This is a genomic window from Mycoplasma sp. OR1901, from assembly GCF_013348745.1.
GTDB lineage: Bacteria > Bacillota_I > Bacilli_A > Mycoplasmatales > Metamycoplasmataceae > Mycoplasmopsis.
Window position 1 is genome coordinate 230,685 of record NZ_CP054666.1, and the last position, 230,686, is coordinate 461,370.

Genomic DNA, 230,686 nt, shown 5'->3' on the forward strand with positions numbered 1-230,686 from the left:
GCAATTAAAGATAGAGCTAACGAATACATCAACGCTAAAAGAAATGAAGCTTTAACAGCTTTAAATAAATTAACAGATGGTAAAGTACCTAAAGCAACAATTAATGGTGAAAAAGGTCTACAAGATAAATTTAATGATGCTACAACTCAAACAGAATTTGAAAACATTAAAAAAGAAGTTGAAGATAAGCTAAAAGAATTTAAAGCTAAAGCAGAAAAAGCTAATGAGAAAATTGGTGGTGAGTTAGCTCAAAAATTAACTGAAGCTATACAAGCTAATGATCAAAAACATTACGATGATTTAATTGATGAAGCTAATGCTAAGTTTGAACAATATCAAGAAGAAGCTAGAGCAAAATTACGTGAAGCTAATTTAGAAGATCAAAAAACTTATGCAGATGATATTAATAATGCTGAAAATAAAGAGAAACTAGAAGAAATTAAAAGAAAAATTGCAGAACAAAAAGAATTAGAAACTGCTAAATCACAAGCTAGAATTGAAATTAACAAATTAAAAGACCCTAAAAAGACAGAACTTCTAAATCAACTTAATCAAAATGATGTTACAAAAGAAAAAGCGGATCAATTAAAACAAGAAGCTATTAATTATCTTGAACAGAAAAAACAAGAAGCAAAAATAGCTGCGGCTAAATTTGATAAAACAGATAATGATCCAAACAATAAATATAACATCAAATACAATGAAGCTGTTACTGAAGAAGATTTTGAAAATATTAAAAATAACGCTAATAACGAATTTGATAATCTTGTTAGAAATACAAAAACAAATATTCAACGTTTAAGAGAGGGTGATAGCACACAACAGAAACCAAACGTTGCAGATGTTGATACTAAAACTAAAGCTTCTGAAGTTGAAGAAATGCTTAAACAAGCATTAAATTATGCAAAAGCTTATGCTAATAAAGAAATTGATAAAATTTCTGAACCAAAACGTGATGAATTAAAAAGAAAACTTGAAGCCGCAACAAGTGTTGATGTAATAAATGATATTACTGATCAAGCCAAAGCAATTAATGACTTCCAAAATGCTAAAAATATTGCAAGACAAAATGCTAATACTAAATTAGCAGGACATGAAAAACTGCAAGATATTCTTAGACAAATTGATGAGGCTCAAAATGATGAACAATTAACAAATGCTACTTCACAAATAACTCCGCTTTTAGATGCTGAAGCAAATAAACTTGTAGCAGCTTTAGGAAGATTAGAAGATACAAATAACGTTAAAGTTACACATAGAGATAAAAACGCAAATAATAATTCTGTAGAAGAATTAAGAAACGCTGTTAAAGAAGTTGAAGCCGAATTAAAGAAAAAAGAAGATGCTACAAAAGCAGATATAGAAAAAATTCATTTAACAAGCAATCAAGTTCAAGGTGAATCATTTATCCAGGAATGAAATAGAGATTATCAAAACGCTAATCCAAAAGGTGTAAAGAATAGATTCGATGAAATAGTTGCCAATAAATATGAAAGAGATTTTAAAGAATTATCAAATAGAGTTAATACACTTTTAGATACTAAAAAAGCTTTTGTTAAAGGTAAAATAGAAGCACTTGAAAACTCCGATTTAAAAGAAAGATTAAAAAGGGAAGTTGAGCTTGATTCTAATAAAACATATAATAAATTAGCAGAAATTTACAAAGAAGTTTTAACAGGTAAAACTGAAGAACAAAGAAGACAAAAACTTGAAGAAGTGAAAGCATTAATCGCTAAGTTAAAAGATTATATACCTAGTGAGAAACGTGAAAATTACAATGAAGGATTGGACTCTAAGAATTATGCACAATTAGAAGAAATAAAAAATAGAGTTCAAGCAACATTAAATAAAGAACTTCAAATTGCAAGAAATAATGCTATTGAAGAAGTTAAGAAGTTACCTTCAAAAGTTGCGAGCTACAATAGAGCTAATTGACTTAACCAAATTAATAATTCTCAAAATATAGATAACATTATTTCTATAAAAGATCAAGCTAAAACAAAAAATGATAAAATACTTTCTGATTTACAAGCAAAAATTGACGAAATGCCAGAACAAGCTAGAGGTGATTTAAATAGTAAAAAAGATGTTATTATAAACGCTCAACAACATCCTGATAATGATACTAAAGGTGATAAATTACTTGCTTTACAATCACTTGCTGTAAATACTGTAAATAAATCAAGAGAGTTACAAAGTCTTATTGATTCTAGTTTCCCCGCATCCGGGAATGGTAATTTAGATAATGGCGGAACACAAAGATATAGAGATTGATTGATAAATCATAACTATAGCACTAATAAAGCTGACACAATTGAAGAGATTGATCAAATTATTGCTAATACAAGAGAATTAAAAGCGGCTTATGATGCTGATAAAACTCTTTATGATGAAGGTATTAAAAATAATGTTGAAGCAAGAGAAGCTGCAAAAAATGATTTTAGAAGAGCACTATTCAATATATCGACAAATTCATCTGTTCCAAATATTTCTAATATGACCTTTGATTCTATAAAAAGCACTTTAGAAAACTTAAAAAATCAAATGATAAGAAATAGAGATATTTTCAATTATGTTGGTGAAGCTAAAAGAATTGCAAATACATTATTAGAACATCAAAAAATAAGCGATTGAAACGAAGATACCTTAAATCGTCATAAATGACAACCTAATAATGTTGAAATTCAAATAGTTAAAAATAAAATAGAAGCAATGAAGGCTCTTAAATCAAAATTAGTTGAAATTGATGCTAAATTGAAAGAACCTTCTAATTTTGAGGGTGCAACAGCACTAAAAAATACATTAGTATCACAATGAGAAAGAACAAATTCACTAGGACAACCAAGTGATAATAATGAATCTACAACAGCTAACGGTTTATATAATAATATTTCAAATAATACTAACGGTTTAATTAAAATGGTTAGAGATATTAAAGGTCAAATCAATGAAATAAAAACAGATAGTGAAAAACAAGATTTCATAACAAGTTTAAATCAAGCCACATCAAGATCAGATTTAGAAACTTTAATAACTAAAATTGAAAGACAAAAATTAATTGAAGAAGCAGAACCGTATATTAATAGATTATCTCAAAATACTAAAAACACATATAAAGGCCAAATTAATAAAACACAACCTATTGAAACTGTTAGAACAAGTTTAGCAAACTTAAAAACTTATTTAAGAACAAAACAAGATGATGCTAAAAGATCAATAGCACGTTTAAACGTGAGGCAAGATCAAGAATATTTATTACATAAAGGATATTCAAACAATGATTCAGCAACTGAAGATCAATATAGTTCAGTTTCTAGATATGTTCAACCTATAATTGATGAAAAAGTTGTTCGCTTAAATCATATTATAAATAATTTAGATCGTGTTACACAAGCTCGTTATAGAGTAAACGATCAAATTGATAGTGAAAGAAGTGTGGACGATAAGATAAATGATTCGAATAGGGTGTTCGAGAAATACAAAGAAGTTAAAAAATTAATTACCGATAGATTTAATACATCTAATTTAATAAATTTATATAACGGAAAAGTGGATCAAGATAATAAAACATATGATGGACTAGAAACTATAAAAAGAGAAATTGATAAGAAAATTAATGATGTCAAAAATAGAATTATATCAACCAATTTTGAGACATGACAAATTGCTCAAAACAAGAAAGATGATTTTATTAATAGATGAAATAATTTAAAAGATAGTAATACTGCTAAATTTGAAGAACTAGAAGCATTTGAACGTGATATAAATGCATATAACGAAATAAACGGTTCAAACAAAAGAGCAACTAGCGGAACAAGACCTGAATTTGTTTTAGAATCAGATTCTGGAATAAGTGAAGCTATTGTAGATATTACATTTGCACATTTAGGAGAACATTATAATAACAAAATGTTCTATGCAATTGCTAAAAATATTAATGATGATACCAGAGTAGTTTCTACAGGAAGAAGCGGAACTAGAACACAAGATGACATTAATCGTCTAGGAAAATCTGGACTTTCATTTGTATTCCCTAAAAACAAAGTTAATCATGTAGGTGAATATAAAATTGAAAAAGTTATTTATGCTGATTCGACACTAAATGATGATCAAGTTAAAGCTCAACAAGAAAATATAATTTTAACAAGTGATAGTCATGATTTATCTAAATATGAAGCATTTAAGGTTATAACTTCTTCTCATATTTTCCCGGGAACAATGGCAATTACAAAAAATAGATTTAATGGTTTAGAACAAAGACACAATAATTTAGATATTACTGGACTAAAAATAAAAAATCTTACTCAAAAAGATTTAAATTACGATAGTATCATAATCACATTTATTGATAATAATCCGAATGAACAATATAGACTAAGACCATTAAATAGACAATCAACTTCAACTGATATTTATGCTGAAATTGATAGTAATAATAATTTAAAATTTAAATTATCTACTAATTTATTATTTACTGGTCATAGTTATAAGATAAAATCAATTGAATTTATATTAAATGATAAAACTTATGTATATAGCCCAGATCAAATAGTTTATCCTGAAAGTGAAAAAATAGACTATTCAGATCATACTTTTATAAATAATAATATAGTAGCAGACTAAAACTTTTAAAAGTTAACAATTAAGTTTGTTAACTTTTTTAACGAAATTTAAATAAAATAGTAGATAGAAAGTATTTGTTTAAAAACAAAAATCAATGATGTTTATAAAATAAAAATGAAAGAATTCAGGTTCTTCCGTTGCTAAATTGTAATTTCAAGTACAACACAATTTATATAAAATTGAAATGTGGGGCACTTGAAATTTTTTAATAAAAAATGGATCCACTACGACCGAGGAACCATATGTATTATATACAACAAAAAATACAAGCAAATTACTAAAGAAGAAAGATTCTTCATACAAAAAAGCATTGAAAATAACTATTCTTTAAGGAGTATTGATATAGAATTGAATAGAAATGTTTCATCAATTTCATGTGAATTTAAAAAGGGATTTGATTTCAATACAATAACTTTTGAATAATAGTTTATAAAATAAGTAATATGACTAGAGAAATCTTAGATTGAAAAACATCTGACTAAGAATTTATCAAAGAAAACTATCCTTAATATCTAAATAAAAATCCTAACAAACAATTTTAACACTACTTTTAGATAACGGTGTAGTTTCTTCGTGCCTATAGAGAAATCGAAATTTTTAATAGTTATTACAAATATAAATAATGTCATTTTTACTAAAAAACTCCTAATTATTTTAAGTTATAATAAAAATACCAAGCATGTAAGTATTGCACTTGATATTTCGTTTTATGAACAGTCAAAAGTGACTATTTTTTTGTTTTTATATAAAGAATTTTTATTAATAAAGAAAATATATTTTTATTTAAAAGTTCATTAATTAAAAATGTATTTTTTAAGTTATTTTTTTAAACATTAACTTAGAAAAATTATTTAAATTAAAAGTTAAATATGTCGTTTAAGCCCTATATTATAGTTGTTTTTGATTTTTGTAAATAAAATAAATATTTAATATTTTTGAAATTTAAATTTGATATAATGAATAAACTTATTCTAGAATAAGAACAACATTTATTAATAAAAATATAGGGGTAATTATGTCAAAAATTAAAAATAAAACAACTGTTTTATTATCTGGTGCAGCTGCAGCTATATCAGTTGCTACAGCGATAGCAATTTTATGAACTTGAAGTAGTAAAAATAATGATTATGAACAGAAATATAAAATTTTAAAAGAATTAATTTCTAAATTAAGTATTGAAAAAGAAAAATTTAGTTCTGACTTTTCAAAACTAGAACCTAATTTTAGAAATAAAGAGCAATTTGTTAAATTAAACAAAATTAAAAATAACATTTTAGATAAATTAAAAGAATCAATTTCTGAAAAAGAAAAATTATTATCAAATGATGATTCAAATTTAGTACTTAATAGAGAAAATGAATATAAAAATAATGAAAATGGTTTCGAACTAAACGATTATAATAAATCGCTATTTAATGCACAAGAAATTAAAAAATTATTAACTCAAATTCAAGATTCAAACATAAAGGATGAATATTTAAATAAAATATCAAATGATTTAAAATCTAATTTTAAATCTATTTTAAATAACACAAGTCAAACAAAACAAAATTTACTAGATTATTTAGATAAACAAAATGAAGAAATTCAAAAATGAAAAAAACTTGACAAGGATTTAATTGATCAATTACCTTTAGCATTACAAGAAAAATTTACTAATAAATTAAATGAAGCTGGAGATAATATTTTAGCCCTTAAAGAGTTGAATAAAGAATTATTAGAGTATAAAAGATTGTCTGATTTAGCAGGTAAAATTAATGATGTTTACTCAAAAGGTAATATTTTACGTGATTTAAATTCAAGTAATTTAGATGAATTACCTGAAATTGAAGATAAAATAAACAAAATATTAGAAGAAGAATCTAAATCAGAATTCCAAAAGTTAAAAGATCAAGTTATGGATTTAAATTCATTAGTTAAAGATGAAAAAACACATAATGATTTTGAAGAAGAAATAAACGTGGCATCTCAAACAGAATCAATTGATAAGCTACTAGAAACTAAAAAGAAAATTGAAAAATACTTAAAAGAAAACGCCGGAGCAGCCGGATTTATTAAATTCAAAAAAGATTCATTAATAGTAAAAGTAACAAATTCTAATTTAGATGAAAAGACAAAAAACAAATTTTTAGATAAAATCAATAATGCTGAAGATATTCAAGAATTAAACAAGCTCGAGAAAAAGATCAATGATGCTATTGAACTAAAAATGAACAAGGATGAAGCTAAAAAATTAATTAATTTATTAAACAATCCTAGAAAAGATGAATTATTAGTTGAATTAGATGATGCAAAAAATGTAGATCAAGTTAATACTGTAGCTAATAAAGCTGCAAAAATTTTATCTGAACAAAAACAAAAAGCTAAAGATAAACTTAGCAAATTAGATGGTGATTTTGAAAGAAAAAACAATTTTGCTTCTAGAATAGCTGAAGCAGTTAAAGAATCTGAATTTATTGAAATTGCTGCACAAATAGATTTATATATTCAAGATTTAATTAATGAAGCTCAAAATGAAATTAGTAAAATTGAAGAAAATCCAGAAAAAAGAGCAGAATTACAAAAGCGTTTAGATGATGCTAAAAAAGACCCTAACACAAATGCGGGGGTATTACTTGATATTTTAAATGAAGCAAAAGCTTTAGAAAACTTTGAAGAATACAAAAAAGAAGCAATAGCAAAAGCTAAAAAACTAACAAATAAAGAACAATCAGACAAATTTGTTAATGATTTAAAAAATGCTTCAACATTAGATGAAGTTATTAAACTAAAAGATCAAGTTGATACAGCATATCAATTCCAATTAGATAAAGAAAAAGCAACAGAAGCAATCAACAGAGTTAAACATAACGTTAAAAAAGATGAATTTAATACAGAGTTAGAAAAAGCTAAAACATCCGCTGAATTAGTGTTATTAACTTCTGAAGCTAATAAATACGCAGATTTTGAAAATGCAAATAATTTAAAATATTTACAATTAAAAGATTTTGTTGAGAAAAACGTTAATGATAAAGCTAAAAAAGCTGAATTTAATACAAGATTAGATAACGATTTAAAAGATGCTAATAATCAAGATAATATTAGTCAAGAAGAAGTAAATCAAAAATTAGATGAAACAAATAAAGAGTTAGATAAATTTATTACTAACCAAAAACAATTGCTAGAAGCTATAAAAGAAAGAATTTTAGGTAAATTAGCTCTTGTTAAGGATCAAGATAAAAGTAGACAACTTGAAAATCAAAGAATACTTCTTGATACCGTTGATTCTGCAAAAGAACTAGAAAAAGTAGTTGATGATTTACTACATTTCGAAAGAACTAGAGATAACATTCTTAAAAAAGTTGATAATTTATTAGACAAAAAAGACTATGTTAAACAACTTGAAGATGCTACAAATGTAAATGAATTAAATGATATCGAAACATTAGTGGATGCAGATTTAATGCGTGAAGCTAAAGAATTAAAAGATGCTAAAGATAGTGGGATTGAAAAATTATCTAAAGTATTAGATTCAAATGAAAATAAAAATAGTTGAGCTAATAGAATATCTGAAACTAAAGATCCTGAAGTTGTAAATGCTGTTATTGATGAAATTAATCAATATTTAGATGGTTTAAAAGAGCAAGCTAAAGATGCACTCAAAAAAGTTGTTGGTAATGATGAGAAATATTCTGATCTAGATGCTAAATTAGCTAATGCTGATTCTGAAGAATTATTTAAAGAAATTAAATCTAAAGCAGAAGAATTCTTTTCAAATGAATTTGTTAACACAAACACTTTATTAGAAAACTTATCAAAAGATCACCCAATGTGAAACCAATTTAATGATGAAGTTAAAGCTGCACAAAATATTCAAGAATTAAATGCTGCAAAAGAAAAAATCGACTACGCTATACTTGTTGATAAACATAAAAAAGAAGCTAAAGAAGCTCTTAAGAATGTTCAAGATAAAGAAATTTCTAAAGACATTTTAGCTAGAATAGAAAGTGCTAACGATGTTGAAACATTAGTTGCTATTAAAAATGAAATTAGTGAACAAGTTAAAGCTGAAAAAGCCGAAATAAAATCAAATGTTGATGCCATAAAAGAAGAAATTAAAAAATTATTTACAAATGATAATATTCAAAAATTTAATGATATTGTAGCTAATGACCAAATATCATTAGAAGATTCTAGAAAAGGTTTAGAAGCCGCTAAAGAAGCTTATAGAATTGAACAAGATCAACTTAAAGATGCTAAAAGAGAAGCTTTAAATGAACTTAATAAATTAGATGAATCACCTGAAAAAACTGCAATAAGAGATCAAATTGAAAATGCACAAAATATCATTAATGATATTGCTAATTCAAAACAAGCGATAAAAGATAGAATTCAAACATTAAAAGATCAGGCTATTGCTGCTACAAATAAATTAAACAATAAAGAAAATCGTGTAACAGAAATTAATGATGCTCAAACACAAGCGGATATTGATAGACTTAAAAATCTTTCAATAACTGAATTTGAAAATATTAAAAGCTCATTAGAACAACTTGCGAATACTACTTTAGATATCGAAGAAAGTTCAAATGAAAAAACAAATACATTAGAACAAATTGGTGCCGCAAATAGTGAAAATGAGCTAAATAAATTAAGAGATCATATCAATGAATTATTAAATAACTATAAACAAAAAGCAACTAACGAAGCTTCACGACTAAAAGAAGAAACAGTAAACGGGAATAATATTTTATCAACTGATATTACACCACTTACAAGTCAATCACAAGTTAAACAACGTATTGATGAAGTAAACAAAATAATTGAAGATAGACTTTCTAAAGCTCATGAAGCTTTAGATAAATTAGTTGGTAACGACCAAGAACATGCTGCAAAATTAGCTAAACTTCAAGAATTAGAAGCTAAAAAAGATGTTGTTAATGAAAAAGAAATTACAGATTTAACGACATTGATGAATAGTATTTTTAATGATGAACATAATGAAACTGATGTTGAACTTCAAAAAGTTACAAACACAGAACAAAAAGCTAAATTACAAGAAGAATTTACTAATGCTAATACTATCCAAAAATTAAAAGACTTGAAGAAAAAAATAGCTGTTCAATTGAAAAAAGAACAAATGCTAAATGACTTACCTTCAAAAATTACATTTGATGACCAACTAACAGAATTTAGAAACAAAATTAATGATGAAAACATTGATTCTTTAGAAAAATTAGCAAAAATTGAAGAAGAAATAAATAAAAAAAGTGAATATAATAATTCACTTAAAGAAAAGACAGATGAAATTAATGCTAAACTTGAAAAAATTAACGTTGATAATGAATTAAAAAATTCTTTAAAACAAGAATTAGATAACGCTAGAACTGATGCTCAAGCAGAAGAAGTTCGTACAAAAATTAATCAAAAATTCGAACAACTTCGTAATGAGGCTTTAGAAGCTATTAAAGGTCTTGAAGGTAGTGAAGAAAAATCAATTCAAAATAACGAATTAAATAAAGCTAACTTTGAATCAGAATTTATTAAAGTCATTACAGATGCACAAAAAGCATTACAAGATAAAAGAAATAAAGTTACTTCATTAAACGATTCAACTAATACAACCGAAAAAGAAAACTTTACTACAAGAATTAATGAAGCTAAAGATATAGCAACATTAAATCAAATTGAAAAAGAAATTAATAACCAATCTTCAAGAGAAAAAATTCAAAATATAATTAATGATTTAAATGCATCTAATGAGAAAGATACTTTCCAATCAAGATTAAATAACATTAATAATAATTCTAATGACTCTGAGCAATCCTTAAATACATTATTAGAAGAAGTTAAAGCTAAAGCTAAATCAGAAGGTAATGATTTTAGATCTTCATTACAAGAAGCTAAAGATGCAGTCGCTTTATTAGCTGATAATACTGAAAAAGCTAGATTAATAGGTGAAATAGAAAAATTAGAACAAGCTGAAAAAACTAAACAGATAGCATCTGAAGCTTTAAAAATACGTGATAAAGCTTTAGAAATAATTTCAACTAAAAGAGCAGATATCAAAAAGTTAATCGAAGGAATAATAAAACCTACAACAACAAATGATGAAACTGCAACAAACCAAATAGAAAAATTTAATACCTTAATTGCTAAAGTTGACACCGCAAGAACTGAAAATGACATTAATAATATTTTTGAAGTTGAAGCTAAAGAATACTTAAATTCAATTAGAGAAAAATACGCAAATTCTATTAATTCATTATTCCCTGAAGGTGCAGAGAAACAACAATTATTAGAATCAATCAATGAAACTAATGCTGATAATATTAGTAAACTTAATGATGCATTAAAAGAAGCTAATAAAAAATTATCTAGTTTAATCGAAGAAATAAACACAAACATTGAATCTAATGATAAAAAAGAAGAGTTCAAAAACAAATTAGCTAAAATAAATTCAAATAATGTTCAAGGTGAGAATGGTCAAGAAACTATTAATAATGATAGATGACAAACAAGATTACCTGATCTTAAGTCTTTATATGACTTAGTTAAAAATCAAAGAACACAAGAAGAAAATGAATTAAGATCATACAAAGAGCAATTAGAAGCTAAGATTAACTCAAAATTATCAGGTGAAAAACAACAACCTGATGCAGCTAACAAAAACCAAAAAACAACACTTCTTGAAGAATTAAATGCCGCAAAAACTCTTGAAAAAGCTAAAGAAATAAGTGCAAAATTAGAAAAATTAATTGAAGATAAAAGAAAAGTTGCTAAGGCAGCAATAGACTTAACTGAAGGTCATGAAAATCATAACCACTTATTAAGTGAAATTAATGAAAAAGAAATCACTGAAGATAAAATTAACGAACTTCAAAGACAAGCAAGTCAATTTGTTCAAGAAACCAGAACAAGTGCTCAAACTGAAATAGATAAAATAAAAGACCCTACAACTAAATCTAACTTATTAGAAAAACTAGGAAACGAAGCCAATACAATTGCTAAAATTAAAGATTTAGAGTTACAAGCCAAAATAATTAACAAAAAAGCTGAACTTAAGGAAAAACTTAATAAATTATGAGAAGAAAATAAATCTGACTATAATGAAAGAATTGATAGATTAACAACAAACGATCAAGCAACATTGGATGAATTGATAAAAATTGAACAAGAAATCAATAATGCTCAAAATACACAAGATGATAATCTAGAAGAAGCTAAACAAGAAGCAAATGCAGTAATTAATAGATTAAAAAATGGTCATCAAGATTCTACACAAGATAAAGATAGTAAATTAAAACAAGTTACTGATGCAACTAATCTTGAAGAAATTAAATTGGCTAAAGATGCTGCACAAGCAATTTTAGATGCCGTTCGCGCAACAGCTAATGAATCTCTTAAAAAGATAAATGTACAAGATTTACCTCAAACATTAGAAGAATCAAATCCTTTAAAGGCAATTGTTGATTTATACAATGAGTTACAAAGATCTAATACTAATTTAGCTAATGAAGAAACTTATGAAGATATTCAAAAAAGAGCTAATAAAGCATTTAATGACTATAAAGAAGAAATTAGAAGGCAAATTTCAGAAAATGGATCTTCAAGAAAAGAAGAATTATTAAGAGAATTAGAACAAGCACAAACTATTGATAAATTACATCAATTAGCTAACGCAAATGAAGTTTATAAAGAAGCAGATAAAATAACAGAAAAATTAAAAGAACATGCTAATAATGCTAATAAAACAAACTTTAACAATGAGCTTGACAATATTGTAAACCATGTTCAACCAAGTACAGACAAGGTTCAAGATGGTCAAACCGTAAGTAAAAAACAAACAGATTTAAATAACCTTAAAGATTTATTAAGAAGAGTTTCTGAAGCGGTTGAAACACAAAACGAAGAAATTGAACATGAACAAACTAGAGCAAATGAAGCTATTAACTTAATTGATGGTAATAATCAAGAATCAACAACTAAAAAACAACAATTAACACAAGAGTTAGAAACAGCGATAGCAAATAAAGATGTAAACGCTATAAAAGCAGCAAAAGATAAGGCTAACGAATACATCAACGCTAAAAGAAGCGAAGCCTTAACTGCTTTAACTAAATTAACAGAAGGTAAAGCTCCTAAAGCAACAATTAATGGCGAAAAAGGTCTTCAAGATAAATTTAACGAGGCTAGAACTCAAACAGAATTTGAAAACATTAAAAAAGAAGTTGAAGACAAGCTAAAAGAATTTAAGACTAATGCAGAATCTGCTGCTAATAAACTTAACGGAGAATTAGCTACCGAATTAAGTGATGCCAATAATTCTAATGATCAAATTAACTATGATAATTTAATCGATAAAGCTAATAGAAAGTTTGAAGAATATAAAGAACAAGCAAGAAGAAAATTAAGAGAAGCTAACTTACAAGATAATAAAACTTTTGAAACGGATATTCAAAATGCTGTAGATAAAAATGCATTAAAATCTATTGAAGATCAAATTCAAACTCAAAAAGATTTAGAAAATGCTAAATCTGAAGCTAGAGTTGAAATCGAAAAATTAAAAGATCCTAAAAAACAAGAGTTTTTAAATAGATTAAATAATACTAATATTGATAAATCAGAAGTTGATCGTATAAAAGAAGATGCAAAAAATCATCTTAATTCGAAAAAACAAAACGCTATAAAAGAAGCTTCAAAATTTGACAGAGTAGCTAATGATAAAAATAATAAGTATAACTCACTATTAGAAAGTGCTGTTACAGAAGAACAATTCGATAAAATAGCACAAGATGCTAAAAATGAATTTGATACTCTAGCAAGAAATAAAAAAACTGATATTGAACGTTTAAGAAATGGTGATAACACATCTACAAAACCAAACGCTAGTGATATTGATAGTAAAACAAAAGCACATGAAATTGAAGAATTACATAAACAAGCTTTAGTTTATGCTAGAAAATATGCCGAAAAAGAAGTTGAAAAACTTGATTCTATTGAAAAGAAAAATGAATTAAAAGCTAAACTAGAAAAAGCAACAAGTGTTGATGTAATAAATGATATTATGGATGAAGCAATTGCATCTAAGAATTTAGAAGATGCTAAAAAACAAGCTAAAGAAAATGCAAGACATAAGTTGGCTGGTCATGAACAATTAGATTCAATTATTGCACAAATTGATGCTGCTAAAAATGGTGAACAATTAACAAATGTTACTTCACGAATAAATCCACTTGTAGATGCTGAAGTTAATAAACTTAGCGTCGCATTAAGAAAATTAAATGAAAATAATAATGTTAGAACAAACTACAGCAATAAGAATGCAAATAATTCAACTGTTCAAGAATTAAGGGATGCTACAAATAAGGTTCAAGAAGAATTAAATAGAATCAATAATGATGTAAAAGTTCAAATTGAAAAAATACATTTAACTGACAATAGTGTCAAAAACGAAACATTCGTTAGTCAATGACATAAAGATTATGAAAACAACGTAAACCCTAAGGGTGTTAAAAATAAATATAATGACATTGAAAACGATAAAACAGAACAAAAATTAGAAGAACTAAAAAATGAAGTTACAAATAAATTAACTCAAAAGAAAAATGAAGTTTTATTAAAAATAAATCAATTAAGTGATGAAAATAATAAAAGAAATTTAAAAAATGATTTAGATAATAGTGATAAACAAAATTACAATGACTTTGCTAAAATTTATAAAGAAGCCGAAAGATTAATTAAACTAGAAGAAGTTAAAAAATTAATTGAAAAAATTAGAGATCTTGTAGATAATAAACATAAATCAAACTATAATAGTGGACTTAACGAAAAAACATTTGAACAATTAGTTCAAGTGGAAGAAGAAGTTAAAGCTACATTACAAGAAGAAATTAGATTAAGCAGAGAAGCTGCTTTAGCAGAAATTAAAAAATTACCTTCTAAAGATTCTACATATAATAGAAGTACATTAAAAACAGAGGCTGAAACAACTAATAGCATTGATAGATTAAATGAACTTAAAGGATTAGCAAAAACTAAAAATGATCAAATATTATCATCTGTTAATAATAAAATTAATGAAATGCAACCTGGTGCAAGAAACCATTTAAAAACAGAATTAAATAATATTTTAAACGGAAATTATGACGAGAGCAACACTCTTGGTGATGCTTTATTAGATTTTAAATTAAATGTAGCAGATAAAACTGTCGCAAAATACAAAGAATTTGAAAGACAAATTGATATAATTTTCCCTAGATCGGATTCCCAAGATGGAGATGGAACTATTCATGGAACAATAATATACAATAGTAGAATTAAAAATATGCTAAACACAAATAAAGCTGAAAGCATTGAAAAAATAAATAATTTATTAATACAAATGAGCGAAACTAAAAAAGTTTACGAGAAAGTCTTAAAATATTTCAATGATAATATCAAAAATAATAAAAATATACATTGATGACCTTGAAATTATAAATTAAGTGATCCTCTTTGAAGAATTAATAATTTTGTATATGATACAGGAAGTGCTGATAGTTTTGAAGGTATTAAAGCAAAATTAGACTATCCAAATGGTTTAATTAAATCTTATGAAATAGTTAAAGATTTATTTAACACAAGAACAGATGCTTTATCCGAAATAAATAAACTTGGAAATGGACAAAAACAAAGTTTAAAACAAAAATTTGACTCTATAGTTGAACCGAAAGTTGTAAATGAAACAAATCTAAATCCATATATTAGGGATGCAATCGATAGATTAGAAAAATACAAAGAAATTAAAGAAAAGGCTACATCATTAAAACAAGCTTTAGATGTTACGAAAGAAAAAATTACTTCTATTAACGAAAAAGCTATAACAATAAAAGAAAAATTAAATGAAGCATGAAATTCAGTACAGGATGTAACTAAAACAAATGATAGAAATTCAACAGAATTAATGAATAGTGTTATAGATGATCCTGAAAATGGTTTAGCTAAATTAAGTAATGATGCAGTAATAGAAATTGATAAATTGCAAAATCCTAAAAAAGATGAATTATTAAGAAGATTAAATCAAATTGGTTGAAACTGAGAACACAGAGAAACTACAGTTGAGGAATTAAAGGCTTTAATATTAGATGCTAAACGTGAAGATGTTAAAAAGTTAATCGATGATAGATTCAATGATTCATCAACATCAAAATGAAAAACAACATATATAAATAGAGTAAATGCAAATAATATAACATATAGCCAATTAGATTCTATAAAAACAGAAATTAATAACAAAATTAATGGAGTTAAAAACAATATTAAAAATACTAAATTTCAAGAATGAAGTATTTCCGAAACCAAAAAACAAGAATTTATTGATACATGAAATAGATTAAAAGATAGTCCGACAGCTAAATATGAAGAACTTGAAAAATTAGAAAGAGATATCAACGAGTACAATGAAATTAAAGGTTCATTAAGAAGGGCTGTAAGTGGTGTAAAACCAGAATTTGTTTTACCTCCAAATCAAAGTAAAGGTGCTCAAGAAAACGTTGTAGATATAACTCTTGCTCATTTAGGAGAATATTATAATGATAAAAATCTTTACGCAGTAGCTTTTGATCATAATAACAATAGAGTAATTTCTAAAGTAAGAAAAGGAAGAAGAACTGCTGATGATAATGCACGTAACACAGAAAATGCTCTTGGATTTACGTTTTTATCAAAAGATGCTAGTCATGTAGGTACTTATTACATAGAAAAAATTATTTTTTCAGATTCCGAATTAAACAAAGATCAAGTTTTACGTGAAAATAAAAATGTAATTAGAATTAGTAATGCTAATAATTATGCTTCTTACGAAGGATTTAAAGTTACTAACGGAAGTCCTGTTAGTCCAGGAATAATTAATGTTGAAAAAAAACAATACAATGGTGTTGAAATAAAAAATATTAATCTAAATATTACTGGAATTAAAATGAATAATAGCTTTTATAACAGTATAGATCAACAAAGTTTTATAATTATATTTGAAGACACAAATACTCATGAACAATATAGAACTAGATATGTTAGAGCAAAAGATGTTCCTACAAGTAATATTATTACAGAATTAAATGGCGATGATTTAAAAATTAAATTATCATCAAATTGATTGCTACCTAAACATAAGTATCAATTAAAAACAATTGAATTCACTATTGATGACGGAAATAAAAAATATATATATAGTTCGGATCAAAAACCTCAAACAGGAAGTGAAAAAATTGATTATAGTAATCACACTCGTTATCCAAAAGATATAGTAGTTGATTAGTTATTTACTAAAGTTAACAATTAATTTTGTTAACTTTTTAATATTTAAATTTAAATTATAGTTACAGTGGAGAATTTTATTAATTCAACAAAAAAACGAAAGAATTTAAGTTCTTTCGTTTTTCTATTATTTTAAGTCTGATGAATTTTTAATTGGCTCGTATTCAGTTAATTTTTCATTAAATTGGAATTCAGATGGTACATTCTCTTTTTCAAAACCGTTTTTAAATAGTCATGTTTTTTTAGGTCCTTTTTTCTTCATTTCTTCACGATATGAATTTTTTTGTTCTTTTCCACCACCATAAATTAAGTCATATTGTGGTGAATTATATTCACCAAATAAACCTTTATAATCATATCCTTCAGATCTAAAAGCTGATGATAGACCAGTTTTAGCACCTGGGAAACTAGCGTGATATACTGAAACCATTTCGTTATTCTTTGTTCTTATACCACTACCTGAAGCTCCACCACCTGGGACATAGTTTCTAGGTAAGTATTCTAAACCGTATAGTATATATTTTTTATCATCATTAGAAACATATAAGTTTTTGAATGGTACATGTTTTGCACCAACTGTTGGAGATGAAATAAACGCATCTACAACTCCTGGTTTATCAATGAAACCACGTCATGCAACGTTATATGATAAGAAATTACCTCTATCTAATTTTTCTTTTGTTGCTTTATCAAAACCATCTTCAGAAACTGTTAACTTATAAAAGTTACCATCAGCGTTTGTTCACATACTGTAACCATATTCACGTGCTTTGATTTCATCGCTTTCTTCGTATTGTTCGATAAATCAATCAAGTCAAGTTGTAGTTTTACTTTTTGGATAACCTAAAATAATTAATTGATCTAAAGTGTTTAAATCAAAATTTTGAGAATAAATAGGGTTATTAATTTTATTGTAATCTTTTAAATATGATGTTGATTTAAATTTAACTTTATCTTTTTCTTCTCAATTTGCATAATCGTTTGTTATTCATTTTGCAAACTCTTCTGGTGTTTTATTATCTAAATATTGTTTATCGAATTTTGCAAAATCAATTTCAATTATTGAGAAGTCTAAAAATTCTTCTACATCTTCATATTTAGTTTTTTGTTCATCGATTAAATATTGTGAAGGTTTTGTATTTAAGTAATCCTTGGCATCGAAAATTCTTCTAACAGCTTTTCCTTTTACAGATGCTGTATTGTATTTTTCTTCGTCTAAAGGTATTACTTTAACTTTAGAATAGTCACCAGTTACAGCTTTTTTGTTAACGTTTGTCATTGACATACCAGTAAATCTATTTTCTTTTATAGCATCCGCAACGTGTAAGTTTGTTCCGAAGTAGAATTTTGTTGGGTAGTGACCATTCTCTGGAAGTTCGTAGTCCATAATTCACATAGTTCCCGCAGTAACATCTGAAGAATTAACAAATTTATTTTGAATATCTCACATGCTTTCTGCTTTATCAATAAACGCTTTAGCGTTATTTTTTGTTTCTTGTTTTATTTCTGGATCTTTATTTATTTTATCTAAAACTTGATTTTTATAAACATTTAAATAGTCGGTGTATATTCTTGCGGCTCCATCTTCGTCACCATTCATTTGTTTTACCAATGCTCTAAACATTTCTATTGTGATTTCTTCTAAATATTCTTGACGTGGATTTTCCATTGTGTCACCACCAGCTTCTTTGATTCTTCTTATAAAATCATTTCTAGCATTTTGGTCATTAATATGTTTTGCAAATTCTTCTAATCTCTCTGGATTCTTAATATGTTTTTTAAGTAGATTTTTTTGTGCTTCATCTTCACTTGCAAAGAAATTGTTAATTTCAATATGATAAGTTGAATAAGATGCATTTAAATAGTTTTTGTTTGTTATTCTTCTAGCTAAACCTTGTTCAAAACCTTGTTTTTTACCAAGTGAGTCTACTCAAGAATCTTTTTTACCAATTTCCATTACGTCGTTTAATGCTAATCCTAAAACTTGATTATTATTTCCGTATTTTGGTAATGTGAAACCTTTATAAGCTGCACTTTCGTATGGGCTGAAACCAACTTTGGCTGCTTCGGTATTAAAGTGATTTATATTATCTTGTGTGTTAGTGTTAATTTCTGGTCTAATTTTAGCTAAATCACCATTACTTTTAATATATCCTTTTAAAGCTGTTAGATAAATGTTATCGTCATACTTAAATTTATCAATTGGTGTTTTTTTAATATACTCTTTGATTTCTTCGTTTGAAGTAGGTTTCTTTAGTCCACCTAATTCGATTCCACCATATTGTTGACCAGTTTCATCTAAACCTTGTTCATTTGAATTAAAGCCACTTACTTTAATTTGTTTAACATCTGATGTTTGACCTGTTAATCTATTTATAAATGTTAAGTAAAAGACAACATTTCCAGTTCTGTTTGGATTTTCTTCTCCTTCAACACCTTTAACATTGTTTATTGTAATATCTAGGAATCATGCATATTTATCGCTTGGAATAAATTTATCTAATGATGCATTTCTAATTACTTGCGATGGTAAAACTTCATTTTTATTTTGATTTCTAAGACTTTGATATTTAAAATCAAAGTGAGTACCTTCGGTAGGATTGCTAATTACTTCATTAAACTGTTGTTTTGATAATTCTTTTTGTTCGTCAGTTGCAGGTTTTTCCGCTTCTTGTGAAGCCTCTAAAAATAAATCTAATAGTTGTTTATTTTTATCTTTAACTTCAGTTGCATTACTTGCACTTGTTAATTTTGTGTTAATTTCATTTCTTTTATTTTGATCAACAATTTTTCTTGTTACTTCTTTTGTGTCTTCGATTAATTTATCTGAGTCACCATTTTCTAAAATTGTTTTTTTAATGTTATCTAGAACTGTATTAAGTTCTTTATCAGTTTTTGCTTCATTGATATTTGCTAATATTTCATCTTTATTATAAACTTCACTAGAAAAGAAATTTGTTAATGCTGTCATTTTTTCTTTTTTAGTATCTAGTGGTGTTAAAGATTGATTATTGTTTGTGTTATTAGAATTCTTATTTTTAGTATTGGTTGTATTCGAATTACTTGTTCCACAAGAAATTGCAGTAACAACGGATGTTATACCAAAAGTTAAGGATAATAATTTTGTTCATTTATTTGTTTTCATTTCTCTCTCCTATGTAAATTGTAAAGCCTCATCACTAAAGACAACGTCATAACCGTTTCTTTTTAATAATTCAAATAGAGCGACATTTGTTTTATCAACTTTGATTGTATTGTTTAGATGTCCAAGTGAAATTAAAGTTCTCAATTCATTGATACCATTAAAGTTTAATGTACCATTACCTTTAATGTAAACGGATTGTGTTTGGTTATTATTTGAAAAAGTAATTTCAGGTGAAGGTGGTCCCATTTCACCGACTACTATGTTTTTTGAAAATCCTGCGTTATTTAAATCGTTTGCGTCTATATCGAAGAAAGGACTATCGTTAAAGAATTTAACTTTTCTAACTTTCTTTTGTGGTTTTTCAGGATGTACAATATCATTAAAAACTAAGTTATTAAGTGATCTAATTTTATGAACTCTAGTAAAATCTAAATTCATTGGGTATTCATAATCTCCACCACTAAAGAAAGGTTCGTGATTTCTTGCTCAATAAACCATTCTTAAACCATCATTAATTCTTTTGAATTTAGCTTTATTATCTGTTGCATTTTCATCTAGGTCACGTTTGTCAAATGATATTGTATTAAATACTAATCTAGTAGCAACTTTTGAACCAGATTTATAATCAAAACTTACGTTATAATCGATGCTATTGATTCAAGCAACATTACGGAATGAAAGTGGATTTAAATTTCATTCTGGTTTTAATGAATTTCCTTCTGTGTAAAGTGATAACTCATCAATTTCTTTATATTCGAGTTCTATTAAAGAAGAAGTGTTAGCCGCGGCAGCATCAAAGAATAGTTCTAATTGTGGTAATTTTTTAGGTAATGCTTTTAAAATATCTTTAAATTTTTGACCAGCGGATTTTTGACCCATATTTAAAATTCTATATGATGTTATTTCAACATTGTCTTTTTGAAGCTCTTCTATTAGGGATTTAGTTTTTTCATAAGCTCTATCATCACTAGCATCGATACTTACAACAGTTCCGTGTGTTCTTGTGATATCAGGATCATTATTTGTTCTGTATAATTCATAAATTTGAATACCATTAATATCTTTTACATTGTATTTTCCAAATTTAGGATCGTTTTTTACATCCCTTTTTTCTCATCCGGGGTATAAACCATCTTTAATTTGTCCACCAGTTCTTCACATTCAATCATTGTAACCAAAAGCTCTTTTTGCAACATTATCTCTATAATATCTATTCAACACTTGGTTATGTCCATCAGGAACTGAACCAATATGTGTGCTTATTTCACCTTTTTCATTTATATATGCACCTTCTGCGCCTAAAGTGTACCCTTCTTTAAATCAATTCTCAACATCATTAGAAATTTTTGTTAACTTACTTTGGTCAAGGTGATCCATAAGTCATAACAGTCTTTCATATTTGATTTTTTCAAAATCTTTACCTTCATAAAGTTTTTTATGTTCAGGTCATTCAATTTGACCGTCAGGTGTTAGAAATTTAACAAAGTTTTTTTCGTTTTTAGGGTCGAATAGTAAACCGAATCTATCATTAAACTTACTAAATGTAAGTTGGTTTGATGGTCTGCTAAAATAAAGTTCTCAATCTCATTTTTCACCAGTTCTTTTTGTTTGTTCTAGTATTAATTTATAGTCTTCTAAATGTGACTTGAATAAACTTTGATTTGTGAATAAGAAGTTTGATGCTTTTGTAATTTGAGCTTTTCTTAATTCGTCAGTTGCTTCAATACTTGTAATTCTTGTACCAATAACATCGACATATTTAATTCTATTATTGATGTTATTTTCTATATCGTATTTTTCAACTATTCTTTCTTTAGGGAATTCTCTTTTAACTCTTACTTTAACACCATCAATAACCGCTCTATTATCGGCTTGTCCCGGTTCTGGATCTTTAACATCTTCTGGTATTGGTTCAGGAACAACTTTAACAATTGGTGTGGGTGTTTCAGTTGGTTTAGGTTCCACTTTTTCGATAGGTTCTGGTATTGGTTTAGGTGTAACAATTTTTGGTTTTTCTTTAGGAACCGGAATAGGTTTTATTAAAACTTTTTTTCTTTCAGGATTTATTTCATTTTTAATTATTTCTTTTTCTTTAATTGGTTTGGGCTTTATTTCTTCAATAGGTTCAGGTTTTGGAATTTCTTTTAAATTATCATCCATTATTGAGTTTTCACTGCTAACCACATCAAGATTATCTTTATTAATTAATTTAGGTCTTGTGTTTTTAATTCTAAAATCATATTCATTAGAATTTTTAATTGATGAAAATTTGTAAATACCTGTAGCAAGGAAAGTTGAAATGGTTAACGAAGAAACTACTAGTATTAAATTAACTTTGTTTTTCTTAAGTTTAAAAAAGTTCATTCATACCTCCTTTAAGTTTTTAAATATTATGAGAATACTAAATCATCATCTTGTTCGTTGTATGGTTTTACGTTGTAACCACTATTTTTTAGTTGATTGATTAATCCAACTTCATCTTGTGGGACTTCAATAATACTATTTCTAGTGAATGTTTTATCACTAAAGTCAATTAGTGTAGTTAAGTTATTAAATCCTTTACTATCTAATAAATGCCCTTTAGTAGTTCCTTTAATACGTATTTTATTTGTTAATTTACCGTTATCAAAGATTATTTTAGATTTAGGTACGTTATAAGGATTTCTATCGATTATGTCATAAAATTGTGCATTATTTAATTCGTTAGTATCTATTTCAAAGTAGTCTTTATTGTTGAATAATACTAATCTTCTTAATTTTCTTACTCCACGATTTTTGTTTTCAATATCATTGAAAACTAAGTATCTTAATGATTTCATATCTGGAACTCTACTTAGGTCTAAACCTGTTGGGTAACTGTTACCTGCTTCATTTCTATCAGGTTTAAGTCCAGGTCCAAAACCACCTTGGAATATTTTTTCGTTATTTCTAACTCAATAAGCCATACGTAGACCGTTGTTGACTGAAGTAGCATCAACACCGTTTGCATTTTTTATAAAGTCTTCTTTATCGAAAGATAAACTATCGAATGTAATTCTAGTTACTACTTTAGTGTTTGGTCCGTAACCGAAACTAACATTATAATCTGCGGTATTTACTCAAGCAGCACCTTTAACGGCTCACGGATTTAAGTTTCATGCTTCAGCTAGTGAATTTGTTGATGTATAGAATGACATTTCATCAATTTCTTTATCTTTAAGTGCTCTTAAAGATGAAGTATTAGTACTTTCTAAGAATAATTCAAGTAAAGGTATTTTGTTTGGTAACGCTTCAAAAATATCTTTAAATCTTTGTGAACTATCATTTTTACCAATGTTTTTAAATCTAAATCCAACAACTTGGATATTTTTTGATTTAATTGAATTAATTAATTTTAATGCTTTATTATATCCAACGCTATTACTTGCGTCAATTGTAATAACATCGGCTTCATTAAGTTTACCACTTTCGCTATTATCTCTTGTTAGGTGATCAACTTTAATTCCATCACCTGGTTCAATGTCTAATCCATGATTACTTGCATATGTTTTCGTAATATCATAGTTAGATCAACCGTTATATCCTCCGTTAGCTATTTGTTCAGGATTACGGTTGTAAATAGTTTTGTGTCCGAATACTCTTTTTTCAACGTTATTTCGTTCGTATTCGGCGGTTACTTTATTAACGATAGGCGAGTAAGTATGTGAATCAAGTTCACCATTTTCGGTAATATAAATATTTGGATCATTCGGATCAATGAAATACCCTTTTTGTAATTGATTTTGAGCATTTAAAGTAGGTCTTTTAAATTTATCAAAATCAATATATGTTATAAGTGCTACATCACTAATTTTTATTTCACGACGATTACCGGCTCTATCATAATATTCATAACTACCTGGTATTCTTCTTATTTCATCATATTTTTCAACTCCTTCCGGAATTAAAAATTCTTTAATTTTATCACCGTTATTTAGTAATCTACCAAATTTGTAAACTATATCAATATAGTAGTCTTCATTTTGGCCAATTAATGATTTTTTGTCTGTTTCAGTTTGTTTAGTATTTAATTTAAATTCATTTAAGATGTAACTAAATGATTTTATTTTTCTAGAAATAGACTTTCTTGCATTTTCGGCAGTTTTTTCAATTAATTGATCTGTAACTTTAATACCGTTTAAATCTGGTGTAATTTCAGCTCTATATGGTACTCTATTTACGATACCTTTTTCGATATCGTTTCTAAAGTCTTGTCTTTCCGGGAACTCAGTAACACTAACTTCAACTTCACCAAAATTTTCATACACCTTTTTAATTGTCTTAGTTTTAGGTTGCTCTTTTGGTTTAGGTGTAGGTTCTGTTTTAGGGTTAAGTTTTGGTTCTTCCTTAGGTTTTATAGGTTCTATTATTACATCAGGAATAATCTTTTTAGGTTCTTCAACCGGTTTAGGTTTGGGTTTTTCTTTAGTTATAATGGGTCTGTCAATAATTACATTTTTAATTGGCTTAGGTTTAGGTTTCTCGATGGGAACTGGTTTAGGCTCTAGTTTTTCTTTGATGTTTTTATCTATAACACTTGCTGTATAGTCTTTTAAATCTAAGTTATTTTTATTGATAATTTTAGTATCACTATTTCTTATAACGAAGTCTACGCCGTTATTATTTTGACTTAAATTGTTGGATGCATAAACAACAACACCAGTTAAAACGCTTACCGATGCTCCTGATAATGTAATTAATAAATTAACTTTTGCTTTTCTATTAAACATACTTATTTACCTCGATATATCTAAATTATATAATTTTAACAATTTAAAGAAGGTTTTTAAATTTTTTATAGATTTTATTAAATTAGTAGTTTTATGCCTATTTTATAGGGAGAAACGAATATTTTATGACTATAATCATAAATTATTTTTTAAAAAAATATTCCCGTTTTAGTTCTTTTTTTACATTTTTTAAAAAAAATGTATTGTAAGGAGTTATGGGATTATCAAACCACAAAATTGTTTTCCACCTTACTCTAATTAGTATTGGTTTCTATATTACCTTTGCTTATAACAATGTTATAGATAGTATATTCTATGGTCTTGAAAAAACAAATTACATGTTATTCCAATCACTATTTGTTAATATTACTTTTATGGAATAATGTTCGTATTATATAAAACCAATGCTTGAGTTCTATTTTAGATTCAATAGCATTAATGTTCGCTGGTGGTACAGCCGTAGACTCTGTGTTAACATACGGAATGTTCTATTGAGTTTTAAAGAAAAGAAACATTAATATACTAGAAATTGTTAAAAACTAATATATACAGAGTTTTATCACTTAAATTCATTTAGAATTTAAGTGATTTTTTATACTTTCGCATTATTCCGTAAAACACGTATATTGTTCCGGTAATTTTAGTATTGTTCCGTAAAACTCATTATATTGCTTTCAAAAATTGGTTATCATTCCGCAAAGTGAATTATTATAGTTCATGAAATTGCTTTTTGTCTCTCAAAATACATTGTATCATTCCGAAAATTTGTTTTATTGTTCCGCAAAACTCATTATATGGCTCTTAAAAATTGGTTATTGTTCCGGAAAATACATTATATCGTTCCGTAAAGATGATATACTTTTTTAAGTAAAAGGTGGTAATTTTTTATGTATATGACAATTAAAGAAATTGCTAAAAAATGAAATATATCTGAAAGAAGAATAAGAAAGCTATGTACTGAAGGGAGAATACTCGGTGCATATAAAGTAGGGAAGGTTTGAAATATACCTTCAAATGCACTAAAACCTGTTGATACTAGATATAAAAGTGTAGAACCATTAATTCATATAATAGAAAGTAAATTAGAGAAAATAAAGAAAAAAAGATCATTAACAAGTGGAGAATTAGAAAGATTAAATGAACAATTTTTAACAGAATATACTTATAATTCAAACGCTATCGAAGGTAATACTTTAACATTACGGGAAACTGATATGGTACTCAGAGGACTTACAATAAATGAAAAGTCATTAAATGAACATTTAGAAGTTATCGGTCATAAAGAAGCTTTTGAATACGTAAGAGAACTAGTGAGCGAAGATGTTGAACTAACCGAAAATGTAATCAAAATATTCACTATCTTGTTTTAACTAATAAAAAACAAGATAGAGGTGTTTATAGAAAGGTGCCAGTTACAATTATGGGTGCCCCACATGAGCCTGTTCAACCATATTTAATTGTTCCTAAAATGGAACAATTACTTGAAAATTATAAAAACAGTAATGAAGATATAATTACTAAACTTGCTAGATTTCATATAGAATTCGAGCATATTCATCCATTTATTGATGGAAATGGAAGAATTGGAAGGTTATTAATAAATTTAGAGCTTATGAAAGCAGGTTATCCGCCAATTGATATTAAGTTCACTGATAGACTTAAATATTATGAAGCTTTTGATGAATATCATTTGAAAAATAACATATTTGCGATGGCTGATTTGTTTGCAAAATACTTAAATAAAAGACTTGATTTTTATCTATCAATTTTAGATTTTTAACCCTATATATCTTAAACTTTTAAGCAAAAGTATAACTAAATAATGTTTTTATTAAGATTTATAAGTTTTTCGCTTATAAATTTTTCATCAATTTCAAGGAGATTTAATATCTCCTTTTGTTTTGTGGTTAACATATATTTAAATTTAAAAACGTTGTTAATTTTGTAAACTTCTATTTTAGAAAGTTCTGAAAAAAATGTATTAAATGTTGCTCCACTATGGTCTAAGTTAGGTGAAAAAGTTGTATAATTTAAATTAATATTTTAATATATCTTTAAAAGAAATTGCTTGAATTTTATAAATTACTTTCGATCAAAAAAGGAGAAAATGTGAAAAAGAAATTATGATATCTTGTTCCTGTATCAATTGTTTCAGCAACTACAATTACAATGGTAGCTAGTTCTAGTGTTGATAAACAAGTTTATTTAAATAACTCTCTTGCTCAAATTGATTCAAGTTATCAGTTGAATAATCCGAAAAAATATTACGCTCAAGAGTGGATGTCTGAAATCCCTGATAACCGTAGCATTTTTTCTTTAAGTATTCCAGGTACTCATGACTCAGCAATGTACAACGGAACAGGGATCGCATATACTTTTGCTTCTAATTATGCAAAAACTCAATATTTCGATTTTGCAAACCAATTAAATCTTGGTATTCGTGCTTTTGATTTACGTGTAAATAATGAAGGTTGGTTAGTACATGGAGCTACATATTCACGTCAGAAATTAGATGAAGCTATGAATAGTTTTAGTCATTTTTTAAGTGAACATCCTTCCGAATTTTTAGTTATACGAATTAAAGATGAAAATTTCAATGTAAATAACTCCCGTTACGCTACGAGTGCAAATAATAATTATCAAAATGTTTTACAAAAATTTAATAATTATTTATACAATCCAGAAGGTAAAAGTTTTAGTGATTTAAAAAATGATAAAGGGTTTAAAATTAAAGAATTTAGAGGAAAAATGGTCATTTTAAACCATTGACATCATAAAGTAAATAATACTCCGAATGGAGGATTTATGTTTCGATCTGTATCATACGATTCTATTATTCAAGACAGATATGACGGCATTAATAGTATCGATGAAAAAGTGTCTTTAATTAGGGATATGATGCATAAAGCAAGTAGCATAAACCGTGACGAAGATGTCTTTTACATTAATTTTACATCAATGGCAAGTGGTTGACGACCATTCAAAAGTTCTAGAGAAGTCAATAAAAAAATTAATGAATTACTAATAAAAGAAAACACCCTTCATAATCTAGGGATAGTATATATGGATTTTCCAGGACCGTCATTAATCCAATCTGTTTATAAAAATAATTTTTATTACTCTAAAGATGAATTGGAAAAAGGTCTTTTAGAAAAAAACATTAAGGATTTAAACATAAGTCAAGTTTATAACGATGATAATAGAATCGTTTTAAAAACTACTAATAACCCTTCCGATTATCAAAATTTATTTTTAGAGTTATACAAAGATGGAAATTTAGTAAAAAATGAGAAAATACCAAGTAATTTTAATGAAACAGAATACATTATTAGTTTAGATAATGATCAACAATTAGATTCTGCACATCACTGATCTTTAAAATCTTATAGAAAAACTGAAAATAATGTTTGGTATCCTCAACAAATTTATAATGAGTTAAATATAGAAAATATTAATATCCAAATTCATCCGATTGTAATTGAACAACAAAAGTTAATTAATGATATTAAAAAATATCAAAGTTATTATAAGGTGCAATACCCTGATATTTATACATTTTTAGAAACTCAATTTATTAATTATTTAAAAAATATTGATCGACACAAACCTGAAACTTTTTCAAATTTTAATAACTTAAAAAATTATTGAAAAACGATTTCTAATAATTTATATCGTTTATATGAATTAATGAATAAATTTAATGATTCTTTCTACAATTTAAATAATTTAAATTTAGAAAAATTTCTTAATTCTTCAAATGTTATATTCGTAATAAAATTAAAAACCGAAATTTACAAACGAATTAAAAGTATTTTTTTATCAAAAAACAGTTATCTTATTGATGATAATGAATTAAATAATTTAGTTAAAGAAGTTAGTCAAAAGAATTCTATTATTAATCATTTAACTTCAATGATATTTGATATTGAAAACCTAAATTTAAATGAAGATATAGATAATTTTAAAAATATTTATCCAAATTTTGATTTTGCTAAAAACAATTTTATTCAACAAGTAAAATCACAAACAAATGAAGTAAATATTATTTTGGAAAAGTTGTTTCAAAAATCAACTAATACAAGTGTTTTTCAAGAAAACTATTCAATAATTAATAATTATATTGATGCTCTTAAATCAACGAAGTCTAAAATTAAAAATGCAACAAAATTCATATCTGAATTAAATAGTTTTTTTTCGAATGAGAATTATTTATATTTATTACCTTTTTATAAACAAGATATTATTAATTCCTTAAATCAATTAACTTTCGAATCAAATCCAATTATACAAAATGCGCACACCTTCGACGAAGATTATAAAAAAATAAAATCAACTATTGAAAAAAGCGAACCCTTTTTATCAATGTATAAAAATCATTTATTCCAATCTGCTAATTTACAAAATTACAAAATTTTAATAAATGAAATACAAAAAACATTAAATGAAAAAGATCCAAAATCATTAACGCTTAAATTTATTCAAGAAAAAAATGTTGAGATCCAAAAACTTCAAAACATTATTTTATCTAATGAATCTGAATTTGATAAGAATCGTGAAAAAATAGATAACAATGTTGTTATATCGAAAACACAAAAAAACTTTTTAATTCAACAATTAGAAAATTTATTAAATTTAAAAACTGAAAATATTCAATTATTGATAGATAAATTAAAAGATTTCGAAGATTGATATAAACAATTTAATGAATTATCATTTTTAAATGACACTCAGAAAAGTTTTTATTTAGAAAAACTTAAACAATATACTGATTTATTTTCTATCCAAAATAATTTTAAAACATGAGCAGATTTAAATGAAAAAATGCAAGAATTATCGGAGTTAACTAAACAATTAGAGAATTATAATACATTTAATGGTTTTTTAATTTTAGATCAGCAAAAGCGAGAAGAATCTAGTGATTTTATTGATAAAGTTTTAGAAAATTGAAAAATATCAAATTGAGATTTAAATAACATTTCTTTAAAAATTAAACAGTTAAAAGATTATCTTGATCTATTTAAAAAATTACCTAGTATAAAAAACGCTAAACTAAAATTAGAAAATATAGAAAATTTATATGATTTTGAACGTAATATTCTTTTAGATGACTTAGATAAAGTATATAACTTTGGCGCTCTTGATAATTGATACAAAAAGTTAGAAAATGCAGAAAAAAACTCATGAAAAATACGTGATACGCAAGATTTTGAACATTTAACACCCTCTCAAGCATTATCAGTTCAAGAAACACTTGCAAATTCTACATCATTCGATGAGTATAAAAAGATGCGAGATAACTATTTAGAATTTGATAAGTTAAAATCGCGTGGTGACATATTTGTCAAAAGTTTAAATAATCTAAAAAATATGCCATTTTATATTAATAATTTTTTAGAAAGCAAAACTAATATTATAAAAGAGTTAGAAAAATTAAAAGAAATGTTAGTTCAAGATTTAGATTTTAATGCTGTTACTAAACAATTAGAATTAACAAAAAAAAGATACGAAGAATTAAAACAGTCATCAAATAAGTATCATCAAAATGAATTAATTAAAGAAGCTGTTAACACTTACGACAATACTTATAAAGAAGTTTTAAATTTCCAAAAAATACTGCAAGATAAAATTTATGAAGGATTAGTGAATAAAATCAATAATTACTTAAAAGATAATTTTTTAAATCCAAAAAACAATGACATTAATTTTATAAAAGAAAAAATAATTAATCTTGAAAAAAAGTACGCTGAATGAAAAAACGATAAAATTAAATTAAATCAACAATATAATGACGAGCAAAAAAACAAAAAAGATATTGAAATTTTCAACGCTTATGCAAAAAAATTTAAATTTACACTTTCTGATGAAGTATATAACTCTTCACCTAGTTCAGTCGCTACAAAAGATTTAAATCCTAATCAGTATGATGATACGTATAAAATTGTTAATCTAACTTTAATCCCAAACGATAAAATTAAAATACTAAAACTAAATTACGAAATTAGAAAAAATGAGTTAATTTATTTTAAACAACAAATTTTTGATGGATTTATTTCAAAAGACGAAACACAAACGGAAACAATAAATAAAACTATAGTACCGTTAATGTCGAGTAAAGAACATAATACTTCTACAAGTTTATCTAATAAGTATCTATGATTTCTTGTTTTTCCAATTATTGGAACTATCATACTCGTAATTATTTTAATTTACAAAAAAATAATTATTAAAAATAAAAGAAAACTTAATTCTTAATAATATAAATTAGGTGAACAACATTCGAATCAAAACTCATATTTATTTTTGTTGATATGAGTTTTTTCTTAACTTTTTTGATAATTATATCTTAAACTTTTAATTTTTTAGCCAAACCCCTTCAAAAGAGGTTTCTAAATAGACCCCCTTTTGAAGGGGTTTTGCATCTTCTTATCCCTGATATTATTATAAACTGGGTTTTTCTTTGTTTTTAGAATATATGATTGTACATTTTTAATGAATTAAGATATTTTTTAGGTAATTTAAACCCTTCTTCAACAAATATTTCATAAGGTGTTTTAAAATCTAGATTTCTTTGTAAACTTGTAAGGCATAATAAATAAAATACATACTTATTTCGTTATAAACTTCTGAGTAATTTAACTTTTCAAAATTACTCATTCTGATTTTTTCTCTTTCAATGTTGAAGAATTAGTGAATGATAAGGTGGAGTTATCTGAAAATATAGTTAAAAATTCATTATCTTGTTTTAGAAGATAAAAAGCGAGATAGGGGCGTTTGCAGAAAACTTCCAGTTACAATTATGGGTGCAAAAGTGCAACATGTTCAACCATATTTAATTATTCCTAAAATGGAACAATTACTTGAAAACTATAAAAATAGTAAGGAATACATAATTATTAAATTAACTAGATTTCATATAGAATTTGAACAAATTCACTCATTTATAGACGGAAACGGACGAACTGTGAGGCTATTAGTAAATTTAGAACTTATGAAATCAGGTTGCCCTCCAATGGATATTAAATTCACTGATAGAGATAAATATTACTATGCTTTTGATGGATATTATTTAAAAAATAATATATCCACAATGACTGATTTGTTTGCAAAATACTTAAATCAAAGACTTGATTATTATTTATCAATTTTAGATTTTTGAGCCTATATATAATATGTTTTAGGCAAATTAAAAATAGAGATTTTTGACATAAATCTCTATTTTTTATTACATTGATTTGTTTAATAATTCTAAAACTTCTGCTTCTGTTGATAATTCAACTGCTTTGTTTGCTAATTCTTTCATTTCAGAGTAACTTAATTTATTAACTAATTCTCTTGTTGGTAATACGTTTGATGCACTCATTGAGAATTCGTCTAATCCAAGTCCCACTAATAATGGAACTGCTCTTTTATCACCGGCCATTTCACCACACATACCAGCTCATTTTCCGTGTTTGTGTGCTCCATCAATAACATGTTTAACAAGTCTTAAAATAGATGGGTTAAGTGGTTGATATAAGTATGAAATGTTTTCGTTCATTCTATCAGCTGCCATTGAGTATTGGATTAAGTCATTTGTACCGATTGAAACAAAGTCTGCGTGTTCGGCGAATTTATCTGAAAGTATAGCTGCTGCAGGTGTTTCCATCATTAAACCAACTTCAATTTGGTCTTTATCTTTAACGTTTGGATATTTAGCTTTTACTTCATCGTAAGCTTCGTTAAATACTGCTTTAGCTTCTAAAAACTCTTTTACGTTTGTGATCATTGGGAACATAATAGCTACTTTACCAAATTCACTTGCTCTTACTAGAGCACGAAGTTGTGTTTTGAAGATATCTGGATTTTGTAAACAAAATCTAATTGCACGATATCCTAAAAATGGGTTCATTTCTTCTGGGAATTTAAAGTATTTAAGAGTTTTATCACCACCGATATCAAGTGTTCTAATAACAACTCTTTTTCCGTTCATACGTTCTACAACTTCTTTATAAGCTGCGAATTGTTCTTCTTCAGTAGGTCAGTGATCATTGTCCATGTATAAGAATTCTGAACGGAATAAACCAACAGCTTCAGAATCGTTATCTAAAACAGCATCTAAATCTTTTGGTGTACCAATATTTGCTGCTAATTCTACATGATGTCCATCATTTGTTTTTGATTCTTTACCTTTAAGTTCTTTAATTCTTCTAAGGTAATCTTCGTATTCACCTTGAAGTACTTTATATTGATTTAACTCTTCATCGTTAGGATTAACAATAACTTCACCCTTTGCACCGTTTAATGCAACAGTGTCACCATTTTTAACATTGTTCATTATTGTGTTTGTTCCAACAACTGAAGGAATTCCTAAACTACGTGCCATAATAGCTGTATGTGATGTAGGACCACCGATATTAGTTACAAATCCTTTTACATATTTTTTGTTTAATTGCACTGTTTGTGAAGGACTTAGATCTTCAGCAACAATAATAACTTCTTTATCAATGCTTAATAAATCTGGTTCTTCAATACCATTAATTACGTATAGTAATTTTTTTAGTACGTCTTTAATGTCAGCGGCTCTTTCTCTCATGTATTCATCGTCCATGTTTTCAAAAATAGCTGCAAATTCATTGTAAAATGTTTTTATTGCGTATTCTGCACTAATTTTTTCATCTTTTATTTTATTGTTAATTGTTTCGATTGCCACAGGATCTAAAACAAATCCCATATGTGCATCAAAAATTGCTTTGTGTTCGTCGTTAGTAGCTAACTCTTTAGTTTTGTTAAGCTTTTCTAAGACAACATTTCTTGCGTTTTCGTATGATTTAATTTCTTTTTCTACATCGTCTGTACTAGTTGTTATTTCTACAGGAAGTTCTTCGATTTTAAAAACTTCAGCTATAGCAATACCATTTGATGCACCAATTCCTTTTATTTTCATAATGTTACCTCGTTTTTTTGTTTGTTTTGTTTTATAAATTAGCCTTTTTTGGCCGTTTTCATTTTTCTTTATTTAAACATTTTAATAGTTAAAATACTTAAATTGGTTAAAAAAAACATGAAAACAATGCCACAAAATATGCATAAAAACCGATAAAAATGAAAAATACCTCATTTTTTGGTGAAAATGTCTATTTTTATGGCAAATTTCATATTAATAATACATTATTTATGCATAAATATATAAAATAAAAAATAATTTAGTTTTTTAAAAATGTATTACAATTATTATTATGAATAATAAAAAGACAACTAATAATGAAAATAATTTAGTTCCTGATTTAAAGAAAAAAACTCTTGATTTTAAAAAGATTCAAAAATATAAATCAGCATTTTTCAAACAAGAAACTACCCAAAACCAAGATATACTTCTTGTTAATAATGATGAAGCGATTGAGACTGAAAAAGAAAAACTAAAATTTAAAATGGGTATCTACCTTAAAAATAATAAAAAAGTTAAGATTGATTTAAAAATTTTAGTTCAAAGATATTGATGAAGAGTGCTAACAATTTTACTTGCAGCTTTTGTGTTTAATCTAGGTATATATGTTTTTTTAAGCCGTGCACAAACTATACCTTCAGGTGTTACCGGTATCCCTACTTTAATTAACTATATCATCCCTTCAACAAAAAAATATTTTTCACTAATATATTTAGGAATAAATGTTCCTTTATTCTTAATATTTGGTCGAAGGATAAAAAGATCTTTTTTAGCCTTAACAATTTTATTTATGGTATTTCAAATATTAGTTCAAACAACTATTTTTGACCAAGTACCTGTTAAGAATTTTTTTAATGAAAAATTTGTTTTAACTGCAAAAGTAAATTTAACAGGAGTGCATGATAATGATCCGTCAAATTTACTTTATACAATTATTGGTGCCGCATTAATCGGTATTGGTATTTCACTTTCATGAAAAGCTGGTGGTTCTACTGGTGGAACTGATATTATTGGTTATTATTTTTCAATGAAATCAAAGAAAAATATTGGTTTTACATTAAGTATCATTGGTTATGTAACTGCGATTGTATTTCTTGTTATTTTTGCATTTATACAACCTAATGTAGTTGCAGATGCAGATGGTAAGAAACACAAAGTAATTTTTGGAGTTAGAGAGATTTCTACTTTTATTTATGTTTTTGTAATTAACTATGTTGTTGATTTAATGTATCCTAAATACAAAAAAGTAACACTTTCAATCGTAAGTAATACACCTGATAAAATATTAGGTTATTTCAAACTTATTGATTACTGACACTCTTACAGAATTGAAAGATTCAAATCTGGATACACAGGTAAACAAGGTGTTAAGATTACTACATCAATATTAATATTAGAGTCCCCAAACTTAATTCATGACTTAAAATTCATTGATCCACATATTTGAATTTCAATTACTGATGAAAGAAAAATTATTGGTAAGTTTAATACAAATTATGTTGAATAGCGTAAAAACGCTATTTTTTTATTTTTTTAGTTCGATAAACTTAAAAACCGCACATATATTATGGAAAGGAGGAAAAATGATATTAAATCAGTTGAAAGAAATTGAACAAGATAAAATGGGTAATATTAAACCCGGATTTGCTTTTACTTCTTTAATTGCAGGTATTCCACTTTTTATAAATTCATTAGCAACTGTTCTAGGTTTCTTCAGGACCGCATTTAGTAAAAAGGGTGAAATTAAAGATAAATTAACGACTTTTAAGTGAGATGATGACATTAAAAGTTCAAGTAGTGATCAATACACAATTTTATAACTTTTAGTTATTAACTTTTATTTATTAATTAAATAAAAAAAAGTATAATTTAAATAATATGAAGAATTTATCACAATTATTAGATTTTAAGACAACTGAAATGAGAATTGCTGAATCAGCTCTTAAAAAAATTAATAAACTAGAAAAAATAGTTTCAAAATTCACAGACGAAGAATTAAAATCAAAAACTCAATTTTTTAAAGACTTATTAGCGCAAGGATATACTTTAGACGACATTAGAAATGATGTATTCGCAGTTGCTAGAGAAGCTACAAAAAGAGTTTTAGGAAAAAGACCTTACGATGTTCAAATCTTAGGTGGTATTTTACTAGATTTAGGTTCTGTTGCTGAGATGAAAACTGGTGAAGGAAAAACTATAACATCTATTGCTCCGGTTTATTTAAATGCACTTTTAGGTAAAGGTGCAATAGTTTCGACTGTTAATGAATATTTAACAGAACGTGACGCAAAAGAAATGGGTGTTGTTTTTGAATTTCTTGGATTAACAGTTGGAATAAATAAAGCTCAAATGGATCCTTATAACAAACGTAAGGCATATGCTTGTGATATTACTTACTCTGTTCACTCTGAATTAGGTTTTGATTATTTAAGAGATAATATGGTTAAAACTCTTGGAGAAAAAGTTCAAAGAGGTTTACAATTTTGTTTAATCGATGAGGTGGATTCTATTTTAATTGATGAGGCGCAAACACCTTTAATAATTTCAGGTGGTGAAACAGATGAAAATAGTTATTTTGCAGCTGATCAATTTGTAAGAACATTAGGTTCTGAAGATTACATTATCGATGAAGAAAGTAAAGCGATAGCACTTACTCATTCTGGTATTGCAAAAGCTAATAAATTCTATCAAACAGATAACATTTATAATATTGAAAATTCAGAAAATATTCATTTAATACAAAATGCACTTAGAGCACATAAAGTTATGCGTATCGATGTTGAATACATAATTAGAGAAGGAAAAATTGAACTTGTTGATGCATTTACTGGACGTATAATGGATGGTCGTAGTTATTCTGAAGGATTACAACAAGCAATTCAAGCGAAAGAACAAGTAGAAGTCGAACCAGAAACAAAAACACAAGCAACAATAACATATCAAAACTTTTTCAGGATGTTTAAAAAACTTTGTGGAATGACAGGTACAGGTAAAACAGAAGAACAAGAATTTATAGACATTTATAATATGAGAGTTAATGTTGTTCCTACAAATAAACCAATTGCTCGTATTGATGAACCCGATTCAATATTTTCACATTACATGGATAAATGAGATGCTGTCGTCTTAAAAATTAAAGAATTATACGAAAAAGGACAACCGGTTTTAGTTGGTACAGCTCAAATCGAAGAGTCCGAATTATTACATAAATTATTATTACAAAAAGGTATTCCTCATACCGTTTTAAATGCTAAACAAAACGCAAGTGAAGCTGATATTATTTCGAAAGCAGGACAAGTAAAATCTGTCACAATAGCAACAAACATGGCTGGTCGTGGAACTGACATTAAGCCTTCTCAAGAAGCTATTGCTTTAGGTGGTTTATATGTTTTAGGAACTGATAAAGCAACTTCTAGAAGGATAGATAATCAGCTTAGGGGTCGTTCAGGTCGTCAAGGTGATGTTGGTACAAGTAAATTTTTCGTTTCATTAGATGATCAATTGATGAAAAGGTTTGCAAGTTATGACTCTTTAATTGAAGCATATGCAGATTCTAAAGGTAAAGAAATTACTTCTAAAAACTTAAAATTTGCCTTCAATCATGCTCAAAAGAAAATTGAAGGATTTAACTACGACTCAAGAAAATCAGTTTTAAATTATGATGATGTTATTCGTCAACAAAGAGATTTAATTTATTCACAAAGAGATTTAATATTAGTTACTCCTAATATACAAAAAGTTATGCGTGGTATGATTACTTCATCAGCTAGATCTATAGTTAAAAATAGAGAATATAAATTACATAATCATACATATAATTACGAAGCACTTGTTAACTTTTTAAACGAAAATATAGGTAAATTGGTAGAATTTAATTTTAATTTAGATAAAATAAGTTCTATTCACGAAACAGATCTTACAGAATATGTTTCAAATATTATTTTAAACGTTTACGAAGAATGAACTAAGAATGCATTAAATTACTCAGATATAGAAACTATTGATGCTATTGTTAGAGAAACAATTATTAGTGTTTTAGATGATAAATGACAAACACATATTAATAGAATGGACAAATTAAGATCAAATGTTAATTTAGTTCAATACTCTCAAAAGAATCCTTATCAAATTTATACAGAAGAAGGAACTAAATTATTTGATGCTATGATTGATGATATAGCATACGAAGTTATGCTTTCTGTTTTCTCAAATAGAATTGGTAGAAAATCACTAATAACAAAAGATATGAAAACTGATCCTATTTTCCAACAAATATCTCAAAACTTTGCCTTTGATACTAATAAAACATTAGAAGAACAAGAATTAGATTTAATTAATTTCTATAACGCAGTAAAAAACAGGTTAAAAGAACAAGGACATAATTAAAAATAAATGTAAAAACCCCTAAATTCGAATTTAGGGGTTTTTAAATATAATCATTTTTTATTTTTGTTTTTCTTCTTTATTATTGAATGTTTGAATTAATCTAACACATCAATTTGGTAATGTTTGTGCATCTTCTGATGGTTCTTTTAACATAAATATACCTATTATAGAAGTTAAGGACACTAGTATTATGACGACAAAACCAATTATTGCATACACTAATGTATTATTATATCCAAGTGAATTTCCTATAATTGGAATTAATGAAATTATAATTGTAAATAATGTAAATATAATATAACCTAACCCTCAAATTAGAGAGAACATTCAACACATTTTTCTAACATTATTATTCTTGTATTCGTGTGGAAGATTTAAAATAACACCTTGAATACCTCATAGTAATAATCCGGAAATAAATCCGAATAGATAAAAGAATATATAACCAGCTGTGTGTTCATTTGTTACTGATGTTTTGAAGATCACTAATGATAAAACGTAGAATAAAATTCCTAAAGTTAACAATAGTGCAATATATCATTTTCTTTTTATATTATATTTTGAATAAGCTCCTACTGTGATTGGTCCGATAAATACTGCTGATAAGTAAATTATTACTCATATTTTTAAAGTTTTAGTAAATCCGGTTACCCCTGAGATATCTTGGAACATTTTTGTTGTGAATATAACCGGGAAAACTGAGGCGCTTAATCATCCACCAAAAAGTAGAACTCATGAGTATGTTTCTTTAGTTTTTAAGTATTTTCATAATATTCTAAAACCGTTTTCTTCTTTTTTAGCGTATGTTATCTCAGTTTTTTTAGGCACATCAAATTTTAGTCCAAATATTATCATTACAACTAACGGAATTAAATTAAGTGAACTTAGAATAGTTAATATTAATTGTCAATTTCTTACAATTGCTTTTGCTCCTTCTATATTTGTAGTTACAAAAGGTAAAATAGCAATTATTGTTCCGAGTGGATAAGTAAGAATACCAAATGATGATAAAACAGATTTTTGTTTTTTATTAAAGAAACTAGCTATAACCGGTTGAGTTAATATAATTGTCATTGTTCCACCGATTGCCATTAAAGTACGCATTATTAAAAATAAAGCATAATAACCACTTGAATGTGGTAAATATTGTGCTGGTATACCGAATAATGTAAGCGAAATAGCTACTATTGTTGTTTTCTTGTGGAAAAGTTTAACTAATAATAAAGCTACAACAACTGAACCTATACCTCTACCAAGTGTTACACCCCAGTTAGTTGCTTGCGTCATAAAGTCAAAGGATTTATCTTTGACTATCTTAAAGTGTGCTAATATTCCAAAGTTATCACCACCTTCAACATAACCTTGACCGTTTAGTGCTCCTGCAAAACCTCAATTAGTTATAAAAATTAAGTATGCAAATATTATAAAAAACCATAAAAATATTCCATATCCAACTTTATGTTTCTCACTATAAAATTTTAAAAAATTAACTGCTTTATCAATCATTTTATTAACCTTCTTTATCTGTTATTTGTCTCAATAATAATACACCAATATTTTTAAAATTTATAAAAAAAATGCAAAAAGTGCATTTTTTTAAATGAAAATCAATGTTTTTAGTTAAATTTACTAATTGTAAACTCTTTATCAGATAAATCAATGTTTTCAAAACTAGTATCGGAAGGTGAATCAATTTTTAATAATGCATCTTTTTGAGCTAAATTTATTCTAGCTTTTAGAGATGTTTTTAAAACCACAATATTTTGATCTTTGAATTCAAGATTAGTTTTTTCAAAATCTATTTTTGAGGCTTTGTTAGTATCTAAACCATTGAATAAACTTCTAATAAACTCTTCTTTTTTCTGAATATTATTTTCAATATTTTTATATTCAGTTTTTAATGATTCAAAATCATCGTACTTATTCAATGATGATTCATTAATTTCTATAGAGCTTTCATTTGAAAAACCAACATAGTTTTTGATATTTTCAAAATTCATTGTTTTAAATCCGTCAACTTCTAAAACAACCTTATCATATAATTTTGCTGGTGATGTATTTTTTAAGTATAAGCTCACAACTAAGAATAATTTACCTTCTAAATCGTTTGCATAAGAATTAAAATAAACATTGTATTTTTTATCAAAAATATTTATTAATTCTCCTCTTTTACCAAGAAGGTAAAAATCTTTTTTCTCTAATTCTGCACTTGTTGGTATTTTCTTTACTTTGAAAAGTTTTTTTCAATATTCATTATTTGCGTCTACATTATTTGTAGTTTTGATAACTGGATTTGAAGCGTAAGCACTTGCGTAACTTTTTTTAATTTCAGAATTAAATGTTCCGAAATTAAATGAATGTAATTGTTCTTTTTCTGAAATTTGGTTACTTTTACTTGCTACTAAAGCTCCGGTTATACCAGCGATTGATGCTCCAATCACGAAAGCTCCAAAAATTACTTTTAATTTTTTACTCATTATTTCCTTCCTCGAATGTTTGGTTTATATCCGATATTAATTGATCTATTCCTGTTTTAGCCTCTGATGAAACTATAAAATAATTATCAAATTTAAATTTATCTCTATTTAATTTAATGCTTTTAAGCAAGCTGCTTTTATCTTTTTGTTTTAATTTATCAGCTTTTGTGAATACTAAAGTATATCTAAGGCCAATTCTATTTAAAAATTCAATAACATTTTCATCATTCTTAGTGATACTATGTCTTGAGTCTATTAATAAGTAAATTTTAATTAAATTTTTTCTTTCTATTAAAAACTCTTCAATCATTTTCATCATTTGATCAATTTTTTCTTTTGAAAGTCTAGCGTAACCGTATCCTGGTAAATCTACAAAAACTGCACCAAATTCATTTTCAAAGAAATTTAACATTTGTGTTCTACCTGGAGTTTTTGAAACTCTAGCTAATTTTTTATTATCTACAATACTATTTATTAAACTACTTTTACCTACGTTAGAGCGACCTCAAAACGCAATTTCATTATTGTTATGTTCATATCAATTTTCGGGTTTGTTGGATGATTTTACAAATTTAAACATCTTTTTCCTTTTCTTTTAGAGATTTAATCAATGATGAAGAATAATTTTTATACTGTTCATCAGGTAAAATGAAAACTGTTTCTAAGTTATTATTTAAAATTTTATTACCAGAAGCTAAATCTAACTCATATTCTAAATCATTTGTATTTCTGATGGATCTAATTAAATATTTTACATCTAACTCTTTTGCAATGTTTGCAGTTAGTTTATTTTCTCCATTGATAATTACAACGTTTTCTAAATTTATGATTTGTTTTTTTATATTATTTATGTTTTTAATTATATCATTTTTTTCTTTATCTGGATTTTGAGCAACAACCAAGTAAACGGTATCGAAAAGAACTGCTGATTTTTCTAAAATAGATTTGTGACCGTCGTGAAAAGGATTAAACGACCCTGCGTATATAGCTTTATGATTCATAGATTTTTACTACATTTTGTGCTATTAGTAATTCTTCGTTTGTTCTTATAACAAACACTTTAATTTCAGAATCTTGACTAGAAATTAATTTGTATTCATCTATTTGAGATTCATTTAATTGATCGTCAATAATTATGTTTTTAATATTAACTTTAGATAAAATTAACTTTCTTAATGTGCTATTGTTTTCACCTATTCCAGCAGTAAATACAATAGCATCAACTTTTGGTCCTACTTTATTTAAATAATTAACTAAATAATCAACTACCTTTTGTGCATATAATTCAAAAGCAAAAATAGCGTCTGGGTTATTTAATTTAATTTCTTTTTGTATGTCTCTCATATCACTAGAAATTCCTGAAACTCCTAGCATACCACTTTTTTTGTTTAAAATTTCTGTTAATTCACTAATTGTTAAACCTGATTCTTTAATTAAGAATTCATGTATTGAAGGATCGATATCTCCTGAACGAGTACCCATCATAATTCCTGCTAATGGAGTTAAACCCATTGAAGTATCGATCGATTTATTATCTTTAATAGCACAAAGACTTGCACCATTTCCTAAGTGAACATTAACGAAGTTAACCTTATCTTTGTTCAATATTTCTTTTAGTTTTAAAGTTATAAATTGGTGTGAAATTCCGTGTGCTCCATATTTTTTAATATTATATTTTTCGCTAATTTCTTTTGGGAGTGGATAAGTGTAATTAACTTTATCTATTGTTGTGTGGAATGCTGTATCAAAATCTGCTGTAAGCTTTGATTTTGGAAACATTTTTTGAAATCCCTTAATTGTTTTAATTGCAGCAGGATTATGTAATGGTGCATAAATTGAAATATCATCAATGATTTTAATTTCTTTTTCACTTAATTTTGTTGTTGAATTAAAATATTTACCACCTTGAACAATTCTAAAACCAATATATTCAATTTCTTCTTTGTTTTTAACTAAATTCATGCTTTGCATAAGCTGATAAATTCCTTCAACTGCATCGTCATGATTTTTTAAGACCATCTGTAATGTTTCTTTTTGGTTATCTGTTTTAATTGTTATAGCTCCATCACTTAGTCCGATTCTCTCTGCTAAACCGTTTGCAATTAATTTAAAAGTATTTTTTTCAAAAATACTTATTTTTATTGAACTACTTCCCGGGTTTACTGCTATTATTTTATTCATTTTTATCTCCAATTTGTAATACTGTAATGTAAATTGTATAAATTATATCCTTAATTTTAGCACCTCTAGATAAATCGTTTGCAGGTTGATTTAAACCTAATAATATAGGACCGAATGCATCATATTTAGCTAAATATTGAACCAGTTTATATCCAATGTTAGCGGAATTAAGATCCGGAAAAACAAAAGACGTAAAATCAATATTATATAAATTGTTATCTTTTGTTTTTTTATAACGAACTTCTTTATCAAAAGCGGCATCAAATTGAACTTCTCCAATCACTTTACGATTTTCAATTTGATCTTGTAATAATTTAGCTACTTCTCTGATTTTATTTGTTTGTTCATTTTGAACACTACCATAAGTTGAAAAACTTAAGAAAGCTAGATTACTTTTTATATTTAGTTTTTCTAAAAAATCAATATGATTTTTCCCTATGTTGTATAAGGTTTTTTCATTTATATCAATATTAACAGAAGGATCACTAAAAAAAAGAGTATTGTCATCTTTAACTAAAAACATTAAAGATGACAATCTTTCAGTATTAGGTGCTAATCCTATTATTTTTAATGTTGCTCTAATAAAATCGGCGCTAGTATATGAAAGTCCACCGACTACTCCGTGAAAATAACCTTTTTTAAGTAAAATTAAACTTGAATATAACTCATCATATTTATCAAACGTAGAATTAACTACTTCGTGTGATTCTTTACCTTTTCTTAGTTCATAATAGAAATCCTTTTTATCTAAAAGGGCATTTTTGTATTTGTTTTTAATATCGGCATATTTAAATAATTTAATTTTTGGATGATTTTTAAAAAAATCAAGTGTTTCATTGATTATCGGATCGTTATCAACCAACAAAATTTTCACTTCATTATTTAAATTGCTTATTTTTTTGTCTATTTCTTTATAAAAATTCATTTGTTCCTTATTTATTTATCATATTTAATTTTAAATAAATTTATAAAATAAAAAATAAGAATTTTTAATTTGTAGTGCAAAAGTGGTTATTATTGTGATAAATTAATATTTTTTAATTATGTGTTTAAAAGTTATTATATAATTCTTTATACCAAGAGGAAAATAAATAACAAATAACAAAAACGCAATATAATCGCATTAAGCGAAAAAATACTTAGTTAATTATAAGATTATAAAACGATTTTATTAATTTATCTAAATAAAGTTCAAATTTACACTTTATTGATTTTTATTTATCAAATTTTGGGATTTTTACACAAATATGAAAATATTTGTAACTCTTTATTTTAAGAAAGGAAATAATGAAAGCAATTTTCAGAAAAAGAGCAACTTCTGAGAAAAAACAGAAAATGAATAATAGTGATTCTAGCAAATTACGTAAAATTTTGTCTAAAATTTCAGGTGCATTTATGTTACCTATTTCTATTATGTCAATCGCTGGTTTATTCTTAGGGGTTGGGGCTGCGATTAGTGGCCAGGGTGCAGATGGTTCTGCACTACAGACTTTCGGTAATGCTATTAGCGCGTTGGGTAGTCCAGTCTTCGCAGCATTACCGTTATTATTTGCATCAGCATTCGTAATAGCATTTACCGATGAAGCTGGTGTAGGTGTATTTGCGACCATAATTGGTTATATGGTTTTCTTAGCCATCCAGGCCGTATTTATTACACCTGTTGAAAAGGATGTATTCTTAATGGATCCTACAACAAAAGAATTTATTCTAAACAATGGTGAAAAAGTTAAAACAGGTACAGAACTTGTTGGATACAAAATTTTATTCACACAGGGTGGACGTAATCCTGAAACACTTAAAAAATTAGTTGGTTCAACTTTAGGTGTTACATCATTACAAACATCTGTTTTTGGTGGTATTGCAGTGGGTCTTACAGTACAATATCTATACAATAGATTCCATGTAATTCAACTACCAAAATTCTTATCATTCTTTGGTGGTAAGAGATTCGTTTCAATAATAACAATACCAGCGTCATTTGCATTAGCGATGTTATTCTTATTATTTTGACCATGAGTGGGGGTTGCATTAAACTCATTCGGGAACGCATTACAAAAAGTTCCATATGGTATTGAATCATTAATCTTCGGGTACTTCGAAAGATCATTAATACCATTTGGTCTACACCACGTATTTTACGCTCCACTATGATATTCTAGTGCTGGTGGTAGCGTTAGTGAGTCATTAAACGTATGACAAGAGGGTATTGCAAATGCAGGTGATACTCTTGAAGCAGGAGCTACTTTAAAAGCTTTAATTAAAACAGTTACAGAAAACCCAGACAAGTTTAAAGGTGATTCAACTGCAGCCGTTAACTTATTAGAGTTTAACTTCAATGCTGTTGATTATTCAATTACAAAAGCAAGTGGAGAAGTTCTTAAATTTAATAAACCTATATTCCAATTTGTTGCAGAGGATTTAGGTATTAAAATTGGTAGATTTGCCGATGGTAAATTTGCAGTTATGATGTTTGGTTTACCAGCAGCAGCTGTTGCCATGATTTTTGCAGCACCAAAAGAAAATAGAAAAGTAGCAGCAGGTACAGTATTACCAGCAGCATTCACTTCATTAGTAACAGGGGTTACAGAACCAATTGAATTTACATTCTTATTCTTATCACCTCTATTATTCTGAGGTTTCCACGCATTCACAATAGCTACATCATTTATGTTTGCAAACTTATTAGGAGTTCACATTCCTATGGTATTCTCAGGTGGAATTTTAGACTTAACACTTTACGGAATTATTCCAGTTGCTAAAGGAACACAATTCTACTACGTACTTGTTTTAGGTTTAGGATATGCACCAATTTACTTCCTTGTATTCTACTTCTGAATCAAAAAAGCAGACTTAGCTACACCAGGACGTGGTGGAAATACAAAACTATTTACTAAAAAAGACTTTTTAAGTAAAAAACAACAAGAAACAAATTCTTCAAATGCAAAATTTGAAAATATCGACCAACAAGCTTTAGCATTAGTTCAAGCATTTGGTGGTCTAGAAAACATTAAAGCATTTAATAACTGTGCTTCAAGACTTAGATATGATGTTAAAGACACATCTAAAGTTAATGAAGGTTTACTTAAACAAGCAGGTGCTTTTGGGGTTAAATTCGAAGGTCAAACACACGTTCAAGCTATTTTAGGTCCATCAGCTGAACAAGTTAACTCAAAAATTAAATCACAAAGAAATTTAATTGCTGAATGAGAACAAGCACACAAAGAAAATAACGTTTCAACTCAAGAACTTGCGGCAAATAATGTTGTAACTACACCAGTTGTAAATCAAACTAATGATGAATTAGTAGATGCAAGCGCACTTGATAGAAAATCAGTTAAAATCAAAACAGTTGCTAAAGGTGAAATTTTACCTTTAGAATCTCTTAAAGACGGAGTATTCTCAGAAAAATTAATGGGAGATGGATTCGTAGTTAGATTTGACGCTGAAAAAGTTGGAAATGTTTATTCACCAGTTAAAGGTACAATTGTTTCGTTATTTGATTCTAAACATGCGTATGGTATCGAAACAAAAGATGGTGTTAAAATTCTAGTACACATTGGAATTGATACTGTTAAATTAAATGGTGAAGGTTTCAAATCACATGTAAAAATGGGACAAAAAGTTAACGCAGGAGATAAATTAGCTTCAGTTGACTTAGGTCTAGTTCAAAAACACGGATACTTATCTGATGTAGTTGTTATCGTATTACAAGAAAGTACTTTAAATAAGTTTAGTCTTATTGAAGGAAAAACAAAAGCTCTAACAACATCAGAAATGGTCGGAACAGTAGTTAGATAAAAATAAAAATTCTCGCAAATTAGTGCGAGAATTTTTCTATACTTTAACCTTTAATTGTTAAAATCAATATTACTATTGCTACACTTAAAAATACTACTGACATGAATAAAGGGAAGTTGTATTTAGCTCTTTGTCAAGCTGGTAAGTACATACCTGTAGATTCATATTTAATGTTTTTTTGTCTAGGGTTATCTTTAATATATTGTTCTAGTTGTTTTTCTTTGAAAGAAGTTATTTTTAATTTCGAATTCCTATGAAAGAAAATCATCATCAATGAAAGTAAAACTAACGCAATCATTAAAATTATTTTAGCTCATAAAGGAAGAACGGATAATCCTTTACTAGGCTCAACATCGAACTGGGTCGAGTTTAAAATTATATTTAAGTTGTTTTTTGATATCACGTTTCCTCTTTCGTTTATTAATTTTTAATTAATAAAACTTATTTTTTAATTCTTATAATTAATTTTAAAGAAATTTAGAAAAATAATAAGCATATAGTTTTATTTTTATTCAAAATATGAAATATATGATGGTGTTCCATAAAAATATCAATATAAAATGATAAAATTTTTTTGTTAGTATTAATTTAATACAACGATTTAAATTTTAAAGGAGAAATATGGTAGGAAAAATTATTGGAATTATTTTTGCAGTTATTTTTTTATTGCTTTTAATTATTATAGCGATATCATCGATAAAAGTTATTCCACAGACTAAATTTGCTATTGTTGAACGTTTAGGAAAATATAATAAAACATTAGAAAATGGTATTAACTTTATAATTCCGTTCATCGATAGAGTGGTAGCTAGTGAAAACTATAAAGAAAAGGTGTTAGACTTCCCTGAACAAGACATTATAACTAAGGATAATGCAACAATTAAAGTGGATACAGTTGTTTATTTAAAAATAACTGATCCAAAATTATTTATTTATGGTGCTGAAAATTCAATGAAAGCAATTGAAAATCTTTCTGCAACTACATTAAGAAACTTGCTTGGTGAATTAGAGTTAGATGAAACTTTAACATCAAGGGATACAATTAATTCTAAATTAACAATAATCTTAGATGAAGCATCTGATTCTTGAGGAATTAAAGTACACCGTGTCGAAATTAAAAACATAATTCCGCCAACTGACATTCAAAACGCAATGGAAAAACAAATGCGTGCAGAAAGAGAAAAAAGAGCTAATATATTAGAAGCTGAAGGTTCTAAAGCATCATCAATCTTAATTGCTGAAGGTCAAAAGGAAGCTAAAATATTACAAGCAGAAGCTGAAAAACAATCCCAAATTCTTAAAGCTGAAGCTAAAAAAGCAACTGAAATTTTAGAAGCTGAAGGTAAAAAGAAAGCGATTGACTTAATTAATGAAACTAATTTAAATAATCAAATTTTAACACTAAAAGCAATTGAGCAATTAAAAGAAATTGCTAATGGTAAGGCGACAAAAATTTTCTTACCTTCAAATCTAACTTCATTAGCAGGTACTATGTCGTTAGCTTCTGAATTATTTGATAAAGACAAAGAAAACAAAAAAGAAAAATAGGATTTTATGAAATACCATTAATATAAGAGATGGTATTTTTTAATTCGACTTATACAACTTTTTTTGAGAAATAAAAAGTTTATTCCATAAATATGAAAAAAATATTGCTTATGTATCAAGTTTCCCTTTTAATTACAGAAAGTTATAAAAATCAGTATATATATGTTCTATAATAAAGTTAAATATATATGTATAGTTTTAATATTATCGGAGGTAAAAATGTACAAATATAAAGCAAAATTAATCTCAAGTGGAGAAGTTATCGCGAAAGCAAACACACTTGATGAATTAGAAGGATTAATTAAAGGATTTCGTAGAGGTCAAAAACATGGAATTCATACACAAGGTAATGAAAAAATAGAAGTAATTCATGTTGAAAGAGATCACTTAAAAGGTGAAAGCTACTCTAAGGATATTTTAATTAAAATAGTTTAATTAAATCATGATTTAAAAAGTAACGATAAATAAACTATCGTTACTTTTTATTTGCCTAATAATGTAGGTATTCCAAAAATAATAAATGATATTGATACGTTAATTATAATTATTCAAAACAGAGAATAGTTTTTCTTAGCTAGTCAATATGAATATAATATACCCACTGGAACAAAAATCTTCAGTAATATATTTTTATAACCTATGAAAATATTTTTACTATTCAACATTGCATATTTATCAACACCTTTGTTGAATGTAATTTCAGGTGCGAACACTCCGATAAATAATTGAATTGCTAAACTAATAATTATTCCTGAAACAATAGGCTTCATAATTGTCATTAAGTTTTTTGTAAATGTATTAGTTCTAAACTTGCTTATGTATTTCATCGCTAATAAAACCATGATAATTGCTGGTAAGCAGAATACTAAATAAGTTAAGAAAATTGCTAGGTATCCTCATCATTCACCGTTAGCTACTAAATAACCAGTGAAAAAAGCAAATTTAGTAGATACAACACCAGGTGTTGTGTTTGAAACTGTAAATATTTTATTGATTGTATCATCATTAATATTAGAACCAAAAGCAGAATTTAATAAATTTCACATTCAACTAAAGATAGGCATGAATACCTGGCCACCACCAAAAACAATTAATGAAACTAAAATTAATAGTGGTATTGAAACTAATAGTGCTATCATTATTTTGCTCCTTTAGTTTTAAAATATTTAACTATAAAATAAACTAATGATACGCATATAATAGCAACAAAAGGTATATTATACGGCGAAGGTATAAATAAACAATAGCATGCTGTGAATAAAAATGCTGGAATTCATATTATTTTTGGTAAGGCTTGATTTGATTGCTTAATATATCTTTCTGCGAATCTTATTAGAAATGCTATTATAGAAACTAATACACCTACAGAAATTATTTTTATATATTTATCATTAATAAGGCTAAATAATAATAAAAATCCAAATGCCATTAAAACATGCGGTAAGATGGCGAATAAAGTAACAATTGTACCTCAAAATTTACCTAACCTTTTAACAGCAATATAAGATAAAGTTTCTATAACGGATGCTCCTGGTATCATATTTGTGACAATGACAAGGTCATCAAATTCAGTTTTTTCCAATCATTTTCTTTTATCGACAACTTCTTTTTTAACTATTGGTAGTAGAGCATTACCTCCACCAAAACCTACAAAAGTGACTTTAATTATCATTATAAAAACTTCATACATTTTTTTTATAAATTTTTCTTCATTCTTCATTTTCACTCCTTGTAAAATTATTATAATATTTTCTTTTGCTTTTATAAAAATATATTATAATAATTCTACATATAGTCAAATATGGCGATCGTGGTGAAGTGGCTAACACAGCGGGTTGTGGTCCCGTCATTCGCGGGTTCGAATCCCGTCGATCGCCCCAGAAGGCTATATTTTTTTATTTCTTTTATATCATTATTTTTATCCGAAAAAATAAAAATTACGTATAATATTACTAATTAGTAATATATGGAGATACATATGAATTTTAAAAACATAAAAAAAATATTTTATTTAGCAAGTTTATCATCATTACCTATGGTTGCTTTTTCTTGTTCAAACCAATCAAGTAATTCTAGTTCAAGTAGCGAAGAATCTAAAGTTAATTTTAATGAAGCAAAAAACAGTAAAGATGTTAAAGAAATTGCAAAACTTTTCAATATTAATTTAAATTCAGTAGAAAAACAATTAGATTGAAATGAATTTAAAGAAGAATATATGAAAGTTCAATTCGATGAACAAAAATCATCTGAATTTTTATCATCAAATTGAGTTACATTTATAGCAAATCTAACAAATTTCTATGCAAAATCTTACCCTAAAACTTCCGAAAATAATGGTTGATTTTTATTCCCCGATACAGAAAAAGGGAAACATACAAAATTATATATTCACGTTTTAGGTATTGTTCCACAAGAAACTTTTTCAAAAACCCACTCTCATATTCAAATACCAAATAAGGATATTAAGTTAAATTCTTCATTAACTAACTTTTCGAGTTCAGCTATGATAAATGAAGAAAATAACGATGAAAAAGTAATATTTTTAACTAAAAAAAGAACAGTAATAAAAATAACAGAATCACAAGGTAAAATAAAAATATTATCTCCAAGTTATACATTTTTACCTCAAGATATTAACTCAAGTTTTGTTCGTTCGGTATCTATAGGTAATGAATATATAGAGTTTTTATTTAATAAAAATAGACAAAATAGAACACAAACAGATTTTGAAAAATTTGAAAATATGACATTTGATGTAGGTGTTCCTTATAAATCATTTTTAATATTAAAATAGGTTAGTTTTTATAAAAAAGCTAATTTTTTTATTTTTTAATAATTTATATATAAAATAAATTTCAATTTTATGTCAAAAATGATAAAATAATAAAAGATTATATTAATAGTTAATAATTTAATCAAAAAAGTAAAGAATAACGATGGATTCACTTGGGTGTGCCTAAATAATTAGAGGTGCTAGGTGTTCGAAATCGTTACGATAAAAAACAAACTAAAAAGGAAATTTAAAATGACAGAAAACAAAAAAGTTGAAAACAACACAAAAGAAGTTAAAGAAACAAAAATGCCAATTGTTTCAAGAACAAAATTATTAGAAGCTGGTGCTTACTTTGGACACAAAACATACGCATGAAATCCAAAAATGAAAGAATACCTTGTTCCTAATAGAAAAAATAGAGGTGCTCACATTATTGACATCTTCAAAACACAAAAATATTTAGAATTCGCTTACTCATTAGTAAATTCATTAGCAGCTAAAAACGCACAATTTATTTTTGTTGGTACAAAAAAACAAGCTAAAGACGCTATTAAAGCAGCTGCTGAAAGAACAAACTCATTATATGTAACAGAAAGATGATTAGGTGGAACTCTTACAAATAATGAAACAATTATGAAACGTGTACAAAAAATGGAAGAATTAGAAGCTAAAGCAGCAGATAATTTCAAAGGTTACACAAAGAAAGAAGCTTTAAACTTCACAAAAGAATTAGAAAAATTACACAAAAACTTAAACGGGATTCGTTCAATGAAACGTTTACCAAATGTTATGATAGTAGCTGATCCAATTCAAGATGAAATCGCTGTTAAAGAAGCTAAGAGAAAAGGATTAAAAGTTATTTCAATACTTGACTCAAACGCTAATCCAGATTTAGTTGATTTCGGAATCCCAGCAAATGATGATTCAGCAAAATCAATTACACTTATCATTACAGTATTAGCTGATGCTATTGCTAAAGCAAAAGGTGGACAACAATTATTCGCTTACCAAGATGATGAAAAAGTTGTTTTACCAGAATTTCAACCAAAAAATACTTCAAACAATGAAGTAAGAGAAACAAAAAAACAAGTAGAAAATAATTAATAAAAAGGGGTTATTATATGTCAGTAAACAAAATGGAATTAATCAAAGAATTAAGAGCAAGAACTAACTCACCATTCGGTGATGTTAAAAAAGCTTTAGAAGCAACAAATTACGATATTGAAGCTGCTATTGATTGATTAAAAGAAAATGGAATCGTTAAAGCTGCTAAAAAAGCTGGTAGAGTTGCTGCTGAAGGAGCTGTTACTGTTGCAGGTGACGAAAAAAGAGCTATTTTAGTTGAAATTAACTCAGAAACAGATTTCGTTGCTCAAAACGAAAAATTCTTAAGCTTATTAAATAAAGTTGCGTCAGCTTTATACGAAGCTAAAGTAACAACACTTGAAGAATCTTTAAATGTTAAATTAGAAAACGATTTAACAGTTGAACAAGAATTATTAAATGCTACAGCAGTTATTGGTGAAAAAATTTCATTACGTAGAGTTTTAACAGTTGAAGCTCAAGAAAATGAAGTTTTAGGTATTTACGTTCACGCAAATAGCCAAATTGCTGCAGTTACTGTATTAAACGGTAAAAATTCTGAAGTGGCTAGAAATATATCAATGCACGTATCTGCATTAAACCCTGAATTCGATAAAGTTGAAAATATTCCAAATGATCGTTTAGAGTCAGTAAAAGCAGGATTCACAAAACCTGCAGGATTTGAAAATAAACCAGAAAAAATTCAAGAAAAAATCGTTGAAGGTTGATTAGATAAACAACTTTCAGAATTTGTTTTAGAAAAACAAGCATATGTTATTGATGATTCATTATCAGTTGAAAAATACTTAAACACAACTGATTCAAAATTAGTTCAAACATACAGATTCGAAGTTGGTGAAGGTATTGAAAAAGTACAATCAGATTTCGCTTCTGAAGTTGCAAGTATGGTTAAATAATAATTTAAAAAGTAAAGTTTGATGCTTTACTTTTTTTATATTAAATTGACATTTTTTGAATAATAGACATTATTAAATTTTCGTATGAAGTAATAACACTTTCTATTTCTGTTAAATTATTTTTAATTAGTTTTCTAGTTTTTTCTGCATCGGCAACTTCAACAGGGAAACTAATTCCGTAACCATTATAATTAACGTTTGAATCAATTCATTTTGCTTCTTTAGATTTTCTGACCATATCTTTCAATAATTTTAATGAGTTTTGTAGACCTAATTTAGATTCATTAATTAAAGTGTTTAATGTGTTTATTCTTTCTTGTTTTTGACCACTTATTATTTCTATTTGTCTAATTCTTTGAGTTAGTTCATCTATTGTTCTTTTTGATTGTTTTAATTCTTCAATTTTTGAATTTAATTCTTCATTCATTTTATTTTTTTGTTCTTGTAGAGCTTCTATAGTTTGATTATTTTTTAAGTTATTTTCGGTTAATTGTGAAATAATTTGATCTTTACTTTGTATTTCAGAATTATAATTTTTTATTAATATTTTATAGCCATCAATTTCTTTATCTTTTTGTGCAACGACTTCCAGTAGTGCTTGATATTTATCTTTCTCTTTTTCGTATTTTGCTGTGGTTTCTAATAGATTATTTGTTAAATTACTAATGTTTTGTCTAGCGTCTTCTAGTTCTAGTTTTATTCTTTCATTTTCTTGAGTCATAACTACCAATTTATTGTTTAAGTCGTTATTGTTACTTGTTAAAACTATTATTTCATTTTGTTTTTCTTCATTTTCTTTGTTTAATTTTTCAATATCATTAGTCATTTTTGTTATTTGATTACTTAAAATAGTTATTCGTTCTCTATTTATTTTATTCTCGTTTTGTTCTTCTTTTAATCTTTGACTTAATTCGTGTATATTATTGTTCAATGATTCGATTATATTTTGATTATTTACGATAACACTATTTAAACTTTCTATTTCAATTCGATTATTATTTATTATTGTATTTAAATTATTAATTTCCATCTCGTTATTGGAAATTATTTCGTTCTTAGAAGTTAAATTATCATTTAAACTATTTATTTCTGCTTGCTTGTTTTTTATGTTGTTTTTACTAATTTCATTCAATTCCTTTAGATCTTCAATAGTAATTTTATATTCATTATTTTTATTTTCAATTTTTTTAATTTCTGAATTTAATTTTTCTATTATTTTATCTTTATCTTGAATGTTTAAAGATAATAATTGTATTATTTCAGTTGATCTATTATGTAATACTCTATTTTCTTTATGGACATTCTTAATTAGGTTTGTATTTAATTGTAGCTTACTTATTTTTACTGAAATTTCATTTATAAAATTATTATTATCATTTAATTTATTTATTAGACTATTAATTTTATTTTCTAGATTGTAAATTTCAGTGTTTATCTTGTTGACTTGTAATAAATTTTCTTCATTTTCACTTTTTAATAATTTGTTATTTTGTATAAGTATTATATTTTTATCATTGTCTTCATTAGATAATATGTTCTGATTATTTTTTGAGATAAGAAATTCATTTTGTTCAATTTTATTATTTAATGACTTAACTTTGTTTCTTTGTTCTATTAATTTAGTGTTGTAGTTGTTTAGTTCAATTTTAATTGAATCATTCTTTTCTATGATTTCATTAATTTTATTATTAGCAATATCGAACCTTTCACTAATTTGATCGATAACACCAAGTATCATATCGCTTACATTATTTAAAGTAGATATAGATTTATTATTTATAAAGATGTATTTTTCAAGATTATTTTTATTGCTTGCTTCATAAAAATCATTTACTTCATTTTTTATATTTTTTAGTACTTGTATATTTTTGTTAAAAACATCTGTATTAGATGTTATTGCAATTTTAGTTTTTATATATTCAAATAAATTTATATTTGAATCTATGTTTTGATTAAAAATTTTAACAAGAACTTCATTGTATATATTTAAAATTTTTAAATCAATTTTACTGATATTTTTAACTTTATTTATAAGATTTGAAACTTCTTGTTTTCATGCAGCATAAAACTCATTTACTATTTGTGTTTCTTGCTCTAGAATATTAATTAAAGCACTATTAGTTTCATTTTTATCTTCAATCAGGTATTTTTGATTTCTTAATAAATTTGAATCAATTATATTTAAACTTTTTTCAATTTCAAATTTTGAGTCAATAATATTCTTAAAGTTAAATAAGTTACTATAGTATTCATCAATATACAATTTATAATTATTAATTTCACCTTCAAAATAATTATTATCAATTTTATTTATAAGATCGTTGTTTAGCTCTTCAATTGACTTATAAGTTTCTATATATTCTTGCTTATCTTCGAGTTCAATTTTTCCAATTTCATCTAAATTGTATTTTAACTGATCGTTAAAAATTATTAATATTCCTTTTAATTCATTATTAATTTCATCTATTAAATTTTTATTAATTTCATTTGTTGAATTGTAATTGATATTTATTTTATATATTTCATTATTTAAATATATTTTGTTTTTAATTAGTGTCTCTATGTTTTCAAATGAGTTTAATAATTTATTGTTATTAATTTCTAAAATTGTTATATTCTTATTTTTTTCATCAATTTTATTTTGGCTTTGAATATTTAGATTTAATTTCTCGTTATTTATTGTGTTTTCTTCGTTTATACTTACTATTTTATTGTTTAGCTGTTCGACATTAATTGTCTTACTTTCTAGTTTTAATATTTCATTTTTAAAATACTCCTTGCTTATTGTTTTATTTGTTTTATTAGTATTGAAATTAATTGATTTCTTATGAATTCAACTAATAGGTATGGTAGCTGTAATTAAGCTCCCTATAACAATACTACTTAAGATTAGATATTTATATTTTTTGTTCATTTTCCTCCTTGATTAATAATTACTATTTTTAAAAAAATGAACAAAAAAAGTAAAAACAGCTTTAAAGTTTTTACTTTTTAATTTCTTTTAGATGCACTAAAATTAAATTCATCGATTATTTTAACAGCTTTGTAAAAGACTTCTTCTTCATTTAGATTATTTGTATCGATAATTACATAAGGTATATTATATTTTGTTGTCAGTTTAATAAATTCGCTTTTATATAATAAATGTAATTCGTAGAAATATTGATAATTTTCGTTGAAATTTTCTATTTCAACATTTCTACCTCTTTTTAATATTCTTTCTTTTACATTTTCAAAGCTAAGATCAAGAAATATTGCTAAATCAGGATTATTATCTAAATTAATTAAGTGTTCAAACATATCTAAAAATGCTTTTAAATATTTAGGTTCTTTTTTAGAAAGTGTAACGATTGCGAAAATTATATGCTCAATATTAAATCTATCTAAAAATATATGTGTTTGTTTATGAGAATTGTTTTCTAAAAACTCTTTATTAGCCTTGTTGAAAGAATATTCTAATGATTCTGTTATATAGGCTTGAAAAGATAAATCTATGTTTGGTTTCTTAGAATAAATTCATTCTAAATACTTATTAAATACTTCGTCATTTTCGCTAAATTCTTCTAATAATAGTGAGTTTTGGTATTTTTTATTTAATAATTTAGAGAGGGTACTTTTACCGCTTCCTATCATTCCGCTAACTGAAATAACCATTATTTAACTCTTTCTTTTATATTATTAGTCTTATAATTTTCAATTATTTCAATTGTTTTATCAAAAACTTCTTCTTCATTTAGATTTTTTGTATCGATAATAACATAGTTTAAATTATATTTTTTAGCTTGTTTTTCAAAAATGTCTCTATATAAGGAAAAAAGATTTTTAAAATATTCAATATTTTCTGAATAGTGATTTATTTCAACTTCTCTACCTCTTTTGAATAATCTATTCTCGAAAGTTTCGTAGTCCATATCTAAATAAATTGCTAAATCAGGAGTTTCTCTTTCCATAATTAAATTATTAAACAAAGCGTCATACCCTTTTAAGTAATTTGTTCCTTTTTGCGCTAATATAACTGATGCAAAAATATAATGTTCAATACTAAATCTATCTAAAAATATGTGATTCTCTTTCAAAGAAAATCCTAATTGATAAAACTTATCAATTATTTCGTTTAACTTTGTTGTGTGATTTTCAATAACATAAGCTTGAAAACCCATTGTTAAGTTTTCTTTTTTAGAGTACAATCATTCTAAAAATTGATTAAAAACTTCATCATTTTCTTCGAATTCCTCTAATAGTAATGAATTTTCATAATGCTGTTTTAATTTTTTTGTTAGAGTGCTTTTGCCACCGCTTATCATTCCGCTGATTCCAATAATCATTTTTACCTCCGAAGCTTTATTGAATAATTAGTATAGCAAAAAAATAATTTCATTTTTTATAAAAAAATATTTTTTAATTTCTTTGAAATTCCTTTAAATAGTTTTAAAATAATAGAACATTATAATTTTTGTTATGGGGGTGAAAATGTTTTTAAAAAAACCTGAAGGAACTTTAGAAGTTATAACCGGACCAATGTTTTCTGGTAAGAGTGCTGAATTATTAAAAAGATTAAAAATACTAGAAATTGCAGGTGTAAAAACTTTAGTTTTCAAACCAAAGTTTGATAATAGATTTAGTGAAACTATGGTTGTTAGTAGAACTGGAGCAAAAACAAATGCTATTGTCATAGAAAAAGCTAGCGAAATTTTAGATCACTGAAATTCATTGGTTAAATCTGTTGCAATCGATGAAATAAATTTTGTTGATGATGGAATTTATGAAGTTATTGATTTTTTAGTATTAAAAGGTGTTAGAGTTATCATAAGTGGACTAGATATGGACTTCATGAGAAGACCGTTCGGAGTAACTCCAAACTTGCTTGCAATAGCCGATTATGTTACAAAACTTAAGGCCGTTTGTTTAGTTTGTAAGTCAGATGCTGCATTTTCTTTCAGAAAAGAAAGCAGTGATGAGTTAAACTTAATTGGTGATTCGGAGTATGAACCAAGATGCAGAAAGTGCCATATTTTAGGCGAAAAAGAAAAAAATAAGAGATAAAAAGAAATTAGTAATGAATGCAAAAACACTTTTTTTATGCAAAAATACATTTATTACTATTATTTTTATTTTTTAATTTATTTAACTACGATAAATATGTATAATATTTATAAGATTATTATGTAATAATCTCAATAAAATATCCAATCAAGATAAAAATAGTAAAAATTAAAAAAGAGGAAAAAATATGAAACGTTTATTATGTTTATACAAGCCAAGTAATGACAAAAATTACCCTTGAGCTTTAAAACACCCAAAAGTTAAATCTGCATTAGCGTTATTCAAAACACGTAAAGATGCTATGAACTGATTCTTAGAATTAGGTTATGACTGTGCTACTTATTTCCAAACTGATAAAAGAGTTTTTGGTGGTCTTTTCATTTCTGAGAAAAATGAAGAAGGAGTTTTTGAGTTTGAAATTAATACTGAAAGATATGACGGTAACGTTGATGAAGCTGACATTCTTGAAGAATTTCACGTTAACCAAAAAACTGGTTTAAGAAATAATGAAGCAGCAGGTGAATACTTAAAAGAAATCGTTGATTTCAAAGTTTTACGTGACCACGAAACATACTTCCCTGTAGATGATGACTTTGTTCTTGAAAGAAAGAAAAACCCTAAAGATCTTCAAATCGAAAAATTACAAAAACAAATTGAAGAATTACAACTTTTATTACAAAATAAAAATGTTGATTCAGAAGAAGTTGCACTTTTATTAGCTAAATTAAATGACACAAATTCAGATAAAGTTGCTTTAGAAAGAGAAATTGAAATTTTAAAAGCAAGAGCTGAATCATATGACAATGTTGAAGTTCAAAAAGATGTTGAAGTAAGAGAAGTAATTAAAGAAGTAATTAGAGAAGTACCAGTAGAAGTTATCAAAGAAGTTGAAGTTATAAAAGAAGTAGAAGTAATTAAAGAAGTTTATGTAAATGAAAACGACTTAATTAAATACCACTACATTAGAGATCTTTCTAAAGATGAGCAACTTGAATCATTAGCAGTATTTGCAGATAAATTAGAAAAAGTTACAGAAAAAGTTACAGAAGAAAAAACAACTTCAGTAAATGATTTAACAGATATTAAAAACGAACTTACTAATTCATTATCAGTTGCTAAAGAATTAAAAGATCACTACAAAGATGATGTTAAGAAAACAAAATTATTAAAATTAATAACAGAATCATTAGTTATGTCATCTGAAAAATTATCTACAAAAATATTTGCAAAAGAAGAAGTTGAACACACACCAGAAAACTTTGTTTATGTAGAGTTAAAAGAAGGTGAAAACCTTAGACTATCTCAAGAGCTTTCATACGTTGTTTACAACAAAAAATATGTTGCATTTGTAGAAGAAATGAACTATAAATACGCTTTTGTTGCACAAAAAGCTTCAAATAGAGATCACTTATTAGTATTTACTGATTATGCAAATAATTTAGATGGTCAAGTAGTTACAAAAACAAAAGAAGTTTATGTAAGAGAAAATGATTCATTCTTATTCTGAGCAGTGTTATTAATTTCATTATCATTTGGAATTTTAATTACATTAGTTTTCATGCTTTGATTAGGATATGTACCTCCATTAAATTAATTAAATATAGTCAAAAAATAATAGCAAATACGCTATTATTTTTTTACATTATCGTTAATTTTTATTTAAAATAAATCAGTAAAAAATCGCGTATTATACCAAATTTACACAAAAATATTTTAAAAAAATTTGGTATAATAAATATTATGACTATAAAAAGAGAAAAAATGTTAGAAATAGTAAATCATCTTAAAAATTTTGGTTTCGTTTTTCAAGGTAGTGAAATTTACGGAGGATTATCAAATACATGAGATTATGGACCTTTAGGTTCACTACTTAAAGATAATATTGCCCGTGCTTGAAAAATCGAATTTATTATCAAAGAATCAAATAATCATTTAATTGATTCGAAGATATTAATGAACCCAAATGTATGAGTTACAAGTGGTCACGTTGGTAATTTTAGTGATCCATTAATTGAAAACAAAGTAAATCAAAAAAGATATCGTGCAGATAAATTAATACAAGAAATTGATGAAAATATAATTCCTGAGAAAATGACAAACGAAGAAATGAGAGATTTCTTAGTAAAAAATTTACCTGAATATGAAGGATCAAAAACTGATTGATCAGAAATTAGAAAATTTAACTTAATGTTCCAAACACACCAAGGTGTTGTTGAAGGTGAAAAATCAGTTGTATATTTAAGACCTGAAACAGCTCAAGGTATATTTGTTAATTTTAAAAATGTTTTAAGAACTTCAAGATCTAAATTGCCTTTTGGTATTGGTCAAATTGGAAAAAGTTTTAGAAACGAAGTAACCCCGGGTAATTTTATTTTTAGAACAAGAGAGTTCGAACAAATGGAACTTGAATTTTTTACACACCCTGATGAGGCTGACAAATGATTCGATTACTACATTAACAAGGCTTGAAATTTTGTTAAAAAAATCGGAATTAACGAAGAAAGCATTAGAATAAGAAAGCATGATGATTCAGAACTTTCTCATTATTCAACTGCTACAAGTGATATTGAATTTAAATTCCCATTTGGTTGAGGTGAATTATTAGGTATTGCAAACCGTACTGATTTTGACTTAAAATCACATTCGAAAGCCACAGGCGAAGCACTTGATTATTTAGACCCACAAACAAACCAAAAAGTTGTTCCTTATGTAATTGAACCAAGTATTGGTTTAGATCGTCTAATGCTTGCTGTTATTTCTGATGCATATAATGTTGAAGAATTAGAAAACGATGAAAGAGTTGTGTTAAAATTCCCTCTTTCAATAGCACCATTTAAATTAGCAGTTTTACCATTAATGAAAAAAATATCAGAACCAGCTATTAAACTTTATGAAAAATTACTTGAAAAAGGAATTAGTGTAACATATGATGATGCAGGTTCTATTGGTAAAAGATATAGACGTCAAGACGCAATTGGTACATATTGATGTGCTACAATTGATTATCAAACTTTAGAAGATAATACAATTACATTAAGAAACAGAGATACAATGGAACAAATTAGAATTTCTGTTGATGATATCGTTAAATATTTATAAAAAATAAAAGGAGTTTAGTAAGATGGCAACAATCCCACGTGATATTGTTGATGAAATAGTGTCAAATTCAAATATTGTTGATGTTATTTCTAATTTCCTTTCACTTACACGCAAAGGTAATAATTATTATTCTCTTTGCCCTTTTCATTCTGATAAAAACCCTAGTTTTTCGGTTTCACCACAAAAAAATATTTATAAGTGTTTTTCGTGTGGAGAAAGCGGAAATGCATTGAATTTCATAATGAAAAAAACAGGTAAAGGTTTTGTTGAATCATTAGAATATTTAGCAAATTTAATTGGTTATAATTATGACTTTTCTAGTTATAAATTTGACCCTTTATCACATTTCTCAAAGGAAGATTTGAATTTATTTGATCTATTAGATGCTGCAAATACTTTTTTAAAAACACAACCTTTGAGATTCGATGTTGCAACTAAATTTTTAAACAAACGTGAAGTTAATAATTTTGAACTTCTAAATACTTTTGATATTGGGTATTCAAAAGATAATGATTTAACTGAATACTTAATTAATACACTTCATTACTCAGAAAAAGAGCTAGCAGATGCTGGGCTTATTAATACAGATTTATACAATTATTTTCAAAATAGAGTTACTTTTGCAATAAGAGATAACAATGGAAAAGTCGTTGGATTTAGCGGAAGAACACTTGACCCAAATGTTAAAAGTAAATATCTTAATTCTCCAGAAACTAGATTATTTAAAAAATCAAAAATTCTATATAACTACTATAATGCAAAAGAATTTATAAGAACAAAAAAAGAAATTATTATTGTTGAAGGTTATTTTGACGTAATTGCACTTTATAAATCTAACATTAAAAATGCTGTAGCTTTAATGGGGACAGCATTAAGTGATAATCATATTGCATATATTAAAAATTATCGCATCAAGTTATTTTTAGATAATGATCAAGCCGGAATTAATGCTTCGTTAAAATCAATATTAGCATTATATAAACATGGTATTCATGATATTGATATTGTAATAAATACATATAATAAAGATCCTGATGAAATATTAAAACAATACGGAGAAGTAAAATTAAATGAACTTTTATCTAATACTAAAAATTCATTAGATTTTATTTATGATTATTTTATAAGTAAAAATAACTTAGATGATAATAAAGATTTTGCAAGTTTACAAGAATTTGAAAAAAATATTTTAGACTTTTTAAAATATTTACCAGAGAAATTTTCTAGCTATATAACTAACAAGTTTTTCAAAAATTATGATTACAAAATAGAAATTCAAAAACAAACTGAACAAAATTTTGTAGAAGAAGATGTTTATAACTATAACTCGCAAGATTTAGGGGTTTTAGATGATAGTTTAGTGCCTGTTGAGGATAATTATCAAATACCAAATGACCCATATATAAATAATGTTATTCCAAACAATAACAATTATTCTAATCAAATTAATTTTAATAATGACCCAAGAAGACTTTTAAATAATGTTATTAATAATAATATCCAAATTAAGTTTTTAATATACATGATTGAAAGTCAATATATAAATGACAGAATTGAAGATTCAGATAATAAAAATTTTTATGAAAAACATGATCTTTATAAGAATGTCTATAATAAAATTCAACAAATGCATCAACAAAATAAAGATGATAATGATGATTTAGATTTTTTAGATAATTTAGATAGTGATTTTCAATTAAGTGAAAATGTAAAGAATATAATCAGTATTAAAAAAGAAGATATATTAAATGACTTAAATAACATTTTTTCAAAATTAGTTTATCTAGAAAATAATTCAACTCAAATAGACCAATCAAGCATCAATTCATTTTTTGAAGAATATTCATCAAGAATTAGAAACGAAGTTGCTTTAAATCAAACTGAATGAGAAATAAATTTAGATCCTTTAATAAGAGCATTTACCAACGAATTTATTATCAAAAATAAAAATAATATGTCTAATATTAAAACAGGTGACATAGATGTAATAAGAACATTTTATTCAAGGAATAAAAAAACAACTATAAAAAAAGAAGAAAATAAAAAAGGAGATTAAAATGAATGAATATAGTTTAGTAATCGACATTTTAAAAGATGAATTGAAGAGGAAAAAGAAAACTTTTTTCACTCAAGAGGAAGTGTTTGATATCTTAGATAAAAGAAAACTAAGTATTGCTCAAGATGATGATTACGATGGTATCACTGAATTTTTTGAAGTTCTTATGAAACACAATATCATTAGTAATAAAGTTGATCAGGGTGACGATGAATTAATTGATAATACATGATCTAAAGAAATAGAAACTTCATCTCAAAAGCCAACTACAAAGAAAAAAGAAAAGAAAACTAAAGAAGAAGTTCAAATCGAAGAAGAAAATGAACTTGATTTTGATGATGAGTCAGAGGAGCTAGATCCTGACTTATTTGAAGATGAGGATGATGATTCTTCAGACGATGACGACGATGATAAAACAGAATATGATTACTCAAATGATGACAACGATGAATTAGAATCTGAAGAGGAAGAAGAAGTTGAAGAAGAGGCTGATGATTTATATTCATCTAGCTCTGAAGATGACGAGTTTGATTTAGACTTAAGCTTTGATGCTAATCAAGAAATTTTATTAGAAACTGAAAATAAAAAAACAAGTAACTTAGCAAATAAATTAACCGAAACTAATGACATTGTTAAATGATATATGCGTTGAATCGGTAAATATGGTAACCTTTTAACTGATGAGGAAGAAGCTGAAATTTGCCGTCAAATTGAAAAAGGTGGTTTCAGAGGTAAAAGAGCAAGAGATAAATTAGTTTTACGTAATTTACGTTTAGTTATTAATAATGCTAAAAAATATAAAAATAGAGGTCTTTCATTTATTGATTTAATTTCTGAAGGTAACCAAGGGATTATGAAAGCTGTTCAAAAATTTGACGTCTCTAAAGGGTTCAAATTCTCAACATATGCAACATGATGAATTAGACAAGCTATTACGCGTGCAGTTGCTGATCAAGCTAGAACAATTAGGGTTCCAGTTCATATGGTTGAAACAATTAATAAAGTTTCTAAAATAGAAAGAGAACTTCAACATAATTTAGGTTATGAACCTTCTGATAAAGAAATAGCAGATGAAATTAATAGAATAGCAGGGAATGAAGATTTTACAGCTGATAAAGTAGCTTACATTAAAAAAATTAATATTGATCCAATTTCACTTGATAAACAAGTAGGTAAAGAAAATGATTCATCATTTAGTGATTTCATTAAAGATGAAAATACAATTGGACCAGTTGATCACTCAGCACACGAAGAATTATCTGAATTAATCTTAAAAATGATTGAAGAAACACTTGAAGAAGACGAAAAAGAATTAATTTGCAAACGTTATGGTGTAGGTTATGATAAAGATGGTAAAAGATACAGAGTCCATTCATTAGAAGAGTTAGCTGTATCAAGAAACAATGTTTCTAAAGAAAGAATTAGACAAATTGAAAATAAAATTCTAAGAAAGTTAAGAAATAATCCTAAATTTGGTAAAAATTTAAAAGATTACCACTCATAATATGAAATTAAAAGAAATTATTATTGAATTAGAAAAAATGTATCCACTATCAAATAAAGAAATTTGAGACCCGTCTGGATACTCAGTTAAAACACAACAACACAAAAAAGTAACAGGAGTTTTATTAGCAATTGATTTAACTAATGAAGTTCTAGAAGAAGCAATTAAAAAAGGATGTAATTTAATCCTAACACACCATCCTTTTTTATTTGAAAAAGATAAAAAAACCGAGTTTTTAAAATCACCATATAAAAAACAAATTATTGAAAAACTAAGAAAAAATCAAATAACTTCTTACGCAATGCATACTAATTATGATTCGTCAACTTTAGGTACTTCGTATCAAATAGTTAGAAATCTTGGTTTAGAAAAATATTTTGATTATCAATCACCAAAGTATAGTGCTATAATAAATAAAAAAACAAACTTAAATGAAATTTCATCATTATTAAAAGAAAAATTAAGTTTACACTCATTCAGAACAAATGTCGAATCTCAAAACTACCAACAAGAATTAAATAAAGTTGCATTTTTAAGTGGGAGTGGTTATATTGGTCAAATAATTGAAATGAAAGATCAAATAGATTTATTTGTAACTAGCGATCTTAAATGAAGTGACTGAATAACATATAAAAATAATAATATTAACATTTTAGAGATACCACATTTAGATGAAGAGGTTTTTGCTTATCATTTATACGAAATTATAAAAGAGAAATTTGAAAAAGTTCCAAATGTACATATTTTTAAATTAGAACAACCTTACAACAATATTAATGAGGAGAAATAAATGAGTAAAATAACATCATATAAAGACAATGTTCCAGTATATTCTAAAGAAAAAACTTTGGAGTATGTAGAAGTTTTAAAGAAGTTTTTAAAAAATAAATTAAAGAAAGCAAACGCAACTGGATTTATAGTTGGTATTAGTGGTGGAATTGATTCTGCATTAACTTACTCATTAGCAAAACTAGTTGCTCCAAACACTACAATTGGAGTAGTTATGCCTATTTCATCAATGAGTGATTCAGATTTAAAACATATTAGCGAACTTGAAAAGAAATTTGGGCAAGAATTCATTAAGGTAGATTTAAGTAGTGTTTTTGACGCACAACTTAAACAATTAAATATTTCAAATAAATTAGCAATTGCAAACATTAAACCTAGACTAAGAATGACTACACTATATGCTTTAGCTCAAGAAAATAATTCTTTAGTATTAGGAACTGATAATGCAGATGAAGTTTATATAGGTTACTTCACTAAATATGGTGATGGTGGTGCGGATTTACTACCTATTTCTAAACTTACTAAAGGTGAAGTTAATTACATGGCTGAACTTTTAGGCGTACCAGAAAGCATTTTAAATAAAAAACCTTCTGCTGGTCTTTGAGAAGGTCAAAACGATGAAGACGAATTAGGTTTTAGTTATTTAGAACTTGATTACTACATTAATCATTTAAATGATAAAGATAAAATTAATTCATACATTAAAGATGAATCAATTGAAAAAATAAAACACAAACACAAAATATCAAAACATAAAAGAGATGGTGCTTATAAACCAAACAATGTAAAATAAGGAGATTAAATTATGGCAGGACATTCACACTCAGCAAATATAGCTCACAGGAAAGGCGCACAAGATGCAGCTAGAGGAAAAATTTTCCAAAAATTATCTAAAGAAATCTATGTAGCAGCAATGTTAGGACCAGATCCAGACATGAACCCGGCACTTAAATTAGCTATTTCTAAGGCAAAATCAAAAAATATGCCTAAAGATAACATAGAAAGAGCAATCGCAAAAGCTAAGGGATCTAAAGATTCAGATGCATTTATTGAATTATTATTTAATGCAACAGTTAGTGGTGGAGCAACTTTTATGGTTTTAGCTTTAACTGACAATGTTAATAGAGCAAAATCAAACGTACAATCATACTTCAACAAGCAAAATGCAACACTTGGTAAAACAGGTCAAGTTCCTTACGCATTTGATAAAAAAGGAATTATCGAAGTTTCTAAATCATTAGTTTCTGAAGATGAATTAATGATGGTCGCATTAGAAGCAGGAGCTGAAAATGTTGAAACAAACGATGAAACATTTGTTGTTTTAACTGAACCAGATAGTTTCAGTGATGTTAAAACAAAACTTGAAGAAGAATTAAAAATTGAAGAATTTATTCAATGTGAAGTTACATACATTCCAAATATGTATGTTGAATATGATGAAGAAAAGAAAACAAAATTATTTGAATTTATCGATAAATTAAAAGAAGACGACGACGTCCAAGAAGTTTATCATAATATTCAGGAGTAAATTTAATGAATTGAATTTATGAAATTTATAAAGGTATAAATAATGGAGTTCAAAATGAAATAGGTTCTAAAATCATATTAGTTTTAATTTTCTTAATGATTTTACTTTCGATACCTACAATTTTATCTATCACACTCCCTTTTGCTAAAAAACTATTAAATAGCAATGTAAAAGTTTATTTATATGCTTTTTCAACTGGTTTTTTCATAATATTAGCTACCTTTGGTTTCCTTCGTGAATCTATTGAGCAATCTTCTATGTATGCGTCAACCCATGCTTATTGGAGTAAAAATACTTATTTATTAAATATATTACTAGTAGGTGGTGGATCGCTTTTAGGTTTAGTAATAGCAATTATGATTAAATTTGTTATTTCATATAAACTTAACCAAAAATTAATGAAATCTAGAAAACTAAGTGTATTCATTCATGAACATAATCATTCTGATGGCGAAATTCATCATCATTCGCATGAAGAATTTTTATCAAATAAAGATGATCGTATTAATTTAGCTGAAGATACAATTTTTGTAGAGAAAGTAGAAAAAAAATTAAAATTAATCGCTTTATTACTTCTACTTACACATAGAATACCTGAAGGTCTATTAATAGGTTATAGTTTATCTCAAAATATTCTTATAGGCCAATTTGCCGAAATGGGTTCAACTGATGCTGGAGTTACTACTTTAACAATAGCTTATCTATTTTCATTAATATTACATTTAATACCTGAAGAATTTATTTTCTATGTTAGATTGCGTGAATCTGGTTTTTCACCGATAAAATCATTAATGATATCATTTTTAGGTTTATCTTTATTTTTACCATTTATGTTGATAGGTATATTTGTTAACATTGGTTCACAAGGATATATAAATTCACTAATTTATTCAACAATTGGAACAATATTTATATTTACATCTTTAGTGGAATTTTTACCTGAATTTTATCATTGAATATTAAACAAGAAAAAATATTTTTTTGTCATTTTAATCATGTTTATAGGAATAATATTTGCAATTTTCATATTATCATTCCATTCACATGGTCACTAATAAATAGGACGAAGTATCGTCCTTTTCTTATTAAATATAAAATAAGAATTTAAGTTTAAATAATGTATAATTAAACTAAATATTAAAACTCCAGAAAGGGATTGATGAATACTAGAAAAAAATACCTTCTTTTTGCTCTTTTATCTATTGTTTTTATACTAATAATTGTTGGTTTAGTACTAGTAATGTATTTCAAAAAAATAAATACATATACACATTGATTAATAATAGATTTATCAATAATTGTATGTTTAATTCTTACATCTTTTTCAATACATCGAACTATTTTGCATTTTGCAAGAAGTAGAGAAATTATTAAAAAATCGTTTAATGGTTTTATTGAAGATATGATGGAATCAAATTCAATTGGTTTAATAATTTATGATGTTGACAAAAAAATTGTATACACAACTAAATATATAAAAACAAAATTTAAAAAAGATTTTATTGGAAAAAATATTTTTGACTTTTTTAAGGATATAAATCCAAAATATGAAGATTTAAATTTTGAAGTTAACAAATTAAATATTAGCAACGAAAACGGTGATTATGAAGTTCAATTTTGACCTTTAAACAATGTTGTTTTAATTAGAGATATAACTACAGAATCAATTTACAAGAATGAAATTTGAGAACAAAAACCAGTAATTGCAGAATTAGAAATTGATAACTATAGCTTGTATCAATCTATACTCTCAGAGGAACAATTATTCAAAATAAATTCAATTGTTATTAACTTAATAAATGAATGTGTTAAAAGATACAATATTATTTATCGTCAATACACAAATGGTAAATTTCTTATTTTTACTAATGAATTAACATTAAAAGAACTTATAGAAAATAATTTTGAACCTTTTATGAATATAGATGATGATATTTCAAGAGAAGAAATTAATATTAATAAATTATCATTAAGTATTGGTATAGCACATGGTTGAAATTCACTAAATGAAAAATTAGAGCAAGCTAAAAAAGCTTTAGTTCAAGCTCAATCACGTGGTGGTGACCAAGTTGCGATATTCTCAAACTTTATGCCACACAAATATTATGGTTCAAATAATGAAATTTTACCTGATAATAATAGAACTAAAATTAAAGAAGTTGCAAGTTACTTTGCTAGAAAACTAGAAGATACAAATATTCAAAATGTTATTATTTATGGTCATAGATTAGCAGACTTAGATGCTTTAGGATCAGCATACGCTGTATACCTAATTGCTAAGAAATTTGGTAAAAAAGTTTATATATGTAGTGAAACATATGATAGTACAGTTGAAAATTGGTTAGAAACTAATACATGATTTAATAAAAATCAAATATTAATAAATAGAAAACAAGCTTCAGAATATAGTTCAGTGAACACATTAATCGTTTTTGTTGATAACTCCGATCCTTTGAGAACAGATAACCCAACAGTGTTATTAAATTCAAAACGTGAAAATATATTTGTTTTTGATCACCATAGAGTGGCTAAACAAGTGGATTACGCACTCAAAACAAATGTATTTATCGATACTAGCTCTTCGAGTGCATCAGAAATAGTTACTGAAATATTAATGTTCTTATCATATAAAAATATTTTAGATATAAATGGTGCTCAAATGCTATTAAACGGAATTTATCTTGATACTAATAATTTTTCTAAATCTGCAACACCGAGAGCTTTCGAAGCTGCTGCATGGTTAGGGTTAAAAGGCGCAAATCCTATTATTAGTAGAGATTTATTAAAAATAGATGAAAAAACGGAAAAAGTTATTGAATCAATATTATCAAACATAACAGAGATAAAAGAAGGATTTTACTTAGCTTATTCTGATACTGAAGTAACTAACGATGTTATTTCGATAGCAGCAAATGAAGTTTTAAAAATTAAAGGTCGTGTCGCTTCGTTTGTTGTTGCTAAATTAAAAGGTACTAAAAAATACAAACTTAGTGCACGTGGTATTAATACAAACGTTCAAATAATTTGTGAAGCTGTAGGTGGAGGTGGTCACTTTAGTGTTGCCGCCGCTGAAAGTGATGAAGAATTGGATGTATTTATTGATAATATTAGACACGCAATATCTCAAAATGGAAATAAGGAAGGTTAAAAATGAAAATTATCTTAATAAAAGACTCTAAAGATGGAAAAGCAAATACAATTATTGATGTATCACCAGGTTATGGTACTAACTATTTAGTTAGAAATAAAATCGGTGTTCCATATAATGAAAAAAATTACGCTCAATTACAAAGAAAATTAGATAAATTAGTTTCTGATGAACACGAGACAAGAAATGAAGCTCATCAATTAAAAGAAAAACTTGAAGAATTAGTTTTAAAATTTGAACTAAGCGCAAATATTGATGGAAATAAAAATTTAAATGTTCATGGTTCAATTTCTACAAAAGACGTTGAAAAAGAAGTTACTAAACGTGGATTTAATGTTCCTAAACATGCTTTCCAAAAAATTCACTTAGTTTCTGAAGGGAAACACGAAATAGACGCTATTTTATATAAAGATATAGTTGCTAAAATTAGAATTGAAATTAAAATAAATGTACACAAATAATAAATTCAAAAAAACACCACAATATTTGAATTTTGAAAAACTATCTTCAAAATTCTTGGTAAATACTTTATTTCATGATTACAACATAGAAAGAAGTGTTTTATCAGTTATGATTTCGATAGAAGATAAACAAAGTTTAGGTATTGAGTATTTAAATGCTGATGCTTTCTTTTATGAAGAAAATAGACAAGTTTTCAACTTCATAAGACATAAAAGAGATCAAAATACAAAGTCTATAGTTTCTTATTCTTTTACTGATTTAAGTAATTTTCTCGCAACTGATGAACAAATACAAAAAATGTTTCCGCTTGTTAATCAAGGTTTACTTAATGATTTATCTACCTTAATGGTTAATGAAAATAATTTTTTAAATTATGTACAAAAATTAATCGAATTAAGTAAATTGAGATTATTAGAAGTGTTTTATAATGACACTGCTAATTCAATGAAGCATAAATCTGAAATTAAATTTCAAAATTGTTTAACTGACTTTGAAACATTTGTTATTAATAATAAAATTGATACTATAGATAATAGCAGTTTTATTTCACTTTCAGAGGCTACTAATAATTTCCGTGAAGTTTTTGAAAAAATAAGAGAAAAAGGTGACTCTTATAATGATGATAGTATTTTTACAGGGTTTCATGCAATTGATAAATTTACTAACGGATTTAAACAAGGTCAACTTATAATATTAGCTGCACGTCCTGGTGTTGGTAAAACCGCCTTAGCTTTAAATATTGTAAGCAACGTTTTAAAAAATAAAAAGCGTAATTGTGCATTTATTTCTCTAGAGATGCCCGTTAATGAATTGGTTGTAAGATATTATTCAGCTAACTCTAGAACACCAATGAGTAAAATTATTGACCCTAGAACATTAACCGCAGAAGAACATAGTGTTTTAAACGATTCTTTCCACAATGATACTGCGTTAGAAAGATTATACTTCGATGATTCTCCATCAAGTAAAATTACAGATATAGTTTGAAAAATAAAACATTTATCAAAAGAATTATTAGGAAAATTAGACTTTGTGGTAGTTGATTATCTACAACTTTTAAGTGGTGGTAGTTTAGCTACTGGTAATAGACAAAATGAGGTTTCTTTAATTTCTAGAGCATTAAAAACATTAGCTCTAGATCTTAAAATTCCTATTATGGCTCTTTCTCAGTTGTCCAGAACTGTTGAACAACGTGAAGATAAAAGACCGCAATTACATGATTTAAGAGAATCGGGTTCTATTGAACAAGATGCCGATATCGTTATTTTCTTAAATAGATCAAATAAGTTTTTACAAGAAAAAACAAATAACGAAGACAAAAATAGTCCAATTAAAACTGATGTAACTATAGCTAAAAATAGAAATGGTCAACCTGGAATATCAAATATTTATTTCGAAGGTAAAATAGTGCTATTTCAAGAAATACAAGAAGACAATTATTAAAAAGGAGAAAAATGGATTCTTATTATTGTAAAAGTATTAAAGTAGGTATTACTCATGGATAGTTATTATTATCTCATTCCCGTATTACTGTTATTATTTTTCTTAAGTGGTGTTTATAGTGGGTGCGAAACCGCCTATTCAACACTAACAAAAGCTAAAATATATGAAATGGTTGAAAACAAAGAAAAGTTTTCAAAAATAATAGAAAAACATAGTAATAGATATAATCGAATTTTAACAACAATTTTGATTGCTAATAACATTGTAAACGTTCTTTCAGCTACAATGACAGCTCTTTTATTAGGACAAGTATTTAAAGAACAAGCAAACGCATCGTTCTTAACAACAATAATTTCGACAGCGTTAGTAACTCCGCTTTTAGTTATTTTCGGAGAAATTACACCTAAATTATTGGCAAAAACACACCCTAAAAAATTCTTAAAAATGTGAAGCTGATGAATTGATGTAAACTATTGATTTTTCTGAATTTTAACATGACCAATTAGTAAGCTTTCTAAAAAGGTTTATGTAACTCACTCAGAAGAAGATTTAAAAAATATAATTAATATAGCTCAAAACGAAGGGGTTTTACAGACTGGAGAAAGTTTATTAGCCCAGAATGCACTTGATTTAGATTCAACAAAAGTTTCTTCACATTACATTAGAATGAAGGATGTTACTTATCTAAATTACAAGACAAGCATCTCTGATGCTCTCAAAGTTTTTGCAGAAACAAATTATTCTAGAATACCTATAGAAAAAGATAATAAAATGATAGGAATCGTATTATTAAAAGATATTTTCTTATTGAAAAAAGGTCAACTTTTAAAATACGTTAAACAGATTCCTCAAATATCTTCAAATTCAATATTATCAAGTGCGTTAGAAAAAATGAGAAGTGCTCAAGCTCAAATGGCTTTCGTAGTTGAAAATAATAATAGTACCGATGTTTTAGGTATTATCACAATTGAAGATATTGTTGAAGAAATCGTTGGTGAAATATACGACGAATACGATGATGATGAGCAAATTTATGAAATATCACTTGAAAAATCAAGAGTTCAAAGTGATGTAACAATGTGAGATTTATTTAAACAACTTGAAATTGATTCATCATTAATCGAAGAAAATGAACAAGATTTAACATTAAGAGATTTTATGTTATTAAAAACATCAAAAACCAGACTTTATAAAAACACACGTTATGTTTTAAATGAAAAAGTTGCGTTTAAAGTAATTGAAATTAGTAAAGATAAAAAGAAAATATCTACTATTGAAGTAACTAAATTATAGAAAAAAGACTTACGCCTTATGTAAGTCTTTTTTTTAATTGATTTATTATTTTTTACCTAACATACTGAACATGTTTTTCTTGTAAACTTCAACACCAGGTTGGTTGAATGGATTAACACCTAATAAGTATGCACTCATTGTTAATGATCTTTCAAAGAACATAAATAATGCGCCAAGTGTAGATTCATCAAATTTGTTAAATAACATATGAATAACAGGAATTTTACCTACTTCATAGTGAGCTTGTGAAGTTGCTTCAAAAGCTGTGTTATTGATTGAGTGTAAGTTATTTTTATCTAAGTATCCTAGTTTGTCATAATCAATTTCTTCAGTTGAAAATTCAATATTATCTTGTGGGTTTTCTAATGTTAAAACAGTTTCAAATAAGATTTTATTTCCATCTTGAATCATTTGTCCTAATGAGTGTAAATCTGTTGAGAAGATTGAACTTGTTGGTCAAATTCCTTTTCCATCTTTCCCTTCTGATTCACCGTATAATTGTTTTCATCATTCCATGAAATATTGCATTTTAGGTTCATATGAAACCATCATTTCAATTGTGAAGTTATTTTTTGTATGTAATAAATATCTTGCAACTGCGTATTGGTAAGCTTCGTTTTCACTAATTTTGTGTGAACTTAATTCTTTATTTGTTTCGTTAGCACCTTCTAAAATTTTCTTAGCATCAATTCCTGCACATAAGAATGGGAATAATCCAACAGCTGTTAAAACTGAGAATCTACCACCAATGTCGTCTGGTACTATAAATTTTGTATATCCTTTTTCAGTTGCTAATTCAAATAAAACACCTTTAGATTTATCTGTTGTAGCAACAATTAAATCTTTAGCTTTTGCACCTTCTTTTTCTTCAAGTACTTTTCTAAATTCTCTAAATGCTATTGATGGTTCAAGTGTTGTTCCTGATTTTGAAATAACATTGATAGCAAATTTTTTGTTTTTAACATAGTTTAGTTTTGCGACTAATGTTTCAGCTGAAATATCATTTCCAGCAAATAATAATTCCATTTTTGGTTTTTTCATTGAATATGGTCCGTAAATAAAGTCATAACCTGACTTAGCACCTAAGTATGAACCACCAATACCAACTACAACAACAACTTCAACTCCATCTTGGTGTCATTGATTTGCTTTTTCTTCCATTTTAGCAAATTCGTCTTTGTCATAATTTTCTGGTAAATTATATCAACCTAATCAATCTTTTTCGGCAACATTTTTGTTTAAAACATCATTATGAATTTTTGTAACTTCATTTTGTAATGAATCAATCATTTTTTTATCTAAATGTTGGGCTGTTTTTTCTAAATTAATTTTTAAGTATTTCATCAATTCTCCTTGTAATAATTAAATTATTAAAATTATATATAATTTTATGAAAAATATTATTGTTTTTAATCGTTTTTAGTGTTATAAATTAGTTTACCAGATGAATATGTATAAAAATTATTATCATCTTCTACGTTATTTAATTGATATTCGTATTCATCAATTTCAGGAAATCTTTTTCTGAATAAAAACATCACGAATTCATAAACCATAATCATTGCTCTAACGTCATTTTCACAATATCTTTTTAGTTCCGGAACTACATTTTGTTCTCAAACGTTATCACTTATACCGTTAACATGTCTCAATATAGCGACCTCCATAGCCATAGTTCCTTTTTGGATAACAAGCTCTGAATAAGGTGTTATTTTAGATTTCGAGTCAAAATTCATTTTGTTAATATATTTTTCAATACCTTTTATTGAATAAAAGTAATTTAAAAATTTAATATGTATTCTTGTTTTTTCTAAAATATTTACGTTTTTTTCTATATTAAGATTTTCTACTTCGCTAATGGTTACGTCATTATCATTTTCTAAGAAAGTGAAGTAATCTCTAATTTCTTTAACATCTAATTTTGTGTGTCCAAAACAATCTAAAAGATCTACTGTGTTGTTATTTATTTTAGTTATTTTTTTAGTAAACTCATGTACATCAGTATAAATCGCCTTAAATTCATTTGTGAATTCAAGGTCATGACCGAAAGATTTTTCTACTAATGTTTTAATTTCGTTGTTTCTTGTATTTTCGTATGCTTTATTATAAACAACGTAAAAATCGTATTCATCGTTATAAATCTCACCAATCATTTTAACTAAATCAATTAGTTTTATATTTTTAGTATCGCATACAATATTTTTTTTGTCAATTTCGTTACCGTTTTGAGTAACTATTATTGAAACTTGGTTAACTAATTGGTTATATGATCCAATATTATTTATAGGTGGATATAATTCCGAAAATCCTTCATAGTCATATCAACAAATTTTTGCGTCTTTTTTATGTAATTTCTTTATTTTATTTAACGCCGAAATTGTAAAAAAGTTATCAGACATGTTGAAGTTATTATTTTCAATAATCATACTTTTAATATTAGTTTTTGATAGTGTTTTGTAGTATTTAAATGACAAGCGTTCAAAATTATCTTTTGTTAGAGATTTGAATATCGCATATTTTTCTTCTTTATCTATTCCTAACAATTCGTCAAAATAAATATTTTCAATATTTGAATTAAAACTATTTAAGTTACCATTAAGTCAACGATTAACGGCTTCTAATTTATCTTTTTTATCATTAAATTGTAAAAAATAAACAATAGCATCCAAATTAATATTTTGAAAGTCAAAATGAGATTTTTTAATTATACTTTCATAAAATTCATAATTAGCAACTGTAAAAATAGATTCAACTTCTTTATTTGATAATTTTTCATCTTTAATAGGTATACTCATTTCGTTATTTCTATAACTTATTAAATGACTAATTGGGTAGTTAAAGTTTATTAAATCATTTAATTTTAATGTAATATTTTTTTCAGGGAAAATCATATTTTGTGAAGCTTTTAAAAAGCTATTCATTGAGTTTTCTTTGTTATATTTGTTATTAATAAATAATAAATTATCACCGGTTTTAGTTATTGATTGAGAAAATAATTTTAACTCATTAGTTAAATTTTTACCTGTAGGCTTAGCAATAGTTTTGTTTGGTGATGCTGCAAAAGCTTCATAAAATTCAATTTTATTTTTTTGTATTTCACCTTTTAGTTTTGTATATGGGTTAATCAAAACACTGGACATATCTTTTAATAAAATGTTATTTTTTTTGAATAAATTATTTGCATAGAAAAATTTGTAATATAACTCATATTTAGTTCTTGTGTAACTTAGTAGAACTAATTTTTGATTCTTTTTATCAAAAATCAAGAATGGAACATTAAAAATAAATGTATTATCGCCTTCGGTAATTGTATACCCTATTGTACCATTTACAACTACATCTATTTCAGGATTTTCAATAGCTTTTAATGTTTCGTTTATTTTAACATCTACACTATTTTTAACACTTATATATTTAGGTTTTGTTAGATCATATTGTTTTAAGTAAAAGTCTATTGCGTCATTATTATATCTATCATAATTGTCTTTAAATACTCTTATATAGTCATTTTCGTTTATAAAATTACTTTTTGAAACTGCACCAAAATCGTGCATACTGTTTTCTTCTTCAAAATTTGAGTAGTCAAATAAAACACCACTTTCATCACTTTCTTCATCAAATTCAATTAAATCATCAATTGTATTTACATCACTAAAGTGTTCGTTAATATAATTTACTAAATTCTTTCTTTCTCATATTAATGCAGGATTTAATCCGAATACTTTTTTAAAAATGTTTCAAGATACGTTTATAGTTTTCATGTTTCTCCTAGTTGTTGTTAATAATATTTAATAAGTTATATTATAAGTTTTATTTAAAATCCTAAAATAATAATGTTTACTTTTTTGTTTGTTATAATATTTTTGTGAGAAAAATGAAATTTTAAGAAAGAGAGAGAAAAAAATGAAATCAAAGAAATTATTATTTAGTATTTTAGGATCAGTATTGACTTTTTCAGCAGTAGGAATGTCAATTTCGTGTTCAAATACTGGAGATCAAAAAACTAAGGAAGTAACAAATTCAACTAACACAACTAATACAACAGAGAATACATCTAACCAAGATAATTCATCTACAAGTGTTAATGAAATTGATGCGGATGTAAAAGGTTTATTTAATGCAAAAATGGAAAAAGAATATGCATCAAGCGACGTTACACAATTAGTTAACGCAATCAATTCAAATTTAGTGTTATTTTATGATTTTAAAGGTAAAAGTTTATTAGCTGCTCCTGCAGGTACAGATAAACCAAATTGAAAAGAAAACACTTACCAAAGTGTTTTTGATGCTAGTGAATTAACAAAGAACGGAAAATATAATCTAGCAAACGGTACAAATCCTACATTTGATAGTAGAGGTATTAAAAAAAGTGCTCCTAAAATTGAATATGTAAAAACCGGAAATAAAATTGTTTTAACATTTAAATATAACAAACACAACGGTGGAAAAGTTGATGTAACAACTTCTGATAATCAATATAAAATGATTATTAATTTATAAAATAACAACGTACCATTCAAGGTACGTTTTTTAACACTTTTTAAAAAAATAGTATTAGTGTTATACCTTGAAAAAATGTGAAAATAATGTATAATTTAATAAAATTAATTTTATTAAATAAAATAATACTAAGGGAGTGTTATGAGTGATGACAAAAAAACAAACATATTAAATTCTGAATTTGATCAAGAATCAAACGAAAATTTAAAAACTGATGATATGGAATTTGATTATGAAGAAGAAAATAGAATTGTTTTCAAAAGAAAAGAAGTCGTAGTTGTTGACGATGAAGAGGAAGAGATACCTCAAGAAAAAGAAGAGTATACAGTTAGCTCTCAGATAATCGAAAAAGAAACAGATGGTGTGTATCCTGTTGTTATTGACAACGAAATGAAACAATCATTCTTAGAATACTCAATGAGTGTTATTGTTTTTAGAGCTCTACCTGACGTTCGTGATGGTTTAAAACCTGTTCACCGTAGAATTCTTTATGATATGGCAGAATTAGGTATTACTCCTGGTTCACAACACAGAAAGAGTGCTCGTATCGTTGGGGACGTGTTAGGGAAATACCACCCTCATGGTGATAGTTCTGTTTATGAAGCTATGGTTCGTATGGCACAAGATTTCTCAATGAGATATCCTTTAGTAGATGGACACGGTAACTTTGGTTCTATAGATGGTGATGAAGCTGCTGCTATGCGTTATACTGAAGCAAGAATGTCTAAACTTTCTGCTGAAATGTTAGATGGTATTAAAAAACAAACTATTGATTTTGTTGATAACTATGATGGTAGTGAAAAAGAACCTACAGTTCTTCCATCTCGTTTTCCTAATATACTTGTTTCAGGAGCTTCTGGTATTGCTGTTGGTATGGCTACCGAAATACCTCCACATAACTTAGGTGAAGCAATTGACGCAACTATTGCTTTAGCTAAAAATCCAGAATTAACTATCCGTGAATTAATGCAATATATAAAAGGTCCAGATTTCCCAACAGGTGCTACAATTCTTGGTACTAAAGGTATTTTAGATGCATATGAAACAGGTAGAGGAAGTATTACAGTTAGATCTAAAACAAAAATTATTGAAAAATCTAATGGTAGAAACCAAATTATCGTTACAGAAATACCTTACGCAATTAAGAAAACAACATTAATTCAAAAAATAGTTGATTATCATAAAACAAGAGAAATCGAAGGTATTGCAGATCTTAGAGATGAATCTAATAGAGAAGGTATTAGAATTGTTATCGATATTAAAAAAGGTTACAATCCGCATGTTTTATTAAACAAACTTTACCAAAAAACATATTTACAAACTACATATAGTGCAAACATGGTTGCTTTAGTAAACGGTGAACCTAAACTTCTTAATTTAAAAGAAATTTTAACCGAATATATTGCACACCAAAAAAATATTGTTACACGTAGATTAAAATTTGATCTTAACAAAGCAGAAGAGAGAGCTCATATTTTAGAAGGGCTAAAAATTGCTATTTCTAATATCGATGAAGTAATTAAGATAATTAAAACATCTAAAACAGAATCGATAGCGCAAGGAAGACTTTCTGAAAGATATGAATTATCAGATAGACAAACTAAAGCTATTTTAAGTATGAGCTTAGGACGTTTAACTGGTCTAAGTATTGAAAATATGGAGGCTGAATTAGCTTCGTTATTAGAAGAAATTAAATACTACAAAGAAATATTAGGTGACGAAGTCAAATTAATTAATTTAATAATTTCTGAATTAGAAGAAATTAAAAATAAATTTAATGACGAAAGACGTACTTTTATTGATGTTGCAGGTGTCGGAAAAATTAGTGATGAAGACTTAATTCCTGTTAAAGATATTGTTATTACAGCATCAATTAATGGTTATGTAAAAAGAATTAACTTAGAAGAATACAACACCCAAAAACGTGGTGGAGTAGGTTCTGTAAGTATGAAAACTTATCAAGATGATGATATTTCATTAATCTTGAATAGTACAACTCATAGTGATTTACTTTTATTCTCAAACTTTGGTAAAGCATATAGTTTAAGAGGATACCAAATCCCTGAAGGATCAAAACAAAGTAAAGGTATTCCATTTATAAATTTAATCGAAAGTTTAAATGTTAAAGATGGAGAAAAAATCATTTCTATAATTAGTGTTGATGAATTTGGAGAAGATAACTATTTAGCTACAATAACTAAAAATGGTACATTTAAAAAATCAGATTTATCATTATTTAAAAATGTACGTAGAAATGGTTTAAAAGCTTTCTCACTTGCTGAAGGTGATGAGTTAGTTCGTGCATTTATTATTTCAGACAACGATAATATTCTTGTTGCAAATAATTATAAGAATATTGCGTTATTTAAAGCTAATGACATTCGTCCAATGGGTCGTACAGCACGTGGTGTTAGAGGTATAAAATTAGAAGAAGGACAAAGTGTAATTGGAGCTTCTACTAATAAAGATGGTTCATTAATTTTATCACTTGGAAGCAAAGGTTTTGGTAAATTAACAGGTGAGGAAGAGTATCGTTTATCAAAACGTGGTGCTAAAGGTGTAACAGGAATTAACCCAGAAAAAGCTGGTAGATTAGTGTTTGCTCGTTTTGTTGAAACTGATGATGAATTATTAGTAATAACAACAAGTGGTATCACAATACGTACAAAAATTAGTGAAATTAGTCAAACTTCTAGAGCTACAAAAGGAGTTAAGATTATTAACTTAAGAGAAAAAGATGAAATTACTGCAGTTGAAATTATTAAAGGAAATAAAGAAGAGTAATTTTATTATTAAATAATATAAAAAGGTTTTTATGAAAAAAACAAATTTAAAAGATACTTTAAAAGAAATTACCGAAGATAAAAAAATCGGTAGATTACGTAAGAGTTATAAAGAAGCTACCAACTATTTTAAAAAAGGTAATTTCTTAATATTAGCTGTTGGTTTTATATCTGGTCTTATTTTTAAAGACTTAGTAACATCATTAGCAAATGATATTATTTTAGGTGCAATAAGCAGTATTTATAATTTTAAAAATGCCGATATTAATAGTTTAGCTTGATATGGAATTAAATATGGTAAATTTATTGGTATATTAATTAATTTCATTTTAATTACTTTAATTTTATTTATTATATTAGTGGTTGTATTCTTTATTAAATCGTTTATAACTGATTTCAGAAACAAAAGAAAACCTCCGGTCGAAGAGGGTATAGAAAAACAAATTACTATTGAAGAACAAATACTTGAACAATTGAAATTAATAAATGAAAAACTAAATAGTACGGAAGAAAAAAATGATGAAAAAAACAAAATCTAAAAAAGATTTTGTTTTTTTTAATCAATTCCGTTTTTATTTTTAAAATTCATTTTAATAGGTGAACCTGTAAAATCAAAGGTTGCTCTAAGTTGATTTTCTAGGAATCTTTGATACGAGAAGTGTAAGAATTTTTTGTTATTAACAAAGAAAGTAAATGTTGGTATTTTAGCTCTTTCTTGTCTTACATAATAAATGTTTAGTCTACCACCGTTAAATGATTGTGGTGGTTGTATAAGTTGTGTTTCCAATAGTAAGTTAGAAAGTAATGAAGGTTTTATATCTCTTTCTAAGTTAGTTCTAACTAAATTAAGTGTTTCAACTAATTTATTTATTCTTTGGTTGAATTTAGCTGAAATAAATACAAAAGGTACTCAAGGAACAAAGTGGAATTTGTTTCTCATTTTCTTTTCGAATTCAGCCATTGTATTTGTTTCTTTTGATACAAGATCTCATTTATTTACTACTATAATTATTGGTTTTTCATTTTCTAATGCATACCCAATAATTCTTGAATCAAAGTGAGAAACTTCTTCGTTAGTGGCATCAATAACAATTAAAGATAAATCTGATTCTGATAGTGAGTTCATAGCACGCATTAATGCGTAATGATCAACACTTTCAACTAATTTAGATTTCTTTGTGATACCAGCTGTATCGATAACTTTATAAAGTTTGTCATCAATAAAAATTTCTGACTTAACGCTATCTCTAGTTGTTCCAGCAATTTCAGAAACAATAGATCTATTTTCTTTTGTTAAATTATTTAAAAGTGAACTTTTACCAGCGTTTGGTCTACCAATAATTGAAAGACTAAATGCTTGTTCTTCTTGAGAGTCACTAAAATCTAAATATTCAAGTGTTTTATCTAAAACATCTCCTACACCTTCACCATGAAGTGCTGAAATTGGAAAAATATGATCTGAACCTAATTTGTATCATCCATAATCAAAGTCTTGCATACTTTCTAATTTATTAGCAACTGTAATAATTGGTTTATTACTTTTTCTTAATATATTCATTATGAACATATCATCATTTGTTATTTCACTTTTACCATCGAATAAAAATAAAATAACATCTGCTTCTTGGATGGCAATTTTTGCTTGTATTTGTATTTGTTCTTGGAATGGTCTATTTTCAATTTCTATACCACCAGTATCAATAAGTTTCAACTCATGACCTGCTCATGTTATCTTTTCGTACAATCTATCTCTTGTAACGCCTGGTTTATCGTATACAATTGAAACTTTTCTCCCAATAAAACGATTGAAAAGAGTACTTTTACCAACGTTTGGTTTCCCTATTATCGCAATAGTGTTTTTCATATTACTCCTTGTTTGATTTTTCTTTTGCAAGATTAATTATTTTTTCAGCTACTTCATCTATTGTAAGTGCTGTACAGTCGATATATTCTGAATCTTCTGTTTTGTGTAATGGGTCTACAGCTCTATTCATATCTTGTTCATCTCTTTTTTGAACTTCATATAATATTTCTGCAAATCCTGTGTTGTATCCTAAAACTTCGTTTTGGATCATTCTTCTTCTTGCACGTTCTTCGGCTTGAGCTCACAAGAATATTTTAACTTCTGCATGTGGCATTATTTTAAATGTAGTATCTCTTCCATCTATAACATAACCTTTTCTTTTTTTAGTCATGTGTCTAATGTAATCAACAACAAACTCGCGTACTTCAGGTATTTTAGCCACGTTAGGTGTAATTTGTGAAATATAGTCGGCTCTAATTTGGTGAGTTACGTCTACACCTTTTAATAAAATATGATCATTTTCAAGAAGTTGAATCATACCTTGTTCTAAAGTTTTGATAACATTTTCTTTATCTCTAGTATCAACATCCATGTCGATTACGTTTTTAGCGATTGCACGATAAATGCTTCCGCTATTAATGAAAGTGTAATTTAATCTATCAGCAATTATTTTTGAAACTGTAGATTTACCTACACCGCTAGGTCCATCAATTGCAATATTAACCTTTCTCATATTCTCTCTCTTTCTATTTTTTTGTTATTTTATCAATTATTTTCATAATATCAGAATTGATTTTTAAATTTTCATTAAAATCATACTGATACATAAAATTGCTATAATTTTCAGATAGATCTAACTTTAACTTAAAAGATTTATCAATAAGAGTTTTTAAATCATCGGAATATTCAAATTTTTTGAAATTGAGTTTTTCTAAAGAATTAAAAAAGTCTTTTTCATAATCGAATATAGGTTTAAAATCTTTATCAATATTTTTTTTAAACCATTTTATTTCTTTGTTTAACTCTTTATTTTCCTTATTTGATAATATCATTAATATAGTTTCATTAGTGTCTTCTTTTTTAGTTTTTTGATCCATTAAAAAACCTCAAATCATTAATTAAAAAACACCAACTAATTATGAAAATAGGTAGTTTAGTGTTTTTGGTTTGTTACCTGTTTTATCCTTTAAAATCTAACTTTTTAATATTATTTTCTTTTTATATTTATCGTTTTTTATAAATATTTATTTATTATATCATAAATTAATTATAGAGCTTAAAACTTAGTTTAATTTTTAAATTTTTATGTATTTTAATCATTTATTTTGATGTTATTTTCATTTGTTATTTTAATATTATTTATATTTTTTATTAAATTTTGAATTTAATTATTTTTTCCTTTTATGGTTCTTTTCGGCAAAAAAAGTACTTATTAAATGTAATGAAGAAAAAGATAATTTTGATAATATCACTAATTTTAGGGATTTTAATTTTCTTTATAAGTTTGAATTATTATTCAAACAATTTTTCAAATAAAGAAAATTATGAAAAGAAATATGAAAATAAAATTTATACTTACATTTTATCTGGTGCGTTAAAACATACCGGAATACATAGGTCGAATAGGTTATTAACTTATAAGGAGTTGTTTATTATAAATAAAATAATGCCAGAATCTTCATTAAAGAATTTTGATTTAGGTGAAATTGCTCCAAGAAATGTAGAGATTTATGTCCCTTTCGAAAATTATAAATTGCATTGATCTGAATTAAGAAATGTAGAGCAAATAATTAAAATGGATATTCAAAAAAGATATGCTAATTTAATAATTAATCATAGAAAGAAAAATGAAAAAACAACATGAGAGCAAATTTCCAATATTTTTGGTATTGGTCCAAGAATAATTTCAAAATTAAAGAATTTTTTAATTCTAGATTAAAATATTTAAATTCTATTTTATTATTCTCTAACTCGTTTTTATTCATTTTCACATTAAATTATATTTATTTAATATTATCTATATTATTTAGTTTTTCTTTGTTATTTATAGATAATAAAACAAGAAGGACAGTGTTATTTTTAGCCTTATTAATAATTATTGTCTGTATATTTAAAAAAGTATTTTTCTATAATTCAGATAGTTTTAATGGATATGTTTTTGTAAGTAAAATTAGAGGAGATTTAATTTTTATTAAAAGTTATTTTAATGTTGAATATATAATCAAAAACAAAAGTGAAAATGAATATAAACTGTATGAAAATCTATATGTACAAGGAATGATAAGTAATTTTAATAATAATTTTATAAATGCTAACACTTTATATAAAAGTACTCAATTTGATATAAGATATTATTTTTTTAGCTTTTATAATAATTTTATTAATTATAAAGAGATTATTACACCCATTGTTTTTGGTCATTATTTTAACTTCGAAAACACATTAATTAAAATAACTAGCGAGATAGGAGTTATTCATTTAGTAATAATAAGTGGTTTTCATTTTGTTATCTTAAAAAAGATGATTAACAAATTTACTAAAAATAAAACTGTAATAATTACTTTAATTACTATATATTGATTATTTTGTACTGATTCAGTTTCAATTAATAGAGCCTTTTTGATGATTTTATTTTCAGAAATGAAAAATTATAAGAATGATAAAAATAGATACATGCTATATACTTTAACGATTTGTCTTGTTTTTAAAAATAATAATAAACTTGAAATAGGGTATTGATTGTCATTTATCATTAGTTTTGTATTAATGAATCCAGTTAAAAGGAATACATTTAAAGACCGAATATTACTCTCACTAATAATTTGAGTTATATCTACTTTGATTCTTATGACTAAAAGTAGTCCAATTAATATTTTTGGAATAATATTAATCTTATTGATAACGCCGTTTTTTGAATTGTTTTTTGTAATATTTTTAGTTTCATTTTTTGTTCCTATAATTTCAGTAAATATTTCAAACACTTTTATTATTTGTATTAATGCAATTTCTAACCTTAATTTTATTTATAAACTTGATTTAAGTATTTATAAATATTTAATATTTTTAGCTATTTATATGATTATATGATTTACAACAAGAGAAAAATATATATAATTGAAATATGAAAAATATAATATTTATATATGGTGATGAAGAATATTTTATAAATAATAAAATTGATGAATTAAAATCTACATTTTCAGAGGAAAATATAATTAGTTTTAAAGATGACTTTACAATAAGTGAACTAATCGAAACTACTTCTAGTTTTGGTTTATTTGCTTCGCAAAAATTGATAATAGTAAATGATTTTGAGTTGATAAATACTAAAAAACTTAAAAAAATACAAGAACACTTTATAAGTTCTTTAATAAATCTATTAAATAACAATCACTTACATAAAATAGTTTTTGTTAATAAGAAAAATACATTTGAAAAAAATGATTTCACAAAATTTTTAATAGATAATACAAGAGTTTTTAACTTCCAAAAATTAGATTCAAAATCTATTATTAATTTTATTATTTCATACATTGGATCTAAAGGGGCTAAAATCAGTTTTTCTGATGCAACATTTTTATCTAGTAAGTTGCCTAATAATTTATCAATAATTGTTAATGAGATCGATAAAATGCTTAAATTTACTAAAGACATAAATTACCGTATTATAAGTAATAATATTTTTAATTATGCTTTAGATGATTCCTTCGCTTTTATGAATGCGATTGAAACCAATAATTTAAAAAGTATTTACCAAAAATATAAAGAAAGATTTAATGAAGGTGATGATATACCTTTATTAGTTGCACAGTTGAGAAATATTTTTGGCTCAATTTATAAAGTACATATTCTTAATATTAAATTAAAAATGAACGTTTTCGAAATTGCTAACGAGTTAAAGATGCAAGATTGAAGAGTTAAAAAGTTTATTAAATTACTTAATATTTATGGGATAGAAAAAGTAAAAAGAATTTTACTAAATTTATCTAAAGTTGATATAGAATCAAAAAGTTTAGGAGTAGAAAACTATGAAATATTTGAAACATTCTTGGTCACAAACTTCTCAAAATAAACATAATACAAATTATTTATTTTTACGTAAAGAAATTATTGTTGATAGTAATAAAAAACTTTCCATTGAATATTACAAAAATATAATAAAAGAAGTTACGTTATTAAGCGAAAAAGGAATAAAAACAATAATTGTATTACCAGATGTTTATCTTAATTTCTTTAGAAATTTATACAGAGTTTCTAACGATGCGCTAGATGAATATTCATATAAAAACTTAAAATACAAATTAGAAAATTTAAAACTTTTTTGTAAAACAGTTATATCTTTAGAGAATGTAACTATATTCTCTAAACTATCATTCGAAAATATAATATCTATTTCTAAAATTATTAATAAAGGAAAAGATTTAAGTAATGAAATAAACGCAAATAACGATTATGTTTACCAAAGTAAAACAAATGTTATGGATTATAATGATTTGATTTATACACAAGAAATTGATTTATCAAGTGTCAAGGAAAATAAAAAACAACTTAATCTAGTTGAAAATTTAAATGCTATCTATAACGAATTAATATCACTATTTTATGTAAGTGGATTAGTATTTGAAAATTTATTCTATACTCTTGAAAAAAAATCTAAACATGATCTACTAAATTCAAAAAAAATTTTATATGATAATTTACTTCTTTTTAAGAAGAAAAATAATTTAAAAATTTCTTTATATTTAGATTCGATTGCAGTTAAAAAGAATTTCATTGATAATGAGATTTTTGATGAAGTTTTTTTAGAAAGTAAAATAAACAAAGAGTTTTTAAAAAGTTTTTACTCTATTGATAAATATGTTAAGATGAAGTATATACCTGTTTATGATTTTGACTATTTTTTAGAAACACAATCATATGAAAAAGTATTTAAACTTGAACAAATTTTATCTCTAATACAAAAAATGTTTTTTGTACCTAAAAACATAGCTTTTTATCCACTTCATAAGCTTGAAAACGAAGAGAATTCTAACATTATTGAAATGTTAAATTATGACACAATAATAAATAATTTTATATTTGAATTAATTTTAAAAAGAAGTTTTGATTTTGGTTTCTTAATTTCTAAAAAAATAGTTCTAAATTTATATAAAAATTTATTTTTACAAAAAACAATTTATAGGATGAAATTAATAGTGGATGACCAAAAAATAGAAGTATTTTTTAATTTGACTAACAAATCAGTAAAATTAAATAAAAATAAGATTTTAAATCCTTTCGAAGTTAAAATCTTATAATAATTATTTCTTAATTTTTAAGAGCACAAATAAGTATGCTCTTTTTATTCTACTTCTTGTATATCTTTTACTTACACACGATTCAATGAAATCAAAGTAATTATCGTGGTGTATGTTTTTTTTAAATAGATTTTCCATACCTTCAGAGATCATTTTAAATTGAGCTATTTCTTCACTTTTAAGGATTGAAACTATTTTTTTAAATTTAGGGTATGTATTTTCAATTAAAAATCTTTTTTTAATTCCTTTTAATTTCATTGGCGTATATTCGGATACATCTTGATTTTCTTTAAGCATTGCTCTTATTTTACTTGCACTTGCAAATTTCCCTTTTGTATTATCTGAATGAAATTCAACGGTTCTATCATGACAAAATGGTTCAATATCATAATTGTTATCAATTATTGTTTTGACATATTCTAAACCCAATATATCATTTGGCATGCTAATATCTACGCCTGCTATTTCATTAAGAGCTAAGTTTGCCGCTCTAGGGAAGCTATTTCCGCCTTGTTTAAGATATTTTTTAATGAGTTTGTTATATTCTTCTTTATTATCTTTTATAGTTCGAGCAATTTTTATAAAAATATTAACATCGCTTGTTTCACTACCAAAAACAAGTGTGTTTATACCTTTTTGGTAAAGTTTCTCAATACTTTTTTGAGCAAAAATGTGAGCTGCTTGTGAGGAAATATTAACATCCAACTTAATAAATTTTGAAACCCCATATTTTTTTGCGATATATTTTCTCTTTCAAAAAGAAGTGCATATGATTTCTCCCCTTTGGGAGTATTTATGTGATATGGCTACATAAATTTTTGAGTCTGGAAATTTATTTTTTATCCATTCTAATTGGTAAGCATGACCGTTGTGAAATGGGTTATATTCAACCACTACTCCAATTATTCTTTGTTTTTTTGTATCTTGCATAAAAGTATTATAACAAAATTAAATTTATCAACTTTTTAATATATTTATAATAATTGGTAAAATTAATTTAATTAAATAGAAAATATAAATTCTTAATATATTTTTATATTTATAAAGTAATTTATTTTTTTCTTTTTAAAAAGGCTTTTTGTATTATAATATATAAGCAATATTTAAATATAATAAAACCACAAGGAGGATACCATGGCAATTGTACCAAAACGTAAAACATCAAAACAACGTAAACATAAAAGACAAACTCACAGTGCACTAGATGTTCCAAACTTAGTAGAATGCAAAAATTGTTCAAAAATGATTGAACAACACGTAGTTTGCAAATTTTGTGGTTTTTACGCCGGAAAGAAAGTCGCAAACTTTCAAGCATTAAATGACAGAATTCAAAAATAATTTGAAATAGTGATTCATTCACTATTTTTTTATTTTCCCTTTTTAGTATTAATTTCCAAAAAAATATAAATATTATTTGGAGGAAAAATGATACTTTATAAAATTGGTGAAATTGTATACAAAAATAAAAATAATTTAATATTCGAAAGTAAAGGTGACGGTTACATGCTAAATGTACCTAACTTAGACAGATTTGAAGTAGGACAAAAAATAAAATTATATATTTATGAACATAGCAATGATTATGTTAAAAAATATTTTGGCTTTAAAGATTTTAAAGAAAGGATTTTATTTTTAGATTTAATTGCTATAGATAAGATAGGACCTAAGATTGGCCTAAACATTTTAGAAAAAGGTTGAGAAGCAATTGCGATTGCTATAGCTAACGATAACTGAACTGTATTATCTGAGTGTGCTTTCGTAAGCGAAAAAACAGCAAAGTTAATTTGTGTTGAATTGAAAGAAAAATGATCTAAAATGATCAAAAAAGAAGATCTAAAAGTTAATGAAGAAAGCAAAAAAATGAACGAATTAAAAGAAACTCTAATTATGTTAGGTTTCAAAAAGAAAGAAATAGACTATGCGTTAAGCAATATAAAAGAAAAAAATAATATTGATAAAATGGTAGAAGAGGGTATTAATTTAATAACTATAAATTATAAAAATGCAAATCAAGGAACTCAGACCAAATAATTTTGAAGACTTTATCGGACAAAAGAATTTAAAGAAGACTTTGGAAGCTATGATTCAAAGTTCTATAAAGCAAAACGCTCTTTTATCACATATATTATTATATGGTCCACCAGGAATGGGGAAAACAACTTTAGCTAGTATTATTGCTCAAAAAACAAACAAGAAAATTCACTTCATTCAGGGTGCAAATTTAGAAAAAAAGTCCGATATTATAAATGTTTTATCGGTTATAAATGCTGGCGACATAGTATTTATAGATGAGATACATAGTATAAATAAATCTATTATCGAGTTCTTATATAATGCAATGGAAGATTTCGTTTTCGACCTTATTATAGGTGTAGACGGTAATTCTAAGGTCATTAGAATGAAGGTGAAACCCTTCACGCTGATAGGTGCTACCACAAAATTAAATGATATACCACAACCATTCAAAGATAGATTTGGTTATATTGGAAGATTAGTTAATTATAACAATGAAGATATATTTAAAATTTTATTTAAAACTGCTAATAGATTAAAAATTGATATCGAAGATAAATTGTTGAATGAAGTTGCTGAATATTCGAGAGGAACACCTAGAATTGCTAATCATTTAATCCAAAGAATTAATGATTTCGCAATAACTATGAACGAAGGAAAAATAACATTAAAAATCATAAAAAAAGCCCTAAAACATCTTGAATTATACAAATTTGGTTTAACAAAAGAACACATTATTTACTTAAATATATTAAGAGATGGTTTTGATGAAAAACCAGTTTCATTAAATACTATTTCAAGTTTATTATCACATGAAAAAGATGATATTTTAAATGAAATTGAACCTATTTTACTTTATTTAAAATTAATAAAGAAAAACTCTAGAGGAAGGCAAATAACTTCAGAAGGAATAGATTATTTAATTAAGTTAAATTTGAGCTATTAGTAAATAACAAAACACTAAAAAAAAGCCAAAAATATGGTAATATTTAATAAGTATGAAGTATATTAAAAAATTATTCACAATTAATAATTGAAAAAGATTTATTTTGAATATAACAACAATACTTATTGCTTTATTAACAATTGTTTTTGGTAGTGTTTTTTACATTGGTAAAAACGTTAATAAATCCATCGAGTATGGTGGTGGTATTGAAGTTTTAATTCAGGTAAAACAAGATGGCAAAAATGCAAACAAAGATTTAACAGAGGAAGTTAACAAATCTTTATTTAATAGACTAACTGGAGGAACTGGTTTAAACGGTGTTTCAGTTTATAGCGAAGGTGACGGTAAAATTAGAATTACAAAAAGTGGTCACATTTCAGAAGCAGATAGAATTGCTTTCGAAAAAGCTATTGTTGAAAAACCTATTTTGACAATTACGGATTCTGATGTTAAACCGTTATTCTATGATGGAGTATTCAAAGAAAATGGTTCATTAGAAGATGGGACTGTGCAAAATTGAATACCTCCTTTTAAGGCAAATGGTGCAACATATGTACCTAATCCAAGTACAGGTGGTAGTGATGTAAGCATCACTTTAGACGGTATTGATGGTCAAAAACAATGATCTGATGCAACAAGTTATGCAACTAGCAGAAGAGATAAATTGTTATTAATTTGATTAGATATTGATAAATTACTAAATATCGCTAAAAATAACTATCCAGAAGAATGAAAGAAATCTAGAGAAAATTTATGAAATTTTGTCCATGTTAATGAAGAGTTAGTTGATAAAGAAGGTAAACGAAATCAAATAAAAACACATATTTTAGATATTCAAAAGAAATATTTAATAAGTGTTGCTCAAGTTAATTACCAAATTAATTCTGATAAAGTAAGTATTAGTGGTAACTTTACTCGTGATACTGCGACTGAACTTGCTAATAAAATTAATTTTGGTTTAAGTAAATATGATTTAAGTGTATTATCAAGTATATATGTAGATGCTAATTTAAACTCTAATTCATTCTTTTATGCAATGATTGCGGGTATTATTATATTCTCAATGATTTCAATATTTATGATTGTAAACTATGGTCTTCTAGGTTCTTTAAGCACTATAGCTATGGCTTTATATATATTCTTAACATTGTTAATTTTCACAGCATTAAGAGGTGAATATTCACCAGCAACATTAGCTGCCCTAATAATAGGAATCGGAATAAGTGTTGATGCTAACGTAATTACTTACGAAAGATTGAAGCAACAAGTTTATTTAGGTGATACGTTAAAAAAATCATTTAAAAATTCATCCAGAAGCTCCTTGAGTTCTATTATAGATGCGAATATGACAACAATAATAGTTGGATTTATATTATTCTATTTTGGAACAAAGGATGTTAGAGGATTTTCAATTACTTTAGTTCTTTCTACTTTATTCACTCTATTTTCAATGCTTGTATTTTCTAAATTTATTGCAACATTACTAGTTAATACAGGACTTTTTGATAAACGTTTATGATTATTAGGAATTTCTAAGAAAAAAATTGGTAAGGTGAGCAATTTTAACTCTAAAGTGATGCAATTTAATTACATTAAACAATCTAAATGATTTGCATTATCATCATTCGCATTCTTACTAATTGCGGTTATAGTATTTGGTATATTCGCAGGTATTAATAATTCTTTCTGAGATGGTGTTAATAGATCTATTGAGTTTAGTGGTGGTATAAATATAACTATACAAGGTGATTTTGAAAAAAATACAAACTTGAATAAAGAACAAGCTCAAGAAATTGCAAATAGTTTAATTAACTCTGCAAATAGCTTAGGGATTGTTGATGCTAAAGATATTGTAAAAATAAACGGTTTAAATTCAAATGATAATTATGTTGTTTTAATTAGAACAAAACAAGACTTGACAAATGAATTCCAATCTATTAAAGAATTTGTTTTAAATATTAATAATGATGTTTTAGTAACAAATTATTCAGTCTCATATTCTGAAGCAACTAAATTGGTTCAAAATGCATTAATAGCAACTGGAATTAGTTTTATTGGAATAATTATTTATATGCTTATAAGAATGAACTGAACTTTTGCTATTGCTGCAATAATTGGTTTAGCTCATGATTTCTTGGTTGTTTTAGCTTTCATATTTATAACAAGAATCCAAGTAAACACAATTATAGTTGCTGCAATGTTATCAATACTTGGGTTAAGTATCAACGATACGATAGTAACATTTGATAAAATTAGAGAAACAATAAGAGTTAAATATCATAAACAATTCTTAACAAAAGAAGATATTAAAAATATAGCTAATACTTCAATAGCAGAAATATTAAAACGTAGTTTATATACTTCTTTCACAACAATGTTTGCTGTAGGTGTTTTATTAGCTTTTGTAAACGCAACAGACTTCTCATTTAATATAATAATGTTATTCGGAATTGGAATAGGGGTTTATTCATCTATCTTTATAGCTACATGAATTTGAACTATTTTAGAAACAAAGAGACAACAAATATTAAAAAGAAGAAAAGAAACAGGATATTGAAAAATTAATAATCCTGAAGAACAAACATTCAACGGAATTAATGATTATGTTTAAAAGTGCATTTATTTGCACTTTTTCTTTATCATTCTTTTTGTAAAATGTTGATATAATAAAAGCATTATGAATTCAAACACAAAAAAAGAAGAAATACAAAAAATGTGTATAGAAAACAACTGAGAGTTTAGTTTGTTTGAAAAATACGTTGATTTAATTGAAGAAAAAAATAAAGTAATAAATTTAACAGGTTTTAGTAATGAAAGACTATGATCTGAAGGTATTTGAGAATCACTTTTATATATGATTGAAATTACTAAAGGAAAGAATAATATAAAAATTTTAGATGTAGGTTCTGGTGTTGGTTTTCCTTCTATACCATACGCACTTACAAAGCCGAATAATGAAATAACAATTTATGAACCATTACTTAAAAGAGTTAACTTTTTAAATGAAGTAGTAGAAACTTTAGGTCTACAAGATATTGTTAAAGTTTATCGTCGCAGAGTTGAAGAAGTAAATGATAAAAATATATTCGATATTGTTACAGCACGTGCTGTGGCAAGTGTTAAAGGTATGTTAATGTCTTCATTCCACTTAGTTAAATTAAATGGAGAATTAAATCTTTTAAAAGGTAAAAATGCACATGAAGAAATCGAAAATGCAAGTGATATATTCAACAAAATAAAATATAATTTAGAAGTTACTGATTTATTAGATACAAAAGAAAACAGAGATAATAAAATTGTTAAAATTACTAAATTAAGAAGTACACCAAATACTTTCCCATATCCATGAAAAGTAATTAAAAACAGTTAGGATAATTATGATTAAATTAAAAAAAGCAACAGAAGATGAAAAAGACTTAATTTTAGACTTACTATATAAAGACGATCCAATCCAATATTTATTTTTTATATCGGATATAGAAGAATTCGGATTAAACTCAGACATCAACGAAACTTATGTTAGTGAAAATTACAACTTAATAATAATGTGTTTTTACAACAATTTATTAATTTATACAAAAGAAAATTTCAGTTTTGATGCGAGTGTGATTTCAGAATACATAAAAGAAAACGATATTAAAAATGTTATTTATTCTTCACGTGTAAATACTATCTTAGAAAATAGTATGACTAACTCTAATATTAAATTTAAAGTACGTAAAGAGTATATTTTGAAATTAAATAATGATAAGTTTTATCAAATTAACAATTTAGATAATCTTGAGTCTAAGAAGATTGAAGATGAAGATTTAGAAAACATCATTAATTCAAGAAAAAGAATTAAGGAATTCGAAGGATTAAGTGCTCAAGCTCTTGACATTAATTATTTAAGAACATCTCTTCAAAAAGGATATTACAAAGGTTTTATCAAATATGATGGTCAAATAGTTATCTCACACGCTTCTGTTAGTGCTCAAAATAAAAATGTAGCAATGCTCGGTGGTGTTTTCACTCTTGAAGAATACAGGAAACAAGGACATGCTAAAGATTGTGTTTTGAATTTAACTGATTTTTTAGTTAAAAATAGTTATTCACCAGTTTTATTTTTTGATAATCCACACGCCGGCTCATTATATTATAAGATTGGTTTTGAAGATTATTCAACTTTATTTGTTACTACAATTGATTAATATTACCATTGGTAATATTTTTTTATTTTTTTATACAACTTCTATTAAGTTGTGGTAAAATAATATTACCCAAATAGATAGGGCTAAAAAAATTAAAAAAAATATTTTGAAATTTTTAGAAATATGTATAATATTAAAGAAGCAAATGCGAGTATAGTTTAATGGCAGAACTTCAGCCTTCCAAGCTGACTATGAGGGTTCGATTCCCTTTACTCGCTCCATTTCAAGAAATTGACCGAAAATCCTTTTTTAAAGGATTTTTTTATTTTTTTATTAAAAATATGTTTTAAGCCCTATGTATGGTATTATTCACCTTTTAAAGTAATATTTTTAAGTAACTTCTAAATAGGAATTTTTTTAATAAAAAAATTAAATATTTTTATTTATAAATTAAAAATATAAAATTAATATATGAGAGAAAAAATATATCTACACACAAATACTGAATATTCCTTTTTAAGTTCTACGATTAGAGTTCAAGAGCTATTAAAATTAGCAAAAGAAAAGGAAATTAAGTATATTCCATTAACAGATAAAGAGAATTTATTTGGATTACAACATTATTGAAACTTTCAAGATGAATATAATTTTAAACCTATAATTGGTTCTGAATTTAATGTTAACGAAGGATTTACAATAATTGTTTTAGCTAAAAATAATGAAGGTCTTAAGTTATTACAAAAATCTATTTATAATAAATCTAAAAATGATGAAATATCTATTTTTGATTTTGAAAGTAACGATTTATTTATTATTGACCATTTTGAACTTGGTATGGTTGGGAGCGAAAAAAAATTAGATCAATTACCAAGTAATTTTTATTTTAATTCTAAAACTAATATCGAAGGTCAAAAAGTAGTTTACGCACCTACTAAAAAAGTTTTGTACAAACAAGATAACGAACTACTTCCGCTTTTAAATTTCATTAATCCAAATAGTGATAAAAACTTGAATCAATATGATGACTATTTTATAGAAAATGAATTTGAAGATTTAGATCAAGAAGTTTATAATCAAATGGTACAAATGGTTGAAAGAATTAACATTTCAAAACCAAATAGCGAAATTAAATTAGCCAATTTTTCAGATAATAATGTTGAATTATTTAAAAAACTTATTCTAGGCAAAAGATACCAAAAACTAATCAAAGAATATGATAAAGATTTAGTAAATAGTAGAATTAAATATGAATTTAATGTAATTAACAAACTTGGTTTTGTTAATTACTTCTTAATAATTCAAGATGCATTGAGTTTTGCTCGTAAACAAGGAATTGAAATAGGTCCAGGCCGTGGTAGTGCTTCCGGTTCTTTAATTTCATATTTACTCGAAATTACTTCTGTAAATCCATTAGAATTTAACTTACTTTTTGAACGTTTCCTTAACGTAGAACGTGTAAGTTTACCCGATATAGATATTGATATACAAGATACAAGACGTGATGAACTTTTTGAATACATAAAAAATAAATATGGTGAAGAGTATGTTTCTTTTATTTCTACATTTCAAACTTTAGCTTCAAAGAACTCTATTCGTGATACAGCTAGATTTATTAATCAAAATGAAGTTATAATACCTAAGGATCAAGTTGATAAAATTTCAGCGTCTATTAGTTCAAAATTTTCTAACCTAGTAGAAAATTATGAAAGTAATAAAAAATATAGAATTTGAGCTGATAAATATCCTCAATTACATAATTTAGCTTCTAGAATAGAAGGGTTACCAAGACAAGTTGGTGTCCATCCGGCAGGACTTATAATATCAAATGAACCTCTATACAATATTGTTCCTGTTCGTAAAAATCAACAAACATTACAACAAGTTGAAATGACACTTGATAATCTTGAAAAATACGGATTAATTAAAATAGATTTTTTAGGTTTAAAAAACCTAACATTTATTAATAACATAGAAAAGAATTTAGAACCGGAAAACCATTTTGACACTATATTGGATGAAAATGTATCGTTATTTAATGACAAAATAACTTTTGATTTATTAAATTCATTAAACACAAATGGTATTTTTCAATTAGAATCACCAGGTATGAAAACTACAATTAAAAATGTTAGAATTGATAGTTTTGATGATATTTATGCTATCATATCTTTATTTAGACCAGGGCCACTTGAATACATACCTGTTTATGCAAAGAACAAAAATAACCCTTATTTAGTAGAAAAAATCCACCCTATTTATGATCAAATCGTTAAGCCTACTTTTGGAATAATTGTTTACCAAGAACAAATTATGGAAATAGTTCAAAAAATATCTGGACTTTCTTTTGCTCAAGCCGATTTACTAAGAAGAGCAATTTCAAAAAAAGACGAAACACAATTACACAGTTATAGAAAAATGTTTTTTGAAGGTGGTATAGCAAACAAAATAGGTTTTGAAATATTAAATAAAATTTATGCCAATATTGAAAAGTTTGCCAATTATGGATTTAATAAATCTCATGCTGTAGCTTATGCTTTAATTGCGTATAAATTAGCTTATTATAAAGCTAGATTTCCTATGTTATTCTTTAAAGTTTTATTAAGTGAAAGTAGTGGTGATTTAGATGCAATTAAAAAATATTCTGATGAAGCATATTTATGTAAAATAAACATCGAATCACCTTCGATTAACCATTCAAGTGATGAAGCTAACATTTATAATAATTCGATTTACTTACCGCTTTTAATGATTAAGGGTCTTGGTAAAGTGGCGATTGATAAAATTATTTATGAGAGAAGTGTTAATGGTCCATACAAGAACTTTATTGAAACATATATTAGATTGAGACATTATGGCCTAAGCGAATCTAATATTGAGCTTTTAATTAAATCTGGTTCAATGAGAGAGTTTAACAACATAAATACCCTTATTTCTTGATCTAATGTTGCTAAAACTTTTTATTCAGATTTAGCTCTTAGAATAAAAAGAAATAATTTAGATGATAATGAAAGTAATTTATACTTAATGCAATTTATAAATGAATTAAATTTAGATTCATATATTAAAAATTTACCTGTAGAAAATAACAATTTAAAAGAGCAAAAAGATTGAGAAATTAAATTATTAGGAAATAGCTATAATACTTCATATCATAAGATTCATAATAAAGAAATTGATGAAAATGTAGCATGTTTGGCTAATGTTGGTGAAAATCAAATTTGATTAGAGGTAGAACTAATTAGTGTTAAAGTTGGATTTAAAAACGAAAGACAAACAACTTTAAAAATAAGTGATTTCTCTACAACTGTTAGTGCTAATGGTTTTAACAGTAAAGTGAGAAATTTAATTAATTTTGACACAAGAAGAAAAATAAGAGTATTGATTTCTAAAAAGGATAATAGATTTTACAATATTTTAAATTACGAGGAGATTTATGGAGAAAAATAAAAAAAGTTTAGTGATTGACGGAAACTATTTAATGTTTCAGTCTTTTTATGCTACGTATAGAGGTGAAGGAAGCTTAATTTTAAGTAATTCTTTTGGAGTGCCAACTAACGCAATCCAAGCGTTTATGATGCAATTTTTAAAGCTTGTTAAATTTGTGCAACCTGATAGTATTTTTATTGCATTTGATGCGAAAGGACCAACTAAAAGACATGAAGTATTTGAAGACTATAAATCTGGAAGAAACAAAGCTCCTGATATTCTTTACCCTCAATTTGATTGAATAAAAAAATTATTAACAGATCTTAATGTTGTTTGACAAGAAAAATTAGGTGATGAAGCTGACGATTTAATTGCTACATATTGTTCAAAAGTTGAAGGACATAAATATATTTTTTCAGCTGACAATGATTTATTACAATTGGTAAATAAAAATGTAACTATTTTGCGTAAAGATAAAACAAATTACAAAGAAATTAATATTGATAACTTTGTAGAGACATTTAAATTTAGACCTGAACAATTAACTTCATATAAAGGTTTAAAAGGAGATTCTTCAGATAATTTACCTGGTGTTTTTGGGATTGGAGATAAAACCGCAATTACTCTATTAGAAAAATATGATAATTTTGAAAACATATACAAAAATCTTGAAAATAACAAGGAATTAACCAAATCAGTTGTAAATAAATTAATGAACGGTTATGAGAGTGGTCTTATGACTTATAATTTAGCTAAATTGAATTATGATGTTATGGATTTTGAACCTAATTTAGACTACTACAAGGTTAAAATTAACTATAATAACGCTATGGATGTCCTAATGGAATTGGAGTTAAGTACAGTTATAAATGAACTTAGAAAGAATTTCTAATCATTCTACCGCTATTTGCGGAGAAATTAATGTTGGTAAAACAACATTGATTAATGAATTAAAAAAAATGGGTTATAAAACCTTAATTCTTGATGATTATGTGAATTATTTATATCAGAATAATAATGATTTAATTAATGAATTCAAAAATAAAATCGGAAATTTTATTCTAGAGAATAATAAAATTTCTAAAGAACTACTAAAAAAATATATCTTAGATGATTTTAATAATATATATAAATTAGAAGAAATTATATACCCTTATATTTCTAATCACTTGATAAATAATAAATATGATTTTGTTGAAATACCCGTTTTAGAATCTAAAAAAATTGACTTTTCTGGATTTTTTAAATATGTTGTAGTTGTTCATAAAAAAACTAAATTTCTTGTTGAAAACCAACTTATAAATTGGCTCAACAATAAAAACAACTATATCATAGATAGAAAAAGAAAAAATACTAACCTTAAATTTGTGGATATCTATAATGATAATCATGATATAAGTAAAAAAATAAAAAAAATATTAGTAAAAACACAATAATAATTATAAAATAATAAGGCTATAAATATTTAGGAGGACAATATGGAAAAAATAAATTTAGACTATGACAATTTCGAAATAAGCAAAGGTATTATTATAAGTAACGAGGATCGTGAGAACCTTAGACTTTTTTATGGACCATTTTTAGGTGCAGAAGCTATTTACTTATACGAATACTTATTAGATCTTGTTAAGGATACTAATTGACGTAAAGTTGAATTTCCATTTAGCCACCTAACTTTATTTTTGAATGCAAGTATTGATAGTTTGAATCTTGCACGTAAAAAATTAGAAGCTGTTGGATTAATTAATTTATATAATGATAATTCAAAAGCTATTTCAATTTTTGATTTACAAAAGCCACTTGATTATAATGGAATTATTAATAATGAATATATTTCTAAATTAATTAAAGAAAAAATTGGCTTATCTAACTTAAACTATTTATTAAGTACTAAAAAACACAAAATGAATATTATCGATGATTCAAATTATGAAGATATTACTACTAATTTCTTTGATATGTTCAATTCAAACGAATCAGATACTAAAAATAATATTAAACAACATTACACAAACGTTGGTAAAAAAGAATACACAACAAACGAACTTAAAGTAATGACAAAAAACAAACACATTAAAATCCCTCTACAAGCAGGAAGTGTAATTTACACAAACACATACGAAGCTATAATTAATTTAAAACCTGAAGAATTTTATTCTCAAATTAATAAAATTTCATTATCTATGGTAGATAACGATTTAATTGCATTTTGAAACAATAAAGTGGTAGATTATAAGATTTTAAATTTAGCTATGTTTATAGGTAGAAAAGCTCGTAAAACAGATACCTGAACAAAATACGTTGGTACTTTAATAAAAGAATTAGAAACTCAAAATATTAATGATTATTATGAAGCTGAAGAATATTTAATTGGTAAAATGTTCAATAACAGTAAATTAAGACATATATATGACGAATTTATAATCTTAAAAAATAATATTCAAGGAAGAAATGAATAATAAATTAAAAATTACTAATAAGCTTAATTTTGACACTCCTGATTCTCCTGATGCAGATCAACTTTTTATAAAATGAGTAAAAAGTGATTTAAATGCAATTAAGTATATAAATAATTTTGAAATTTCAGATCAAGAAATAATTGAAAATAGAAAAGATTTTTCTATAATGATAAAAAATAATTCATCTAAGGATGTATTTTTTGTTATACAAGTTAAAAGAAATGAAGCGGGTGAACTTATTTTTTATTCGTCTTTTGCAAAAAATTCGATTACAAAAGAATTTATAAACCGTGAAAATATGATGTTTTCTGAAATTTCTAAACCGATAACTAATATTGTATCTTCTAACATAACACAAATCAAAAGGGGAAATCCTGTTTGAGATTTTTTAAAAAGCCTTAAAAAAGATAATAATAAACTTTTTGAAAATTTTTATGTTTATGGAGACACCGATAGTGTTAGACAAGAATTTTTAGGATCATACGCTAACCTAATTGCACAAAAAAATATTAAAGTTGCATATGTTGATATAAATAAATTGGACGATTATGTAAAAAGTACATTAAGCAACGAGAATTCAAACGCAATTATCAATAATGTTATAGATCAAATGAGTACTGTTGAATATTTAATAATTGACGAAATTGGCTTAAAGACCTTATCTACATGATTTTTAGAGAGGGTATTTTTTACTATTATTTCAAACAGACAACAAAATGATAAAAAAATATATTTTGGTTCATATTTCACTGTAACTTTATTACATAAATATCTTTTTAAAGATGATATGTATATTAAAATGGAAAATGGTTCAAATAAACAAAGAAAACTTAAACCAATAGGATCTAAAATAATAAAAACAATTAAATCTCTTGTTGAACCACAATATTTGTGAATTGATGACAAGTACTTGGAGGATAAATAATGAAAATAGTTTTAGCTGGAACACCAGAATTTTCCGTTCCTATTTTTGAAGAAATAATTAATAACTTTGAAGTTGTTGCAATAGTATCTCAACCTGATAAACCAAATAAGCGTGGAAATATAACAACTCCTACTCCAACAAAATTGCTTGCAAATAAATACAATATAAAGTTATTTCAACCAAACAAAATTAAAGAAATTGAACAAGAATTAAAAGATTTAGATTACGATTTATTTTTAACTTGTGCTTTTGGCCAATATATTCCAGAAAGTGTATTAAAAATTGCTAAACTTGGTTCAATTAATATTCATGGTTCACTTTTACCTAAATATCGTGGAGCTGCTCCGATTCAATATTCACTTCTAAATGGTGATTCTAAAACTGGAATTAGTTTAATTTATATGGGTAAGGTTATGGATGCTGGTGATATTATTTTTAAAGCTGAAATTGATATTTTAGAGCACGATACTTCTGATTCTATGTTTAAAAAGTTAAGTGTTTTAGCGAAAGAAAACATTACTAATTGACTAACTAAATTTCAAGCAAATGATTTCGAAGTCGAAAAACAAGATGAAAGTTTAGTTATTTTATCACCAAAATTATTAAAAGAAGATGCATTATTAGAGTCTACTCTAACGACCGATGAAGCTTTTAATAAAATTAGAGCATTCAGTTCAAATCCTGGAGCATATATTTTATTAAATAACAAAAGAGTTAAAATATTTTACGCTAACAAAGTAAAAGAACATAATAACGCTTTAGTTTTAGAATTTTCGGATGGAAATTTATATGCTACAGATTATCAATTTGATTCAAAGAAAAGAGTAAATTTACTTGAAAAAATATCTTAAGAGGTATTTTTTATTTTTTAATTTTTGGAGTTTTTTATTTCATATAAAATCTTTTAATAAAAATTAATTCTTTGAATTTTATTTTTCAACTTCATTATTTTTTGAAAAAATAAAATTTATGTAATCTTGATCTAATATCGAAGCTTTAATCACTACTGCCATGATTTAGTAAATTCAATTTTAAACAAAATTAAAATTAAATATGCTAAGGTATATAACCTATCTAAAAAAGACCTTCTAAATTAATCCTAATAGTATAAGATAGCTAAGTGAAAAAAATGATGGCCTAATAATTAAATCTCATTTTTTGCCTAACTTAATATCTTAAAAGCTATTTTTTCATTTTTTAAATCACATTTATAATTGTTTTAGCGTTATAAATATTTTTAAAAAAAATAAAACAAAAAATTAAAAAAGTTTATAATTATTAAAACATAACGAAGAGTTATGTTCTTATAAAACAAGACTTTGAAAGGATAACAATGAAAAAAATAGCAATTAACGGATTCGGTAGAATCGGTAGATTATTCTTCCGTAGATTATTAGAATCACAATCAGACGTTCAAGTTGTTGCAGTTAACGACTTAACAGACGCTAAAACATTAGCACACTTATTAAAATACGATACAGCATTTAGAACATTAAATGTTGAAGTTGAGGCAAAAGAAGGTGCTATTGTTGTTGACGGTAGAGAAATTAAAGTATTCGCAGAAAGAGATCCAGAAAACTTACCATGAGGTGAATTAGGAATCGATGTAGTTGTTGAATCAACAGGTTTCTTTACAAAACGTGAAGGAGCTGAAAAACACTTAAAAGCAGGAGCTAAAAAAGTTGTTGTTTCTGCACCATCAGATTCAGACGTTAAAACAGTTGTTTACAACGTTAACCATGACATTTTAAACGCAGATGACAAATTAATTTCTGCTGCATCATGTACAACAAACTGTTTAGCACCATTAACAAAAGTATTATCAGATAAATTCGGAATTGTTTCAGGTTTAATGACAACAATCCACGCATACACAGGAGACCAAAGATTACAAGATGCTCCTCACCGTGACTTACGTAGAGCACGTGCTGCAGCTTCAAACATGGTTCCTACAACAACAGGAGCAGCTAAAGCAATCGGTTTAGTAATTCCTGAAGCAGCTGGTAAATTAGATGGTTCAGCAATTCGTGTTCCTGTTTTAACAGGTTCAATCGTTGACTTAACAGTTAGATTAGAAAAACAACCTACATTAGAAGAAGTTAACGCAGCTATGAAAGAAGCTGAAAGTGAATCATTCAAATATGAAACAAACCCAATCGTATCATCAGATATCGTGGGTTCAACACACGGATCAATCTTCGATTCATTATTAACACAAGTTCAACCTACAGAAGAAGGTAACGTTTACAAATTATTCTCATGATATGATAATGAAATGTCATACGTTTCACAATTAGTTAGAACAGTTGTTCACTTCGCAAAATTATAATAATAAAATAATTTATACAAAAATCAAAGAGATTAATTTCTCTTTGATTTTTTCTATTTCTTAAAAGTAATTAAAAAAAGTTTTGAACTAATCAAAACCCAAAAAAAGTATAAAAAAATGGCGGAACAGAGAGGATTCGAACCTCCGCGGGAGTTGCCTCCCCTACAGTCTTAGCAGGACCGCCTCTTCAGCCTCTTGAGTACTGTTCCACAAAATGTAACATTATTATATCACATATCCGAATTAATTTAACAACTAAATTAGTTTTTTATTTATACTTAAAACTAGTTTAGTTCATTGTATTAAGTGTACGTTAAAACAAAACTGGAAATGGAAAAATAATCGATATTTAAATTTTTAGTTCCTTTTCATAAAAACTATATATATTAAACATGTTAAATATTAAAAATAGAGGAATGTTCCTTGAGAACGTAATAAATAAAACAATTTCGTGGTTATGACAAAATAATATAGCTTATATAGAAAAGAAATCGCTAAACATAGTTTTTAAGGGTGTAGAAAAGACTTCTAAGAACAATAATTTGATTGGTGCTAAAGTCGCTAAAAAGAGCACTGTAGACTATATTGGATGCTATAATGGTAAGTTTATATGTTTTGAAGCTAAAAGTGTTAATATAGATCGATTTTCGCTTGATAATATTAAACAACATCAGTTTGATTATCTGAGGTTAATAGATAGAAACGGGGGTATTTCTTTCTTGATTTTATTCTTTTCTCAATACAATGAGTTTTATTATCTTGATATTGATTTTTTAAGTTCCGTATACAAGAATAAGGAAATTAAATCAGTTACATACGAAGAAGTAAAAAAGAATTCAAGAGAATTAACTCTTGAATTTCCTGGAATTTTGAATATATTAAGCTTTTAAGTCAATTAAATCACGTAGATATTTTGACGGTTTGTATTTTATAACACGTTTTTGTGGAACTACTTGTAGTTCTTTTGTAAATCTGTTTGTAATTGTACGTTGTGGTTTAACAACTGTTGAGAAAATACCTAATTGAGCAAGTTTAACAGTATCTTCTGCGATTAATTGCTCTTTAAGTACGAATACACATGCATCTAAAAATTGTTCTACATCTTTTGTTTTCATTTCTAATCTATCGGCAACTTCGATAATGAATTCTTTTTTTGTCATTTTTACTCCTATTTTTAGTTCTTTTTTATTTTTATTATTATACATATTTTTTTAAAAAAGCCCTATTTTTTAGTTAAAAAAGTTTTAGTTATGATATGAGTATCACTTTTTTGCTATTTGTTTTAAGAGTTAAATCTAATTAAAATAAAAAATAAACTAAATATACTAAATATTTTATTTTTTAGTTTTAGGTCAAAATTATTAATAATTTTAAAACTTTAATATATAATTGTATAATTAATTTACTAAAAAAACATTATTGCTAAAATGAAACATCTTCAATAGGTGTTTTTTGTAACCTATTTTCATTTTTAAAACATAATATATTTTAGTCATTTTAAACCAAATTTTACCATTTGTATAAAAACATACAAATAAAAGGAGTCAAATGTTAAATAAAGGAAAGCGAAATAGTATTATTGCTGCTACATCTGTAGTTGCAATTTCCTCAATCAGTATTGCAGTTGCTGTAATATGAACATGATCTAATACTAAAAAAGATTATAACGTTAGGTATAATCAAGTTAAGAATATCTTAGATAAATTGAATACACCAAAAGAAGATATTATTAAAAAATTTAAACTAATTAATCCGGATTATATCAATACAAAACAATTCCATCAACTTGATAAAGTTGTTGATTTAATACTAAAAACTTTAAAAAAATCTATAAATTCTAAGGAAAATAATCTAAAAACAGTTAAAGTTAACCGTTTAGATTTTAAAGATGAATTTGATATGATCGATTATAACGAAAGTTTAAATTATATAAACGGATTTGATAATATAATAAATCAAATTCAAAATCCTGATATTAAGAAGGATTTAATTGATAATTTAGTTTCAGACACTAGCTCAAAGAACTCAAAATTACAACTTGATAATTTAAAGAAAACAATCGAAGATCAAGAAACCGAAATTAGAAATTTAAAAGTTGAGATTTCAAAAAATATTTCATCATTACCAGAAGTTTTAAGAGAAAAATTTAATGAAAAATTAAATAATTCAGGTGATGATATAGTTTTATTAAAAGGACTAAAGGATGAACTTGATAAATATATTCCTATTGTCGAAAAAGCTCAAAAAATTAAAAATTTATTTAAAAAATCTGAAATTTATGTAGACATAAATAATTCTAATTTAGATGATTTACCTTGAATAGAAGCTAAAATTGAAGAAATTTTAAGAAGTGAAAACTTATCTGAGTATGATCGTAATAAAGAAAGAGTTGAAAATCTAATTAATGTTATTGAAGATGAGGATGTTAAAAATAATTTCTTAGAAAAATTAGCTGATATTGATAAAACTAAATCTATGCAAAATTTACTAGAATTAGAAAAAGAAGTTGAAAAGTATTTAAAAGATAATTCTGGTATTGACGGTTTAATTAAATATAAGAAAAAAGAATTATTAGATAGAGTTAATAATTCTGATCTAGATGACCAAGTAAAACAAAATTATTTAGATGACATTAAGGTGTCTAATAATTTAGACGAATTATTAATTATTGAAGATGAATTAGATAAATTAATATCTAATAACAATAGAAAAAAAGAAGTTATAGAAATTGTTAAATTATTAAATAATCCTAAAAAACAAGAGTTATTAAATGAATTATCAACTACAAAAGATCCGAAAGTAGTTGAAAGAGTTTATAATGATGCTACTAAAATTTTGAGTGATGAAACTGAAAAAACAAAAAAAGCTATTGAAAGATTAAGAGGTTTACCAAGACTTAAAAATGATTTTGAGTTAATGTTAAGCGAATCTAAAACACAAAGAGAAATTCAAGAAGTTGCTACTAGTGTAAATGATTATATAAATGATTTGATTAAAAGAACTAACGAAACTGTAAACTCATTAGATAGTACAGTTTCAGTTAAAATCGATGAAGAAATAGTTACAAAAGCAACTTTACAAAAAGAATTAAGTAATTTAAACGAAAATGCTATTGCTTCTCAATATGCAAATATTTTAGAAAAAGCAAATACTTTAAAAAATTATCATCAAGCTAAAGAAAGTGGTAAAAATACCGCTGACTTAATTGATAATCAAGAAAAAGCAAATGAGTTAAAAGAAAAATTAGAAAATTCAAAAACATTAGATGATGCTTTAAGAGCAAAAGCTGAGATAGACAGATTATATCAATTCCAATTAGATAAAGAATTAGCTAAAGAGGCAATTAAAAAAGTTTTACATGAAGTTAAAAGAGAAGACTTTAACAAAAGATTAAACGATGCAACTTCTTCTGATGAATTAGTCATTTTAACATCGGACGCAATTAAATATCATGATGCAGAAAATTCAAATAAACTTTCACACGACGAATTAACTTATTTTGTTGATAAAAATATCGGAAACGATGAAAAGAAAACCGGGTTTAAAAAAGAACTTGATGATGCGATGTTAGATTCTAATAGTAAGAATAATATTGATCAAGATGAAATATATACAAAATTAGCTAAAATTCGTGGTGAAATAAATGAATTTATCAAACAAGAAAAAGATGCTGCTGAAACTTTAAGGCTTAAAAAAGAACAAATTAAAGCGGATATTCAAAAAATAAGTGATCAAGATAAAAAGAATCAATTTAATGATGAGTTAATTGATGTTTTAAATATAGAACAAGCTGAAAAATTAGAAGAAAAAGTGTTGCAACAATTAGAATTTGAAAAAACAAAATCTGTTATTGAGGGAAAAGTTTCAAATTTAGAAGATAAAAAAGATTATTTTAATGATACTAATGGTGCAACTTCTCTTGAAAAATTAAAAGAGATAGAAGCAAGAGTGGATCAAGACTTAAAAAGAGAAGCTGATGAATTAAAAAACGTAAAAGATAGTGCTTTAGAAAAAATAGTTGATATTTCAGATAGTAACCCATTAAAAGGTGAATTGTTTGATGAAGTTGAAAAAGCTAAAACAAAAGAAGAAGTAAATAAAATTATTGAAATTGTTGATAAATTTTTAAGTGATTTAAGAGAAAAAGCTATTATTTCTATAGCAACCACAGTTGGTGATGATGAGGTTCATAGTGAATTAAACGCTGACTTAGGCGGAGCAAAAAACGAAGTATTATTAAACGATATAATTAAAAAAGCATCTGAAACATTTGGTGATAAAAAAACAACTGTTATAGAGGAATTCGGAAAGTTAAGCGATAGTAATCCTTCTAAAGAAGAAATTAAACAACGTTTAAATGATGCTACAAATATTAATGAATTAAACGGACTTTTAGAAGAAATTAAAAGTATTAACAATATAGAAAACTTTAAAAATGATTTAAGAAACAAACTTGAACAAGTACAAGAAACTTCGAAAAAACAAGAGTTAATTAATAAAATTGATGGAACTGACAATTTAGAAGAATTACAAAAAGTTAATGAAGAAATTGATGCACAAATTCAAAAAGAAAAAGATGAAATTCAAGCTAATAAAGACATAGTACGTGAAAAAATAAAGCAATTATACAAAGATGAAAATATTGAATTATTTAATAATCAAATTTTAAAAAATAATCTAAGTTTAGATGAATCAAGACAATTAGTAAAAAATATAGATACAACAATATCATTAGAGCAAAATGAATTAAGTAAAAAAATAGATGAAGCAATTGAAAAAATAAATAATACACTTACTGATAGTGAAGAAAGAAATGAAATATTACTTGAAGCTGAAAGTTCAAAAAACTTAAAAAGTGTCGATAACGCTCTTAACAACCTTGATAAAAGAATAAAATTATTAAAAGAAGAAGCTAGAAATGAAGCTAAAAAATTAATTTTAAACAGCGAATTATTAGGCAGAATTAACCAAGCTACCACACAATCAACCATCGATCAAGTTAAAGCGGAAGCTGTTGAATTATTCAACTCTAAAAAACAAAAAGTTTTAGAAAAATTAAATGCAATAATCACTGTTTCAACTAATGTAAACATAGAAATTAAAAATAGCATAAACCAAGCACAAAACGAATCAATTTTAAATCAATTAAGTTCTTTAGTTGACTCTAAGCTAGATGAGTTTAATCAAGAAACAGAAAATCAAGTTAATAGATTATTTGATAAATCTAATATTTTATCATCTGAAAATTGAACAAACGAAACTATTTCACAAAACCAAAGAAATACTGTTCAAAATATCATAGATGGTAAGTGAACAAATTATCAAGAAGCCTTAAATAAATTGATCGGTGATCAAGAAAATCATAAAAAATATAGTGATATACTAGATTCATTAGATCAAAATATTGTAAATGAGTCAACTTTAAATCAATATATTTCAGAAATGAATAATATATTTGACTCTAAAAAATCATTAGTCAGTTCAAATATTGAAGCAATTACAAATGAAGTTTCTAGAAATTCATTAAATGACAAACTTACTAAAGTTAAAAATATTGAAGACTTAAATAATTTACAAAAACAAGTTAATTTACAACGTAAAAAAGAAGAATTAATCCAATCATTAAATACAAAAATAGTTTTTGAAGATCAAAAGGATGATTTTACAACTAGAATTAATGATGCAACTGAATTAGATCAACTTATAAACTCAGAGAACGGACTTGAAAAAGAGATAAATGATAAACAAATTTATAATAATGAATTAATAAAAGAAGTAGATGCAGTAAATGCTTTAAACGAAAAAATTAATGTCACAAATAGTAAACATAATGAATTTAAAAATCAAATAGATTCTGCTAGAACAAAAGAGAAAATAAGTGCGATAAAAGAACAAATTAATAATTATATAAATTCTGAAAAAGACAAAGTAAAACCGTTTATTGAAAAATTAGTTGGAAGCAATGAAAAAGAAATTAAAACTAATGAACTTTCAATTTCAACATCAGAATCTGAAATACAAAACATACTTGAAGCAACTAAAAAAATATTTTCTGACAAACAAGAAAACATTAAAGAAATTCTTAATGAAGTAAGTGATGAAATTGTTAAAAATAATTTTAATACCTCTATTGATAACGCGTCTAATTTAAAAGAATTAGATGATATCAAAGAAGAAATTAATAATCAAAAAATAAGAGAAAAAATACAATCTGGTATTGATAAATTAACCGATAGTAATGAAAAAGATAGTTTACAAGAAGAATTAAACAATTTAACAAATGACAAAATTAATAAGACCAAACTAAATCAATTAAAAGAAAAAGTTGATACAGCTAGAAGTAAGCAAGAAGGTGAGTTTGCAATTCAAAAAGAACAAGCGCTTAATGAACTTGCTAAATTACTTCCGGAAAATAGTGAACGTATTAGACTTGAAACTCTTTTAAATACATATACAAATGATCAAACAGATTTAGAAAACGTTAAAAAAGTTAAAGAAGATGCTATAGCTGAATTTAATAAAATTAAAAACAAAATTAAAAACGATTCTAAAGAAAATATACAACCAAGAAATCGTGATAAAGAATCTCCTACTCACACAGAGAAATATAACGATTTTAATAGACAACTTGATTCTGCTACGACAGAAAAAGAGCTTAGAAATATTTCTGATCAAATGACAAAATATGTAGAAGATGTTAAAGATTTATACACCAAATATGTTGATTCTAATCTACCAATTGAAAGCATTAGAAATGAAATAAAAGAATCTTTATCTACAAAAACTAAAATTAACGATTTAGATTCAACACTTAAAGAAGCGAATAAAAAAACAAAAGATGTAATTCAAGAATTAATCAATGAAATAGAAGATAATGGTAAAAAAGAAGAATTAAATCAAAAATTAATTGATGCTACTGCAAATGATATTGTTGAACCAAATCAAACTAAATGAAGAAATGAATTAACTAATTTAAAAGCAATCTACGACGAGGTGCAATCATTTAGAAATAACGAAAAAAGAGAACTTGAAAGTTTAAAAACAGAGATTAAGAATAAAATTCAAAATTCATTAAACGATAGAACAGATGACGTTTCGGAAAATTCTAAAGCTAAATTATTACAATTAATTGATGAAGCAAAAACAAAAGTTAATGCAAATGCAGTGCTTGAGAAATTAGAAGAAAAAATCAACACAATTAAAAATATTGCCAAAGAAATCGTTGAAAAAACAAAAGGTTCTAATTTATACGATAATTTAAAAGAGGATATTTCTTTTTCAGATGTTGATACAGAGCAAGAAATTTTATTAATTCAACAAAAAGCTACTGAAGAATTTGAGAAAAATAAAAAGTCTACTGAAGACGCAATTAAGTTAGTTAATAATCAAGATAAAAAAACAGGATTAGAAACAGAAAAAACTAATTCACAAAATATCGAGCAACTTAATATTGTTAAAAATAAAGCTTTATTAGAGGCTAAAAAAGAACAATTAAAAGAATTGGTTAAACCATTATGAGATAAAAAACAATATAATGATGATATTGATCAAGCAACAACATTAGATAAATTAGATGAAATAGAAAAATTAATTAGTAATGATAAAAGAGAGCAAGATCGTCAATTAAGAGCGGCTAAAGATGAAGCAAGATTAATTGTTGATAAATTAGAAGATAAAACTTCTAAATTAAGTCAAATAGAAGGTGCAACAACTTTAGATGTTATTAGCAAAATAAAAAATGATGCTATAGAAGTGATTAATAACTTAAAAAATGAAATTAAACCTTTACTTGATAAGATTGAAGGGTCAGATAGATATAATGAATTTGCAATTAGAAATAGTGATGATGCAAATGAATTAACTTTAAAACAATTAAAGAATGAATTAATATCTGAATTTACAAAACTTAAAGAGAACGCAAAAAATAAAATAAGTGAACCTGCTTCGTTAAATGATAATACAGTTACAGTTGATGAATATGATAAAAAACAACAACTACTTAACGAAGCAGAATCGGCAAGTAATTATAGAGACTTACATAATTTAGAAAATACATCAGAAGTAGAAAAATATGCTAAATATGTAAAAGATGAAATTTCTAAAGTTATAAATAAAGAAAATATGCTTAATGAAGTTGAAGAAATATTAAAAAATAGACCTTCAACAGACGAAGATAAAAATCAAAAAATAAATGCATTGGAAGAAATTGCAATTAGAGCAAGAAGTAAAGAAAGACAAGAAACTACAGAACTTGAATCATCTAGAGAAAATGCAATAAATGAAACAAAAGAAAAAATTAACTTGAATGGTGACAAACAAACTGAATTTATAGATTTAATAAACAAAGCGAAAACAAAAGAAGATGTTCAAGAAGTTATATCAAATGTTCAAAAATATATTCAAGATGAAAGAGGAAAAGTTTTAACGGAATTAACTACTAAGTTAATAGAAAATCAAAATCCAAGAAATACATTAACTGAACAATTAAACAATGCAAATGATGAAGTTGCAATCAACTCAGTAAAAGAAGTAATTACTAGACATCTCAATAATCTAAAAGAAAATGCAAAACAAGCTGTAAATAACTTAAGTGAAGATATTGAAAAACATAATGTTCATTCTGATTATCTTAAAAAATTAGAAGATGCTACGGCGTTGGATACAGAAAAAGCATATAATGATGTTATAGGTGAAGTCAATAAACAATTAAATACACTTAAAGAATGAGCTAAAACAAAATTAAATAATATTAAAAATCAAAGCGATAGAGATCAAATTAGAGATTTAATTGCCGCAGCTGGAACTAGTGCTGAGATTAAAGATTTAGAAAATCGTGTAAACCTAACCATAGCAAAAGAAGCTGCAATAGAATCAATAAACAAACTTTCAAATACTAATAACCAGAAAAATCAATTATTAGATTTTGTGAATTCTTCAACAAATATTACAGAAATTAATAATAAAAAAGTTGAAGCTGAAAAAATAATTAATGATAAAAAAGAAAATGCTAAATTAGCAGTAGAAAAAATTAATGGTAATGTAGCTTACGTTAAAGCAAAAGAAGATTTAAAAAATGCAGATAATGAAGATGAGCTAGATAGATTAATTAAATTAGGTAATGATTTATTTACCGATAAGCAAAATGAAGTAAGAAGTGAAATTGATAAGTTAGTAAGCAATAAAGACGGTTTATCTATTGATAATCTTGACAATATTCAAAAATTAAAAGATTACGTTAAAAATACTATTGTACCTAAGGCAAAAGAATATACAAATGATGTAATTAATAGAATTACTAACGAAGCAAGAAAACAAGAATTACAAGATATGCTTACAAATAAAAGTGATGTTGTTAGTGTTAATGAAATTTATGAATTAGCTTCAAACGAAATTAGTAAAGAAGATGCATTAGAACGTGCTAAAACCTCTGCAACTGAGTTTGTAGAAAGTAAATTAAGCGGTCAAGAATTAGACTTATTTAAAAATAGAATTAAAAATGCTGATAATCTTGAACAAATTAAATCAATTAGACAAGAAATACAATCTAAAGTTGATGAAAAAATTAGAGAATTAACAAAATTAAAAAATAATTTCTTAGATAGCAATGAGGTTAAGAGAACTGTTGATAATTCAAAAAATAATTCAATTCCAGAAATTGAAAAATCAATTCAAGATCTTAAAAACGAGAAAAATAACATAACATCTAAAACTGCTGCTGATTTAGAAAAAATACATATTATTGAAATAGGTTTATTAAGTCCTGAGAAAACTACAGAAGAAAATCGCGAATATGATATTTTAAAATCAGAATTTGATAATATTAATGATTCAAATTGAACTGAAGCTAAAAATAAAGAAATTTCTTCTAGAGTTGAACAAGCTTTATTATCTAGAAAAAATAAAGCGAGAGAATATATTAATAGATTAGGTTTAGATTCTACCAAAAATAATGAATTAATTACTAAATTAAATTCTAATGAAACAGATACTTTAACCAAGATAATAAAACTTGAACAAAAAGCTGATCGTGAATTAAAAATTAAATTAATTAAAGAGAAAATTTCAAGATTAAGCGATGAAGAGTTAAAGAGAACGTTAAACGCTAAAGCAAATAATGAAAATGAAGATTTAAACGCATTAGAAGTTGAAGTAGATAATAAACTTGCTGAACAAGAAAATGCTATTAATCTTTCGAAAGAAGATGTTAGAAGAGAAGTAAATAAATTACCTTCAAATGAAAAAATAGAAGAAAATAGAAAAGTTGATGAAGCTAAAGATTTAACAACATTAGATAATATTAAACAAAAAGCTATTGAAAGAATGGAAACATTAAGAAACGAAGTTCAACAAGAGATAGATAAAATGCCTTTAAATGCTAGAAATTCATTAAATAATAATAAGCAAAATGCTTTAAATAATGGTGATGAATTATTATCATTAAAACAATTAGCGATTGAAACAGTTAATGAGTATAATTTATTAAATACTAAGAATAATACTCAATTCAGTAATGAACAAAAAGCTAAAGAGTTCTTCTCAGCTAAACTAAATAGTTCATCAGCCGATACAAAAGAAGAAATTAAATCATTATCAAATAGTTTTGATCTTATTAAAAATAAATTAAATACATTAAGAACAAAACAAAACGAATTAGGGCAAGATTACAAAAACGAATTTGATTCTATGGTTAATAATGTATTTAATAATAACAATAAAGAAATAATAGGAAATAATAGTATCAATTCCGAATTGGATTCAATTATTGAAAAAATTAATTTTAGAAAAAAACAAAATGATGCTATTAAACAAATTAAGGCTAAATTTGAAAACATAAATCAAACTACTTCAATTGTTAATGAAATTAATAATTTAACTTCAAAAGATGAGCAAGGTTTAAATCAACTTATTAGTAAATCAAACACTTTATTTAATAATTTAGAAAACTTAAAAAATCAAATTAATTCTATAGGTGTTGAATCAAATAGAACAGTATTACTTAACGAGTGAAATAATACAGATACTATTAGTAAAAAAGAAGTTCTTGATTCGAAAACTAATTCATTTAAAAATATTTTAAATTCTACAAAACAAGAATTAGAGAATTTAAGTGGGCTTAGCCAAAATAAAGAATCATTACGTAATGAATTAAATAATGCAACTACTAATCAAAAAGTTGAAGAAGTAAGAAATAAAATTAGAAAAGAAAAAAGTGCACTTGATTGAAATCAAATTAAGACTAGATTAAAAAATAGCGATAAGAAAACTCAATGAGATCAACGTGTTAATTCTTCAAATAGTAGTGATCAAATCAAACAAGTTATTACTGAAGCAACAAATTACTTAGAAGAAAAAAGAAGAAACGCAATTAATGTTTTAAACAGATTAAATTCAGAAAATAGTATTAGAAGTAATTCTGCTTCTAAAACAACTGCATATAGTTCGGAAGCCGATTACGAGCAAGTGTTAAATAACTCGCTTAAGTTTTTAAGCGATGAAGCTAAAAAAGCGAATATTGAATTTAATAAATTAACAAACGAAACCAAAACAAGACACGGTTTAAGATATCAATATAATTTAGATTCTAATGGTAATGTTGAAAATAATATAACAGAACGTATGATTAAAGGTGATATCAAACAAGTTGGTGATATTTTAAGAAATATATATAATTCAACAAAAGAAAAACTAAACTTATTAAATGGTGATTCAATTGAATTAAGTAAATACAATACTAAAATAGGTAATGAAGTTGATGCTCCTAAGAAAACTGAAAGTCAATATAACGATATTAAAAAAGAAATAGAAGGTTTATATAATAGCAAACGTAATGAAGCGCAAAAATTACTAAGTGGTGAAATGAAAAACCAAGATAAGAAAAGAGAATTTGAAAGTGAATTTGCAGCAGCTAATAACTTAGGTAAACTAAAAACATTAATTGATAAATTAATTAATTATTACGAAGTTTTAACATTTAATACTAAAAAACCTGGCGAAACTACAACAAAAACTTTATGAAAAAATGAAGATGTGGTTGGTGAAATAACCTTAAATAAATTCGAAGGAAAATATAAAAACAAATATGTTTATTTAGTTGCAAAATCTAAAGATAGCGATAATTATGTTACATCAGAACCAATGCAATTAAATAATTCTAAATTAGGTTTTAGATTTTCGATTAATAAATTTATTAGAAATGGTAATTATGATTTAAATAGAGTTGTTGTTTTAGATACTAATAACAATGATAGAAATACTATTTTAAATAGTAGAAACACTATCGATATTACTTATGCTAGTCTTTCAAGTTTTAGTGTTGAAATAGAAAACTTTAAAGCTAATAATGTCATAATGACTTGAACAAATTTAGATCCTATTTGATATGAAAACTCCCATCCTCAAGGAGAACAAATAATCGAAAAAGCGACACAAGCTAATGTAAATATAACTGGTTTTACATCTAATAGTACTGATAATATTCAAGTTAGTGATATTAAACTTTATCTTAAAGGTGAAGCAAAAATTAATAATCTTCAATTTTCAAATGATTCATTTAATAATCTAACTTTAATTCATAATCTTATATTAGATAATGCAAATTCAAACTTAATTTTTACAAGAGAAAATAATAGCAATAATTGATCATTCAGTTTAAAACCAGAAGGTATGAAAGCTGGATACATTTATAATGTTGATAAAATTGAGTTTAATATTGTTCAAGGATCTGAAAAAACTAAATATGTTTATAAAAAAGACAAGGATAATACAACTCAAAATTTAATTAAGTATAGTGATAATTATAGTTATACAAAGAATAATGTATTTGCTGATTCTTGATTGTTTAAACTACCTAAAGATAAAAGAGATAAAATGTTATTAATAGATGATTCAAAATCAATTTACCCTGAATACATAAAATATAGACGTAATGGTGAAAGATTAGAGACTAGATTAGCATTTAAAGATGGATGAGATATAAATGTTTTTGCCGGACTATTTAGATATTTAAATAGTTTCGCGCCTGAAACACACTCAATATATGAAAAAGAATTAAAAGATAACGAAAATACAAAATTAGCATTACGTGATAAATGAATTGACTTTTTTGTTGATAGAATAAGCAATAAATTTAAAGAAAGATATAATCAAAATGATAGAAATACTATACCAACAAATAGATGGTATGGAGATAATAACTCAGTTTCACTAATTCAATTAGGTATTTCAAGTGATAAAACTCAATATAACGGATTAGTAATAAGAGGTAAAAATCAGTTTGCTCCAGTTCTTGGCGGAAAAAATATGTATTTTGATTTTAAGACTTCACAAATACATTTAGAAAAAATGAAGAAATTTATGAAAACGCTTAATCAAGATACTTACAAGAATAATGATTCCGATGAAAATCATATGTCCGAATGAGTTATGTGATTAGAAGGGATGAGGACAAAAGGAATACTTCCTCGTTATGCAAAATTTGATAGCGTTGATGAAAAAGCTCTTAGAGATACAATTAGTGCTGCCTTTGAATTTATTTTAGCTCATGGCGCAACAAATTTCATAGGTGATAAAATGGAATATCCTAAAGAATATGTAAAAAATAAATAATAATTTAATATTAGCAAACTAAAATTGCTAATAGCTAAATTGTAATTTCAAGTGCAACACAATTGATATAAAATTGAATTGTGGGGCACTTGAAATTTTTTAATAAAAAAATGGCTCCACTACGACCGAGGAACCATATGTATTATACAACAAAAAAATACAAGCAAATTACTAAAGAAGAAAGATTCTTCATACAAAAAAGTATTGAAAATAACTATTCTTTAAGAAGTATTGCTAGAGAATTGAATAGAAATATTTCATCAATTTCAAGAGAATTTAAAAAGAATTGCAACTATTATGGTAGTTATGATTTTGAATTTGCAGATCAACAAAGATTGAAAAGAAAATCATATAAATACCTTTTTAGATTTGATATAAATTTCAAATTTGAAGATTTTAGTAATTATTTTAAGAAAAAATATGATAAAAAATTTCATGGTGTTAAGGCAACATATAATTATGTAAAAGAACATAATAACATTTTAATGCCATCTATAAAAACAGTTTTTAATTGAATTAAAACAAATAAATGAATTATTAAAAGAAAAGATAGATTAAGACTTTATTATAAAAAAGGAAGGAAAACGCTCTACATCTGTAATAAATAGACTAATCACAAGTGCTGAGTACGTATTTCCCATATGAGCTAGACCTAAATCAATCGATTTAAGATTGGAATTTGGTCATTGAGAGGCTGATTTAGTCATAGGAAAAAGATCTAACGGTTATAAAAATATATTAACTTTGACAGAGCGTAAAACCAGAATTGGTTTTGCGGACTTTGTTTATTCTAAATCTCCTAACGAAATTAATTCTAAATTAAGAGAAATTATTAAGAAAAATAGTCTTAATGTTAAAACAATAACCATCGATAATGGTATTGAATTTGAAAAGATTGGCATTTTAGCTAAATGGTTAGATATTAAAATCTATAGGGCGGAACCATATGCATCATTCCAACGTGGATCAAACGAAAATTGAAATGGACTTATACGTAGAGAATTTAAAAAGGGATTTGATTTCAATACAATAACTTTTGAATCCCTACAAGAAATAGTTTATAAAATAAATAATATGCCTAGAGAAATCTTAGATTGAAAAACATCTAACGAAGAATTTATCAAAGAAAACTGTCCTTAATATCTAAATGAAAATTCAACCAAACAATTTTAACGCCCTTTTTAGATAAGGGTGTAGTTTCTTTCTGTCTATTTAGAAATTGAAATTTTTGATAGTTATGAAAAATATAAAAAATTGTCATTTTTTACTAAAATTCAAAAACTTCAAATTGTTTTAAGATATAATAAAAATACCAAGCACGTAAGTGTTGCACTTGATATTTCATTTTAGGTATTAGCAAACTAAAATTGCTAATATTTTTTTAAGGAAATAAGTAAAAATATTTTATAATTATTAAAATAAAAAAATAAGAGGTATATATGAAAGAATTAATAATAATTGGTAATTGAAAAATGAATAAAAATTTCTCTGAAACAGAAAAATTTATTAACGATTTTTCAAACGAATACCAAGCAAAAAAAGATTTAATTTATAAAAATGTTAAATTTGGTGTTGGAGTACCTGCTGTAAATTTAGCTGCATTTAAATCAAACAAAGTAGCAGAATTAAAATTAGCTGCTCAAAACGTTAGTGATAAACCAAAAGGTGCATTTACAGGTGAAGTTTCAACATCAATGTTAAACGATTTAAATGTTGACTACGTAATTTTAGGACACTCTGAAAGACGTACATACTACCACGAAACAAATGAAGAAGTTTATGCTAAAGCTAAAGCTACAATTGAAGCTGGTATGACTCCAATTATTTGTGTTGGTGAAACATTAGAAGAATACGAAAAAGGTTTAACAAAAGAAGTTGTTAAAACACAAATCGAAAAATCAGTTGGTGATTTAGACCACGATAAAATTGTTGTAGCTTATGAACCAATTTGAGCTATTGGAACAGGTAAAGTTGCGACTCCAGAAATTGCACAAGATGTATGTCAATATATTCACTCAATTACTTCAAATAATTTAAAAGTTCAATACGGTGGAAGTGTTAACCCTAAAAATATTAATGAATTATCATCACAAAATGATATCGATGGATTTTTAGTTGGTGGAGCTTCATTAGAAGTTGAGAGCTTTGTTCAATTATTAACATTAGGTAAATAATACGGAAAAAAGAACTATTTTTACATTTATAGTTCTTTTTTTATATAAATTTCACTTATTAAGTATGGAAAAGCAATATGATTACAGAGATTGTTCGTTATATGTATTTAAGTACTATGCTAAAAAGTACCATAATGAAAATTATGATATTAACGAGTTGAAATCAAATGTTATATATGATAAAACTGGAATAAGTTTAAGTAATTTAAAAGATTTAATAAGTGTATACGGTTATAATCTAACTTCTTATTATTGCAAGATTAGAGAATTAAAAGAATTAGATAAAACCGAATATCCATTTGGTGCGATTGTGAGCAATAATAACTTTCAACATATAGTTTTTATTGAAAGTTTAAATAACAATATTATTAAATATTATGATCCAACATACGGAAAAATTTTAAGTTTAGATATTAAGGAATTCGAAAAAATATTTTTAAATATTTTAGTTAAATTTAATAAAAAAACAGCTCAAAAGCATAATTTTGATTTAACTAAAAGCATTTTTCACTTTAATAGACACTCTTACTTTTTATTCTTTTCACTTACATTAGAGCTAATCTTAAATTTAATTTATCCTTTAGTTACTAAATATGTTCTACAGTCACTAGTTCCGTCAAAACAAACTAGTGAGTTTTATTATATAATGATATTTTTTATCACTTTTATTGCATTTTCATTACTAGTAAACTTAATAATAAACAAATTAATAAGGTGAAGTGTTTTAAATAATTTTGATTTGAAATTCAAAAATTTAATAGAAACATTTTCGAAAGAGAATGTTGGTTTAATTAATAACTTAAATGAAATTGAAATTAAACAAAGAGTTACTAATATTTATCAAATAGAGGCACATAAAATAACTTTTATACCTAGAGTTATTTATGTTTTACTTTCGTTTATCATTTCTTTGATTATCATTTTTATTACAAGTCAATTATTAACTTTGATTATTTCTGTTATAGGTTTATTAGTGTTTAGTTTTACTTTTATGTATTATTTATGGTATCGAAAGTCAACGAATTTATTATTAAATGAATCAAAGAGTTTGGATAAAACTTTAAATAATTACATCAAAGTTTTAAAAACTAACTATTTATCATTTGAAGAGGAAAAATTTAAAACAAGATTAATAGATAATTTTGAATCACACAATTTAACATTCAAAAATTTTTTAACTTTAGAAACTTATTTTGACACCACAAATAAGTTTATTGACATGATGATTCCACTAATTATATTGTTTTTTGGCATCCTTCAAATTTGAAATTCAAAAATTAACTTATATCAATTATTATTCTTTTTAACAGGTATAAAAATGTTTTTAAATCCTTTAAAACAAATTGAACCAATAATAAAAGATAGGCAAAGTTATAAGTTAAATAAAAATATGTTAAATATTTTTAAAAAAGAAAAGAGTCAAGATAAATTAGATTCTAGTGATAGTGGAATAATTAAAAGTATCAAATTATCATATGTGTCATATAAATATAACAAAAATCAAGAAAAATATAATATTAATATTCCAAGGTTAATTTTAGAAAAAAATAATATTTTAAAAGGTAATAATGGTAGTGGTAAAACAACCCTCTGCTCACTACTTGTTGGTAAATACAACCCGACTAACGGTGAAATTTTTATAAATAATAATATAGTTAATATTTATAAAAATAAACAAATAAAACAAAGGTTTTGTTATATAGGAGATAATAAAAATATACCTGATTCTACACTAAAAGAATATTTATTGGTAGATGATTGAGAAAATTTTATAAGTATTTTAAATAAATTTAAATTACATGAAATATTTAGAAATCTAAATATTGAAATTAGACAAGATGTTCAAATAAATCAATTATCAAGTGGACAATTACAATTTATTAAATGTTTAAAACCATTTTTATATGATTATGATGTTGTGATATTCGACGAAGCTTTTGAAGCGCTAAATGAAACTATATTTGATATATTAAAAGAACAATATTTAAGTTTATTAAGTGATAAATTAACAGTAGAAATAAGTCATAACAACAAATATATATTCAATGAAGCGCAGGTAATAAAAATTGAAGAAATCACTAAATTTTTATAAGATAGAAATATTTATACTATTAATATTAATAATTGTTTTATCTTTCTTAATATATTATGGTCTTTTTTATAAAGTTGTAACCTATAAAAATGTAATAATTTATTTAAATGATGATCGTATTGAACTTAAGAATATTAAACCTGACGAATTATCTAATGAAAAGTATAATTTAATAGTTTTTGATGAGGGATTTAGTAGAAAATTTCAAATAACTATTTCAAATTTAAACAATAATAAAATAGAAATAATAAATGACGAATTAAAAAAATATTTAATAGATAAAAACAACATTTTACTAAGCTCACTACTAGAATACAAAATAGAGACGATAAATCAAATTATTTACGATAATATAATTAGTATTTTCTTAAAAAAATAACCCTTAATTTTAAATAATATATAATATAAACATGAATAAGAAATACGATATTTCATTGAACATTAAAAAAGAAGTAAAAAACATTGAATTATTCAATGAAGAGATGAATCAAATTATAAATAATTTTGCTAATTATTTTAAACTTGATTCAAGTAAAAAAATAATACTTGATGTAACTTTTGTTTCTAAACCTAAGATTAGAAAACTTAATAAAGAATTTAGAGGCAAAGATTATGTAACTGATATTTTATCATTTGATTTTGGAGATTTAGAATTTTACAAAAACTTACCTTTTATTCATCTTGGTGAATTAGTTATAAGCTGAGATAAAATGAAAAAACAAGCAAAAGAATTTAATCACAGTATCAAACGTGAATATTGTTATCTTTTTACTCACGGTTTAGTTCACTTATATGGCTATGATCACGAGTTAGAAGATGAAAGAATTGTTATGAATAAAATTGTGGATGATATTTTTAATCCACTTAAAATTAAAAGAGAGGAATACTAATGATTGAAAAATTAAGAAATTTATTATCTAAAGCTTATGCACCATACTCAAACTTTCAAGTTGCTGCAATTGCTATAGATTATGATGGAAAAGAATATTACGGTGTTAATGTAGAAAACGCAGCGTACCCTTCAGGTTTATGTGCAGAAAGAAGTGCTTTATTCGGATCTGTAGCCTACGGAGCTCATGTAGGTAAATTTAAAGAAATACATATTATTTCAAGAAAAAACGAAATAATTACGCCTTGTGCAGGTTGCCGTCAAGTTATGACTGAGTTTATGCCACAGGAAGCGTTGGTGTATCAATATTCAAACGATGGACAACAAATGAGAGTAAATACAGTTGCAGAACTTGTTCCTTATCCGATTTTTATGGAGAATATTAAATAATGAAAATATGTTTTGCTAGTATAGTTGGTAGACCAAATGTTGGTAAAAGTAGCTTATTAAATTCTATTTTAGGATACAACGTTGCTATTGTTACTAATGTTGCTCAAACTACAAGAGATCAAATTACAGGTGTTTATACAGATGATACCCATCAAATTATATTCACTGATACACCTGGAATTCATAAACCTAAAAATAAATTAGGTGAATTATTAAACAAAAATGCGTTTGATTCAATCGATGGAATTGATGTGTTATTATTTTTATCTCCTGCTGATGAAGAAATTGGACCTGGTGATAAATTAATATTATCTAGAATAGAAAATATTAAAAATAAAATTGCAGTTATTTCTAAGATAGATAAAATAAAGAAAAACCCTGAAAAATTAACTAAAAAAATTCAAGAATTAAGCGAATTTAATTTTGATAAAATAGTATCTACAGATGTTTCGAATGATTCATCAATTGTATCACTAATTAACATCATTAAAGAGTACTCTAGCGAAGGTGAATTACAATATGATCCAGATGATATCACTGACAAAAGTATGCGTTTTCTAGCTAAAGAAATAATTCGAGAATCTGCTATTGAAAGACTTTTTGATGAATTACCACACTCTATAGCTGTTTCTGTAGATTCTTTTGAAGAATCAGATGAAAAAATTGTTATTGAAGCAATAATGTATGTTAAAAAAGATTCTCAAAAAGGAATGCTTATAGGTAAAAACGCATCTAAAATTAAAGAGATTAGTAAAAATGCTAGAATTAAAATGTCTCATCAATTTGGAGTTCCTGTATCTTTATACTTAAAGGTTAAAGTTGCTAAAAAATGAAACGATGATGAAAAATCATTATCTAAATTAGGTTATTAAATAATTCCATTAAGGAGTTATTTTTTATTTTAGCAAAAAAACTTGTAGCCTGCTAAAAATTTGATAAAATAGTAAATATGAGTGATAGATTAGACAAAAAATTAGAACCAATATTAAAATATACAGTCAAATTATTTATTGAAGAAGGTGAACCCGTTAGTAGTCAAGTTTTAATGAATAAATTTGATGATATAAGTTTTTCTTCAGCTAAAGTTAGATATTTAATGAAAAGACTAGAAGAAGAAGGGTATTTACAGAAAGCGAATTGTTCTAGCGGTAGAACGCCTACATTGCTTGGTTTAAATTACTATGCAGTACATTTAAGTGAATCATTTGAACGCGAAATGATGTCTAAATTAGAAAGAATATTTAAACAAAAAGAAAACGATATTAATACAACGGTTGATCATGCAGCGAATATTATTTCCGAAATGACAGGTTTAACATTGATTAAAACTGATTATAACAATAATGAAATACTTAAGAGTATTGATATGACTGTTTTAGATAAAAATAGAGCAACTATCGTTATGGTTGTTTCGACTGGACAAGTTTATCATAAAGTAATCACAATAGATGAAAACAATAATTTAAATGATATAAAAATTGCTCTTAAAATTTTTAAAGAAAGACTTATTGACGCACCTATTAACGAACTTGCGCAAAGGGTTTTCTTACTAAAAGACATCTTAGCTGATTCGATTAAAAATTATCAAAATATAATTGAATCATTTGTAAGGCAAGTGTTTAATGATGAAATCAATAAATATAAAGAAAATAAAATATATGGTAAAAATAACATTATTTTAAGTCAGAAAATCAATAGAGATAACTTAAATAAAATTATTGAATTAATCGAAAATTACTCCATTTGAGAAAAAATTGAATCACACTTTGATGAAGATGAAAAAATAAAAATATCAGTTGATGATACCGGTTCTTTTATGTCTAAACGTATTATAAACGATGATAGAACAACTGAAATTTCAGTCGTTGCATCAAGCACATCAGATTATAATAAAATGAGAACAGCACTTAATGCCTTAGAAATATTTATGCAAAAAGCAAAGAAGGAGAAATAAATGAATTTTCAAAAAAATAATAAACATAAACACACACATTTCAAAGAGTGAAACGTAATTGAAGCGGATTTTAAATTAATTTTAGATGAACAAATATTACCTCAATTCATAAAGGAGAAAAAACAAGTTGTTTTAGGTAAAAACGAATACATTAATGGTTTAGAAATTGATAAATTAATTATTAAAACACCATTCAGAAAAGAAATTGAACTATTGGTAAATGTGCCAAATGATTTTTCAAACCAAACAATTGCAGGTAAATTAGTAAAAATAGTTTTAACTAACGTAAAAATAATTAATTATGATGCACGTAATTTAGAATTATTAAAATTAAAAGAAAGAAATGCTGAATTAGAAAAAGCAGTAGTTGAACTTGAAAGTAAAATTAAATTAAATGAAGCTATCTTTGTTGAAAAAGCAAAACAAATTGCTCAAATGGCTGAAGAAAAAATTTCAAAAGAAAAAGAACTTTTATTTGAAAAATCAAAAAAAGAAAAAAGTGAAATTAAATCGTATGCTTTACAAGGTTTTTTAGAAGATTTTATAAATCCGTTTAATAACTTTATAATGGCACAACAAGGTGCTGAAAATTCAGATAATGATCAATTAAGAAATTATGCAATTGGATTTAATATTGTTATCAAACAAATGGTAGATGTTTTAGAATCTAATAATGCAGAATTAATAATACCTTCATTAAATACTGAATTTGATCCAAACACACAACAGGTAGTTGATGTAGTTGAAACAACAAACGAAAATGACATTAATAATAATATTGTTAAAGTTGTTAGATATGGTATTAAAGTAGCAGATAGGGTTATAACACCTGCGTCAGTTGTAATAAATAAAAAAATTAGCAATTAAACGCTTGGTCTGCTAAATAATGTGTTATAATAATATTATGACTTCGATAAAAGAAGCCATATATTGAGAAAATAAATGATAATTAAAAATTAAATAAAACAAAAAATAATTAATAGGAGAATTAACATGGCAAAAGAAATTATTTTAGGAATCGATTTAGGTACTACTAACTCAGTTGTATCTGTTATCGAAGGAAAAAATCCAATAGTATTAGAAAACCCTAACGGGAAAAGAACTACTCCATCAGTTGTAAGTTTTAAAAATGGAGATACAATCGTTGGTGATGTTGCAAAAAGACAAGTTGAAACAAACCCAAACACAATAGTTTCAATCAAAAGATTAATTGGTACTGGTAAAACTGTAAACGCAAATAATAAAGAATACAAACCAGAAGAAATTTCAGCAATGATTTTATCATACATGAAAGATTACGCTGAAGCTAAATTAGGACAAAAAGTTACAAAAGCTGTTATTACAGTTCCTGCATACTTTGATAACTCACAACGTGAAGCTACTAAAATCGCTGGTAAAATTGCTGGATTAGATGTATTAAGAATTATTAATGAACCTACAGCTGCAGCTTTAGCTTTTGGTTTAGAAAAAACAAATAAATCAATGAAAGTTTTAGTTTATGACTTAGGTGGTGGAACATTTGACGTTTCAGTACTTGAATTAGAAGACGGAACATTCGAAGTTCTTTCAACAAGTGGTGATAACCACTTAGGTGGAGATGACTGAGATAATGAAATTGTTAAATGAATGATTAAGAAAATTAAAGCAGAACATGGATATGATGTTGAAAACGATAAAATGGCTAAAGCTAGATTAAAAGAAACAGCTGAAAAAGCTAAAATTGACTTATCTAACCAATCTGTAGCAACAATTAACTTACCATTCTTAGCAATGACAGCTAATGGACCACTTAATGTTGAATTAGAATTAAAAAGAAATGAATTTGAAGAAATGACTTCACATTTATTAGATAGAACAAGAAAACCTATTGAAGATGCTTTAAGAGAAGCTGGAATTACATCCGCAGACTTACATGAAGTATTGTTAGTTGGTGGATCAACACGTATGCCAGCTGTTCAAGATATGGTTAAACGTACATTAAATAAAGAACCAAACCGTTCAATTAACCCTGACGAAGTTGTTTCAATTGGTGCTGCTATTCAAGGTGCTGTTTTAGCGGGTGATATTGATGATATTTTATTATTAGATGTTACACCTTTAACATTAGGTATCGAAACAATGGGTGGAGTTGCAACTCCTTTAATCGCAAGAAACACAACAATTCCTGCAACAAAAAGCCAAATCTTCTCTACAGCCGCTGATAACCAAACAGAAGTTACAATTAGAGTTGTACAAGGTGAAAGACAAATGGCTTCAGATAATAAAACTTTAGGATCATTTAACTTAGGTGGTATTGAACCAGCTCCAAGAGGTGTTCCTCAAATTGAAGTTACATTCTCAATCGATGTTAATGGTATTACAACAGTAACAGCAAAAGATTTAAAAAATAATAAAGATGCTAAAATTACAATTTCTAACTCAACAAAATTAACAGAAGAAGAAATTGATAGAATGATTAAAGAAGCAGAAGCGAATAAAGAAGCAGATGCTAAGAAAAAAGAAGAAGTTGAAACATTAGTTAGAGCAGAAAGTTTAATAGATCAAATTAAAAAAGCAAACGCTGAACAAGGTGATAAATTAGATCCTAAATCAAAAGAAGAAAGTGAAAAATTAGTTAAAGAATTACAAGAACTTATCGATAAAAAAGATATACCTGCATTAAAAGATAAGTTAGATCAAGTAGAAAACATGATGCGTGATTTTGCTAACTATGCAGCACAACAAAATGCAACAAATGCTAATTCATCATCTAACGAAGAAGAAGCTACAATAGTTGAAGAAAACGATAAATAATTAAATAAAAATAAACTACATAGTACAAATAATACTATGTAGTTTTTAATAAAAAGTTAATCTATTTAACAGATTAACTTTAGGATTATTTATTAATAATTATAGTTTATTTTAATTTTATTAATTAAGTCCTCTTCTAAGTTTTCAGGTGGACTTTCATAAATTATAACTTTTTTGTTTTTGTTTAATTGTTGTGAAATAGTTAAGCAATCCAATAATACATTAGAGTTATATAAATTAGATGATATTTTGCTCGAAACGACAACAGCTTTAATTTTTAATTTCTCTAAAATAAAAGAAATATTTCTATTAACGTTTTCTAAATAAAAGAAAGTCAATATACCATCGTTGTAGTTAGAAAGTATTTTTTCTTCTAACAGTTTAATGTCATATATTGTTTCTAAATCATAAATTAAAGGAATAATGTTTTTGGATTGAAAATTGTTTTTGTTAATACTTAGGTAAGCACATTGAGACATTTTTAAAATTAATTGAGTACTTTTTAAGTTTTTAGAGTTATTTGTAAAATAATTAAATCAAGTTGTTTCTTTCATTAAATTTAAATATTCATTTTTATCAAATAAATTAAAAAACTTTAATGAATTATTTAATTTAACATAATATGGCTCAATTATCTTAAATTGAGTTTTATTTTTAGAACTATAATTAACAATATTTTTAATATTAATTCATTGCCTTATATTATTATTGTTAGTTATTATTTGAATGTACTTATAATATTCATCGTTAAATTTATTTATTTTATCCAATAAACTTTCTGAATACTCGTAATAATATTTATCTGCATTTTCAATATCATAATCAATATTATATAAAGAGTATTTGACTAAATTGCTTATATCGTCATTTTGATTTTTACCATTAATTTTGTTACACTGTAATATAGTTGCTCTTTTATACATTCTAGATATTGTGCTAGAAGTATTTATCTCTTTTACTTTATTTAGATAAAAATTATATTGTTTTTTAGATCTATATTTTAGCAGAAGATAAATATAATCATCTTTTTTAAAGAATTGTACTTGCTCTTTTTTTAATTCTAATAAATCGGTAATGTAGTTTATATTTACTTCATTTACACCGTTTATAAAGTGATGATTTTTAAGTAAAAAACCTATGATAATATTCTTTTTATTTGATAATACATTTTCACTAATTGCATTATCAAATGACTTATTATATAGCCTATTTGCTTTGCTGTTATAATCAACACCTCAATTTAAAAAACAATAATAGTTATTTCCATCAATTGTTTTTAAAACCATTTGCATTGGTTTATTGATTAATAAATTTTTATTTGTTTTATTAATCATTCTCTCGAAAATGCTTAATTTAATATTAAAACTACTATTTCAAGAAACTTCAATTTTGTTTTCTTGATTTTGTTGATTTTTATTTATTATATCTTTAATTTGATTTGTGCTATCTTGATCGAAAAAGTTTAAGAAGTCATTAATTGAAATGTAATTATATTTGTTGAAATTAAAAACACTAGAATCTAGGTATGTTGATAAAAAACTATATTTTTTATTATTTCTAATAACTCTCTTGTTGATGTTGTCTATTTTAAAGATAATTACCCCAAAAGAATCTCTTTTATAAAAGTAAAAGAATTTAAACGCTAAATAGTAGCAAATTGTAATAATTAAAATAACAACAGTAATATAAGTTAGTATTGCAAGGTGACCCATACTATTCCTTAACACTTAATATTCTAATAGAGTGGTGTCTTTTATTTAAAGTTCTTTCTTTACCATCTCTAAATTTAACTATAACTTCATTACCTTGACCAAAGTCGATAACTTCACCTTCACCAAAAATTGTATGTGCGATTGTATCACCAATAATCATTTTTGAATTAATTAAAGAAATTTCATCAGGTGAGTAATCTAAATCTAAACCATGATCATCATCCATATTTGTGTAATCATCAACGTTAATACCCATTTCGCTAATAAAGTTTGATGGTTCTTTTGAAAGATCACTTCCAAATATTTTTCCGCGTGAAGAACTTAAAAATAAGTGATTTCTAGCTCTTGTAATCCCAACATATGCAAGTCTTCTTTCTTCTTCAAAAACTTCAGGGTCAGAATCCATGTTTTCAATAATTCTATAAGAAGGGAATACACCACGAGATAAACCTACTAAGAATACGTTATCGTATTCAAGACCTTTTGCTGAGTGTATTGTCATTAATGTTACGTAATTTGTGTTACCTTCATAATCATCAGTTACAGAAAGTAGATTTATGTAATTTAGGTAATCTGCTAGTTGTTTTTCTTTATTTCTTTCTTCTCAATTTTTAATAGAGTCAATTAATTCTTTAACATTTTCAATTGCAGTTCCTCTTAAACTAACATCTTTTTCTATAAATTGATAATAATTAAGTTCCATTAAATAGAAATCAAGTATTTTAGAAATAGAGTGTTTAGTAATTTCTAATTTTTTAAGTTCTTTTTTGTAACGTAATGTAATTTGTAAAAATTTAAATAATTTAACAGCAAGTTTTGGATATTCTTTTTTAAATTCAGATCAATTATTTTTATTTGTTATAGTTTCGAAAGTATTTACACCACTTTTTTTCTTAACAAATTCTTTAATTGATTCGATTGATTTATGACCTATTCCTCTTGTTGGTACATTTACAATACGATAAAATGATAATTCATCATTGTTGTGTAATAATCTTAAGAAAGCTATAGCGTCTTTAATTTCAGATCTTTGATAGAATTTAACACCGTTTATTATTTTATGTGGAATATTTTCGTCAATTAACGCTTGTTCAAAAGCTCTTGAATAATAGTTAGCTCTATATAAAATAACTATTGATTTTAATTGATTTTTTTGTTTTTTAAGTTGATTAATTTTATTTACTACTCACTTAGCTTCACCTTCTTCACTAAAACTATGCATGAACTCTATATCTTCACCTACACCATTTTCAGTAACTAGGTCTTTGTTATATCTTTTTTTGTTCATTTTAATAAGTTTATTAGCTGCATCTAATATTTTTTGAGTAGAACGATAGTTTTTATCTAAAACAACTGTATATGTTTCTTTAAAATCTTTTTCAAAATCTAATATTAAATTAACATCAGCACCACGTCAGTTATAAATTGTTTGATCAGGATCTCCAACAATTGTTAAATGTGTATTATCACCTATTAAGTTTTTAATTATTCTATATTGTAATTTTGAAGTATCTTGAAACTCATCAACAAGAATATATGAATATAATTTTTTGTATTTTTCAACTATATCAGGTCTTGAGTGAAATAAAATGTTTGTTTTGATGATTAAATCATCAAAATCCAAAGCTCCATTTCTGGCTAATTCATTAATGTATTCAAAATATATTTTATTTTCAATTTGATCTAAGTTATCAATTTTATAAAATTCATTGTAATCATCTGTATTATTTTTTTGTGTTGAAATATAATGAATAGCAGTTTTATAACTAATTTCAGAAGTTGTAATTTTTAATTTTTTATAAATTTCAGCTAAAATTTGGATTTTATCAGGTTCATCAACGATTGTAAAACTTCTACGATAACCTAAATTGTGAATCTCATTTCTTAAGATGGTTGCACAAAAAGAGTGAAAAGTTTTAATGTTTAATTTTGTTTCTAAATTATTACAATACTTTTCAACTCTTATTGACATTTCTTGAGCCGCTTTATTAGTGAAAGTAACACCAAGAATATTTTTAGCAGGAATACCTAATACATTTATTAAGTAGGCAATTTTACGTGTTAAAACTTTAGTTTTTCCGGTACCTGCACCAGCAATAATTCTTAAATGCTTATCAAAATATTTTACAGCTTCATTTTGCTTATCGTTTAAATCGCTCAGCAAGTCAACTTTTTTTGTATTAATTGTCATCTTCTATCTCCTTGTTTGATAAGTTATTATTATTTTCTATATAAACAATTTTTCTTTTTTTAGAATAAAATGGCATTAGTTTCACTAATTCAATATCATCTATTATTATTTCATCTTTATCAACAACTCTTGTTTTACTAAATATATCAATTATTGAGAGTTTTTTCTTATAAACTACTACAAATAAGTAGTCTATAAATTTAAATATACTTATCGCATAATTAAAAATTTGAAAAAATTTATTTATTATTTCTTGAGTAACGTTATTAGCATTTTCGATTTTATGTGAATTGTAATAAGCAACTAAAAAAACAAGAGTTCATATTATGAATAGTGGTAATACTGCGAATAGCGATCTTCTTAATATGGAAAAATAATTAAATTTATTATTTTTTGAAGAAATTATTTTAATTTTAAGAAGAAACTTACCTAGTGTTTTACCTCTTCAAATTAAAGGTAAAACAAGGAAAAATAAACTAATATTGAATATTCCTACGAAGATAGTTCAAATAAGTATGTTTGTAGGAATTTTTTCTTTATAACTAAAAATGCCGATTGCTCAAATTATTAAAATTGAAATCAGTAAAGATAAACTAAAATCAATTATTTCTGAAAAAAACCTTTTGTAAAAAAATGCATTTTGATATTTCTTCATTTTTTATTCTAAGAAATCTAAAACTTTCATTTTTTTAATTTTATATAAAGGTTTCTGCATCAGTTTTGATTCATCATTTGCATTTGCTAAATAAATGTTTGATTTATAAAAATCATTTTTTACGGACATATTTTCTAATTTGGTAACTAGATCATAATGTCTTTTGATAAACATAATACTTCTTTTTTCCTGTATTTGTTCTTTTTCGTATTTATAAATTCTTTTGTATGTGAATGTAGTTTCATTTAAAAAACCAGTTAGCATCAATTTTATAGCATACATTTTAGCATAACTAATTTCATCAAGAACTTTAGGGTTATGTTCTTTATAATAATTTTCAATATTATTAAATGAATCTAAAACATGCCTTGAATTAAATCATGTATTTGAATTAATAAATTCTCTGTAAACTCTATAATCTAGATACATATATGTTTTTGCTTCTGAAAACAGTATGTAGTTTAATTCAACACACATTTTTGTATCATTTAAATTTGAAGGTACGTATTTTGTTAGTTTTTTGTATAAAGTTTTTTTATAAACTTTATTAAAAACAAAAGGGAAGGTATAAGCATATGTGCTTTGCATTTTATTTATGTCAACTTTATTAAGTAGTTTTAGTCTTGCTTTTGGTTTTCATCTGATTGAACCAACCAATCTTGGTTTGAATTCAAGAATATCAGCAGAATATTTTGTTGCTTCCTCAATAATGTTAGAAACATATCTTTTTCTTAGGGTATTTTCAGAGTTTAGTACTACTAAAAAATCACCTCTTGCAATTTTAAATGCGTTAATTAGATTTAATTGATAACTATCAACTCTACTATTTAAAATAACTTTTAATCTTGAACCAAATAAAAGAAAATATTCTTTAAGAGATTCTAACATATTGCTTTGTTTTTTATCAATGCACAAAATTATTTCAAAATCTTGATTCTCTTGATCTTGTAAATCTTTTAAGAATCATTCGACATCTTTGAATAAGTCACCAACAAGAGAAACGATACTTAATTTCATTTTTTCCCCTTAAAATTTCTTGTAATTTAGTTATAAAACTATATATTAGTATTTTACCATATTTATAAATATTTACTATTTATAAGAACCTGGTAAGCTCGGTTGCCACAAATGGAAATTATATAGTTTTTTGAGTATTATTATATTTTTGAAACTAATAAAAAATTAAATTTTTATATTTTTATTTTTTAAAAAAAGACGATTTTTTATTATAATTTAAATAACAAATTAATTTGTTAGTTCGAAAGGATAAAAATGAAAAAAACTATAAATGATTTAGATTTAAACAATAAAAAAGTTTTAGTTAGAGTTGACTTTAACGTACCATTAAAAAATGGTGTTATTACATCAACAAAAAGAATTAAAGCTGCATTACCTACAATTCAAAAAATTGTATCAGAGGGTGGAAAAGCGATTTTATTTTCACACTTAGGTAGAGTTAAAACAGAGGAAGATTTAAAATCTAAAAGTTTAAAACCAGTTGCTATTGAATTAGCAAGACAATTAGGACAAAAAGTTATTTTTGTTCCTCAAACTAGAGGTGAAGTATTAGAAAAAAGTATTGAAGCTATGAAACAAGGTGAAGTTTTATTAGTTGAAAACACAAGATACGAAGACTTAAACAACAAAGCTGAAAGTAAAAATAATGAAGAATTAGGAAAATACTGAGCTTCATTAGGAGATGTTTTTGTAAACGACGCTTTTGGTACAGCTCATAGAAAACATGCTTCAAACGTTGGAATCGCTTCAAATATTGCTGAATCAGCATTAGGTTACTTAATGGAAAAAGAAGTTTCATCACTTCAAAAAGTTATTAGTAACCCAGAACATCCATATGTTGCAATTATTGGTGGAGCAAAAGTTTCAGATAAAATTCAAGTTTTAGAAAACTTAGCTAAAATTGCAGACAAAATGATTATCGGTGGAGCGATGGCTTACACATTCTTAAAAGTGCAAGATCACAACACAGGTACTTCATTAGTTGAAGATGATTACTTAGATTTAGCTAGAGATTTCTTAGAAAAATACTCAGATAAAGTTGTATTACCAATTGACCACGCAACATCAACAGAATTTAAAGATGTTGAACCAGTATTCCAAGAAACAGAAATTTCAGAAGGATACATGGGACTTGATTTAGGACCTAAATCAATTGAATTAGTAAAAAATACTTTAGAAAACGCAAAAACAGTAGTTTGAAACGGACCTATGGGAGTTGCTGAATTTAAAAACTACCAAAAAGGAACATACGCTGTATGTGAATCAATCTCTGAACTTAGAGATGCATACACTGTAGTTGGTGGTGGTGATTCAGTTGCTGCTGTTGAAAAATTAGGTATGGAAGATAAATTCACACACGTTTCTACAGGTGGTGGAGCTTCACTTGAATTATTACAGGGATTAGAATTACCTGGTGTAACTTCAGTTCAAAATAAATAATTTGATAACTAAAAAATACGAATCGCAATGATTCGTATTTTTTTTACAACTCTAATGTGATATTTAATGGTTCTAATTTTCTAGTTTTGATACCAGAATCTTTCAATATTTTTCTTGAAATTCAAGCATCGTCGGTATCATGATATTTATCTTCTAAATAAACTATTTCTTTAATTCCTGATTGGACAATTGTTTTTGAACAATTTGAACACGGAAATAAAGAAGTGTATAAAACTGCGTTCTCTAATTGTGTTGTTGAATTTAAAATTGCATTAATTTCAGCGTGAACAACATAAGGATATTTATTATCTTTTTCTTCCTTAGCATCTCTAGTTCAAGGAAAATCATTATCATTACCAGAAGGCATACCATTATAACCCATACCAATTACACGTTTTCTAGCATTAATTATACAAGCTCCAACTTTAGTATTTGGATCTTTGGATCTCAAAGCACTTAATTTGGTAAGTGCCATAAAATATTGGTCTCAATTTATAATTTTATTCATAGTATTATAAGTCTATATTTTTAACATATTTTGCATTTTTTTCAATAAATTCTTTACGAGGAGCAACATTTTCACCCATTAATATTTCAAAAGTTCTATCCGCTTTATAAGCGTCTTCAATTTGAACTTGTAACATTTTTCTATTTTCTGGATTCATTGTTGTTTCTCATAACTGTTCAGGATCCATTTCCCCAAGCCCTTTATATCTTTGGATTGTTATTTTTGAGTTTGGATTTAGTTTTTCCATTATCTCATTTTTCTGCTCATCATTATATGCGTACTCAAGGAATTTACCCTGCTGAATTCTATATAAAGGAGGTTGTGCTATGTAAACAAACCCATATTCAATAAGTGGTTTAAAGTATCTAAAGAAGAATGTTAATAATAATGTTCTAATGTGAGCACCATCGACGTCGGCGTCAGTCATAATTACAATTTTGTGGTATCTTAATTTATTGATGTTAAATGTATCACCTAAACCTGTACCTAAAGCAGTAATTAAAGACATTATTTCTTCGTTGTTAAATACTTTTTCTTGTCTTGTTTTTTCAACGTTTAAAATTTTTCCACGTAATGGTAAAATAGCTTGTGTTTTTCTATCTCTACCCATTTTAGCTGAACCACCAGCTGAGTTACCCTCAACTATATAAAGTTCACTAATTTCAGCGTTTTTACTTGTACAATCTGAAAGCTTACCTGGAAGCCCACCGCTTTCAAAAACATTTTTTCTTCTAGCGTTATCTCTAGCTGCACTAGATGCTAATCTTCCTTTTCTTGCAAGTATTGCGGTGTTTATTATTTTTTTAGAAATGTCAGGGTTTTCATTTAAAAATCTTTCTAAAGCTTCAGAATAAATTTCATTTACGGCTCTACGAGCATCTTTTGAACCTAATTTACCTTTTGTTTGACCTTCGAATTGAGGATCTGGGTGTTTAATTGATATTATTGCAGTTAAACCTTCAATTAAGTCATCTCTTGTGAATTTTTCTGATTCATTTTTAATTAAAGCTTTATCAATTGCATAGTTATTAACTAAACGCATTAATGAATCATAGAAACCTGATAAGTGTGTACCACCTTCGTGTGTGGAAATGTTATTTGTATATGTAATTATGTTTGATCTATACATATCTTCTAAATATTGTGTTGCTACTTCTACACCAATAATAACTTCTTCGCCACTTAATTCGTTATTGTATTTATATTCTCCTGAAGCATAAATTACTTCTTGGTTAATTGGTTTATAACCTTCATTAATTTCTTTTACATAATCCACAATACCGTTGTCATATTTAAATTCACTATATGAATTATCACGGTGATCTGTAACTGAAACGAATAACCCCTTGTTTAAGTGTGCGATTTGTTTAGCGTGGTCAATAATAAGTTCTTTATCAAACTTAATTTGTTCCATAACTTTATAATCGGGGTGGAATTTTATTGTAGTACCACTTTCGTTTTCTTTTGCTTCACCAATTACAGTTGTCTCTTGAATTATGTGTCCACCATTAGCGAATTTAGCGTTATATAATTTACCATCTCTTTTTACTCAAGCTTCCATGTAATCACTAAGAGCATTAACAACCGAAGCACCAACACCGTGCAATCCACCACTAACTTTATAAGCATTAGATTCAAATTTACCACCAGCGTTTAATTTAGTTAAAACAACTTCAAGTGCACTAATGTTAAATTTGGGGTGCATACCTACGGGTATACCACGCCCATTATCTTCAACTATTATTTCCTCATTTTTAGTAATGGTAATATTAATTGTATCTGCATAACCAGCCATCGCTTCATCAACTGAGTTATCGACTATTTCTCAAACCATATGGTGTAGACCACTTTTTGAAGTGCTACCAATGTACATACCAGGACGTTTTCTAACGTGCTCTAGTCCTTCTAGATGCTTAATATTTGAAGCATCATAATTATTATTTAAATTTTCTTTCATTTAAACCCCTAAAATATTTAATATTAATATTAAATATATTATACCATCTTTTTGTATTTATAAAAGACTTGGTCTAATTCTAGATTTCAAAATCCATTTCCTTCATTCTTACTTTTTTCTTCTACGCCTATAATATAGCTATAAAAATCTTTTTGTATTTGATTTTTAGTGTAATATTTTTGCTTAAAATTACTATTTTGAATATATGCAACTCTTGCTAACCCTTTTTCAACCATAAGTGAGTTTAGAGTGGATTTAAAATCATTATTATTTATATTTTTAAAATATATTAAACCCACATCTCTACCATATTCATCAGTATCAAAATGCATATAATAAAATTTATCTTCTGAGTCAATTTTATTAGTTAAAACATTTTTTGCAATGTTCGCATAATAATTTTCGTAGTTGGCTAGTTTGTTTTTATTATTTTCTTTTAAAGTTTCAGGCGTATCAATTCCATAAAATCTTATCGTTACTTTTTTATTATTTATTTTACCTTCTATAGTATCTCCGTCTAGTACTCTATTTATTTTTAATTCAACTAATTTCTTTTGGTTACTATTTCCGTAGTTATTCTTACTGATAAATATTCCTATAGTTATGGTTAAAATAACTAATAATATTTTTATAACAATTAATATTTTTTTAGGTATTTTTTGTAACATATTCAATATGTAATTTTTTTCAAAAAAAGAACTAAAAAAGGCAAAAATGACTCAAATTCCGAATAATTAAATTTAATGAATTTTTCTTTTTAAGCCTATATATAATATTTTAAGTACTATTTATTTTTAATTAATTAAAATTTTAAAAACACATAATAAATGTTCTATTAGAAAATATATTTAAATTACTTGAAAAACTAGATTTTAAATTTATTTTTAATTTATGATTTAGTAAATAACAAAAAAACTTTTATAACTTAACTTAACTTAATAATTTTGATTGTTTTTTTCTCGAATAAACGTTTTTTAACCTTTATTAAAGATAACTTTAAAATATTTTATGTAATTGTTTGCTAAAATAACTAACTTGATTCAAGTATTTTCTTTTAATAAAATTTTTTATTCAAAATTAAAACTGTATTTAATAAGACTAAAAAATTGCTATATATAATATAGGTATATTTAAATAATATTGATTGTTCAAAAAAATAATTTAGTTAAAAAAATAAAAAAATGTTTTGACTTTTAAAAAAGTGGTGATATAATAGTTTTGCTAACTCCGACAGATACAAGAAAAATCGGAAACAAATTAGCAGAATAAGTTCTTTGAAAACTAGATATATACAATAAAACATGACAGTCAATTTTTTCGAGAGTTTGATCCTGGCTCAGGATGAACGCTGGCTGTGTGCCTAATACATGCATGTCGAGCGGAGTTCTTCGGAACTTAGCGGCGAATGGGTGAGTAACACGTACTTAACGTGCCCTCTAGATTGGGATAACGATGAGAAATTATCGCTAATACCGGATACTTATTAGTTTGGCATCAAACTAATATAAAAGGAGCGTTTGCTTCACTAGGGGATTGGGGTGCGGAACATTAGTTTGTTGGTGAGGTAATGGCTCACCAAGACGATGATGTTTAGCGGGGTTGAGAGACTGATCCGCCACACTGGGACTGAGATACGGCCCAGACTCCTACGGGAGGCAGCAGTAGGGAATTTTCCACAATGGACGAAAGTCTGATGGAGCGACACAGCGTGCAGGAAGACGGCCTTCGGGTTGTAAACTGCTGTTATAAGGGAAGAAAAAGCAATAGAGGAAATGCTATTGCCTTGACGGTACCTTGTCAGAAAGCAACGGCTAACTATGTGCCAGCAGCCGCGGTAATACATAGGTTGCAAGCGTTATCCGGAATTATTGGGCGTAAAGCGTCTGTAGGTTGTGTGTTAAGTCTGGCGTTAAAACTTGGGGCTCAACCCCAAATTGCGTTGGATACTGGCACGCTAGAATTGTGTAGAGGTTAGCGGAATTCCTAGTGAAGCGGTGAAATGCGTAGATATTAGGAAGAACACCAACATGGCGAAGGCAGCTAACTGGGCACATATTGACACTGAGAGACGAAAGCGTGGGGAGCAAACAGGATTAGATACCCTGGTAGTCCACGCTGTAAACGATGATGATTAGCTGATAGAGAACTATCGGCGCAGCTAACGCATTAAATCATCCGCCTGAGTAGTATGCTCGCAAGAGTGAAACTTAAAGGAATTGACGGGGACCCGCACAAGCGGTGGAGCATGTGGTTTAATTTGAAGATACGCGTAGAACCTTACCCACTCTTGACATCTTCCGCAAAGCTATAGAGATATAGTGGAGGCTAACGGAATGACAGATGGTGCATGGTTGTCGTCAGCTCGTGTCGTGAGATGTTCGGTTAAGTCCTGCAACGAGCGCAACCCTCATCCTTAGTTAAATATCCTAAGGAGACTGCCCGAGTAATTGGGAGGAAGGTGGGGACGACGTCAAATCATCATGCCTCTTACGAGTGGGGCAACACACGTGCTACAATGGATAGTACAAAGAGAAGCAATACGGTGACGTGGAGCAAATCTCAAAAAACTATTCTCAGTTCGGATTGTAGTCTGCAACTCGACTACATGAAGTCGGAATCGCTAGTAATCGTAGATCAGCTACGCTACGGTGAATACGTTCTCGGGTCTTGTACACACCGCCCGTCACACCATGGGAGCTGGTAATGCCCGAAGTCGGTTTTGTTAACTACGGAGACAACTGCCTAAGGCAGGGCCGGTGACTGGGGTGAAGTCGTAACAAGGTATCCCTACGAGAACGTGGGGATGGATTACCTCCTTTCTACGGAGTACATAAGTTACAATTCATTTTAGTAACAATTACTAACTTTTAAGACCATTTTTATTTATTTAATATTTGAGTCATGGCTTTCTTTAATGGTCAGAAAGATTTATATATCTAGTTTTGAGAGAACTTCTCTCTTTGTTCTTTGAAAACTGAATAGTAAAGATAAATTAATATAACAACGACATCAAAAAAATAAATTAAATTAGTCAATTTGTTTTGTGATACCGAGTAATTATTATTAAAATAATAATTTATTAAAATGTCTTTGAATACATCAACAAACAATAGGAAAATATTGAAATAACTTTTAAATAAGTAAGAGTGAGTTGTGGATGCCTTGGGTCTGGAAGTCGAAGAAGGACGTGATTACCTGCGATAAGCCTCGTGGAGCTGGATATAAGCTACGATACGGGGATTTCCGAATGGGGAAACCTAATTAGAGTAATATCTAATTGCATTAGAATGAATACATAGTTCTAATGACGAGACACGTTGTGAACTGAAACATCTTAGTAGCAACAGGAAGAGAAAATAAATAATGATTCCATTAGTAGCGGCGAGCGAACATGGAAGAGCCCAAACCAACATTTATGTTGGGGTTGTAGGACTATCTACATGAAGTTACAAAATTTTGTCATAGCAGAATAAGTTGGGAAACTTTAGCATAGAGGGTGATACTCCCGTATGCGAAATGGCAAGATCTTCTGATAGTATCCTGAGTAGGGCGGGGCACGTGAAACCCTGTCTGAATCTGCCGGGACCATCCGGTAAGGCTAAATACTAACCAGACACCGATAGTGAACTAGTACCGTGAGGGAAAGGTGAAAAGAACCCCGGGAGGGGAGTGAAATAGAATCTGAAACAACTTACTTACAATTAGTCAGAGCGCGTTAATGCGTGATGGCGTACATCTTGCAGTATGGACCGGCGAGTTATGTTAACATGCGAGGTTAAGTGGATAAAAGCGGAGCCGTAGAGAAATCGAGTCTTAATAGGGCGCTTAGTATGTTGACATATACCCGAAACCATGTGATCTATTCATGAGCAGGCTGAAGCTTGGATAACACCAAGTGGAGGGCCGAACCGTAGTACGCTGAAAAGTGCCCGGATGACTTGTGAATAGCGGAGAAATTCCAATCGAACTTGGAGATAGCTGGTTCTCCTCGAAATAGCTTTAGGGCTAGCGTGTGATGTTAAACTTTGGTGGTAGAGCACTGAATATGGAATGGCCGCGCCTAGCGGTACTGACTATAATCAAACTCCGAATACCATTGTGTATTATCATGCAGTCGGAACCGGGGTGCTAACGTCCCGGCTCGCGAGGGCAACAACCCAGATCGTCGGCTAAGGTCCCAAAATCGTGTTAAGTCAGAAAGGTTGTGAGTTTTCATAAACAACTAGGAGGTTGGCTTAGAAGCAGCCACCCTTTAAAGAGTGCGTAATAGCTCACTAGTCAAGAGAACTTGCGCCAATAATGTAACGGGAGTAAAACACGATACCGAAGCCACGGGTACGAAAGTACGTTAGAGGAGCGTTCTTAGTGCGGCGAAGTCAGACCGTGAGGACTGGTGGAGCGCTAAGAAGTGAGAATGCCGGTATGAGTAACGATTTGAGGTGAGAATCCTCAACGCCTATTGGGAAAGGTTTCCTGGGGAAGGTTCGTCCACCCAGGGTTAGTCAGGACCTAAGGAGAGGCCGAAAGGCGTATCCGATGGACAACAGGTTAATATTCCTGTACTGGCTGTACGTAGTGATGGAGTGACGGAGAAGGATAACACTACCACTTAATGGATTGTGGGGTAAGTAACGACTGGTGGATATAGTTAAATGCGTATCCTCTAACCGGGAGTTGCGAGTCATAGGCCGAAAGGCTGAATTGTGTGATTTCATGCTTCCAAGAAAAGCTTCTAAACGTTTAAACGTATGGTCACCTGTACCGAGAACGGACACACGTTCCCAAGATGAGTATTCTAAGGCGAGCGAGAAAACCAATGTTAAGGAACTCTGCAAATTAACCCCGTAAGTTCGCGAGAAGGGGTGCCAACTTTTGGTTGGCCACAGTAAATTGTGAGGGGCAACTGTTTATCAAAAACACAACTCTCTGCTAAACCGCAAGGTGATGTATAGGGGGTGAAGCCTGCCCAGTGCCCGAAGGTTAAGTGGATGCGTTAGCTTATGCGAAGCGTTGAAATGAAGCCCGGGTGAACGGCGGCCGTAACTATAACGGTCCTAAGGTAGCGAAATTCCTTGTCGGCTAAATACTGACCTGCACGAAAGGCGCAATGATCTCTCAACTGTCTCAACATTGGACTCGGTGAAATTATGGTCCCAGTGAAAACGCTGGGTACCCGCATCAAGACGAAAAGACCCCATGGAGCTTTACTACAACTTCGTATTGGAACTTGGCCTAACATGTGTAGGATAGGTGGGAGACGCTGATGCTAAGACGCTAGTCTTAGAGTAGTCGACCTTGAAATACCACCCTTGGTATGTTGAGTTTCTAACCTGTCGCCGTCATCCGGCGAGGAGACAGTGCGTGGTGGGTAGTTTGACTGGGGCGGTCGCCTCCTAAAAAGTAACGGAGGCGTTCAAAGGTACACTCAATACAGTCAGAAACTGTATGTAGAGCGCAAAGGTAGAAGTGTGCTTAACTGCGAGACCTACAAGTCGAGCAGGTGCGAAAGCAGGACTTAGTGATCCGGCTGTACGTCATGGAACGGCAGTCGCTCAACGGATAAAAGTTACCCTGGGGATAACAGGCTTATCTTGCCCAAGAGATCACATCGACGGCAAGGTTTGGCACCTCGATGTCGGCTCATCGCATCCTGGAGCTGGAGTCGGTTCCAAGGGTTTGGCTGTTCGCCAATTAAAGCGGTACGCGAGCTGGGTTCAGAACGTCGTGAGACAGTTCGGTCCCTATCTGATGTGGGCGTTGGAATATTGATGAGAGCTGCTCTTAGTACGAGAGGACCGGAGTGGACGTACCGCTGGTGTTCCAGTTGTTCCGCCAGGAGCATAGCTGGGTAGCTAAGTACGGAAAGGATAACCGCTGAAAGCATCTAAGTGGGAAGCCTCCTCAGAGATAAGTATTCCCTTGAAATTCCTTGTAGACTACGAGGTTGATAGGATGGATGTGTAAGTGTAGTAATACATTTAGCTGACCATTACTAATAAATTGATAGGTTTAGAAGTTAAGGTGTATTTAAGACATTTTAATGAATTATTAATTTACTATTCGGTTTTCAGAGAATAAGCCCAGAAGGGCATTTTTTTATGCAAAATAAAAATTAATTTATAATTAATAGTATAAAGAATAGGAGAAATAAATTTTATAATGGCATACATTCTATTTAGCTTATTTAGTATATTATTAATTATTTTCATTTTTGTTATGTTGTTTTTTTTGAAATCGCTTTATATTCAATATAGTTCGAAAAGAAACCAAAAAATAACAAACGAAATTAGTAGATCAATGTATGAAAACGAAACTAATTTAACAAGATTAAAATTATTATCTAAAAATAATAAAACTTATGAAAAAATATATAGTGAATTAGATGGATATTACAATACGTTAAAAAAATATTCTGATGTAATAAAAACAAATCTAGAGAATTCTAATAATTGAATCCAACTTAGAAAAACTAAAGAATTATTAAAAATAAATAGAATACTTAAAAAGAATTTTAAAAATTTTAAAAATAATCAGTCTAAGGTAAAAGGTGTAACTCATGATTTTCAAAAACTTTATGAAGAAGTGGATGAATCAATTTCAAGAATCATTCAAGTTTGCGAATATTTATTAAAAAGATTAGAAGCTTTCGAATGTTCTGATTACAAGACAGTAAGATATATTACTAAAGAAGTTCATAGGTTAAAAAGAGAAACAAAAGCTATTTTAGACAAGAAAACTAACGCCAATATGCGTGATTTATTTGCAGATGCTAGTGAAAAGGAAAAGAATTTATTAGAATTATTTAAATTAGAAAATAATCATTTAACAATTGAATACTTTTTATTTGGGCCTATAATGAATTCTTTAAAAGATCAACATAACTTACTTAATAAAGAACAAAATACACTTATAGATAAATACCTTAAAGAGATAAAAAATGCATGACTAGCAAAAAGTTTTAAAGTTGATCTTTTAATTTCTAAAATAAGAGATTTCTATTATTATTTAAATAATATTTTTATGGATAGTAAATCAAAAATAATAATTGATGAGTTCAAAAATAAAAACTACGAATTAATTCATAATTTTATTATTAAATTAATTGACAAAAACGGCGATGATATTAAAAAACTTAATCCCGAATTAAAAGCTAAAACTGTAAATGAATTGAAGTTTTATAGCGAAAAACTTCAAGCATTTTCAAAAAATAATGATTATATTAATTACTATTCTAATTTAGATGATTTAATAAATATGTATAAAGATTTAGAAAAAAATATTTATTTAACTTTATCTGAAAGCAAAAGAGAAGGGTTTTCTAATATTAAAGAAGAGTTTAATAATATTGAAAATTTATATTATATTGTTATGCAACATAAGTTTTTACCAAAGAATGATGATACTTTAAAAATAACCGATAATTTGGAAGTTTTATATAAAAATATACAAAGCGATTCAAGTAAAAATGATATTAATGAATGGGTTTTAAATATTGAACAATTAATTCGAATCATTGGAGAAAACATCGAATATAAGCAAATGTATGACAAAATAAATGAATATGTTATAAATAATAAAAAATATAATGATAAAATACAATTATTCAAAAGTTTTCTATTCAGTGCAGAAAACAATATAAAAAATAGAGATTATAAAGCTGCTTATAAAATAATGAAAAAATTTATTATAACACAATAAAAAAGGAGAAAAAATGTATAAAAAAATTTTAATTAGGTATGGAGAATTGGTTTTAAAGAAAAAAAATAGAAAAACTTTTATAAATCAATTATCAAATAATATCACACATATAGTAGGTCAAAAACCACAAGTTGAATTTGATAGAATGTATTTAGATTATAGTGAACTAGCTTTAGAGAGACTAAAATTTGTATTTGGGATTAGTTCTTACTCACCTGTTATAGTAACTGAAAATAATATAGAGAATTTCAAAGAAGACGTCATGAAACTAGTTAAAAACGATTCAAAAACATTCAAAATTGAATCAAGACGTAATTTTAAAGGTTTTGAATATAATTCAGGTAATATAAATAATATTTTAGGAACTCATGTTTTAAAAAATACAAACCTTAAAGTGGATGTTCATAATCCAGATCAAACATTTTATGTTGAAGTTAGAAAAGACCAAACTTATATATTTTCAAATTACATAAGTGGTTTAGGTGGTCTACCTGTAGGTGTTTCTGGAAAAGTTTTACACTTAATTTCAGGTGGTTTTGATTCTCCTGTTGCGGCTTTTGAATTAATGAAAAGAGGTCTAAAAGTTGATTTTTTAACATTCATGACTCCGCCACAAACTGATCAAAGAACAATTGATAAAATCAAAGGTTTAGTTACTACTTTATCGAATTACCAAGTAACTTCTAATTTATTAATTGCTGATTACTCTTATTTAATGAATTATATTTCTTTTGTTTCAAATGAATCTTATAAAATAACTTTAATGCGTCGTAGTTTTTATCGTATTGCTGAACAAATTGCTAGAAAACATAATATATTAGCCATTTCAAATGGTGATAACTTAGGGCAAGTTGCTTCACAAACTTTAGAGTCTATTTATACAATAGGAAGTGAAAGTTCTCTACCAATTTTAAGACCTTTATTAACTTTCGATAAAAATGAAATCATTAAAATTGCAAGACAAATTAATACCCATGATACTTCAATTATTAAAGCGAACGAAACATGCGAATTATTTGCTCCTAAAGAACCGGTTACAAAACCAAGAATTGAAGTAGCCAAAAAATTAGAAGAAGAATTAAATCAAATTCCTGAATTAGAATCTGATTTATTAAATTCTAAAATCGAACATATAAAAATATCTATAAGTCTAAATAAACCAAGATAATAACTTGGTTTATTTAATATTTTTCTACCTTAAAATAGTGGGTTTAAGGAGGAAAAATGAAAAATGATGATCTAACATTTTCTGAATATTTTAAAAATTGAATGACTATATATAAAAAAGGTTCAATAACTAATGTTAGTTATAGTAAATACGAATTAACATTAAGATGAGTTAATAAAATTTCACCTAATTTAAAAATGAAAGATTTAAATAGACTAGAATACCAAAAAATATTAAACGAGTATGCTTTATATCATGAAAAGCAAACCACCATGGATTTTCATCATCATCTAAAAGCTTGTTTATTAGATGCTTTTGATGAAGGTTATTTAAATGGTGACCCCACTCGTAAAGCGGTAATTAAAGGCGTTGTACAGCGTAAAAAGAAAGAAAAATATTTAAGTCAATTTGAGCTACAATTATTGCTCAAGAAACTTAAAACTAATGGGCCTGTTAATTATGATTGACTTATTTTATTAATAGCAAAAACAGGTATTAGGTTTTCTGAAGCATTAGCATTAACACCTGCTGATTTTGATCTTAATAAACAATTATTAATTATAAATAAGACTTGAAATTACAAGGAATCTACAGGTAGTTTTGCGCCTACTAAAAATAAAAGTTCAATTCGTAAAATACAATTGGACTGATTAACAACTTCACAATTTGCATTTATAATTAGAGATCTACCGGTTGATCAACCTATCTTTGTAAAGAAAAATAAAAAGATATTTAATTCGACAATTAATGATATTTTAGAAAGACGTTGTAAAAGCGCTAAGATTCCAATAATAACTATTCATGGACTTAGACATACACATGCTTCAATTTTGCTTTATGCAGGTGTTTCTATTGCATCAGTAGCAAAAAGATTAGGACATGCTAGTATGAATACTACAGAACGTGTATATTTACATATTATTAACGAATTAGAAAATAAAGATATCGATCTAGTGATGAGATCGATATCAAATCTAATTTAATTATACTAACCCACTAAAAAAAGTAACGACACCGTTACTTTTTAATATTTGATTCAACAAAGCTTCAAATACATTTCTTTGAGTTAGATCCAGAAATTTTACTTGGGTTATTAGCACTAACGTTTATATTAAAATTGCTTTGACAATATTGGTAATAATTTTCTAATATTTCATTATTTTTATTAGTATTTTCAATAATTTTTTTATGCATATTATCTCTAATAATTGACTTAGTATCTGGCGATTCTAAAAACTCACTTATAAAATGATCAATTTCTTGGTTAGTTAAACCTGTTGCATTAGAGAAAAATGTATATTTCTGTTCAATTTCTTTTTGAGTTCTTTCTTGAATCTTTTCAGAAATAAATTCTTCTAATTCTAATATGCTTGTAAATTTTAATTCACTAATTTTATCATTTAAAAATTCTTGATCAACATATGAAAATTTAGCTAGAGCATCATTAATTTGATCTCTACTTATTTCTAATTTTTGTTCATTTTCTATATTTTTTTCTAAATATTCATTATCGATTATTTCATCTGGTTTTTCAGATAAAAATGTTTCACAGTCTTTTAAAAACTCTTCATTAATTATGTTGTAAATATCATCTTTATCGTTATTTTCGCCATCTTTTGAATTAATAATATCACTAATTTCTTCTGCTCTATTTTTAATTTTTTCCACTATTCTTAAAATTTGAATAGTATCATCTAATTTAAAGGTGATTTTAATATCATCTATTATTTGGTTTTTTTCTTCTACTTCAAGATTACTGAATTGAATTCAAGTTTTTAATAATTCATTTGCATAATTTTTGAAATACTTAGCGTTTTTTATAATTTCAGTTTCTTTTTTTGTTTCTTTGTATTTTGTTAACTCATCATATAGTTTATCTGGTAATTTATTAAAATCATTTTTAAAACCAATTTTATTACTTATTTCATTAATAAAAGTTCAATGGTTATTAATTTTATTTTTGATTTTTTCAGGTTTTAATTCTGAAATTCAAACGTTATTTTCTTCGCTATTATTTTCGTTTCCATACTTTTTAAACGCTTTATTAAGAATATATTTCATAGTAGCGCCTTGACGGAAAAATCTAATCTTCCCGCTTTCTTTTGGTCAAGTTGTAGCTTTTTCTTCTTGCGTTTGTAATAAAATTCTATTTGTTCTTGAAATAGCTTGGATTAATAAATAATCTTGACTAATATGTTTATCAAAATATATTGTATCAATGTATTTTGAGTCGTATCCAGTTAATAACTGATCCACGACTATTAATATATCAAGTTTTTTATTATTAATATCATCCTTAGATGAAATTCTATAATTATTACCTTCTTGTTTTAATCTTTTTAATATGTCTTCTTTATATAAGTCATTAAGATGATCTATATCAAAATTAGTTTTAAAAGTATTATTATAGTTGTTTAACATCTTAGTATAAAATTCTTTCTTTTCTATTACTCCTTTTTCAGTGTTTGATTCACTAAAATCAAAAAGTAATGTGAAATTAACTTTGTGTTTATACTCTTTTAGTTTTTGTTCGAATATATTGAAATATTTAATAGCGTCATCTTTACTTTCAACTGCAAAAAGTGAGCTATATTTATGTAAACGTCCGCCACTTTTTTTATTTGATATTATCTTTTGAATTAGTTCTTCTACTATTCAACTTTTATAAGCGTTATTATCGTAAAAATTCATTTCTTTTAATTTTTTTTCGATTTTTATTGCTTCGTCAAAATTATTTTCGTCTACACCAATTAATAAATCATACTCACTATTTTCGCTATAATCTAGATTTTTAAGTTTGATATTATATTTATCTTCAATTGTTTTTTTGGTGATCTCTAATTCTTCAAAACTTAATTTACCTGATTCATCTTCTTTTACAAACTTTCTATAATCTTGGTATAAAGATAATAATTTATTTTTATCTTTATCACTTTTTTCAAGCTCTTCTATGTTGCTTGCACTACTAAATAACTTCACTAAATATTTTGGGTAATCAATGAAAATTTTAAATGGTAATACTTTTTTGTCTTTAATTCCATCTTTAATTGTATAACTGTGCATTAAATCACCAAAAATACTCTTTGTAGTCTCTTTTTCCAATCTTTCGTTTACATCATCATTCATTATAGGCGTTCCTGTGAAACCAATAAATTTAGAATGCGGAAACATTTCTTTGAAACTAGCAAATTGAGTACCTTCTGTAGAACGGTGCGCTTCATCAAAAATAAAGATAAAATCTTTACTTCTTCGTTTATTATTTTCTATTACATTCTCACTTAATGTGTCGTATATTTTTTTAATTTTTTGAATAGATGTTATTATTATTTTTTGATTGTTAGTGTTACTTGATATTTCACGTTTTAGATTATAGCTATTTTGAGTTTTGGTTATTTTGATATCTTCAGAATTATTTGAGAATCTATTATATTCATCTTCTGTTTGACTAGCTAAAGCTACTCTATCTATAACTATAAATATTTTTTTATTACTATATCTTTCTTTTAATAATTGTGCTAATTTAAAACTTGTTAGAGTTTTACCAGAACCTGTTGTATGTCAAACATATCCAACTTTACTTTCTTGATCATCATTTCTATATGATTGCTCTAATTTTTCAAGAATGTTGTGAATCGCATGATATTGATAGCTTCTAAGTAAAAATAATTTATCATTTTGTATGTTTTCAACAGTATATTTTGAAACCATATCATGGACTGTAGGGATATTAAAGAAATATTTTACCACTTCATTTCATTTATGAATAGGTTTATTCTTTTTGTCAGTAGGATTTCAACTTGTAAAGTATAATCAGTCTGTAATATTGCTAGGAATATTATTATAATCAGTTTGATTAGGTGTATAATACATATTTTTTTCTGTCATAGCAGAAAGTATTTGAACAAAATTAAGCATTGTTAATTGAGATTCTCTTGCATTATAATTAGAAATATATTGATTATAATTTTTGAGTTGTTGAATAGCTAAATGTGTATCGGTTCCTCTTAACTTTAGTTCGATTATCAAAACAGGAAGTCCGTTGATTAATAAAATAATATCTGGAATTATTCTTCCATCAATATCATTGAATCTAACTTGTCTTGCAATTTGGTAAACAGGATCTTTGGTATTTAAAAAATTACCAACGCTATCATTGTTTCCTAAAATATTTTGGTTACTTCCGCCGTTTTTAAAAAGTACTAACGAATATTCTTTATCTTCATTGTAATCATCTTTAAAATATGCTATTTTTGGGAGTGACCCGTATTTTAATACTTTATTTGTTAATTCTGTCAAATTAAACTTAGCACATTGTTTTAAAATCATATCAATATGTTTTACTTTTAACTTGTATCCATCAAGTATATTAGCGTTTATGTTATTTAAAATATTACATCAATTTTGTTTTAAATCTTGATGTGTCTTTCCATAAATAGTCTTTCCATATTGATTTTCAGAATTTTCATTTAAAAATTCTATTTTTTTGTCAACTCTGTAATTAGCTTCAAGGTGTTTTATTATCGCATCTTCTAACTCTTTTTCTGAGTTAAAATAAATGTCATTGTGATTATTTTTTTGATCCATTTTTATTTTCCTTTAAATTGTTGGTGAAGTTCAAATGTAAAAGAACCTTTCGAAAATAGTTCCTTTTTTCATAAGCTCAGGGTTTTTTCTAATATCAGTAGAATTATTGTTATATTGTTCGAATAAATGAATAACATTTTTAATAGCGGGACCAACAATAATATCCATTGTTTCATATTGTGAAAACATACTTCTTGCATCTAAGTTACTTGTTCCTACTCAAGCGATTTTATCGTCGATAATTCCTGATTTAGAGTGTAGAAAATGATTGTCGTATATTTGTACTTTCATACCTAATTGAACTAGTTGTTTAATTTGTCATAAGCCGACTTTATATACTAATTTTTTATCGGGTAAACCAGGGAAGAAAATTGTTACATCTACATTATTTTTAAGAGCTAAAATTATTTGTTTATACATTGCTTCTGTAATTGAGAAATATGGTGTTGCGATTTTAATTGATTTTTTAGCTTGGCTAAAAAGTTTTATTCAAACTCTTTCGGCGTTTGAATAATCTCAACTAGGTGAATCAAAAACTAAAATAGATTGATTTTCTCCTTTTTCATCTTCTTTAAATTTAGAAATATAATTATTAACATCTAATTTTTCTCTTGTTATAATTTCTCAAAATTTAATAAAGTGTACATTGTACGCGTTTACATATTCTCCGGTTATTTTGTAATTGATATCAATTCAATGACCATATTTTGGCGATAATGAAGCGTACTCGTCTGAAATATTATTTCCACCTGAAAATACTTTTTTAGAGTCAATTATTATAAATTTTTGGTGATTTCTGTAAAAGGCTTTATGTGTTATAAAAGGGTAATATATTTTAGCTATAAAATGAACTTTTACGCCTATTTTGTTAAGTTTTTTAAGTTCTTTTTTTAATCTTGGGAATGCACCAAAATCATCAATTAATCATTTGATTTCTAAACCTTCTTTGGCTTTTAATTTGATTAAATCAATAAATTCTTTTGATATCTCACTCTTTTTAATTATGTAAGTAATAATTAAAATACTTTTTTTAGCTTCTTTAATATTTTTTTCTAAAGAGTCATAAAATCTATAACCTTCTTCATAAAAATGATAGTTTGAATTTAAAATAGTTGTATCTGTAATGTTTTTTAGTTCATTTAATTCTACACTAGCACTACTTGTTTTTTCTATTTGATTAATTTTATTTAAATTATAATTATCTTCTCTCATAACTTTTAGTTCGTTTTTGTTGGGTTTAATTTTCCCAAGGGTAAAGAAGATTGCAACACTGAAAATTGGTAATATAGTCATTAAAAATAGTCATGATACCTTGATTTTTGGGTTTCTTTGTTGGAAAGCTATTGTAAGTACCATTATTACGTTTAACAAGTAGTTTGTTCAAATTAGTAAGTGTACATAATTCGAGTTAATATTGTAAATTAAAAAAGAAATACCGGCAAAAAAACCGATTATAAAAATGGATTGTGCAACTATAATAAGTAATCTATATAAATTCAACTTTCATATCATATTTATATTATATAAAAAAATAAACTATTGTTTAGTTTAACGCTAGTTTATTTTTTATATCCTTTACCATCACGAATTTTACCATTTTCACCATGAATGTAGTAAGTTCCGTTATATTTCTTAGCTAAATCTCTTGCGTAAGGAATAGCTTCTTTTTGTGTATCGAATGTTATAGTTGCTTTTTCTGCACCTTCTCTATACACTCTTCATTTACCTTTTTCTCTATCTAATGTAATGTGTCAAACAGGTTTTAATTCTTTTTTTGCTGTTGTTGTTTCTTTTGCCATTTTTATTATTTATCTAACTCCTCTATTCTTTCAATGTGTCTTCCACCTTCAAAATCTGTTTTTAAATATTCATCAACCATTTTAAAAGCGTCTTCGGGTTTAATTTGTCTACCACCAAAAACAAGAACGTTCGCATCGTTATGTTGTTTTGCTAAGTGAGCATCTTCTACAGAAGTAATTCTGGCAGCTCTAATGTGTTTATGTCTATTTAGAGCATATGAAATACCAAGACCAGTACCACATACTCCAATTCCAAAATCAGGTTTACGAGAATTTATATATTCCGCTAATTCGTTCCCTTGAGTTGCGTAGCTAATTTTATCAACTCCGTTACTTGGTCCTAAATCAACAGTATCATAACCTAAAGATCTAACGTAGTCTTTAAGTTGTTCTTTAAGGTCAAAACCTGCATGATCAGAAGCTAAGGCCACTACTTTTTTACTCATAATTGCTCCTTTATATTCTAATTTATAAGTTATCTTTTAAATTATACTAAATTAATAATCTAAATTATTAATAAAAATATTTAATTTTCAAAAATATTTAATTAAAATAAGTTAGAAATGAAAATGAGAATTGAGAAATTTTTAAGCCAAAATACAAGTTATACCAGAAGTGAAATAAAAAACCTTATTTCTAGTAAGAAAATAAAAGTAAATGACATAATAATAAAAAAATCAGTACAGATAAGCGCGACTGATATTGTTAAAATTAACGATGTTATTGTAGAATCAAAAGAAGAATTTATTTACTTATTATTAAATAAACCCGCCGGTTATGTATGTGCAAATACCGATTTGATACATAAAACGGTATTTGATTTAATTGATCAAAAATATTTAAATTATAAGGACATTCATACGGTTGGAAGACTTGATAAGGATACAGAAGGACTTTTATTGATTACTAATGACGGAGAACTAACACATAAGCTTTTAGCACCTAAAAAGCATGTTATAAAGACGTATTTTGTTAAAACTGACAAAGAAATCAAACCTGAGTTAATCAAAATCTTTGAACAAGGTTTTGATATTGGTGAGAAAAATAATACACTACCAGCTAAACTTGAAATCATTAATTCAAATGAGTGCTTTTTATCAATTAATGAAGGTAAATTTCACCAAGTTAAAAGGATGTTTTTAAAGTTCGGTTTAACGGTAATTTACCTAAAACGTATTAGTTTTGGTAAATTAGAGCTACCTAAAGATTTAAAATTAGGTCAATATATTAAAATTACTAAAGAACAAATACTTTAATTTATATGAAAGATAATTTAATACTTTATAATTTATATATGAAAAAGGGAGGGTTATGAAAATAGTCGAAGATTACATGAATTTTGATTCGTATAAATCAATAACAGATCAGTCAGTTTATCCTATTTTTAAAAATGCTGTTGATGAAGCATTTAATGATGTGGATTCGATTAATAAAATGAAAAAATACAAAAAAATAGCAATTATTTTATTAATTATATCTATAGCTACATTTTTATTAGGTATTATATTATTATTTGCAACTGCTTCTACAGGAAGTAGTTCAAATGTTATTGTATTTATAATATTCTCTGTAATTGCACTTATTTTAGGTGGTGTTACTATATTTTTCTATATAAAATTTAGAAAAATATTAAATGCTATAATGTCTAAAATTAGAAATGCAATTAATGTTGAGAAAATTTATAATGAATCATTTAAAAAAGTTAATAATGGAATTGATTATCTGTCTGTCAAGGAAAATATTGAAAGTCTTTTAAAAAGTAACAGATTTACTGCAAAAGATATTGTAGAAAATTCATTAACAATGAAGGAAGTTAGGTCATATAATTTTGGTGTTCCATCAGATGCTCAATTAATTAAAAAATCAAATAAAAAATATTTATTAATTGATGATAGATATCCTGCATCATTTATGAATGTTGTATATTTAGAAATAGTTAGAAATTCAAAAGGCGAAGTTACTTCAAAAAGATATTACAATAGAGGTGTTTTAAAAATTGATACAAGAAGTCTAGGTCATAAAGGTTTTGCATTCACTTTATTTAAACGTGGTTTTTTCAGTAATAAACCACTTAAATTAGAGAATCCACAATTCAATAAAATAGTTAAATTATACTCAGAAGATGAACTTAAAGCAAGACAAATGTACACTCCTCTTTCAATGGAATTATCTGTTAAAAGAGCTAAAGATACAAATGGATCAGTTGTTAATTCTATGTATGTAACATCAACCGGAGATTCAATTTATTTTGAATATTCAGTTCCAATGTCATTTATGGAATTAGATATTGCTAGTTCAACTAAAAAAGAAAAGATTTTAGATTCTATGTATAAAGATTTTCTATATGATACATATACTCTATACTGAATTTTATCAATAATTTATATACCAATTTATTTAGATAAATAATCTGTGAAAATCCAAAATTTAATTTTGGATTTTTTGTATAAAAAAACCTTCTTAAGAAGGCTTATTTGACACAAGGAAATTAAGTTATTTCTCTCGATGTCGGCTCGAGTATTATTATACTACATTTATTTATTATTTCTAGAATTCTTTAAGAAAATCTTTGTAATTTGTTAAAACGTCTAATAGATCATAAATATGAGCTTCTTCTGTTTGAACAACTGGATAAACTTGTTCGCTTGTATCTTGTAATATTATTTTTTCTTCAATTTGTTCTGTTTGAGATAATTCGTTATCTTCTACAACACTCTCTACTACAGTTTCTTGATATCCAACTCTAGTTTGTTCAACTACTTGTTGTTTTTTATCTTCTAATAATTGATTAGCAATTTCGTTTGCTATACCATTATCTTCACAACGTGTTCCCCCTACTGGTTGGTAAACTTTTTCTTCACGAGTTTCCATTGTGTTGTGAGCATTTGCTTCACGACATGCTCTTTTGTTGCATTCTCTATTCATGATTTCTCCTTTAAATGTTTTAATATATTAACAATTTTACACTTTTTATTGGTATTTTTTTGCTAATTTTAAAATTTGATTTACTTTATCTGTTTTTTCTCAAGGTAAATCTAAATCATCTCTACCAAAATGTCCAAAATAAGATGTTTTAGCATAAATTGGATGTCTTAAGTTTAGTGAATCGATAATACCTTTAGGGCTTAAATCAAATACTTCCATAATGATTTTTTCAATTAGTTCTTTATTTATTGTTTCAGTTCCGAATGTTTCTACCATAACTGAGACAGGCTGTGAAACACCGATTGAATAAGCTATTTGTAATTCTATTCTCTTAGCTAGTTTTGCTGCAACTACGTTTTTTGCGATTCAACGTGCTGCGTATGCTGCACTACGATCTACTTTAGTTGCGTCTTTACCACTAAAAGCTCCACCACCGTGTCTTGAAGCTCCACCGTAAGTATCAACAATAATTTTTCTTCCTGTTGATCCAGTATCTCCGATAGGACCACCAATAACGAATTTACCTGTAGGATTAATTAATATTTTTTCTGGTAATTCTAAGTTATATTCTTCTAAAACGGGTTTAATGATGTGGTTTTTAATAAAGTTTTTAAATTCAGTTTCAACATAGTTTGCTGAGTGTTGAATACTAATTAAAACAGTATCAACTGTTGTATTGTTAGGATCTGTGTAATCAAGAGTAACTTGAGATTTCATGTCAGCTCTAGCTCATTTGAAATCACCGCTAACTCTTAACTCTTCAGCTTTTTTAACTAATTTATGTGCAAGTGTAATTGCTAGTGGCATAAATTCTTTAGTTTCGTCTGTTGCATAACCAAACATGATACCTTGATCACCTGCTCCGATTTCATGTTCTGAAAGTTCAACACCTTGTGAGATGTCTGGACTTTGTTTTTTGATATCTGTTATAAAGCTTGTTTCGCTTGTATAATAGTCAAATGTTTTTAAAATGTTTTTTGCTATTTCGATAACATCAACTTCAGCTTGTGAATTAACTTCACCAGCAATAAAGATATTATGTCCACTTGCCATTGTTTCAATAGCAACTTTAGCTTTTGGATCACGCATTAAATAAGCGTCTAAAATTGAATCTGATATTTGGTCGCAAACTTTATCAGGATGTCCACGTCCAACAGATTCACTTGTAAATAGTTTTCTCATTTTTGTACTTCCTTTTTTATTATTTAGAAGCATTAGGAATTGTCGCATGTTAAGTTAATCTATAAATTAACTTCTGACTGACCACCTTGCTATAATTGCAGGTTGGTAATGGTTTATTATCACAGTCTGAACCATTCTCTATATGCTTGTTTTTAAGTTGTTATATTATAACATATTTAGATTTAAACCAAATTTTTAATGTTATAATTATATCAATACACGGGGGTTTAGTATAATGGCAGTGCTATGGTCTCCAAAACCACAAGTAAGGGTTCGATTCCTTTAACCCCTGCCAATTAAGATATTATCAAACTAAATAAGTTTGATTTTTTTATATAAAAAAATCAAGTGTGAACTTGATTTTTACATTATTTAAGCTTCTTTAGCGATCTTTACTAACATTGAAAATGTTTTTGGTTCGTTAATAGCTAATTCTGAAAGCATTTTACGGTTAATTGTAACGTTTGCTCTTTTTAAACCATTAATAAATCTTGAGTAACTCATACCTTCTGCTCTAGTTGCAGCATTGATACGTGCAATTCATAATTTACGGAAGTTTCTTTTAACTTGTTTACGATCTCTAAATGCGTATGTTCATGATTTAACAACTGCTTGTTTTGCAACTTTGTAACCGATTGATTTGTGTCCAAAGTAACCTTTAGCTAATTTTAATCATTTTTTACGTCTTGCTCTTGTAACTGTACCACCTTTAACTCTTGCCATAATATATTTCCTTTCTAATTTATATAACTAAATAAATTTTTACAAAATAAATTAACAAGATTAAAACATTGCTTTAAATCTTTTTAAGTCACTTTTTGACATAAGTGTAGCTTTACGAGATTGACGCTTTTGTTTTGTGGTTTTATTTTGTGCTAAGTGTGAACGGTATGCTTGTTCTCTAAGAACTTTACCTGTTCCTGTAACTTTAATACGCTTTTTTAAAGCGCTTTTAGTTTTCATTTTTGGCATTTTATTCTCCTTCTTTAGAATCGCTATTTGATGAATTTTCATCAGAAGTTTGATTCTTTTCTTTTAAATATTTAGCGATTTTAGTTTTATTTGGTTGGAGATTCATATCTAAAAATCTTTCATTCACTAATTTAGGTTCAGTAGTTTTATCTGCTATAACCTCAACTTTTGAATAAAATCTATCTAAAACATTTATACCAAGATCTTTACGACCTAATTCACGACCTCTTAATTTAACAGAAACTTTAATTCTATCACCTTTAAGTAAAAATTCAGTTGCCTTTTTACTTTTGGTTAATAAGTCGTTTTCACCAATCATAGGTGTTAAACGAATTTCACGGTTTTGTATATTTGTTTGTTTTTCTTTTAACTCTTTTTGTTTTTTCTTACGGTCATATTTAAATTTACCGTAGTCTAAAATACGAGCAATTGGTTTAGGTTCAACGCTAATTAAAACTAAATCCATTTTCTGGCTTTTAGCTCTTTCAATAGCTTCTGAAGTTGACATAACTCCTACTTTGCTACCCTCACTATCAATTAAGAAAACTCTAGAATATGGAATATCTCTGTTTACATAGTGGCTTGATTTTGGTTTTTTTCTTCTGTCTTGAATAATAATAATTCTCCTTAAAATAATAAGTAAAAAAGTTTCATTCGCTCTCGCCAAAAATGTATCAAATAGATACATTTAATTGTAGCAAAACCCAAGGATATAGTCCATCAGGTGAGAAGTGATTCTACTTTCTGCAATTAAATTTTTATATTGCTAAATTATTTTATCATATTTTTAATAAAAATAAAGTTCTAAATATTTTAATCTTTAATACTAAAATGCTTTAATGCTAGTTTAATTCGTCTTAATTTTAAAAAAATAAAAATAAATTAAATTATTAATTCAATCTATTTTTACTGTTTTTTTATTTTTTAATTTAAACTTAATTTTTATAAAATTATTTATTTTTATGTTCTAAAACAACATTATTTAATTTTCTTAATCAATGGTTTAAACCGCTTTTTGTAATGATAATATTATGTTCTTGTTCAAGTTTTTTAACCATTTCATTCATTGATATTCATGAATTTTCAAGTTTAATTCTAAAGAAAACTAATTGATCCTCAGAAAACATATCTAATAAATTATTTTCAAATACATAATTAATATTTTCGATATGTTTTATAGAACTATCTGCAATTTTTTGTAGATTTGAAATATCGATATTATTTATCCTATTAGAAACATTTTCGATATCTCTACTAATTTTCAAGTTTTGTAATTCAAATCAAGATTTTTTAGCACCTATAGCTGATAAAAAATCTAGTAATTCATCTATTTTTTTAGTATATGCTAAATATCTATTTCTACGTTTTAGCATTTGAAAATTAAACTCATATTTATTTAATTTATTTATTATTTTTTCTGTGTTTTCTTGTGAATGACTTGAGATTTCTAAATGATATGATGTTGAATTTTTATCTGAAATACTTCCACCGCCACAAAAAACACCGGCAAAGAAACTTGTTAGTCTTTCTTCTCATTTTTTATCAACTATTTTATTATATTCTGAACTCGATATGTATATTTTGTTTTTGAGTACTTTAGATATTTCTACCTTAAGTTTAGTTAATTTAGATACAATTTTATTTAAAATATAATTATTTTTAATTGTAATAACGTAATAATCATCTTTTAAAATTGCGTTAGAAAAATATAAACCATATAAAAATGATTGTATTTCCTTTGTTTTAGTAATGTTATTTATAATTTCTTTTTTTATAATTCAAGAAAATGAGCTTTTATATTTTTCCATTGTGTTTTTATTTTATATCATTTCATATTTTTTAAAAGTAAAAAGAATGTTGATGTGCAAATTAATGTGTAGTAGATTAAAAAATAACGTGCAATCAATTAAATTATTAAAAAATCAAGCTTTTAATTAGCTTGATTCTCTATCTTATTATTAAGTTTTTTTGAGTTTCTTTTACTGTAAAATTTTCAAGCTCATTTTAATATAAAACCTATTAAAATGAATGAAAAGTAAATAACAAAAACAAATGTGTTTTCACTTTTTCAAGGATCATTTATTGTAAATGGGAAAATTATAATTGTTGTAATAGTAAAAATTCACACTACATTTATGATATAAATGATTTTTTCTCAAAGTGGTATCTTAGGTATTATTTTCTTTCTTTCTAACATGAAAGCAACTATGTAAGTTAACATATCTTCGATTAATAAACCAATACTATTAACAATAATTACAGCATTAAAATAAGGGTTTTCAGAATTATCTCCGGTTAATAAAATCGGAACTAATCATAAGATAATCATTGATATAAAAGTAAATACACCGGTAAAAATTATTGCATTGTGATATTCACCTTTTTTGTTTTGGATAGCAAAAAATGGACTAATGTGATGATCTTGAGATAACGGTAATAATTTTCTAGCAGTTGAAACGGTTTGTGAAATTTTATACCCAATATCATTTGATATAAAACCTATTATAAATATAATAACCCCAAAAACTCCTAAACCTCTTGTGTAACTTGTATAAAATTGTGAAAAGTTTTTGTATGAGCTTAAGTCTTTTATTCCGAGTATGAATGTATAAAAGAGTAAATAAATGATTAATACTATTGAAATAGATCAAAATAGTACTTTTCTAAAACTTTTGAATTTGACATCTTTGGTCATTGAAGCCATGTCTTCAATTCCTGCAAACGAAAATATAAATAGTATTATGTTTGTAAACATTAATTTAGGTGTTAAATTAGTATTAATAGTATTATTTATATTTTCTTTATAACCTTCAAAAGGTGTAGGACTAAAAATATTATCCGCAAATGCTAAATAAACTAAAATTCCAAGTCCTATTGCTAAGAAAATCCATTTAACGATTCCTGAAAAGAATACAATTTTTCTATTTAGTTTTAATCCGAATGTAGAAATAACAATTAATAATGCAAAGAATACAAAAGATACGACTCTAATTGTTCAAACTATAGTTGAATAATTAGGGTTTTCTTTAGATATTATCAGTTCAATTATTGTTGATAAAAATAATGGTGAAACCGATGACAAAATAGGAGATTGAATAAATTGATTTCAACCTATAAAGAAGTTAAAATGATTTAATAATTTCTGTTTTTTAACATTTTCTTTTTGAATGTTGTGTTCTTTATTGTAAATTTTTTCTTCTAATTGTCTACTAAAAGCATAAGAACCACCATAGTGTTCTTTGAACGAATTTGCTAAACGTGAGAAAACTAAAGAAGTACCAAAAATAGTTAATACAGACACTAAAATAATTATGTATCCGTAAAATCCTATGTTTCAAACGTTGGCAATTGTTGTTAAGAAACCTAAACCAATAATGAAATTAATCGTAAATAAAGTAAATGATCTTTCACCAAAGTGTTTTTTTACTCATTATCTACTGTTTTTATTTCTTTTTTAGGTTTTTTGTTATTAAATATTACGTCAAATATTTCATCGTAATATTTAACTGGTATGTATGTTATTTTTTTCTTTATTTCTTCAGGTATTTCAACTAAACTTGATTCATTACCGAATGGAATAAACACATATTTTAATTTCTTTTGTGTAGCCGCAAATGATTTTTCTTTTAATCCACCGATATTTAAAACTCTACCTCTAAGTGTTATTTCACCAGTCATACCATAGTAGTGTGGAACAACTTTTCCGCTAAGAGCAGAAATTAAGGCTGTGGTGAATGTAACTCCGGCACTTGGACCATCTTTAGGTGTAGCTCCTTCAGGTACGTGGATGTGAATTGTATTTTTATCAAAATCAAATTCTTTAATTCCGAATTTTTCAGCGTTGGCTTTAACATAAGATAAAGCTATTTTAGCTGATTCTTGCATTACATCTTTAAGTGAACCAGTTAATTTTATTTCACCTTTTCCAGGATATGTATTAACTTCTATTTGTAGAGATGTTCCGCCTAATGTTGTGTAAGCTAAACCATTAACCACACCAGGAACTTGATAGTTGTCAATTTCATCATCTTTATAGTATTCAGGACCTAATAAGTCTTTTAACATAGGAATTTCAACTTTATATTTGTTGGTATTTTTTTCACCTTCATCAAGGCTTTTTAATGTAAACTTACGTGCAATTTTGTCTAGAACACGTTTTAGTCCACGAACACCAGCTTCAATTGTGTAGTTTGAAATTATATATTCTAATGTTTTATCACTTATGCTTAAGAAGCCTTTCTTTTCACCAACTTGTTCAATAACCTTTGGTAATAAGTGTTTTTTAGCAATGTTTAACTTTTCAGAAAGTGTATATGCAGATAATTCGATAACTTCAATTCTATCTCTTAATGCGTGTGGAATTGCATCATAATAGTTTGCTGTAGCTATAAAAACAACTTTAGAAAGATCGTATTCATTTTCTAAATAGTGATCTTGGAATTTACTATTTTGTTCTGGGTCAAGCACTTCAAGCATAGCAGAAGCAGGATCACCTTTATTTGTTGAAGCCATTTTATCAATCTCATCTAAAAGAACAACAGGGTTAGAAACTCCAGCTTGTTTAATTCCTTTAATAATTTTTCCAGGCATAGCACCAACGTATGTTCTACGGTGACCTCTAATTTCAGATTCATCACTAACACCACCTAAAGAAATTTTTACAAATTTTCTTTGTAATGATTCTGCAATAGCTTTAGAAAGAGATGTTTTACCTGTACCAGGAGGGCCTACTAAACAAATTATTGGTACATTATTAAATGTTTTTTGGGTTTCGTTTTCATCTTCTTTGAAAAGATTTAAATCTATTTCGTTGTTTTTGTCATATTCAATTTTTTGAGTTGCATCAACTTGATTTTGTTTAATTTTGATTATAACAGCGATATATTCTAGAATTCTTTCTTTTACTTTATCGATTCCGTAGTGATATTTATCTAATGTTTTTTTAACGTGATTAATATCTAAAGTTTCTTTTTGAGTAAGTCTTCATGGAAGTTTTTTAAGTAAACTTATATATGTTTTAGAAATATTTGCTTCAGGTGAAGTAGGCATCATATCTGATACTCTTTTAGTTTCTTCTTTAATTAATTCACGGATTGAAGAAGGGAATCTTAGATTTTTGTTTTTGTCTTTTAATATTTTTAAATATTCATCTTCATCGACTGGAGCTTTCATTTCTTCAAGTTCATCTTGAATTGATTTTAATTTTTCTCTTAAAATAAATTCTTTTTGTTGGTTAGAAAGTCTGCTGTTCATTTTGTCAGCAATAACCTTTTCAGTCATAAAATTTTCGGCAATAATTTCAGTAATTCTTACTATTATTGCATCTACATTGTTTAAATTATATTCTAAGAATAAGTCCATTTTCTCTCTAATTTCAGTATTTAGAATAGAAATAAAAGAGTTTAAAAGTGTTAAACAATCATCATAATTTGTAGGTTTCTCATCGATTCCTCAATTAGACATGAATTGTAAAAATTCTTCATATGTTCATCTTTTATCTGTTGTTTTTCTTATTCCGAATCAAATTTTTGTAACTTGTTTTTCTTTAATTATTGTGTGGAATTTCTGGATTGTTTCAACAAGCTCTGCATCACCCATGGCAACATCTGTAAATTCTTTTATAGCATCATCATTCTTTTCTAAGTAAATTATTTGACCTGTCGATACTGGTTGGTAGTTTTTAAAGTGTAAATCAGCAACATCAGTTTTTGTTGGTTCATATTGAATAAAAGTTTCTTCTTTAACGTTTAATTTTTTATCCATTAACACGAAACCGTAGTTATCAAATTCTATAAAAGCAATAACTTTAAAAATGAATCTATATGAATTTGCACCTTCCATTTTTTCGAGTTCTAATATTTCCACTAAAACTCCACGGTGTAATAGATCACCTTCATAATCTTTAAATGAAAGTGCTATTGGTTTATTTTGTTGATAGTATTGGAAGATTAATTCTTCACTTGAGATGTTTTCATCTTCAATAACTACTTCATGAATAGCATTAGGATAAGTAAACAATTGATCGTCTACTATTATTGCTGTGAAATAATTTTGTTTTTTCATTACTCTCCTTAATTATTTAATGACAAAGTTAACAATTTTGTTAGGAACAAAAATTGTTTTTACTATTGTTTTATTTTCTAGTCATTTTGAAGCCTCTGTTTTGGCTAATTCTATTATTTGTTCTTTATTCATATCTTTTGATACTTTAATTTCAGATCTTGCTTTTCCGTTAATTGTTATTCCGTAATTGATTTCACTTGTAGTAAGTGCGTTTTTATCAATATCAAAATCTTTTAGGTTTTTCAAGTTGAAAAATTTTTCTGAAAGTTCTCATGATAAGTGAGGAACAAATGGTTCTAATATGTTTAAAATCACATAGAACATTTCTGTTATTAATTCAGGGTTGTTTACATTATCATAAGCATTTAATGTTTCCATAGCTCATGAGATAAGAGTATTAAATCCGTAGTCTTTATCTCTGTTTTCAAAAGTTTCTACTGATTTATTCATACCTGTATAAAGTTTAAATCTAGCATTTTTTTCTGCATCATTTAACTTACTTGCATCAATATTTTTATAGTTAAAATTATCGTTTGGATTTATTTCGTTTGAACGATCAATTAATCTATTTAAGAATTTGTAGCAACCATTAATTCCGGCGTCGCTTCATTCTAATTCTTTTGTTGGAGGTGCTGCAAAGAAAATGAATAATCTACTTGCGTCAGCACCGTATTTTTGAATAATATCTTTAGGTTCAATAACATTACCTTTAGATTTAGACATTTTAGATCCGTCTTTTAAAACCATACCTTGTGTTAGTAGTTTTTTGAAAGGTTCTCTAAAGCTAATAAAGTTCAAATCTGCAAGTGCTTTTGTAAAAAATCTAGCATAAAGTAAGTGTAAAATGGCGTGCTCAATACCACCGATATATTCATCTACTTGGTTTCAATATTCAACATTTTCCTTAATGAAAATATTATTTAATCTTAAATGTTTTGGTGTTGTATATCTTAAGAAATATCAGCTTGATTCAAAGAATGTGTCTAAAGTATCACTTTCTCTTGTTGCGTTTGACCCACAAACGTGACATTTTGTTTTTAATCATTCTTCATTAGTTAAAAGCGGGTTACCATTTCCTGTGAATTCAACTTTTTCAGGTAATAAAACAGGAAGTTCGTCTTGGTGCACTGGTATAGTTCCACATTTTTCACAATGAATTAATGGTATTGGTGTACCTCAATATCTTTGTCTTGAAATTCCTCAGTCTCTCAAGTTGTATTTTGTTTCTTTTGCAACATTTTCGAAATCAAAGTTTTCGTTTTTAATTGGTTGAACAACTTCTAAATTGTTTATTTCGATAAAGTTTTTATGATTTTCGCTTAAATCAGAAACAAACCTAATTTCGTTGTTTGGATCATAACTAGCAAAATCAGTTATGTAAACATTTAATAATTGATTATTAATTGGATTGATTATTTTGAACGGAGTATTTAGATAGATTTTATTTTTAAAGTTTTTAACTGCGAAGTTTTGGTCAATTTGATTGATTAGTTCTATTTCTTGCTCTGTATAATGGTTGTTTTTAATTAATTCTTTAATTAATGGGTGTTTATTACTAATTGCAACAAAATTTGCGTTTGTTGCTACATTTAAATCTTTTTCTAAAATGGTAATATTCTGTTCTTGGTTATCAAAAATTAATTTAGTATCAAATTTATAAAATTCGTTTTTACCAATTCAATTACGTTGCATTGAAATAACTTTATTTGGTCAATTTTGATCTAACTTATCTAAGTCAGCTAGAAGTTCTTCTGCGTATTTTGTTATTTTTAAGTAGTAAGTGTCCATTTCTTTTTTTGTAACAGGATTGTCACAACGTCAACATTTACCATCAATTACTTGCTCATTTGCTAAAACAGTATTATCGTTTTCACATCAATTTAATTCGCTTTTTTGTTTATAAATTAAATTATTTTTTCAAAATTCAATAAAAATATATTGCTCTCATTTTGTATAATCTGGATCACTAGTAATTACTTTTTGATCTCACGAAAAAGAAAGACCTAATTTTTTAAATTCGGCATCCATTGAATCAATATTTTCATATGTTCATTTTTTAGGGTGGATATTATTTTTTATTGCTGCATTTTCTGCTGGCAATCCAAAAGCATCTCAACCAAAAGGATTAAAAACATTATAATTACGTCTTTTGAAATATCTAGCAATTGCATCACTTAGTGCGTAATTCCTTGTGTGCCCCATGTGGATTTTACCACTTGGGTAAGGGAACATACTTACTATATATTTTTTTGGTAATGTAAAATCATTAGAAGGTTCAAAGTATTTTTCTTCTTCTCATTTTTTTTGTCATTTATTTTCAATTTCTTTAAAAAAGTCCATTTTTTCTCCTTATTTAGTTCCGAAAATACGATCACCTGCATCTCCAAGACCAGGTTCAATATATCCGTTTGAGTTTAATTTTGAATCTAATGATGATAAGTAAATATCAAAATCATTTCCGAAGTTATTTAATACATTATCAACTCCGTTTTGTGCACCTACTAAACAAACTAATTTAATATTAGTAAACCCATCTTGTTTAATTCTTTTAATTGCATCTACAGCTGAGTTACCTGTAGCTAACATTGGGTCAACAACAATTATTAAACTATCTTTTGAAACATTAGGCATCTTGTAGTAGTATTCATGTGGTGTTAAATTTTCTTCATCACGATACATTCCGATATGTCCAACACGTGCGTCAGGTATTAAGTTCAATAATCCTTCTGTCATACCTAAACCGGCTCTTAAAATTGGTACTAAAGCAATTTCTTTATCAAAAGTAACTCCAGTAAATTCTTTATTAAGTGGAGTTATTACGTTGTAAGGTTTAGTTTCGTAATCTCTCATTATTTCATAAACCATTAAAGATGCAATTTCGTTTAAATTGCTCCTAAATTCACGATGATTTGTGTTTTTGTCTCTTAATTTTGTCATTTTTATTTTAATAAGTGGGTGTTCTAATATTTTTAACATTTGCTTCCTTTTTGCGTTATTTTTTACTAATTTATAAATTTTATTATATTATACTTTTTTTTATTTATTTCGGTTTTATTTTTTTAATATATAATTTAATTCAAAACTTAATTTAATGAAAAAATTATTTTCAACTTACCAAGTTTATAATTTAAGTTTAATTATTATTAAGTTTTTTATAAATAAAATTTAGAAAGGATGATATGTTTAAGAATAACTATAAATTTAATTTAACAAAATTTATAACTAGTGTATTAATTCCATGAATCCCTTCTGAATCGCTAAAAATGGGTAGTGCAATGCAAATTTACAATACTACACATTCATATTGACTTGTAACTACTCTTTTTATGCTTATGAATATCCCTATTTTAATTGTTCAAATTTTTAGTAAACAATTAATGAAATTGTTCAACTTTAAAAAAGGACTTTTAATTGTTGATTTTTTTAGTGCTGTTTTATTAATTGCTCCAATTATTATATGAAAATTATTTCCAATTAGTACTAACACGGGACTTATTGTAACTATTTTGATGATTTTAAATATGTTACAATCTTTCACCTATTCGATAAAAACTTTGTATATTAGGCAAATGACACATTTTATTTCAAACAATAAAGCTCAATTAGATATTGCTAATGTTGTTTTTAATGTTGGTGTTGCTTTATCTTTAATAATTTCTCCAATTTTTTCTGTACAAGTATTTAATAAAATAACTTTTGACATTTTTATGACGATTAATTTAATTTTTTATTTAGTTTCCATAGTTTTATTCAGAACTATTAAACTAAATGAAAATGCTTTTGTTGCAGAAACAAAACAAGAAAAAATAGTTTTAGGTCAAAGTACAAATGTTGTTTACGTGGTAACTATTTCTTCAATTGCAGGATTATTTTTATTCACAAGGCAGTCTGGTGTAATTGGTTTTTTTAATAACTATAATTATGATTTTCATTTTTGAAGTTATTATTTAGCTATAACAATGGGAATTTTAGGGCTTGTAGGTATAATTGTAGCCTTCCTAATTAAAAAGACAAGATGAAAAATCAATAACACAATTTTATTGTTTATATTTTTTATTTTAAATCTTAGTTGACTATTCATTAGTCAAATAAAAAATGTTAGTTTAAGTATTGCTTGATTTTTTGTAATTAACGCAATTCAACAATTTATCATTAATTTTATAAATAATAATTTAGGTTTTAGAACTCAAAATATAACTTTTGCTAAAAGAACAATTAAAGTTGAAAAAATAGTAACCTTAATTCAGGTTACAACTTCTATTATATTTACATTTTTATTAACCTATGTTTTAGTAGTAAGTTCATATTACCATTCATACATTTTATATACAATCATACTACTAACAATGATTTTACTTGTATATTCATACAGACCAAAAGTGTAAAAAAATTAAAAAAACATCTATTTAGACATTTAATCATATTAGGTTAAGTGTTTTTTGTGATTCAATTGAATTATTTTATATTTTTAATGAATATAACTAAAAAAATATTATAATATATTTGAAATTATTTATCTAGTTCTTGGATATGTTTTTATGTCGGCTAAAGTTAGAGAATTAATTTCATATTTTATATTTTAATTTTAGGGGAGAAAATATTTAATGAATAATAAATTTAAAAAATTCGCTTTTGCGTTAAGTGGTGTTTCATCATTTGCAGCATTAAGTGTAGCAATTAGTTGTGGACAGTCAACCAGTGGTTCAAACACAACAGTGGATAATGGTGAAAATAATATAGACCAAATTCCAACAGAACAATTAGGTAGAGTTACTAATGCATCTTTAGGTGCTAACACAACTGTTCCTGCAGGTTCTCGTTTTGATCAAGAAAATGACGGAAAAATTAAAATTGGTACAACATTTAGTGAAACTGGTGCTCAAGCAAAAAGCTTAAATGCGGCTATTGATGTTTACAATGAATTAGTTAAACAAAAAGACGCTGTAAAAAATAATAGTTCACTTACAGATGAACAAAAAGAAGCAGAGTACAAAAAATTAGGTGTTATCGAAGGTGCTATGCCAGTAGAACAACAAAACTTAGGAAGTGGTTATGATGCTGGTAAAGAGGACGTAACAAATAAATTAAACACAAAGGATACTACAGGTTTCTACAACTTAGTAATCAACTATGCTCCAGTTGCTGCAACATTAGCAAGCAAAAACATGTTATTAAGTTTTAACCATTTAGATCCATCAATCAACACAGATATTACATCTTTTGATAGTGCATTTATCTCAAATAATGATGATTTAGAAAACGTTGTAAATAAATCAACATACGTTTTACCATTTTTCAAAAGTACTCAAGTTTTATCAATTAACGCTTCAGTAATGAGCTACATTCTTGAAAAAATGATTGAAAATGGTGCTTCATACATTGATAAAGATTCTGAAGCAAAATTTACAGAAATGATTAATGCTGGTAAAGGTGATAGAGAATCAGTTCAAAAAATTTGAGGTGAACCTATTTCAACAGCAAAAACTCTTTTATCAGGTAAAAAATTAGATTTTGCTATGTTTGATAATTATGTTGATTTAATTGATTTTAGTATGTTAGCTCAATCTTTATTTAATGAATCATCAAATAAAGTTGATTCATCAGTACATGTATTTGGTATAGATGATATTGCCGGAGTTTATGAACAAGCTTTATTCTCATCATTAGGTGCAGATTCTAACTTAATGTTACAAAAAGTAGTTAGAGGAAATGACGGAAGAGCAACAATTAACTTTACAAACATTAAAAACGATCAACAAAATACTTATAAAAAATCGAAAATAATCTTTGAAAAATTTTCAAAAGCCTTTGAGTCAGGAGCTGTATATTCATTCCCTGGGGGTCAATACTCTTCAACAACTCAAACAGAACATAAAATTGCATTTTCAATTGGTTCTACAGCAGGTTACTCATACAACTTTAAAAAAGCTGGTAAAGCTACAAGTGTTTACAAAACAAGTGATTCAAAAGTACAATTAAAAGCTGATGATAAAACATTTTTAGAATTTGGATTAACACCTAAAAGTGGTGATAAACCAGCAGAAGTTATTGGTTATGTAAGTTCATATAAAAATAAAGTTTTAAAATCTACAAGTGATAAAAAACCAGGAAAATACGATTATAAATCACTTTCTACAGAATCAGATACTAAATTAGAAGGGTTATTCAGTCAACAAAATTCAGAATTTGTATTAATTAGCAAAAAAGATTTTGATTTATTAAAAGCTAATACTCAATTCACAGCAAATCAAAATGACATTACACCAAAATATGTAGAATTAAAAAATGGTGATAATGATGTTGTATTACTTTTAGTTTCAAAAGCTGATAAAAATGATTTCCTTGGAAAATTAGGATTAAAATTCGAAAGTAAAACAGACAAAGATTACTTAAATGAAAATGAATTATTACCAAGAGTAACACCTACTAAATGAGAAAAAACAGATGCTAAAAAAGTATTATACTTACAAGGTCCATCATTAATTGGTATACATTCAAACCAAAGTGAAGATATAGCAACAAAAGCGTTTGTTAAATGATTAATTAACAACAACGAACAAATGTTAGCATTACAAAAATCAATGAGTTACATTACACCTATTTCTAAATTTAATGAATTAGATGAAGAAAATAAGAAAAAAATATACGGAAATAATAATTACTTAAAAGTTGCTTTAGAAGAATTTGGTAAAGTTTCTCAAGAAGCAGATTACGTTGCTTTTGAAGAACCAGCTGGTGAATATTCAGCATCATTCAGAAAACAAATTAAAGCGGCATGAGATGCAAGACAAAAAGAATTTTCAGATAAAACAGCAACTAAATCAGACTTTTCTAAATTTGTTGAAACAATGACACAAGGTTTAAATACTCAAAACTAATAATTACAACAAATATAAAAATTTAAAATAAATCGGGTTTGCATAGCAAACTCATTTATTTTATATACTTAAAAATTAGGATTTAAAATGAAAAAAAATATTAAAAAAATTTTATATGCTCTACCAATTTCGTTTAGTACTACTACATTGTTATACACAATTTCATGTGGTTCAAGTACTTCGAAAGAGCAAAATAATGATATGAAATCAAAAGAATTAATTTTAACTACAAAATTAGTAAATGATTTACATTTTATAGAATATAAATCTTCAAACCCTAAAGATTCTATAATAAAAACAACATTAAAATTTGAGAATTATTTAAATGAATATGTTGACACTGTTACAAAAAAACATGCATTAAATAATGTGGTTATTCCTAACCAAAACGGAACAAAATTATTACGTAATTCAAAAGATGTAACAGGATATCCAGAATCATTTGAAAGTCAAATTGAATTAGACGGAAAGACAAAAACAATTACTTGAAAATTTTCAAGTACTAATTCTAAACTAGATTTAGGAACTTTAAGTAAAAAAGGTCAGGATGAAGAATCTCAAAAAGCAGCATTAAACCTAGATAAAGTTAAAAATTACATAACAATTACTTATAAACCTTATTTAGATGATAAAGCATTCCTTAACTTTAAAGATATAGAATATAAATTCAATGATTTAGAAACTTTAGTTAATCCAGTATTAAGTGAAATGCCTACATCATATGATAAAAGTCAATTTAAAGAAGCGTTTGATTGAACTTCTGAAGAAGCTAAAAGTGTAGATTTCTTTAGAGCTAAAGTTGTACGTGTGAAAGACGGTGATACATTTGATGTAGTTGCATTAGAAAACAAAAGTAATGTATCAAACGTTGAAATTGTTAAAGATAAGACTTATACAATTAGATTAGCTGGTATTGATACCCCTGAAAAAGCTGTTGGTAGTGGTAAAAACGTTGTTACATCATCACCATTTGAATATGCTTTTGCATTGATGCCTACTCATTTTGCTGAAAGTTTATTTAAAGATTCAGACGAATACAAAAATGATGTTTACGTTGGTTTTGTAACCGACTTTGATGCTTATGGACGTGTAACTGCCGACATATTCTTTGGTGATAAACACCAATATTCATACAATAATGAAGTTGTAAGAGCTGGATTTACTTTACCGTATGCTAATGACGCCTGAGAAACTGCAATGAGATCAGAAACATTACAAAATTCATACATTAAATCTATTTATCCTAAAATGTACGAATCATTTAATGAAGCAGTAGAAAACAATAAAGGGTTTTTTAAATACTTTGATAAACCTTTAGATGTAACTAAATATATTTATAATATTAAAATTAATAACAAATGACACCCATTTTTTAAAGAAAAAATTGATAAAAATTCTAAAAATATAGGTGATTACATTAATAAATAGTATTAAATATAGTAAAATTAGATTAGAAAGGATTATTAATGATTTCACTTAAAAAAATTAAAAATTTACTCTTAGAATTAATATTGAAAAATAATGAAGAAACAAAATCTAAAATTAAATCATATTACGATAAGTTTAAAAACGAAAAAGAAGATGACATTTCTGCCATCGAACTAAAAAACTTAAATATCGACTTCGGAGAAACTTTAGCCGTTGATAATGTTAGTTTTAAAATCCCTGAAGGAAAATTAGTCACATTACTTGGACCATCAGGTTCTGGTAAAACAACAACACTTAATGCTATTGCAGGACTTTTAACTGCCACTTCTGGAAAAATTCTTTTCAAAGGTAAAGACGTTACTGACTTCACACCTCAAAAAAGAAAAATTGGTTTTGTGTTCCAAAACTATGCCTTATATCCACACTTAAGTGTTTATGCAAACATCGCATTCCCTCTTAAAAACGATTTTGACTGACAATTCAAAACTTTCTTAAAGAAAGAAAAGGCTAAAAATAATATTAGAGCATTATACCTAAAAAAATTAGGAGCTACAGAAGAAGAAATTAACTTATTAACTACTTCTTTTGATACATGACAAGTAATTTCTGAAGAATTACCACATAAACTTAATGAATACTATGCAAAAATAGTAGATAACTACGAAAGAGCACACACAAACTACAAACTTTCATTAGTTCATGAAACTTCAGATATTTCATTACTTACAAAAAATGTATTAAAAACTAATGATAAAGTAAAACAAGACTCTAAAAACAAAATTAGAAACATTAAAGAGAAGTTTATTTCTGATAAAAATAATCGTTTATTACCTGATACATTTGCTAAAGCGGAAATTCTTGAAAACTTTGATAAAAATATTTTAAAATATACCAAAGTTAACGATGAAAACGAATACAACAATCGTATAAACGAAATTCAAAGTAATGTTGCTAATCTAGTAGCGGTTGATTTTAATAATTATGATTTAAATACAAGAATTAAAATTGTTAAATTAGAAGAAAAATTACTTAAATTATTAACTAGATACAAATATATACAAAAACACAAAGAAATAGTAGATAAATACAAAGTTATAAAAGAAGAAGCTAAAGCTGAATACTTAAAAGAAAAACAAATGTTTAAAGATGTTAAAAAGACAGATGAAACATATAAAACACTTTTAAAAGATAGTAAAACACTTCCTTTATTAGCTAAAAAAGAATTCTACAATTCAGTAAAAGAAATTGAAGCTAAATACAGCTTAAACTTAAAATTAAAAGAAGAAAGAAAAGGTCTTATTCCTTCAATTCTTGATGAAGATGAAAAATTATTATTAAAAGAATACTTAAAAGATAATATTTCATTACGTAAAGCTATCCATAATGAAGTTATGGAAGTTGCAAAACGTGTAGAGATAGTTCCTATCCTTCAAAAGAAACCAACAAGATTATCAGGAGGGCAACAACAACGTGTTTCAATCGCACGTGCTATTGTTAAAAAACCTGAAATCTTATTAATGGATGAGCCGCTTTCAAACTTAGATGCAAAATTACGTATATCAACAAGACAATGAATTAGAGAAATTCAAAAATCATTAGGTATTACAACTGTTTTTGTTACACACGACCAAGAAGAAGCTATGTCTATCTCAGATATTATTGTGTGTATGTCTACAGCTAAAGTTCAACAAATTGGTTCACCACTTGATTTATACAACAAGCCAAAAAATCAATTCGTTGCTCGTTTCTTAGGAATGCCTGAAATGGGATTATTTAGTTCAGAATATAAAGATGGTAGTTTATATGTAGCAAACAAAAAAATCGAAAATGTTAAAATACCAAACGTTTCAAACTTATCATTAAACGTTGGTGTTAGATCTGAAGACTTTATTTTAACTGAAAAAGATCAAGAACACATGTTCGAAGGAAGAGTTGCTATTCAAGAAAACTTCGGTAAAGAAAGTAAATTAGTTGTTGAAATTGAAAATGTAGGAAAAATTAATTTCTTATTAGATAATTCATATAACTTTAGAGTTGATGACAAAATTTATTTCAATTTACCACTAAATAAATTACATATCTTTAATGCATCAACAGAAGAGAGAATTGAATATGAATTTTAATAATAATTTGCATCAATTTATTGCAAATAAAATTCCATTCATTTTAAACTGATCACTAAAAAAACAATCTAAGAAAAAACTTTCTTTATCACACTCTATCTTAGATGAACCTACACCATTTTGAATACCTTTATTGCTTTTAGCACCTGGTTTATTCTTAATTGGTATGTTTACGGTTTATCCAATGTTTCTTAATATAAAAGAATCATTTTACACACCAGATGGTCAATTTACACTATCATATTATTCAAAAATCTTTCAAGATATTAGATTTGCCGTTGGTGTTAGAAACTCATTTATTTACGGTTTAATAGTATTACCATTTGTTATGACTATTTCCTTAACAATATCATCAGTAATCTCTAGATTACATCGTAAATATGCAAAAGGTCTATGACAAACAATATTTTTCATGCCTTATGTAACAAATGCCGTTGCTGTTTCTGCAGCATTCATCCAATTCTTTGGAACAAATGGTATTTTAAATAATTTAGTTGGTGGTAACACTCCGTGATTATCAACTAATGATCCATATACTTTTAATGCTTTATTCGCTATGTTTATTAACGGTATTTGAAGTGGCTTAGCATTTAATATCTTAATTTTTACAACATCAATGTTAGGTGTTGATAAAAATCTATATAAATCAGCATCAATCGATGGTTGTGCAGGATTTAAACAATTCTTTAAAATAACATTACCTTCAATCAAAGGTACAATCAACTTTATTATTACACTTGGTATTATTGGTGGACTTAAAGTATTCCCACTTGCTTTATTCCAAAATAGACCTGAAGATGCATTTACATATGGTGGTGGTACACTTATGTTATATGTATACTTAGTAACAAAACAAGGTAACTTCCACTTAGCTGGAGCAGCAGCGATTTCGCTATTTATTATTGGGGTGTCATTCTCATCAATAATTCGTGGTGGATTCTTTATGGTGCAATTATCATTAAATAACTTAGGAGAAAGAAATGTTTGAATGAAAGTTAAAGCTTCAAAAGAGATTGATAAAAAGCAAAATTAAAAGAAACCAAGAAAAAGTTGCCTCAGAAGTAGTTGATAAAAACGTATCAACAGTTATATTAAGTGGGTTATCAAAATTATTATTACTTTCATTTTTTGGGGTATTAATATTATTTCCGTTTATTTTAATGATTTCAATTTCATTTATGACAGATGATGAAGCATTAAAATTACAAACAGAGTTTAGATTTTTACCTTCTTTCACTGAAGGTAGAACATACTTTGTTAATACAAGTGCAAATGGTGCAGGTGGATTCTCAATAGCACCTTGAGCAACAGTTGTTGCAAACACATATAAACGTGCCTTTACATCAGGATTTTGATCGTCAGCAGGGTTTACATTTTTAAATGTTCTTATATCTGTTGTACTTAAGGTAGTTATTACATTTTTAATGGGTTATGCATTCTCACTACGGAATTGAAAAGGTAAAAATGTAGTTTGATTCTTAGCACTAGCACTTTTAGTTTTACCAGAGGTTGCCCTACTTTCTGGTCAATATACAGTTGTGGTTAGAACAAACCTAAAAAGTAATTTATTTACAATGTTATTAGGGGTTTCATTACCATTCGTTGCAAGTATTTTCAATACAGTTATGTATAAAAACGCTTTCGAAGCAATTCCGGGAAGAATTAAGGAAGTTTCACTTGTTGATGGTGCATCAGGATTTAAATACTTATTCAAAGTTGCTTTCCCAATGGTTGTTCCAACAACATTAACAATAGTTATTTTAACTTCTCTAGCTTCATGAAACTCATACTTATGACCATCAATTATAGCTTCAGACTTTAAACAAGCACAAGTTATTTCTGTATGACTATTTAAAGCAGGAATTGATCCTAACGATCCAGATTCAACTTTAAACATACAACAAAACATTAGATTAGCAGCATCGGTTATTGTTATTTTACCAATGTTCATTATTTACTTAATCTTTAGAAAAAGAATTATGAGCGCAATTAGTAGACAAGGTTCAACAATTAAAGGATAAATTATGGGAAGATATAAAACAAAAATTATTATATGATCAATTGTTACTTTAATTGCTTTTATCGGAATAATAACTTTATCAGTTTTAATTAGCAATTTAGAATTTGTTTTAAACTTATCTGAAAAAGTAACATTAGACCAACAAATAACTGATACATATAAATTTATCAAGTCATATTCAATAGGAGGGTTAGCGTTTTCAATTGTTGTTTTCGTAATTGGATCTATCATTTCATATGCTGGATATAAATCTTGAAAATACGTTGAAATGTTTTCATAATTATGAAATTTAAGAAAATAAAATTTTTAATAGGTGGAGTTGTTTTAACTACACTTGCACCACTTAGTACCGTTTCATGTTTTTATGACAACGATAACTCAGTTAAATTCTCTGATAAATTTGTAAAAAATAATTTATTCAATAATGTTGCTTTCAATCCTGTTGAAGGATACTTTAAAAATAATGAAGCTTATAAACAAAGAGAATTTATTAATAACATAATCAAAACTAAAAAACTAACTTATACATTTTCTAATGTTGATGTTGCACTTCCAAATATTGTTAGCGTTGACAATGAACACTTAAGAAAAAAATTCAATGATTTTTATTTGATTGAAAATAATAATTTAAAAATTAATGATCAAAAAATAACAGAATATAAAAATAAATTTGATACTTTTACAGAAAAAAGAAATCAAGAAAAAGAAAAATACGAAAATAATAGCTATATTTTAGAACGTATTGAATACGTTGATGAATTATCAAAAATCAATTTTACTTCATTAGATGTTTTAAAAAATACAATTGATGAATTAAAAAATAACATCAAAGAATATAAAGCGTTAGAACCAAATAAAGAGCACAAAACCTTATCAAGAATTAAAAAATATATTTTCAACGATAAAAGAGATACCGGAATTTTAGTTGAAAAAGAAAGAATAATTCAAAAAGATTTAATCGCTTTAGATAATTTCTCTTATTTTGATTTATCTAATACTAAAAACGTTGTAACAAACGCTGATGTTAAATGAATTGTTGAACACTTCGTTAAAAACACACCTTTTGCAACTTATGATGTTTTATCTAAAGAATCAAGTAAAGAAGATGAACAAGCTAATGAGTACTTAAAAATTGGTCAACCAATTTTAACTTATGATTCATCATCATATAAATTTAATGTGTCTATTTCTCCTCAAATAGTTGAAAACGCAATTCCAAGAAATGTTTTCGAAAAAATTGCTGGTAAGAATTTAGACTTATTCTTAAAATCTAAACAAGCAAAAGGTTCAATGTTATTCAAAGAATTATACAAAAATTTTATTACCAACTATTCTAATTTCAAAGTGGAATCATTAGATAGTGTATCAAATGGTATTTCATTAGGTTTTGGTCCAACACACCTTTTACAAAGTATTGATAGAATAAATAAAGAAAGATCAGATGAATACCAAATATTTACTTATGAAATTGAAAAATATAATGATAAAAAACAAATTGAACTAACTACAGAACAAAACGAAGAGTTTCTAAAAAATCCAGTAGAGTTTGTTAAATCACATTTATACTTAATCATTTATAAAAAACGTGATGATAGTTTAAACTCATTACACAATACAATTAACAACTACACTAGTCTTAATAACACATTAAATGAACAAATTAAAAACAATCCAAAAACAGCCTCATTAAACAAAAGATTAATTAAAGAAAATGATGCTAAAATTGTTCAAGCTCAAATAAAACTTAAAAAGTTTGAAGAAGATCTTATTGAAGTAGAAAGAATTCAAACTTCAGCAGCTTATTTAAATAATTCTTTACCAGAAAAAGATCAACAATTTTTAGATAAATTTAAGTTAGATCATAAAGAAGATATTGATTTTATTGTTAATTTCGTAGCAAAAGAAACAGAAATAGCAACATCTACACAATTTTCTTTAGTAGAAATATTTGCTAAAATGATGTTCTTGCTAGATAATAGATCTCAAATTATATTAGGTACAAACCAAGGTAAAAAAACTTACTGATTAGAACTTCAAGAATCTAATGGTGAGTGAAAAGCTTATGATGTTTATTCATTATTTAAAGCTACAAAAGATTCTGCAAGTGCGGAAAATATTAATTTTGATGATTATCAATTAAAAGATAAAATAGATAATGGTGAATTCATTATTGATCCTGCCTTCATCAAAATTGCAAACGTTAAAAAATAACAATTATATTTATTATTAAAACACCAATAACAATTAAGCTATTGGTGTTTTTTTGTATAAAAAATAGCATTTTTATAAATGCTATCTTAAATTAATTTGCAGGTTGTGGTTGTGATGCATCAGCTTTTGGTTGAGCTTCAGCGTCTGCTTGTGGTTGACTATTTGTTGAACTTGTTGTTGAACTTTGATCATCTTGTGATTGATTAGTTCCGTTTGTTTCTGAACTTGTGCTTGGTTGTTCTTCTTTTGGTTTAACTTCTTCTCCTTGTTGTGATTGGTCAGATGTGCTTGTACCTGGGTTAGCTTGATCAGCAGGAGTTGTTTGTTCTTTTTCTTTAGGTGTGGAATTATCACCTTCTTGTGTACCATCTACATTTCCACCGCTATTACTTTCTTCTTTTTCGATTACTATTTCTTTTAAGAAATCATTAATTTTATTTATGGCTTCTGTAGCTTTAGTAATTTTATTTGATTTTTCTGTTAAATATTTTTTAACTTCGTATTTTAAAATTGCTAAGTTTAAATATGATGATAGATAAGCTTCAGAATACTCTTTTGCTTTAGATTTTTTGTCTTCATTAAGTTCTTCTTTGGCTAGTGGAATAAAATCGTTAATTCTTTTATTTAATTCAGTGAATTGTGTTTGTTTAAATGTATCTACATCATTTGCTTCTGTAAGTTTTAAGAATAATTCATTTATTTTATCATTTATTTTATTAACATCATCACCAAATTCTGGTTTTCCGTCAAAATGTCAGTTGAATATTAATCAGTTTTCTAATAATCTAGGGTGTAATCCTTCTTCTCCGTTATTTGATGTTTTATATTCTTGATATCCATTATTATATTTTTCTTGGTTTAACATATCTTTTTTAATAATATAATCTGAATGTTCTCAATATAAATCGTTGTAATTTTCTCCTTGGCCTAATAAAACGGCAAACATATTTTTTAGACCTGTTGTAGAAACTAATTTTGATACGATGTTATTTAAATCGTCATTTGGAATTACATCTTTAAAAATTTCAGTATATCTTTCTTTAGTATCATTTTTTCTAAATGTGCTTTTATTTTCGCCTAATTCTCAGTTAAAGAATTTGTTTTTATCATCATCAGTAACTAAAAATACTTTATCATTAACTTCTGTTGTTTTTTGGTTTGTTCCATTTAATAATTCATTTAATTTGGCTAATACTGTTTCAGTATCATTTACATTATTAAATTCGTTATTAGATTTTAATATTTCATTAGCAACATTTACATCATTAACAAAGGCATCAAAACTAGTTTTGAAAGTCATTAAGTTTTGTTTTGTAGTTTCTAAGTTGTTTTTTGTTTCAGGTTCATTTACAACAAATGTTTCTAATTTTTTAACTACTTTAGCTTTTTGATCTTTAAATCTTTCGTCTAACTTAGTGTTTTCTTCTGTTATTTGAGTTTTGATTTGATTTATTTCAGACTTAAGTGATTCGATCGCTCTTTTCTCTTCTTCTTGTCTCTTGATTTCTTCATCTTTAGCGACCGCATCTGATTTTGCCTTATTTCATGCATTGTTAAGTTCTTTTGTTGTTTCTCTATATTTTTCTTTTGTTTGACCGTCAAGTTTTTCGATCGCTTCGAATTCATCATATTTAGCTTGTAAGGCTTTTTTAATTTCTGAATATTTATCTTCAGCTAAATTATTTTGAATATATGTCTTAACTTCATTTAGTCTAGATTTAAGTAGATTTTTAGCCTTTAATACTAAAACTGTTTCTTTGTCAGCTTTAGCTTTTTCAAATGATTCAGTTAATTTTTGTGTTTCAACTTTTAATTCTTCTGGTTTTTTGTTATCTAATTTTACTATTTCTTTAGCTTGATCTACTTTAGCTTTTAAAGTGTTTTTTATTTCGCTAAAATCGTCTCCAGTTGTTGAATCTAAAAATTTAGTAGCTTCATTTATAACTTTTATGTAAGCTATTTTTTCGGGTGATTCTTTACCGTTTTTTAATGCTACAACTGTTCCAAGTGTAACACCGGCGGCTACGAATGGTAAAGCTATAACTAACCCTTTAAATCATTTAGTTTTAAATTTCATATTTTCTCCTTGTATTATCATGAGCTATTTTTATATTAAAAATAAATAATTAGTATTATTTATTTAATAGCCCTAAAATAAGTTATTACTATAATATTATATATATTTTTTATTTAAAAAATAGTTAATTTTTACATATTACCACATAAGAAGAAAATAAAAAAATAGTTTCAATTTTGGTGTTGAAACTATTTTTGAATAGGCTAAATCATTAATCAAAAGTATACTTTTTTAGGTATTGTACGCGTACTAATATAATTTTTATAATAAGCTTCATTAAAGGTAATTCCAAGAAACATAAAATATGAAAACCAGTTAACAAAGAAGCCTACTGTAAAGAAGAAACCTACAGCTGAACCGAATTTTGAATAAGAAATAATTTTATTTAAATATGTATAAATTATTAATAAAACAAACGTTGGTATTGTTGATATAATAGCTCCTCTTCAAATTGAGTTAAAACGCAACTTGAATGATGGTGTTAATCTGAAAAGTACTAAAAATGATACTAAAAAGAAAATGAGGGATAGGAATAGATAAAATAAATCTAAGACTCAATGAGTTTTATCTAAACCACTTCTTATCATTGAGGCATATATCAATATGTAAATGTTTGTAAATATAAATAGTAATATTGAAACGGCAAAAACCAAAAATAATCCTTTTAGTTTATTACCTCAATAAGTACCTACTTTATCATGAGAAAACATATAATTGTAAGCTGTAATAATTTTTCCGTATCCACCAGCAGATATATAAAGTGATGGGACAGCAATAAATGATCCTGGAATTAATGAGTAAAGTTTACTAAGAGTATTGTCTACGACTTCTACACCTTCATTATTGCTAAAATATTGTTGTCCACCAGGTATAAATTTATTAAAAATTATATTATTAAACAAGCTTTGGAAAAGACTTGTATTACTTGAGTTATACTCTTTTTTCAATATTTCAACATGACTAGTAAGTGTTGAAATATTATCTGTTATTGTAAGATTTAAAAAGTTAATTATATAAATAATCGGAACTACAGATATTAAAAGGTAAAAAGTAATTGATAATCATATAAATGAAAAATTTTGTCTCGAAAAGTTCTCGTATACTTTGTGTACAACCTTTGTTCTGGTATCTTTTTTCTCTGTATTGTTAGCTCTAATTAGAGCGTATGCAAAGAAACTGATAATGTATTTAATTATTTTTTCGTAAATTATTGAAAAAATAATAAATTTACTTGGTTGAATAATGTTTAGGTAAAAAGCCCTAATAATTGAGTTTTTTTCCTCTCAATTTAGAGAGTTTTTTATAACTATTTTTTGTATTTTTCATCTAAAACCTTAAGTGCTCTTTGGTTTGATAATTGCGGATTAACTTGTCCGTTTGTTTCTTTCATTAACATTCCAAGAACGAATTTAAGAACTTTTTCAGGTCTTGTTAGGTATTCATCAGTTATTTTTTGATTTTTATCAACTATATTATTGATTATTTGATCAATTAAATTTTGATCTGTAATTTGTTTTAAATTATGTTCTTCAAGTAAATTATCAATTTCACCTTCATAGTTGACTAAAAGTGGAATTAATTTTTTAAGTGATTTACTTGAAATGATTTCTTGATCTAAAAGTTCAAGAGATTTTTTAATATTACTTGGTTTAATGTTTAATTCATATGCTTTTACTGAATTGGTATTAGCTAACGATACTATTTCAGCAAAGAATATTTTTGATAATTTATTTTTATCGGGGTATTCTATTGAATCAAAATAATTAGCTAATTCAATATCGTCTACTAAACTATCAATATAGATTTGTTGAATTTCATTATCTAAATATCTTTGTTCTCTTTGGTTTGGTAATTCGTTTAATTTTACTGAATCTATAAATTCTTTAGAAAGTTTAATATATGGTATGTTAGGTTCAGGGAAATATTTGTATTCAACTGTACCTGTTTTTGTTCTCATAACTATATTTGAGTTACTTTTATCATCAAATCTTTTAGTTTGTTGAAGTATTTTTTCACCCATAAGAAGTTGTTTAGCTTGTGATTCAATTTCATTTTCAATAGCTTTTTTAATATTTGAAAGTGAGTTCATATTTTTAATTTCAACTTTTGTTCCGAAAGTTTCATAACCATATGGACGTAGCGAAATATTAATATCTGCACGAAGTGATCCTTGTTCAAGTTTACCTTCTGAGATACCTAATGCTAAAACAGTTTTTTTGATCATATCTACATATGCTGCCGCTTCATCGGCACTTCTTATAACGGGGTAAGTAACAATTTCTATTAACGGAACACCAGCACGATTATAGTCTAATTGTGTAGCATCTTCATTGTGGTGTTGTCTTGCTGTATCTTCTTCAAGATGTATTCTTTCAATTCGAATTTCTTTTTTATTACCATTAGGTAATTTAATTTCAAGTGTTCCATCTGAACCGATTGGACGGAAGAATTGAGTAATTTGGTAACCCTTAGGTAAATCAGGATAAAAATAATTTTTACGATCAAAATGTAATTCATCATCAATTTTCATATTAAGTGCTTTAGCTAAAGCTATAGCGTATTTAACTGCTTGTTTATTTACAAGTGGTAAAGTTCCTGGGTAAGCTAAATCAATTTGGTTTGCGTATGTATTAGGTTCTGCATTAAAATCAATTAAGGCCGGAGAAAACATTTTTGTTTTAGTTTTTAGTTCGATATGAATTTCAATACCGATAATTACTTCAAAATTTTTCATCTATTTTCCTCCTAATAATTCTTCAAAATATTCTGCGATACCTAGAAGTTTTGCGTCTGAATATATTTTTGATTCTAAAGTTAAGTTATATGGTAGGTTTTGATGTTCACTAAATGGTATTGTTATTGAAGGGTAACCACCTAAATTAGCTGCTGTTAATATGAATTCTAAAACACCATATTTGCTACCTTGATCAAATTTTGGGGCAATACCACCAAAAGCTTCGAAAATAACAACATCATATTTTTCGTGTAAATCATTCATGTAATCTTTAATTACACGACGTGCTTTTTGAGCTTTAATAAAGATTTCTTCGATATTTTCTGAATAAAGGAAATAACTACCAAGTGATAATCTTTCTTCTACCATTTTTCCGAATTTTTCACTTCTTGTATTTTTAATTACTTCTTCTCATGTTTCACCATTAACTCTTGAACCAAAAGCGATACCGTTTAAATTTGCTAAGTTCGAGCTTGCTTCTGAGAATGAAATCACTTTATATGTAGGTTTAATAGTATTTAAAATATCTAAATTCGGTTCAATAATATCAACTTGAATTCCTTCATTTATTAGTTTAGAAGTTAATTCTTTCATAGATTCATTAACATATTTTTCGGAGAATTTAGAAAAGTCTAAAACCGCAACTTTGTTTGGTTTAGTTTTTATAACTTGGTCAATAGGTAGATCTAAACTAGTCATATCATGCTTATCTTTACCGAATAAAACTTGTGAAGTTACTATTGTGTCATTAACATTATGTGAGAAATAAGCGACTGTATCAAGTGATGAAGCGTAAGCGAATAAACCGTATCTACTAATTGCTCCGTATGAAGGTTTAAAACCAACCGAACCATTATAACTAGCAGGTAGTCTAACACTATCACCTGTATCACTTGCAAGAGCAATCGAAATATTTTTATCAAAAGTTGCGATAGAACCTGAAGATGAACCACCTGATAATCTTGTTGGGTCTAATTTGTTTTTAACTAAACCGTAGGCACTATGAGTACCTGTACCACCTAATGCAAGTTCGTCTAAATGAAGTTTTGCAGGGATCAAGGCACCTTCTTTAATAAATTTTTCAATAACTGTAGCGTTATAATGTGTATTAAAGTTTTCTAAAATTAAACTTGAAGCACTTGTTGGAGCATTGTCTGTTGCATAATTATCTTTTACAGTAATTACTACATCTTTAAATAATCCATTATTACTATTTTGGGGGTTTTCATATAAATGTGCAACCGAATTATTAGTATCGTTTTTTAAATTTTCAAGTGCTTGTTTTAAATTACCTTTTATTTTAATAGTTCTATTCATTATTTAACCACCTTTTTAATTGTTACATAATCATCATCTGAAGTTGCTGCATTTGATAAAATTTGAGATTTATTAATAGACTTAAATTCGTTATCAAATTCATCATCTCTTAATAAGTCAATTTTATATTCTTCATTTATGTGTGAAAGTGGTTTAACTTTATCTAAATCTAACTTATCAAAACTTTTAAGTTCGTTTTCAAGCTCATGTCAATTTTCAATAATGTGATCTAAAACTTCATCACTAGGATTAAACATAAGAGAATTAACTATTTCTTTTATTTTTTCTTTATTTACTGTCATTTTGCTCCTATCATTTTGGTAGTGAGTAAAACTCAAAACCATTTAAATATTTTAAGTCTCCATTTAAATTTTGGAGTTTTAAGTAGTAAGAATGTAACATTAGTCTTTCAGCTTTTTTTCCGCCGTATTTTATGTCACCATAAATTGGTTTACCTAAAAATTTAAGTGTTAGTCTAATTTGATGTTTACGACCAGTTAAAATTTGTGCAATTTTTTTATTTTTTTCAGTATATAGTATTGTTTTTGAATATTTCGAACCCTCTTTTGGTTTTGGTGATGCTTTAATTTTTCCGGTTAAGTTATCTTTTGAAAAATAAAGTTCAATTTCTCTATGCGGTTCATTAAAATCACTTTTAAATATATATTTTTTTTCAAAATTAGTGATCTTATCGTTTAAATGTTTAACTGTTTGGTAATTTTTACCATAAATTATTAACCCACTTGTTTCTTTATCGAGTCTACCAACATGGCTAGGTTTAAAACTATCAACTTGCTTAAATTTTAAATATGATAAAACCTGATTATCTAAAGAATCGTCAGATCCATGAACTTCAACTCCGATTTTTTTATCTACTATTAATATGTTTTCATCTTCGTAAATAACATCAAAGTTTTGTTCTACTTTGAATAATTGTCCTTTTTCTTTTTTGTCATAAACTCCATAAATAACTATTTGATCATTTTCTTGAACAATTACAGTTTTGTCGTTTATTCTTTTTCCGTTTATTTTTATATCCTTTTTACGAAATAGGCTTTCTAATTTACTTTTTGGTAAATTGATTAAGTATTTAGCAATTAGTTTATAAATTGTACGACCAGAGTCGTTTTTTGTAGCTAAAATTTCAAACATTCTTTCTCCTTATTATAATTATTAATTATACATTAATTATAGTTTATTGTTGTATAAAATAAGATAACGCCATTAATAAATAGAGTTATCTTATAGTCAAAAAAGTTTATTTTGTTAATTCAATTTGATATAGATTTTTTACATTTTTAGACATTTTTTTAAGGATTTTTAATTCTTTTGCAAATTCTTCTAATTTAATAAAATCTTCATAATCTTGTTTTGTTGATCATCTTTGGATAACAAGGATTTTTTCTTCTGACATTAATCCATACTCATATGAAAGGTTTTTTTCTTTCATTCTTGTTTTTTGTGTAAACACATATAAATAGTCTATAAAACCTTTTAATTTTTCAGGATCTATTGTATAAATTGTTGCTTGTGCGTATATCATTTTCTCTCCTTAATTAAATTTTAAACGTTTATATAAAATAAATGATTCTGCTAGTTTTTTATTATCAAATTTATTAAAATCTAAAATTTCTTCTAATTTAAAATCATTAAAATCTAATGCTTTAGCTACTTCAGAAACTTTATTAGGTAAAACAACTGAATAATAAGTTGAAAGTGCATATATACCGTTTAATAATCTAACTAAAATTTGTTCTAATCTATCTAAATCTGTTATTGTTCAAGGTTTAGTTAAATCAATATATTTGTTTAATTGGTTTCCAAGTTCATTCGCAACTTGAAATGCTTTGTTTATTTTAAATTCATCAAAATTATTTTTATATTCATCGACTGATTTGATAATTTCTTGTTCGACGTCTAAATCTTCTTGGAATGAAGTTTTTTTGTATTTTATTGGGCTAGCAAATGAGTTGCTTTTCATTTTTAATGTACGTGCTATTAAATTACCGTATGTATTAATTAATTCTGCATTAATTATGTTTACAAATCTTTCTTCATCAAATACAATATCATCACCAAGTGGGCTTTGACTAACAAAAAAGTATTTAATTATCTCTGCATCATATTTTTCTAGTAATTTGTATGGGTCAACTACATTATTTTTTGATTTTGACATTTTACCAGTTGGGGTAATTATTCATCCATGTGATTGTATTTTTGTTGGTAATTTTAAGTTTAGTGCTTTTAAAAATATTGGTCAATAAATCATATGGAATCTAGCAATTTCTTTACCGATTAAATGTACAACTTCTGCATTTTCATTTTCTCAATATTCTTTAAAATCATTTTTATGATTTCCGTTAATATCAAAACCTAATGCAGTTATGTAATTAGCAAGTGCATCTAATCATACATATACAGTGTGAGTTGGGTCCTCATTAACTTTGATTCCTCAATCAATTTTAGTTCTTGTTATTGATAAATCTTCAAGACCTTTAGAAATAAAATTGCTAATCATTTCATTTTCTATTTTTTTAGGAGCTAAAAATTCATTGTTTTTATTTATATATTCAACAAGTCAATCCTGAAATAAGTTCATCTTGAAAAAGTAACTTTCTTCAGAAACTAAAGTTAGTTCATGATCTGAAGTTGGGTGGTAAAATTTTCCGTCTCTTTTAACCGCTTGAGTTTCTGTAAGAAATTCTTCATCTGGTATTGAGTATAAACCTTGATATTGATCTTTGTAAATGAATTCTTGTTTTAAGAAATAACTAAAAATATCTTGTATAGTTTTTTTATGATTTTCAGAAGTAGTTCTTGAATAGTAATCGTATTCTATACCAAAGTCTTTTCACATTTGTTGAAATTTAACTGCTAAATCATCAACAAACTCTTGTGGGTGCACACCTTTTTCTTCTGCTTTTTGTTGTATTTTTAAACCGTGTTCGTCTGAACCAGTTAACATTTTTACATCGTAACCATTTAATTTCTTATAATTAGCAATAACTCAAGTTAATGCAGTTGTATATAAATGACCAATATGTAAATTACCACTTGCATAATAAATAGGTGTAGTTATATAAAATGTTTTTTTCATATTACTCCTTAATTTTGATTGGTTTGTAAATTTCTTTTATTTCTGGTAAATAATCATGATTTAATTTATCATCATCGGCATGTAAGTATAAATTAGGTAAAAAGTGAGTACCTCAACCTGATTGATATCTAGCTTCTATCAGGGCGAATTTAGGTTTTTCAGTTGAACGTGTGAAAACATATTGAACTCTTTTAGGTTCAAAATTATGTTTTCTCATTAAAGTGAATGCATCGATCGAACGTTCAATCGGTAAAACAACAGCTAAATAGCCTTTTTGCTCAATTATTTTTGAACATCCTAAGAATAATTGATCTAAATTTAATTTTACTTCATGAGTCGCAATTAATTTAGCTTCATTTCAATCTTTTTTGATTTTTGTTTTATCAAAGGAATAAAACGGAGGATTGCAAAAAATTACTTGGTATTTAGGATTAACATTTTTGTTATGTTCTTTTCAAAAAATATTGAAGTCTTCATTTATTAAGTTTATTTGATCATCTAACTTATTAAAATTAACATTGAATTGTGCTAAATCATAGGCATCTTTTTGAATTTCTACGGCATCAATTTTAAGTTTTTTGCTTCTTGAAGCAACAAAAATTGACAAAGCACCATTATTGGCACCAATTTCAAGTGCTCTTGTTATTTTAGGATTTAATGTTACGTAATTACCTAACAAAATAGTATCAACCGAATAGTTGAACATATCTTTATCCTGGTACACATATAAATCTGAATCAAAACCAAGATTATTTTTTACAATATTACGATTTTTTAAAGCGTCTAGTTTCATGGTTTTTTCTAAATTGTTCGTCTTTTTCTTTTTTAGCAATAAACTCTGGGTATAAAGAAGCTAAACAACAATCTACTTTTCCTTCTACTAAATCAACACCTAAAATTACAACATCAACAAAATCACCTATAGTAAATGTTTTTTTAGTTTTTGTACCGGTTAATTTTGTTAAGGTGTCATTCGCTTCATAAATATCATCAATTAAAGATGTTTTGTGAACTAAACCACTTGCTTTAAAGTCAAATTCTACAAAGAATCCAAAGTTTAAAACACTTAAAATTTGAACTTTATATTTTTTACCAACTTGGTTTTTCAAGAATTCAGCAAATTTTAGGTCATTTACGTTTCTTTCGATTTGAACTGCTTTTTGTTCTGCTTTAGTATTTAAATCACCAAAAGTAATAACTTTAGATCTATATTCTTCAACTTGATCTTGTTTTTTATCGAATAAAAAGTTTCTGATAACTCGATGAATTACTAAATCTGGATATCTACGTATTGGACTTGTGAAGTGACAATAGTGTTCTGAAGCTAATCCAAAGTGACCAATATTTTCTGGTGAATAAATAGCTTTTTGCATTGTTCTTAGGAACATTAATTTAATAAAATCATCGTTTCTATATTCTTTAATTTTTTCAACGATTTTTGAAAAATTCTTTGGTGTTAATTTGTTAAAGTTTAAATCTTGTGATTTGATACCTATCGCTTCAAGGGTATTTTTTAAGTTTGTTATTTTTTCTTGATCAGGTAATTCGTGTATACGATATAAAACAGGAAGTTTTTTGTCGTATAAGTATTTTGCAACAGTTTCATTTGCTCTAACCATAAAGTCTTCAATTAAAACTTCTGAAAAACCACGTTCATTAATTAAAATATGACTAACTCTTCCTTCGCTATCAAGTTTAATTTTAGGTTCAACTATTTCGAAGTCAACATAACCTTGATTTGTTTTGAATTTATGTAAAATTAAACTTAACTCTTTTGCTTCATTTAACATTACTTTAAGTTCATCAACACTATTTTTTTGTTCTTGAGTAAAGCCTAAATCGTTTTCATTATAGTATTTATCTACTTGTTTATAGGTAAGTCTAAATTTACTTTCAATAATTCCTTGGAATATTTCAACATTTACATTATTACCGAATTGATCAATTTCCATTTCACAAGCAATAACAAATCTTTTTTCATTTGGATTAAGTGAACAAATTCCGTTTGATAATCCGAATGGTAACATTGGAATAACTCTATCAACTAAATAAATACTTGTACCACGTTTAAGTGCCTCGTTATCGATTTCGGTTCCTTCTTTTACGTAGTGAGAAACATCGGCAATATAAACTCCTAAAAAATAATTTCCGTTATCTAGTTTTTTAACATAGATAGCATCATCAAAGTCTTTAGTTTCGTCACCATCGATTGTAACGATCATTTTATCTGTTAGATCAATTCTTCTTGAAAGATCCTCATTTTCGATAGTTTCAGGTATATTTGAAATTTCAGTATCTAAAATTTCAGGGAAATTGTTAGGTGCTTTAATTTGTTCTAAATATGATTTTACATAAACCATTGGATCGGCTTCGTTTGTTATAACTTTACTAATTTCGATTAGTACGTTTTTAGAATCATATCTTAAAATTTTAGCAACAACTAAGTCGTTAAGTTTAATTGGAACTAAGTTAGGAACAATGGTTCAAGTTAAACTTTTCATTTTAGCTTCAACAGGAACAAAATAATTAGTATTATTTTTTAGTTTTATAAAACCAACAATTTCATCATTACCACGTTCTAGTATTTCTACGACAACTCCACTGGTTAAGTCTGCTTTATCCCCTTTTGGATTTTTAAAAACTTTAACTTTAACCTTGTCGTTATGCAATGCGCTATTAAAATTAAAATTTCTAATATAAACACTATCTTTAGTGTTATTTTCTTCGTCAATGTTATAATCAACAAATCCAAACTGGCCTTTATTATTTACGTTTAATACACCTTCGATTACATCTACTAAAATTGGTGCATAATATTCATCATTATTATTTTTGAAAATTCTATATTCTTTTTGTAATTGAGATAGTATTTTTGTTAATTTATGATTATCTTTAGGTAGAATTCTAAAATGCTTAGCAATGCTTAGAAAACTCCTAGATTTTTCACTTTGTATATATGATACAACTTTTTCTATATCCATTTATTTTTAACTTAAGACGGCTTTAAGTATTATTGCTAAAGCAAATAAAATAAATCCAAAAAACATCATTGAATATTTTAAAACCTTCTTAATTCCCCTTTCTTTTGAGTTTTTAAACAATTCTAAATCGCCTGAACCAACTAGTGCACCTGAGAACCCATTTGAGTCAGGTGACATAGCGAAGGAAATGAGAATAATTATAAAACTAGATAATATTAATATTACTGTTAAAATTGTCATTTTTACTCCTTAATATATACTTTATTTAAAGTATAACACAATTATTATTTAAAGTTAGTTAAATGTTAATGACTTTGAAATCTTTTTCGCAAAAATAATTAATTTATTGGAATTAGTCATTTTTTCATGATTTTTCAAAATCGTATTTTTAGCCGTTTATGCCTATAATATAGTGTTAAAAGGCTAAATAAAAAAAACTTTTTTAAAATTTTAAAGTTTTATAATAGTTGTAATATAAGGTTACTTTTTAATAAAGGAGATTTTATGAACAAAAATATTAAAAAACATATCTTATTAAGTGTATTCTGTGTCTCACCCTTAATTGGAGCAATTTCTTGCTCTAATACTAAAACAGAAAACACAAACATTTCTAAAAGTGTAGTTGATCAAAAAGAAAGTGAAAATAAAGATTCAAAAAACAACACTTTAAATGAAGTTCCGGATAATACTGAAAAAGTTACTGATGGAAATACCAAAAATAATCAAGAAGCTTCTGAAGAGAATAATTTAGAAAACCCAAATGAAAATAACGAAAGTGAAGTTTCAAATGAAGAAGGTAGTGAAGTTGGTTCAAATAACAACGAAGAAGTTGACACTAAACAAAACATTATCAACAAAAGTAATGTAGAAATTGAGCTAAAAAATAATAATGAATTATTAGTGGCACAAGAAAAGTTTCAAGAAATAAAAAATAGAATTAAATATTTTGAATCAGTTAAATTTAATGTTCCTCATTATTTTGCTTTTGTAAAAAACATGGGACCAAACGGTCAAATGAATTTTGAAAATGAAAATCAGACTACAAAACTTGATGATTTAATTTCATATGTTAATGAATTAAATAGTATCACTAAAGAAAATTTAAATTCTGAAACATTTATAAAACTAAAAGATGAATTTGATATTTTAGATGATCAAATTAATCAAATTGATGAGAGAAACAACAAACCTACAGTAGTTTTTAACTCAAAACCAAATTCAGAAGAAATTAAAAAAGAAATTATTAAAGAGTTTGAAAAGTTACAAAAAGATGATTTTTTCAGAGTTGTTTATGATACAAAAAATAATTCAATAAGTATTGATGAAATGTACAAAATTTATACTGATTTAATTTATAACGAATATTATAAATTTCCTTATTTATCAGTAGGTTCTGCTGCTACAGTTAACTTTAAAGAAAAAGATGGAAACGTATTTGTTTTCTCTGGTTCAAGCAACAAATTAAGTACTGATGCTAAAAAAGCGATGGTAGAATATGTAAAAGGCGGACTAAACTTGGTAAACGAAAAAATGTCCGTTTATGAAAAAGTGTTTGCTTTAACTAGTTATGTAGATGATAAGTTAAATTATATGAATCGATCAACTGGTCTTGATGATGCATATTTAAAACATTGAGGAGTTTGCAAGGAATATGTAGAACAAGCTGCTATTTTATATTCTATGGCAGGCTTAGAATTCAGAATAATTACTGGTGAACAACACATTTGATTTACATTTAAAAACGAACAAAATAAATGATTTATAACTGATCCAACTCATTTAGACCCTGGTAATGTTGATGTTGATTATCCTGCTGTTTTTCAAGGTAGTGCAAAATTAATTTCTAAATTAACTGAAATGTTCAAATTTGATAGACATTTAGTTTGAGACGAAAAAATTAACGGTGTTGATCCAAAGCTTTTAGATGAAGTTAATAACAACATAACACAACAAGAAAGTTATTCGTTATTTAATAAATTTATAGATACAAAAAATGAATCTAACTATCATTTTTACGATGGTAAAGTGTTTTTAGTTTCGAAAGGATCATTAAGTTGATTCGATTCAAAAGGAACTAAAAAAATTAATAAATTAACTATAGATGGTTTTGATAACAATGAACTTTTAAACCTACAAGCAAGCTATAAAAATCATATTTATATTATAAAAAATAGCGGAAATAACCAAGAAATATATGATTATAATATTGATAATAATTTAATTAAAAAAGTTGAAGATTTAACTAATAAAATTGATGATTTTGAATATCTATTCAAAGATAACAAATTAATACTTCAAACCCGAATGAGTTCTAATAAAATTTCAGAGTTAGATATAATAAATGATTCTAAAAATAATGATACTTATTACGATTTACAATTAAAACTAAAATTATATTATCTAAAATTTGGATTGTTTTTTGTTAAAGGTTCGAATTCTGAATACGATGAAATCTTAAATAAATTGAATGAATTAGAACGAAAAATCAAAAATAAGGATGAAATCAGTCAAATAAAAACAGACTTAAATTCAATGATTGAAAAGATAGATTATGCTATTAAATAGCGATTATTACAAATTAGAATAAAAATCCATCATATTTTTATTTAGTAAAAATTACTTTTAAACTTTTATCCCTATATTTTAGGCAAAAAAGTAATTGAATTTAATATGTAAAATACTTCTTTTTTATTTTAAAGTGTTATAATCACTTCATAATAAGGAGAGCATATATATATATAAGTCTATTTAAATAGACTGCAAAACAAAGTTTATAAAAGAATGCTTATAAATTAAAAATTAAGGAGGTATTTATGTACTTTGTTAAAAGAAAAAAATTAATTTCTCTTTTACTAGTTGCTGCCACAGCCATGTCTAGTGGTGCGGTAGCGACTTTAATCTATAACTTTACAAAAAATTCTAGTGGCGAACAGTTTAACTACATTAATAAACAAAAAAGCCCGAATTTAATAAATAAAGAGGAACTTGAATTAAATAATAAAAAAATAATTAATTCAAACATAGATCTTAATTTAAAAGAAATTGAGAAAAAAGAACCTTTAGTTATAGAAAAACCAAAAGAAGAAGTTAAAAAAGAAAAAATTATAATAAAACCAATTGAAAGACCGATTGAAAAACCTAAGGTGATTGAAAAACCGAAGCCAAAACCAATCGAACAACCAAAACCAATTGAAAAACCAATCGAACCACCTGCTCCTAAACCAGACCCAGTTCCAGAACCTGAGCCTGAAATAGTTCCGGAACCAAAACCTGGAACAGCAGACACTTATATTGAAGTGGAAGGTGTTAGAGTTAAGGCAAAATTAAAAGGTGTTAAACAACGTCAAATTTCTAGTTACGATAGAGTTAACAAAATTGCTAACAGAGAAGAGTATGTTGCTGTTTTATCCGGAGAATTAATCAGTATTGAAGTTACTGAAGAGTTAAGAAATAAAGTAATTAATAATGCTGCCGCTCACGCGAGAGCTTTAAGAGAAGGTAAAGCAGCTACTGGTATTCTTGGATATGCAAATGAAATTGCTAGTTTGGTTGAATCAGGTGAAAAAACAGCTACTGATTTAGATTGAGCTTTAAACAGAAATGAAAATAACAACTGAAACTGAAGAAATGAATACTGAACTTTCCAACTTTTAATTGAACATGGTAATTTCCAAGAGTTTCTAACTGAAGACGCTAAAATTAAATACCCTCAAATGCTTGCGGAGAAAAAATTCGTAAATGAATTACACCGTAAGATATGAATTATCAAGAATTTAGATTTTTCTAAGTTTACAAAAATGGCACCTGAAGGAGATAGATTCTTGAAAAAAGGTATGGTTTTAGACCCACGTAGTGCTTACTTAAATGCTAATGGTGAATGAACTTCAAGTGGTTGAAGTGGACCAAAACAATTTAATGGTGTCATCATGGAAAGAGAACGTAATAACAGCCAAAAACGTGCCTTCGACTATGATACAGCTTGAGGAAGAAGCCCTGAAGAAATTCAAAACGGTACATACCCAGGTTGAAGTAAAGTACAAATTAATCCTGACTATGATCCTAATTTTAAAGAATTTAAAATTGGAAATATCGATGGTTTAAATATTTTTTCAATGCAAAGAGATGGTGAACCAAAAAAAGAAGAAGGTTATATTAACCAAGGTTATGTTGTTGAAATAGACGCTTCTAAGAGCGGTGCTTACGAACGTACAAAAACACTTGTTAAACAACTTACTGATAAAAAAGTTAATGTTACATCTTACAGAATTAAACACATGGGTAAAGCGGATGCTGGCCAAAACTTTAAAGAAATATTATCTGCCTTACCAACTGATTTAAGACAACTTGAATTATATTTTGATGCCGGTGCTACAAACACTTCATCATTAATCGCTTTAGAAGATAAAAGAATTAAAGAGTTATCACTTTATACAGATGGTAATGCATCACTTGATAGTTGAAGCATTAACCCTTGAGCTTTAAAAGAAACAGCTTGAGTTAATACAATTGATTACAATAATGCTGGTGGATTTGCAAAAGGTGTTACAGTTATATCTAGAATTACATTTGATACTCTTGCTTTTGAAGAAAGCGATATTAAAAAAGAATTCGGTGATGATCATGAAGATAAAAAATTCGAGAGAATTAACCAAGGTCTTAGACGTGCTTACTGAGTAAGAAATAATGAAGCTATTTTCCAAAGTATGGGCCCTGGTTTAAACCCTGACCACAATGAAAAAGGAAACGGATACCCAATGGGACTTGATTTTGGTAGAGCGCCAAGTATTAGAACTTTAAGAGGTTTAGTGTTTAAAGATATCATAAAACCACAAAACGGAAGCAGACAAGTTCAAAGAGTAAATTTTGCTAATAATGAAGAAAATTACAAGCTTAAGTTAATTGATTTAGAAAAAGCAGGATTTGAGAACTTCATACCAAAAATCCCTGGTGTACAAGAACCAAAAATTACATTCACTAATGGAAATGCAACAAAATACTTATTAATTACTGATAATGGTGAAATTACTTCTAAAGGTATTCAAAACATTACTAAATTCTTTGATTTAGCTAAAAACTTAGACAGAACAATAAGAGTTGCCAAAGGTAATACAAGTACAATAGAATCACTTAAAAGATATGGTTATACAGTCGAAGAAGTCGATGTAGATAACCCATTTGTATTTTCATAGGAGGAAACAATGAATTTTATTAAGAAAAATAAAATATTTTTAGGTTTTGCAAGTTTATCATTGTTGTCTGTCGCTATATCGTGTTCAAATAATTCAAAAGTTGAAAATAATAAAACAAAAAAACAAAATTTAACCGATAAAAAAAGTGAATTAAAAAAACTTTTAAGTGATGATATCTTAAATATTGGTTCTGATCAAAAAAGTGATTTTGAAACAAAAATTGAAAATGCAAAAAGTTTTAATGAGTTAAATAAAATATCAGCCGATTTAAATAAAATCAAAGAGTCATCAATTGGTGCTAAAAGTATTGAGGAATTAAAAACATACGCAATTAACCAATTATCTAATTTAAGAGATATAAAAAACTATGAATCTAAAATTACTTTAGCAAACGAAAAAGCAAGTTTAGTGAATATTATTAAAGAAATTGAGGAAGAAGTTTCAAAACAGGGCGATTTTCAAGATTCTGATAAAGAAAGATCAAAAACAGAATTTAATAAATTAGTGAGTGAAGATTCTTTTGCAGAAGTTTCTGTATTTGAATTATATAATCCTACTCCTAATTTTTTAGGTCCACAACCTAGAACTAAAAATGAAGTTCTACCTACTGCTTTTATTAAGAACTTATCTTTATGAAAAGCAAAAGTAAAACCTAAATATTCATGATTTTTAGATACGTCCATTACAAATGCAAGATATGAAACTACTGCGGCCAAAGCTAACCAAAGTGGTGAACTTCTTGTAAGTATAACCTTTTTCAATAAGTTTGACGATTCACAAGTGAATACTAAAACATTTAAGATTTCTGGGTTTAAATCTAATCCTCAAGGTTTAGATGATGACGGAACTATTTTAACAAGCAATACTGAAAGATTGAGTACTCCTGATGAACAATATGTAGCTTTAGATCAAAAAGAAAGATTCAATCTTGATGACTCTAAATATGTTACAGTATTAAAAGAACAACTAAGGGTTAGTGATTGAAAAAATCTTCGTAAGGATGCTAACACAACAACAGAAGAACAAGTTAAAAAATATAATGAAAAAGCTAAAGAAGTTGGCTTAAGTTCATATGAATCAACGGCTTTAAAAGGTTTTTCATTACCTAAATATAAAGCAGATGGTAGTTTTGAAGGGTTCAGTATTAATACTGAAAGATTAATACCTATGGGTCCTACATGAGCTGATGCTTTAGGTGGACGTAGTACATATCAAATTGGTGGTCTTTCAAGAAGAATTACTAATAAAAACTATTTAAATATTGCTAAACAATCTTATTCAGTTTCATTTAGTAACCAAAAAGTTACTGAATTAGAAAGTGAGAAATTGGTAATCCAAAGAGATTTACAATTTAAAGATCATTTAGAAAAGTTTGCAGAAAATATTAAAGATCAAACAAATAGAGAAAAATATTTACAACTTATTAAAGATGCTAAATCAAATCCATATTACTTAAAACAACATGAAGCAGCAATTTGAGATATTATAGCAAGTGAAAATACACCACAATTTGCAAGCGATACTTATGTTAAATACTTAAATGGTGAACGTGAATTTTATAACGAAATAGTCGATAAATTAGATGTTAGACAAGATACAAAAGATAATCTTAAAAAAGAAATTGCCAATTTAAATCAATTTTACAATGTAGAAAGATTAGGAAATGATGGGACAACTCCATCAGGAACAATGTGAATTATGGATTATGAAATTCCTGCGGATGGAAAATATCCTACAAAATTTTATTTTGGAACTAACTTACATGTTGCTGATAGTATTTCTAAAAAAAGAAATTTATTCAGTGGTTTAGGTTTAATTAGATTAAATGGTGATAACAATGGTATTTTCAATAATTTCAAAATTATCGAAATGGAAGTTGAAAACGAAACATTTACTAGCTTTATGTTAAATCCTGAGGTGATTAATGTTGTTTTTGATGGTAGGGATTATTTAAACACTAGTCCAAAAGATTTCATTACAGAATCACAAAAAAGTGCTTTCAATGATGCTGAAGAATTCTTAGATTTTGCAGTTATTGAAATTGATTTTTCAAAAGTTGATTTCAATAAAATGTTTGCACAAGGTTCTAAATCTTTAGAATTTGAAAAAGAGAAATCAAAAGAAAATTTTGCGGCATGAGTAACTAACAATTATGCAAAATGAGAAGATAAAGATAAAGCTAAATTTAAATCAGAATCATATCTTAAAAACTATAAAAAAATTGAATTTCCACTTGCTACAAAAGGTCAATACGATTGAAGCAAACTAGATCAAATTTTTGCTTTAGGATTCCCTAAATCAATTAGTAAAGGTTTTTATGATTATTTCTTTAAACCTTATATAGATGATGATCAAAAAGAACGTGGTGAATGAAGTCACTCGCTTTGAACTAATGCTGATCATAAATTTTATGATATTCAAGTTACTGAAGATGGACCACAAGGTGATATCGATTTAATTAATAGAGGTAATTTCTTATCATATAACATTGGATTTAGATCATTTGCTTATAAACCAGGTTTAACAGATGCTTTCTTAGCTGCACCACTTGTTGGTGAAAATCCTGATCCTATTAAAAATATGTATGTATCAACTCAAGATGATAAAAAATACATTAATTATGGTTTAGAATATTTACCACGTTGATTTACTCCAGGATTCGGAGCTAGTGGTTCAAGTTTAAGAACACAAAATAATGAAATTGTTGCTATTTACCATGCTACAAACCCAGGTTCAAATACCGGTTTAGCTGCTGCATTTAGATCTGAAGGTTTTGATTATAATGGTATGTTTGGTAATTATAAATTACCACAATATGACTTAATTTATGGTGGTGGAAAAGAACAAAAAAATTCATATCGCCAAGCTATGTTGAAATTAAATGAAAATAACCCAAATGCAAAAACTTATTTATTCCCTGAAGGTTTCAATAAAATTCCTAAAGAATTCGAATTTAAAGAAACTGATGGTTATATAAAGTTTGCGGACCAAACTAAACAAGAGAAAGGAAAAAATGAATAATACTACATTTGAAAATAAACGAATTTATTCTGATTATAAATCACATTTAACTTCAAATTCAAGAAGTAGATTGATTTTAACTTATAAATTTATTTTAATTTTATTTTTTCTGGTAAGTATTTTGGCAATGTTTTTTATGATAAAAAAATCATTGTTTCCAGAAGTTTATATAGATGATTGAAGAAACTTATTTAAGTTTGACGATCAATATAGAGAACAAAATGCAGTTATATTAGTACGTTTTAGTACGTTAATGTTTGTGTTTTTATTTTCGATATTTAAAAACTACAAAAATATTAGTACACAAAAAGAAAAAATGAAGCATTATGTATTCTTTTATGTTGCTTATTTATTATTATCAATAGCTTCTGTTGTTTTAATGTTTACTTACACATATTGAAACAACTACATTGAATTAGAAAGTGGTGAAGTAGTTACACAAATAGTTCCATATGAGTGAAATCAAATTTTATCACTTACACTAATACTAATTCCGTTATTATTAATTAATGTAGCTTTTGAGGTTTACAATTATATTTATAAAAGAAAATCAGAGCCTTTATTATATTCATCAGTAACAAGCTTTGTAATTCAAATTGTTTCACAATTCTTACTTGTACTTGCAGTAATTATAATTGCTCAATTATGAGCTAATCCAACTCTAATTGAAGCTGGCACACAAGAGGTTACACTTGAAAGCGGCGAAGTAGAAGTTAAAACAATAACTAAACCAGTGTTTATGTTCCAAGACAACGCAACATGAACACAAATCGAAACATTATTCACAACAAAAAAACCATTAAACTTATTTATTATTATTATATTATTTGTTGTGTTTGGTTTTCTAATTTTAGGTTCAAACATTAGAAGTTTATCTAAATTATCAGAAAAGAATTTATTATCACGTAACAATAAAGATAAATTTATTTTATCTATAACATTATTCTTATCAATGTTAATTTATTTAGTGTATGTTGCTATAACAACAGATATTAATCAAGTTTTCAATGTTATCGGAGATAAAAATGTTTATGATCTTGCTTACCTATCAATAATTGGTATTGCTTTAGTGATAACTATTATTTACTTTGTTATTTTAAGTTCTAGAAAAAATAAATTTAAGAGTTACATAACAAATACAATTATCTTATCTATTACACAAACATTATTATGAACTTTACTTGTAATTTCATCTGCATTACTTAGTGATAAAACAGATTGAAATATCTACAATATAATTGTTATATCAACACTATCTATAGCAATTTATATTCATTATTTACTAAAAAATAAAACACTATCAAAAATGACATCAACATTAATCTTTGTTTCAATATTTGTTCAAACAATCTTAATGTTTATATTCGGATTAAATCAAATTTTACTTTCAAATGAGAATTTTGTTTTAATCTCTGTTCCAACATTTTTACCATTATTCAAATTAATGTCAATATTTAACTTTGTTATTGTTTTCGCTTTTCTAATGTATATTGTGATTTATTCAATGTATACATTAACAAAAATTGAAAAAGATAAGAAAAAAGAAAGGGTTTCTAAATATGTGAAAAAATAAGAAAAAACAAACACAAGAAGAAAAACAACTTTTTGATCTATATTCTAATTACAAAGAAAAAGTTAATAGTCCTAAATACTTATCAAACAAAAAAATTATGGCAACTGTGCTTTTAAAAAATAATTTAGGTTTTAACTCGAAAGAATATAAAGAATTTAGTAATAATTTAGATTTAGCTATAAAAAATAAACACGATATTATTTTTAAAGATTTTGTTATTAATTTTAATCTTAATCTTAAATTTAGTTCTAACGTTTTAGTGCCTAATATTGTTAATAAAGAATCATCAAATGATTATTCACTAAATTTAACAAAAAGTAGTAATCCTGTTGTTCAAAGGTTATATGATTTATTAAATTCAGAAATTGATTCACTTTTAAAAAATGGATTTGTTTTAGAAATTTTACCAAACACAGCTTTCTTTTTAGATGCCAACTCACAGCAACTTAAAGTTTTCTTTGATAAAAAAATTGTAGTAGAGATTTAAAATGCATTTAAAAGATATAATACAAAAGAAAAATAATCTTGAACATATTAAATTAAAGGTCAATAATGATAAAAATATTCTTTTAATTAATATTATGAAATTGACCAAAACATTAAGTTTTTATGTTGAAAATTCTGTTTTAAATATAGAACTTATTGAAGCTTTAAAAAATAAATATAATATTAAAAACGGATTTATAGAAAATGTTTCTTTAGTTAAAAATAATAAATTTTTAAAATCAATTAAATCAAAACTTATCAAAGAAAAAGAACTTTATATATATTTAACAGAAGAACAAAAATATGGTACAGATTCATACTCACGGTATGAAAAAAATATTTTAGAAAATATTAAACAAAAAGATGCGGACTTTATCACAATTGGTAACCGTGCCTTACAATTTGCTAATAACAATAAATTAAATATAATCAAATCATTTGAAAATTCTTCAGTTGATAAACTTGCGAAGACTCTTACTCAAATAACAAAAATTTTATTTATTGATAATAATTATTCAAGAGTTCATTTTGTAATTAACTCAAATAAGAACTTCAAAAAACCATTTACAATTTTACCTTTAGAGAATTTTGATATCGATAAAATTTTAGGAGTTAAAAATAAAAATAGATTTGATGAAACTATTAAGGATTACAAAATTTTCCCTAATATAGAAATTTTCATCGAAAATGAAATTAATATTTTCTTAGAAAACTCAATTAATGCTTTAATTACTGAATCATCATTTTATAGTGCTAAAAACGCTTTAGTTTCAACAAACCAAAAAAGCAAGCAACTTGATGATGAATTATTAAAAGTTTCTAAACGTATTAATCGTGTAAAACAAGAAAAACAAATTGAAGAAATAATTCTTCTAACTAAGAAAAAGAAAACTGTTTTCGAAGATGGAGGTATTGATGAGTTCTAATGTTATTAATATTTCATTTATAGACAATAAACACTTAGAGTTAAAAGGTTATTCTGTATCTATAAACCATAACGATGAAGATGATTGAATCAAACTTGAAAAGAACTCTATAAGTGCATACCCACAAATCTTAATAAAACTAAACTCTGAAAAAGGTAATGAATTTTATTTATTTTTAAAGAATGCAAATATAGTTACGAGTGATGAAAAAATAATCATTAAAACTTTTTCAGATATGAAATTCTTTAAAAAATCTAAGAATAAACAAAACCACAAAAAGATAATAAGTGAATTAAATGATGAAATTAATTACTTTAAATTCAAACAAAATATTGGTTTAACAATCGATGAAACTTTAAATTTTGATGAACTTAGAGAAAAATTATATGAATATAAATTAATGCAATCATTAAAAATTAAAGAAAGGGATAATTATGAGTAAAAAACGTAAATTTTGAAAATTCAGTTATTTATTAACTTCTACCATATTACCTATTTCTTTAATATCTGCAGGTACAGAAGCTAATAACCAACCCAATACAGGTGATGGAACTGGTACTACTAATACACCTACTGATCCTAAGAAACCTGCTAAGCCAAAACCAATTTTAAGTACAGAATTTGATACTTATGATGGAATAGCAAAAGATGAAATCAAAAAAATGCTTAAAAATGCCGTTGGTATAGGTTTAAGTTATATTGATAATGAAATTGCAAAACTAGAAGCTGTTCCAAACAATAATCAAGATACAGGTAATACAGAAAAAACTGAAAACACCGAAAATAATACAAATTCTGAAGGTCAAGGCGAAGGTGAAGGTTCTTCTTCGGGAAAAACTCAAGAACAAAAATTAGATTATAAACAAAGATTAAGTAGATTAACTTATCTACATATTCTTAAAAACTTCATTAAAACTAATGAAAAAGATATAATTGATAATCCTACAAAATATGAATTTACAATTATTTTCCCATTTGTTTTAGCGCAAAATAAAGCGTTTGATAAAGGTACCGCTACATACAATGGAAAAGAATATACCGATGTTACATTTGGTAAAAAAGATCCAACTGACTATATAGAAGCTTTAAAGAAAAAATATGAAGTTAAAGAAGATGGTACAAGAAAAATTGAGACTAGAGATGAAGTAAACGGATTACAAAAAGGTAAATTCCAAGACAACTTAAAACAATATTATGATAAGTTATTAACTTCTATAGGTACAATTTTATACAACGAAAAAGATGCTCTAGAAATTGAAAAAGATATTAATCTTGAGTTTGGTACAATCGGTGATAAACAAGGTTATACAATTACTTTACCAAAAGGGTATGCTTCATGAGATGATTATTTCAAATCTAGAATTAGACCACGTTTTGTTGATTTCGACTTAACTGCTAACCAAGAAATTCAAGTTGAAGAAGAAACTGAAGAACAAGATCAACCAGTTGAAAACCCAACAAACCCTAATAAACCACCAAAAGGACAACCTACTGAACCGATTCCGGCAGAACCTGTTGATCCTAAAGAACAAATTTTAGCGATACCACCGCTTGTTCCTAATATAAAAAACAATTTTACAAACTTAACTAAAGATGAATTGATAGCACAATTTAATGAATATAAATCTCAATACTTAAATACAAGTGCTCCATCGACAGAATCTAACCAATCAGAAGCTCAACCAACTGAAGGAAACAACGCCCCTAAAGAAACAAAAGAAGCTTATGATGCTAGAGAAGAAAAAGAATACAATGACCGTCGAGAACATTCTTTATTCTATTTCGATAACCCTTATAACACAAGATATAGCTATGATGTTACCGAAATTACCGAAATTAAAAAAGGTGGTGATTCTAATGAAAAACTTATTGCTAAGGTTTGAATTAGCGATAGAAATGATAGATCTAAGAAATTAAGAAGACCTTACGAAATGGAAATTCATTTATTAGAAAATGATGAAGATCTTAAAAATAACTTCTTAAAAGAAGAGGAAGTTAAAAAAATAAGAACAGAATACTTAAGACTATATAAAGCTTTAGGTATAGATTCAAAAGTTAATTATCTCGATTTAAAAAGTAATAGGCTTTCAAAAGCTTTATTTTCAATGGTTGCTAAAGCTGTTGATTTAAATAATAGCAAAGACTTTGATGATAAAAGAACTGAAATTAACTCTACAAGTGATGATGCGTTCTATACATCAAACGAATTATGAGGTTATACTTTAAATGAATTAAGACAATCAAAAGTCAATAACGCTCTTTATTATGAATCAATTTATAATGCTTACGAAGAACAAATTGTTGGTTTTTGAGGAGTCGCAATTAAGGATGAATCAGAACCTTACCGTGCTCAAATTATTAAAGATTGAGAATCACAAAACTTTAATTTAAATGTTTTAAACGATTTATACAATTTAGTTCGTTATGATTTATATAAATTAAATTCAACTATTAAAACAAGTTCGTTTAATTTAAATACATGATACGATTCATTTATAGACTCTCTTACAACTCTTGCTAAACATGAAAGAATTTTAAATGAAATAACAAGAACAAAAGACTTATCAAAACAAGAAGTTGTTGAAGAGTTTAAAAAATATTATAATGAAGCAATTGAAGTATTAGGAAAAGAATCAGAAACTAAATCAGACTTTTTAAGAGATTTTGGTATCTTCCTATTATCAATCGGTGCTTTAGGTACACTAATCAATTTAATTGTTTCTTTAATTAAATTTAGCAAAAAAACAAAACAAATTAAAAAACTTTATCTACTTATTGGTATTTCATTAGCTATTGTTTTAGTAGCTGGAGCCATCTTATTAAGTGTAGGTTTAGGAGTGAAAGGAATTTAATATGATAAATAATCCAAAAATTACATCAATATTTGATTATATTGTTGAAGTAAATGGTGAATTTCCTTATAAGCAAAGACAGTTTTACTCATTAAAGGAAAATTCAGATGTTAAACTTATGTTAATTAGCGCAACAAAAAATAAAGCTTATTTAATCGCTAATACAAAAAATACTGAATTAAAAATTAATTCAGAAATAGTTCTAGAAAATAACGAAGCAAGTGTTTACACATACTTTTCATACTTTGGAAAAGTTATTGACATTGAAGGGAACGTTGTTTTACCAACAAAACAAAAGAATTCATTAATTCCATCAGAAGGTCAATCAAGTGCTAAAATCTTTGAATTAGCACACGATCTAATGACAGTTAAAACATTAAATGAACAATTATTCACAGGTATTATTCCTATAGATCTTTTAATTCCAATTGGGAAAGGTCAAAGAGAGTTAATTATCGGTGATCGTCAAACAGGTAAAACACACATAGCTTTAAATACAATTATTAACCAAGCAAGAAACGGTGTTAAATGTATTTATGTTGCTATTGGTCAAAAACGTGAAGCTATTTCAAAAATTTACAATACTCTTAAAGAAAATCAAGCTTTATCAAACACAATTATTATTGATGCTCCATCAACAAGTGCTTATGAACAATATCTTGCTCCTTACATTGGTATGGCTCACGCTGAAAACTTATCAAAAACAAATGATGTTTTAATTGTTTTTGACGACTTAACAAAACACGCAAACATTATTCGTGAAATCGCATTATTAACAGATAGACCAGTTGGTAAAGAAGCGATGCCTGGAGATACATTCTTCTCACACTCACAATTATTAGAACGTTCAGGTTCATTCAAAGGACGTAAAACAATTACAGCATTACCTATTTTACAAACAGTTGATGGTGATATTACTTCATTAATTGCGTCAAACATTATTTCTATTACTGATGGACAAGTTGTAACAAGTGCTGATTTATTCTCACAAGGTATTTTACCTGCTATTAACATCAACTTATCAGTTTCACGTACAGGTTCAAGTGTACAAAGCCGTCAAGTTACAAAAATAGCTGCTGAAGTTGGTAAAATTTACAAACAATACAAACGTCACTTAAAATTAGCTATGTTAGATTATGATTTCAACAAAGAAACATCATTATTAATCTACAAAGGTAAAATGATTGATAAAATGTTCCAACAAAGAGGATTTACACTATACAAACAAGAATTAATTCTATTTACATCAAAATTAGTTTCATGAACAATTCTTAAAGGTGTTAACAACGAAGATTTAGCTATGAAATTCTTAAACAAATTCATAGTAGAAAACCAACAAGCCAAAGAAAATTACACAAGAATTATTAACGGAGCAAGCTACGATGATAATTTAGTTAAATCATTTTTCGCAAGTGCATTAAAACAATTTTCAGATTACAATCAATTAGATTGAGACATTGATAATGAGTATGATTTTGTCGGATTAGATGAATCATATTTAGAAAAAGTTTCAAAAGAACTGAATCTAAAAGAAACTAATGGAGGTAAATAATGTTAGGTAAAATTTTAAATTTATGATCAGATATTATTGAGATTCAATTTGACAAAGAAAACTTACCAAAAGTTAATACTCTATTAACTTTACACAATGGAAAAACATATTTATTAGTAAAAAGGGTTTTAAATGATACTACTGTTAGAGCTATTATTATTTATGCATCTGACGAAGTTTCAATTAATGACACAGTAGTTAATACTGGTAAAAGTTTCTATGTACCAGTTGGTAAAGGTTCAAGAAACAATATTTATTCATTCCGTGGTGAACCTCTTTTAGAAGGAAGAAATACAAAACCATTATATGTTGAAATGAACTCAACAATCAATAATGATAGATATTTAGCAAGCGAAATTACACTTGTTGAAACAGGGATTAAAGCAATCGACTTCTTTATCCCTATTATCAAAGGTTATAAATTAGGTATCTTTGGTGGAGCTGGAGTTGGTAAAACAGTTTTAATGAAAGAAATTATTTTCAACGTTAACCGTGAAAATAAAAACACATCTAACATTTTCATCGGTTCAGGAGAACGTTCAAGAGAAGCGATTGAATTATTCAATGAATTAGAACAATCTAAATTAATGGATAAATCAGTTATGTATATCTCAAAAATGAACGAATCACCTGGAGCTCGTATGTCAATTGTTCCAATTGGTGTAACTGCTGCTGAATACTTAAGAGATAAAGAAAAAGAAGATGTTTTATTATTCATCGATAACATTTATCGTTTTGTGCAAGCTGAAAACGAAACAAGTGCTACATTAGGTAAAAAACCATCTGTAGGTGGTTACCAATCAACACTTGATAGTGACGTTGCTAATATTGAAGATCGTCTTTACAGAAACGCTAATGGTGCGATTACATCATTCCAAACAATGTTCTTACCAATGGATGACTTATCAGATCCATCTGCTGTTGCGGTATTCAACCACCTTGACGGAAGTTTAGTTTTATCAAGAGCACAATCAGCTAAAAACATTTTCCCTGCTTTTGATCCACTTGCATCAAACTCAAACTCTGTTGATGAAAAAATTATTGGTAAAAAACATTTTGAAGCAATCAGAAGAGCAAAAAGTATTTTAAAAGCATACAAAGACTTAGAAGATGTTATTCTTATTCTTGGATTTGATGAACTTGATGAAGAAAGTAAAATCATTGTTAAAAAAGCTTTACAACTTGAAAACTTCTTTACACAAAACTTCTTCATGACAGAACACTTTACAAAAGCACCTGGTCAATATGTTAAATTAGAAGACACAGTTGAAAGTGTTATTAGAATTTTAGATGGAAAATACATCAAACAATCACCAGAAATATTCCAATATGTAGGTGATAACTTAAATATTCCAACTGACGAAGAGTTAGGTTTATAATTAATTAAAACTCACTTTTACAGGTGAGTTTTATTATTCACTTTTTGTAATAAAACTAAAAAAGTGCATTTTTTATATAAAAATGCTCTAAATATTAACTTTTTAAATATAAATTAAATTTATAGTGATATAATAATATAAGAATAATTATTCAATATCATTATGGAGGAATTATGTTAGACCCAAAAGTAAAATTAGATCCATCATTTTTAGATGAACTTAAAAAAACAACTAAAGCATATAGCAATTCATTATCTATAGGTATTAGAACTAATATCGAAAAAGAAAATAAAAAATAAAATTTTATTAATAATAACACAAGTTAGATTTAAGTGTCTACTTGTGTTTTTTTATGTTTTAATACCTCTTAAATTAATTATTTAGTTGCCTTTGTACATTGAATATTTAATTCTAAAACATTTATTTAAATATTTTTTTAAGTTATTAAGCATTAAAAAAAGAAATATTTTATGCATAAAAGCTTTCTTAGCTTCCAGATATGTAAAATTTAAAGTGTATAAATGGATACTCATGTACATATAATAATTAGAGGTAAAATATGAAAATAAATAAAAAATTCTTAAATACCGTAGCTATTTTGGGGTCAAGCGCAACTTTACTTAGTGTTGTTTCACTTAACAATAGTAAGCCGCCAGTTGAGTCTGAAGCCGAAAATGAAAAACAGAATGTTAACGACTTAGAAAATGAAGTTTCTAAAATTGAATACACAATCAATCCTAATCCTCACAACATAAAATATTTAGATAGCTTAAGTTTGATTAGTTCAAATTATTCATTAATTCGTAGTAATAAAGTTACTTTTGATAAATATTTAGATGCTCATATTAAATCAGTTTTATCTATTAAATCAAATTTAGTGGAAACAGAAGTTAATTTAGAACAAACAACTGATTCTACTCAAGTTTTAGTTGGGATTAAAGGTTCTGATGACTCAGTAACTAAATATATTGAATCAAATTATTGAGCTGAAATCGACAATGATTTTGAAAAATTTGATGCCTATTCTTTAATTGTTAAAGAAAATAAAATTGTTGTTATGGCAAAGGATAAAGAAGGTGCATTTGCAGCTTTCAATACTTTAAGTTGAATATTAGAACAAACAAATGGTAAATTGATTAGAGATTTAGTTATTAATGATTATGCAGATACAAAAATACGTGGTTTTATAGAGGGTTATTACGGAGTTCCTTGAAGTTGAGATGATAGAAGCTCTATGATGACTCTAGCAGGTAAATACAAAGCTAATTCATACATATTTGCACCAAAAGATGATCCATATCATAGTGTTAAATGAGATGAATTATATCCAGCAGACGAAATTGAAAAAATGAAAAAAACAGTTGAAGCTGGACATTATGCAGGTGTTGAATTTACTTGAACAGTTCACCCATGAATAAATAAAACTCACGCAATTGATTTACAAAATGATTATGATGGTGAAGTCGCTAAATTAAAAGCTAAATTTAAACAAATGTATGATGAAGTTGGTATTAGGCAATTTGGTTTATTAGCGGATGATATTGATGGTCAACCTTTCCAATTAGTTAAAAAATTAATTGAAGACTTGGTTGCTTGAGGTTCAGAAGATGGTAGAGAAGTAAAAGGATTTGTTTTTGTTCCTACAAAATACGAAGGAATGAGAGATTCATGATCTGGAACAGTTGCTGATTTACAAAAATATCAAACTCAGTTACCTGATAATTCAAAAGTTTGAATTGTTTATACAGGTGCAAATGTTTTTGGAAGTGTTGAACCTGGATCAGTTAATTGATGAGCTAACACATCTGGTACAAATCGTGCTCCGTTATTCTGATTAAACTGACCTGTTAATGATCCTGATTATACAGCACTAAACTTAGGACCTGGAACAATGTTAAATAGTAATGTTGATCCAAATAAATTAGTGGGTGTTGTAACAAATCCAATGCAAGAAGGTGAATTATCTAAAATTGCAATTAGTGCTATAAGTTCATATACATGAAATATTAAAGGATTTGATGCTTGAAAAGAATGAAAAGAATCATTTTATAAAATAGCACCTGAAGCACCTTGAGCACTAATGAAATTAGCATCACATATGACTTCTACTTCTAAAGATGGAAAACGTTGAGGTGTTAATATTGACGATGAATCTAAAGAAATTAGACCTGCAATTAATTCAATAAAAAATTCATTAAATTCTAATGGTGAATTAAACGAATCTGATAAAAAAGATTTATTAACCGAAATGGATGCAATCATTGAAGCTTATGAAGAGTTTATGAGTTACTCAAATAACCAAAAAATGAAACAAGAAATTGAATTATTTGGTTTATCATTATCAAAAATTGCCGAAACAATTAAATATGGTTTAATGTCAATGGAATTATTAGAAAAATTAAATTCATATGATAATGATATTAGATTAAAACAAGCTAAATTATTTGAAGCTTATGAATACGCTGATCGTGCTAGAGAATCATTTAACTATGCTAAACATTTAATAAGAAGCGATTTAAAAGAAGGTGCTAAGCCAAGGGATAAAGAAAAAATAGTTAGACCAGGAAATCAATACTTAGAACCACTTGCAAAATTAATTTTAAGTAAAATAAACGCTATTAAATCAGAATCTGGAAATATCAAAAAAGGTAATTTATATGTTTCTGAACAAATAAATAATTCTATTTCTAATCCTGAATTATATGTTCAAACTTCTGAAAACCAAAACGCTAATGCTGACATAATTTCAAACATCGAAGAAAATGATAGTGAAAATTTAGGGGCAGCTTACATCGGTGCTTCTAAAATACAATATTTAAATCTTAAAGATGAAGCAAAAAGAACAATAACACTTAAACCAGGTAAATACATAGGTTTTGATCTTAATAATGTTTCTAATATTACTGGATTTAATTTAGTTTTAGATGGAAAAGATAAAGATAGTAAATCTCTTAAAAAATATTACTCAACAACTTTTGATAAAATCAACTCAGTTCCAAGTGAAGTAACTGAAGATAAATCATTTATAGCAAGATATATCATTTTATTTAACGATTCAGAACAAGATTTAGAATTTAGTGTTAATAACTTTGAAGTTACAAGAACTTCTCATATTGAACAAGTTACTAAAGGTGATAAAAAAGAAAAAGTGGAAAAAGTAAGTAATTATAGAGTTCACTCACAAGACTACAATGAAGAAATGAACTCATATAAATACTTATTTGAAGATTCTGACTTCTTATTTGTTTCGCATTCTAACGAAGGTGAATTAGTGATTGAAAGTGAGTCAAGCGAAAATACTTTATTTAATGAATTCTATATTAAACAAGATCCTACTCATATTTCGCATGCTTTAGTATATGTAACAACATATGATACAAATACTAGAATGATGAAAAATAAAAAGATGGGTAATCTAAATAAAGCTGATAATTTCTTTAGAGCGCCTTTAGACAAAAACGAAATTGTTCTTAAATTAAACATTAAATACCAAAATGCAAAATTACACCTTGATAAAATTGATGTTTTAAGTAATTTTGATGCAATTGATTTAACAGAATTAAGAACATCATTAGAAGAGTTAAAAGAAGTACATAAAAACCGTACAAACATCACATTCAAATCAAACGAAAAAATTGAAAGAGAAATTGCTGAAGCTGAACAATTATTAGCTAACCAATTAGGTTACTCACAAATCGAAATCAATAGACTAAGAAATAAACTTATAAAATCTAAATATATTTATGACAAGAAAGCAAGTGTAGATAACACAAACACTTTAAATAATCTTGTTAAAGAATTAGAAAAATATAGTCGTGAAGACTTAATTAAGAGATCATTTAATGAAGTTAATAATAAATTACTAACATTAAAAACACTAAAAAGTATTGAAAACGATACACTAACAAACAACGAAACTTTAAGTTGAATAGAAAAAATAAGTGAATTAAAATCTAAACTAGTTTTTGATAAAACACAGTTAGATACTTATTTAAACTTATACAATTCAAGAAAAGACTTATTAGAAATATCAACAAGTGATGATTATCAGGAAGATACATTTAATAAATTAACTGAATTAGTAAACGGATTAGACAAATACTATGATGGTTCAAAAGCAACATTTTCAAATAAAGATTTATCAGTTTTAGGAGATAAACTTTCTAAATTGAGTTTAGAGCCAACAGAAGCAAGTGAAATTATTGATAGATCACATTTAAATGATGAAATAAAACTTCTAGAAAAAGCACTTAAATTAATTGACCAAAATAATATCCTTAATTCAAATACAAAAACAGAACAACAATTATTAAATGTAACAGCTAAAAATATTGAATTATACTCAAAAAATGCTTTAGAAAAAAGGATTTCACAAATTAAACAAATTGGTTCAAAATACTTTAAACAAATATCTAAAATAGTTAAGGTTCAATTAGATAAATTTAACGATAAATTAAGTTTAGTTAAACCTTCAAGTAAATATCAAAATTCAGAATTATTACAAGAATTTATAAAATCGTTAGAATCTTCAATTAGTAATTTAAAAGCTAATAAAGATGATTTAAGACTTGACACTTATTTAGAAGATTATTTATCAATTAAAAATACTTTTGATAATCAATTTAATAAATTATTAAACGACGTTACATCAGCATTATATATAAAAAACTTATATGACATTGAAGATGTACAAGAAGATATTATTGTTCAATGAAAATTAGCACTTAAACAAGAGGCAGAAGAGTTATTAAATCAAAAATTAGATAAATTTGATTCAAAAACATATTCAGAAAAAGTTGAACAATTATACGAAAAATCAAGACGTTTAGAAGAATTAGAAACTAAAAAAGATTCATTAAATAAAATGTATGAAGATTTCTTAGCTAAAAAAGAAGTTCTAAAAGAATTATTAGAAAATTCAAAAACTAAGGAACAAAAACAAAACAAATCATACGAAATTTACGCTTCAACAACAAAATTAGTTAAAAATATCGAAAACTCTTTAAAACAAAATCCACAAGATAAAGAAGAGTTTACTAAATTATTAGATCAAACAAACGAATTAATTGATATTGCACATAAATATTCATTGATTGAATCTAACATAGATACTAAAACAACTGTATCAGATGTAGTTGTAAATAAAGAACAAGAAAAACCTCAAATAAAAGAAAAAAATAATACTTCAAACTCATTAGTTCTATTGGTTATATTAAATTCAATAGCAACATTTGGTATGTTCATTTATTTTATATTCAAAAAATTCAAAAAGAGTAAAAATAATTAAGGAGAATCATGAAAAAATATAAATCATTAATTATATTAGGTTCATTAGTAAGTTTCGCTTCTATTGCAACTGTTGTTTCTTGTTTTGGACAAAATGGTAATAAATCAACAGATAAAAATGATGAACAAGAATCAAAAGATTCAAAACAGAATAAAGAAACAGAAAGTAAAAATGTAGATTTTATTAATGAATTCTTAAAAAATAAATCTATTTCAGATTTTACTGAAATTAGTAAAAAACCTGAAATATTATCAGAGCTAAAAGATGTTAATTTAAACTTTAATAATGTTGAAATTGTAAATTATGATTATGTAAATAATAAAGTAACTGCTAAATTCACATTTGAAGATTTATTATCTAAAAAAACATTTGATTTTGGCGGTGAAATTAGCGGTTTTAAAGATATTAATTTTGATAATGAAATTCAAGATTTAGAACAAAAAGATGATATTAAAGCTGATAAAAATGACCAAAGAGTTATTAATATAAATAGTAATTGAAAATTTGCTAAAACATCTGATGTTGATTCTGTTGATGTTAAAAAAACAAATTTTGATGACTCACAAATGTTAAGTGTTAATTTACCTCATGACTGATCAATTTATAATGATTTTAGTCCTAATATTTCAAATGAATGAGGTGCGTTAGAAGGTGGAACTGCTTGATATCGTAAAGAATTAGAAGTAAAACCAGAATGGAAAGATAAAGAAATTGAAATTCATTTTGGTGGTGTTTACATGGAATCAGAAGTGTATGTAAACGGCCAATACATCAGTACTTATCCAGCAGGATATCAAGAATTTAATTACAATATAGGTAAATATTTAGACTATTCTAAAGGTGCAAAAAATGTTGTGACAGTTAAAGTTACAAATAAATCAGCATCTTCAAGATGATATTCAGGTTCAGGTATTTATAGAGATGTTGTTTTAAAAGTGACAGATAAACTACATTTAAATACATATGGAACACAAATTATTAATAATGATTTTGATGTAAATAATTTATCAAATGTTACAAGTAAAGCTATTTACACAATATCAAATGATGACTCAAAAACTAGAACATTTTCAATTAAAAAAACAGTTTATAAATTCGGCGATGATAAAACAGAATTATTTAGTAATATAACTGAAAACATTGATATTAATCCAAATACTTCATTAAGTGTTGAAACAGAATTTAATGTTAATAATGTTGAATTATGAGATGTTAAAAACCCTAATTTATACGTATTAAAAACAGAACTAATTGAAAATGTTGGAGGAAAAGAAGTTGTTGTTGATCAAGAAACACAAAGATATGGATATAGAAAAATTGACTGAACTTCAAATGATGGATTTAGTTTAAACGGAAAATGATTAAAATTCCACGGTGTTTCTATGCACCATGATCAAGGTGCTTTAGGTGCTGTAGCAAATTACGATGCTATATACCGTCAAATGAGAATTATGAAAGAAATGGGAGTTAATGCCATTCGTTCAACTCACAACCCAGCTGATCAAAAATTAGTTCAAATCGCGGAAGAATTAGGATTACTATTTATTGATGAAGCATTTGATACTTGATACGGTGGTAAAAAGACAAACGATTACCACAGGTTCTTTGAGCAACAAGCATTACACCCAGATGCAAAACAAGGTGAAACATGAGCAGAATTTGACGTTAAACAAATGGTTCGTTCAAAAATAAATTCTCCTGCAATTATTATGTGATCAATAGGTAACGAAATTGCTGAAGGAACACAAAGTAAAGGTGTAACTGTCGCTTCTAACTTAGTTAAATGAATTAAAGAAGTTGACAAAACTAGATATGTTACATGAGGTTCAGATAGATATCGTTATGGAAATGGACAAGATGCTAATATTGCAGCAGCTTCTAATAAATTGGACGTAGTAGGAATGAACTATTCAGAAGCTAATGCTCCGACATTACATAATATACACCCTAATTGAAAAATATATGGTTCAGAAACTTCATCAGCTGTTCGTTCACGTGGTGTTTGATACGCTCCAAATAGTTATGATAACGAAACACATTCTAACGGATACTATGGTAAACAACAATCAGACTACGGAAACAATAGGGTTGGTTGAGGTAAAACAGCAACAGAATCATGAAAATTTGATAGAGATAACAAATGATATGCTGGTCAATTTATATGAACCGGATTCGACTATATTGGTGAACCAACACCATGATGAGGACAAACTGGTAATGATAAACCTAAATCATCATACTTTGGTATTGTAGATACAGCTGGATTCCCTAAAAATGATTATTACTTATATCAATCACAATGACTTGATGTAAAAGAACATCCGATGGTAAAAATTGCACCGCATCTAAACTTTGATAAAGAACAAATGAGAGGTTTAGTAATAAACCAAGATGGAACTTTAGATTTAAGAGTTTATTCAAACGCTAAAAAAGTAGTTTTAAAAGCTGATGGTAAAGAAATTGCAACTAAAGAATTCCAAACACTACAAACAAATTATACAGATGAAAAAGGTAATCCGGTTAGTTATCAACAAGGTGCAAATGCTAATGAATTATATTTAAAATTCCCTATTAAATATGATGAATTTAAAAACAAAGTAATTACTGCAGAAGCTTATGATTCTGAAAATAATTTAGTTGCAACAGACACAATACAAAAAGCATCAACCCCTGTTAGAATCCAATTAAAACCAGAGAAAAATATTATTTTAGCTAATGGTGATTCATTATCATATGTTCAAGTAACAATTGTAGATGAAAATGGTATTGAAGATCCTAATGCTAACAATTTAATTAATTTCACAATCGAAGGTCAAGGTGAAATAGTTGGGGTTGATAATGGTAATGCTTTAAGTCGTGAAAGATACAAAGCATATGCTGATGGAACTTGAAAGAGACAATTATTTAATGGTAAAGCACTTGTTATTGTTAAGTCAACAAATAAAGCAGGTGAAATCACATTAAGTGCAAACTCAGAAAACTTAGAATCTGGAGAAACTAACATATTAACTGTAGAAACATTACCAAATAGTGATAATATCATTCCACTAGCTTTAGATAAAAGTAAATTGACAGTTAATTTATTCGAACAACCTGATTTAAGTCAAGTTAATATCATTTTATCTAATGGTCAAAAAGTTAATGAAAATATTACTTGAGATACAACTTCATTTGACAATAATAATACAGGTCAATACGTAGTTAAAGCAACATATAAAAATGTTCAGTTTGATCTTAAAGTAGAAGTTATCGATTTATCTACATTATACAGACCAACAAAAACATATCTATCATATATCAAAGGTGAAAAATTAGCTTTACCAGATACTGTTTTAGTTTTAAATAATCAAAATGAATTAGAACACAAAGATGTTGTTTGAAATATTAGTAATTTAAAAGTTGATAAATTAGAAGTTGGTGATGAAATTGAAATAAATGGATATTTAGCTGATAATGAACAAATTTTTGTAAAGGCTTACTTAAATGTCTTACCTACAACAACTAACGAAGTAAATACAGTTAAATCAAATAATAATACTGTAGAAATGGTTTATGTAGGAACAAAATTATTAGAAAACTTTGATAATGATACTAAAGAATATTCAGGAGAATCAGAATATAAAAACGGATATCCTTTAATCAACTTTATTCCAACAGATAAAAACACAAAAACAGAACAATTATTTATTGATATTGATGAATTTAATAGAGAATACATCGCAATAATTACAGCTCAAGACGGAAGTCAAAATATTATTAAATATAAACATCATTTAACATTATCTGAATACAATGATGCACACTTAAACATCCAACCAATAGTAGAAGGACGTGGTAGATACGCAAAAATTGAACTTAAATTACATGATGGTTCAATAGTTCCACAAGAAGAATTAAGTAATATTCAAATTAAAGCAGTTGATCCAGAAGATAATAAATACTTTAGTTCTAAAACAAATGAAGTTTATGCTTCATTAGCTAAAAACTCAATACTTGTTTATGCAGAATTTGTGTACAAAGGTCAAAAAGTTAAAACTCAAACAACTAATTTAATGATTCTTAAATCATCTCAATCTACAAATGTTGAATCATATAGCACATATAATTTAAATGTTTTAAGAGGCGAAGAAATTAATTTACCAAATTATGTTGAAAAAGTATATCAATCAGATAAATTCCCTAGAAGAGAAATTGTTGAATGAGAAAATATTCCTAATTCAAATTCATTAGGTATTTATCAAGTTAAAGGTACATTATTAGATTCAAAAGAAACAGTGTATGCTACAGTATCAGTTTATGACTATGTTAAAGTAGAACCAATTACTGTTAAAACTATTAAAGGATTTGAACCTTACCAAGTGCCTGACATTGTGCTCGTATCAGATAATTTAGGTAATAAAATTACAAAAACAGTTACTTGAGATAAATTTACAACTTCAAACTTAAATTCTAATGAAGATTATATTGTTGAAGGTACAATCGATGGAGTTAAAAACATTAAAGCTCAATTAAATGTCAGTGTTGTTCCTGAAAAAGAAGGTGAATTCTTAAATATTTCTAAACAAGTAACAGGATTTGATTATCCTGCAGCGATTGCAAGTTTCACAAATGATCTTGATCCAAGTTCAAGTGATAGAATTGATAAAATTAATGATGGTGTTGTTGATGCAAGAAATAAATCTGCTAATAAATGATCTAATTGACAAAGAAATTCAACAAGAACTTCTGATTGAGTAGGAACTATATTTGCCCGTGGTGGAATTATAGGACCAGAAATGTTTGATCAACTAAAAGTTTGATTTGGTGAAGATGGCGGTACAAAAGCCCCAACAAACTTCAAAATACAAGTATTTGAACAACCTATAACAAACTTACCAAATGCTGCAGGATTAGCACATATTAGTGAATCAGATAGCAATCTAGCAGACGATTCATTATGAAAAGATGTTGAATTAAAAGAAACTCCAACAATTGTGGCTAATAATGCATCTGGTACAACATTTAACTTTGCTAAACCAGTCAAAGGTTACGCTTTAAGAATTAAAATGGATATCGTTAAAGGAAAACAAGGTATTTTAATTTATGAATTCCAAGTTAACCGTAAAGTTCCACAAGATAACAAAAAAGGTGTAATTACAACAAAAATGATTTCATCAAGCGTTCAGAATCAAAAAACACCAGTTGCAATTGCAGGATTTACAAACGATGGTCCAGGTTCAAATGATAGAGTTCAATATTTAAATGATAATATTATTGAAACTGATGTAAGAGGAATAAACAAATGATCTAACTGACAAAACCAAAGAAGAGCAGAAGATTGAGTGGGTGTTGCTTTATCAGAACAAAACTCAACTAGTGTCGATTCCTTAAGAGTATTCTTTGGTGTAGATGGAGGTTCAGGATTACCAAAAGAATATCATATTGAATACTTTGATCAACCAATTACTAATTTACCAAGCGGAAATCAAGTGGGACACATTAATGATCACAGAGATTCAAACTTATCAGATGATAAATTATGAAAAGAAGTTACATTAAAAAATAAACCTGAGCCAAACGCATTACCTTCAAACGATACTCAAGGTGCTTTATTTGAGTTTGCAACACCAGTTAAAGCTACTGCAATTAGAATAAGAATGAAAACACCTGATAACAAAAACGGTATAGTAGTTAGAGAAATAAGAGCATTTAGCACAAGTGCATTAGTTTCCGAAGCAAAATTACTTGATGTAAAAATTGAAGGTAAATATGTTGAGGGTATTAGTCGTGAACTAAACGATTATTACATTGATGACAACGTAAATTTAAATGAAATTAAGATACAAGTTAGCGATAAAGCTAAAGTAACTAAACAAATTAATAATTATTCAGTTCAATTTACAATAACTTCAGAAGATTTATCTGAAACAAATACATATAGATTTACAAAACGTTCATTACTAGTAAGAAATGAATTAATTAAAAAATATGAACAACTTATACAAACTTTAGAATCAAGAATTACATCTAATTTAGATATTACTAAATATTCAATGGCTAAATCATTAGTTGCTAAATTTAAATATCTATCTAAATTGATGAATACACCGCTAGAAGATTTAAAACAAATTATCTTAGATTTAGATAAAAACACCCAAAAATAAGAAAGAGAATTAAATCATGAGTAGTAAATATAAAAAGATTTTTATAAACTTAATGGCCGGTTCGATGCTTTTAGGTTCCACCGCAGCATTAACCATAAGTTGTAGTAACGACGTAAAAACTAATAAAAAAATTGAAAATGAGCCAAACAAACCTGTTCAACCAGATACACCGGTAGTACCTGGTGAAAACACAAACCCAAAAACAGATAATACTGAAAATGAGGCAAAAACTGCATTAAATTCAAGTCTTGAGGCAGTTAAAACATTTTTAGAATCGTTAAATGATCCTAAATACACAACAGTAAAAGACAGTCTAAATAAAGAATACCAGAAAACAAAAACAATTTTTTCTGATGCTAATTCAACAAATGAAGATTTTGTTAATGCAAAAGCTTCATTAGATAAAGCGCACGCCAAAGCAGTAGAATCTAAAAAATCTATTGATCAAACACCTTCAGAACCACCGGTAGTTGAAGAAAACAATCCAACTGATCAAACATCTGAAAAAGAAAACACTGATACTACTAAAGATGGTAATGGTACTCAAACTCCACCGGCAACCGGAGGAACAGAAACCAAAGAACCAAGTGGTACTGATACTCAAAATCCACCAAAAACAGGTGGAGAAGAAACTAAAAAACCAGGTGATAAAGAAACTCCACCGGCAACCGGAGGAACAGAAATTAAAGAACCAAGTGGTACTGATACTCAAAATCCGGCAAAACCAGGTACAGAAACACCTGCACCAGGCGACAAAGGAACTCAAACTCCAAATAAAGGAACCGAAGGAACAACAACTCCTCCTACAACAGATGGACCAGGAACTCCAGGTCAAGGAAGTGATGGTGGAGAAACAAAACCAAAAACTGATACAGAAGCTCCAACTCCAGGTGATAAAGGTAATCAAACTCCACCTACAACAGGCGGATCAGAAACCCCAGGTCAAGGAAATGCTGATGCACAAACTCCACCTGCAACTGGTGGTGATACCCAAAAAACTCCAGGTGAAAACACTGAAGATCCATCAAACGGTAAGAATACAGGTGATTCAGGAAGTGATGGTAGTGCCGGATCTGGATCAGAAGCACAAGAACCTAAGACACCTCCAAAACAAGAAGAAGTACTGAATTATAAAGAAATAAATTATGAACATGTAGATGTTAAAAAAATACTATCAAATACAAATATTAGTGATTTTTTAAGTACAACTTATCCAAATTACACTTTTGCTAATTATGATTCAAGTGAATTTAACGCAAATAGACTTATTAATGATGGCGAAAAACTTAAATTAGTAGGAACAAAAACAGAAGGTCAAAATACAAAATATACATTACTAACATTATTATCAAGTAGATACAACCCAAACAATCTTAATGATGGTGCGTATTCTAATGTATTAACCGGTAATCAAAAATTAGATTTAAATATTGATAAATCATATTATGATTATCATAATCCTAAAAAACCTAACGAAAGTAGAAGAACTGAATTACCAAAAATGATTGATGGTAACAAGGATCAAGCATCAAGATGAGATAACTGATTTGATTATGCCGAAATACAAAATAATAACGTCTTCTATCTAAGCGCAAAAGAGAAAAACGGAAATAAAATACATGGATTAAAAGCATGAACAAGAGTAAGTGCATTTACAGCGGTTAAATCATGAGGTGATTTTGAAAAATACGATCATAACGCAAAAGTTGAATTACAAAACGGAAAAACAATGTCGCCTGAATGAATTAAAGTTTATTCATCACCAACTCTAGATGGAGAATATAAATTAGTTTCAGGTCAAAATAAAATTACTGATTCTGATTTCTTCGATATTAAGATAGAAAATAATTATAGACTAATTGACGAAACAAAAGTTGATGAAAGTCAAAAAGTAGGAAGTAACATTTATTTAATTCATATTAATTTTAAACCAACAACAGATAAATTCTTCAAAATTGAATTTGAAGCACCTACTATACCTAATCTTAAAGATCCAGAAGGAACACAAAATCCAAAATTTAAGAGTAATAAAGGATTTACCGGATTCTCAGAACTTGAGTTAGTTGAATTAAAAAACGATGATGCATCTACAACAAAAGCAACTGAAAGTGAAAATAAATCAGTTTCATTTGAACAAGTAGAAAACTTCAATGAAACATATAAATTAATCAAAGATAGTACAAAAATAGATTTAAATCAAACAGAATCATCACTTGAACTTCAAATTCCGGATGGATCAAACTTTAAAGATGAATTTAAAAAATTCTTTGATGCTGCCGTAGTTAAAAATGCTGATGAAACAGCTTTAAATGGTTCAATTTATACATTCGGATACATTTCTGGATTAAAAACAAATAGCGAAAATAAAGAAGTTTCAGCAAAAGCAAAAGTTATTGTTACAGATGGAACAGCTGATCATAGAAAAGAATTTGTTATTAATTTAACAAAAGCACAAGCAAATGTAGCTGCTGCACCGGTTGCAAATGAATCAGCTTCTCAATAATTTAAAATATAAAATCAAGCATATTCGCTTGATTTTTTTAATCAAAAAAGTTAGTGGTTAATTTCCACTAACTTTATATTAATTATTAATTTGAATTTCCTAATCATCCTTTTTCAATAGCTTTTCTTAGGGTTTCTTTGTTTTTAACACTTCTGTTGTATTTGTCAGTGCTATTATTTCAATAAATATATGCTAATAACTGATCATTTCAGTAGTTATTTACTGTTGTTCTTTCAGATCTATTACCTGTAATGAATTCACGATTGTAAGCGAATCCGCCACCACTTCATCAACTTTTTTTGTATGCACCACTTTTTATTTTTTGGTCATCATTAAAGTTGTTTCATAAGTTAGCTTTAGCACTTTTAGCACCTAATCAGGCTTTTTCTAATCCTCCAACAAATGTACCTTCAACATCTAATCCTGTTACGTTTCAGAATTTACCACCAGTAGCACCTTTTTCGAAGATAGCTCATAACATAATTGATGTTAATCTAAATATAGCTTTATATTCAGGGTTATTTTTACTATCTCTAAGGTTATATTTATTTTGTGATATTTTAGTAAACATAGATTTGAATAAAGGTTCAAAAATAGCTTTAATTAATTCACCTGTTTTATCAACTACTTTGAATATGCTTTCATCAAATGAGAATCCATATGTTTTACTTTGATCAGAAGTTTGATTATTGTTTGATGAATTACCTCCACTTGAAGAGTTACCTCCTGAAGGTTGATCTTTAAATAAGAAATCAAGCATATTATAAATACCTGTACCTTGTCTTAGATCACTACTTTCGAATAATCTGTTTATGAATTCTACATAAATTGCTTCATCAAATGAACTAGTTAATAATTTTATTTTTGTTGCATTATTCAATATCTTTTTAAATGATATTGAATTCATATCATCTGTAAGTATGAATGATAAAGCACCATCCATTATTTTTTGTTTAACTTGTTGAGAAGTAGCTTTTGTAAAGTCTAATGATCTTAAGTTATCATATACTTTATCAATAATAGTATCTAATAAAGTGTCTTTAGAAATTCATGCTAATCCCTTTTGAATTATATGTTCTAAAATTTCTTGATCTCTATCTCTATTGAAGTTAAATCCAGCGTTTTTAAATTTAATTATTGCTAATTTAGAAATACCTTTTATAAAGTCTGTATTACCATTTTGACCAACACTTGCTTTGAATCAATTTTTGAATTTTTGCTTCATTTGTGAAGCATTATTTGAATGTAATAAAACATTAATTGCTTCAAATCAAGTTGTTTTATTTTTATAGTTAGCTGCATTGTCAATAATATCATTTATAACTAAAGTTAATAAGTCTCTTAAATCAGGATTTTTAATAAATGTGATTATAGTATTATTAATTAATCTATTTAATTCATCATCATTTTGACCTGTAATTAAATAAGCTAAATTGATATCACTTATTGTTTTTCTAATTTTATTTTCGTTATTTAAGAAGTTTCTTAATAACTGTGTTACAAGACTTTTTAGTCCAGTTTTATTTTGTTGTATTAACTCATCATTAAGTATTTTAGATACAAAACCAAATGATGTTGGTTTTATTTTATCCATAACTTTTTCTTTAATTTTTTGAGTTAATTGATTAAGGTTTGTTGATTCTTGGAATGTTTCAATTGTTGCATCAATTAATTTAGAATTAATTTCAATACGTTTGAAAAATTCTCCTAAACCATTAGTGAAGTTATCTATAAATTCGTTTATGTTATTATCTGGAGTTACTTCTAAATAATCCATTGCTTTAGTAATGATTTTTCTAATAGGATCTCTTAAATTATCTGAACTTAAAGTGTTTTCAAATATTTTTTGTATATTATCTTTAAAAGTATTTTTTCTTGTTTCATCACTTATGTATTCTTTTGTTATGTTAACAAATGAATTACTATTAATATTATTATTGCTTGTGAAGAAGAACTCTATTATATTATTTATAATCGCTTTTAGTTCGTCAGTTTTTACCATATTGTTAATTAAACTTATAAAATCATCTTTAGAAATAAGGTTTTGTGTTATAAATGCTGTTTTATCAAAACTTTCTAAAATTCCTCATGCAATTGAACCTACATTAATTTTTTCAATGGCTAAACTAAATATATTATTAATGATTGTTAGTCTATTAGGGTGATTTGAATGATCGATTTGAGTTTTTAAAGTATTTAATGCTGAAAGTATTTTACCTTCAATGTTTTCATAATTAGTAAATTTCTTAATGTTTTCAATAGCATTATTAAAGAATTCACCTAAATTAAAGTTAACTGTACCGTTTATTCCTAGTTGTTTAATTCCTGATTCAATAAATGAATTAAATATATTAAATCCATTATTTGCTTCTTTTACAATTTTTAATATTCAGTCAACTGAATCAATTTTTTGATCTTTGCTATTTATACCTTTAAATATTGAGTTTTTAATATCTTCTGGTAATTTTTTATCAAGTATATTTTCAACTATTGTTTTGAAATCACCTTTTTCTAATAATTCTTTGATTATTAAATCAAATAAGGCATTAATTTCAGTTTTTAATTGATCATTTGAAAATACTGATTTAATTAATTCTTGATAGTTGTTTGCGTTTTTAAATATGCTTAAGTTAGCTAAACTTTCTCTAACAATATTAATTATTCTATTTTTAATAGGTTCATTAGCAAAAAGCTCTTTTACTATGGTTAATAACTTAGATTCATTATCTTGATCAACTAAACTATTATTTTTATTAACAAATGATATTAAACCATTTATAACATTATCTTCTTTAGTAAATTTATCGTATAGTTTTTCAAATATCTCAACAACTATCTCTTTATTAGTTTCAATTGAACTGAAGTTGTTGAATAACGCTTTAACAAATTTATAATCACTTAAATCAAATTTAGAAAGTATTTTTGTTTTAATTGATTCAATAAATTGTGCAGAAGTTGAATCAACACTTAATTGCTCAATAACTGTTTGTACAATATTTTCATATAAACCAACTTCTTTTAAGTATGGAACAATATTACTTGCAATATTATATACAAGCGGATTAGAATCACTACCTTGTATGCTTATGTCATTATTTTTTAACACTTTGTTAATTAATGAATTAACAAAGTTTGTTGTAGTTCGATTTTGAGAAATTCTTTCTAGAGCACTTGGTAAGTTATTTTTAAAGTATTCTTTTATAGTATCTTTAGAGAATAAATGATGAATTAATGCGTATGGATCGCTTAATTTATCTAATCAAGCTGTATCGTTTAATAATTCAGGAATTACTACATTTAAAGCACCATTTAGGAAATCGTCTTTTAAAACAACTCCAACCATTTCTTTTAATAAGTTGACATCTATATATTTAGTAATAGTTTCGTTATTTATATTATCAATTTGTGAATTGATAATAGTTTCTATCACACCTTTGGTATTTAAATTAATAAATACTTCTTTAATAATTTTAACTAAAGCTTGTTTATGTGGTTGAATATTTTGTGCATTTAAAATACTATCAACAAATTGTCTTGGTTGTTTTGTGATTTTATCTTTTATTAAAGCAAGAATATCGTTTGGAAGCTTGCTTAATTTTTCAATAACATTAGCTTCACTTTCATTAAATACTTCTTTTAATTTGTCGAATATATCATTTGATAAACTATTTAAAATTTGTGATGATCTAAAGAATTCGTTTAGATTATTAGAAACATAAGTTATAAAATTAATTACACCTTGGTCTGTTGTATCAACACCGTTTTTGTTTAGTAAACTAGTTAATAATTTTTTCAATGCATTTTTAAAGTTTTGATCGTTTGAAAGATCTGACAACATTGAATTAAGTTCTGATTTAATTTCGTCAAACTTAACTAATTCTAATAACTTAGCAACTAAACCTTTGTAAGAGTCTACATTTTCAAATTGGTCGATACCATTAATTAATTTTGTAATTGAGTTATTGATAATATTGTGTAAATGTTGATTTTTTAAGACTAATTTTAATATATTATCTAAATCTTCTAAACTAACATACTCTTCAATTTTATCTTTAGTATTTTGAGGTATCTTGTTTAGTATATCTGTTATAAATGTACCTTCTGAGAATTTCTTGATTATATTATTAATAATTGTTTTTATATCTTCTTTATGATTTTTGAATAAAGGAGACTTAGCTAAGTCTTTGATTAATTTTACAGCTTTTTGTTCACCTTCTGTACCTGTAAAGATATTTTTAATACTTGAAATTAAAGTTTTTGTAATTGATGAAATATTAAATTTAATTCCATTTGTTTGTAATTGACTATAAATTAATTCGAATGATAATTCTGTTAATTTAATGTTTTCATCAATTATATCGATTACGTTCACTATACTACTTGCAAGTGCACTTTTATCATTAACTCCTTCTAAATAAGGGGCTAAGAATTCTTTTTCAAATAGTTTATTTAAAATTGATGTTAACGCTTCTTTAATAGTGTCTTTTTTAATTATTTCTCCTAGTATAGGAGTAACTTTTTCTTTTACTTTAGCTTTTAATCCTTGAATAGAGAATATTTTTTTAATTAGATCATTAATGTTTGTTGCGTCTTTTAATGTTTCGACATTGTCAAGTATATCGGCCACTACAACCTTAATAAGTTCTTTTGTATTTTCGTTTTTGAATACTTCTTTAATTGCATTTAAAATAACATCTTTTGATACATTGATTTTTTCTGCAATTGAATCAAGATTAATTGAATCTAATAATGGATTTATTTTCTCATCTTTTAAGTATGTATTTAAAGCATTTTCTAACACTTTATTAATTCATTCTTTTTGATTTTTTGCAAATTTAGAATTTAAGAATGATTTTATTATTTGGAAGTAATTATTTTTAGCCACTTTTGTAACGTTACCAAATAATATATTTTTTAATGATTCAAGATTGTTTATTGTTGCAATTTGTTCTTTTGAAATATTTAATATTTGATCTAACATTGAATTATTAATATTCAAATTATTTATATCAAATATTAATTCTTTTAATTGGTTTAATTTTTCTTCATCTAATTTTTCGGATTCTGTAATTAATCCAGCTTCCTTAAGTAAATTATTTATACTATCTTTAAATATTTGAATATTGTCTAATAAAGTAATAGAAATAAATTTAAACACTTCAAGTGAATACTCAAAATTAGAATTAATTGTGTTTGATTGGAATAATTTAGATACAAGTTCATCTGAATGATCATTTATTAATTTATTTAGGTTTGCTAATAAATTCGCTTTTAGAGATGTAACTTTAGTTTGGAAGTTAAATTCTTCACCATTTTCAGATTTCATAAATAGAATTAAACTATCTAGAACATTCTCAATAAATCCTAATTCTTTAAATATAGAATATGAATCAGTAATTAAATTAGATATAAATAAAGGTGTTTTTTCTTCATTGTATATTTTTGGATATTTTGACTTAACAAATTTTGTTAATGTATTTGTGATTATAACTTTAATGTTTTCTTGATTTGTTACATTAGTTAAGAAACTAATTATATTAGTTTTAAGCTCTGGACTTGTAGCTAATTTATTTAAAACAATAGAAATTACATTATCAATGCTTGTAGCATCTTTTAAATTATCTGTACTTTCAATAATTTCACCAAACGCACCAATTACAAGTGTTTTAAAGGTATCATTATTGATTAATAAGTTTACAAATGATTTTAAATCTTCATCCGAAATATATTCATTCAATATATTTTTATACTTAGTTGGGACGTTATTTAATACAAAATTAATATATGTATCATTTTCTTTTATGTAATTGTAAATGTTATTGAAAATAATTTTAATATCATCTTTGTTTTTGCTTGCAAAATCTTTAGAAATGTCTTTTATGAAGTTGAAAAGTGTTTCACCTATTTTTTCTTCACTAAATTTACCTTTAAGTTTATTTAATAAAATTGTAGTTAAATCACTTAAGTTTTCTTTATTTTGTGTTTTGTATTCATTTAATGATTCGAATAATAAAGTTATTACATTAAATTTATCTACTTGAGTAATTAATGAAGTACTTAAATCAATAAGTAGTTGTTCTTTATTTTTAACATTTTCAAATATTCAACTTACATTTGGATTTTTTAACTGTGAGTCAATAACTTTAGAAATAATCTTTTTGAATACATCTCTATCTTTTATAGACTTAAATAAAGTTTGAACATTATCTTTTATATCTTCAGATAAATTACTTTTTACAGCTATATTAAATATGTCGTAGAAATTATTAATCTGTGAAATTTGTTCAGAATTATTAAAAACAAATTCTATTGATTTTTCATATATATTTTTGAAATTATCATTTTTTGTAACGTCTAAAATAAATTGTTTTAAATCAGCTTTACTAATACCTAAAACACTTTCTGGAAGTAAAGAATTTAATGTAGAATCTAAATCGTTTGTAATGAATGTATTTAATAATTCTTTTATAAGTTCAACTGAAAGATCTCTATTTTCACTTGAGAATAAGTTTGTTTTTAGTATTGTTTTGTATAAATTAATATCACTCAAATTAATAGTATTCTTAACTGTGTTTAAAATACCGCTTGTAACTTCAGTTAAATCATTTGATTCAGTAATTAAACCGATGAAATTATCAATTAATAAGTCTAAAGTATTTGTTGACTCAAGTGTTGTTAAAATGCTTGGTACAATGTTTTCAATTACAGGTTTATATTTTTCATCAATACTATATTTAGTATTTTTACTTAACTCTAAAACAACCTTTGTAATTGTTTTATTATATTCGCCAGATTTAACTATTTCTTTAATTAATGGTTTAGCTTCATCACTTAATAAAGTTTTGAATGTAGCATCTTTTAATAATGCATTAATTAAATTTGTTACTGAACTAAAGTTATTAATTTGGTCACTGTTAGAAATATATACTTTAACTAAATCTTGAATTATTTTATTGAAGTTAGGAGCATCAAAAACTTTATGAATTAGTTTTTCAATTTCGTCCTTATCAATATATTTTGCAACTTCAGGTTTAGCAAAATATGTATCAACTAAACCGTATACTACGTTTTGTAATGTACCATTTTTTGTTAATTTATCAACAATAACACCAGCAATAATTGAAACACCTTCTTTATTGTTTGTTACATAATCTTTTTTGATTACTTCTTTAAGTATTTCAAAACCTTTTTCGTTTAATTTATCGTTTAGTGCTTTTGAAATTAATTGTGGTAATTCACTTATTTTTTCAATTGCATTAGCATTTTCTGCTTTAGCTTTTTTGATTTGGTCAAAAACTACATTAATTAAACTTTCAATTAATTGAGTTTGATTTACTATATTACCAAAATCGTTTGACAACCCTTCAATAAAGTTCATTACACTTTCGTTAGAATCTATGTTTTCAGCACTTGCAAAATCAGTTAATATTTGTTTAATTGTTGAATTTAATTCTGGATCAGCTAATACATTTGTAAAAGTTGTATTTAGTTCTGTTTTAAATTTATCTTCATTAACATTCTTAAGTATTTCAACAATTAAACCATTGTATGAAGTAACTGTTTCAAATTTATCTGAATTATCAATTAAATCATTTAAAGTATCTCTAATTAAAGTGTTAAATGATTCTTGTTTAAAGAATAGGTTGATTATTTTAGCGAATGATTCGTCTGAAATGTATTGACCAACTACTGTTTCTGAAATTAATGGATATATTAATTTAGAAGTGTTATTTAGATTTGATTTATCTAAAATATTATTAATTAATTTTTTAGCTAAATCTTTATGATTTTTAACTAAATCAGATTTAAAGATTTGGTTAATTAGAGTTATTATAGCTTTTTCTTGAACACCATCTTTAGAAATTTTAGAGATAGCACCTAAAAATGAGTTTGATAATAATTCTTGGATTCTATCAAATCCAAAGTTTTGGAAGTTGTTTAATGATAAAGTAACAAAGTTTTCAATTATTTTATGTTCATTATCAATTTCATTTACTAATTTGATCAAATCACTAGTAACTGAAACTATTTCATCTTTTGTGATGTTGTTTACTAATTCATTTTTTTCAAGAACATTGTAAATTAAATTACTAAATAATGAATTTAAAGCAGGGTTTTTTAATAATTCTTTAAATATGTTTGAAATCTTAACTGCTATTTTTGCGTTTGTATCTTGATCAGATATAAAAGCAAAAATTAGTTGGTTTATATTTTCTAAACTATTAAATTTCTCTGGATGGTTAACAAATAAATCAACTGCATCATTTAGAATTTCATTAAAGTCATTTGATTTGAATATAGAGTTAATAATTTTATTAACTTCTTCGTTTGAAACATTATATTTTGATAAGAATTTATCAAATGAATTTGATAACAATGAAAAAATATTATTTCCATACTTATCTAAAATATTTTTAATAATGTATTTAATTAATTCTGCAAACTCTTGTCTTTGTTCAGGGTTTAAGTTTGTTTGTGCGATTATTGAAACTATTTTAGGAACGTTATTAACATTTAAAACAACTTCCATAAAAGTATGTCCAATATTCTTTAAATTCAATTCGTTTTTGTCTCTTAATATTGCTAATGAATTTTCTAAATCAGTTATTATACTTTCAATTAATTGTGAATTAATTATATTATTCACAATATCATCTAAAACAGTGTGGTTCTCATCTATATTAGAATTTAATAATTTACCTAATTTGTGTTCAGGATCTAATTCATTGTAAAGTGTATTATTAGAAATGAATTCTAAAATTTCTTTTGCGATGAAATTAAATTCTTGTGTTAGCTCACGTATTTTTGATCCTAAATTTCTTGAACTTCTATTTAAGTCATTTTCATTTTCTTCATTATTAATGTTATCAAGGTAACTTAGTGATGAATCACCAAATAATTCATTATCTGTATTAATTGGTTCAATTTGGTAACTTGAAGTTTTTGAATCTTTTTCAAGGTATTGATTATCAAAATTATAATTTTGATAATCTTCTACATTTAAAGTTGGATGTGTTATTTTTAAATATAGATCCATAGCCATTTTTTTGTATCCATAATTATTTGGATGGATATCTAAAAATAGTGAGTTTAATTTAGATTTGTTATCAACTCAATATTTACTGTTGTATACATCAACATAGTTAACATTGTTTGATTCAGCAACACTTTTGATTGTGTCGTTAATCAATGAAGTTAATAAACTAATTGGTGATAAATCAATATTTTGACCAATTGCATTTGTAATAAAATCAGTAATTATTTGATCTAATTGTAAAAATGGTGA

147 protein-coding genes, 4 tRNA genes and 2 rRNA genes (2 of these 153 only partly in view) are annotated in these 230,686 nt (G+C 26.3%); 95 read left to right on the plus strand and 58 right to left on the minus strand.

Features of this window, described 5'->3' with window-relative positions; genetic code table 4:
- Positions 1-4,623, plus strand: partial view of a hypothetical protein gene (locus HTZ87_RS00810; RefSeq protein WP_174892677.1) — the end only. It extends 7,020 nt beyond the left edge of the window; only the last 4,623 of its 11,643 coding nucleotides appear in the window; the start codon falls outside the window, past its left edge; it ends in the stop codon at positions 4,621-4,623.
- A 1,015-nt stretch (positions 4,624-5,638) separates the two neighbouring features.
- Positions 5,639-16,900, plus strand: coding sequence for a hypothetical protein (locus HTZ87_RS00815; RefSeq protein ID WP_174892678.1), 11,262 nt, complete (start codon positions 5,639-5,641; stop codon positions 16,898-16,900).
- A gap of 126 nt (positions 16,901-17,026) precedes the next feature.
- On the opposite strand, the gene mip (HTZ87_RS00820) is transcribed toward HTZ87_RS00815, so the two are convergent.
- From mip (HTZ87_RS00820) to HTZ87_RS00830, 3 genes are read right to left on the minus strand one after another with little or no spacing between them, the layout of a single operon-like run.
- Positions 17,027-20,044 (minus strand): Ig-specific serine endopeptidase MIP, encoded by a 3,018-nt coding sequence (mip, locus tag HTZ87_RS00820; RefSeq protein ID WP_174892679.1) that lies wholly within the window; start codon positions 20,042-20,044, stop codon positions 17,027-17,029.
- A 9-nt stretch (positions 20,045-20,053) separates the two neighbouring features.
- Complete coding sequence (locus HTZ87_RS00825) at positions 20,054-22,408, minus strand: putative immunoglobulin-blocking virulence protein (protein WP_174892680.1); 2,355 nt, start codon at positions 22,406-22,408, stop codon at positions 20,054-20,056.
- Positions 22,409-22,434: 26 nt separating this feature from the next.
- Entirely contained in the window at positions 22,435-24,792 is a 2,358-nt protein-coding gene (locus HTZ87_RS00830) for a putative immunoglobulin-blocking virulence protein (protein WP_174892681.1), read from the minus strand.
- 215 nt (positions 24,793-25,007) lie between these two features.
- Between HTZ87_RS00830 and HTZ87_RS00835 the strand changes: the two genes are divergently transcribed.
- The 6 genes from HTZ87_RS00835 to HTZ87_RS00850 all read left to right on the plus strand — a co-directional run bounded on the left by HTZ87_RS00835 (position 25,008) and on the right by HTZ87_RS00850 (position 31,960).
- On the plus strand, positions 25,008-25,175 hold the full coding sequence (locus HTZ87_RS00835; RefSeq protein ID WP_174892682.1) for a hypothetical protein: 168 nt from the start codon (positions 25,008-25,010) through the stop codon (positions 25,173-25,175).
- Positions 25,176-25,200: 25 nt separating this feature from the next.
- Positions 25,201-25,335, plus strand: coding sequence for a hypothetical protein (locus HTZ87_RS03545; protein WP_256368453.1), 135 nt, complete (start codon positions 25,201-25,203; stop codon positions 25,333-25,335).
- Positions 25,336-25,679: 344 nt separating this feature from the next.
- A complete protein-coding gene (locus HTZ87_RS03505; protein WP_254616018.1) occupies positions 25,680-26,162 on the plus strand; it encodes a DNA-binding protein in 483 nt (160 codons plus the stop codon).
- Positions 26,163-26,197: 35 nt separating this feature from the next.
- Entirely contained in the window at positions 26,198-26,572 is a 375-nt protein-coding gene (locus HTZ87_RS03510) for a Fic family protein (RefSeq protein WP_254616019.1), read from the plus strand.
- A gap of 329 nt (positions 26,573-26,901) precedes the next feature.
- Positions 26,902-31,044, plus strand: coding sequence for a hypothetical protein (locus HTZ87_RS00845; protein ID WP_174892683.1), 4,143 nt, complete (start codon positions 26,902-26,904; stop codon positions 31,042-31,044).
- A 475-nt stretch (positions 31,045-31,519) separates the two neighbouring features.
- On the plus strand, positions 31,520-31,960 hold the full coding sequence (locus HTZ87_RS00850; RefSeq protein ID WP_371813985.1) for a Fic family protein: 441 nt from the start codon (positions 31,520-31,522) through the stop codon (positions 31,958-31,960).
- Positions 31,961-32,014: 54 nt separating this feature from the next.
- Here the strand turns inward: HTZ87_RS00850 and ptsP are convergent, their stop codons facing one another.
- Positions 32,015-33,715 carry a phosphoenolpyruvate--protein phosphotransferase gene (gene ptsP / locus HTZ87_RS00855; RefSeq protein WP_174892684.1) on the minus strand — a complete coding sequence of 567 codons (1,701 nt, stop codon included), beginning with the start codon at positions 33,713-33,715 and terminating at the stop codon, positions 32,015-32,017.
- Positions 33,716-34,007: 292 nt separating this feature from the next.
- Between ptsP and HTZ87_RS00860 the strand changes: the two genes are divergently transcribed.
- The 3 genes from HTZ87_RS00860 to secA all read left to right on the plus strand — a co-directional run bounded on the left by HTZ87_RS00860 (position 34,008) and on the right by secA (position 38,101).
- Positions 34,008-35,222 (plus strand): YitT family protein, encoded by a 1,215-nt coding sequence (locus tag HTZ87_RS00860; RefSeq protein ID WP_254616020.1) that lies wholly within the window; start codon positions 34,008-34,010, stop codon positions 35,220-35,222.
- 76 nt (positions 35,223-35,298) lie between these two features.
- Entirely contained in the window at positions 35,299-35,535 is a 237-nt protein-coding gene (locus HTZ87_RS00865) for a hypothetical protein (protein WP_174892685.1), read from the plus strand.
- A gap of 58 nt (positions 35,536-35,593) precedes the next feature.
- Entirely contained in the window at positions 35,594-38,101 is a 2,508-nt protein-coding gene (gene secA, locus HTZ87_RS00870) for a preprotein translocase subunit SecA (protein WP_174892686.1), read from the plus strand.
- A 57-nt stretch (positions 38,102-38,158) separates the two neighbouring features.
- Here secA and HTZ87_RS00875 read toward each other — a convergent pair whose 3' ends face one another.
- The 6 genes from HTZ87_RS00875 to HTZ87_RS00900 all read right to left on the minus strand — a co-directional run bounded on the left by HTZ87_RS00875 (position 38,159) and on the right by HTZ87_RS00900 (position 43,684).
- Positions 38,159-39,607 carry a hexose phosphate transporter gene (locus HTZ87_RS00875; protein ID WP_174892687.1) on the minus strand — a complete coding sequence of 483 codons (1,449 nt, stop codon included), beginning with the start codon at positions 39,605-39,607 and terminating at the stop codon, positions 38,159-38,161.
- 110 nt (positions 39,608-39,717) lie between these two features.
- The gene (locus HTZ87_RS00880; RefSeq protein WP_174892688.1) at positions 39,718-40,578 is read right to left on the minus strand and encodes an MAG1430 family protein; all 861 of its coding nucleotides are present in this window, start codon (positions 40,576-40,578) and stop codon (positions 39,718-39,720) included.
- On the minus strand, positions 40,571-41,158 hold the full coding sequence (gene yihA / locus HTZ87_RS00885) for a ribosome biogenesis GTP-binding protein YihA/YsxC (protein WP_174892689.1): 588 nt from the start codon (positions 41,156-41,158) through the stop codon (positions 40,571-40,573). Before yihA ends, HTZ87_RS00880 begins: the two co-directional genes overlap by 8 nt.
- Entirely contained in the window at positions 41,151-41,579 is a 429-nt protein-coding gene (gene coaD, locus HTZ87_RS00890) for a pantetheine-phosphate adenylyltransferase (protein WP_174892690.1), read from the minus strand. Before coaD ends, yihA begins: the two co-directional genes overlap by 8 nt.
- Positions 41,569-42,759: an acetate/propionate family kinase gene (locus HTZ87_RS00895; RefSeq protein ID WP_174892691.1), complete on the minus strand. Its 1,191-nt coding sequence runs from the start codon at positions 42,757-42,759 to the stop codon at positions 41,569-41,571. Before HTZ87_RS00895 ends, coaD begins: the two co-directional genes overlap by 11 nt.
- A complete protein-coding gene (locus tag HTZ87_RS00900; RefSeq protein WP_174892692.1) occupies positions 42,752-43,684 on the minus strand; it encodes a phosphate acyltransferase in 933 nt (310 codons plus the stop codon). Before HTZ87_RS00900 ends, HTZ87_RS00895 begins: the two co-directional genes overlap by 8 nt.
- Positions 43,685-44,046: 362 nt before the next feature.
- Here HTZ87_RS00900 and HTZ87_RS00905 point away from each other — a divergent pair, with 362 nt between their 5' ends.
- Complete coding sequence (locus HTZ87_RS00905) at positions 44,047-46,557, plus strand: PTS transporter subunit IIABC (RefSeq protein ID WP_174892693.1); 2,511 nt, start codon at positions 44,047-44,049, stop codon at positions 46,555-46,557.
- Between the two features lie 43 nt (positions 46,558-46,600).
- Here HTZ87_RS00905 and HTZ87_RS00910 read toward each other — a convergent pair whose 3' ends face one another.
- Positions 46,601-46,960, minus strand: coding sequence for a hypothetical protein (locus HTZ87_RS00910; RefSeq protein ID WP_174892694.1), 360 nt, complete (start codon positions 46,958-46,960; stop codon positions 46,601-46,603).
- Between the two features lie 218 nt (positions 46,961-47,178).
- Here HTZ87_RS00910 and HTZ87_RS00915 point away from each other — a divergent pair, with 218 nt between their 5' ends.
- Positions 47,179-48,105, plus strand: coding sequence for an SPFH domain-containing protein (locus HTZ87_RS00915; protein WP_174892695.1), 927 nt, complete (start codon positions 47,179-47,181; stop codon positions 48,103-48,105).
- 219 nt (positions 48,106-48,324) lie between these two features.
- A complete protein-coding gene (locus tag HTZ87_RS00920; protein ID WP_174892696.1) occupies positions 48,325-48,540 on the plus strand; it encodes an MAG6790 family protein in 216 nt (71 codons plus the stop codon).
- A gap of 47 nt (positions 48,541-48,587) precedes the next feature.
- On the opposite strand, the gene HTZ87_RS00925 is transcribed toward HTZ87_RS00920, so the two are convergent.
- Both HTZ87_RS00925 and HTZ87_RS00930 read right to left on the minus strand, forming a co-directional pair.
- The gene (locus tag HTZ87_RS00925) at positions 48,588-49,244 is read right to left on the minus strand and encodes a chromate transporter (protein ID WP_371813980.1); all 657 of its coding nucleotides are present in this window, start codon (positions 49,242-49,244) and stop codon (positions 48,588-48,590) included.
- Positions 49,244-49,825, minus strand: coding sequence for a chromate transporter (locus tag HTZ87_RS00930; protein ID WP_254616021.1), 582 nt, complete (start codon positions 49,823-49,825; stop codon positions 49,244-49,246). The genes HTZ87_RS00925 and HTZ87_RS00930 overlap by 1 nt, the downstream gene beginning before the upstream one ends.
- Positions 49,826-49,909: 84 nt before the next feature.
- On the opposite strand from HTZ87_RS00930, the gene HTZ87_RS00935 reads away from it, so the two are divergent.
- From HTZ87_RS00935 to tsf, 4 genes are all read left to right on the plus strand, one after another.
- A tRNA-His gene (locus HTZ87_RS00935) sits at positions 49,910-49,985 on the plus strand.
- A 98-nt stretch (positions 49,986-50,083) separates the two neighbouring features.
- Positions 50,084-50,899, plus strand: a complete 816-nt coding sequence (locus HTZ87_RS00940) for a hypothetical protein (RefSeq protein ID WP_174892697.1) — start codon at positions 50,084-50,086, stop codon at positions 50,897-50,899.
- 231 nt (positions 50,900-51,130) lie between these two features.
- Positions 51,131-51,982, plus strand: a complete 852-nt coding sequence (gene rpsB, locus HTZ87_RS00945; protein ID WP_174892698.1) for a 30S ribosomal protein S2 — start codon at positions 51,131-51,133, stop codon at positions 51,980-51,982.
- A gap of 17 nt (positions 51,983-51,999) precedes the next feature.
- Positions 52,000-52,878 (plus strand): translation elongation factor Ts, encoded by an 879-nt coding sequence (gene tsf / locus HTZ87_RS00950; protein ID WP_174892699.1) that lies wholly within the window; start codon positions 52,000-52,002, stop codon positions 52,876-52,878.
- 40 nt (positions 52,879-52,918) lie between these two features.
- Here the strand turns inward: tsf and HTZ87_RS00955 are convergent, their stop codons facing one another.
- The 3 genes from HTZ87_RS00955 to HTZ87_RS00965 all read right to left on the minus strand — a co-directional run bounded on the left by HTZ87_RS00955 (position 52,919) and on the right by HTZ87_RS00965 (position 57,203).
- Positions 52,919-55,792, minus strand: coding sequence for a hypothetical protein (locus tag HTZ87_RS00955; protein WP_174892700.1), 2,874 nt, complete (start codon positions 55,790-55,792; stop codon positions 52,919-52,921).
- A gap of 77 nt (positions 55,793-55,869) precedes the next feature.
- Positions 55,870-56,532, minus strand: a complete 663-nt coding sequence (locus tag HTZ87_RS00960; RefSeq protein WP_174892701.1) for a deoxynucleoside kinase — start codon at positions 56,530-56,532, stop codon at positions 55,870-55,872.
- The gene (locus HTZ87_RS00965; RefSeq protein ID WP_174892702.1) at positions 56,532-57,203 is read right to left on the minus strand and encodes a deoxynucleoside kinase; all 672 of its coding nucleotides are present in this window, start codon (positions 57,201-57,203) and stop codon (positions 56,532-56,534) included. The genes HTZ87_RS00960 and HTZ87_RS00965 overlap by 1 nt, the downstream gene beginning before the upstream one ends.
- Positions 57,204-57,348: 145 nt before the next feature.
- On the opposite strand from HTZ87_RS00965, the gene HTZ87_RS00970 reads away from it, so the two are divergent.
- The 13 genes from HTZ87_RS00970 to HTZ87_RS01030 all read left to right on the plus strand — a co-directional run bounded on the left by HTZ87_RS00970 (position 57,349) and on the right by HTZ87_RS01030 (position 73,243).
- A complete protein-coding gene (locus HTZ87_RS00970; RefSeq protein WP_174892703.1) occupies positions 57,349-57,921 on the plus strand; it encodes a thymidine kinase in 573 nt (190 codons plus the stop codon).
- A 187-nt stretch (positions 57,922-58,108) separates the two neighbouring features.
- Positions 58,109-59,515, plus strand: coding sequence for an MAG3090 family protein (locus HTZ87_RS00975; RefSeq protein ID WP_174892704.1), 1,407 nt, complete (start codon positions 58,109-58,111; stop codon positions 59,513-59,515).
- 146 nt (positions 59,516-59,661) lie between these two features.
- A complete protein-coding gene (locus tag HTZ87_RS00980) occupies positions 59,662-61,020 on the plus strand; it encodes a glycine--tRNA ligase (protein WP_174892705.1) in 1,359 nt (452 codons plus the stop codon).
- Positions 61,021-61,042: 22 nt separating this feature from the next.
- Positions 61,043-63,076, plus strand: a complete 2,034-nt coding sequence (gene dnaG / locus HTZ87_RS00985; RefSeq protein WP_174892706.1) for a DNA primase — start codon at positions 61,043-61,045, stop codon at positions 63,074-63,076.
- Between the two features lies 1 nt (position 63,077).
- Positions 63,078-64,580, plus strand: a complete 1,503-nt coding sequence (locus HTZ87_RS00990) for an RNA polymerase sigma factor (protein ID WP_174892707.1) — start codon at positions 63,078-63,080, stop codon at positions 64,578-64,580.
- 1 nt (position 64,581) lies between these two features.
- Positions 64,582-65,370: a Nif3-like dinuclear metal center hexameric protein gene (locus HTZ87_RS00995; RefSeq protein ID WP_174892708.1), complete on the plus strand. Its 789-nt coding sequence runs from the start codon at positions 64,582-64,584 to the stop codon at positions 65,368-65,370.
- The gene (gene nadE, locus HTZ87_RS01000; protein WP_174892709.1) at positions 65,371-66,162 is read left to right on the plus strand and encodes an NAD(+) synthase; all 792 of its coding nucleotides are present in this window, start codon (positions 65,371-65,373) and stop codon (positions 66,160-66,162) included.
- Positions 66,163-66,174: 12 nt separating this feature from the next.
- Positions 66,175-66,897, plus strand: a complete 723-nt coding sequence (locus HTZ87_RS01005) for a YebC/PmpR family DNA-binding transcriptional regulator (RefSeq protein WP_174892710.1) — start codon at positions 66,175-66,177, stop codon at positions 66,895-66,897.
- Between the two features lie 5 nt (positions 66,898-66,902).
- On the plus strand, positions 66,903-67,952 hold the full coding sequence (locus tag HTZ87_RS01010) for a ZIP family metal transporter (protein ID WP_174892711.1): 1,050 nt from the start codon (positions 66,903-66,905) through the stop codon (positions 67,950-67,952).
- Positions 67,953-68,056: 104 nt separating this feature from the next.
- On the plus strand, positions 68,057-70,045 hold the full coding sequence (locus HTZ87_RS01015; RefSeq protein WP_254616022.1) for a DHH family phosphoesterase: 1,989 nt from the start codon (positions 68,057-68,059) through the stop codon (positions 70,043-70,045).
- 2 nt (positions 70,046-70,047) lie between these two features.
- Positions 70,048-70,506: a 50S ribosomal protein L9 gene (gene rplI / locus HTZ87_RS01020; RefSeq protein ID WP_174892712.1), complete on the plus strand. Its 459-nt coding sequence runs from the start codon at positions 70,048-70,050 to the stop codon at positions 70,504-70,506.
- Positions 70,493-71,950 (plus strand): DnaB-like helicase C-terminal domain-containing protein, encoded by a 1,458-nt coding sequence (locus HTZ87_RS01025; protein ID WP_174892713.1) that lies wholly within the window; start codon positions 70,493-70,495, stop codon positions 71,948-71,950. The genes rplI and HTZ87_RS01025 overlap by 14 nt, the downstream gene beginning before the upstream one ends.
- 54 nt (positions 71,951-72,004) lie before the next feature.
- The gene (locus tag HTZ87_RS01030; RefSeq protein ID WP_174892714.1) at positions 72,005-73,243 is read left to right on the plus strand and encodes a hemolysin family protein; all 1,239 of its coding nucleotides are present in this window, start codon (positions 72,005-72,007) and stop codon (positions 73,241-73,243) included.
- 45 nt (positions 73,244-73,288) lie between these two features.
- On the opposite strand, the gene HTZ87_RS01035 is transcribed toward HTZ87_RS01030, so the two are convergent.
- Both HTZ87_RS01035 and HTZ87_RS01040 read right to left on the minus strand, forming a co-directional pair.
- Complete coding sequence (locus HTZ87_RS01035) at positions 73,289-74,587, minus strand: glucose-6-phosphate isomerase (RefSeq protein WP_174892715.1); 1,299 nt, start codon at positions 74,585-74,587, stop codon at positions 73,289-73,291.
- A 65-nt stretch (positions 74,588-74,652) separates the two neighbouring features.
- The gene (locus HTZ87_RS01040; RefSeq protein ID WP_174892716.1) at positions 74,653-77,004 is read right to left on the minus strand and encodes a UU173 family protein; all 2,352 of its coding nucleotides are present in this window, start codon (positions 77,002-77,004) and stop codon (positions 74,653-74,655) included.
- Between the two features lie 142 nt (positions 77,005-77,146).
- On the opposite strand from HTZ87_RS01040, the gene HTZ87_RS01045 reads away from it, so the two are divergent.
- From HTZ87_RS01045 to HTZ87_RS01055, 3 genes are all read left to right on the plus strand, one after another.
- The gene (locus HTZ87_RS01045) at positions 77,147-77,743 is read left to right on the plus strand and encodes a hypothetical protein (protein ID WP_174892717.1); all 597 of its coding nucleotides are present in this window, start codon (positions 77,147-77,149) and stop codon (positions 77,741-77,743) included.
- 141 nt (positions 77,744-77,884) lie between these two features.
- Positions 77,885-80,527 (plus strand): DNA gyrase subunit A, encoded by a 2,643-nt coding sequence (gene gyrA / locus HTZ87_RS01050; RefSeq protein ID WP_174892718.1) that lies wholly within the window; start codon positions 77,885-77,887, stop codon positions 80,525-80,527.
- Positions 80,528-80,558: 31 nt separating this feature from the next.
- Positions 80,559-81,065 (plus strand): MscL family protein, encoded by a 507-nt coding sequence (locus tag HTZ87_RS01055; RefSeq protein ID WP_174892719.1) that lies wholly within the window; start codon positions 80,559-80,561, stop codon positions 81,063-81,065.
- Between the two features lie 17 nt (positions 81,066-81,082).
- Here HTZ87_RS01055 and der read toward each other — a convergent pair whose 3' ends face one another.
- Genes der through HTZ87_RS01070 form a run of 3 tightly spaced genes read right to left on the minus strand, consistent with a single transcriptional unit; the run spans position 81,083 to position 83,427 of the window.
- Entirely contained in the window at positions 81,083-82,390 is a 1,308-nt protein-coding gene (gene der / locus HTZ87_RS01060; RefSeq protein ID WP_174892720.1) for a ribosome biogenesis GTPase Der, read from the minus strand.
- Between the two features lies 1 nt (position 82,391).
- The gene (gene cmk, locus HTZ87_RS01065; protein WP_174892721.1) at positions 82,392-83,063 is read right to left on the minus strand and encodes a (d)CMP kinase; all 672 of its coding nucleotides are present in this window, start codon (positions 83,061-83,063) and stop codon (positions 82,392-82,394) included.
- Between the two features lie 13 nt (positions 83,064-83,076).
- Complete coding sequence (locus tag HTZ87_RS01070; protein ID WP_174892722.1) at positions 83,077-83,427, minus strand: hypothetical protein; 351 nt, start codon at positions 83,425-83,427, stop codon at positions 83,077-83,079.
- A 344-nt stretch (positions 83,428-83,771) separates the two neighbouring features.
- On the opposite strand from HTZ87_RS01070, the gene HTZ87_RS01075 reads away from it, so the two are divergent.
- Entirely contained in the window at positions 83,772-84,269 is a 498-nt protein-coding gene (locus tag HTZ87_RS01075) for an MAG0490 family ComEA-like DNA-binding protein (protein WP_174892723.1), read from the plus strand.
- Positions 84,270-84,978: 709 nt separating this feature from the next.
- On the opposite strand, the gene HTZ87_RS01080 is transcribed toward HTZ87_RS01075, so the two are convergent.
- Entirely contained in the window at positions 84,979-85,311 is a 333-nt protein-coding gene (locus HTZ87_RS01080) for a hypothetical protein (RefSeq protein ID WP_174892724.1), read from the minus strand.
- A 140-nt stretch (positions 85,312-85,451) separates the two neighbouring features.
- On the opposite strand from HTZ87_RS01080, the gene holA reads away from it, so the two are divergent.
- Positions 85,452-86,402, plus strand: coding sequence for a DNA polymerase III subunit delta (gene holA / locus HTZ87_RS01085; RefSeq protein WP_174892725.1), 951 nt, complete (start codon positions 85,452-85,454; stop codon positions 86,400-86,402).
- Positions 86,359-87,627, plus strand: a complete 1,269-nt coding sequence (locus HTZ87_RS01090) for a hypothetical protein (protein WP_174892726.1) — start codon at positions 86,359-86,361, stop codon at positions 87,625-87,627. The genes holA and HTZ87_RS01090 overlap by 44 nt, the downstream gene beginning before the upstream one ends.
- A 3-nt stretch (positions 87,628-87,630) precedes the next feature.
- On the opposite strand, the gene HTZ87_RS01095 is transcribed toward HTZ87_RS01090, so the two are convergent.
- Positions 87,631-88,557 carry a nucleotidyltransferase gene (locus HTZ87_RS01095; RefSeq protein ID WP_174892727.1) on the minus strand — a complete coding sequence of 309 codons (927 nt, stop codon included), beginning with the start codon at positions 88,555-88,557 and terminating at the stop codon, positions 87,631-87,633.
- 204 nt (positions 88,558-88,761) lie between these two features.
- Between HTZ87_RS01095 and rpmF the strand changes: the two genes are divergently transcribed.
- From rpmF to gap, 14 genes are all read left to right on the plus strand, one after another.
- A complete protein-coding gene (gene rpmF, locus HTZ87_RS01100) occupies positions 88,762-88,965 on the plus strand; it encodes a 50S ribosomal protein L32 (RefSeq protein ID WP_174892728.1) in 204 nt (67 codons plus the stop codon).
- Between the two features lie 87 nt (positions 88,966-89,052).
- Complete coding sequence (ruvA, locus tag HTZ87_RS01105) at positions 89,053-89,658, plus strand: Holliday junction branch migration protein RuvA (protein WP_174892729.1); 606 nt, start codon at positions 89,053-89,055, stop codon at positions 89,656-89,658.
- Positions 89,630-90,586, plus strand: a complete 957-nt coding sequence (ruvB, locus tag HTZ87_RS01110; RefSeq protein WP_174892730.1) for a Holliday junction branch migration DNA helicase RuvB — start codon at positions 89,630-89,632, stop codon at positions 90,584-90,586. Before ruvA ends, ruvB begins: the two co-directional genes overlap by 29 nt.
- A 52-nt stretch (positions 90,587-90,638) precedes the next feature.
- Positions 90,639-93,197 carry a protein translocase subunit SecDF gene (gene secDF, locus HTZ87_RS01115; protein ID WP_174892731.1) on the plus strand — a complete coding sequence of 853 codons (2,559 nt, stop codon included), beginning with the start codon at positions 90,639-90,641 and terminating at the stop codon, positions 93,195-93,197.
- A gap of 66 nt (positions 93,198-93,263) precedes the next feature.
- Complete coding sequence (rsmG, locus tag HTZ87_RS01120) at positions 93,264-93,956, plus strand: 16S rRNA (guanine(527)-N(7))-methyltransferase RsmG (RefSeq protein ID WP_174892732.1); 693 nt, start codon at positions 93,264-93,266, stop codon at positions 93,954-93,956.
- A gap of 7 nt (positions 93,957-93,963) precedes the next feature.
- Entirely contained in the window at positions 93,964-94,776 is an 813-nt protein-coding gene (locus HTZ87_RS01125) for a GNAT family N-acetyltransferase (protein WP_174892733.1), read from the plus strand.
- Between the two features lie 147 nt (positions 94,777-94,923).
- A tRNA-Gly gene (locus HTZ87_RS01130) sits at positions 94,924-94,997 on the plus strand.
- 190 nt (positions 94,998-95,187) lie between these two features.
- Positions 95,188-98,163, plus strand: a complete 2,976-nt coding sequence (gene dnaE / locus HTZ87_RS01135) for a DNA polymerase III subunit alpha (RefSeq protein ID WP_174892734.1) — start codon at positions 95,188-95,190, stop codon at positions 98,161-98,163.
- A complete protein-coding gene (locus HTZ87_RS01140; protein ID WP_174892735.1) occupies positions 98,150-99,034 on the plus strand; it encodes a 5'-3' exonuclease in 885 nt (294 codons plus the stop codon). Before dnaE ends, HTZ87_RS01140 begins: the two co-directional genes overlap by 14 nt.
- Complete coding sequence (locus HTZ87_RS01145) at positions 99,012-99,578, plus strand: dephospho-CoA kinase (protein WP_174892736.1); 567 nt, start codon at positions 99,012-99,014, stop codon at positions 99,576-99,578. The genes HTZ87_RS01140 and HTZ87_RS01145 overlap by 23 nt, the downstream gene beginning before the upstream one ends.
- Positions 99,579-99,620: 42 nt before the next feature.
- Positions 99,621-100,601 carry a hypothetical protein gene (locus tag HTZ87_RS01150; RefSeq protein WP_174892737.1) on the plus strand — a complete coding sequence of 327 codons (981 nt, stop codon included), beginning with the start codon at positions 99,621-99,623 and terminating at the stop codon, positions 100,599-100,601.
- Entirely contained in the window at positions 100,594-101,526 is a 933-nt protein-coding gene (locus HTZ87_RS01155) for a hypothetical protein (protein WP_174892738.1), read from the plus strand. Before HTZ87_RS01150 ends, HTZ87_RS01155 begins: the two co-directional genes overlap by 8 nt.
- Positions 101,526-102,377 (plus strand): methionyl-tRNA formyltransferase, encoded by an 852-nt coding sequence (gene fmt, locus HTZ87_RS01160; RefSeq protein WP_174892739.1) that lies wholly within the window; start codon positions 101,526-101,528, stop codon positions 102,375-102,377. Before HTZ87_RS01155 ends, fmt begins: the two co-directional genes overlap by 1 nt.
- Before the next feature lie 482 nt (positions 102,378-102,859).
- Positions 102,860-103,855, plus strand: a complete 996-nt coding sequence (gene gap / locus HTZ87_RS01165; protein ID WP_174892740.1) for a type I glyceraldehyde-3-phosphate dehydrogenase — start codon at positions 102,860-102,862, stop codon at positions 103,853-103,855.
- Between the two features lie 118 nt (positions 103,856-103,973).
- Here the strand turns inward: gap and HTZ87_RS01170 are convergent.
- Positions 103,974-104,064: transfer RNA gene (locus HTZ87_RS01170), tRNA-Ser, on the minus strand.
- Between the two features lie 207 nt (positions 104,065-104,271).
- On the opposite strand from HTZ87_RS01170, the gene recU reads away from it, so the two are divergent.
- A complete protein-coding gene (gene recU / locus HTZ87_RS01175) occupies positions 104,272-104,745 on the plus strand; it encodes a Holliday junction resolvase RecU (protein WP_174892741.1) in 474 nt (157 codons plus the stop codon).
- On the opposite strand, the gene HTZ87_RS01180 is transcribed toward recU, so the two are convergent.
- Entirely contained in the window at positions 104,734-105,015 is a 282-nt protein-coding gene (locus tag HTZ87_RS01180) for an HU family DNA-binding protein (protein WP_174892742.1), read from the minus strand. The two genes, recU and HTZ87_RS01180, sit on opposite strands and share 12 nt — an antisense overlap.
- Before the next feature lie 388 nt (positions 105,016-105,403).
- On the opposite strand from HTZ87_RS01180, the gene HTZ87_RS01185 reads away from it, so the two are divergent.
- The 12 genes from HTZ87_RS01185 to dnaK all read left to right on the plus strand — a co-directional run bounded on the left by HTZ87_RS01185 (position 105,404) and on the right by dnaK (position 127,752).
- A complete protein-coding gene (locus tag HTZ87_RS01185) occupies positions 105,404-117,460 on the plus strand; it encodes a hypothetical protein (RefSeq protein ID WP_174892743.1) in 12,057 nt (4,018 codons plus the stop codon).
- Between the two features lie 137 nt (positions 117,461-117,597).
- Positions 117,598-118,068 carry a helix-turn-helix domain-containing protein gene (locus HTZ87_RS03515; protein ID WP_254616023.1) on the plus strand — a complete coding sequence of 157 codons (471 nt, stop codon included), beginning with the start codon at positions 117,598-117,600 and terminating at the stop codon, positions 118,066-118,068.
- A gap of 52 nt (positions 118,069-118,120) precedes the next feature.
- Complete coding sequence (locus HTZ87_RS03520) at positions 118,121-118,600, plus strand: IS30 family transposase (RefSeq protein ID WP_371813986.1); 480 nt, start codon at positions 118,121-118,123, stop codon at positions 118,598-118,600.
- Between the two features lie 299 nt (positions 118,601-118,899).
- The gene (gene tpiA / locus HTZ87_RS01195) at positions 118,900-119,634 is read left to right on the plus strand and encodes a triose-phosphate isomerase (RefSeq protein WP_174892744.1); all 735 of its coding nucleotides are present in this window, start codon (positions 118,900-118,902) and stop codon (positions 119,632-119,634) included.
- A gap of 64 nt (positions 119,635-119,698) precedes the next feature.
- The gene (locus HTZ87_RS01200; RefSeq protein WP_174892745.1) at positions 119,699-121,726 is read left to right on the plus strand and encodes an Mbov_0121 family peptidase domain-containing ABC transporter; all 2,028 of its coding nucleotides are present in this window, start codon (positions 119,699-119,701) and stop codon (positions 121,724-121,726) included.
- On the plus strand, positions 121,701-122,105 hold the full coding sequence (locus HTZ87_RS01205; RefSeq protein WP_174892746.1) for an MAG1140 family protein: 405 nt from the start codon (positions 121,701-121,703) through the stop codon (positions 122,103-122,105). Before HTZ87_RS01200 ends, HTZ87_RS01205 begins: the two co-directional genes overlap by 26 nt.
- Positions 122,106-122,136: 31 nt before the next feature.
- Positions 122,137-122,616: an rRNA maturation RNase YbeY gene (gene ybeY, locus HTZ87_RS01210; protein ID WP_174892747.1), complete on the plus strand. Its 480-nt coding sequence runs from the start codon at positions 122,137-122,139 to the stop codon at positions 122,614-122,616.
- The gene (gene cdd / locus HTZ87_RS01215; protein WP_174892748.1) at positions 122,616-123,005 is read left to right on the plus strand and encodes a cytidine deaminase; all 390 of its coding nucleotides are present in this window, start codon (positions 122,616-122,618) and stop codon (positions 123,003-123,005) included. The genes ybeY and cdd overlap by 1 nt, the downstream gene beginning before the upstream one ends.
- Positions 123,005-123,877: a GTPase Era gene (era, locus tag HTZ87_RS01220; protein WP_174892749.1), complete on the plus strand. Its 873-nt coding sequence runs from the start codon at positions 123,005-123,007 to the stop codon at positions 123,875-123,877. Before cdd ends, era begins: the two co-directional genes overlap by 1 nt.
- Before the next feature lie 77 nt (positions 123,878-123,954).
- Positions 123,955-124,959, plus strand: coding sequence for a heat-inducible transcriptional repressor HrcA (locus HTZ87_RS01225; protein WP_174892750.1), 1,005 nt, complete (start codon positions 123,955-123,957; stop codon positions 124,957-124,959).
- Entirely contained in the window at positions 124,960-125,826 is an 867-nt protein-coding gene (gene grpE / locus HTZ87_RS01230; protein WP_174892751.1) for a nucleotide exchange factor GrpE, read from the plus strand.
- A gap of 126 nt (positions 125,827-125,952) precedes the next feature.
- Positions 125,953-127,752, plus strand: coding sequence for a molecular chaperone DnaK (dnaK, locus tag HTZ87_RS01235; RefSeq protein ID WP_174892752.1), 1,800 nt, complete (start codon positions 125,953-125,955; stop codon positions 127,750-127,752).
- 92 nt (positions 127,753-127,844) lie between these two features.
- On the opposite strand, the gene HTZ87_RS01240 is transcribed toward dnaK, so the two are convergent.
- From HTZ87_RS01240 to HTZ87_RS01255, 4 genes are read right to left on the minus strand one after another with little or no spacing between them, the layout of a single operon-like run.
- Positions 127,845-129,464, minus strand: coding sequence for an MHO_4530 family protein (locus tag HTZ87_RS01240; RefSeq protein ID WP_174892753.1), 1,620 nt, complete (start codon positions 129,462-129,464; stop codon positions 127,845-127,847).
- A gap of 1 nt (position 129,465) precedes the next feature.
- Entirely contained in the window at positions 129,466-131,655 is a 2,190-nt protein-coding gene (locus HTZ87_RS01245) for an ATP-dependent helicase (protein ID WP_174892754.1), read from the minus strand.
- Positions 131,645-132,310 (minus strand): RDD family protein, encoded by a 666-nt coding sequence (locus HTZ87_RS01250; protein WP_174892755.1) that lies wholly within the window; start codon positions 132,308-132,310, stop codon positions 131,645-131,647. The genes HTZ87_RS01245 and HTZ87_RS01250 overlap by 11 nt, the downstream gene beginning before the upstream one ends.
- 3 nt (positions 132,311-132,313) lie before the next feature.
- Positions 132,314-133,327 (minus strand): glycosyltransferase, encoded by a 1,014-nt coding sequence (locus tag HTZ87_RS01255; protein WP_174892756.1) that lies wholly within the window; start codon positions 133,325-133,327, stop codon positions 132,314-132,316.
- Positions 133,328-133,582: 255 nt separating this feature from the next.
- Between HTZ87_RS01255 and HTZ87_RS01260 the strand changes: the two genes are divergently transcribed.
- The gene (locus tag HTZ87_RS01260) at positions 133,583-134,767 is read left to right on the plus strand and encodes a phosphoglycerate kinase (RefSeq protein ID WP_174892757.1); all 1,185 of its coding nucleotides are present in this window, start codon (positions 133,583-133,585) and stop codon (positions 134,765-134,767) included.
- Between the two features lie 43 nt (positions 134,768-134,810).
- On the opposite strand, the gene HTZ87_RS01265 is transcribed toward HTZ87_RS01260, so the two are convergent.
- The 3 genes from HTZ87_RS01265 to HTZ87_RS01275 are packed head-to-tail and all read right to left on the minus strand — an operon-like array spanning position 134,811 to position 137,900.
- Positions 134,811-135,242 (minus strand): cytidine/deoxycytidylate deaminase family protein, encoded by a 432-nt coding sequence (locus tag HTZ87_RS01265; RefSeq protein WP_254616025.1) that lies wholly within the window; start codon positions 135,240-135,242, stop codon positions 134,811-134,813.
- Between the two features lie 37 nt (positions 135,243-135,279).
- Positions 135,280-137,232 (minus strand): DNA topoisomerase (ATP-hydrolyzing) subunit B, encoded by a 1,953-nt coding sequence (gene gyrB / locus HTZ87_RS01270; RefSeq protein ID WP_174892759.1) that lies wholly within the window; start codon positions 137,230-137,232, stop codon positions 135,280-135,282.
- 38 nt (positions 137,233-137,270) lie between these two features.
- Positions 137,271-137,900, minus strand: coding sequence for a thermonuclease family protein (locus HTZ87_RS01275; protein ID WP_174892760.1), 630 nt, complete (start codon positions 137,898-137,900; stop codon positions 137,271-137,273).
- Between the two features lie 645 nt (positions 137,901-138,545).
- Here HTZ87_RS01275 and HTZ87_RS01280 point away from each other — a divergent pair.
- From HTZ87_RS01280 to HTZ87_RS01300, 5 genes are all read left to right on the plus strand, one after another.
- Positions 138,546-140,051 (plus strand): 16S ribosomal RNA (locus tag HTZ87_RS01280).
- Between the two features lie 311 nt (positions 140,052-140,362).
- Positions 140,363-143,249 (plus strand): 23S ribosomal RNA (locus HTZ87_RS01285).
- Together the 16S and 23S rRNA genes form the textbook arrangement of a ribosomal RNA operon.
- Positions 143,250-143,460: 211 nt before the next feature.
- The gene (locus tag HTZ87_RS01290) at positions 143,461-144,930 is read left to right on the plus strand and encodes a hypothetical protein (RefSeq protein ID WP_174892761.1); all 1,470 of its coding nucleotides are present in this window, start codon (positions 143,461-143,463) and stop codon (positions 144,928-144,930) included.
- Positions 144,931-144,943: 13 nt separating this feature from the next.
- On the plus strand, positions 144,944-146,098 hold the full coding sequence (gene thiI / locus HTZ87_RS01295) for a tRNA uracil 4-sulfurtransferase ThiI (RefSeq protein ID WP_174892762.1): 1,155 nt from the start codon (positions 144,944-144,946) through the stop codon (positions 146,096-146,098).
- Positions 146,099-146,154: 56 nt separating this feature from the next.
- Positions 146,155-147,081 carry a site-specific integrase gene (locus HTZ87_RS01300; RefSeq protein WP_174892763.1) on the plus strand — a complete coding sequence of 309 codons (927 nt, stop codon included), beginning with the start codon at positions 146,155-146,157 and terminating at the stop codon, positions 147,079-147,081.
- 34 nt (positions 147,082-147,115) lie between these two features.
- On the opposite strand, the gene HTZ87_RS01305 is transcribed toward HTZ87_RS01300, so the two are convergent.
- The 4 genes from HTZ87_RS01305 to HTZ87_RS01320 all read right to left on the minus strand — a co-directional run bounded on the left by HTZ87_RS01305 (position 147,116) and on the right by HTZ87_RS01320 (position 152,927).
- On the minus strand, positions 147,116-150,682 hold the full coding sequence (locus HTZ87_RS01305; protein WP_174892764.1) for a DEAD/DEAH box helicase family protein: 3,567 nt from the start codon (positions 150,680-150,682) through the stop codon (positions 147,116-147,118).
- A 12-nt stretch (positions 150,683-150,694) separates the two neighbouring features.
- Complete coding sequence (locus HTZ87_RS01310) at positions 150,695-152,038, minus strand: phosphatidylserine/phosphatidylglycerophosphate/cardiolipin synthase family protein (RefSeq protein ID WP_174892765.1); 1,344 nt, start codon at positions 152,036-152,038, stop codon at positions 150,695-150,697.
- A 203-nt stretch (positions 152,039-152,241) separates the two neighbouring features.
- Positions 152,242-152,481, minus strand: coding sequence for a DUF2188 domain-containing protein (locus HTZ87_RS01315; RefSeq protein WP_174892766.1), 240 nt, complete (start codon positions 152,479-152,481; stop codon positions 152,242-152,244).
- Positions 152,482-152,486: 5 nt separating this feature from the next.
- Complete coding sequence (locus HTZ87_RS01320; protein ID WP_174892767.1) at positions 152,487-152,927, minus strand: RpiB/LacA/LacB family sugar-phosphate isomerase; 441 nt, start codon at positions 152,925-152,927, stop codon at positions 152,487-152,489.
- Between the two features lie 117 nt (positions 152,928-153,044).
- On the opposite strand from HTZ87_RS01320, the gene HTZ87_RS01325 reads away from it, so the two are divergent.
- Both HTZ87_RS01325 and HTZ87_RS01330 read left to right on the plus strand, forming a co-directional pair.
- Positions 153,045-153,737, plus strand: a complete 693-nt coding sequence (locus HTZ87_RS01325; protein WP_174892768.1) for a pseudouridine synthase — start codon at positions 153,045-153,047, stop codon at positions 153,735-153,737.
- A 55-nt stretch (positions 153,738-153,792) separates the two neighbouring features.
- Positions 153,793-154,890 carry a DUF3137 domain-containing protein gene (locus HTZ87_RS01330; protein ID WP_174892769.1) on the plus strand — a complete coding sequence of 366 codons (1,098 nt, stop codon included), beginning with the start codon at positions 153,793-153,795 and terminating at the stop codon, positions 154,888-154,890.
- Between the two features lie 138 nt (positions 154,891-155,028).
- On the opposite strand, the gene HTZ87_RS01335 is transcribed toward HTZ87_RS01330, so the two are convergent.
- Both HTZ87_RS01335 and metK read right to left on the minus strand, forming a co-directional pair.
- The gene (locus HTZ87_RS01335; RefSeq protein ID WP_174892770.1) at positions 155,029-155,406 is read right to left on the minus strand and encodes a hypothetical protein; all 378 of its coding nucleotides are present in this window, start codon (positions 155,404-155,406) and stop codon (positions 155,029-155,031) included.
- 45 nt (positions 155,407-155,451) lie between these two features.
- Positions 155,452-156,588, minus strand: coding sequence for a methionine adenosyltransferase (metK, locus tag HTZ87_RS01340; RefSeq protein WP_174892771.1), 1,137 nt, complete (start codon positions 156,586-156,588; stop codon positions 155,452-155,454).
- Between the two features lie 221 nt (positions 156,589-156,809).
- Here metK and HTZ87_RS01345 point away from each other — a divergent pair.
- Positions 156,810-156,883, plus strand: a tRNA-Trp gene (locus tag HTZ87_RS01345).
- Between the two features lie 77 nt (positions 156,884-156,960).
- On the opposite strand, the gene rplT is transcribed toward HTZ87_RS01345, so the two are convergent.
- The 8 genes from rplT to upp all read right to left on the minus strand — a co-directional run bounded on the left by rplT (position 156,961) and on the right by upp (position 166,599).
- Entirely contained in the window at positions 156,961-157,311 is a 351-nt protein-coding gene (gene rplT, locus HTZ87_RS01350; RefSeq protein WP_174892772.1) for a 50S ribosomal protein L20, read from the minus strand.
- Between the two features lie 60 nt (positions 157,312-157,371).
- A complete protein-coding gene (gene rpmI, locus HTZ87_RS01355) occupies positions 157,372-157,560 on the minus strand; it encodes a 50S ribosomal protein L35 (protein WP_174892773.1) in 189 nt (62 codons plus the stop codon).
- 1 nt (position 157,561) lies between these two features.
- Entirely contained in the window at positions 157,562-158,248 is a 687-nt protein-coding gene (infC, locus tag HTZ87_RS01360) for a translation initiation factor IF-3 (RefSeq protein ID WP_174892774.1), read from the minus strand.
- Between the two features lie 262 nt (positions 158,249-158,510).
- Positions 158,511-159,368: a DNA-binding protein WhiA gene (gene whiA / locus HTZ87_RS01365; protein WP_174892775.1), complete on the minus strand. Its 858-nt coding sequence runs from the start codon at positions 159,366-159,368 to the stop codon at positions 158,511-158,513.
- Positions 159,369-159,490: 122 nt separating this feature from the next.
- Positions 159,491-160,954 carry an APC family permease gene (locus HTZ87_RS01370; RefSeq protein ID WP_217481418.1) on the minus strand — a complete coding sequence of 488 codons (1,464 nt, stop codon included), beginning with the start codon at positions 160,952-160,954 and terminating at the stop codon, positions 159,491-159,493.
- A 29-nt stretch (positions 160,955-160,983) separates the two neighbouring features.
- Entirely contained in the window at positions 160,984-163,623 is a 2,640-nt protein-coding gene (gene lon, locus HTZ87_RS01375) for an endopeptidase La (RefSeq protein WP_174892777.1), read from the minus strand.
- A gap of 12 nt (positions 163,624-163,635) precedes the next feature.
- Positions 163,636-165,963, minus strand: a complete 2,328-nt coding sequence (locus HTZ87_RS01380; protein ID WP_174892778.1) for a class I tRNA ligase family protein — start codon at positions 165,961-165,963, stop codon at positions 163,636-163,638.
- Positions 165,964-165,972: 9 nt separating this feature from the next.
- Complete coding sequence (gene upp / locus HTZ87_RS01385; RefSeq protein ID WP_174892779.1) at positions 165,973-166,599, minus strand: uracil phosphoribosyltransferase; 627 nt, start codon at positions 166,597-166,599, stop codon at positions 165,973-165,975.
- A gap of 203 nt (positions 166,600-166,802) precedes the next feature.
- On the opposite strand from upp, the gene HTZ87_RS01390 reads away from it, so the two are divergent.
- From HTZ87_RS01390 to HTZ87_RS01425, 8 genes are all read left to right on the plus strand, one after another.
- The gene (locus HTZ87_RS01390; protein ID WP_174892780.1) at positions 166,803-168,008 is read left to right on the plus strand and encodes an MFS transporter; all 1,206 of its coding nucleotides are present in this window, start codon (positions 166,803-166,805) and stop codon (positions 168,006-168,008) included.
- A gap of 219 nt (positions 168,009-168,227) precedes the next feature.
- Positions 168,228-170,501, plus strand: coding sequence for a P68 family surface lipoprotein (locus HTZ87_RS01395; protein ID WP_174892781.1), 2,274 nt, complete (start codon positions 168,228-168,230; stop codon positions 170,499-170,501).
- Between the two features lie 87 nt (positions 170,502-170,588).
- Positions 170,589-171,929: a thermonuclease family protein gene (locus HTZ87_RS01400; RefSeq protein WP_174892782.1), complete on the plus strand. Its 1,341-nt coding sequence runs from the start codon at positions 170,589-170,591 to the stop codon at positions 171,927-171,929.
- 38 nt (positions 171,930-171,967) lie between these two features.
- Positions 171,968-174,052 carry an ATP-binding cassette domain-containing protein gene (locus HTZ87_RS01405; RefSeq protein WP_174892783.1) on the plus strand — a complete coding sequence of 695 codons (2,085 nt, stop codon included), beginning with the start codon at positions 171,968-171,970 and terminating at the stop codon, positions 174,050-174,052.
- On the plus strand, positions 174,042-175,085 hold the full coding sequence (locus tag HTZ87_RS01410; RefSeq protein ID WP_174892784.1) for a carbohydrate ABC transporter permease: 1,044 nt from the start codon (positions 174,042-174,044) through the stop codon (positions 175,083-175,085). Before HTZ87_RS01405 ends, HTZ87_RS01410 begins: the two co-directional genes overlap by 11 nt.
- A complete protein-coding gene (locus tag HTZ87_RS01415) occupies positions 175,033-176,073 on the plus strand; it encodes a carbohydrate ABC transporter permease (protein WP_174892785.1) in 1,041 nt (346 codons plus the stop codon). The genes HTZ87_RS01410 and HTZ87_RS01415 overlap by 53 nt, the downstream gene beginning before the upstream one ends.
- Before the next feature lie 3 nt (positions 176,074-176,076).
- Positions 176,077-176,352, plus strand: coding sequence for a hypothetical protein (locus tag HTZ87_RS01420; protein ID WP_174892786.1), 276 nt, complete (start codon positions 176,077-176,079; stop codon positions 176,350-176,352).
- Between the two features lie 2 nt (positions 176,353-176,354).
- Positions 176,355-178,283, plus strand: coding sequence for a hypothetical protein (locus HTZ87_RS01425; RefSeq protein WP_174892787.1), 1,929 nt, complete (start codon positions 176,355-176,357; stop codon positions 178,281-178,283).
- A 91-nt stretch (positions 178,284-178,374) separates the two neighbouring features.
- Here the strand turns inward: HTZ87_RS01425 and HTZ87_RS01430 are convergent, their stop codons facing one another.
- From HTZ87_RS01430 to secG, 11 genes are all read right to left on the minus strand, one after another.
- Entirely contained in the window at positions 178,375-180,360 is a 1,986-nt protein-coding gene (locus tag HTZ87_RS01430; RefSeq protein WP_174892788.1) for a hypothetical protein, read from the minus strand.
- A gap of 203 nt (positions 180,361-180,563) precedes the next feature.
- Positions 180,564-181,679, minus strand: coding sequence for a YhjD/YihY/BrkB family envelope integrity protein (locus HTZ87_RS03565; protein ID WP_371813987.1), 1,116 nt, complete (start codon positions 181,677-181,679; stop codon positions 180,564-180,566).
- Complete coding sequence (gatB, locus tag HTZ87_RS01440; RefSeq protein ID WP_174892789.1) at positions 181,667-183,094, minus strand: Asp-tRNA(Asn)/Glu-tRNA(Gln) amidotransferase subunit GatB; 1,428 nt, start codon at positions 183,092-183,094, stop codon at positions 181,667-181,669. Before gatB ends, HTZ87_RS03565 begins: the two co-directional genes overlap by 13 nt.
- Entirely contained in the window at positions 183,095-184,411 is a 1,317-nt protein-coding gene (locus tag HTZ87_RS01445; RefSeq protein ID WP_174892790.1) for an amidase family protein, read from the minus strand.
- On the minus strand, positions 184,411-184,713 hold the full coding sequence (locus HTZ87_RS01450) for an aspartyl/glutamyl-tRNA amidotransferase subunit C (protein WP_174892791.1): 303 nt from the start codon (positions 184,711-184,713) through the stop codon (positions 184,411-184,413). The genes HTZ87_RS01445 and HTZ87_RS01450 overlap by 1 nt, the downstream gene beginning before the upstream one ends.
- Positions 184,714-184,720: 7 nt before the next feature.
- Positions 184,721-185,563 carry an RluA family pseudouridine synthase gene (locus HTZ87_RS01455; RefSeq protein ID WP_174892792.1) on the minus strand — a complete coding sequence of 281 codons (843 nt, stop codon included), beginning with the start codon at positions 185,561-185,563 and terminating at the stop codon, positions 184,721-184,723.
- Between the two features lie 106 nt (positions 185,564-185,669).
- A complete protein-coding gene (locus HTZ87_RS01460) occupies positions 185,670-185,954 on the minus strand; it encodes an antibiotic biosynthesis monooxygenase (protein WP_174892793.1) in 285 nt (94 codons plus the stop codon).
- 9 nt (positions 185,955-185,963) lie between these two features.
- The gene (gene metG, locus HTZ87_RS01465) at positions 185,964-187,508 is read right to left on the minus strand and encodes a methionine--tRNA ligase (protein ID WP_174892794.1); all 1,545 of its coding nucleotides are present in this window, start codon (positions 187,506-187,508) and stop codon (positions 185,964-185,966) included.
- Position 187,509: 1 nt separating this feature from the next.
- The gene (locus tag HTZ87_RS01470; protein WP_174892795.1) at positions 187,510-188,301 is read right to left on the minus strand and encodes a tRNA1(Val) (adenine(37)-N6)-methyltransferase; all 792 of its coding nucleotides are present in this window, start codon (positions 188,299-188,301) and stop codon (positions 187,510-187,512) included.
- Positions 188,273-190,489 (minus strand): ribonuclease R, encoded by a 2,217-nt coding sequence (gene rnr / locus HTZ87_RS01475; RefSeq protein WP_174892796.1) that lies wholly within the window; start codon positions 190,487-190,489, stop codon positions 188,273-188,275. Before rnr ends, HTZ87_RS01470 begins: the two co-directional genes overlap by 29 nt.
- A gap of 6 nt (positions 190,490-190,495) precedes the next feature.
- Positions 190,496-190,729 (minus strand): preprotein translocase subunit SecG, encoded by a 234-nt coding sequence (secG, locus tag HTZ87_RS01480; RefSeq protein WP_174892797.1) that lies wholly within the window; start codon positions 190,727-190,729, stop codon positions 190,496-190,498.
- Between the two features lie 264 nt (positions 190,730-190,993).
- Here secG and HTZ87_RS01485 point away from each other — a divergent pair, with 264 nt between their 5' ends.
- The 14 genes from HTZ87_RS01485 to HTZ87_RS01545 all read left to right on the plus strand — a co-directional run bounded on the left by HTZ87_RS01485 (position 190,994) and on the right by HTZ87_RS01545 (position 221,400).
- A complete protein-coding gene (locus HTZ87_RS01485; protein ID WP_174892798.1) occupies positions 190,994-193,054 on the plus strand; it encodes a transglutaminase domain-containing protein in 2,061 nt (686 codons plus the stop codon).
- A 248-nt stretch (positions 193,055-193,302) separates the two neighbouring features.
- The gene (locus HTZ87_RS01490; RefSeq protein ID WP_174892799.1) at positions 193,303-195,678 is read left to right on the plus strand and encodes a putative immunoglobulin-blocking virulence protein; all 2,376 of its coding nucleotides are present in this window, start codon (positions 193,303-193,305) and stop codon (positions 195,676-195,678) included.
- A 9-nt stretch (positions 195,679-195,687) separates the two neighbouring features.
- On the plus strand, positions 195,688-198,699 hold the full coding sequence (gene mip / locus HTZ87_RS01495; protein WP_174892800.1) for an Ig-specific serine endopeptidase MIP: 3,012 nt from the start codon (positions 195,688-195,690) through the stop codon (positions 198,697-198,699).
- The gene (locus HTZ87_RS01500) at positions 198,692-200,272 is read left to right on the plus strand and encodes an MSC_0624 family F1-like ATPase-associated membrane protein (protein ID WP_371813981.1); all 1,581 of its coding nucleotides are present in this window, start codon (positions 198,692-198,694) and stop codon (positions 200,270-200,272) included. Before mip (HTZ87_RS01495) ends, HTZ87_RS01500 begins: the two co-directional genes overlap by 8 nt.
- Positions 200,259-200,759: a DUF2714 domain-containing protein gene (locus HTZ87_RS01505; RefSeq protein ID WP_174892802.1), complete on the plus strand. Its 501-nt coding sequence runs from the start codon at positions 200,259-200,261 to the stop codon at positions 200,757-200,759. The genes HTZ87_RS01500 and HTZ87_RS01505 overlap by 14 nt, the downstream gene beginning before the upstream one ends.
- Position 200,760: 1 nt before the next feature.
- Positions 200,761-201,684, plus strand: a complete 924-nt coding sequence (locus HTZ87_RS01510; protein WP_174892803.1) for an MSC_0622 family F1-like ATPase gamma subunit — start codon at positions 200,761-200,763, stop codon at positions 201,682-201,684.
- Positions 201,674-202,126, plus strand: coding sequence for an MSC_0621 family F1-like ATPase epsilon subunit (locus HTZ87_RS01515; RefSeq protein ID WP_174892804.1), 453 nt, complete (start codon positions 201,674-201,676; stop codon positions 202,124-202,126). Before HTZ87_RS01510 ends, HTZ87_RS01515 begins: the two co-directional genes overlap by 11 nt.
- Positions 202,119-204,536, plus strand: coding sequence for an MSC_0620 family F1-like ATPase-associated subunit (locus HTZ87_RS01520; RefSeq protein ID WP_174892805.1), 2,418 nt, complete (start codon positions 202,119-202,121; stop codon positions 204,534-204,536). The genes HTZ87_RS01515 and HTZ87_RS01520 overlap by 8 nt, the downstream gene beginning before the upstream one ends.
- 1 nt (position 204,537) lies before the next feature.
- Positions 204,538-206,088 carry an MSC_0619 family F1-like ATPase alpha subunit gene (locus HTZ87_RS01525; protein ID WP_174892806.1) on the plus strand — a complete coding sequence of 517 codons (1,551 nt, stop codon included), beginning with the start codon at positions 204,538-204,540 and terminating at the stop codon, positions 206,086-206,088.
- Entirely contained in the window at positions 206,088-207,467 is a 1,380-nt protein-coding gene (locus HTZ87_RS01530; protein WP_174892807.1) for an MSC_0618 family F1-like ATPase beta subunit, read from the plus strand. The genes HTZ87_RS01525 and HTZ87_RS01530 overlap by 1 nt, the downstream gene beginning before the upstream one ends.
- 173 nt (positions 207,468-207,640) lie before the next feature.
- Positions 207,641-207,766, plus strand: coding sequence for a hypothetical protein (locus tag HTZ87_RS03550; RefSeq protein ID WP_256368455.1), 126 nt, complete (start codon positions 207,641-207,643; stop codon positions 207,764-207,766).
- 260 nt (positions 207,767-208,026) lie between these two features.
- Complete coding sequence (locus tag HTZ87_RS01535) at positions 208,027-212,754, plus strand: beta-N-acetylglucosaminidase domain-containing protein (RefSeq protein WP_174892808.1); 4,728 nt, start codon at positions 208,027-208,029, stop codon at positions 212,752-212,754.
- Positions 212,755-212,762: 8 nt separating this feature from the next.
- Entirely contained in the window at positions 212,763-218,897 is a 6,135-nt protein-coding gene (locus HTZ87_RS01540; RefSeq protein ID WP_174892809.1) for a glycoside hydrolase family 2 TIM barrel-domain containing protein, read from the plus strand.
- A gap of 16 nt (positions 218,898-218,913) precedes the next feature.
- Entirely contained in the window at positions 218,914-221,400 is a 2,487-nt protein-coding gene (locus HTZ87_RS01545; RefSeq protein WP_174892810.1) for a hypothetical protein, read from the plus strand.
- An 85-nt stretch (positions 221,401-221,485) separates the two neighbouring features.
- Here HTZ87_RS01545 and HTZ87_RS01550 read toward each other — a convergent pair whose 3' ends face one another.
- A protein-coding gene (locus tag HTZ87_RS01550) for an SGNH/GDSL hydrolase family protein (protein WP_174892811.1) crosses the window boundary here: on the minus strand, positions 221,486-230,686 show its 3' portion. It continues 837 nt past the right edge of the window; only the last 9,201 of its 10,038 coding nucleotides appear in the window; the start codon falls outside the window, past its right edge; it ends in the stop codon at positions 221,486-221,488.